This window comes from Arthrobacter sp. ZGTC131 (assembly GCF_002929275.1).
Lineage (GTDB): Bacteria > Actinomycetota > Actinomycetes > Actinomycetales > Micrococcaceae > Arthrobacter.
In genome coordinates, this window is the sequence record NZ_PJIK01000003.1 from 170,399 (window position 1) to 396,545 (window position 226,147).

At 66.3% G+C, this 226,147-nt stretch carries 211 protein-coding genes, 1 tRNA gene, 2 pseudogenes and 3 riboswitches (1 of these 217 only partly in view); of the genes and pseudogenes, 98 read left to right on the top strand and 116 right to left on the bottom strand.

What is annotated here, in order from left to right; all coding sequences use genetic code 11:
- A protein-coding gene (locus CXQ90_RS05845; protein WP_104137957.1) for an Ig-like domain-containing protein crosses the window boundary here: on the bottom strand, positions 1-526 show its beginning. Its footprint begins 1,760 nt before the window's first position; 526 of the gene's 2,286 nt are visible here — the first part of the coding sequence; the start codon lies at positions 524-526; its stop codon lies beyond the left edge, outside the window.
- A gap of 523 nt (positions 527-1,049) precedes the next feature.
- Complete coding sequence (locus CXQ90_RS05850; RefSeq protein ID WP_104137668.1) at positions 1,050-1,718, bottom strand: hypothetical protein; 669 nt, start codon at positions 1,716-1,718, stop codon at positions 1,050-1,052.
- 145 nt (positions 1,719-1,863) lie between these two features.
- A riboswitch (guanidine-III (ykkC-III) riboswitch) is annotated at positions 1,864-1,930 on the top strand.
- 9 nt (positions 1,931-1,939) lie between these two features.
- On the opposite strand from CXQ90_RS05850, the gene CXQ90_RS05855 reads away from it, so the two are divergent.
- The 4 genes from CXQ90_RS05855 (at position 1,940) to CXQ90_RS05870 (ending at position 4,607) form a co-directional block, all read left to right on the top strand.
- Positions 1,940-2,263: a multidrug efflux SMR transporter gene (locus CXQ90_RS05855; RefSeq protein WP_104137670.1), complete on the top strand. Its 324-nt coding sequence runs from the start codon at positions 1,940-1,942 to the stop codon at positions 2,261-2,263.
- On the top strand, positions 2,263-2,634 hold the full coding sequence (locus CXQ90_RS05860) for a multidrug efflux SMR transporter (RefSeq protein ID WP_104137671.1): 372 nt from the start codon (positions 2,263-2,265) through the stop codon (positions 2,632-2,634). The genes CXQ90_RS05855 and CXQ90_RS05860 overlap by 1 nt, the downstream gene beginning before the upstream one ends.
- Before the next feature lie 154 nt (positions 2,635-2,788).
- Positions 2,789-3,793, top strand: a complete 1,005-nt coding sequence (locus tag CXQ90_RS05865; protein ID WP_104137673.1) for an aldo/keto reductase — start codon at positions 2,789-2,791, stop codon at positions 3,791-3,793.
- A gap of 163 nt (positions 3,794-3,956) precedes the next feature.
- Positions 3,957-4,607, top strand: coding sequence for an MBL fold metallo-hydrolase (locus CXQ90_RS05870; RefSeq protein ID WP_104137674.1), 651 nt, complete (start codon positions 3,957-3,959; stop codon positions 4,605-4,607).
- A 121-nt stretch (positions 4,608-4,728) separates the two neighbouring features.
- On the opposite strand, the gene CXQ90_RS05875 is transcribed toward CXQ90_RS05870, so the two are convergent.
- A complete protein-coding gene (locus CXQ90_RS05875) occupies positions 4,729-6,621 on the bottom strand; it encodes a DEAD/DEAH box helicase (protein WP_104137676.1) in 1,893 nt (630 codons plus the stop codon).
- Positions 6,622-7,357: 736 nt separating this feature from the next.
- On the opposite strand from CXQ90_RS05875, the gene cycA reads away from it, so the two are divergent.
- The 7 genes from cycA (at position 7,358) to CXQ90_RS05910 (ending at position 14,289) form a co-directional block, all read left to right on the top strand.
- A complete protein-coding gene (cycA, locus tag CXQ90_RS05880) occupies positions 7,358-8,848 on the top strand; it encodes a D-serine/D-alanine/glycine transporter (RefSeq protein ID WP_104137677.1) in 1,491 nt (496 codons plus the stop codon).
- A 272-nt stretch (positions 8,849-9,120) separates the two neighbouring features.
- Positions 9,121-9,468: a molybdopterin oxidoreductase gene (locus CXQ90_RS05885; protein WP_104137959.1), complete on the top strand. Its 348-nt coding sequence runs from the start codon at positions 9,121-9,123 to the stop codon at positions 9,466-9,468.
- A complete protein-coding gene (nirB, locus tag CXQ90_RS05890) occupies positions 9,468-11,981 on the top strand; it encodes a nitrite reductase large subunit NirB (RefSeq protein WP_104137678.1) in 2,514 nt (837 codons plus the stop codon). The genes CXQ90_RS05885 and nirB overlap by 1 nt, the downstream gene beginning before the upstream one ends.
- Complete coding sequence (locus CXQ90_RS05895) at positions 11,978-12,328, top strand: Rieske 2Fe-2S domain-containing protein (RefSeq protein WP_104137680.1); 351 nt, start codon at positions 11,978-11,980, stop codon at positions 12,326-12,328. The genes nirB and CXQ90_RS05895 overlap by 4 nt, the downstream gene beginning before the upstream one ends.
- A gap of 119 nt (positions 12,329-12,447) precedes the next feature.
- Positions 12,448-12,843, top strand: a complete 396-nt coding sequence (locus tag CXQ90_RS05900; RefSeq protein WP_104137681.1) for a DUF1801 domain-containing protein — start codon at positions 12,448-12,450, stop codon at positions 12,841-12,843.
- Between the two features lie 128 nt (positions 12,844-12,971).
- Positions 12,972-13,652, top strand: coding sequence for a cyclopropane-fatty-acyl-phospholipid synthase family protein (locus CXQ90_RS05905; RefSeq protein WP_258064390.1), 681 nt, complete (start codon positions 12,972-12,974; stop codon positions 13,650-13,652).
- A gap of 40 nt (positions 13,653-13,692) precedes the next feature.
- On the top strand, positions 13,693-14,289 hold the full coding sequence (locus CXQ90_RS05910; protein WP_104137684.1) for a dihydrofolate reductase family protein: 597 nt from the start codon (positions 13,693-13,695) through the stop codon (positions 14,287-14,289).
- A 29-nt stretch (positions 14,290-14,318) separates the two neighbouring features.
- On the opposite strand, the gene CXQ90_RS05915 is transcribed toward CXQ90_RS05910, so the two are convergent.
- Together CXQ90_RS05915 and CXQ90_RS05920 are read right to left on the bottom strand one after the other, a co-directional pair.
- A complete protein-coding gene (locus CXQ90_RS05915) occupies positions 14,319-15,701 on the bottom strand; it encodes an MFS transporter (protein ID WP_104137960.1) in 1,383 nt (460 codons plus the stop codon).
- A 184-nt stretch (positions 15,702-15,885) separates the two neighbouring features.
- Positions 15,886-16,929 (bottom strand): Lrp/AsnC family transcriptional regulator, encoded by a 1,044-nt coding sequence (locus CXQ90_RS05920; protein WP_104137686.1) that lies wholly within the window; start codon positions 16,927-16,929, stop codon positions 15,886-15,888.
- Positions 16,930-17,054: 125 nt separating this feature from the next.
- On the opposite strand from CXQ90_RS05920, the gene CXQ90_RS05925 reads away from it, so the two are divergent.
- Together CXQ90_RS05925 and CXQ90_RS05930 are read left to right on the top strand one after the other, a co-directional pair.
- Positions 17,055-18,356 carry a M20 family metallopeptidase gene (locus CXQ90_RS05925; protein WP_104137687.1) on the top strand — a complete coding sequence of 434 codons (1,302 nt, stop codon included), beginning with the start codon at positions 17,055-17,057 and terminating at the stop codon, positions 18,354-18,356.
- Positions 18,357-18,381: 25 nt separating this feature from the next.
- Positions 18,382-19,671: an MFS transporter gene (locus CXQ90_RS05930; RefSeq protein ID WP_104137689.1), complete on the top strand. Its 1,290-nt coding sequence runs from the start codon at positions 18,382-18,384 to the stop codon at positions 19,669-19,671.
- A gap of 112 nt (positions 19,672-19,783) precedes the next feature.
- On the opposite strand, the gene CXQ90_RS05935 is transcribed toward CXQ90_RS05930, so the two are convergent.
- Positions 19,784-21,010: an MFS transporter gene (locus tag CXQ90_RS05935; RefSeq protein ID WP_104137962.1), complete on the bottom strand. Its 1,227-nt coding sequence runs from the start codon at positions 21,008-21,010 to the stop codon at positions 19,784-19,786.
- A gap of 139 nt (positions 21,011-21,149) precedes the next feature.
- The gene (locus CXQ90_RS05940; RefSeq protein WP_181038439.1) at positions 21,150-22,397 is read right to left on the bottom strand and encodes an NAD(P)/FAD-dependent oxidoreductase; all 1,248 of its coding nucleotides are present in this window, start codon (positions 22,395-22,397) and stop codon (positions 21,150-21,152) included.
- Positions 22,398-22,586: 189 nt separating this feature from the next.
- Here CXQ90_RS05940 and trmB point away from each other — a divergent pair, with 189 nt between their 5' ends.
- Both trmB and CXQ90_RS05950 read left to right on the top strand, forming a co-directional pair.
- Entirely contained in the window at positions 22,587-23,549 is a 963-nt protein-coding gene (gene trmB / locus CXQ90_RS05945; RefSeq protein ID WP_104137692.1) for a tRNA (guanosine(46)-N7)-methyltransferase TrmB, read from the top strand.
- 102 nt (positions 23,550-23,651) lie between these two features.
- Positions 23,652-24,500: a DUF1206 domain-containing protein gene (locus CXQ90_RS05950; protein ID WP_104137693.1), complete on the top strand. Its 849-nt coding sequence runs from the start codon at positions 23,652-23,654 to the stop codon at positions 24,498-24,500.
- A 54-nt stretch (positions 24,501-24,554) separates the two neighbouring features.
- Here the strand turns inward: CXQ90_RS05950 and CXQ90_RS05955 are convergent, their stop codons facing one another.
- Positions 24,555-25,241, bottom strand: coding sequence for a zf-HC2 domain-containing protein (locus CXQ90_RS05955; RefSeq protein ID WP_104137695.1), 687 nt, complete (start codon positions 25,239-25,241; stop codon positions 24,555-24,557).
- Positions 25,238-25,738, bottom strand: a complete 501-nt coding sequence (locus tag CXQ90_RS05960) for a sigma-70 family RNA polymerase sigma factor (RefSeq protein ID WP_104137696.1) — start codon at positions 25,736-25,738, stop codon at positions 25,238-25,240. The genes CXQ90_RS05955 and CXQ90_RS05960 overlap by 4 nt, the downstream gene beginning before the upstream one ends.
- Positions 25,739-25,928: 190 nt before the next feature.
- Here CXQ90_RS05960 and CXQ90_RS05965 point away from each other — a divergent pair, with 190 nt between their 5' ends.
- Together CXQ90_RS05965 and CXQ90_RS05970 are read left to right on the top strand one after the other, a co-directional pair.
- A complete protein-coding gene (locus CXQ90_RS05965) occupies positions 25,929-26,432 on the top strand; it encodes a hypothetical protein (RefSeq protein ID WP_104137698.1) in 504 nt (167 codons plus the stop codon).
- A gap of 58 nt (positions 26,433-26,490) precedes the next feature.
- The gene (locus CXQ90_RS05970; protein WP_258064378.1) at positions 26,491-27,084 is read left to right on the top strand and encodes a DUF5655 domain-containing protein; all 594 of its coding nucleotides are present in this window, start codon (positions 26,491-26,493) and stop codon (positions 27,082-27,084) included.
- A 102-nt stretch (positions 27,085-27,186) separates the two neighbouring features.
- Here CXQ90_RS05970 and CXQ90_RS05975 read toward each other — a convergent pair whose 3' ends face one another.
- The 7 genes from CXQ90_RS05975 to CXQ90_RS06005 all read right to left on the bottom strand — a co-directional run bounded on the left by CXQ90_RS05975 (position 27,187) and on the right by CXQ90_RS06005 (position 36,117).
- Positions 27,187-28,746: a glycoside hydrolase family 32 protein gene (locus tag CXQ90_RS05975; RefSeq protein ID WP_104137699.1), complete on the bottom strand. Its 1,560-nt coding sequence runs from the start codon at positions 28,744-28,746 to the stop codon at positions 27,187-27,189.
- A gap of 31 nt (positions 28,747-28,777) precedes the next feature.
- Positions 28,778-29,656 (bottom strand): carbohydrate ABC transporter permease, encoded by an 879-nt coding sequence (locus tag CXQ90_RS05980; RefSeq protein ID WP_104137701.1) that lies wholly within the window; start codon positions 29,654-29,656, stop codon positions 28,778-28,780.
- Between the two features lies 1 nt (position 29,657).
- Positions 29,658-30,623: a carbohydrate ABC transporter permease gene (locus CXQ90_RS05985; protein WP_104137702.1), complete on the bottom strand. Its 966-nt coding sequence runs from the start codon at positions 30,621-30,623 to the stop codon at positions 29,658-29,660.
- Between the two features lie 84 nt (positions 30,624-30,707).
- Positions 30,708-32,003: an extracellular solute-binding protein gene (locus tag CXQ90_RS05990; RefSeq protein WP_104137704.1), complete on the bottom strand. Its 1,296-nt coding sequence runs from the start codon at positions 32,001-32,003 to the stop codon at positions 30,708-30,710.
- Positions 32,004-32,150: 147 nt separating this feature from the next.
- On the bottom strand, positions 32,151-33,173 hold the full coding sequence (locus CXQ90_RS05995; RefSeq protein WP_258064379.1) for a LacI family DNA-binding transcriptional regulator: 1,023 nt from the start codon (positions 33,171-33,173) through the stop codon (positions 32,151-32,153).
- 181 nt (positions 33,174-33,354) lie between these two features.
- A complete protein-coding gene (locus tag CXQ90_RS06000) occupies positions 33,355-35,079 on the bottom strand; it encodes an Ig-like domain-containing protein (RefSeq protein WP_104137707.1) in 1,725 nt (574 codons plus the stop codon).
- 180 nt (positions 35,080-35,259) lie between these two features.
- Positions 35,260-36,117 (bottom strand): hypothetical protein, encoded by an 858-nt coding sequence (locus tag CXQ90_RS06005; RefSeq protein WP_104137708.1) that lies wholly within the window; start codon positions 36,115-36,117, stop codon positions 35,260-35,262.
- Positions 36,118-36,297: 180 nt separating this feature from the next.
- Between CXQ90_RS06005 and CXQ90_RS06010 the strand changes: the two genes are divergently transcribed.
- Positions 36,298-39,723, top strand: coding sequence for a DEAD/DEAH box helicase (locus tag CXQ90_RS06010; protein ID WP_104137710.1), 3,426 nt, complete (start codon positions 36,298-36,300; stop codon positions 39,721-39,723).
- 6 nt (positions 39,724-39,729) lie between these two features.
- Here CXQ90_RS06010 and CXQ90_RS06015 read toward each other — a convergent pair whose 3' ends face one another.
- From CXQ90_RS06015 to CXQ90_RS06030, 4 genes are all read right to left on the bottom strand, one after another.
- On the bottom strand, positions 39,730-40,128 hold the full coding sequence (locus CXQ90_RS06015; protein ID WP_104137711.1) for a hypothetical protein: 399 nt from the start codon (positions 40,126-40,128) through the stop codon (positions 39,730-39,732).
- 181 nt (positions 40,129-40,309) lie between these two features.
- Positions 40,310-41,905 carry a SulP family inorganic anion transporter gene (locus CXQ90_RS06020; RefSeq protein WP_258064380.1) on the bottom strand — a complete coding sequence of 532 codons (1,596 nt, stop codon included), beginning with the start codon at positions 41,903-41,905 and terminating at the stop codon, positions 40,310-40,312.
- Between the two features lie 460 nt (positions 41,906-42,365).
- Complete coding sequence (locus CXQ90_RS06025; RefSeq protein ID WP_104137713.1) at positions 42,366-43,277, bottom strand: NAD(P)-dependent oxidoreductase; 912 nt, start codon at positions 43,275-43,277, stop codon at positions 42,366-42,368.
- A 137-nt stretch (positions 43,278-43,414) separates the two neighbouring features.
- A complete protein-coding gene (locus CXQ90_RS06030) occupies positions 43,415-44,440 on the bottom strand; it encodes a LacI family DNA-binding transcriptional regulator (protein WP_104137714.1) in 1,026 nt (341 codons plus the stop codon).
- 273 nt (positions 44,441-44,713) lie between these two features.
- On the opposite strand from CXQ90_RS06030, the gene CXQ90_RS06035 reads away from it, so the two are divergent.
- From CXQ90_RS06035 to CXQ90_RS06065, 7 genes are all read left to right on the top strand, one after another.
- Positions 44,714-46,066, top strand: a complete 1,353-nt coding sequence (locus CXQ90_RS06035; protein WP_104137716.1) for an NAD(P)H-dependent oxidoreductase — start codon at positions 44,714-44,716, stop codon at positions 46,064-46,066.
- Positions 46,063-47,328: an ABC transporter substrate-binding protein gene (locus CXQ90_RS06040; RefSeq protein WP_104137717.1), complete on the top strand. Its 1,266-nt coding sequence runs from the start codon at positions 46,063-46,065 to the stop codon at positions 47,326-47,328. The genes CXQ90_RS06035 and CXQ90_RS06040 overlap by 4 nt, the downstream gene beginning before the upstream one ends.
- Positions 47,329-47,354: 26 nt before the next feature.
- On the top strand, positions 47,355-48,302 hold the full coding sequence (locus tag CXQ90_RS06045) for a carbohydrate ABC transporter permease (RefSeq protein ID WP_219816639.1): 948 nt from the start codon (positions 47,355-47,357) through the stop codon (positions 48,300-48,302).
- Positions 48,303-48,306: 4 nt separating this feature from the next.
- A complete protein-coding gene (locus CXQ90_RS06050) occupies positions 48,307-49,200 on the top strand; it encodes a carbohydrate ABC transporter permease (RefSeq protein WP_104137719.1) in 894 nt (297 codons plus the stop codon).
- Between the two features lie 2 nt (positions 49,201-49,202).
- Positions 49,203-50,399: an ABC transporter ATP-binding protein gene (locus CXQ90_RS06055; RefSeq protein ID WP_104137720.1), complete on the top strand. Its 1,197-nt coding sequence runs from the start codon at positions 49,203-49,205 to the stop codon at positions 50,397-50,399.
- Positions 50,400-50,522: 123 nt separating this feature from the next.
- On the top strand, positions 50,523-50,834 hold the full coding sequence (locus tag CXQ90_RS06060) for a putative quinol monooxygenase (protein ID WP_104137722.1): 312 nt from the start codon (positions 50,523-50,525) through the stop codon (positions 50,832-50,834).
- The gene (locus tag CXQ90_RS06065) at positions 50,834-51,346 is read left to right on the top strand and encodes a gluconokinase (protein WP_181038440.1); all 513 of its coding nucleotides are present in this window, start codon (positions 50,834-50,836) and stop codon (positions 51,344-51,346) included. Before CXQ90_RS06060 ends, CXQ90_RS06065 begins: the two co-directional genes overlap by 1 nt.
- A 27-nt stretch (positions 51,347-51,373) precedes the next feature.
- On the opposite strand, the gene CXQ90_RS22030 is transcribed toward CXQ90_RS06065, so the two are convergent.
- From CXQ90_RS22030 to CXQ90_RS06095, 8 genes are all read right to left on the bottom strand, one after another.
- Entirely contained in the window at positions 51,374-51,646 is a 273-nt protein-coding gene (locus CXQ90_RS22030) for an alpha/beta fold hydrolase (RefSeq protein WP_146068848.1), read from the bottom strand.
- 54 nt (positions 51,647-51,700) lie between these two features.
- Entirely contained in the window at positions 51,701-51,856 is a 156-nt protein-coding gene (locus CXQ90_RS22280; RefSeq protein ID WP_181038441.1) for a hypothetical protein, read from the bottom strand.
- Between the two features lie 175 nt (positions 51,857-52,031).
- Positions 52,032-52,892, bottom strand: a complete 861-nt coding sequence (locus tag CXQ90_RS06070) for a phosphogluconate dehydrogenase C-terminal domain-containing protein (RefSeq protein ID WP_104137725.1) — start codon at positions 52,890-52,892, stop codon at positions 52,032-52,034.
- A gap of 1 nt (position 52,893) precedes the next feature.
- The gene (locus CXQ90_RS06075) at positions 52,894-53,694 is read right to left on the bottom strand and encodes a sugar phosphate isomerase/epimerase (RefSeq protein ID WP_104137726.1); all 801 of its coding nucleotides are present in this window, start codon (positions 53,692-53,694) and stop codon (positions 52,894-52,896) included.
- Positions 53,691-54,557, bottom strand: coding sequence for a triose-phosphate isomerase family protein (locus CXQ90_RS06080; RefSeq protein WP_181038442.1), 867 nt, complete (start codon positions 54,555-54,557; stop codon positions 53,691-53,693). The genes CXQ90_RS06075 and CXQ90_RS06080 overlap by 4 nt, the downstream gene beginning before the upstream one ends.
- Positions 54,541-55,011, bottom strand: a complete 471-nt coding sequence (locus tag CXQ90_RS06085) for a ribose-5-phosphate isomerase (RefSeq protein ID WP_104137728.1) — start codon at positions 55,009-55,011, stop codon at positions 54,541-54,543. Before CXQ90_RS06085 ends, CXQ90_RS06080 begins: the two co-directional genes overlap by 17 nt.
- Positions 55,008-56,765 carry a dihydroxyacetone kinase family protein gene (locus CXQ90_RS06090; protein WP_104137729.1) on the bottom strand — a complete coding sequence of 586 codons (1,758 nt, stop codon included), beginning with the start codon at positions 56,763-56,765 and terminating at the stop codon, positions 55,008-55,010. Before CXQ90_RS06090 ends, CXQ90_RS06085 begins: the two co-directional genes overlap by 4 nt.
- A 94-nt stretch (positions 56,766-56,859) precedes the next feature.
- Positions 56,860-58,224 (bottom strand): MFS transporter, encoded by a 1,365-nt coding sequence (locus tag CXQ90_RS06095; protein ID WP_219816640.1) that lies wholly within the window; start codon positions 58,222-58,224, stop codon positions 56,860-56,862.
- Positions 58,225-58,435: 211 nt separating this feature from the next.
- On the opposite strand from CXQ90_RS06095, the gene CXQ90_RS06100 reads away from it, so the two are divergent.
- On the top strand, positions 58,436-59,179 hold the full coding sequence (locus tag CXQ90_RS06100) for a FadR/GntR family transcriptional regulator (protein ID WP_104137968.1): 744 nt from the start codon (positions 58,436-58,438) through the stop codon (positions 59,177-59,179).
- 5 nt (positions 59,180-59,184) lie between these two features.
- Positions 59,185-59,544: a hypothetical protein gene (locus CXQ90_RS06105; protein WP_104137732.1), complete on the top strand. Its 360-nt coding sequence runs from the start codon at positions 59,185-59,187 to the stop codon at positions 59,542-59,544.
- Here the strand turns inward: CXQ90_RS06105 and CXQ90_RS22285 are convergent.
- Positions 59,541-59,690 carry a hypothetical protein gene (locus tag CXQ90_RS22285; protein WP_181038443.1) on the bottom strand — a complete coding sequence of 50 codons (150 nt, stop codon included), beginning with the start codon at positions 59,688-59,690 and terminating at the stop codon, positions 59,541-59,543. The two genes, CXQ90_RS06105 and CXQ90_RS22285, sit on opposite strands and share 4 nt — an antisense overlap.
- Positions 59,691-59,920: 230 nt before the next feature.
- Between CXQ90_RS22285 and CXQ90_RS06110 the strand changes: the two genes are divergently transcribed.
- Positions 59,921-60,508 (top strand): adenylate kinase, encoded by a 588-nt coding sequence (locus tag CXQ90_RS06110; protein WP_104137733.1) that lies wholly within the window; start codon positions 59,921-59,923, stop codon positions 60,506-60,508.
- 22 nt (positions 60,509-60,530) lie between these two features.
- Here the strand turns inward: CXQ90_RS06110 and CXQ90_RS06115 are convergent, their stop codons facing one another.
- The 10 genes from CXQ90_RS06115 to CXQ90_RS06160 all read right to left on the bottom strand — a co-directional run bounded on the left by CXQ90_RS06115 (position 60,531) and on the right by CXQ90_RS06160 (position 70,238).
- Positions 60,531-61,199: a response regulator gene (locus CXQ90_RS06115; RefSeq protein WP_104137735.1), complete on the bottom strand. Its 669-nt coding sequence runs from the start codon at positions 61,197-61,199 to the stop codon at positions 60,531-60,533.
- Entirely contained in the window at positions 61,196-62,821 is a 1,626-nt protein-coding gene (locus CXQ90_RS06120) for a sensor histidine kinase (RefSeq protein WP_104137736.1), read from the bottom strand. Before CXQ90_RS06120 ends, CXQ90_RS06115 begins: the two co-directional genes overlap by 4 nt.
- 189 nt (positions 62,822-63,010) lie before the next feature.
- Complete coding sequence (locus CXQ90_RS06125; protein WP_104137738.1) at positions 63,011-64,000, bottom strand: cyclase family protein; 990 nt, start codon at positions 63,998-64,000, stop codon at positions 63,011-63,013.
- Positions 63,997-64,251, bottom strand: coding sequence for a hypothetical protein (locus CXQ90_RS06130; protein WP_104137739.1), 255 nt, complete (start codon positions 64,249-64,251; stop codon positions 63,997-63,999). The genes CXQ90_RS06125 and CXQ90_RS06130 overlap by 4 nt, the downstream gene beginning before the upstream one ends.
- Before the next feature lie 13 nt (positions 64,252-64,264).
- Positions 64,265-65,602: a TRAP transporter large permease subunit gene (locus CXQ90_RS06135; protein ID WP_104137740.1), complete on the bottom strand. Its 1,338-nt coding sequence runs from the start codon at positions 65,600-65,602 to the stop codon at positions 64,265-64,267.
- A gap of 77 nt (positions 65,603-65,679) precedes the next feature.
- On the bottom strand, positions 65,680-66,471 hold the full coding sequence (locus tag CXQ90_RS06140) for an NAD(P)-dependent oxidoreductase (protein WP_104137742.1): 792 nt from the start codon (positions 66,469-66,471) through the stop codon (positions 65,680-65,682).
- Between the two features lie 20 nt (positions 66,472-66,491).
- Positions 66,492-67,121: a methyltransferase gene (locus tag CXQ90_RS06145; protein WP_104137743.1), complete on the bottom strand. Its 630-nt coding sequence runs from the start codon at positions 67,119-67,121 to the stop codon at positions 66,492-66,494.
- Positions 67,122-67,158: 37 nt separating this feature from the next.
- The gene (locus tag CXQ90_RS06150; protein WP_104137745.1) at positions 67,159-68,175 is read right to left on the bottom strand and encodes a tripartite tricarboxylate transporter substrate binding protein; all 1,017 of its coding nucleotides are present in this window, start codon (positions 68,173-68,175) and stop codon (positions 67,159-67,161) included.
- 54 nt (positions 68,176-68,229) lie between these two features.
- A complete protein-coding gene (locus tag CXQ90_RS06155) occupies positions 68,230-69,732 on the bottom strand; it encodes a tripartite tricarboxylate transporter permease (RefSeq protein WP_104137746.1) in 1,503 nt (500 codons plus the stop codon).
- 2 nt (positions 69,733-69,734) lie between these two features.
- On the bottom strand, positions 69,735-70,238 hold the full coding sequence (locus CXQ90_RS06160) for a tripartite tricarboxylate transporter TctB family protein (protein ID WP_104137748.1): 504 nt from the start codon (positions 70,236-70,238) through the stop codon (positions 69,735-69,737).
- Positions 70,239-70,359: 121 nt separating this feature from the next.
- Here CXQ90_RS06160 and CXQ90_RS06165 point away from each other — a divergent pair, with 121 nt between their 5' ends.
- From CXQ90_RS06165 to CXQ90_RS06200, 8 genes are all read left to right on the top strand, one after another.
- The gene (locus tag CXQ90_RS06165; RefSeq protein ID WP_104137749.1) at positions 70,360-71,160 is read left to right on the top strand and encodes an IclR family transcriptional regulator; all 801 of its coding nucleotides are present in this window, start codon (positions 70,360-70,362) and stop codon (positions 71,158-71,160) included.
- 106 nt (positions 71,161-71,266) lie between these two features.
- Positions 71,267-72,631 carry a glutamine synthetase family protein gene (locus CXQ90_RS06170; protein ID WP_104137751.1) on the top strand — a complete coding sequence of 455 codons (1,365 nt, stop codon included), beginning with the start codon at positions 71,267-71,269 and terminating at the stop codon, positions 72,629-72,631.
- Complete coding sequence (locus tag CXQ90_RS06175; RefSeq protein WP_104137753.1) at positions 72,631-73,773, top strand: amidohydrolase family protein; 1,143 nt, start codon at positions 72,631-72,633, stop codon at positions 73,771-73,773. The genes CXQ90_RS06170 and CXQ90_RS06175 overlap by 1 nt, the downstream gene beginning before the upstream one ends.
- A gap of 193 nt (positions 73,774-73,966) precedes the next feature.
- Positions 73,967-74,977, top strand: coding sequence for a tripartite tricarboxylate transporter substrate binding protein (locus CXQ90_RS06180; RefSeq protein WP_104137754.1), 1,011 nt, complete (start codon positions 73,967-73,969; stop codon positions 74,975-74,977).
- Entirely contained in the window at positions 74,974-75,477 is a 504-nt protein-coding gene (locus CXQ90_RS06185) for a tripartite tricarboxylate transporter TctB family protein (RefSeq protein ID WP_104137756.1), read from the top strand. Before CXQ90_RS06180 ends, CXQ90_RS06185 begins: the two co-directional genes overlap by 4 nt.
- Positions 75,478-77,154 carry a tripartite tricarboxylate transporter permease gene (locus CXQ90_RS06190; RefSeq protein WP_258064381.1) on the top strand — a complete coding sequence of 559 codons (1,677 nt, stop codon included), beginning with the start codon at positions 75,478-75,480 and terminating at the stop codon, positions 77,152-77,154.
- A complete protein-coding gene (locus tag CXQ90_RS06195) occupies positions 77,151-77,546 on the top strand; it encodes a universal stress protein (protein ID WP_104137757.1) in 396 nt (131 codons plus the stop codon). Before CXQ90_RS06190 ends, CXQ90_RS06195 begins: the two co-directional genes overlap by 4 nt.
- A 222-nt stretch (positions 77,547-77,768) precedes the next feature.
- Positions 77,769-78,731 (top strand): D-2-hydroxyacid dehydrogenase family protein, encoded by a 963-nt coding sequence (locus CXQ90_RS06200; protein WP_104137759.1) that lies wholly within the window; start codon positions 77,769-77,771, stop codon positions 78,729-78,731.
- 75 nt (positions 78,732-78,806) lie between these two features.
- Here CXQ90_RS06200 and CXQ90_RS06205 read toward each other — a convergent pair whose 3' ends face one another.
- Positions 78,807-81,485, bottom strand: coding sequence for a PEP/pyruvate-binding domain-containing protein (locus tag CXQ90_RS06205; RefSeq protein WP_104137969.1), 2,679 nt, complete (start codon positions 81,483-81,485; stop codon positions 78,807-78,809).
- Between CXQ90_RS06205 and CXQ90_RS22830 the strand changes: the two genes are divergently transcribed.
- Positions 81,484-81,615: a hypothetical protein gene (locus CXQ90_RS22830; protein ID WP_258064382.1), complete on the top strand. Its 132-nt coding sequence runs from the start codon at positions 81,484-81,486 to the stop codon at positions 81,613-81,615. The two genes, CXQ90_RS06205 and CXQ90_RS22830, sit on opposite strands and share 2 nt — an antisense overlap.
- Positions 81,616-81,652: 37 nt before the next feature.
- Here the strand turns inward: CXQ90_RS22830 and CXQ90_RS06210 are convergent, their stop codons facing one another.
- The 9 genes from CXQ90_RS06210 to CXQ90_RS06250 form a co-directional block, all read right to left on the bottom strand.
- On the bottom strand, positions 81,653-82,075 hold the full coding sequence (locus CXQ90_RS06210; protein WP_104137760.1) for a heat shock protein transcriptional repressor HspR: 423 nt from the start codon (positions 82,073-82,075) through the stop codon (positions 81,653-81,655).
- A gap of 15 nt (positions 82,076-82,090) precedes the next feature.
- Positions 82,091-83,074, bottom strand: coding sequence for a DnaJ C-terminal domain-containing protein (locus tag CXQ90_RS06215; protein WP_181038444.1), 984 nt, complete (start codon positions 83,072-83,074; stop codon positions 82,091-82,093).
- A gap of 113 nt (positions 83,075-83,187) precedes the next feature.
- Complete coding sequence (locus tag CXQ90_RS06220) at positions 83,188-83,868, bottom strand: nucleotide exchange factor GrpE (RefSeq protein WP_104137762.1); 681 nt, start codon at positions 83,866-83,868, stop codon at positions 83,188-83,190.
- A gap of 2 nt (positions 83,869-83,870) precedes the next feature.
- Complete coding sequence (gene dnaK, locus CXQ90_RS06225; RefSeq protein ID WP_104137763.1) at positions 83,871-85,754, bottom strand: molecular chaperone DnaK; 1,884 nt, start codon at positions 85,752-85,754, stop codon at positions 83,871-83,873.
- Between the two features lie 340 nt (positions 85,755-86,094).
- Entirely contained in the window at positions 86,095-86,505 is a 411-nt protein-coding gene (locus CXQ90_RS06230; RefSeq protein ID WP_104137765.1) for a hypothetical protein, read from the bottom strand.
- Positions 86,506-86,622: 117 nt separating this feature from the next.
- A complete protein-coding gene (locus CXQ90_RS06235) occupies positions 86,623-87,522 on the bottom strand; it encodes a carbohydrate ABC transporter permease (protein WP_104137766.1) in 900 nt (299 codons plus the stop codon).
- A gap of 2 nt (positions 87,523-87,524) precedes the next feature.
- On the bottom strand, positions 87,525-88,478 hold the full coding sequence (locus CXQ90_RS06240; protein WP_104137768.1) for a carbohydrate ABC transporter permease: 954 nt from the start codon (positions 88,476-88,478) through the stop codon (positions 87,525-87,527).
- A 67-nt stretch (positions 88,479-88,545) separates the two neighbouring features.
- Entirely contained in the window at positions 88,546-89,877 is a 1,332-nt protein-coding gene (locus tag CXQ90_RS06245; protein WP_104137769.1) for an extracellular solute-binding protein, read from the bottom strand.
- Positions 89,878-90,054: 177 nt separating this feature from the next.
- Positions 90,055-90,762 carry a TetR/AcrR family transcriptional regulator gene (locus CXQ90_RS06250; RefSeq protein WP_104137771.1) on the bottom strand — a complete coding sequence of 236 codons (708 nt, stop codon included), beginning with the start codon at positions 90,760-90,762 and terminating at the stop codon, positions 90,055-90,057.
- Between the two features lie 133 nt (positions 90,763-90,895).
- On the opposite strand from CXQ90_RS06250, the gene CXQ90_RS06255 reads away from it, so the two are divergent.
- Entirely contained in the window at positions 90,896-91,867 is a 972-nt protein-coding gene (locus CXQ90_RS06255) for an NAD-dependent epimerase/dehydratase family protein (RefSeq protein ID WP_104137772.1), read from the top strand.
- A 12-nt stretch (positions 91,868-91,879) separates the two neighbouring features.
- Here CXQ90_RS06255 and CXQ90_RS06260 read toward each other — a convergent pair whose 3' ends face one another.
- Positions 91,880-94,084 (bottom strand): MMPL family transporter, encoded by a 2,205-nt coding sequence (locus tag CXQ90_RS06260; RefSeq protein ID WP_104137774.1) that lies wholly within the window; start codon positions 94,082-94,084, stop codon positions 91,880-91,882.
- 214 nt (positions 94,085-94,298) lie between these two features.
- On the opposite strand from CXQ90_RS06260, the gene CXQ90_RS06265 reads away from it, so the two are divergent.
- The 5 genes from CXQ90_RS06265 to CXQ90_RS06285 all read left to right on the top strand — a co-directional run bounded on the left by CXQ90_RS06265 (position 94,299) and on the right by CXQ90_RS06285 (position 99,387).
- On the top strand, positions 94,299-94,802 hold the full coding sequence (locus CXQ90_RS06265) for a MarR family winged helix-turn-helix transcriptional regulator (protein ID WP_104137775.1): 504 nt from the start codon (positions 94,299-94,301) through the stop codon (positions 94,800-94,802).
- 153 nt (positions 94,803-94,955) lie between these two features.
- Positions 94,956-95,771 (top strand): class I SAM-dependent methyltransferase, encoded by an 816-nt coding sequence (locus CXQ90_RS06270; RefSeq protein WP_104137777.1) that lies wholly within the window; start codon positions 94,956-94,958, stop codon positions 95,769-95,771.
- 69 nt (positions 95,772-95,840) lie between these two features.
- Complete coding sequence (locus CXQ90_RS06275) at positions 95,841-96,464, top strand: LysE family transporter (RefSeq protein WP_104137972.1); 624 nt, start codon at positions 95,841-95,843, stop codon at positions 96,462-96,464.
- A 140-nt stretch (positions 96,465-96,604) separates the two neighbouring features.
- Positions 96,605-97,225 carry a low molecular weight protein-tyrosine-phosphatase gene (locus CXQ90_RS06280; RefSeq protein ID WP_104137974.1) on the top strand — a complete coding sequence of 207 codons (621 nt, stop codon included), beginning with the start codon at positions 96,605-96,607 and terminating at the stop codon, positions 97,223-97,225.
- Positions 97,222-99,387, top strand: a complete 2,166-nt coding sequence (locus CXQ90_RS06285) for a chorismate-binding protein (protein WP_104137778.1) — start codon at positions 97,222-97,224, stop codon at positions 99,385-99,387. The genes CXQ90_RS06280 and CXQ90_RS06285 overlap by 4 nt, the downstream gene beginning before the upstream one ends.
- A 64-nt stretch (positions 99,388-99,451) precedes the next feature.
- On the opposite strand, the gene CXQ90_RS22835 is transcribed toward CXQ90_RS06285, so the two are convergent.
- Positions 99,452-99,577 carry a hypothetical protein gene (locus CXQ90_RS22835; RefSeq protein WP_258064383.1) on the bottom strand — a complete coding sequence of 42 codons (126 nt, stop codon included), beginning with the start codon at positions 99,575-99,577 and terminating at the stop codon, positions 99,452-99,454.
- Between the two features lie 513 nt (positions 99,578-100,090).
- Positions 100,091-101,101 (bottom strand): NAD(P)-dependent alcohol dehydrogenase, encoded by a 1,011-nt coding sequence (locus CXQ90_RS06290; protein WP_104137780.1) that lies wholly within the window; start codon positions 101,099-101,101, stop codon positions 100,091-100,093.
- A gap of 272 nt (positions 101,102-101,373) precedes the next feature.
- Between CXQ90_RS06290 and CXQ90_RS06295 the strand changes: the two genes are divergently transcribed.
- The 3 genes from CXQ90_RS06295 to CXQ90_RS06310 all read left to right on the top strand — a co-directional run bounded on the left by CXQ90_RS06295 (position 101,374) and on the right by CXQ90_RS06310 (position 105,383).
- On the top strand, positions 101,374-101,712 hold the full coding sequence (locus CXQ90_RS06295; protein WP_104137781.1) for a helix-turn-helix transcriptional regulator: 339 nt from the start codon (positions 101,374-101,376) through the stop codon (positions 101,710-101,712).
- 358 nt (positions 101,713-102,070) lie between these two features.
- Positions 102,071-102,649 (top strand): protoglobin domain-containing protein, encoded by a 579-nt coding sequence (locus CXQ90_RS06300; RefSeq protein WP_104137783.1) that lies wholly within the window; start codon positions 102,071-102,073, stop codon positions 102,647-102,649.
- 571 nt (positions 102,650-103,220) lie between these two features.
- Positions 103,221-105,383 (top strand): glycogen debranching N-terminal domain-containing protein, encoded by a 2,163-nt coding sequence (locus tag CXQ90_RS06310; RefSeq protein ID WP_104137784.1) that lies wholly within the window; start codon positions 103,221-103,223, stop codon positions 105,381-105,383.
- A gap of 91 nt (positions 105,384-105,474) precedes the next feature.
- Here the strand turns inward: CXQ90_RS06310 and dmpG are convergent, their stop codons facing one another.
- From dmpG to CXQ90_RS06345, 7 genes are all read right to left on the bottom strand, one after another.
- The gene (gene dmpG / locus CXQ90_RS06315; protein ID WP_104137785.1) at positions 105,475-106,506 is read right to left on the bottom strand and encodes a 4-hydroxy-2-oxovalerate aldolase; all 1,032 of its coding nucleotides are present in this window, start codon (positions 106,504-106,506) and stop codon (positions 105,475-105,477) included.
- A gap of 2 nt (positions 106,507-106,508) precedes the next feature.
- Entirely contained in the window at positions 106,509-107,447 is a 939-nt protein-coding gene (locus CXQ90_RS06320) for an acetaldehyde dehydrogenase (acetylating) (RefSeq protein WP_104137787.1), read from the bottom strand.
- A gap of 11 nt (positions 107,448-107,458) precedes the next feature.
- Positions 107,459-108,274 (bottom strand): 2-keto-4-pentenoate hydratase, encoded by an 816-nt coding sequence (locus CXQ90_RS06325; RefSeq protein WP_104137788.1) that lies wholly within the window; start codon positions 108,272-108,274, stop codon positions 107,459-107,461.
- On the bottom strand, positions 108,274-109,212 hold the full coding sequence (locus CXQ90_RS06330; protein ID WP_104137790.1) for a 3-carboxyethylcatechol 2,3-dioxygenase: 939 nt from the start codon (positions 109,210-109,212) through the stop codon (positions 108,274-108,276). Before CXQ90_RS06330 ends, CXQ90_RS06325 begins: the two co-directional genes overlap by 1 nt.
- Entirely contained in the window at positions 109,181-110,896 is a 1,716-nt protein-coding gene (locus CXQ90_RS06335; RefSeq protein WP_104137791.1) for a bifunctional 3-(3-hydroxy-phenyl)propionate/3-hydroxycinnamic acid hydroxylase, read from the bottom strand. Before CXQ90_RS06335 ends, CXQ90_RS06330 begins: the two co-directional genes overlap by 32 nt.
- Before the next feature lie 51 nt (positions 110,897-110,947).
- Positions 110,948-111,817 carry an alpha/beta fold hydrolase gene (locus CXQ90_RS06340; RefSeq protein WP_104137793.1) on the bottom strand — a complete coding sequence of 290 codons (870 nt, stop codon included), beginning with the start codon at positions 111,815-111,817 and terminating at the stop codon, positions 110,948-110,950.
- A gap of 163 nt (positions 111,818-111,980) precedes the next feature.
- Positions 111,981-112,679, bottom strand: coding sequence for an IclR family transcriptional regulator (locus CXQ90_RS06345; protein ID WP_104137795.1), 699 nt, complete (start codon positions 112,677-112,679; stop codon positions 111,981-111,983).
- Positions 112,680-112,821: 142 nt separating this feature from the next.
- On the opposite strand from CXQ90_RS06345, the gene CXQ90_RS06350 reads away from it, so the two are divergent.
- The 7 genes from CXQ90_RS06350 (at position 112,822) to CXQ90_RS06380 (ending at position 119,880) form a co-directional block, all read left to right on the top strand.
- Complete coding sequence (locus CXQ90_RS06350; RefSeq protein WP_104137796.1) at positions 112,822-114,156, top strand: MFS transporter; 1,335 nt, start codon at positions 112,822-112,824, stop codon at positions 114,154-114,156.
- A 256-nt stretch (positions 114,157-114,412) separates the two neighbouring features.
- Positions 114,413-114,835, top strand: coding sequence for a GH36 C-terminal domain-containing protein (locus CXQ90_RS06355; protein WP_258064391.1), 423 nt, complete (start codon positions 114,413-114,415; stop codon positions 114,833-114,835).
- A gap of 114 nt (positions 114,836-114,949) precedes the next feature.
- Positions 114,950-116,026 (top strand): alkene reductase, encoded by a 1,077-nt coding sequence (locus tag CXQ90_RS06360; RefSeq protein ID WP_104137799.1) that lies wholly within the window; start codon positions 114,950-114,952, stop codon positions 116,024-116,026.
- A gap of 128 nt (positions 116,027-116,154) precedes the next feature.
- Positions 116,155-116,868: an SDR family oxidoreductase gene (locus CXQ90_RS06365; RefSeq protein ID WP_104137975.1), complete on the top strand. Its 714-nt coding sequence runs from the start codon at positions 116,155-116,157 to the stop codon at positions 116,866-116,868.
- 216 nt (positions 116,869-117,084) lie between these two features.
- Complete coding sequence (locus CXQ90_RS06370; RefSeq protein ID WP_104137801.1) at positions 117,085-118,083, top strand: NADP-dependent oxidoreductase; 999 nt, start codon at positions 117,085-117,087, stop codon at positions 118,081-118,083.
- A 55-nt stretch (positions 118,084-118,138) separates the two neighbouring features.
- Positions 118,139-119,005: an alpha/beta fold hydrolase gene (locus CXQ90_RS06375; RefSeq protein WP_104137802.1), complete on the top strand. Its 867-nt coding sequence runs from the start codon at positions 118,139-118,141 to the stop codon at positions 119,003-119,005.
- Positions 119,006-119,277: 272 nt separating this feature from the next.
- Positions 119,278-119,880 carry a TetR/AcrR family transcriptional regulator gene (locus CXQ90_RS06380; protein WP_104137804.1) on the top strand — a complete coding sequence of 201 codons (603 nt, stop codon included), beginning with the start codon at positions 119,278-119,280 and terminating at the stop codon, positions 119,878-119,880.
- 354 nt (positions 119,881-120,234) lie between these two features.
- On the opposite strand, the gene CXQ90_RS06385 is transcribed toward CXQ90_RS06380, so the two are convergent.
- On the bottom strand, positions 120,235-120,438 hold the full coding sequence (locus CXQ90_RS06385; RefSeq protein ID WP_104046164.1) for a cold-shock protein: 204 nt from the start codon (positions 120,436-120,438) through the stop codon (positions 120,235-120,237).
- Between the two features lie 520 nt (positions 120,439-120,958).
- Here CXQ90_RS06385 and CXQ90_RS06390 point away from each other — a divergent pair.
- Together CXQ90_RS06390 and CXQ90_RS22035 are read left to right on the top strand one after the other, a co-directional pair.
- On the top strand, positions 120,959-121,276 hold the full coding sequence (locus CXQ90_RS06390) for a hypothetical protein (RefSeq protein ID WP_104137805.1): 318 nt from the start codon (positions 120,959-120,961) through the stop codon (positions 121,274-121,276).
- Between the two features lie 113 nt (positions 121,277-121,389).
- Positions 121,390-121,578, top strand: a complete 189-nt coding sequence (locus CXQ90_RS22035; RefSeq protein ID WP_146068849.1) for a hypothetical protein — start codon at positions 121,390-121,392, stop codon at positions 121,576-121,578.
- A 797-nt stretch (positions 121,579-122,375) separates the two neighbouring features.
- Here the strand turns inward: CXQ90_RS22035 and CXQ90_RS06400 are convergent.
- From CXQ90_RS06400 to CXQ90_RS06415, 4 genes are all read right to left on the bottom strand, one after another.
- Positions 122,376-123,077 (bottom strand): alpha/beta fold hydrolase, encoded by a 702-nt coding sequence (locus tag CXQ90_RS06400; protein ID WP_258064384.1) that lies wholly within the window; start codon positions 123,075-123,077, stop codon positions 122,376-122,378.
- A 253-nt stretch (positions 123,078-123,330) separates the two neighbouring features.
- Positions 123,331-124,230 carry a diacylglycerol kinase family protein gene (locus tag CXQ90_RS06405; RefSeq protein WP_104137810.1) on the bottom strand — a complete coding sequence of 300 codons (900 nt, stop codon included), beginning with the start codon at positions 124,228-124,230 and terminating at the stop codon, positions 123,331-123,333.
- A 376-nt stretch (positions 124,231-124,606) separates the two neighbouring features.
- Positions 124,607-124,768, bottom strand: coding sequence for a hypothetical protein (locus CXQ90_RS06410; RefSeq protein WP_258064385.1), 162 nt, complete (start codon positions 124,766-124,768; stop codon positions 124,607-124,609).
- A 217-nt stretch (positions 124,769-124,985) separates the two neighbouring features.
- On the bottom strand, positions 124,986-125,261 hold the full coding sequence (locus CXQ90_RS06415; protein ID WP_104137812.1) for a hypothetical protein: 276 nt from the start codon (positions 125,259-125,261) through the stop codon (positions 124,986-124,988).
- 213 nt (positions 125,262-125,474) lie between these two features.
- Between CXQ90_RS06415 and CXQ90_RS06420 the strand changes: the two genes are divergently transcribed.
- On the top strand, positions 125,475-126,161 hold the full coding sequence (locus CXQ90_RS06420; protein WP_104137977.1) for a TetR/AcrR family transcriptional regulator C-terminal domain-containing protein: 687 nt from the start codon (positions 125,475-125,477) through the stop codon (positions 126,159-126,161).
- A 116-nt stretch (positions 126,162-126,277) separates the two neighbouring features.
- Here the strand turns inward: CXQ90_RS06420 and CXQ90_RS06425 are convergent, their stop codons facing one another.
- Positions 126,278-126,463 carry a hypothetical protein gene (locus tag CXQ90_RS06425; RefSeq protein WP_104137813.1) on the bottom strand — a complete coding sequence of 62 codons (186 nt, stop codon included), beginning with the start codon at positions 126,461-126,463 and terminating at the stop codon, positions 126,278-126,280.
- 340 nt (positions 126,464-126,803) lie between these two features.
- Between CXQ90_RS06425 and CXQ90_RS06430 the strand changes: the two genes are divergently transcribed.
- The 5 genes and pseudogenes from CXQ90_RS06430 to CXQ90_RS06450 form a co-directional block, all read left to right on the top strand.
- On the top strand, positions 126,804-127,619 hold the full coding sequence (locus CXQ90_RS06430) for a hypothetical protein (RefSeq protein ID WP_104137978.1): 816 nt from the start codon (positions 126,804-126,806) through the stop codon (positions 127,617-127,619).
- Positions 127,616-128,047 (top strand): phage holin family protein, encoded by a 432-nt coding sequence (locus CXQ90_RS06435; RefSeq protein WP_104137814.1) that lies wholly within the window; start codon positions 127,616-127,618, stop codon positions 128,045-128,047. Before CXQ90_RS06430 ends, CXQ90_RS06435 begins: the two co-directional genes overlap by 4 nt.
- Positions 128,044-128,685, top strand: a complete 642-nt coding sequence (locus tag CXQ90_RS06440; RefSeq protein WP_104137816.1) for a DUF3618 domain-containing protein — start codon at positions 128,044-128,046, stop codon at positions 128,683-128,685. The genes CXQ90_RS06435 and CXQ90_RS06440 overlap by 4 nt, the downstream gene beginning before the upstream one ends.
- Positions 128,686-128,855: 170 nt before the next feature.
- Positions 128,856-129,200, top strand: a complete 345-nt coding sequence (locus tag CXQ90_RS22290; RefSeq protein ID WP_181038446.1) for a MarR family transcriptional regulator — start codon at positions 128,856-128,858, stop codon at positions 129,198-129,200.
- Positions 129,201-129,222: 22 nt separating this feature from the next.
- Positions 129,223-129,477, top strand: a pseudogene (locus CXQ90_RS06450) (DUF4383 domain-containing protein); the annotation flags it as partial.
- Positions 129,478-129,557: 80 nt separating this feature from the next.
- On the opposite strand, the gene CXQ90_RS06455 reads toward CXQ90_RS06450, so the two are convergent.
- The 3 genes from CXQ90_RS06455 to CXQ90_RS06465 form a co-directional block, all read right to left on the bottom strand.
- Complete coding sequence (locus CXQ90_RS06455) at positions 129,558-130,625, bottom strand: SDR family oxidoreductase (protein WP_104137821.1); 1,068 nt, start codon at positions 130,623-130,625, stop codon at positions 129,558-129,560.
- 72 nt (positions 130,626-130,697) lie between these two features.
- On the bottom strand, positions 130,698-131,336 hold the full coding sequence (locus tag CXQ90_RS06460) for a hypothetical protein (protein ID WP_181038447.1): 639 nt from the start codon (positions 131,334-131,336) through the stop codon (positions 130,698-130,700).
- Positions 131,337-131,703: 367 nt separating this feature from the next.
- Positions 131,704-132,384, bottom strand: a complete 681-nt coding sequence (locus CXQ90_RS06465) for a TetR/AcrR family transcriptional regulator (RefSeq protein WP_104137823.1) — start codon at positions 132,382-132,384, stop codon at positions 131,704-131,706.
- 89 nt (positions 132,385-132,473) lie between these two features.
- Here CXQ90_RS06465 and CXQ90_RS06470 point away from each other — a divergent pair, with 89 nt between their 5' ends.
- The 4 genes from CXQ90_RS06470 (at position 132,474) to CXQ90_RS22615 (ending at position 135,395) form a co-directional block, all read left to right on the top strand.
- The gene (locus tag CXQ90_RS06470; RefSeq protein WP_104137825.1) at positions 132,474-133,241 is read left to right on the top strand and encodes a DUF4386 domain-containing protein; all 768 of its coding nucleotides are present in this window, start codon (positions 132,474-132,476) and stop codon (positions 133,239-133,241) included.
- A gap of 12 nt (positions 133,242-133,253) precedes the next feature.
- Positions 133,254-133,853 carry a hypothetical protein gene (locus CXQ90_RS06475; protein ID WP_104137826.1) on the top strand — a complete coding sequence of 200 codons (600 nt, stop codon included), beginning with the start codon at positions 133,254-133,256 and terminating at the stop codon, positions 133,851-133,853.
- Positions 133,850-134,821: an NAD-dependent epimerase/dehydratase family protein gene (locus CXQ90_RS06480; RefSeq protein WP_104137828.1), complete on the top strand. Its 972-nt coding sequence runs from the start codon at positions 133,850-133,852 to the stop codon at positions 134,819-134,821. Before CXQ90_RS06475 ends, CXQ90_RS06480 begins: the two co-directional genes overlap by 4 nt.
- Before the next feature lie 115 nt (positions 134,822-134,936).
- Positions 134,937-135,395 (top strand): SDR family NAD(P)-dependent oxidoreductase, encoded by a 459-nt coding sequence (locus tag CXQ90_RS22615; RefSeq protein ID WP_258064392.1) that lies wholly within the window; start codon positions 134,937-134,939, stop codon positions 135,393-135,395.
- A gap of 403 nt (positions 135,396-135,798) precedes the next feature.
- Here CXQ90_RS22615 and CXQ90_RS06490 read toward each other — a convergent pair whose 3' ends face one another.
- From CXQ90_RS06490 to CXQ90_RS06525, 8 genes are all read right to left on the bottom strand, one after another.
- A complete protein-coding gene (locus CXQ90_RS06490; protein WP_104137829.1) occupies positions 135,799-136,398 on the bottom strand; it encodes a hypothetical protein in 600 nt (199 codons plus the stop codon).
- Between the two features lie 289 nt (positions 136,399-136,687).
- Positions 136,688-137,695: an NAD(P)-dependent alcohol dehydrogenase gene (locus tag CXQ90_RS06495; RefSeq protein ID WP_104137831.1), complete on the bottom strand. Its 1,008-nt coding sequence runs from the start codon at positions 137,693-137,695 to the stop codon at positions 136,688-136,690.
- A complete protein-coding gene (locus tag CXQ90_RS06500) occupies positions 137,692-138,432 on the bottom strand; it encodes a DUF4386 domain-containing protein (protein WP_104137832.1) in 741 nt (246 codons plus the stop codon). Before CXQ90_RS06500 ends, CXQ90_RS06495 begins: the two co-directional genes overlap by 4 nt.
- A 38-nt stretch (positions 138,433-138,470) precedes the next feature.
- Entirely contained in the window at positions 138,471-138,935 is a 465-nt protein-coding gene (locus tag CXQ90_RS06505; protein WP_104137833.1) for a hypothetical protein, read from the bottom strand.
- 112 nt (positions 138,936-139,047) lie between these two features.
- Positions 139,048-139,305, bottom strand: a complete 258-nt coding sequence (locus tag CXQ90_RS06510) for a hypothetical protein (protein WP_219816641.1) — start codon at positions 139,303-139,305, stop codon at positions 139,048-139,050.
- Positions 139,302-140,024: a DUF2306 domain-containing protein gene (locus CXQ90_RS06515; protein ID WP_104137835.1), complete on the bottom strand. Its 723-nt coding sequence runs from the start codon at positions 140,022-140,024 to the stop codon at positions 139,302-139,304. Before CXQ90_RS06515 ends, CXQ90_RS06510 begins: the two co-directional genes overlap by 4 nt.
- Before the next feature lie 21 nt (positions 140,025-140,045).
- Positions 140,046-140,732 carry a hypothetical protein gene (locus CXQ90_RS06520; protein WP_181038448.1) on the bottom strand — a complete coding sequence of 229 codons (687 nt, stop codon included), beginning with the start codon at positions 140,730-140,732 and terminating at the stop codon, positions 140,046-140,048.
- A 132-nt stretch (positions 140,733-140,864) separates the two neighbouring features.
- On the bottom strand, positions 140,865-143,045 hold the full coding sequence (locus CXQ90_RS06525; RefSeq protein WP_219816642.1) for a LuxR C-terminal-related transcriptional regulator: 2,181 nt from the start codon (positions 143,043-143,045) through the stop codon (positions 140,865-140,867).
- An 81-nt stretch (positions 143,046-143,126) separates the two neighbouring features.
- Between CXQ90_RS06525 and CXQ90_RS22620 the strand changes: the two genes are divergently transcribed.
- Positions 143,127-143,348: a hypothetical protein gene (locus tag CXQ90_RS22620; protein ID WP_219816643.1), complete on the top strand. Its 222-nt coding sequence runs from the start codon at positions 143,127-143,129 to the stop codon at positions 143,346-143,348.
- 313 nt (positions 143,349-143,661) lie between these two features.
- On the opposite strand, the gene CXQ90_RS06530 is transcribed toward CXQ90_RS22620, so the two are convergent.
- Positions 143,662-144,285: a TetR/AcrR family transcriptional regulator gene (locus tag CXQ90_RS06530; RefSeq protein WP_258064386.1), complete on the bottom strand. Its 624-nt coding sequence runs from the start codon at positions 144,283-144,285 to the stop codon at positions 143,662-143,664.
- A 149-nt stretch (positions 144,286-144,434) separates the two neighbouring features.
- Here CXQ90_RS06530 and CXQ90_RS06535 point away from each other — a divergent pair, with 149 nt between their 5' ends.
- Positions 144,435-145,142 carry a DUF4386 domain-containing protein gene (locus tag CXQ90_RS06535; RefSeq protein ID WP_104137839.1) on the top strand — a complete coding sequence of 236 codons (708 nt, stop codon included), beginning with the start codon at positions 144,435-144,437 and terminating at the stop codon, positions 145,140-145,142.
- Between the two features lie 39 nt (positions 145,143-145,181).
- Here CXQ90_RS06535 and CXQ90_RS06540 read toward each other — a convergent pair whose 3' ends face one another.
- Positions 145,182-145,778, bottom strand: a complete 597-nt coding sequence (locus CXQ90_RS06540; protein WP_308470544.1) for an XRE family transcriptional regulator — start codon at positions 145,776-145,778, stop codon at positions 145,182-145,184.
- Between the two features lie 95 nt (positions 145,779-145,873).
- Here CXQ90_RS06540 and CXQ90_RS06545 point away from each other — a divergent pair, with 95 nt between their 5' ends.
- Positions 145,874-146,803 carry an NAD(P)/FAD-dependent oxidoreductase gene (locus CXQ90_RS06545; protein ID WP_104137842.1) on the top strand — a complete coding sequence of 310 codons (930 nt, stop codon included), beginning with the start codon at positions 145,874-145,876 and terminating at the stop codon, positions 146,801-146,803.
- Positions 146,804-146,864: 61 nt separating this feature from the next.
- Positions 146,865-147,113, top strand: coding sequence for a hypothetical protein (locus CXQ90_RS06550; protein WP_219816644.1), 249 nt, complete (start codon positions 146,865-146,867; stop codon positions 147,111-147,113).
- 89 nt (positions 147,114-147,202) lie between these two features.
- On the opposite strand, the gene CXQ90_RS06555 is transcribed toward CXQ90_RS06550, so the two are convergent.
- Positions 147,203-147,592 carry a hypothetical protein gene (locus tag CXQ90_RS06555; RefSeq protein ID WP_104137844.1) on the bottom strand — a complete coding sequence of 130 codons (390 nt, stop codon included), beginning with the start codon at positions 147,590-147,592 and terminating at the stop codon, positions 147,203-147,205.
- Between CXQ90_RS06555 and CXQ90_RS06560 the strand changes: the two genes are divergently transcribed.
- Complete coding sequence (locus CXQ90_RS06560) at positions 147,570-147,893, top strand: hypothetical protein (protein ID WP_146068850.1); 324 nt, start codon at positions 147,570-147,572, stop codon at positions 147,891-147,893. The two genes, CXQ90_RS06555 and CXQ90_RS06560, sit on opposite strands and share 23 nt — an antisense overlap.
- 138 nt (positions 147,894-148,031) lie before the next feature.
- On the opposite strand, the gene CXQ90_RS06565 is transcribed toward CXQ90_RS06560, so the two are convergent.
- Genes CXQ90_RS06565 through CXQ90_RS06575 form a run of 3 tightly spaced genes read right to left on the bottom strand, consistent with a single transcriptional unit; the run spans position 148,032 to position 152,736 of the window.
- Positions 148,032-149,027, bottom strand: coding sequence for an NAD(P)-dependent oxidoreductase (locus CXQ90_RS06565; protein ID WP_104137847.1), 996 nt, complete (start codon positions 149,025-149,027; stop codon positions 148,032-148,034).
- On the bottom strand, positions 149,024-151,720 hold the full coding sequence (locus CXQ90_RS06570; RefSeq protein WP_104137849.1) for an alpha/beta fold hydrolase: 2,697 nt from the start codon (positions 151,718-151,720) through the stop codon (positions 149,024-149,026). The genes CXQ90_RS06565 and CXQ90_RS06570 overlap by 4 nt, the downstream gene beginning before the upstream one ends.
- Complete coding sequence (locus CXQ90_RS06575) at positions 151,714-152,736, bottom strand: 3-oxoacyl-ACP synthase III (RefSeq protein ID WP_181038449.1); 1,023 nt, start codon at positions 152,734-152,736, stop codon at positions 151,714-151,716. Before CXQ90_RS06575 ends, CXQ90_RS06570 begins: the two co-directional genes overlap by 7 nt.
- A 646-nt stretch (positions 152,737-153,382) precedes the next feature.
- Here CXQ90_RS06575 and CXQ90_RS06580 point away from each other — a divergent pair.
- Positions 153,383-153,562, top strand: a complete 180-nt coding sequence (locus CXQ90_RS06580) for a CsbD family protein (RefSeq protein WP_104137852.1) — start codon at positions 153,383-153,385, stop codon at positions 153,560-153,562.
- Positions 153,563-154,060: 498 nt separating this feature from the next.
- On the opposite strand, the pseudogene CXQ90_RS22840 reads toward CXQ90_RS06580, so the two are convergent.
- Positions 154,061-154,264, bottom strand: a pseudogene (locus CXQ90_RS22840) (DUF1016 N-terminal domain-containing protein); the annotation flags it as partial.
- Positions 154,265-154,719: 455 nt separating this feature from the next.
- Positions 154,720-156,207, bottom strand: a complete 1,488-nt coding sequence (gene cls / locus CXQ90_RS06590; protein ID WP_181038450.1) for a cardiolipin synthase — start codon at positions 156,205-156,207, stop codon at positions 154,720-154,722.
- A 93-nt stretch (positions 156,208-156,300) separates the two neighbouring features.
- Between cls and CXQ90_RS06595 the strand changes: the two genes are divergently transcribed.
- Positions 156,301-157,233 (top strand): aminodeoxychorismate lyase, encoded by a 933-nt coding sequence (locus tag CXQ90_RS06595; RefSeq protein ID WP_104137855.1) that lies wholly within the window; start codon positions 156,301-156,303, stop codon positions 157,231-157,233.
- Positions 157,234-157,283: 50 nt separating this feature from the next.
- The gene (locus CXQ90_RS06600; RefSeq protein ID WP_104137857.1) at positions 157,284-158,066 is read left to right on the top strand and encodes an alpha/beta fold hydrolase; all 783 of its coding nucleotides are present in this window, start codon (positions 157,284-157,286) and stop codon (positions 158,064-158,066) included.
- A gap of 7 nt (positions 158,067-158,073) precedes the next feature.
- On the opposite strand, the gene CXQ90_RS06605 is transcribed toward CXQ90_RS06600, so the two are convergent.
- A complete protein-coding gene (locus tag CXQ90_RS06605) occupies positions 158,074-159,981 on the bottom strand; it encodes a glycerophosphodiester phosphodiesterase family protein (protein WP_181038451.1) in 1,908 nt (635 codons plus the stop codon).
- Between the two features lie 138 nt (positions 159,982-160,119).
- On the opposite strand from CXQ90_RS06605, the gene CXQ90_RS22295 reads away from it, so the two are divergent.
- Positions 160,120-160,257 (top strand): hypothetical protein, encoded by a 138-nt coding sequence (locus CXQ90_RS22295; RefSeq protein WP_181038452.1) that lies wholly within the window; start codon positions 160,120-160,122, stop codon positions 160,255-160,257.
- Positions 160,258-160,402: 145 nt separating this feature from the next.
- Positions 160,403-161,494 carry an EAL domain-containing protein gene (locus CXQ90_RS06610; RefSeq protein WP_104137860.1) on the top strand — a complete coding sequence of 364 codons (1,092 nt, stop codon included), beginning with the start codon at positions 160,403-160,405 and terminating at the stop codon, positions 161,492-161,494.
- Positions 161,495-161,549: 55 nt separating this feature from the next.
- On the opposite strand, the gene CXQ90_RS06615 is transcribed toward CXQ90_RS06610, so the two are convergent.
- The 3 genes from CXQ90_RS06615 to CXQ90_RS06625 are packed head-to-tail and all read right to left on the bottom strand — an operon-like array spanning position 161,550 to position 165,551.
- Positions 161,550-162,599, bottom strand: a complete 1,050-nt coding sequence (locus CXQ90_RS06615) for a PLP-dependent cysteine synthase family protein (RefSeq protein ID WP_104137862.1) — start codon at positions 162,597-162,599, stop codon at positions 161,550-161,552.
- Positions 162,596-164,251, bottom strand: coding sequence for an aromatic amino acid ammonia-lyase (locus CXQ90_RS06620; RefSeq protein ID WP_104137864.1), 1,656 nt, complete (start codon positions 164,249-164,251; stop codon positions 162,596-162,598). The genes CXQ90_RS06615 and CXQ90_RS06620 overlap by 4 nt, the downstream gene beginning before the upstream one ends.
- A 4-nt stretch (positions 164,252-164,255) precedes the next feature.
- A complete protein-coding gene (locus CXQ90_RS06625; protein ID WP_104137983.1) occupies positions 164,256-165,551 on the bottom strand; it encodes an NtaA/DmoA family FMN-dependent monooxygenase in 1,296 nt (431 codons plus the stop codon).
- A 187-nt stretch (positions 165,552-165,738) separates the two neighbouring features.
- Positions 165,739-165,854: riboswitch (SAM riboswitch) on the top strand.
- Positions 165,855-165,867: 13 nt separating this feature from the next.
- Here CXQ90_RS06625 and CXQ90_RS06630 point away from each other — a divergent pair.
- From CXQ90_RS06630 to CXQ90_RS06640, 3 genes are read left to right on the top strand one after another with little or no spacing between them, the layout of a single operon-like run.
- Entirely contained in the window at positions 165,868-166,176 is a 309-nt protein-coding gene (locus CXQ90_RS06630) for a DUF1737 domain-containing protein (protein WP_104137865.1), read from the top strand.
- Positions 166,173-166,583, top strand: a complete 411-nt coding sequence (locus tag CXQ90_RS06635) for a rhodanese-like domain-containing protein (RefSeq protein WP_104137867.1) — start codon at positions 166,173-166,175, stop codon at positions 166,581-166,583. Before CXQ90_RS06630 ends, CXQ90_RS06635 begins: the two co-directional genes overlap by 4 nt.
- The gene (locus tag CXQ90_RS06640; RefSeq protein WP_104137868.1) at positions 166,584-167,792 is read left to right on the top strand and encodes an O-succinylhomoserine sulfhydrylase; all 1,209 of its coding nucleotides are present in this window, start codon (positions 166,584-166,586) and stop codon (positions 167,790-167,792) included.
- 50 nt (positions 167,793-167,842) lie between these two features.
- Here CXQ90_RS06640 and CXQ90_RS06645 read toward each other — a convergent pair whose 3' ends face one another.
- Positions 167,843-168,148, bottom strand: coding sequence for a DUF1905 domain-containing protein (locus CXQ90_RS06645; protein WP_104137870.1), 306 nt, complete (start codon positions 168,146-168,148; stop codon positions 167,843-167,845).
- 75 nt (positions 168,149-168,223) lie between these two features.
- Between CXQ90_RS06645 and CXQ90_RS06650 the strand changes: the two genes are divergently transcribed.
- Positions 168,224-170,824 (top strand): AMP-binding protein, encoded by a 2,601-nt coding sequence (locus tag CXQ90_RS06650; RefSeq protein WP_104137871.1) that lies wholly within the window; start codon positions 168,224-168,226, stop codon positions 170,822-170,824.
- Here CXQ90_RS06650 and CXQ90_RS06655 read toward each other — a convergent pair.
- The 3 genes from CXQ90_RS06655 to CXQ90_RS06670 all read right to left on the bottom strand — a co-directional run bounded on the left by CXQ90_RS06655 (position 170,812) and on the right by CXQ90_RS06670 (position 174,675).
- Positions 170,812-171,483 (bottom strand): aspartate/glutamate racemase family protein, encoded by a 672-nt coding sequence (locus CXQ90_RS06655; RefSeq protein WP_104137873.1) that lies wholly within the window; start codon positions 171,481-171,483, stop codon positions 170,812-170,814. The two genes, CXQ90_RS06650 and CXQ90_RS06655, sit on opposite strands and share 13 nt — an antisense overlap.
- 283 nt (positions 171,484-171,766) lie before the next feature.
- The gene (locus CXQ90_RS06665; RefSeq protein ID WP_104137876.1) at positions 171,767-173,002 is read right to left on the bottom strand and encodes a glutamate--cysteine ligase; all 1,236 of its coding nucleotides are present in this window, start codon (positions 173,000-173,002) and stop codon (positions 171,767-171,769) included.
- Positions 173,003-173,151: 149 nt separating this feature from the next.
- Positions 173,152-174,675 (bottom strand): UDP-N-acetylglucosamine 1-carboxyvinyltransferase, encoded by a 1,524-nt coding sequence (locus CXQ90_RS06670; RefSeq protein ID WP_104137877.1) that lies wholly within the window; start codon positions 174,673-174,675, stop codon positions 173,152-173,154.
- Between the two features lie 246 nt (positions 174,676-174,921).
- On the opposite strand from CXQ90_RS06670, the gene CXQ90_RS06675 reads away from it, so the two are divergent.
- On the top strand, positions 174,922-175,869 hold the full coding sequence (locus tag CXQ90_RS06675) for a hypothetical protein (protein WP_104137879.1): 948 nt from the start codon (positions 174,922-174,924) through the stop codon (positions 175,867-175,869).
- A 37-nt stretch (positions 175,870-175,906) separates the two neighbouring features.
- Here the strand turns inward: CXQ90_RS06675 and CXQ90_RS06680 are convergent, their stop codons facing one another.
- Genes CXQ90_RS06680 through CXQ90_RS06690 form a run of 3 tightly spaced genes read right to left on the bottom strand, consistent with a single transcriptional unit; the run spans position 175,907 to position 178,949 of the window.
- Positions 175,907-176,710: an energy-coupling factor transporter transmembrane protein EcfT gene (locus CXQ90_RS06680; protein ID WP_104137880.1), complete on the bottom strand. Its 804-nt coding sequence runs from the start codon at positions 176,708-176,710 to the stop codon at positions 175,907-175,909.
- Positions 176,707-178,329, bottom strand: coding sequence for an ABC transporter ATP-binding protein (locus tag CXQ90_RS06685; RefSeq protein WP_104137882.1), 1,623 nt, complete (start codon positions 178,327-178,329; stop codon positions 176,707-176,709). The genes CXQ90_RS06680 and CXQ90_RS06685 overlap by 4 nt, the downstream gene beginning before the upstream one ends.
- Positions 178,329-178,949, bottom strand: coding sequence for an ECF transporter S component (locus tag CXQ90_RS06690; protein ID WP_104137883.1), 621 nt, complete (start codon positions 178,947-178,949; stop codon positions 178,329-178,331). Before CXQ90_RS06690 ends, CXQ90_RS06685 begins: the two co-directional genes overlap by 1 nt.
- A 71-nt stretch (positions 178,950-179,020) precedes the next feature.
- Positions 179,021-179,163, bottom strand: a riboswitch (TPP riboswitch).
- A 118-nt stretch (positions 179,164-179,281) separates the two neighbouring features.
- Here CXQ90_RS06690 and CXQ90_RS06695 point away from each other — a divergent pair.
- Positions 179,282-179,833 carry a heme-degrading domain-containing protein gene (locus CXQ90_RS06695; protein ID WP_104137885.1) on the top strand — a complete coding sequence of 184 codons (552 nt, stop codon included), beginning with the start codon at positions 179,282-179,284 and terminating at the stop codon, positions 179,831-179,833.
- A 39-nt stretch (positions 179,834-179,872) separates the two neighbouring features.
- Positions 179,873-180,136: a DUF4235 domain-containing protein gene (locus tag CXQ90_RS06700; RefSeq protein ID WP_104137886.1), complete on the top strand. Its 264-nt coding sequence runs from the start codon at positions 179,873-179,875 to the stop codon at positions 180,134-180,136.
- 71 nt (positions 180,137-180,207) lie between these two features.
- On the opposite strand, the gene CXQ90_RS06705 is transcribed toward CXQ90_RS06700, so the two are convergent.
- Complete coding sequence (locus tag CXQ90_RS06705) at positions 180,208-180,414, bottom strand: helix-turn-helix transcriptional regulator (protein WP_104137888.1); 207 nt, start codon at positions 180,412-180,414, stop codon at positions 180,208-180,210.
- Positions 180,414-180,893 carry a DUF2975 domain-containing protein gene (locus tag CXQ90_RS06710; RefSeq protein ID WP_104137890.1) on the bottom strand — a complete coding sequence of 160 codons (480 nt, stop codon included), beginning with the start codon at positions 180,891-180,893 and terminating at the stop codon, positions 180,414-180,416. The genes CXQ90_RS06705 and CXQ90_RS06710 overlap by 1 nt, the downstream gene beginning before the upstream one ends.
- 455 nt (positions 180,894-181,348) lie before the next feature.
- On the opposite strand from CXQ90_RS06710, the gene CXQ90_RS06715 reads away from it, so the two are divergent.
- Positions 181,349-181,594: a hypothetical protein gene (locus CXQ90_RS06715; protein ID WP_104137891.1), complete on the top strand. Its 246-nt coding sequence runs from the start codon at positions 181,349-181,351 to the stop codon at positions 181,592-181,594.
- A 45-nt stretch (positions 181,595-181,639) separates the two neighbouring features.
- Here CXQ90_RS06715 and mnhG read toward each other — a convergent pair whose 3' ends face one another.
- From mnhG to CXQ90_RS06745, 6 genes are read right to left on the bottom strand one after another with little or no spacing between them, the layout of a single operon-like run.
- A complete protein-coding gene (gene mnhG, locus CXQ90_RS06720; protein WP_104137893.1) occupies positions 181,640-182,053 on the bottom strand; it encodes a monovalent cation/H(+) antiporter subunit G in 414 nt (137 codons plus the stop codon).
- The gene (locus CXQ90_RS06725; RefSeq protein WP_104137894.1) at positions 182,043-182,321 is read right to left on the bottom strand and encodes a monovalent cation/H+ antiporter complex subunit F; all 279 of its coding nucleotides are present in this window, start codon (positions 182,319-182,321) and stop codon (positions 182,043-182,045) included. The genes mnhG and CXQ90_RS06725 overlap by 11 nt, the downstream gene beginning before the upstream one ends.
- Positions 182,318-182,863 (bottom strand): Na+/H+ antiporter subunit E, encoded by a 546-nt coding sequence (locus CXQ90_RS06730; protein ID WP_104137896.1) that lies wholly within the window; start codon positions 182,861-182,863, stop codon positions 182,318-182,320. Before CXQ90_RS06730 ends, CXQ90_RS06725 begins: the two co-directional genes overlap by 4 nt.
- On the bottom strand, positions 182,860-184,464 hold the full coding sequence (locus CXQ90_RS06735; protein ID WP_104137897.1) for a Na+/H+ antiporter subunit D: 1,605 nt from the start codon (positions 184,462-184,464) through the stop codon (positions 182,860-182,862). Before CXQ90_RS06735 ends, CXQ90_RS06730 begins: the two co-directional genes overlap by 4 nt.
- Complete coding sequence (locus tag CXQ90_RS06740) at positions 184,461-185,024, bottom strand: Na(+)/H(+) antiporter subunit C (protein ID WP_104137899.1); 564 nt, start codon at positions 185,022-185,024, stop codon at positions 184,461-184,463. The genes CXQ90_RS06735 and CXQ90_RS06740 overlap by 4 nt, the downstream gene beginning before the upstream one ends.
- A complete protein-coding gene (locus CXQ90_RS06745; protein WP_104137901.1) occupies positions 185,021-188,101 on the bottom strand; it encodes a Na+/H+ antiporter subunit A in 3,081 nt (1,026 codons plus the stop codon). Before CXQ90_RS06745 ends, CXQ90_RS06740 begins: the two co-directional genes overlap by 4 nt.
- A gap of 191 nt (positions 188,102-188,292) precedes the next feature.
- Between CXQ90_RS06745 and CXQ90_RS06750 the strand changes: the two genes are divergently transcribed.
- The 3 genes from CXQ90_RS06750 to CXQ90_RS06760 all read left to right on the top strand — a co-directional run bounded on the left by CXQ90_RS06750 (position 188,293) and on the right by CXQ90_RS06760 (position 191,471).
- The gene (locus CXQ90_RS06750; RefSeq protein ID WP_104137902.1) at positions 188,293-189,696 is read left to right on the top strand and encodes an MFS transporter; all 1,404 of its coding nucleotides are present in this window, start codon (positions 188,293-188,295) and stop codon (positions 189,694-189,696) included.
- A 102-nt stretch (positions 189,697-189,798) separates the two neighbouring features.
- Positions 189,799-190,281: a cation:proton antiporter regulatory subunit gene (locus CXQ90_RS06755; protein ID WP_104137904.1), complete on the top strand. Its 483-nt coding sequence runs from the start codon at positions 189,799-189,801 to the stop codon at positions 190,279-190,281.
- A gap of 5 nt (positions 190,282-190,286) precedes the next feature.
- Positions 190,287-191,471, top strand: a complete 1,185-nt coding sequence (locus CXQ90_RS06760) for a cation:proton antiporter (RefSeq protein WP_104137905.1) — start codon at positions 190,287-190,289, stop codon at positions 191,469-191,471.
- Between the two features lie 76 nt (positions 191,472-191,547).
- Here the strand turns inward: CXQ90_RS06760 and dcd are convergent, their stop codons facing one another.
- A complete protein-coding gene (gene dcd, locus CXQ90_RS06765; protein ID WP_056625625.1) occupies positions 191,548-192,123 on the bottom strand; it encodes a dCTP deaminase in 576 nt (191 codons plus the stop codon).
- Positions 192,124-192,383: 260 nt separating this feature from the next.
- On the opposite strand from dcd, the gene CXQ90_RS06770 reads away from it, so the two are divergent.
- Entirely contained in the window at positions 192,384-194,051 is a 1,668-nt protein-coding gene (locus tag CXQ90_RS06770) for a CAP domain-containing protein (protein ID WP_104137907.1), read from the top strand.
- Positions 194,052-194,096: 45 nt separating this feature from the next.
- Here CXQ90_RS06770 and CXQ90_RS06775 read toward each other — a convergent pair whose 3' ends face one another.
- Positions 194,097-194,543, bottom strand: coding sequence for an SRPBCC family protein (locus tag CXQ90_RS06775; RefSeq protein WP_104137909.1), 447 nt, complete (start codon positions 194,541-194,543; stop codon positions 194,097-194,099).
- 243 nt (positions 194,544-194,786) lie between these two features.
- Between CXQ90_RS06775 and CXQ90_RS06780 the strand changes: the two genes are divergently transcribed.
- The 3 genes from CXQ90_RS06780 to CXQ90_RS06785 all read left to right on the top strand — a co-directional run bounded on the left by CXQ90_RS06780 (position 194,787) and on the right by CXQ90_RS06785 (position 196,256).
- A tRNA-Gly gene (locus CXQ90_RS06780) sits at positions 194,787-194,860 on the top strand.
- 89 nt (positions 194,861-194,949) lie between these two features.
- Positions 194,950-195,096, top strand: a complete 147-nt coding sequence (locus CXQ90_RS22300; protein ID WP_181038455.1) for a hypothetical protein — start codon at positions 194,950-194,952, stop codon at positions 195,094-195,096.
- Positions 195,093-196,256: a N(5)-(carboxyethyl)ornithine synthase gene (locus CXQ90_RS06785; protein ID WP_104137910.1), complete on the top strand. Its 1,164-nt coding sequence runs from the start codon at positions 195,093-195,095 to the stop codon at positions 196,254-196,256. Before CXQ90_RS22300 ends, CXQ90_RS06785 begins: the two co-directional genes overlap by 4 nt.
- 3 nt (positions 196,257-196,259) lie before the next feature.
- On the opposite strand, the gene CXQ90_RS06790 is transcribed toward CXQ90_RS06785, so the two are convergent.
- A complete protein-coding gene (locus CXQ90_RS06790) occupies positions 196,260-197,588 on the bottom strand; it encodes an MFS transporter (protein WP_104137912.1) in 1,329 nt (442 codons plus the stop codon).
- Between the two features lie 179 nt (positions 197,589-197,767).
- Here CXQ90_RS06790 and CXQ90_RS06795 point away from each other — a divergent pair, with 179 nt between their 5' ends.
- Complete coding sequence (locus tag CXQ90_RS06795) at positions 197,768-198,622, top strand: LysR substrate-binding domain-containing protein (protein ID WP_104137913.1); 855 nt, start codon at positions 197,768-197,770, stop codon at positions 198,620-198,622.
- A 161-nt stretch (positions 198,623-198,783) separates the two neighbouring features.
- The gene (locus CXQ90_RS06800; RefSeq protein WP_258064387.1) at positions 198,784-199,041 is read left to right on the top strand and encodes a hypothetical protein; all 258 of its coding nucleotides are present in this window, start codon (positions 198,784-198,786) and stop codon (positions 199,039-199,041) included.
- Positions 199,042-199,142: 101 nt separating this feature from the next.
- On the opposite strand, the gene CXQ90_RS06805 is transcribed toward CXQ90_RS06800, so the two are convergent.
- Positions 199,143-202,664 (bottom strand): bifunctional proline dehydrogenase/L-glutamate gamma-semialdehyde dehydrogenase, encoded by a 3,522-nt coding sequence (locus CXQ90_RS06805; protein WP_104137915.1) that lies wholly within the window; start codon positions 202,662-202,664, stop codon positions 199,143-199,145.
- A gap of 436 nt (positions 202,665-203,100) precedes the next feature.
- Complete coding sequence (locus CXQ90_RS06810) at positions 203,101-204,564, bottom strand: amino acid permease (protein ID WP_104137916.1); 1,464 nt, start codon at positions 204,562-204,564, stop codon at positions 203,101-203,103.
- Between the two features lie 156 nt (positions 204,565-204,720).
- Here CXQ90_RS06810 and CXQ90_RS06815 point away from each other — a divergent pair, with 156 nt between their 5' ends.
- From CXQ90_RS06815 to CXQ90_RS06830, 4 genes are all read left to right on the top strand, one after another.
- Positions 204,721-205,653 (top strand): LysR substrate-binding domain-containing protein, encoded by a 933-nt coding sequence (locus CXQ90_RS06815; RefSeq protein ID WP_104137917.1) that lies wholly within the window; start codon positions 204,721-204,723, stop codon positions 205,651-205,653.
- Between the two features lie 59 nt (positions 205,654-205,712).
- A complete protein-coding gene (gene panD / locus CXQ90_RS06820) occupies positions 205,713-206,141 on the top strand; it encodes an aspartate 1-decarboxylase (RefSeq protein WP_181038456.1) in 429 nt (142 codons plus the stop codon).
- Between the two features lie 142 nt (positions 206,142-206,283).
- Positions 206,284-207,210, top strand: a complete 927-nt coding sequence (locus CXQ90_RS06825; RefSeq protein ID WP_104137921.1) for an AEC family transporter — start codon at positions 206,284-206,286, stop codon at positions 207,208-207,210.
- A gap of 25 nt (positions 207,211-207,235) precedes the next feature.
- Positions 207,236-208,366 carry an FAD-dependent oxidoreductase gene (locus tag CXQ90_RS06830; RefSeq protein WP_104137922.1) on the top strand — a complete coding sequence of 377 codons (1,131 nt, stop codon included), beginning with the start codon at positions 207,236-207,238 and terminating at the stop codon, positions 208,364-208,366.
- Here the strand turns inward: CXQ90_RS06830 and CXQ90_RS06835 are convergent.
- The 4 genes from CXQ90_RS06835 to CXQ90_RS06850 all read right to left on the bottom strand — a co-directional run bounded on the left by CXQ90_RS06835 (position 208,363) and on the right by CXQ90_RS06850 (position 216,516).
- Positions 208,363-210,990 carry a trehalase-like domain-containing protein gene (locus CXQ90_RS06835; RefSeq protein WP_104137924.1) on the bottom strand — a complete coding sequence of 876 codons (2,628 nt, stop codon included), beginning with the start codon at positions 210,988-210,990 and terminating at the stop codon, positions 208,363-208,365. The genes CXQ90_RS06830 and CXQ90_RS06835 overlap by 4 nt on opposite strands.
- A gap of 282 nt (positions 210,991-211,272) precedes the next feature.
- A complete protein-coding gene (locus tag CXQ90_RS06840) occupies positions 211,273-212,595 on the bottom strand; it encodes a hypothetical protein (protein WP_104137926.1) in 1,323 nt (440 codons plus the stop codon).
- A 401-nt stretch (positions 212,596-212,996) separates the two neighbouring features.
- Positions 212,997-213,986 carry an LLM class flavin-dependent oxidoreductase gene (locus CXQ90_RS06845; RefSeq protein WP_104137927.1) on the bottom strand — a complete coding sequence of 330 codons (990 nt, stop codon included), beginning with the start codon at positions 213,984-213,986 and terminating at the stop codon, positions 212,997-212,999.
- A 205-nt stretch (positions 213,987-214,191) separates the two neighbouring features.
- Positions 214,192-216,516 carry a PxKF domain-containing protein gene (locus CXQ90_RS06850; protein WP_104137929.1) on the bottom strand — a complete coding sequence of 775 codons (2,325 nt, stop codon included), beginning with the start codon at positions 216,514-216,516 and terminating at the stop codon, positions 214,192-214,194.
- Between the two features lie 205 nt (positions 216,517-216,721).
- Here CXQ90_RS06850 and CXQ90_RS06855 point away from each other — a divergent pair, with 205 nt between their 5' ends.
- Positions 216,722-218,422, top strand: a complete 1,701-nt coding sequence (locus tag CXQ90_RS06855; protein WP_181038457.1) for a helicase HerA-like domain-containing protein — start codon at positions 216,722-216,724, stop codon at positions 218,420-218,422.
- 128 nt (positions 218,423-218,550) lie between these two features.
- Positions 218,551-219,543 (top strand): hypothetical protein, encoded by a 993-nt coding sequence (locus CXQ90_RS06860; protein ID WP_181038458.1) that lies wholly within the window; start codon positions 218,551-218,553, stop codon positions 219,541-219,543.
- A gap of 125 nt (positions 219,544-219,668) precedes the next feature.
- Here CXQ90_RS06860 and CXQ90_RS22845 read toward each other — a convergent pair whose 3' ends face one another.
- The 4 genes from CXQ90_RS22845 to CXQ90_RS06880 form a co-directional block, all read right to left on the bottom strand.
- On the bottom strand, positions 219,669-220,181 hold the full coding sequence (locus tag CXQ90_RS22845) for an endonuclease domain-containing protein (RefSeq protein ID WP_258064388.1): 513 nt from the start codon (positions 220,179-220,181) through the stop codon (positions 219,669-219,671).
- Between the two features lie 567 nt (positions 220,182-220,748).
- Positions 220,749-222,758, bottom strand: coding sequence for an NHL domain-containing thioredoxin family protein (locus CXQ90_RS06870; RefSeq protein ID WP_104137935.1), 2,010 nt, complete (start codon positions 222,756-222,758; stop codon positions 220,749-220,751).
- Complete coding sequence (locus CXQ90_RS06875) at positions 222,758-224,965, bottom strand: cytochrome c oxidase assembly protein (protein ID WP_104137936.1); 2,208 nt, start codon at positions 224,963-224,965, stop codon at positions 222,758-222,760. Before CXQ90_RS06875 ends, CXQ90_RS06870 begins: the two co-directional genes overlap by 1 nt.
- Before the next feature lie 150 nt (positions 224,966-225,115).
- Complete coding sequence (locus CXQ90_RS06880) at positions 225,116-225,403, bottom strand: HU family DNA-binding protein (RefSeq protein WP_056625601.1); 288 nt, start codon at positions 225,401-225,403, stop codon at positions 225,116-225,118.
- Between the last annotated feature and the right edge of the window lie 744 nt (positions 225,404-226,147).

Sequence of the window (226,147 nt, forward strand, 5' to 3'; positions counted from 1 at the left end):
CGAGCTGCCGGCTCCACATCACGCCGATCTTGTTGGACCCGAACGCGATCACAGCCGACGTGTCGTCCACAGACACGCTGCTCAACGACGCAGGGTGCTGGAACGGCGTCCCCCACGTCACGCCATTTGTGCCAGTGACGTTCAGATAGATCCGGTTCCCCTGCTGCCACGTGGCCCACAACCGGCCAGTCGAGTCCTTATCGATGGACAGGGCCTCAACGCGGTGGTTGTTGATGTTTGAGGAACCAAGCAGCGAGTACGTCTTCGCACTCGAGTTGTAGCTGTAACGCCGCATCGTCGTCGGGAAGTTCGGCTCAGCCGGCAGACCGTCGTTGACGAACCGATAGCTCGCAACATACAACGTCGTCCCGTCCCACAACACGTCATGATGAGTGTTCGACCGCGTGTCCGTCGCCACACCCGTATCGACCCACGCGCTCGTCGCGGCATTGAACCGGAAGATATGAAAATCCGAGCTGGAAGTGTCCCACAGGTTCCCCCACCAGACCCCGTCGTTGAACCACAACCCGCTCGTCGCCCGCTTCGAACCCGTCGGCGTCCCCGTCCCCGTATGCGAGGGACCCTCAACCCCAACATCACCCGGAGCAGCCGACGCCGCAACCGGCACCACCAGACCACTCAGCGCAAGCAGTAGGGCTGTCAGCAGGGCATGGAGCCCCAGATTCCGCAACCCGTGGAGACGAAGACCAGCCGAGCGACCACCCCGCCTTCCGCCAAGCCAGGAAGTCCTGCGGCCTGTACCACGCCCGCCCTTGTGGATAGATGTACGGTCGTGGAGCGTTGCTCTGCGGAGCTGAACGTCGTCCTGTGTAGGGTTGGTCACTAGCCTCACCACTCATTGAAGTTGTTTGCCTATGCCAGTCCCGAGCAACCTTCCCTGCTGGATACGAGAAATCGAGCCGCCTGCTGTTGCGGTCCTGGCAACTTGCTTAAACTCCCCCTCGGAACATGTTCGACCGAATAACTTGTAAAAAGCTTGGGATTGTTCGAACCGGGCCCAGTCTTAGGGGTCCAAGAATCCTTGAGCGCTACTTCACGGGGCGGGCTACCGTCTTCTCTTTGCTGACCACCGAGGCGATCGTCGCGGAGATCGACGAAGTATCCCGCGAAACGACCTTTTGAGCCCCAAGGGTTACCGTGCCGGTGGCAGAGGAGGCCCGGCTCTTGGCACCTTCCGACGATACAAAGCGGATGCCCCCGGAAAAGGATACGGACTTTGCAAAAGTTGTGGTCGCCCGAGCCGTAGCCCGGAAGGACACGTCGGCCGTCATCGGCGAGACTGCCGGGTTGACGGGGTCGGCATAGTCCGTGAATTCCAGGGACATCCTCAGACGCCCTCCAGCCAACCCGTTCGGAACAACCAGGTCCAGGGTACTCGCCTCGCCAAACCCGTTGATCAGTGTTGTGAGTGTGCATGTGTTGACCTGCGTGACGCTCACAAAGCCCAGCTTGTCGGGCGTAGTCGATCCGGGGACCGTGAAGACGCTGCCGAACACGCTGACGTTCGTCTGAATGCAGCCGTCCGTGTGGTCAAATTCCGCGGTCACTCCCTCGCCTCTCACGATGGTTTTCGTAATGACGGGCCGCTCCGCCTTCTTAATGAGCGGTCGCTCCGCTGCGGTGCTGGGTCCGGCGCCAGCGAGTTGAACGAAGAGTGTTCCGGCCAGTGCCAGTACTCCGAGTGCTGTCCTTTCCATGGCGCCTCTCTTTCGTTGGGCAGCGAGTTGTCAAGGTCATCGGACCGTATGGGCGCGAGGTTGGGAAAACAGTGGAACGGCGCCGCTCACGGTGAGGTTGGCCATCGGCGGTGGCCAGCCGCCGTCGGCCGTTGCTATGGTGAGAACAAGATCCCGATCAGCGGATCTCCGGACGACGGTTCAGTACCCGGCACGCGACAAGACTGGCCAAAGGATCTGTCATGTCGTGGTTAATCCTCATCCTCTCGGGCGCTCTCGAGGCCGTCTGGGCCGCAGCGCTTCACCGCGCGTCCCGGTCCTCGGGCCGGCGCCGCATCGCACCCCTGGCCCTTTTCCTCGCCTCGGTGGTGGCCAGCACCGCCGGCCTTGCCGTCGCGATGCAGTCCATACCCACCGGAACCGCGTACGCGGTGTGGGTCGGCGTGGGCGTGGTGCTGACGTCCGTCTACGCGATAGCCGCCAAGGTTGAACGGCCGACGGCGGCGCGCATCGCGCTGCTCGCCGGGATCGCCGCGTGCGTGGTTGGCCTCAAGGCGGTGGCGTGATGCTTGCGAAGCCTGCCACGGCCTGGGTGATCCTGCTCGCTTCGGCCGTCCTGGAAGCCGTCTGGGCCACCGCCCTGGGCCAGTCCGACGGCCTGACCCGGCCCCTGCCGACCATTATTTTCGCCGTGACCGCCGCGCTCAGCCTCCAGGGCCTGGGCATGGCGGTGAAGACCATCCCCCTCGGCACGGCCTACGCCGTCTGGGTGGGGATCGGCGCGGCCCTGACCGTCGGCTGGGCCATGGCCACCGGCGTCGAGCCTTTCAGCCTCCTTAAGGTGCTGTTCATCGCCGGGATTGTGGGATGCGCCGCGGGGCTCAAGATGCTGCCGCCGTCGCCCTCAAGCACCGGCGCTGATTCTCCCCACGTCTGAATGGCCCTGCCGGCGGGTCGTGCCGAAACGCCGGGGCGTCCGAGCAGTCAGAAGTGAAACCGGGGAGATTCGGCGGCCCTGAAGTTGCCGGAATACTTGCCCCACCGCCTTGGTTCTTGGCTGGGACGGTCCTTCCTGAAGACGGAGATTGAAAATGACGAACAACCCGGCAGCACCAGTTCATCTGGGTGACGGCCTCCGCGTAAGTCCGCTCGGGTTCGGCGGCATGGCGCTCACTCCCGTATACGGCGAGGTTGAGCCGGCGGACGCGCTCCGGACGCTGCGGCACGCGGTGGATGCGGGCATCACCTTCATTGATACGGCGGACATCTACGGCGGCGGCAGCAACGAGGAGCTGATCGCCAAGTTGCTCAAGGACCGCCGCGGCGACGTCCAGCTGGCCACGAAATTTTCCCTCGTGGGCACGCCGTCCACCGGCTACACCGACATCCGCGGGGACGCAGCGTACGTCAGGGAGGCAGCCGACCGCAGCCTCCTGCGACTCGGCACCGACGTGATCGACCTCTACTACATGCACCGCCGGGACGTCCGGGTCCCCATCGCGGAGACGGTCGGGGCCATGGCCGAGCTCGTGCAGGCTGGCAAGGTCCGGCACCTGGGCCTGTCCGAGGTGACGGCCACTGAACTGCGCGAGGCCGCTGCCATCCACCCCATTGCCGCAGTGCAAAGCGAATGGTCCATCTGGAGCCGTGACGTGGAACGGAACGTGGTTCCGGCTGCCGCGGAACTGGGCGTGGGCTTCGTGCCGTATGCGCCGCTCGGCCGGGGTTTCCTGACCGGAACGGTGGACGCGTTAAGGCTCGGCGACGGCGACTTCCGGCGCAACATTCCGCGCTTCGCCGAGGGAGCACTGGACGCCAACGCCGGAGTGGTGGACGCCGTGCGTTCCGTGGCGGCCGAGCTGGAAGCGACTCCGGCCCAGGTTGCCCTGGCTTGGCTGCTGGCCCACGGCAGGCGGCTCGGCCTGCCGGTGGTCCCGATTCCCGGCACCCGCAAGGCGCACCGCATCGACGAAAACCTGGGAGCTCTCGCACTCGAGTTGAGCGCCGCCCAACTGGACGTGCTCGACGGCGCCGCGGACGCCGTCGTCGGGTCCCGGTCCGCGGATCCGCGGTGGGTGTCGCAGGGACGCGAGTAGGCGCGTTCTCCGCCTCTGCCCGCCTCGGCCAGGCAGCTGAGCGCACAAAACCGCCGCGCCTCCGCATTCCGATACTGGAATCCGCGGTAGGCGTGGCGGCATTGTGCTCAGCCCTATTCTGGCTCGACGTGCTCCGTTGGCTCAGCTTCGTAGACTGAACCGCATGGACACGCTCATTCACTCACTCCGGGACATCACCATCCGCCGCATTTCAGTCAGCGAGATGGACAACAACGTGTATCTACTCACCGCCAAGGAATCCGGCGCGCAGCTGCTGATCGACGCCGCGGACGATCTCCCCGCGATTCAGTCGCTGCTCGCGGACGCCTCGGCGGACACCTCCGCGGCGCCGAAGCTGGCCCTGGTCGCCACCACGCATCAGCATTGGGACCACGTCAGGGCGCTCCCCGGCCTGGTGGAAGCCACGGGGGCCCGGACCGCCGCCGGAACTGATGACGCGCCGGAACTTCCGGTGCCCGTGGACGTGCTGCTGGACCACGGGGACGTCGGCAACTTCGCCGGCTTCGACGTGACGGCAGTGCATCTCCGCGGCCACACGCCCGGATCCATTGCGTTGGTGTACCAGGATCCGGAGGGCCCGGCCCACATCTTCTCCGGGGACTCGCTGTTCCCCGGCGGCGTAGGGAACACGCAGAAGGATCCCGCACGGTTCGCCCAGCTGATCAGCGACGTGACCGAGCGGCTGTTCGACGTCTATCCGGACGACACCGTGGTGCATCCGGGCCACGGCAAGCCCACCACCCTGGGTGCCGAGCGTCCGCACCTTGACGAGTGGCGGGCCCGCGGCTGGTGAGCCTACGGGTATCCGCTGCGCTTTTGGTTCACGCGCGCTTTTGGACCGGCGCGCGCTAAAAGACGGACGCTACGGGAATCCCCGTAGCGTCCGTCCTTTTGACTAGCGAAAAACCGTAACCCTAGCGGCCGCGGCGTTCGTTCGAAGCCGGAGCCGATGCGCGGCGGGGGCCGCTGCGTGCCGGACGACCTTCGCCGGAACGGCCGTTGCCGCCGCCGGCGTAGGAGCCGCCCGAGGTCCCCCCGGTGTTGGAGGACCAGACTGCCTTGTTGCCGCCGGTGGCGCTGCCGGCAGCGCGCTGGCCGCCGGTGTTGCCGCCGGTGCGGGCACCGGCGCCGGCAGCGGCTGCACGCTGGCCCGTTGCCGGACGTCCGCTGCGCTGGCCACCCGTCGTCGGGCGACCGGTGCCGCCGCGGGGAGCATCGCTACGGGTGATGCGGGATTCGGAACGTCCGTCCGAACCGCGGCCAGCCGATGTACGGCCACCGGCGGCCGGAACGTCGTTGCGGTGCGTGGACGCCGTGCCACGGCCGCGTGCGTTGCGGCGTGCAGCTGCGGCTGCCTGGGCCCGGTCTTCGTTTTGCTCGATGACGCGGTCTGCGGCGTTGCGGGCTGCGGCCTGGCCTTCATAGGCCACGGCGCGGCGCTCTGCACGGGGCAGGTCGGTGCGGGGGGCTTCAGTCGAAACCCGTCCGCGTCCGCCGCGTCCGCCCCGGCCACCCGCGGTGGGTGCAGCCTGGCGGCGTGCGCGCTTGCGCTCTGCGTTGGCACCGGTGGAGGTGCCGCCGCCGTGCTGTGCAGCCTTGGCGGCGAGCAGCGCGGCGCGGGTGCGCGGATCGATCTTGTCGGCCATTTCGCCCACGAGTTCAGCAACCAGCGGGGAGTTGGCGGTGACGCGCTCGAAGTTGACCTCGACGCCGGCAGCCTTCATCAGCTTCTTGACGTCTGTCTGCTGCTCGGGCAGGGTCAGCGTGACCACGGTTCCGTCCGAACCGGCACGTGCCGTACGGCCGGAGCGGTGCAGGTACGCCTTGTGCTCCGTGGGCGGGTCGACGTGGATGACGAGTTCGACGTCGTCCACGTGGACGCCGCGGGCGGCGACGTCGGTGGCCACCAGGACGCGGACCTCGCCGGAGGAGAACTCGGCCAGATTGCGGTCACGGGCGTTCTGCGACAGGTTGCCGTGCAGGTCGACGGCGGGAATTCCGGCGTCGGTGAGGGTCTTGGCCAGCTTGCGGGCGTGGTGCTTGGTGCGCATGAAGAGCACGCGGCGGCCGGCGCCCGAGGCGAGCTCGACGATCAGCTGCTTCTTGACGGTCTGGTCGTTGACCACGAGGACGTGGTGTTCCATCGTGGTGACGGCGGCCTGCGGATCGTCAACGGAGTGCGTCAGCGGGTTGGACAGGTAGCGCTGGACGATCTTGTCCACGCCATTGTCCAGCGTCGCGGAGAACAGCAGGCGCTGGCCCTGGCTCGGGGTCATGTCCATGAGCTTCTTGACCACCGGCAGGAAGCCGAGGTCGGCCATGTGGTCGGCCTCATCCAGCACGGTGACCTCAACGGCCTCGAGGGTCAGGATGCGCTGGCGGATGAGGTCCTCCAGGCGGCCCGGGCAGGCGATGACAATGTCGACGCCGGCGCGCAGGGCCTTCTCCTGGCGCGCCTGGGAGATGCCGCCGTAGATCACGGTGGTGTTCAGGCCCATGGCCTTGGCCATCGGTTCGATGGTGGCGTTGATCTGCGTGGCCAGCTCACGGGTGGGTGCAAGGACCAGGCCCATGGGACGGCCGGGCTTGCGGAAGTGCTTGGCTTCGCGTTCGGCGAGGCGGGCCACCAGCGGGATGGCAAAGGCGATGGTCTTGCCGGATCCGGTGCGGCCGCGGCCCAGGACGTCGCGTCCGGCCAGGGTGTCCGGGAGGGTCTTGACCTGGATGGGGAACGGCTCAACGATTCCCTGTGCGGTCAGCGTTTCGGCGAGTGCCTTGGGCGTGCCGAGGGCAGCGAAAGTAGTCATGTGTTTATCAGGGTCTTTCGGGCGGTATCCATGCGGATATCGGCCCCCGATGCCGGTTGGCTCAGGGGGTCGCCGAGGAAAAGTCAGGTGATCAACCGGCCGGCGTAATGCGGCTGGGACCAAATAGCGTTCATCGACGCAGGATGTGCCTCTCACATGAAAAAAGCCCACCCCCTGCAAGGACGGATCCGTTGCGGGGTTCCGGTTGATGGACCGGAACAAAGTGGGCATCACTGCACATCAAGTTCCACCAGTCTAGCATCAGCCAACCGCGCACCCGTCATCGGCCCTGTCACCGAGCCGGGCGCCGGGCACCCGGCTCACCGCCGGGACAACACCGGCGTCATCCTCCTATGGGCCGCGCGCGACGCTGTGACGAATATTACGTCGGACACCGGGCGACATTTGAGGCTGTCATGCTGAACAGATGTCGACTCTCTCTTCGTCGCTCCGCGGCCCGGCCGGCGGTGCCCGCCCCGCCTTGGCGCGAGGCCACAAATCCCCGCTACGCAGGGAAAACGCCCCTACCCGCCGGCAGGACCCCGCAAACTTCGCCGGCGTTCGGGCGGCCGGTGCCGCCAGCCGGCACGGTCGGGCGGCAGGCCTCAGGGTGGCCGCCTGCTCCTAGTCTTAACCCACCCCCAAATTGTTAGTTCCGTCACATCGTCGGCGGATCAATGCGGCCGGCTATGTACCTGGATGCATCGCCGGCACCTGTGACAAGGAAGAAGACTTGATGTCTGAACGCACCACCACCGTTCCCGTTCAACCACCCACAGCAACTGGCGCACCCGGACAGGGCAAGGACGAGCACCTCAGCCGGGCCCTGGGCAACCGCCACATCCAGCTCCTGGCCATCGGCGGCGCCATCGGCACCGGACTGTTCATGGGCTCGGGCAAGACCATCTCCCTCGCCGGGCCCTCGGTGATCTTCGTGTACATGATCATCGGCTTCATGCTGTTCTTCGTTATGCGCGCCATGGGCGAAATCCTGCTGTCCAACCTGAACTACAAGTCCTTCAGCGATTTCGCGGGCGACCTCCTCGGTCCCTGGGCAGGGTTCTTCACGGGCTGGTCCTACTGGTTCTTCTGGGTGGTGACGGGCGTGGCTGACATTGTGGCGATCGCCGGGTACGTCGACAAGCTCGCCCCCGGCACACCCCTGTGGATTCCCGCGCTGATCACGCCGGTGGTCCTGATCCTGCTGAACCTCCCTACCGTTAAGGCCTTCGGCGAAGCCGAGTTCTGGTTCGCGATCATCAAGGTTGTGGCGATTCTCGCCCTGATCGCCACCGGCGCGATCATGATCGCCACCCACTTCACCTCGCCCAGCGGCGCGGTGGCCAGCCTTGCCAACATCTGGAACGACGGCGGGATGTTCCCGCACGGCATGTTCGGCTTCATCCTTGGCTTCCAGATCGCCATCTTCGCCTTCGCCGGCATCGAGCTGGTCGGCACTGCCGCAGCGGAAACCAAGGACCCGGAAAAGAACCTCCCCCGGGCCATCAACTCCATCCCCATCCGCGTGCTGCTGTTCTATGTCGGCGCACTCGTGGTCATCATGGCCGTCAACCCGTGGCGCAGCATCGACCCCGCCAGCAGCCCGTTCATCGGCATGTTCACCCTGGCCGGCCTGGGGATCGCCGCCGTGGTCATCAACCTGGTGGTCCTGACGTCCGCCGCGTCCAGCGCCAACTCCGGTATCTACTCCACCTCGCGCATGGTCTACGGTCTGGCCCAGGACGGCAACGCCCCGAAATCCTTCGGCAAGCTGAGCGCCCGCAAGGTCCCGCAGAACGCCCTCCTGTTCTCCTGCATCTTCCTGCTGGCCGGACTGATCCTGCTGTATGCGGGCGACTCCGTGATCGGCGCGTTCACCGTGGTCACCTCGGTGGCGTCCGTCCTCACGATGTTCGTCTGGTCCATGATCCTCGTCAGCTACATCGTGTTCCGCCGCCGGCGCCCGGAGCTCCACGCGGCGTCCTCCTTCAAGATGCCCGGCGGAACCTTCATGCCGTACGTGGTCCTGGCGTTCTTCGTCTTCATGCTGGTGGCCCTGGCCCAGGCCGAGGACACCCGGCTCGCCCTGGTGGTTGCCCCGCTGTGGTTCCTGCTGCTGGGCGCCGCCTGGTACTTCAACCGCCAGACACCCCTCCAGCAGGCCAGGATCGCGGAATGGACGGCGGGCAACAACGCCACCGCCGCATCGCCTGCGGCCAAGGCCTAGCTCCCGAAACCCCTGCTAGAGAGCCACAAACCGCGCGGCGGAACACTTCGGTGTTCCGCCGCGCGGTTTCTTTGTGCCGGCAGCCACGTCCGCGGCCGCGTCCACCGGGCCGCCCACACGGTTTCCGCGCCCACGGTGTCCCGGTCCACGGTGAGGAAGGTGTTAAACGGAAATTACACGGCCAGCCGGGCGCTGTAACAAGCGCGGCGAAGGATGGACGTATGCCGGGCCGCCAACCTGGTGCAGCGTCCCTCCGCCGAAAGGATCTGACCGTGACCTTGAAGAACCTCTTCCTCCAGGGCGTCTTCCCGTTCGACGGAGCCGGCCTGGAAAAGCCGGTGCCCATCCACAGCCAGCTCTCGCACTACGTTCCCGACGGCGTGATCAACCAGACGCTGTATTTCCGGGGCGGCAACTCCTCCCCTGAGCTCATCACCGTGGTCCTGATGCGGGACGGCGTGCCCATGCGGTACTTCCCCATCGGGGCCAAGGGCAATGTCCACGTACCGCTCCGGGTGGTGGAGGACATCGACGGCGGTTCGCTGATCGAGCTCCAGCTGCTCGCGGACACGGGAGTCACCGGCGCCGTGGTGGTCGATCTGGGCATGGTGGAGCACTGATGACCACGCTGGCCAGCCGGGCCGCCCGGACCAGGACTGTTGATTCCCGCCGTCGGCTGGTGGTGATCGGCAACGGCATGGCCGGGGCGCGCGCCGTCGAGGAGATCCTGGCCCGCGGCGGGGCGGTGCAGTATCGGATCACCATGTTCGGTGACGAGCCGTACGGAAACTACAACCGGATCATGCTCAGCCACGTCCTCTCCGGCGAGGAGGACACCGGCAACATCTTCCTCAACTCACTGGCCTGGTACCGGGACAATGACATCACGCTGCACGCCGGAGTCCGGGTGGGCAGGATCGACCGCTTCGCCAAGCTGGTGTTTTCCGACGACGGCCGGGCCACTCCGTACGACGTCCTGGTCATCGCCACGGGCAGCCGCTCGCACCTGCCGCCGTTGGACGGCATGTACACGCCGGGCGGGCGCCTGCTGCCGGGGATTTTCGCCTTCCGCACCATCGACGACACCACCGGCATGGTCGCCTACGCCCAGCAGGACAACCATCACCGCGCCGTGGTGATCGGCGGCGGCCTGCTGGGGTTGGAAGCCGCGCGGGGACTGCAAAGCCACGGCATCGACGTCGAGGTGGTGCACTCCGGCAACCACCTCATGAACGCACAGATGGGGCCCGACGGCGGGGCGGTGCTGCGCCGCAGCGTGGAAGCCCTCGGCATCACCGTCCACACGGGCAGCCGGACCACGGCCGTCCTGGGCGTGGACAAGGTGCGGGGCGTCAGGCTGCGGGACAAGCCGGACATCGAGTGCGACATGGTGGTGGTGGCCGCCGGCATCCGCCCCAACGTGGACGTCGCGGTCACGGGCGGCCTGCCCGTGGAGCGCGCCATCGTGGTGGATGACCAGATGCGCGTGCCCGACGAGGACGCGATCTACGCAGTGGGAGAGTGCGTCCAGCACCGCGGCGAGGTGTACGGGCTGGTGGCGCCGCTGTGGGAGCAGGCTGCCGTGCTGGCCGACCACGTGACCGGCGCCAACCCGAAATCGGCCTACCTGGGCTCCCGGACCGCCACCAAACTGAAGGTGGCCGGCGTCGACGTCGCGTCCATGGGGCTGCAGGGCCCGGAACGGGACACCGATGAGCACGTGGTGTTTTCGGAGCCGAGCCGCGGGGTCTTCAAGTCCATCGTGATCCGGGACGGCAAGATCGTGGGCGCAACCCTGCTCGGTGATAGCCGCAAGGTGGCGTACCTGACGCAGGCGTTCGACCGCGGCCTGCCGCTTCCCGAAGAACGCGTCTCGCTGCTGTTCGACATCGGCGGGCCGGGTGAGGAAACGGGAGTGGCGGAACTGGCCGGCGACGCCCAGGTCTGCAACTGCAACGGCGTCAGCAAGCAGGCGCTGGTGGATACTGTGGCCGGCGGCTGCACCACGCTGGCCGGCGTCATGGATGCCACGCGGGCGGGCAAGGGCTGCGGCTCGTGCAAGCTGCTGGTCCGCCAGGTGGTGGAGTGGGCCGCCGACGGCGCCGTGGAGGAGGACCCCGCGGCGGCGTATTACGTTCCGGGCGTGCCGCTGGAAAAGGCCGCGCTGATGACGGCGATCCGCGAGCAGGGGCTGCGGTCCGTGTCCGCGGTGTTCGCTGCCCTGGCCCCTGGCGGCGCCGAGGACGCGAAGTCGAAGATGGGCCTGGCCTCGCTGCTGAAGATGATGTGGGCCGGCGAGTACATCGACGAGCGGGACGCGCGGTTCGTCAACGACCGCGTCCACGCCAACATCCAGCGCGACGGCACGTTCTCCGTGGTGCCGCAGATGAAGGGCGGCGTGACGTCACCGGAGCAGCTCCGCCGGATCGCCGACGTCGCGGACAAGTACAAGATCCCCATGGTGAAGCTCACCGGCGGGCAGCGGATCGACCTGCTGGGTGTTCCCAAGGAGGACTTGCCGAAGGTCTGGGCCGATCTCGGCATGCCGTCCGGCTACGCCTACGGCAAGAGCTTCCGCACGGTGAAGACGTGCGTGGGGCAGGAGTACTGCCGCTTCGGCACGGGCGACTCCACCCGGCTGGGCGTCGAGATCGAGTCCCGCTTCCAGGGCATCGAGTCGCCGGCGAAGCTGAAGCTTGCCGTGTCCGGCTGCCCGCGCAACTGCGCGGAATCGCTGGTCAAGGACGTTGGAGTGGTGGCGGTGGACGGCGGCCGCTGGGAGGTCTATGTGGGCGGGGCGGCCGGGGCCCACATCCGGAAGGGCGATCTGCTGGCAACGGTGGACAGCCCCGAGACCGTGAAGCTGCTGGCGGGCCGCTTCATGCAGTACTACCGCGAGCGCGCCAACTGGCTGGAACGGACGTACTCCTTCGTGCCGCGGATGGGGATCGAGCACCTCCGTGCCGTAATTGTCGACGACGCCGAAGGCCTGGGCGCGCAGCTCGACGCCGCCATGCAGGAGTCGGTGGACGCCTACGTTGACCCGTGGACCGAACGCGACGACCCCTTCACGCCCGGCCAGTTCCGCACCTCGCTCCCCCTTGAGGTCCTTCCCCAGGTGCCGGTCCGATGAGCCCCGAACTGAGCCCCGGTCAGGGCGCCGGTCAGGGCGCCGGCCTGCATGTCCTCGGCCCGCTGGACCAGGTTCCCGTGGGCGAGGGCCGGGCGTTTGGCGTGGCGGGCGAGCAGGTCGCGGTGTTCCGGCTGCGGGACGGTTCGCTCCGCGCCCTCTCGGCCGTCTGTCCGCACAAGGGCGGCCCGATCGCCGACGGCACCATCGACCAGGCCGTGGTGATGTGCCCGCTGCACCAGCACGCCTTTGCGCTGGACACCGGATGCTCCACCACCGGGGCCGGCCCGCTCCGCAGCTATCCGGTGTTCGCGGACGGGAACCGGAACATCGTCCTGCAGCTCCCCTGATCCCTTCCCCGACAAGGTCGCAGTTGTTGTCGTTATGGGGCTCAAAACGACAACAACTGCTACCTGGTTGGGCATGAGGAGACCTAGTTGGGCACGGGATTCTGTGGCAGGGTATCCCCATGGACTACACCGCAGATCCGCGCGTGGACGCCTACATCGATGCCCTGCCCGAGTGGCAGCAGGCGGTGTGCCGTCAGGTCCGCGAACTGGTCCACGCCGCCGATCCCGATGTGGTGGAAACCATCAAACGCACCCGCCAGCCCTACTTCGTCCTGGAGGGCAACGTCTGCGCGCTCCTCGCGGCCAAGGACCACGTGAACGTTTTCCTGTACGACGGCGGGCTGACGCCGGATCCGGAGCACCTCATCACCGGCGGGCAGGAGAACAAGACGGGCCGCACCGTGGCCTTCTACGAGGGCGAGTCGCTCAACGGCCCGGCCCTGACCGACATGTTCAGGTCCATCATCGCCAACAACCGCGCGGGCGGCTGGCGCAAAATCAAGAAGGACCAGTAGCCATGGCCGGCAACCAGCACTCCCCCGCCAGCAACAGCGAAACCAGCCCCTCCGAAGCAAAGCACGACGGCGCCGGTCACCATAGTGCGGGTAACGAGCCCGACAGCGCGGCGCAGCTTTGGGACGAAATGTACCGGAGCCGGCCCCGCGTGTGGAGCGGCAGGCCCAACCCGCAGCTCGTGGCGGAAGTTGCCGGCCTCGCACCCGGGACCGCACTGGACCTCGGCTGCGGTGAAGGCGCGGACGCCCTGTGGCTCGCAGAGCACGGCTGGACGGTGACCGCGGTGGATGTGTCCGCCGTCGCGCTTGAACGCGCAGCCGCCCACGCGGCGGAAGCCGGGTACGGACACCGCCTCACCTGGCTGCAGCGGGACCTGGAATCCTGGGCGCCCGAGGAGCGGTTCGACCTCGTCTCCGCGCAGTTTCTGCACTCCACGGAAATGCCGTGGCAGCGGTCGCACCGGATCGCGGCGGGCGCCGTCCGGCCGGGCGGAACGCTCCTGGTGGTGGGGCACCACCCGGACGGGCTGCCGCCGTGGTCCAGCCAGGCAGCCGCCAGCCACAGCCGCGCCGACCACGCCGACGGAGCCGACGGCGACGCATCGGACGGCCATGCGGCTGCCCATGCGGCGGGGCGGTTTTTCACCCCCGAGCAGCTCGTGGCCGAACTCGGCATCGCGCCACCGGAATGGAGCGTCCAGGTGGCTGAGAGCCGGGAAAGGGAGGCCACCGGCCCCGACGGGCAGATGGCCATTCTTGCCGACGCCGTCCTTCGCGCCACCCGGCTGAAGGCCGCGGACACCCCCTAACCGGACATCCCCTACCAGCCAACGCGAGGAGCGCGGACCCATGGCAAGACTTGTCGCTGAAATGACGATGTCCCTGGACGGCTTCATCGCCCTCCCGGACGACTCCGTGAACGGCCTCTTCGACTGGTACGGCAACGGGCCGGTGGAGGTCCCCACGGCCCGGCCGGACATGACCTGGCACGTCTCGGAACGGAGTGCCGAGCACCTGCGCCGCACCATGTCCACGGCGGGCGCCCTGCTGGTGGGCCGCAGGATCTTCGACATCACGCACGGTTGGGACGGGCGGCACCCCATCGACTGCCCCATCGTGGTGCTCAGCCATTCCGTTCCGGACGGCTGGCCCCGCGAGGGCGTCCCGTACACGTTCGTCACCACCGGCTTTGCGGACGCGGTCAAGGAGGCCACGGCACTGGCTGGCGGCAAGGATGTGGGATTGGCCGGACCCGATGTCATCCGGCAGGCCATTGACGCCGGGCTCGTGGAGGAGATCCGGGTCAACCTGGCACCCTGGCTGCTGGGCGAAGGGATCCGCTTCTTCGACAACCTCGCGGCGGCGCCGGTGAAGCTGGAGCAGACCCGGGTGATCCAGGGCGACGCCGTCACCCACCTGTACTACAAGGTCCTGCCGCGCGCCTGAACCGCCGGCGTCGGCCGGCTAGGCAGGCATCAGTCCGTAACCCGCGGCGCGATGGCGACCCCGGCCGCGGCGATCACCGCCGTCAGTGCGAAGACCCCGGCGAAGGAAGCCGCCGTCGTCGTCAGCGCGGTGAACACGATCCCGGTGGTGGCCAGCGCGAGGGCCCCGCCCAGGGAGTCGGAGATGGACATCGCCGAGCTGTTGAAGCCTTCGGTGTCCGGCGTGGACAGGGCGAGTGTCATGACGCTCAGCCGCGGGTACATCAGGCCCATGCCGCCGCCGGCGAGGATCCAGCCGAAAATCGCGACGGCGGCCGGCCAGCCAACCGCGGTGGTCACCAGGGCGAGGACGATTGCGGCCAGCACCAGCAGCGAGCCGGTCCGCACCGCGGCGGGGCTGCCCAGCCGCCCGCCGAGGCGCCCTTGGATCCCGGAGGCCGCCGCCCAGGCGAGCGCGCCGCCGGTCAGGGTGAGGCCGGCGAACGTGGGCGAGAAGGCGTAGCGCTCCACGAGCAGGTAGGGAAGGTAGACCTCGGCGCCGAAAAACGCCGCGGACACGAGCCCGCGGGTGAGGATCACGCTGGGCAGCCCGCGCCGGGCGGTCAGGGTCCCCCGCGGCACCAGCGGCCGGACGGCCAGCAGGGCAACCACGACGGCGGCCCCCGCCATGAGCGGACCGGCCACCGGCACCCCGGCGGACAGGTTCAGGCCCAGGACGGCCAGGGCGGCGAGCGCAGCCCAGGCCAGCCGCCCGAAGGCCCACGGGACCGGCTGGTCCTCCGGGCCGGACCGGACCCTCCGCAGCGCCGGCACCAGCATGGCCAGCGCCGGCACCACGAGCACCACCACGCCGAGGAACACCCAGTGCCAGCTGGCCAGCTGCGCCACGAGCCCGGCGGCGAACGGACCCACGAGGGACGGGATGACCCAGGCGGCGGAGAAGGCGGCGAAGATTTTGGCGTGCAGGACGGCCGGGTACGCACGGGCCACCACCACGTACAGGGCCACGGTCATGGCGCCGCCGCCCAGGCCCTGGATCAGGCGGCCCGCCACCAGGGCTGGCATGCTTTCGGCGGTGCCCGCGACCAGCAAGCCCAGCGCAAAGACCGCAACAGAGACATACAGCGGTGCCACGGGGCCGCGGCGGTCGGACCAGTTCCCGGCGCCCACCATGCCGATCACGCCCGTGGCCAGCGGCCCCGCGAAGGCGAGCGCATACAGGGCGGCGCCGTCGAGCTCGCGGCTCACCACCGGCATGATGGTGGTCACGGCGAGGGATTCAAAGGCCGCCAAAAACACCAGGGCGCACGCGCCAACGGTCACCAGGAGGTAGGGGCGTTGGAGGATCCCGGCGGCTGGCGGGGCGGGGAGCGGCGGGGCGGATTCGTGCACGGCGGCCTGATCGGTAGTCATGGGGCGGGCGGTCATTGGGCGGGCGGTCATTGGGCGGGCGGTCATTGGGCGGGCGGTCATTGGGCGGCGACGGTGCCCGGCACCGTCCCTGGAGCTAGGGGGCCTAGCATGCCACACGACACTGCCGGGACGCACCTCCCCGACCAGGTAGCAGCTGGCGCGGTTCCCAGCGTTGAGACGCGCGTCAGTTGCCACCCGGTTGGGCGGACCCGGCAGGAACGACGACGGCGCCGCTCGCCGTCGAGTCCGGGTTCAGCATCCAGCCCACCCGTTTGACGGTGGTCAGCATGACGACGCTTTCCACCAGTTCGATGCCCGGCACCTTCTGCTGCAGGGCGAGTTCGGCATCCATCACGTCAGCCAAGGACTGGAGCCACATGATGATCACGAAATTCGTGGGTCCCGTGGTTGAGGCGCTGAGCCGCACGTTCCGGATGGTCCGGAGGGAGGCCGCCGCGGCTTCGTGCTGGCCGGCCGGTACGTTGACGAACCACTGGCAGGTTACGGGAAAGGACGAGTATCTTTGCGCGATCTCGCACCGCAGGGACAGGATCCCGCTGGCCAGCACCCGGTTCAGCTGCCGTTGGACCGTGGCCGGGCTGCGGCCGAGCGCGCGTGCGATGTCTGCCGCCGTCGCGCGCCCGTCCTTGGCGAGGAAGGGCAGGAGGGCCAGGTGGCTCGCGGGCAGCGGCGCCTGAACGGCGTCGGAACGTTCGGGCTCCGCCGGCCCGGGCCGCGCCAGCGCCCTGACGGATGCCTGCTGCGCACGGCTCAGCACGTTCAGCCGCCAGGAATCACCGCCGGTGTGCAGCCGGGTGCACAGTGCGGCCTGGTACTTGAGGAGCCCGTCAATGTCCTTCAGCCGCGAGACCACGTTGGTGCTGAACTCCTCCAGCGATCCGGTGATGACCGTCAGCATGAGGTCCCGGTTGCTCGCAGCCTCTTCGACCGTGACGATCTCCGGCATCCCTGCGAGGCGGGCTGTGACGTCCTCCCTGCGGTTCATCTCGCAGTCCACGGCCACGAACGCGAGGCACATCTGTTTCGGGTCGCCGATCAGGTGCGCCGTGATCCAAGAGGCGCCGCCTGACCGCAACCGTTCCCACCGGGCCGCGAGGGTGGTGGCATGGACGCCCAGGACCTCGGCGGCGTCGGCCCAGCTCAGCCGCGGTGCGATCTGCAGGGCATGGATAAGCGCCAAGTCGTCCTCACTCAGTTCCACGATCATCCTCCGCTCTGCGTGAATCCTGCGTATTTGGCTTCCCGAGTGGATATTTCCAGCACTTCCACACAATGTGAAGTAGACCACTTCAGAATAGACCCACAGCGAGAAACCACAGACGAGGAGTACACGTGCCGATTGCCGCAGACGCCCGGGAGATGCAGGGAGATATCGCCCGGCTCCGTCACGACCTGCACCGGGAGCCGGAGATCGGCCTCCATCTGCCGCGAACCCAGGAAAAAGTGCTGAAGGCCCTGGACGGCCTGCCGTACGAGATCACGCTGGGCAAGGACACGACGTCGGTCACCGCAATCCTGCGCGGCGGCGCCAAGGACGGGACCGGCTCCGGGACCAACCCAGCCGCGGGCGGCGCCAACGGAGGGCCGCAGGACAGTCCCGGGAGCGCCCCGGCGGTGCTCCTCCGCGCCGACATGGACGGGCTGCCCGTCCAGGAAAAAACGGGTGTGGGCTACGCCTCCACGATCGACGGCGCCATGCACGCGTGCGGCCACGACCTCCACACCTCCATGCTCGCCGGCGCCGCCACGCTCCTTGCCGAACGCCGGCACCAGCTGGCCGGCGATGTGGTGCTGATGTTCCAGCCTGGCGAGGAGGGCTTTGACGGCGCCAGCTACATGATCCGCGAAGGCGTGCTGGATGCCCCCGGCCGCCGGGTGGACGCCGCCTACGGCATGCACGTGTTCTCCTCCCTCGAGCCGCACGGAACGTTCTGCACCAAGCCGGGGGTCATGCTCAGCGCCTCGGACGGCCTCGTTGTCACGGTGCTGGGTGCCGGCGGCCACGGCTCCACCCCGCACTCGGCCAAGGACCCGGTCACAGCGGCCGCCGAAATGGTGACCGCCCTGCAGGTGATGGTCACGCGCCAGTTCAACATGTTCGATCCCGTGGTCCTCTCCGTGGGCGTGGTCCACGCCGGCACCAAGCGCAACGTCATCCCGGAGACCGCCCGCATCGAGGCCACCATCCGCACCTTCTCCGACGAGTCCCGGCAGAAGATGATGGATGCCGTGCCGCGGCTGCTCAAGGGAATCGCGGCGGCGCACGGCCTGGACGTCGATGTGGACTACCAGCAGGAGTATCCGCTCACCATCACGGACGAGGACGAGACGCACACGGCGGAAAACGTCATCGCCGGGCTGTTCGGCGAATCGAGGCTGTCGCGGTGGGCCACCCCGCTCGGCGGCTCCGAGGATTTCTCCCGCGTCCTGGCCGAGGTGCCGGGCACCTTCATCGGGCTGAGCGCGGTGCCTCCGGGCGCGGATCACGCCACCTCGCCGTTCAACCACTCACCGTACGCAACGTTCGACGACGGCGTGCTGGCTGACGGAGCCGCGCTCTATGCGGAACTCGCCATCTCCCGCCTGGCGGCGCTGGCAGCACAGTCCCCTTCCCCCGCACCGGCCGCTTCCTAGCCCACCCCACCACAGGGAGAAATCCATGACCGCCATCATCAACCCGCAGCGCGCGGACCGGGCGTCCACCCGGAAGACCATCGTCGGCACCGGCATCGGCAACGCCGTCGAATGGTACGACTGGGCCATCTACGCGACCTTCACGCCGTTCATCGCCAGCCAGCTCTTCAGCAAGTCGGATCCGGCATCGGCGGTGCTGTCCACCCTGGCGATTTTCGCCGTCGGCTTCGTGGCCCGTCCGTTCGGCGGGTTCCTCTTCGGCTGGATCGGCGACAGGGTGGGCCGCAAGGCCTCCATGACGCTCGCCGTCGGGCTCGCCTCGCTGGGCAGCCTGATGATCGGCATCGCGCCGACGTTCGCCGCCGTCGGCGCCTGGGCCTCGCTGATGCTCCTGGTGGCCCGGCTGGTCCAGGGCCTGGCCCACGGCGGTGAGCTGCCGTCGTCGCAGACCTATCTTTCGGAGATGGCGCCCCGCGAGCACCGCGGATTCTGGGCCACCCTGATCTACACCTCCGGCACCGCAGGCATCCTGTTCGGAACGCTGCTGGGGGCCGTCCTGAACATGGCGCTGAGCACCGAGGTCATGAATGCATGGGGCTGGCGGATCCCGTTCCTGATCGGCGCCGCGATGGGCCTGTACGCGCTGATCATGCGGTCCCGGCTGCACGAGACGGACGCCTTCGAGGGCGAGTCCGCCACCGAGAAGCGCGCGCCCATCTGGCCCCAGATTGTCCGCTACCGCAAGCAGGCCCTGCAAGTGATCGGCTTGACCGTGGGCCTCACGGTGATCTACTACATCTGGGGTGTGGTGGCCCCCAGCTATGCCACCACCGCGCTGAAGATCGACCGCGGAGAGGCGCTGTGGGCCGGCGTCATCGGCAACATCGTGTTCATTGCCGCCCTGCCGTTCTGGGGCAAGCTGTCGGACCGGATCGGCCGCAAGAAGGTGCTGTGGGCCGGTGCCAGCGGCGCCGCCGTCATGCACTTCCCCATGACCTGGCTGCTGAAGGATTCCGCGTGGCAGCTGGCTGTGAGCATGTCCGTGATGCTGATCTTCATCGCCGCGAGCGCCGCCATTGTGCCCGCCGTCTACGCCGAACTGTTCCCCACGAGCATCCGGACCGTGGGCGTGGGCGTGCCGTATTCCATCTGCGTGGCGCTCTTCGGCGGGACCGCTCCGTACCTGCAGCAGTGGCTCGGCACGACGCTCCAGATGCCTAACCTGTTCAACGTGTACGCGGTGGTTCTGCTTGCAGTGAGTGCGGCGTTCGTCTTCACCATCCCCGAGACCAAGGGCAAGGACCTGACGCACTAGCCCTTCCCGTCCGCCCGGGTTGAGCTATCAGTTGCTGCTGTTCTGGAGGGCTCAGAACAGCAACGACTGATAGTTCAACGTGTTTGTGGAGGGGAGGGGGCAGCGACGGGGGTCAGCCGCCGACGTACCGGTTCCGCCCGGCCCGGTACCCGAACACCGCCGCGAGCGCGCCCACCGCGAGGAACAGCACCCCGGCGGCCGCGAACGATCCCGTTGCCTGGTGCAGCTGGCCCACCATGAGCGTTCCGGCGGACCCGAGTCCGTAGCCAACGCCCTGCATCATGCCGGAGAGGTGCGCAGCGGTGTGGCCGTCCCGGGTGCGGAGCATGATCATGGTCAGGGCCACGGCGGTGAGGCTGCCCTGCCCTAGGCCCAGCAGCCCGGTCCACAGCCAGATCAGCTCCAGCGGGCCGAAGATGCTCAGCGCAAAACCGCCGCCGGTCATGAGAGCCACCACCGTGTTGATCACCCGCTGGTCCCGGAACCTGGCGGCCAGCGCCGGGGCGAAGAGTGAGCCGAGCATCTGCAGCACGATCGACGCCGACACGATCAGCCCCGCCGTTCCGCCGTCCACGCCGCGCTCGCGCAGGATGGGCGCCAGCCAGGCAAAGACGCTGAAGGACATCATGGCCTGCAGCACCATGAAAATTGTGACCTGCCAGGCAACCGCCGAGCGCCATACGTTGACGCCGTCCCGCACGGCCTTGTGCTGCCCGTGCCGCTGCCGTACGGCAACCGGAAGGAAAAGCAACATCACGACGGCGGCCGGCACCGCCCAGAACCACAGCGCCGGAGCCCAGTGCCCGGTCGCGTTGAAGACCGGGTAGGTGAAGCCGGCGCCCAGGGCAGCGGATGCGCAGATCGCCGTCGTGTACAGGCCGCCCATCAGCCCGAGCCGGTGCGGAAAGTCGCGTTTCACCAGCCCGGGAAGCAGCACGTTGCAGAGCGCGATCGCCGCGCCGCAGGCTGCCGTTCCGGCGAGCAGCGCCGGCAGGTGTCCGGCTCCGGGGAGGTCAGCGGGGCGGAGGAGCAGGCCCGCAGTCAGTACCGCCATGGCGCCGAACAGCACGCGCTCGGCGCCTAACCGGCGCGCCAGGACCGGGGCCAGCGGCGCGAACACCCCCAGCAGCGTCACCGGCACGGTGGTGAGCACCACCACCGCCCAGCCCGGCAGGCCGGCGTCGGACGTCACCTCCGGAAGTACCGCCGAAAAGCTGGAGAACACCGTCCTCAGGTTCAGGCCGATCAGCACCAGGCACAGTCCCAGGTACACCAGCGCCCGCCGGCTGCCGACGCGCGTGGGCTCGGCGGCCGGAACGTCATCGATCTCGGCATCCACGAGCGTGGAGACGGACGGGGCGGCGGCGTCGGAGGTGCTGGTGGACCGCGGATTTTCAGTGTGCGTCACAGGGCCCATTCTGGCAGGACGCTGCGCCGCCCCCGGGCAGCCGGCCTTGGGTCCTCTCCTGCGCGACGCGTCAACGGGCCCAGAGCGGCCAGAGCCGCTCGGCCTTGCGCCTGACCTCCGAGTAGGGAATTTCCGCGCTCTTGGCTTGGGCGAAGATGCTCAGACCCACCACCGACGTCGCGAGGGCACGGACCGTGTGGAAACGGTTTTCAAACAGACTCCGCTCACTGATCCACGACACCGCATCCGCTTCGGGTTTCCACGCGGCGGTGTATCGTGCCGCCGCGACGGGCAGTTGGTCCGGCAGGTTCCCCTCGGCTTTGATGCACTGATCGAGTGCCATGGCCGACTCCATGGCGCCGTTGACTCCCTGCCCGATCGGCGGGTAGGGGGCCGCCGCGTCACCGATCAGCACGGCTTTGCCGCCGTGGAACTGTGAGCAGTTCAGGCTCCGTCCAATGTGATAGCACGTTCGCTTCGCGAAGGTTTCGACCTGTCCGTCGCCGGCGAATTCGAGAACGCGCGGGCAGCGTTCCTGCAGGAAGCGCCGGGCCTCTTCAGCGGAGGAGAATTCGATGTGTTTCTTCGTCCCTATCGCGCAGAACCACCTGGCGGACAAGGATCCCTCGTCGCCTTTGATGGCTCCGGCCACGCAGAAGGGGCGCGTCGACAGCCCGTGCAGGTAATTCTTGTCCAACCGGTTTCCGACCTTGTCGAGTTCGATCATGGTGCAGTAATTGGGGAAGGATTTGGCGGTGACGGTGAATCCGGGGATCTGATCCTGGAGGGCCGCGCGGGTCGTGGAGCCGGCCCCGTCCGCGCCGACGATGAGATCAAACGTTCTGGTCATCACGGTCCCGGTTTCAAGTGCGACCGTAAGGGACCCGGATACCGTGTCCGCGATTTCCACTCGGGTTTCGAACTCCGTGGTCACGAGGTCGCCGTACTTTTCGAGGACTGACATGAGGGCGCGAAGGATGTCGCCCCGCGATCCGGTCCATCCCGGGAGCGTCCATTCCTCGGTTCCCCTGCCGGGGATCTTGAGGCCCTTGAAGCTGATCATTCTGTCGTCGAACTCGGAGCAGGCATCAATGTGCCGAAGGGCCTTGAGCCCGTGCCCGGAGATGTCGATCGTGTAGGAACGGTCCGGGTTGAAGCGCGGGGCGGCGTCAGGGTGGACGTCACGTTCGAAAACTGTTGACCTGAGTCCGCGGCGGGCGAGCGCAATCGCGAGCACCAGCCCGGACGGACCAGCCCCCAGGATCGCGATGGTTCCGGCGTTGGTCTTTGTCCCTGGCTCGGGAGGCGATGATTCCATGGCATTTCCTGAAGGCCCGATGATATGGAATGGTCGGCTGCCGGGCGGGCCCGCTGGTCTCCGGACACGAACAGCCATAAGCGTGAGTCGGTGAGCGGCCGACCTCTGGGATAGCAACACTTTACGCCTGCCGGTTTAGGGAGTGAACCACCGGCATGCGCCTCCATGAACTCCACTATTCTGGAGGTGATGAGTGAAACACCAGAATCCCCCGAGTCGCCTGACGTCGAGCCGCCTGAAAACGAGTCTCCCGCAAACCCGAACCAGCCCCGGCCCGTCACACCCGGCAGCCAGGCCTCCTTCGGAACCTACGGCGGTCGGCCGGTCAGCTTTGTGCGTCGCGGAACCCGGCTGCAAGGGCGCCGCCAGGCGGCCTGGGAAACGCACTCGGACCGCTGGGCCGTGGACGTTCCGCGTCACGTTGCGAACACCTCCGTCCACCCGGACTACACGTTCGACGCCGAAGCCGAGTTCGGCCGCACGGGGCCGCTGATCGTCGAGGTCGGCTCGGGGCTGGGCGACGCCATCTGCCATGCCGCCGAGGAGAACCCGGAGACGGACTTCCTCGCCGTGGAGGTCTATACGCCCGGGCTGGCCAACACCATGATCAAGATCAACAGCCGCGGACTCACCAACGTCCGGGTCGTGGAGGCGAACGCCCCGGAGGTCCTGGCCACCATGCTGCCGCCGGGATCCGTCAGCGAACTGTGGATCTTCTTCCCCGACCCCTGGCACAAGTCCCGGCACCACAAGCGCCGGCTCATCCAACCCGAGTTCGCCGAACTCGCCGCCAGGGCGATAAAGCCGGGCGGCCTCTGGCGGATTGCCACGGACTGGTCCAACTACGCCGTGCACGTGCGCGACGTCCTCGCCGGTTCGGCGGCCTTTGAGAACCTGCACACCGGAGAACGCAGCGGTCCGGAGAGCCCCCTCACGCACGTCTGGCAGAGCGGGGTCGAGTCGCTCGTGGGCGGTGCGCCGGTGAAGGAAGGCCGCGCCCCGGTGAGCACGGAGCACACAGGGCCCAACGAAGGCATTGACGAAACCGGCGGCTGGGCGCCGCGGTTCGAGGGCCGCATCCGCACCAGCTTCGAGAACAAGGCGCACGAGGCCGGACGGTTGATCTTCGACCTCTGCTACCGCCGGCTGTAGCAGAGACGGGCCCGTCACCGGCGTGCCGCAGTACTGCCTACGGCGTCTGTTCCGGAGCCCTGACGCGTGGCACGATGATCGTGTGGCGGGTAGCCGCGGGAGATGCACCAGGGTGCGGGCGAAGGAACGATCATCAAAAGAGAACTGAGAAGCGCAGCGGGCAAGGCCGAAGACGCCACGAACTCGCGCGCGCTCGAGATGTTGGCCAGGGCGGGGTTTGCCGTGAGCGGCGTCCTCCATTTCCTGGTCGGGACCATCGCCATCGGGCTGGCCACCGGAAAGAGCGGCCGGGCGGACGTCAGCGGCGCCGTCGGGGAGCTGGCCAGCCAGCCCGCGGGTCCTGTGCTTCTGTGGGGCAGCTTCGCGGCGTGCGTTGCCCTGGCCCTGTGGCAGACCAGTGACGCCATCTTCGACTTCGAGCATCTGCCGCCGAAGGACAAGACGGCCAAGAAGGCCAAGGCCGCAGCGCAGGCCGTCGTCTATGCGGCACTCGCTGTTACGCTCGCAGCGTTCGCGCGCGGGACCGGCCAGGACAACAGGGAATCCACCAGCGACATGACCGTCAGCGTCCTGAAGGCACCGGGCGGCGTCCTGCTCCTGGTACTGATCGGAGCGGGCGTGGCCATCACCGGGATCTTCTACGCTGTGCGCGGTTTCAAGAAGTCCTTCGAAAAGCACATCAACATGCCGCCCTCACCCAACGCACGGAAGGCCGTGACCGGGCTGGGCATCGCCGGGTATGCGGCCAAGGGCGTTGCCCTCTTCGTGACGGGCCTGCTGGTTGTCATCGCCGCCGTCACGGCGCATCCGGAACAATCGACGGGACTCGACGGCGGCCTCAGGGCGCTGCGTGAACAGCCGTTCGGGATCTACGTTCTGGGCGCCGTGGGCGTGGGACTCATCTGCTACGGCGTCTACATGGTGGTGCGGGCCAAGCTCGCCCGGATGTAGCCCGGCCTCTCAGCTTCCACCCGCGCGCCCACGCCCGCCGACGGGCGCGCCTGCTCAACCGCCCGGCACTGCCACCACGGCTATGGTCTGCTGCCGGTCGTTCCGCAGCTCAACGCTGGCGATGCTCGTGTACTGAACCGGCGTGGCGCTGGTGACCGTGACCCGTCCGCTGGGAGTCGCCATCCAGGCGCAGGCGCGGTCCTCGGCCCCGGCGCGGTCCTTCACCCACAGCGACAGCTTTCCGTCCTGGGGCAGGCTCCGTCCGTCCACGGCAAGTTCAGTGCCCCACGTCTTTTTGACCATGCCCACGGTGACCTGGATGCCGGTGTCCGACTGCACGGAGTAGCTCGCATCAGGCTTCCTTGCCGGGTCCAGAAGCGGCGCCGCCGCGAAGCCGAGGGCAAGGCAGGCGGCCGCGATCACGCCGACCAAGGCGGCCAGCCGCCGTCGGGAATTCCGACGGCGGGCGGCCAGTTCGTCGAAGACAGTTTGCGGAACGCTGACCGCCGGCTCTCCTGCACCGCGGCCCGAACCGGGTGCCCGGTGCGCCGGGACGGCGAGCGCCACGGCGTCGGGCACCGGCACCGCCGTCAACAGGCCGGGAAGGCTTTTCAGGTCCTCTAGTTCGCTGCGGCACATGCCGCATTGCTGGAGATGGTCCTCGAAGCGCGTCTTGTCTGCGTCATCGAGTCCTCCCAGCAGGTATGCCCCCAACAGCTCGTGGAGTTCCTTGCCGTTCACCGTTCCACACCCATTTCATCAAGAATTGTCCGCAGGGCCTTCACCGCGTAGAAGGCCCTGGATTTGACTGTGCCGCTTGGAATGTTCAGCTGCACCGCGGCCTCGTTCACCGTGAAACGCCGGTAATGCAGCGCCACCAGCACATCGCGGTGTTCCGCGCTCAGCCGGAGCAGGGCCTCCTCCATCAGGACCCTGTTCAGCAGCTCGTCGACCCTGCCGGTAACCTCCGCCGGGTCCGCCAGCTCGCGGTCATCCGCCTCCTGCGGCCTTCGCTGGGATTTCCGGTAGTTGTCGATCATGACGTTCCGGGCCGTCCGGAACAGGTAGCTGCGCATGCTGCCCGTGATCTCGGGCGCCTGCTGCCAGACGCGCAGGACTGTTTCCTGCACAATGTCATCAGCCAGGTGCGGGTCACGGGAGGCGCTGAGCACGAACCGGCGCAGGGCCGTTCCGTGCTCACGGTAGATCGCGGCCACCACGTCCTCATCCAGTGGCATGTGCGACCTCCCTGCAGCGACACGATGAAGCCGGTCCGCGTGAACCGGCATTCCTGGCAAATACGACGTCGGCGGCCGCCGAAAAGTTCATTCCTGCGAGTCGCAGATTCTTTGAACCATTCTTCACCTTTGTGCGTCATTCCAAATAGCGCCGGTTCCCAGTCTGCCGGCCTGAGCCAAGGAGCAGCACATGAACAAGCAACTGAGCGTTGGCCTCGCAGTTCTGGCCCTAGCCGCCTCGCTGACTGCCTGTGGCGGCGGCACCGGCACAGCGCCCACCACGGCCGCCCCGGAGACCACCACCGCATCGCCGGCAACCACGGCCCCCGCCACCGAAGGCGCCACGGTGGACCTCAAGACGGCAGAGTCCAGCGCCGGCAACATTGTGGTTGACGGCAAGGGCATGAGTGTTTACTACTTCACCAAGGACGTCAAGGACTCCGGAAAGAGCAACTGCACCGGAGAGTGCCTCGTGGCCTGGCCGCCGGTGATCACCACCAGCGACACCCCGAAGGTTGAGGGCGTGACCGGGACCGTCGGTACCATCACCACCCCCGACGGCAAGAAGCAGGTGACCGTCAACGGCATGCCGGTCTACCTGTGGGAAAAGGACAAGGCCCCCGGTGACGTCACGGGTCAGGGCGTGGGCAACGTCTGGTACCTCGTGGCACCCGACGGAACGATGATCAAGTAGCAGGCAGCAATCCTGGCGGCCGGCGCCTGCCCGCAGGCGCCGGCACTACCATCGGAGCATGACAACTACACACGACCTGAAGTCCGCCGCAAAGACGTGGCAGACCATGGTGGATAGCAATCAGGCGCTGCTGCTGCGGAAGTCCGGGCATGATGTCACCTGGTGGGCAGCGAAGGGGCACGCCCAGGGGCTGAAAAACGATGCCGAGCTCCGCGCCTGGATGCGCGACGAGCACGGCATCACCGGGTACGCCCAGTACGCCGTGTCCTGGGAGATGTTCGGCTATCCGGAGTTCATGCTGCGCGACGCCGATGAACTCATCGATGGCCAGTACGAGGACCACCCGCACCTGCGGCCCATCGCCAATACCCTCCTGGCATGGGCCGCAGCCCACCAGGGCGTGGAAATCCAGATGCGCAAAGGCTACGTGTCCCTGCACAGCAGCAGGCGCAAGTTCGCCCAGGTGACCCGGGCGAACAAGACGGCGGTGGACGTGGCACTGAGGATCGAGGCGCCTAGTGGGGGACGTCTCGAGGAGGTCAAGGTCCGGGCCGGGGACTTCTTCGACCGCAAGGTGCGCCTCACGTCCGTGGAACAGGTGGACCAGGAACTCCTGGACCTCCTGGAGACGGCGCTGGAACAAAACAGCTAACCAGCGCCGCCACCGCCGATCGATCCAGGCCCCGCCGATCGACCGGACCTCGCGTCCGTTTCGACGGTTCCGTGCACACTCGACGACGCGAAACCGCTGACCTCAGCCGGTGACGCTGAGGCTCACCAGGGTGCCGCCGTCGCCCTCTGCCAGCAGGCCGACGGCGGTGCTTGAGCCCGCGGGGAAGACCTGGTCGGTGATGGTGGCCAGGCCGTCCTGGGCGAAGACCTCCACCGAACAGCGGTCCAGGAACACCCGGAGCCGAAGCCGGCCGTCAACGAGGGGAACTGCCACCCGCTCGACTGAGGGGAAGGCCTCGTGGAAGCCGACATTGCCTGACGCCGTCCGGTCGAGGCTGAGCTCCCCCGAGCCGGAATCATAGGCCAGCACGGTGCGCTCCGATCCGCCAGCAAGTCCGTCGGCAGACGCTTCGGCAGCCCCGCCGGCAGCTCCCCCGCCCGCACGGAGCACGAAGCCCACCTTGCCGGTAGAGCCGGGCCGGAATTCGGCATCGATCCGCAAAACGTCACCGGACGCCGCGGCCGGAAGCCAGGTGACGCCGTCGGCCAGTTCCTGTCCGCCCCGGGCGAGCAGCTCCGTTCCCGAAGCCGCCAGCGGATCCACGGCCTCCTGCACCAGCACCGGACGCCCGCCGCGGGTCTCCAGCCGAACCTCCCGGACCAAGGACATCGCACTTCGCCAGCCGTCGGACGGCGTGGCGGCGGCGTACTGCCAGTTGTTCATCCAGCCGATCATGAGTCGGCGGCCGCCGGGGACGTTGCTGAAGGACACGGCCGCGTAGTAGTCCCGGCCCCAGTCCAGCCAGCCGTAGTCGGCCATGCGGCTGTCGTCAGCCTGGCGGCCCTCGGTGACAGTGGTTTCGGAACGGAACGCGACGCCGTCGAACGTTCCGAGGAAGTACTGGCCGCCGGAGCCGCCGGCGATGCCGCCCGGGCTCAGGTTGACCACCAGCACCCACCGGGTGTTCCCGGCGTCGCCGTCCACGGGCAGTTCAAACAGGTCCGGGCATTCCCAGACGCCGTCGGTGGCGTTCGCTGGTCCGAAGGTGCTCAGGTACTCCCACGACTTCAGGTCCGGGGACTTGTACAGGACCACCTCATGCTTGAGTGCCTCGACGGCGACCATCACCCAGTACCGTCCGGCAGCGCCGTCGTACCAGAAGACCTTGGGGTCCCGGAAGTCCGAGGACTCCCGGTCCAGCACCGGGTTGCCGGCGTACTTGGTCCAGGTGGCGCCGTCGTCCGTGCTGTACGCCAGGGACTGCGCCTGCCGGCCGGCGAGTGGGGAGGCGGGCGAATAGGCGCTGGTGTAGATCGCCACGAGTGGCGGCACTCCCCCGGCACCAAACCCGCTGGTGTTGTGGACATCCAGCACGGCGGACCCGGAGAAGATGGCCTCCTGCTCGTCGCAGGAGATGGCAACGGGCTGCTCGTCCCAGTGCAGCAAGTCCGCCGAGGTGGCATGACCCCAGGACATGTTGCCCCAGACGTCGCCGTGCGGGTTGTGCTGATAGAAGAGGTGGTACACGCCGTTGGCGTACACGAGGCCGTTGGGGTCGTTCAGCCAGTTGCGTTCCGCGGCGTAGTGCCACTGGGGCCGGTACCGGCAGTCAAGCGCGGTGGTGGTATTCAGGGAAGTCATTGTCAGCTTTCGCACTAGGAGCAGGCCGGAATCAGCCTTTGACACCGCTGGAGGCGATGCTGTTGATGAAGGAGCGCTGGAACGCGATGAACAGGATGACCACGGGCACCGTGATCAGGGACGCGTAGGCCATCACCTCGCCCCAGGAGACGTTGAGCTGGAAGAAGTACTGGATGCCGATCATCACCGGGCGCAGTTCCTCGGACTGGACCACCATGAGCGGCCAGAGGTAGGAATTCCAGGCTGGCAGGAACGTCAGGATGGCCACGGTGGCGGTGGCGGGGCCGGCGAGCGGCATGACCACCTGGCGGTAGATCTTGAACCAGCCGGCGCCGTCGATCCTGGCGGCCTCGTCCAGTTCCTTCGGGATGGACTCGAAGTACTGGTGGTACAGGTAGATGGAGAACGCGTTGGCGATGAACGGGATGATCTGGACCTGGTACGTGTCCAGCCAGCCCTTCGAGATCTCCAGGCTGAACCCGTTGAGCTCGAAGTACGGCAGCTGGTTCACCCACCACACCAAGGGCAGGGCCAGCGTCTGGAACGGCACAATCAGCGTGGCGAGGATGGCCGTGAAGACCACGCGCTTGCCGCGCACCTCCATGCGGGACAGAGCGAAGGCGCACAGGCTGTTGATGAAGATGCCGAGCACCACGGTCACCGCGGAAACCCCGATGGAGTTGATCAGGAAGCGGGCTGCCGGGACACGGTCGAACACCGCGGTGTAGTTGTCCAGCGAGATGTTGCCGATCGGCAGGAACGCGGCGACGGAGGACATGTCACCGAAGATCTGCTGGTCCGGCTTGAGCGAGGACACCAGCATGAACACGATCGGGAAGGCGGCGACGGCGGCGAACACGATGCGCACGAGCATGGCGCCGAACGAGCTGAGGCGGAGTGCGTTTTTCACGTCAGTCCTTCTCTCGGGTCAGGTAGCGCTGCACCGCTGAGATGAGCAGCACGAGGACAAAGAAAACAAGCGATATGGCCGAGGCGTACGCAGTTTCCTGCTGCTTGAAGCCGGAGCGGACAGCCTCGTAGATGATGGTGGTGGTGGAGTCGAGCGGACCGCCCTGGGTCATCACGCTGACCTGGTCGAAGAGTCCCAGCGCCTGGATGGTGATGGTCACCAGCACCAGGCTCCGGGTGTGCTTGAGGCCCGGCCAGGTCACGTAGCGGAACTGGTGCCAGCGGCTGGCGCCGTCCAGCTGGGCGGCCTCGTACAGTTCACCGGAGATGCTCTGCAACCCGGCGAGCCAGATGATCATGTGGAAGCCGGCTGCCTGCCAGATGGACAGCGCGATGATGGCCGGCATGGCCGTGGCTGGGTCGTTGAGCCAATCGGCGCCCTGGATGAGACCGAAGCTGAAGGTGGACAGCAGCTCGTTGATCAGGCCGTCCTTGCGGTACATGAACAGCCACAGCAGGGAGACCACCACCATGGACGTGACCACGGGCAGGAAGTAGACGGTGCGGAAGAAATTCACGCCGCGGAACTTCTTGTTGATGAGCAGCGCCATTGCCAGTGCCAGGGCCGACTGGACCGGCACCACCACGACGGCGAAGTAGCTGACATTCAGGAGTGCCCGCCAGAACGTGGGATCGGCGAAGAGCCGGGCGAAGTTGTCCGTGCCGACGAACTCCACGGGCCGCGGCGAGATCAGCCGTGCATTGGTGAACGCCAGGCCGAAGCCGAGGATCGCGGGGAGGAACACGAAAGCGAGGAGCAGGACGGCGGCCGGCGCGATCATGCCCCAGCCGCTGAGCTGTTCGCGCAGGTAGCCGGCACGCCGGCGGCGCGGGGCGGCGGAGGGTGCCGGGGCGCCGGGTGGGGTGGCGCCGGGACGGGGCCGGGAGGGAAGCTGGGTGGTTGTCATGGGAGTCTCCGTTGACAGTCAGTGCCGGGGGTACGACGACGGCGGCAGTTGCCGGCCGCCGTCGTCGGACCGTTGGGCGGCTGGCTAGCTCTTGTAGCCGCCATTGGACTTGATGTTGGCGTCAATCGCCTTGACCGCCTTGTCCAGCACGGTCTTGGGGTCGGCACCGGCCAGGATGTCCTGGACCGCCTTGCCGTACTCGGTGGCGATGAACGGGTAGGCGGGCGTTTCCGGCCGCATGACCGCGTAGTTGCGCGAGAATTCCATGAAGACCCGGTTGGCGCCGTCCTCGGCGAAGGCCGGCAGCAGCGCCGCGGCCTCGTCGGTGGCGGGGATCGTTCCAGTGGCCTTCGCCACGGCGGCCAGGTTTTCCGGCTTCAGTGAGTAGGAGAGGTAGTCCATGGCGGCGTCGGAGTTCTTGCAGTCGCTGGTCACGCCCCACTGCCAGGAGGCGCCACCGATCTTGGGGCCGTTGCCGAGGTCCACCGTGGGCATGACCACGAGGTCCTTGCCGAGCGCTGCCCGGGCTTTGTCGGCCGCCCAAGAGCCGGTGTACAGGAGGCCGCTCTTGTTGTTCAGGAAGTCCTGGGTAGAGTCCTTGCCGCTCTTTTTGGCCATGAAGCCCTGGTCGGCCAGGCCGCGGAACCACTCGGCCCATGCAACGGCCTTGTCCCCGTTGAGGGTTCCGTCCGCCGACTGGAAGCCGTCGCGGTTGATCAGGTCGGCGCCGAAGGACTGCAGGAACGGCGAGTAGCCGTAGGGCAGCCACTCCCCCGAGCCGGCCGTGCCCATGTCCAGGGGGTACTGCCACTTGCCCAGTGCCTTGAGCTTGGTCAGCGCATCCTGGAACTCCTCCTTGGTCCACGGCTTCTCGATGGTGGCCACGCGCACGCCGGCCGCCTTGAGGTCCGAGGCCCTGGCGAGCATGGCGAGGGCAACGTCGTAGTGGCCCACTGCGTAGGTTTCACCCTCCCACTTGGCCACGGTGCTGGGCAGGTTCTTGGAAAGGTCGGCCGAGAGCTTCAGCGGGGTCAGGTACTTGGCCCACGCCCAGTTGGGCACGTTGGGGCCGTCGATGTCCACGATGCACGGCAGCTTTCCGGCCGCTGCGGCGGAGACCACGGAGTCGTTGTAGGAGTCCTGCGGGAACGCCTGCACCTTGATCTGGGCCTTGGCGGCGCCGCTCTTGTTGTAGGAATCCACAACAGATTTGATGGCCGCCAGTTCCTCCGGGTTGCCTGCGTTGTGGGTCCACATGGTGATTTCGTTGGTGGCGTCGGAGGTGGCGGATGCGCTGCCCTTGCCGCAGGCGCCGAGGCTGCCCACGAGTGCCGCCGCGGCTATGCTGGTGGCCAGGATCCGTGTGAATCGCTTGTTCATAATGGTCCAGTCTTTCTGCTGATTTTGCGCGTGGATGATTGGCCCGGGGTCCTAAGGGGCGCGGCCGGTGCAACGGCCGCGTCCCTTCTTATAGGGACACCGGGAGGTGTAACGGTGGTGGTTGATGCTGCTGCTACTGCTGCTCAGCTAGGCCGGAGGCGGCCCTACTGATCCCCGTTCGATGAGGGGGCAGGCGAGCTGTGCCTGCTCAGCCGGAGCGCCCGGATGGTCGATGTCATCGAGGATTCGGTTGACTGCCCAGCGGCCCATCTCGTAGTGCGGGAGGGCCACGGTGGTCAGCCCCGGCCACAGTGCGTCAGCGATGAGCTCGAGGTTGTCGATGCCCACGATGGAGACGTCCTCCGGGATGCGGAGCCCCAAAGCCGTTGCCGCCTGGTAGGCGCCCATGGCCACCCGGTCGCTGAAGCAGAACAGTGCGGTTGGCCGTCCCGGCTGGCTGAGGAGATTCAGCGCGGCCTCACGGCCGCCGGCGGTCTCGGGCACAACGATGACCAGGTGTCGCGGGTCATGCTCTATTCCGTGGCGCCGGAGCGCGTTGCGGAAGCCATCGAGGCGGCCGTGGGTCGCCGGGATGTCGTCCACGTTGTTGATCATGCCGATCCGCGTGTGACCGGCCCGGATGAGGGCCTCAACCGCGGTTTCAGCCGCGTTGACCTCGTCCGGGACGACGGACGAGACGGCAGAATCATCAGTGACGGCGTCCAGCAGCACCGTGAGCATGCCGGCCAGTTCCTGCGGGAGCTGTACGCCCTGGTGGTACAGCCTGGCGTACACCACGCCGTCCACCTGGTGCTGTTGAAGCATGCTGATTTCGCGGTGTTCGAGCTCGCTGTCCAGGCCGGAGTTGACCACCATCATCACGTAGCCGCGCTCATAGGCGGCGTCCTGTGCACCGCGGATCATTGCCCCTGCGAAAGGAGTTGTGGTGATCTCGTCACTGACCAGGCCGAGGATCTGGGAGCGCTGGTTGCGCAGTCCGCTGGCCAGCCGGTTCGGCGCGTAGCCAAGGTTCCTGGCGACAGCCCGTACGTGCTGCTGGGTTGCGGCTTTGACCCGGGAGCTGGTGGCGTCGTTAAGGGCGTGCGAAACAGTGGTCACTGAGACCCCGGCGGCTCTGGCCACCTCTCGTATCCCTACTCGCGTCGTCATCGACTTCCTTTGCAAAACGTTTTGGTTCTGACGTGAATTACGATACACAAAACGTTTTGCATGTGTCAAGCGTCACCCTGGATGTGCGGGTGTTCGGGGTTTCGACAGGCTCCACCAGCGGGACATGGGTCCGGCCCGGCGCTGCCCCTCTGGGCGGCGCCGGGCCGGAGTTCTCAATGTATTACCGTCCTGTGGTGAAGCTCCAGGACAGTCCGCTCAGCGGGTTCCCACCGGCATCCTTGATGCTCGTGGAAATCGTGGCCGTGTACCTCGTGTTGGCCGCCAACGTCACGTTCGGGTTCAGCGTCGCCACCCGGGTCGTGGCGTTGTAGCTGACGGCGTAGCTTACGAGCGCCCCCGTGGCGGCATTCCGGAGGGCAAAGGTTCCGTTGCCCACGCCCGTGACGCTTTCACTGATCGTCGCCGTGACATTGGCCGTGCGGCTGACCGCCGTCGCGTTCACTGCGGGCGACTTTGCGGTCACGATCGGGCGGGGGCCGGTCGTGAAGGCCCAGGAGTTCGCAGCGATCGGGTTGCCGGCGATGTCCCTGATGCCTGCAGTCAGGGTTGCAGTGTGCTTCCGGTCGGCGGCGAGCGTTGCGTTGGGGTTCAGCGTGGCCACCCGGGTGGTGGCGTTCCAGGTGACGGGAGCCGCGATCACTGCCCCTGCGGAGTTCTTCAGGGTGAAGGACGCTGTTCCCAGGCCGGCGATAGGCTCGCTGAAGGTTGCCGTGACGTTGGCCGTCTGGCCTACCATCAGCGAGTTCACGGCCGGAGCCTTGGCAGTGACCACCGGCGCAGTTGTGTCGACCGTGATCGAGAGTGAGCCTGTCCCCATGGTTTCGATACCAGCCGGGCCCACCTCGCCGGCCGTCACGGTGTGCCGGCCGTTGGCCAGGGCCCTGCTGGACGTGATCGAGTAGCTGCCGTTCGCGGCTACCGGTGCGCTTCCACTGGCGATGCCGTCAACGTAGAGGTTCACGGTGGTGGCGTCCGGCAGTGCGACGGCTCCGGTGAAGGTTGGAGCGGCGATGCGCGTGATGTTGTCCGTCGTGGAACTGCCCGTGTCAGCGGCGGCGGTCAGGTCCGGAACCGTCGGACCCTTGGCAAGCGGGGCGGTGCAGTCCGGCGCGGCCGGGCCGCCGGCGGCGCCGTACTCGAAAATCGTGACTTCGGTAAGGAGGTCCGGGTTGCGTCCCAGCCACATCCCCCGGCTCTCGGAGGTGGGCGATACAGCCCGGTCTGCATCGGACAGGCCGTCGGCGCCCGCGCCGGTAAGGCCGGTCCACGTCGCCGTCCACGTGGTGAGGCCGGGCCCGTCGTAGGTGATGACGCCGTCATCCCCCGCGCCGGGGGCGCTGGCACGAAGCGTGCGTCGCCCGTTGAGGGCGAACGCCTGGTTGGGGGCCACAACTCTCGCTTCCAACTGGTCCGCGGGAAGCTGCCCGCCACCGGATGCAACTGCCGTTCCCTTCATCACGACCGTTCCGGCGTTGACCTTCGTGGCGGGCTGCGTGACCGTGACGTTCCCTGTGAACGTCTGCTCGCCGACGTCGGGTGCCGTCAGTACGCGGATCACGTCGCCCGGGCGGATGTCCGGGGTGACGCCTTCCCAGCACCCGCCGCCGTCATGGTTGACTTCCACTATGCCCCCCACCGGAACCAGGTTGGAGGCGGTGCCGATCACTGCGCCGCCTCGAAGCACCTGAATGGTGGGGCGGTCGCCGTCTGCGTATCCTTCGGCGGAGACCATGTCCCGCTGGGGGAAAACAGTGACAACGTGTGGATCGGCCACCGGGTCATTGATGACGGCGAAGGCCGGAACAGCGGTGGGTATGGCCAGCGCGGCCAGCGCACCCGCCGTGATGACAACCGCCAGGCGCGGATGATTTCTTGCTGATTTCATGGAAAAGCTCCCCTCAAAGGCCCCAGACTTCACCCGAGCTGAGACCCAGCGAGGGTGATCCACACCGGCCTACGGGCTGGTGTGGATGCCAGTATCTGGATGCGACCTTAGGAAAACCTTCGACGCCGCCCGGCCGGACCCCGCATGCGGGGTCCCGCGCGGACGACGCCGGCATGGCAGCTATGCGTTGATCAGGTCCTCGTCCAGCTCCTCGAACTCCACGGCGGCCACGATTTCCTTGGTCTCGGGGTTCAGCATGAACGCCTCCTCGTCGTCCTCGATCATGACGAAGTCGCCGTGGTCGGTGCTGAAGTGCCAGGCCAGGACCGTCTCCCCGTTGTGCTCGTAATTGGGGTCGCCCATGGTGATCTTCTGCAGCGCATAGCCGGCGATGTCGCAGAGTTCGCGGATGATCACCTCGAATTCCGGGGCGTTTTCCAGGGCCTCTTCTTCGGCTTCGGCGCGCCGTTCTTCGAGGTCAGGGATCTGGGCGACGCGCTTGGCGATGTGGGCGGTGAGCTCGTCCTCGTTCAGGATCAGCAGGCCCTCCTGCGCCCGGAGCCAGGCCGCATTGAGGGCGATGAGGTCCTCGGTTTCGAGCAGCGCCTCGAATTCGGCGTCGAGGTCTTCCATGGCCTGCACTGCCTCGGGGAGCTCTTCGTCGGCGTCGCCGTCGGAGTCGCCGTCAAGGTAGATCTCCTCTTCCTCCTCGGAGAGGGCATCGAAGGCCTCCACAGTGCGATCGAAGAGCTCCAGGTGGGCGGCGGCGCCCATCCCTTCGAAGCCTTCGCGGATGTAGGTGTCCAGCTCCTCGCGCTCCGGTGCGGTGAAGACGTACTGCGCGAAGCCGCCGCCCAGCGACTGGGCGAGGTAGAAGTCGACGAAGTAGCTGCGCAGGGCGTTGGGGGCGATTTCCTCGGAGTTGAGCAGCTCCTGGTACATGGTGTTCACCACGGTCACGTTGGCGTCAACAACCTCCTCGTTGCCGGCGTTGGCGCCGTCGACGGTCAGGACGACTGGATACTCGCTGGAAGTCATGGGGAATTCCTAACTGCTGAAAAGCCGGTGGTGCTCAGGACCCTTTCAACGTACGCGCCGCCCCTCGCCAGCAGGTTGAGGGGCAGGTGAACGTCAGGCGAAGTTTCAGGGCCCCTGCCGGCTGACTAAGATGGATCAGATAACCTGCAGATTTTTGACCTGCTGAAAGTAGCGCGCACCATGCCATCCCAACCGGACGAGAGTGCGGCACTGGCAATCCAGACCCCCGCGATCAACGACCGCTCCCTCGCGGCCGGGCTGGCCTATGCCATGGGCAGCCGCGTCTCCGGGATTTCCTTCGATGCCGCCACGGGCCTGATGCTGGGCAAGGTGCGCGGCGGCTCCGATGCGCCGTATTCGACGACGGCCAAACTGGTCCGGAAAGCGGGCGGCTGGAGCTGCACCGTGGGCGTGTGCAGCTGCCCGGTCCGCAAGGACTGCAAGCACGTGGCAGCGCTGCTGTTCGCCGCCGAGGACAACCCTGCGATCCGGGTGAAGCTGCTGGCCCCGTCCGAGGTGTCCCGGCTGTCCCGCGAGCCCCTGCGGCCCGAACTCGCGGACTGGGAGCAGGCGCTGAGCCCGCTGATTTCGCAGCCCGGCATCACTCCGTCCACGGGCGGCATCCCGCTGGCGCTGCAGTTCGAAGTGGAAGAACCGGCCCCGCACTTTTCCTATACCGGCCGCAGGGACCCCCTCCGCAGTGTCCGCCAGCTCAAGGCCCGGCCCGTCATCATGGGCGCCAAGGGCAAGTGGATTCGCGGCGACGTCTCCTGGAACACGCTGAGCTACCTGAACTTCCGCCGCGAGTGCAACGAAGCCCATGTGGAGTGGATGCAGTCCTTCCTCGCCGCGCACACCGCCGCCGCAAACCGGGTGCATTCGTCCACAGCGCTGTGGCTGGGGATGAACACGTTCGCCGGCAAGAACCTGTGGAGCCTGCTGGACGAGGCCCGGAAAATCGGCGTCGCCTTGGTCCACAGCCGGGGGCAGGAGCCGGTCCGGGTCGCGGAGGATCCTGCCGCCGTCGGCCTTAGTTTGAGCCGCTTCGGCAGCACCACGCCCGACGGCGGTGGGCTTGAGCTCGCGCCCACCATCACCGTTGAAGGGGCTGAAGTGGATCCGGCGGCGGTGGGCACCATCGGACGCCCGGCGCACGGCATCTTCCTCACCTCCGGCGGGGATGCGCTGCCGGGTGTCGCAGCCGACACCGTGATCACTCTCGCGCCGCTGGAAAGCGGGCTTAGCGAGGAGCTCCTGACGTTCGTGACCGCGGGCAGCACTCTGCACATCCCGGCGCGGGACGAAAGCCGGTTCCTCACCGGCTTCTATCCCAAGCTCAAACAGTCGGCCCGCGTCACCGCGGCGGACGAATCGGTGGAGCTGCCTACCCTGGCCGTGCCCAAGCTGTCGCTGCTGGCCAACTATGGAGCGGACCACCGCGTCCGGCTGCACTGGGAATGGCACTACACGTCCGGGAACCTCGTCACCGCGCAGCCCCTCTGGCGCCACCCGGGCGATCACGGCTACCGCGACGATCCCGCCGAGGCCCGGATCCTGGAAGCGGTGGGCCAGCCGTGGGACGTGGTGCCGAAGCTCGGCGAATCGGCCACCGGCGGCTGGGGCACGCCGCGCCTCGCGGCCACGTCCGAACTCAGCGGCCTGGACACCCTTGCCTTCACGGAGGAGGTCCTCCCCCGCCTGCGGGACACCCCCGGCGTCGAGGTGGACACCTCCGGCGACATTGCGGACTACCGCGAGGCCGAAGAGGCTCCCGTCGTGGCGATTTCGACCAAGGCGACCGACCAGCGGGACTGGTTCGACCTCGGCATCGTAATCACCCTGGAAGGCCAGCCGGTGTCCTTCGCGGCGCTGTTCTCCGCCCTGGCTGCGGGCCAGACGCGCATGCTGCTGCCCAGCGGCGCATACTTCTCGCTCGACCTCCCTGAACTGCACCAGCTGAGGGCCCTGATCGACGAGGCGCGCGAACTGCAGGACAACAAGGACGCACCGCTGCAGATCAGCCGTTTTCAGGCGGGCTTGTGGGACGAGCTGGCGCAGCTCGGAATCGTGGATGAGCAGGCGGCCGCCTGGCGCGACGCCGTGGGCGGGCTGCTTGAGGGCGGCGTGAAGGGCCTGCCGCTGCCGGCCACCCTGAACGCGGAACTGCGGCCGTACCAGCTGGAGGGCTACAACTGGCTGAGCTTCCTGTACCGGCACGGGCTCGGCGGCGTGCTCGCGGACGACATGGGCCTGGGCAAGACCGTGCAGGCGCTGGCCCTGATGTGTGCCGCCAAGGAGCACTCCCCGGATGGCGCACCGTCTGTTGATGGGGCTTCGGCGGACGGCAAAACGGCTCCCGACGGCGGCGCTCCCTTCCTGGTGGTGGCCCCCACCAGCGTCGTGGGCAACTGGGAGGCGGAAGCCGCCCGCTTCGCCCCGGGCCTGACGGTCCGTGCCGTCGGCGAGACGTTTGCGAAGAGCGGATCCGACCCCGGCGCGGCGATGGCCGGCGCGGACATTGTCATTACGTCCTACGCGTTGTTCCGGATCGACTACGACGCCTATGCCACACAGCGCTGGGCCGGACTGGTCCTGGACGAGGCCCAGTTCGTGAAGAACCACCAGTCCAAGGCCTACCAGTGCGCCCGGAAGCTGCCGGCCGCCTTCAAGCTGGCCATCACGGGAACACCGCTGGAAAACAACCTCATGGAGTTCTGGGCGCTGACGTCGATCGTGGCGCCGGGACTGTTCGCGAGCCCCAAGCGGTTCGCCGAGTATTACCAAAGGCCCGTGGAAAAGAATGGCGACAAGGGGCAGCTGGACAAGCTCCGCCGTCGGGTCCGCCCGCTCATGATGCGCCGCACCAAAGAGCAGGTCATCCACGACCTGCCGCCCAAGCAGGAGCAGATCCTGGAAGTGGTCCTCAACCCGCGGCACCAGAAGGTCTACCAGACGCACCTGCAGCGCGAGCGCCAGAAGATCCTGGGCCTGATCGAGGATGTCAACAAGAACCGTTTCACCATCTTCCAGTCGCTGACGCTGCTTCGGCAGCTGAGCCTGGATACCTCGCTGGTGGACGCGTCCTTAAGCGGGGTCCGCTCCAGCAAGCTGGACGTTCTGTTCGAGCAGCTCGAGGACCTGGTGGCCGAGGGCCACCGTGCGCTGATCTTCAGCCAGTTCACCGGCTTCCTGGGCAAGGTCCGCGAGCGCCTCGTGGAGGAGAAGATCGAATTCTGCTACCTCGACGGCAGCACCCGGAACCGCACCGACGTGGTCAACGAGTTCAAGAACGGCGCGGCGCCGGTGTTCCTGATCAGCCTCAAGGCCGGCGGCTTCGGCCTGAACCTGACCGAGGCCGATTACGTGTTCCTGCTCGATCCGTGGTGGAACCCGGCGTCCGAGGCGCAGGCCGTGGACCGCACGCACAGGATCGGCCAGGCCCGGAACGTCATGGTCTACCGGCTGGTTGCCAAGGACACCATCGAAGAAAAGGTCATGGCCCTGAAGGCCAAGAAGTCCCAGCTCTTCGCGGACGTCATGGAGGGCGACGCGCTCTCCGGCAGCTCATTGACGGCGGAAGATTTGGCTGGGCTCTTCAACGACTGACGGACCCTACGCCGACGCGGGCGCTGTAAGCGACGGGAGCGAGGCCCTAGTGCGGATCCACCGGCCGAGGGCTTTGCCCTTGCCCTTCCACCAGCTGTCCTCGTCACTGTCCGTGCGCCACCGGTAGGTCACGACCACCAGCACGAACATGCCGGCGGTGACGTCCGGCCATGCCGCGCTCGCCGCGTCGATCAGCACGCTGAATGCCGTGAACAGAATGGCCGGCGGCGCGAGGGTCCGGAACACCGTGTTGGCCAGGTAACGGCGGTGCGAACGGGGAACAGAGAGCGCCCGGACCATGTCGAAGCAGGCGCAAACGACCACGAGCGCCTGCCCCAGCGTCAGCAGGATGGAACCCGGCAGCGATCCGGCGAACTGCACGGCCGAGGTGAGCCCCGGGCTCATGGCACGTTCCGTGACGCTCTAGGACCGGGCGCCATGAACCCCTGCCCGGGCACGGCCGGATTTTGTGTAAAGACCATGGTGTTGCCCCCCGCCGATTTGAATCGTTGCCCTGCCAGACCATTCAACGGCCCGCCGTGCGGTGAAGTCACGCGAGGCAGCTACCCGTCTTTCCGGGCCGGAACTACCCGGAACGTTCCGCACTACGCACCCGGCCATCGCGTTCAGCACTGGAATGACCGCGAACGGGTGGCCCTGCCTGCGCATCATGGAGCCTCGCGGTGCCGCTTTCCGCAATCTCCACGCTGCCGCCGTTGCCCACGTGCCGCAGGCGCCAGGCATCCAGGGTGTCGTGCACCGGGTGGTCAAGAAAGTCGACATCGAGTTCCACGGTCACCTGTGAGGCCGGCGGCACCGAGCCCAGCACCTTGCTGAGGCGCGGGAGCGAGAGGAAGCTGCAGGACCCGTCAATGACGACGCGCCAGCGCTGCCCGTCAGGTCCGCCCAGCGGCTCTGCATGGATCCGGGCGCGGACCACGCGCCACAGCACCAGGAACATGGCGAGGCCAAGACCGGTCAGCACCCCCGCCAGGAGGTTGACGAACACCACCGTGAAAAGAGTCAGGGCATACACCGTCATGTCCCCCGTCAGCCGGGCGGTTTGGAAGTCGGCCACCTTCACCAGCCGCGCGCCGATAATGATCAGCAGTCCCGCCAGCACGGCCTGCGGAATCAGCTGGATGAGCCCGGCCAGAAGAAGCGAAAACACCAGGACCCAAATTCCGTGGAGCACGGCGGACTTGCGGGTTCGCGCCCCGGCCTCGAGGTTGGTTGCGCTGCGCACGATCACCCCGGTGATGGGAAGGCCGCCCAGCATGCCGGACGTCACGTTGGCGGCCCCCTGGCCGAGGAGTTCACGGTTGAAGTCCGTTCGTTTGCCGTGATGCATCCTGTCCACGGCGACGGCAGAGAGCAGTGACTCGACGCTGGCCACCAGCGCGATGGTGATAACACCCACGACGACGGCGCCCCACTCCCCTTGCGGAACATGCGGGATGGACAACGCGTCCAGGAGGGAACCGTCGAAGGTGATCCGGTCGACGTCGGAATTGAACGGCAGCGAAAGCGCGGTGCCGGCGATCACTGCCACCAGCGGGCCGGGGACGCGGCGGACGGGCGCCGGCATGTGCTTCCACGCGAGCAGCAGCGCGATGACGACGGCGCCGAGAAACGCCGCCTGCGGGTCGAGGACGGCCACGCTTGCCGGAAGCGACGTGACGTTCTGCCATGCCGCCTCGCCCGCCTCGGCGCCGAGTATCACGTGCAACTGCTGCAGGACGATGATGATGCCGATTCCGGCCAGCATGGCATGGACGACGACGGGCGCGATGGCCAGCGCCACGCGTCCCACCCGGGCCAGGCCCAGGAGCGCCTGCAGGACGCCGGCGGCCACGGTGATGGCACAGGTGGCTGGCCAGCCGAACTGCTCGATCAGTCCGGCGACGATGACCGTCAGGCCCGCGGCGGGGCCGCTGACCTGCAGTGGCGAACCGCCGAGGCTGCCGGCCACGATCCCGCCGACCGCCGCTGCGATCAGGCCGGCCATCACCGGGGCGCCCGACGCCGCAGCGATGCCGAGAGACAGCGGAACGGCAACAAGGAAGACCACGAGGGATGCCGGAAGATCCCAGCGAAGTCCGGATTTCAGGAGTGTCAGGAGCGGGGGCCGGCTGTTCGTCGTGGGGAGGGTGTCGGGGTCCGTGGCGGCTGGGGCGGGCATATCAGTCCTTGGCTCGTTCGAAGGTTCCCGATCCACGCTATTGACGCGCCAAGGATGGCCGCAAGGGTGCCGGCGGTGAGAAGAAACACCGCCCGCAGCCGCAACAAAGCGCTTAACACAGCCAAAAATCCATTCGTTTGCATAAGCCCGCCGCCCTCCCGGACTGTTACGGCCGGGAGGGCGTGCAGCGCCACATCATGCTGACCGGACTGTGGTTCCGCGGGAAGCCCCGGGACAGGATGCGCTCGCGCCGGATGAGCGGAGCGCTGTGGCCGAAATCAGGGGCCGGTTCAAGTCACATGGGAACCGGCAACTGTGTACCCCGGGCCGTGCCGGATGATTCTTTTCGCCGGACGCCGCCTCGCGCTCGTGTTGAGCGGCCGCGGCACCACGTTGGAAGTGACGGCCGGCTACTTCGCGGCGATGGCAAGGAAACGGATGGGCAGGTCCGCCTGACTGGTCAGAGTGCGGCGGTGCGGGCGGAGCGGAGCGCGAGAGTGCGCTGGATTCCCGTGTGATCGAGGGCGCCGTCGCCGCGGTCCACCATCTCACCGAACAGTCGGGTCACGCTGCTGCTAAGTGGAAGCTCAAGACCTCCGGCGGAAGCGGCGTCCAAGATGAACCCGAGGTCTTTGAGCTGGTTCTTTGCGCTGCCGCCTCCGGAGAAGTCATCGCTCAGCCAGCGGTGGCCCTTCTGGCGAAGGACCTCGGAATCAGCAAGTCCGCCGCGTAGCAGCTCAAGCATCACCGACAGGTCCAGGCCCCCGCTGCGGGCCAGGAGCATCGCCTCGGAAACGGCCGTGACGGTGGCAGCCACGACAATCTGGTTGCAGGCCTTGGCCAGGGCGCCCGAGCCGCCGGGGCCCATGTACCGGATGGTACTACCCATGGCGGAAAGGACGGGGCTGATGGACCGCGCAGCCTCCTCGTCGCCTCCCACCATGATGCTGAGCGATCCGTTTTCAGCCCCTACGGTGCCTCCGCTGACGGGCGCGTCAAGGACCCGGACCCCGTGCTCATGGAGCATCTTCTCCCCGAAGGCCGCCACGGCGATCGGGGAAACCGTCCCGTGGACCACCAGGATCGGCTTGGCGGTGCCCTTGGCGGCCCACCCTGCCAGCAACCCGTCAGGACCCGGCAGCAGCGACTCGACCTGGCCGAGGTCCGGCAAGACCGTGAGAACAATGTCGGACGCGGCGTCGGCCGGCGAGGAAGCGGCGAGGGCACCCAGCGCGACCAAGGGCTGCGCCTTGGACGACGTCCGGTTCCAGACGACGAGGCCGTCATGGAACTCCAGCAGCCGGCGTGCCATGGGCTCACCCATGGGCCCCAGTCCCAGAAGCGCGAGCGAGGGTCGGGCGGTTTCCATCATGAAGGTCCTTTGCTTTTGGGGCGCTCCGGCCGCGAGTCGCTTCGCAACGCAGGCCCGGCCGGTGGTTCGCGTAAACAGGTCGTGGAACCGGTTTACTTTTGTACCATGCCGTCGGGTCGGCTGTAAACGAGCTGCGGCTATTTGGACCCAGGCCGCGCGACGCTGGACCGCTCAATGAGCTCGGCCTCAACCCGGATCGTCGTCGGCTTTCCCGATGTCTGTCCGCTCGCGTTGGAGAGGGCAAGCTGCACGGAGTGCCGGGCGAGCAGGTCGATGGGCTGCCGGACAATGGTCAGCGGCGGCGTCATGAGTTCAGTCCAGGGGGAATCCTCGAACACGATCACCGACAGTTCGTCCGGTATTGAAACTCCGGCGTGCGCCAGGCGGCGCAGCACCGTCGTCACCTGAGCGGTGTTAGCCACCACGAGGGCCGTGGGGGGATGCTCCAGGCTCAGCAACGCCGTGACTGCATCCCCGCCGGCCGCCCCGCGGAACGCCGCCGACCGGATGAGGAGGTCATCCTGGTCCAGGCCTGCCGCCTCAAGGGCTTGACGGTGGCCCGCAATCCGGTCGCGCCCGGTGGTGGACGAGGCCGGCCCCGAGATGATTCCGATGCGGCGGTGACCGTGCGCGGCCAACAGGGCGGTAGCGGCCCGTGCCGACTCCGTGTTGTTGATGCTTACGACGTCGACCTCCGGCAGCGAGGGGATCGAACGGTCCACGAAGACCACATCGGCGCCCATGTCCTGGAGCTTTTTCCAGATTTCCAGGTTGTTCCCGGTCGGAGTCGCGATGATCCCGCTGACCCGGCGCTCGATGAGCGTGGACAGGCGCTCCGACTCCAGCCGGTCATCCTCCTGCGTGGTCATGAGCAGCACCTGGATTCCACGGGCATGCGCTTCCTGCACCACATGGTCGGCCAGCCGGGCAAAAAACGGGTTGGAGACATCGGCGAGCAGGAGGCCTAGGGTGGTGGCGGGCCCGTGCTTCAGCTCCCGGGCGGCAGTCCGCGGGTGGTATCCGAGGGTCTGCATCACATCGTTCACCCGGCCGCGCGTCGCTGCCGCTACAGGGCCGGAGCCCGGATTGAGGACGCGGGAAACGACCGCGACGGACACCCCTGCCGCATGGGCAACGTCACGGATCGTCGGTTGCTTTTGCACGCTTACTCCTCGTTCTGCTTAGCGTCCCCGAGACATCTGGGAACTTTTTCAGCCTAGGGTATTGACCTCACCCCAAGCCCTATGACATAAAAGTGTAACCGGTTCCACTCTGTTTACCCAGACCCGATCCCCAGGCCGTCGCGGCACATTCTCGAAGGAGAGAGCGCCCAGGCCGGGTTCGGGAACGGTGGGCCCCCAAGCACACGGCTTGCAACGGCAACGCCGTCGGTTCGCATCCAATCCGGGACAGCGCCGTATCCACGAAAGGTAGCCATGAATCTGCACAAACTCCTGACCCAACGCGAGGCCGAAGGCAATCCCATCCGGGTGGGGCTCATCGGCGCCGGCCGGTTCGGCACCATGTACCTGGCGCAGGCCCGCAACATCCCCGGGATCCATGTCGTAGCTATTGCCGACATCAACGCAGAACGGGCCAAGGGCGCGCTCAAGCTTGTCGACTGGCCTGAGGAAGCCTTCGTTGAAGACATCGAGACGGCTATCTCCACGCGAGCCACCACCGTCGTGACCGACGCGTCCGTACTGTTCGACGCTGACCTTGACGTCATCGTCGAGGCCACCGGCAACCCCATCGTCGGGATCAACCACGCACTCCGCGCCATCGAGACCGGCAAACACATCATCATGGTGACCGTTGAGGCAGATGCCCTCGCCGGACCGGCGCTGGCCAAGCGCGCCCAGGAAGCCGGCCTTGTGTACTCACTGGCCTACGGTGACCAGCCGGCCCTGATCTGGGAGCTGGTGGACTGGGCACGGACCTCGGGCTTCGACGTCGTCTGTGCCGGCAAGGGCGCCAAGTACCTCTCGCACTACCACCAGATGAACCCGGACAACGTTTGGGAGAACTGGGAATTCTCGAAGGAACTGACGGACTCCGGCCAGCTCAACCCCTACATGCACACCTCCTTCCGTGACGGCACCAAAGCCGCCATCGAGATGGCGGCCGTTGCCAACGCTGCGGGCCTGCGCCCATCCGATGAAGGACTGACCTTCACCCCCGGCGACGTGGAAGAGATCGCCACGATCTGCCGTCCCGCCGCTGACGGCGGCGTGCTCGCCAACGCCGGAAGCGTCGACGTCATGTCCAGCGTGACGCGTGAGGGCGACTGGATCCCCCACAACACCCAGGAAGGCGTGTTCGTCGTCGTCAAGGCCACCAATGACTATGTTTCGGGCTGCTTCCAGGAATACCCCTGGCACCCGGACCCCACCGGCCAGTACGCGGCCCTGTACCGCCCCTACCACTACGTCGGGCTGGAGCTCAACGTCTCCATCGCCAACGCCGTACTTCGCGGTGTCGCCACCGGCGCGCCGGAAGGCTTCCACGCCGACGTCGTTGCCTGCGCCAAGAAGGACCTGCGCGCCGGGGAAATTCTCGACGGCGAGGGCGGCTTCACGGTCTGGGGCAAACTGATCTCCGCTGAAAAGTCGGTCCGCGACCGGGCTCTTCCCGTCGCCATGGCCCACCACGTCAAGCTCGTCAACGATGTACCCGAGGGCGGCATCGTCGGCTGGGACGACGTCGAAATCGATACCTCCCTGGAAGAAGCCCTGAAGCTGCGGCGTGAGACGGAGGCCCTCGCACTCGAAGTGGTGCCCGCGCCATGATCGACCGGCGTACATTCCTGGGAGCCGCCGCAGCGAGCATGCTGCTCGCCGGCTGCGGGGCCACCCCGGGCATCGACCCCAACCGGGCGGCGTCGGCCGGCGGCACACTGAAGTTCGGCAGCTGGCAGTGGCTCGAACCGGGCCGCGGCGAGGCCATGTGGCAGGCCATTCAGGCCTACAAGGCAGCGAATCCCTCCGCCAGCCTGGCCCAAAGCACCACACCGTTCCTTTCCTTCGCGGACAAGCTCAACACCGAGCTTGGCGGCAAGGGAGGCCCGGACGTCTTCGTCGTGCAGGACGTCAACTTCTACCCGCTGGCCGCGGCAGGCATCCTGGCCCCGCTCACCTCCGTCATCTCCTCCCACAAGGGCAGGCCGTTCAACCATACGAACAAGTCCGGGCTGGTCAACGGGGTGCAGTACGGGATCACGTGGGAGCGGCTGAACTGGAACTTCTTCTGGAACCGCAACATCCTGGAGAAGGCCAACGTCACCCCGCCCACCAACGTTCCGGAGCTCATCTCGGCTGCAACCCAGATCCGTTCCGCGACGGGCCTGGACGGGTTCGGCGTCCGCCATCAGATGACGGAATTCGATTCCTGGTTCATGGACTTCGATGTATGGACCTACGGGCACGGCGGATCCTGGTCGGACGGCACCCGGCCAACCATCGACTCGGCGGAGAACATTGCCGGCGTCGAGGCATTCGGGGAAATCTACCGCTCGGGCGCCATGCCCATCGGTGACGACGCATCAACGATGCGCACCAAGTTCCGCGAGGGACGGCTCGGCATGATGATCGACGTCTCCTCCACGGTGGCCGGTATCCTGCGGTCCTCCAAGACCCTGAAGTCGGCCGACATCGGTTTTGCCGACCGTATCCCGCTCCCCCAGCCGTCCGCGCACCAGGAGATCGTGCTGGCCGTCAACGGTTACGGCAAGAACAAGAACCTGGCCGTCGATTTTGTCGGCTGGGTGGGGTCGGACGCCGGGCAGGCAGCACTCCGAAAGGCCATGGGCCCGTCCACGCTGGCCACCGACGTCCCCCTGGCACCGGACTACGCCGCGGCCAACCCGTGGGCCAAGGCCTTCATCGACCTGGCTTCGGAGTCGCGCAGCCCCCTCATCAGGGGCTACGAAGCTCAGACCAAGGCCATCATGCGGGAAGTGATGACCCAGGTGGAACGCTACCTGGTGGACGGCGGTGACGCCGCTGCGGCACTCTCCACCGCACAGAAACAAGTAACTCAGCTGCTTGGCTGAGTGGACCAAAGCAAAGGATCCGGGCAATGTCGCTCCGAACTTCGATCTCCCCGCCCGCCGTGGCACAGAACCAGATACAGGATGCTCCCTCCAGGCACCACATGTGGCAGCGGATCTCCCCGTATATCTACATCGGCCCCGCGGTTATTTACCTGATCATCTTCATGATCATCCCGGTGGTGCAGGGCATTCAGCTCAGTTTCACCAAGACCCCGCTGGTACGGCCCGACGGCGGCACCGGCGTGGGGCTGGAGAACTACTCCCGCCTGCTCAGCAGCCCCCAGTTCTACAACTCGCTCGGGGCCACCATCCTGTACACGGCGGCGACCGTCATCTTCGCCGTTGCCATCGGCGCAGGATCAGCCCTGCTCCTCAACCAGGCCTTCAAGGGACGGACCATTGTCCGGGCCATCATCACGTTCCCGTGGGCCGTCCCCACGGTGGCGACCGCCCTGATCTTCAGCTGGATCTTCAACCGCTCCGACGGCGTCCTCAACGAAGTCGTCGGAGTGCTCGGAGTCGGCCAGCAGGGCTGGCTGGTTGATCCGAAATTCGGCATGGCCGCTGTGGTCCTGACCTCCGTCTGGAAGGTCATGCCCCTCGTCATGCTCGTGGTTCTTGCCTCACTGCAGTCGATCCCGAGCGAACTTTACGAGGCCACCCGCATGGACGGCGCCGGTGCACTGGAAACCTTCAAGGCCGTCACCTGGCCACATATCGCCCCGACAGTCCGGGTAGTCACCCTCCTCATGACGATCTGGTCCATCCGCCGTTTCGAGATCATCTATCTCCTGACCGGTGGCGGCCCCGTAGACACCACCAACACCCTCGTCGTCAACGTCTACCGGCAGGCCTTCAGCAACCAGGAACTGGGCCGCGCAGCAGCGATCGGCGCCCTCGGCCTGGTTCTGTCCCTGCTCGTCACGGTTGTCTACTTCATGATGGAACGGCGCAACGCCGCCAAGGAGGCCTAGAACAATGACCACGCAAGAAGCACCACCTATCGCCCGGACAGCCCCTCACAAGCGGCGTCTGAAGGCACCGGGCAACCGGAACTTCAGCAAGCCGGTCCGTTTCATCATGCTGGCCGCCCTGGTCCTGTTCTCCGGCTTCCCGCTCTACTGGATGCTGAACACGGCGCTGAGCCAGGACTCCGAACTGTACGGCCAGGCCCAGGGCTGGTGGCCGCACTGGGAGCGGCTTGCGGACTTCGGCGACGTCATCGGTAGCGTCCCGATCTTCAAATGGCTGACCAACTCCATGGTCATTGCCGGCGGAACCACCCTGCTGTCCCTCATCTTCGCGGTCTTGGCCGGCTACGCCCTGTCCCGATTCAAGTTCCACGGCAAAGGCGCTGCGGGGTTCCTGCTCTTCGCCACCCAGATGCTGCCCGAAGCACTGCTCGTGGTCCCCATCTACGCGCTTTTCGCCTCACTCGGCCTGCTCAACGGCATGGGCGGCCTGATCCTCGCCAACGTTGCGTTCACGATGCCCGTGAGCGTCTGGATCATCAAGGGAGCCATCGATGCGATTCCCTACGAAATCGAAGAGGCCGCCGCAGTGGACGGCTGCCCCCGCGTCACCATCCTGTCGCTGGTGCTCACCCCGCTGATCCTTCCCAGCATCGCGGCCGCCGCCGTCATCAACTTCTTCGACGGCTGGAACGAGTTCCTCCTGGCCAAGACGTTCATCGCCGAACGCGACCTGTGGCCGGCGTCGGTGGGACTGGCCTCGTTCGTCGGCCAGTACCTGACCTCACTGAACTCCGTCATGGCCGCAGCCCTGCTGTTCACCCTGCCGGCGTTGATCTTCTTCCTTCTTGTCCAGCGTCGCATCGTCTCGGGCCTCACGGCCGGCTCAGTCAAAGGTTGATCATGGCAAAGCTCTCACTACGCAACATCAGCAAGCGCTTCGGAGACACCCGGGTCATCCACGACTTCAGCGCCGACGTCGACAACGGCGAGTTCCTCGTCCTGCTCGGCGCGTCGGGGTCCGGAAAGTCGACCCTGCTGCGCATTATTGCCGGGCTCACGGATGCCAGCGCAGGCGACGTCATTTTCGACAACCTGCGCGTGAACCGTCAAAGCCCGCGCGAACGCGACGTCGCCTTCGTGTTCCAGTCCTACGCGCTCTATCCGCACCTGACGGTCCGCGAAAACATCGCGTTCCCGTTGGCTCTGGACAGGTTCAAGGCCTGGCACCACATCCCCGGCATCAGCACCTTTGCACGCCGGATCTTCGGGTCGTCCAAGGACGTCGTCAAGCAGGTCGCCGACGTCTCCTCAATGCTGGAATTGGACGAGTACGCGAACCGTAAGCCCGGAGGACTCTCCGGCGGCCAGCGCCAGCGTGTGGCCCTGGCACGCGCCCTGATCCGTAACCCTTCGATGTTCCTGCTGGACGAACCGCTGTCCAACCTCGATGCCAAGCTGCGCGCGGAACTCCGGGGCGAAATAGTCAGGCTCCACCGGCTGACCGGCAAGACGTTCATCTACGTCACCCATGACCAGGTCGAAGCGATGACCATGGCCACGCAAATCGTGATCCTCCACAACGGCATCGTGCAGCAGCACGCCACGCCCCAGGAGATCTACGAACGGCCGGCCAACACCTACGTGGCCCGCTTCATCGGCAGCCCGCCCATGAACCTCATGAACGCGACCGTCACCGAGGGGCTCCCCACGGTCGGCGGGCTGCGCCTCCCGGCGCCCGAAGGAGTCCGGATCGGGAATGGTGCGGTCACGCTGGGGCTGCGGCCCGAGCACCTTAGCCTCTCGGGCGACACCAGCGAGGACGGACTGCCGGCAACCGTGCGCAGAATCGAAGACCTCGGCGCGGACACCCTGATCGGCGTCCAGCCCGGCCAGGACCTCGGACTGAAACTCTGGGAACTCAACCAGGACGAACTGATCTGGATCCGCCAAGCGGGCCAGACCCGCCTGATGGTCGGGGATCCCTGCACGGTGAAACTCCAGGACAGGCTTGCAAGCTACTTCGACAGCGAGACCGGCCTGAACCTTGCTCCGGCCAAGGAAATCTCAGCGGCCGGCATGCTGTCCTCGCTCGGCTAGCCAACGCCCCCCCATCCGCCTGACTCCATCCCTGAGGACTGCCGCGGACCGACGGAGTTCGCTCCGCCGGTCCGCGCCCATTCCTCCTTCCGCTTGCCCTTCACAGACAAGGAAATGACACCAATGCCCATCATCGTCACGGCAGCGTTCACCCCCAAAGACGGCGCGTTCGACCAGGTCGTCGCCGCACTGTCCCCCGCCATCACCGAAGTACACCAGGAACCGGGATGCCTCCTGTACGCCATCCACGAAGCACCCACGGGCGAGATCTTCATGATCGAAAAATGGGAGACCGCGGAACTGCTGGACGCGCACGGCGAGGGAGATGCGGTCAAGCGCCTCAACGCCTCCCTCGACGGGTTGCTGAAAAAGCCGGTTGAAGTCATCCGGCTCGAACCCATCGCCGCGGGGACCCCGCACCAGGGAACGCTCTGATGCGAGGTCCGGTGGTGGTTATGGGCGTGTCCGGAGCCGGAAAATCGACTGTCGGCGAAGCGCTTGCCGCCCGCATCGGGGCGGTCTTCACGGACGCCGACTCCCTGCACCCTCCGGCGAACGTGGCGAAGATGGCGGCGGGCACCCCGTTGACCGACGAAGACCGGTGGCCGTGGCTCAAGCTCGTCGGCGCGGAGCTCTCCACCGGGCGGCCGGAGGGAACCGTCGTCGCCTGTTCGGCGCTCAAACGCGCCTACAGGGACGCTATCCGCGACATCGAACCGTCAACCACATTCGTCCTGCTGAGCGTCGACCCGTCCGTGCTGCATCATCGCCTGACCGCACGTCCGGGGCATTTCATGCCGGCTTCGCTCCTCACCTCACAACTCGAGACCCTCGAGCCGCTCGAAGCGGACGAAACCGGCGTGATGCTGACCTCAGAGGGAGGCGTTGAAGCCACCGCTGCCCGGATCGTTGAGCACTTGGCACGCAGGACCGACGCGACCGTGTAGGGGCCAGGTGTTGGGCTGGCTGTTCAATCAATCGGCACACGGCGCGCTTTGGCGGCGATGAACTGGCGGATCCATCCGATGGTCTCCGGATGATCGAGAGCGGTCGGCGCTGCCTTGGCCGCTGCCGCCGATCCCCCGCTGGTCATAGCGGATGACACGGAAATGATGTGCCAGGGCCTGGGCGGTAGGCCCCCACCCGGCCATGCCTGTTGCCTGGCCGGCGATCAGGAGCAAGGGCTCCCCCTCGCCGTCATCGACCCACACCAGCTCTGCGCCGTCAGGGGCCAGGGCAATCTTCACCTGCACACTGTACCCAGCAGGGTCCCCTCACCGCTGTGGCGCGGCGCACGCCGCCTACGTGGTTGTGTCGCCCAGGCGGGGTGTCTTCAGTGCGGAGGCCAGGGCGGCGATGCCGACGATCCCGAAGACCGTGTACACCGCGGGCTGTACGGGACCGAGGACGGCGACGCAGATTTGGGCGAAGCCCGTCCCGATGACGGCGCCGGCCACCGCCCGCCCCGCGAGGACGAGGGCGCCGCAGAGGCACCAGGGTGCGTCTCCCCTCGTCGTCCGGGCTGGGTGGGGCCCGGGCTGCGCCCGCTCACATCTGTGGCAGCGGGCGCAGGTCAGCTGGCGCAGCCCTCGGGGCTTCATCCGCGGCGCGGGCCGCCCCCCGGGACGCTGCTTAGTGCTTGACGGCGTCGAGCTTGAGCATCTTGGCGATGACGCCGTCCAGTTCGGAGTCGTCGAAGATCTTCTTCCAGTCGTCCTTGATGATGGTGTCCTTGCCGTACTGGATGGCGATTTCGCAGGCCTCGGAGAACGGGTTGGAACCGCGCAGGGCGTTGGTCAGGGCGATCTGCACGTGGCCGAACAGCATGGCCTTGGCGGCTTCCTCCGGAACGCCGCAGGTGTTGACCGTCTCGTGCAGGGCTTCGTTGAGCAGGGTGCCGATCATGCAGGCCACGGTCTCCACGAGGGTGGGCTCGAGGATGGCGAGCTGCTTGACGGTGACCCAGTGGACGTCGATCACGGGGGCGTAGATGGTGCGGATGACGGCCTCGGCCGAATCGCGGGTTGCTGCCTGGGTGTTCTCGTCGATCGCGGCGACCACGTTCTGCGGGGCGCCTTGGCCGCCGAAGGTGTCGGCCCATTCTTCCTTGGTGGTGCGTTCAAGGAACACGGACGGGTGGCAGGGGTGCGCCACGGCCTGGACCACGTCGTCACGCTTGGCCAGCAGGCCGGCGTAGGCGGCGGCCGGGTCCAGGGTGAGCAGGATGGCGCCGGACTTCATCTGCGGCACCACACCCTGGGAAACGACGCCCAGGACGGTGTCCGGGACGGCGAGGATCACGACGTCGGCGTCCTTGATGGCGTCCTCGGTGCTGCTGATCTCGCGTCCTTCGGCACGGACACGGTCCTGGCCGGCGGGTGAGTTCTCGCTGTAGAAAACGGTGTGCGCGCTCTTCTGGAGGTTGGCTGAAACACGCAGCCCCATTTTGCCTCCGGCTCCGATGACGGCGACGGTCAAGTTTACTGCTGACATTTCATTTGCTCCTTAGGAAATCGAGGCTCTGCTGGGTCCACTGGTTTTCGAGGCGGACGGTGTCCGCCTCGGAGTCCTGCCACGGCAGCCAGTGTTCGACGATCTGGTTGATGTTTCTTTCTTTGGGCTGAAACTTTCCGGCCATGTAGTCATAGTCGAGAAGGCCTTCGCCGAGCGGTGCGCCGGAGTATGTGAACCCGACCCACCCCTCCTTGCGGCTGAACGCAAAGTCTTTGATGTGCATGTTCAGGACATACGGCGCGACGGCGTCAATCACCTCGCGGGGCGGCTCCAGCGCCGCCACGGTGTTGGCGGGGTCGCTGCAGATCCCCAGGTAGGGACTGTCCACGCCGCGGATGACCTCCAGGATCCGGGACGTGGGGACCTGTTCATACGTTTCCACGGCGATCTTCACTCTGGCCGCCTCGAACTCCGGCAGCACTTCCTTGAAGATGGCCACGGCTTCCTCGGCAGTGGGCGTGTGCCCGGGAACGTTGAACATGGTCCGCAGCAGCGGCGCGCCCAGGATGCCTGCGATGTGCAGGAACTTCCGCAGGTGCTCCGGCCGGATGCCCTTGGTGCCCAGCTCGAGCGCGATGCCCAGGCGGTCCGCCGTGGCCCGCACGGATTCCAGTTCGGCGTCGGTCATGGCTTCCAGCGGCGCGTAGTCGCAGATCTGGAACAGCTCCACGCCCAGCGCCGCGGTCTTTTCCAGGGCCTGGTGGATGGAGAGCGGTTCGGTGACCTTGTCAGAGAGCTGCCAGAAGAACGCGTAGCTGCTGAGTCCGATAGTTGAACTCATGCCCTTCCTCCCACCGGGGAGAGCAGGCCCAGCCGTTCGGCCGTCTCGTCCAGGATGTCCCGCAGCGCCGCCGGGTTGTGCGCGAACCTGCCCAGGAACAGGCCGGCGACGGCGGAGTCCAGTTGGCTGATCAGGCCGGGGCCGGCGCTGCCGCCGTAGATGACCCGGCTGTCCGCCTGGCCCGGCAGGGCGCGCAGGTGCGCGTCCAGTCCGGCGATGACGGCGCTGATGTAATCCGGCGTGGCGGGTTCCGGGGCGCCGATGGCCCACTGCGGCTCGTAGGCCACGATGGTCCGGGCGGCGGGTCCCAGAGACTGTGCCCGGTTTAGCGCGGCATCGATCTCGGCGGTGCAGCGGGCGATGGCTTCTTCCACCGAGCCCTGCTGCAGCTCGCCGACGCACAGGACGGGGTTGAGGCCGTTGCGGTAGGCCGCGGCGGTCTTGAGACCGATGACCCTGTCGTCCTCGCCGAAGATCCGGCGGCGTTCGGCGTGGCCGATCTCCGCATACCTGCCGCCGAGTTCCGCCACGGTCTTGCCGCCAACCTCGCCGGTAAAGGCTCCTTCGTCCTCCCAGAAAATGTCCTGGGCGCCGGCCGCTGCCCCGGCAGCGCCGAGAATCCGCGACGCTTCGGGCAGGGCCGGAAGTATGGGCAGGACGAACAGTTCAATGTCGCCGCTCTGCACCGCAGGATGGGCCAGCGCGATGGTCGCCACCTCGCGGCAGTAGTCGAGGCTGCGTTCGTAGCCGAAGTACATCTTCAGGCTGACGCCGATGATGGCCTTCGCGCCGGTTGCGCCTGAGGCTGTGCCCGCGACTGTGCCAGCGGCGGTGCCGGTGGGGCGGTTAGCAGGAAGTGACACCTTCGTAGTCCTTAATCAGGGTGACTTTCTCGGCCGAGGCGGAGCTTTCGTCAAAGGTGTAGGTGAGCCATTCGCGGGCGAGCCGGCGGGCCAGTTCCAGGCCGACGACGCGCTGGCCGAAGGTGAGGACCTGGGCGTTGTTGCTCAGCACGGAGCGTTCCACGGAGAAGGAGTCGTGCGCGGTGACGGCGCGGACGCCGGGGACCTTGTTCGCGGCGATGGCGACGCCGAGCCCGGTGCCGCAGACCAGCAGTGCGCGGTCGGCCTTGCCGGCGGCGATCAGCTCGGCGGCGGCGATGGCCACGGACGGGTAGGGCGTGTGGCTGGTGGCGTCGACACCGACGTCGGTCACGGATTCGACCAGCTCGGAGGCCTCCAGGTCAGCCTTCAGGGCTTCCTTGTACTCGAAGCCGGCGTCGTCGGCTCCGATGACCAGGCGCAGTTTGGCGCTCATGCGTTCTCCTTGATGGTTGTTTCTGCAGCTTTCGCCTCGGCGAAGGTGTTATGGATTGCTCGGACGATCAGCGCCATGGACACCGCGCCGGCGTCGGGGGTGCCGAGGCTCTTCTCGGCGTGCGGCCGGGCGCGGCCCATGAGGGGCAGCAGCTGCGCAGTGTCCTCGGCGGCCTGCTGCGCCACGGTGGCGGCGGCGCCCCAGGCGTCGGTGAGGGACTGCCCGGCGTCCACGCCGGCGGCGAGGGCGTCGCGGAACGGGACCAGGACGTCCACCAGGGTCTTGTCCCCGGGCTTGGCCTTGCCGAAGTCCATGATCGCGGCCGCAGCGCCGGCCACTCCGGCGGCGACTGCGCCGCCGTCGGTCGCGTTGCTGTCCCCGACGGCGTCTCCGACGGCCCGCAGGGCCATGCCCCACAGCGCACCGGAGGTGCCGCCGGCCTTGTCGGCCCAGGCGTCCGCGGCGAAGTGCAGTGTGGTGCCGGCTCCGGCGCCGCGGGCCACAGCGTTGCGTGCGGCGTCGACGGCGGCGCGGACGCCGCGTTCCATGCCGATGCCGTGGTCACCGTCCCCGGCAACCGCATCGATCCGGCCCAGTTCGTCGGCGTTGGCGTCCACCACGTCCTTCGCGGCGCCGAGCGCGGCGAGGACCCGGACGGCGCCGGCGCGGGACTCCGCCGTGGCGTCGGGGATGGAAAGCTCGACGTCGGCCAGCTCACTGCCATCGCCGGCTTCCAGTGCCGCCGCGGTGACGGCGCCGCGGCGGAAGGCCGGGGCGTCAGCGGGAGCGTTCCAGAGGAACTCGAGTTCGTCGTCGAGCCAGAACAGGGTCAGGGAGGTGCCGGCCATGTCGAAGCTGGTCACGAGTTCACCCACCTGCGGGTCCACGGCTACCAGGCCGGCTTCGGCCAGGAGCTGGGCGACGCGGCGGTAGACGACGAAGAGCTCTTCGTACTTAACGCTGCCCAGGCCGTTCAGGATAGGCACCACGCGGGCGCCGTCCGCTTTCAGGCCCTCGGGGATTTCGGTGAGGAGCTTGGCGACCAGCAGCTCGGCGAGCTGATCCGCCGTCGGGATCTCTGTTTCGTCAATGCCCGGTTCACCGTGGATGCCCATTCCGACGGCCATCCGGCCCTCGGGGACGGAGAACAGCGGATGGACCGCGCCGGGAAGGGTGCAGCCGCTGAACGCCACGCCGAAGGAACGGGTGCGGTCGTTGGCACGCTCGGCGATTTCCACGGTCGCGTCCATCGAGTAGCCCGCTTCGGCGGCTGCGGCGGCCACCTTGAAGACGGTGAGGTCGCCGGCGATGCCGCGGCGTTTGGTGCGTTCGGCGAGCGGCGCGGAGGAGACGTCGTCGGTGACGGCGATGCTGCGGCAGTCGATGCCGTCCTTGCGGAGGCGGTCCTGGGCCTGGTTGAAGTGCAGGACGTCGCCGGCGTAGTTGCCGTAGCCGAGCAGCACGCCGCCGCCGTTGTTGGCGGCCTTCGCCACGTTGTAGATCTGCTGCGCCGAGGGGGAGGCGAAAAGGTTGCCCATCGCCGCGCCGTGCGCCAGGCCCTGGCCCACCAGGCCGGCGAACGCCGGGTAGTGGCCGGAGCCGCCGCCGATCACCAGCGCCACCGTATCCGGCGTGCTCTGCGTGTTGCGGACCACGCCGCCGGAAACGCGCTTCACCCAGCGGCCATGGGAGGCAACAAAGCCCTCGATCATCTCGTCAGCGAAGGCTGCTGGTTCATTGAACAGGCGGGTCATGGGAGCTCCTGGGCCTAACTAAGGGGAAGTCGGTTCGGGTGGGGTCTGGGTTGGAGCGGGGACGCCCTCGGGGGGAAGGGCGCCCCCGGGTCTGTTACGGCTCGGCGTGGTGCCCGGCCCCTGCGGGGTCCAGGGCCTCGGCCGGGATGCCTTCGCTGACCTTGCCGGAGCGGCTCAGCGTCACCATGAGGATGGCGGACAGGAGCATGAAGCCGCCGACGACGAACATCGGTACCGTGTAGCCGCCGGTGAGGTCCTTGAGCCAGCCGGTGACGTACCCGGCGCTGAAGCCGGCGAGGTTGCCGATGGTGTTGATCAGCGCGATGCCCGCTGCGGCGGCTGCACCCGTGAGGAACTGGGTGGGCACGGTCCAGAAGTTGGGCAGTGCGGCGAAGATCGACATGGCCGTGATGGTGATGACGGCGATGGTGGCGGCCGGCGAGCCGGCGAACAGCGCCAGGGGGATGCTCAGCCCGCCGATGAGGGCCGGGAGGGCGATGTGCCAGGTCTTGACGCCGCGTTTGGTGGCATCCTTCGACCAGAAGTACAGGGCGAATGCTGCAGGCAGGTACGGGATCGCGGTGATCAGGCCCTTCTGGAACACATCGAACTTGGTGCCGTAGATGCCTTCGAAGCCAGCGATGATGGTGGGCAGGAAGAAGCCGAGGGCGTAAAGGCCGTAGATGAAGCCGAAGTAGATGGCGGAGAGCATCCAGACGCGGCCGTTGCCGAAGACGGTGCGGACGCTGACGTGCTTGTTGCTGGCAGCGGTTTCCTTCTTTTCCGTCTCCAAAGCGCCGGTCAGCCAAGTCTTCTCTTCCTGCGTCAGCCACTTGGCCTTCGCGGGGGAATCAGCAAGGTAGAACCAGGCGATGATGCCGACGATGATGGCGGGGATGGCGACGCCAAAGAACATGACGCGCCAACCGGCGAGTCCGAAGAGTCCGTCCTGCTGGATCAGGAGGCCGGCCAGCGGGGCACCGATCACGGTGGTCAGCGGCTGGGCCAAGTAGAACAGGGCAAGGATCTTGCTGCGGTGCCGGGACGGAACCCAGAGGCTCAGGAACAGGATGGCGCCGGGGAAGAAGCCGGCCTCGGCCACGCCCAGGATGAAACGCAGGACGTAGAGCTGCTCCACATTGCCCACCCACGTGAACAGCAGGGAGACGATGCCCCAGCTGACCATGATGCGGGCCAGCCAGCGGCGGGCTCCAAACTTGTGCAACGCCAGGTTGCTGGGGACCTCGAGCAGAATGTAGCCGATGAAGAAGACGCCGGATGCGAAGCCGAACTGCGCTGCCGAAAGGGCAAGGTCGGTGTTCATGCCGTTGGGGCCTGCGAAGGAAATGGCCGTCCGGTCCAGGTAGTTGATGAAGAACATCAAAGCGACGAACGGCACCAGCCGGACCGCCACTTTCCTGATTGCGGATTTTTCGACCACCGATTGTGTGGTGTCCACATTGACTCCTAGATGTTGATGTCCCGGCCGCATCCTGCACTGGAGGCGCGGGGCTGGTCTCACTGCGTCCGCCGGCAGAGGACCGGCAGCGGCTAAAGCGTGTGATATCAACCATAGGGCGGGACAGGTAAATTGGTCAACCGGTTGACGTATTTTTTCTTTTCACGCCCTGCCAGCCGGAAAGTCGCCAGACGGTTGCTACGCTTTGGAGGTGTCCGAAAATTCCGCAGCCGCGACGGCTAAGATCAGTGCCGCCCTCGGTTCGATGGAGCAGGGGTCCGTTGTTTCCGAAGTGGCGGAGCGCCTACTGGCGTTCTTCACCAGCGGCGACATCCCTGTAGGGACCAGACTGCCGGCCGAACGCCAGCTCGCGGCCTCCCTGGGGGTCGGGCGGTCCGCGGTGCGCGAGGCCCTGGCTGCCCTGGAGATCCTGGGCATCGTCATTGTCCGCCCCGGCTCCGGAACCTATCTTCGGGACGGCATTTCCGAGCTGCTGCCCCGCACACTGAGCTGGGGCCTGATGCTGGGCGCACCCCGGACGCGCGAACTCGTGGAACTCAGGAGCGGCCTGGAAGTGCAGGCCGCCCAGCTGGCCGCGGAGCGCATTGGTGACGACGCCCTCGGCCGCATGCGGGCCAACCTCCAGACCATGGAGGACAACCTCGAGGACCTGGCTGCCTTCGTGGAGGCGGACGCCGCGTTCCACCGTGAAATTGCGGTCAGTTCGGGCAATCAGGTGCTCCGGGAATTGCTCCAAAGCATCCGCTCACTGCTGCGCATCTGGGTGGACCGCGCACTGACAGATGAAGGTCACGCCGCGGCAGCCCTGAAGGAACACCGCGAGATCTTCAAAGCCCTGGAAGCTCACGACCCCGCCGCCGTCACGGAAACGATGCGCTCGCACATGGCGACGGCGTCCCGGCGGCTCCTCGCAGGCTTCGACGCCGCACAATAGACGCCATGCGGGAACCCTACGTACATGAGGCCACCGTTGCGATGGGACCCGAGGGTGACGTGCAGGGTCCCGGGGCGGCGATCACGCTGGAACTGTGCGGCAGCTGGGAGCACCGGCCACCGTGCCCGCTGGCCGCCCACCACACCCAAGCCCTACGGGACGGCGAAACGGTCCTCCTCCGGGTGGTCTTCGCCACGGAGCCGGAGCACGAAAACGACGTGCGCCGGAGGATCGATCGGGCGCTCCGCACGGGTTCCGTCACCGGCCCGGACGGCATCACCACCCAATGGGAGTTCCGCGCCGGCAAGGCTGGCACACTCAGCCCGGCCGAGGCCGATCACGGCCGCCGCATCGCGGGCACTTAAGCGTGCTTGGCTTCGTCGTGCCACCAGCCTGCCCAGGCAGTCGAGGTCAGCTGGCCGCTGGGAAATGCGGAGCCGGCGCCACCAAATTCATGCCGGTCATTGCGGTGGGAGTCAAGAAAGAGGGTAAGGCTGTTCCAGATCATCATGGCTGTGTCCTTCCATTCGCCGTCCTGACGACGGGTTCCGAGTAGGCATCAGCGTAGCCAAGCAGTGTTTCGTGTGGTCGACGCCACGTTTCGGATTTGTATCTGGAATCTATCGTTGCTTCGCGGGGCCCTGGTTCTGTATCCATTGCAGAAGGAGCTGCCCGGCGGGAGAATGACCGTACCCGCCGCTCCCCCCACCGTCAGCACGGACAAGCAGAACGGATAGGCGCATGACGAGATTACTGATCATCGGCCCTCCGGGATCGGGCAAAGGCACCCAGGCCCACCGCATCAGCGAACAGCTGGGCATCGAGGAGATCTCCACCGGTGACATGTTCCGCACGCACCTGGCCAACCGCACGCCGCTGGGTGTCGAGGCCCAAAAATACCTGGACGCCGGTGACCTCGTGCCGGACCATCTCACCACGGCCATGGTCCGCGAACGGCTGCAGCAGCCGGACACAAAGAACGGCTTCCTCCTGGACGGTTACCCCCGGACGGTCAGCCAGATGGAGGACCTGGACGGCGTACTCCAGGAGACGGGCGACAGCCTGGACACTGTCCTGGAAATCACCGCGGACGACGACGAGATCGTCCGCCGGCTCCTGTTGCGGTCCCAGGCCGAAGGACGCAGCGATGACACCGAAAGCGTCATCCGGCACCGCCTGCAGCTCTACCGCACGGAAACCGAGCCCGTCATCTCCCGCTACGCCCAGCGCGGCCTCCTGGTCCGGGTGGACGGAACGGCCGACGTCGACCACGTCACCGCGGGCGCGCTGAAGGGCATCGAAACAGCCAGGGCGAACCGGGCAGGGTAGCCGCCGGGACTACGCCAGGGCCTTACGCCTGTTTCCAGGCGTACCGGCGTTCGGGGCGTCCGACGCCGTACTTAAGCGTCACGTCCACCATTCCTTCGTCATTGAGGTACTCAAGGTAACGCCGCGCGCTCACCCGCGACGTGCCGACGACGACGGCCAGTTCGGCGGCCGAAAGATCGCCCGTGGAGGCGAGCAGCGCCCGCTCGACGAGTTGCAGCGTCTCGGCGCTGCAGCCTTTGGGCAGCGGCCGGTCGCTGCGCTCCAGCCCGAAGACCCGGTTGACGTCAGCCTGTTCCGCCACGTCCTTGGAGGAAGCCAGGCTTTGATAGGTGGTCCGGTAATGCTCCAGGCGCTCCTGGAGGTCCGTTTGGGAAAACGGCTTGATCAGGTAGTGAACGATTCCGCCGCGGAGGGCCCGGCGCACCGTCTCCACCTCCCTGGCCGCGCTGATCACCAAAACGTCGAGCTCGGGCGCCACCTCCCGCAGCTGATGCATCAGGTCCAGCCCGTTGATATCGGGGAGATGGATGTCCAGCAGCACCAGGTCGGGCTGCAGCCGCTGCGTTTCCAGCACCGCCTGCGCGCCGGTATGGGCGACGCCGACGACCCCGAACCCCGGCGTGCGCTGGATGAACCCGGCGTGGACCTTGGCCACCATGAAATCATCATCAACGATCAGGACGCTGATCATGGCTGCTTCCCCTCATTGATCCGTTTGTCGCGTAATTTCTCGGCGTGCACCGGGCCCGCACCGGACAGTTCTGCGGTGAACACCGCGCCGCCGTCGTTGTGCACGGTCAGCCGGCCGCCGCGGCGCTGGCAGACCACCCGGGCGAGCGCCAGGCCGTAGCCGCGGCCGCCGTCGGGCGAATTCTTCGTGCTGAACCCCTGACGAAAGATGTCTTCCATGACCTCCGCCGGGACACCCGGTCCGGAGTCCCGCACCACAACCCGCACGCCGCCGTCGTCGTCCTCCTCGATGAGCACCTCCACCTCGGCGTCGTCAGCGGAGTTGGTGACGGCGTCGAGCGCATTGTCCACGAGGTTGCCCACCACGGTGGTCAAGTCCCGGGACAGCGCCTCATCAATCCGGCCCAGCCGGGACTCGCCGGCCAGCTGGAGTGACACACCCCGCTCCGTGGCAAGGCTCGATTTGGCGATGAGCAGGGCGGCCAGCGCCGGGTCCTGGATCCTGCTGGTGACTTCGTCATTGAGGCGGGTGCGGTTCGACGTGGTGCCGTTGACGAACTGCACGACGGCGTCATACTCGCCGATCTGGATCAGCCCGGAAATCGTGTGCAGCTGGTTGGCGAACTCGTGCGCCTGGGCGCGGAGGGTGTCCGTGGCTGTCCGGGTGGTGCCCAGTTCCCGCTCCAGGGAAGCCAGTTCCGTCCGGTCACGCAGAGTGGTCACGGACCCGATGACGCGGCCGTGCGAGCGCATGGGCATCCGGTTCAAGACCACCAGGCTCTCGCCCACCAGCACCAGCCTGTCCGGACCGGGCTGGTCCTGCGTGAGGACCTCCTTCAGCGCGGGCTGCACGGCGAGGCTGCGGAGGTCCTTCCCCACGCAGTCGTCGGGAAGGCCGAGGAGGCGCCGGGCGCTGTCGTTGACCACGGTGATCCGCTGCTGGGGATCCAACGCCACCACGCCCTCCTTGAGCCCGTGAAGCATCGCCTCCCGGTTTTCGACGAGCCCGGTGATCTCGTCCGGCTCCATGCCCAGCGTCTGGCGTTTGACCCGCCGGGCGAGCAGCAGTGAACCGGCCACCCCCAGGACACTCGCCACGCCCAGGTATGTCAGCAGGTTCGGCACGGCATCGCCCAGGCGCTCCAGTGCGGACGGGAAGTTCCGGCCGACGGCGGCGATGCCCACCATTTTGCCGCCGTCGTCCAGGACGGGAACGTGGGCGGAGAGCGCTTCGGCACCCCCGGTATCCACCAGGCCGGTCCAGGCCCGCCCGGTCATGACGACGCTGTCGCCGAGTTCCATCCCGCGGCCTTCCTGCGAAGGATCCGAGGACGTCACCACCGTCCGGTCGGCGCGGGCCAGGGCGACGTGCGAGGAGCCTGAGATTGTCCGCACGGATTCGGCGACGGCGGGCAGCGCGGACCCGCTTCCGGGCTCGGCATTTGCCAGCAGGCTGCGGACGGCCGGGTGTGCCGCGAGCGTTTCGGCTGCCGACAGCGCGCGGCGGCCTTCGATCCGTTCGAACGCGGCCGCGGACTGTGCCAGCGAGATCGCCACCACGGCCACCAGCACGGCCAGCACGATCAGCAGCTGCAGCCGGAGATACTGCCCCGCAAGGGACATCCCTCGCCGTCGAGTCATGTGCTGCAGTCTTCCTGTGTGTCAGTGGGCGCCGCGGCGCGAAAGGTGGCGTGCGGGTTTCGCGGCCCGCGATTCCGCGCCGTTTCCATGGCGGTGGGGTGAACTATACCGCACCTGTGCTGGCCGGTTTTCACGGGCTCCGGAGGGACCGGACTGCGCGCTGGTCCGGGTTCAGGTCAGCGCGGTGGCGTTCGCGGGCGACCCGGTTCCGCCGGTGATGTTCAGCGGTTTGATGTTGATGAAGGCATCCCAGTTGCCGGTGGTTTTCATGTGCCGGCTGAGGGGTCCGAGCCGCCACAGTTCGCCCAGTGGCATGCCGAGCTTGGCGAGGAGCTGCTGGTGCATCATGCCGTGGTCGTTGGGGGCGGAGCGATGGAAGGGGCTTGCCGGCACGGCGGGCAGGCATTCGAGGGCGAAGTTGTCGGCGGCGAGGAGTGCGAGGCGGTGGTCCCACGCCCAGGCGACAAACTCCTGTGACTGGGCGACGCCGCTGGCCCGCCGGCTGCTGCGGCCCCGTTGTTTTTCCTCCGGCGTGAGGGCGAGGAACCATTCGCACCAGCCCGTGTGGAGCATGAGGATGTCGCCCGGCCGGAGGCTGAGCGACCGGGCCTCGATTGCCGCCTGGATCAGGTTGAGGCCGAGCGGTTCACCGCCTGCATGGTCGATGGGAGCACCATGGCCGGCGCGGTATCCGTCGAGGTCCACAAGCACTCCCCTGCCGACGATGGGGTTCTCTGCCCATTGCTGGATGCCGAGGTCGGGCGTGCCTTCCCGGATTCGGTCATCCGGCGTGCCGTTGTAGAAGCCGATGTCGTCGGCCCTTCGGTGCCTGAGCCCGTCGATCTGCGTGGATCCCTGGAGGTAGTAGCCGTCCAGGTAGTCGTCGCGGTGGGCCGGGTGTGAGGAGTAGATGGTGTGCCTGGGCGCCCGGCGTTTGAGCGACATTCCGGGATCGAAGGCGTCGGCCGGATAGTCCAGGCCGAAAACCGCGCCGGTTCTGATGCACTTCGTCGCTTCCAGGACGGCGTCCGGGGTGATGAAGGTGGGGGTTCCGCGGTCCGGTTCGGGAAACAGGCTCCATGAGGTGCCTGCGAACTTGCCCTCCCTTTCGAGGAGCTGGGCGAATGTCGGGTAGGCCGCGTCCCCGGCCGGCGCCGTCATCGCGTCCTTGCTTTCTGCGGCTGCCCCTTGCTCTGGTGGTGCCTGTAGCTGAGGAGAAAGCCCGCGATCGCACAAAGGGAGGCCGCGGCGCACATTGGAGGCTTGACGGATTCGTCGAAGAATTCCAGCCAGCTGCTTTGGCCTGCGATCAGGGAGACGGCCTGGCCGGTCACGAACACCACTCCTCCCAGGAGGAGCGCTGCGAGTGTCAGGACGAAGAGGACTTCGATGGCCCGTCGGATCTGGTGCATGGTCTTGGTTCCTTTAGATCGGCAGGACGCCGACGGCGATCAGCACACCGATGGCCAGCAGCGGCAGAGCGTAGTGCGTGAGCAGGCGGGCGAAGGTCTTGACCGGATCGACGTCCGCAATGCCGCAGGCGACATACAGGGGCGCACCTCCGGGCGGGACCGCTGCTTCGCAGGAGGAAAAGACGAGCACGGCGACGGCGGCGGTGGTCGCAGGGACGCCCGCGGCAACGAGCGTGGCGACGCCGACGGTTCCGACGGCGGCCATTGTCGCCGTCGAAGACAACGGGGCGGCGACGGCGATGACGATCAGCCCGATCAGGATCGCGAGCAGCCACAACGGCAGGTTCATCTGGTTGAGCAGGGCGGTCATCTGCTGGGGCAGCCCGGTGGCGGCGAGGGCGTTGGCTCCGGCAAAGGCGAAGACCACTGTCACCCCGACGACGCCGAATCTTGGGGCGGAGTTCTGCAGCAGCGCCCACCAAGCGCGGCCGCTGCCCGGCAGCTGCTTCCGGCCCAGGAAGGCACCGGTGATGATCAGGACCACCGGGATCCAGACGATGACGCTGACGGACTTGGTGATGTCCCCGCCGCTCCAGTCCGAAAGTGCCGCGGCGACGGCACCGGAGGTGATGACGAGCGGGATGGCCACCACGACGAACAGCAGCATCGTCGCCCAGCCGCGGCCGAACGCTGCCCCCACCGGCAGCCGGTGGGCAGCGTCCAGGGGGGCCATCCCGCTCTTGTGTATCAGCAGCCACGTGACGATCAGCCGGTGCAGGAAGCACCACAGTCCGCCGATGAGCAACGGGAGGACGAGGTCGTTGACGTCCAGCAGCGGCCCCACCGTGGCGGACCCGACGAGGACGAACATTGACGCGCTGAACGGGAAGGTGATGCCCATACCCGCGTTCCCCGCGACCAGCGTCGCCGCCGACGGCTTGTCCAGCCTGGATTTCTCCATCCAGGGAATCGTCACGGAGCCGACGGTGGCGGCGATGGCTGCCTGGTTGTGGACCACCCCGCCGAGGCCCGCGGATGCCACGGTCGAGACCCAGGCGGGCCCGCCCTTGACGCCACCGATCAGGGAGTTCAGCAGGTCGATGAGCCGGTCTAGCACCCCGGTTTTGTCCAGCAGGTATCCCATGAAGACGAACGCCATGGTGGCATAGACGATTTCGTCCGTCACGGCCGTGGACAACGCCGTCCATCCCGTCTGCGCCGCGGCCGCCCCCGTGAAGGGAAGCACCACGAGGAATCCCAGGATCATGGCCTCCCCGACGCTGCGTTTGATCAGCGTCGTCCACAGCAGGATGACCGCAAGGTAGGCTCCGAGGGCCCAGATGCCGATCATGCTGCCGCTCCTGACGGGGGTGTCATTGCCGGTGGAAGGTCACCGTTTCCTGTTCCTGATTCTGCCCGATGCAGGAGTCAGCGCAAGGCCGGTGCCTTCTGCGTGGTTTCGGCGGCGATGCGCGTGAGCGCGGTGGCTGAAGCCGCGGTCATCTCGGCCGGGACTCCCAGATCCGCCGAGAGGTAGCTGGCGGTGTCCTGCATTTCCCTGGAGCGGCGCAGGGCGTGCTTGGAGGTTCCGGTCAGGAACCTGTCGATGACTGCCTGCCCGTCGCCGGCGAGCTGCCGGGCGATCTGGGCACGGATCCATTCCTCCAGGCCCGCGGCCCGTCCGGCGGTGACCGCTTCGACAACCACGGAGGCCAGGCCCTTCATCAGGACGCTGCGGAGCAGCTTGTGGGCCATGGCAGCCCCCGGTTCCCCGTCGGCGATTTCGACGTCGGCGCCCAGCGGCGACAGGAGATGGGCAACGGCCCGGGATCCGGGGCCGCTGACCATCAGCGGTGTCTTCACCCCCTCGGTGGGAACGGGTCCAAGGATGGCGACGTCGGCAAAGAGTGCTTCGCCTGGCAGCTGCCCCAGTTCCTGCATGACGTGGGGTGAAGAGGAGGTGAAGTCCGCATAGCAGCTGCCGGCCGGCAGGACCGGCAGGCATTCCTGGGCGACGCTGCGCGCGGCGGCCGCCCCGGTGAGGACCAGGACGATGTCCGCTCCGGCGCAGGCCTGCGCTGCGGTTGCGGCGCGGGTCACGCCGGCCGGAGCGGATGGTGCGACGGGATCGAATCCTGTCACGCTGTGGCCTGCTGCGACGAGGGCTGCCGCGTAGGTGGCTCCGGCCTCACCGAGGCCGATGACGGTGCACGCTGTCATTTGTCTTGTGTCTTTCTTGCTTAGCGGCGGTCGGCGACGATGGCCGCCCGGCGGTTGGTTTCGTCGGCGAAGACGGCTTCCGCGGCCTGTGCCACGCTGGCTGCCTGTTCCCGGGGGATGACGACGACGCCGTCGGAGTCGCCGATGATGACATCACCCGGGAGAACGGGCAACCCGCCGAACGAAATGGGGGTGCACAAGCGGGAGGGGCCGTTCTTGTACGGGCCGGCGGGAGTGATGGCGCGGGCAAAGACCGGCATGCCGATCTCGCCGAGGGCTTCGGCGTCACGGGCCGCGCCGTCCAGTGCGAAGCCGGCGAGGCCCAGGTTGATGGCCCGTTCGCCGATGAGTTCACCCAACAGGGCCCGGGACTCGTCCCCGCCGCCGCAGACGACGATCACGTCTCCGGGGCGGGCGAGCTGCAGCGCCCGGTGGATGCCCTGGTTGTCGCCGGGGCGGGTCCAGACGGTGAAGGCGGGTCCGGCGAGGCGGGCGCCGGACCAGATGGCCTGGATGGCCGAGTCCGCGACGCCGAGGCGGTCCATGGCGTCGCCGATGTTGGCGGCCGGCAGTTTGGCTAGGCGGTCGACCACGTCCCGGTCGGGGCGGGCGAAGTCTGCGTTGATGTCCTCAAGGACGGGAGTTGTCATGGTGGATTTCTTCCGTGGATGGTGTCTGGCGGGAGGGCTAGTCTTTTTTCATGACCATCGGGAGGACCTTCTTGAAGTCCTCTTCCTGTCCGGCCCAGAACGTCTCGTATTCCTTGCCGGAGAGGTAGCTGGTCTGCAGGCCGAGGTCCTTCATCTTCTGGGCGACGGCCGGATCCTCAATGGCCTTCTGGATAGCGGCTTCGAGCTTCTTGGCGACAGCGTCCGGCAGCCCTGCCGGAGCGGAGTAGCCGCGGGCGGTTCCTGCTTCCACTTCATAGCCGGATTCCTTGAAGGTGGGGACATCCGGCAGTGCGGGTGAGCGTTCGGCGGTCATTACGCCCAGGACGCGGGCCTTGCCCTGCTTGGTCAGGTCGTTCACGTCGCTGACATTGGCGACGAGGATGTCCACGTGCTTGCCCAGGAAGGCCGTGGTGGCCTGGGATGCGCCTTCGGAGAAGTGCACCGGTGCGAATTCCGCGCCGGTGGTTTCCTGGATCTGGGCCAAGGCAAAGTGTTCGCCGGTCTGCAGGCCGGTGGTGCTGGCGGTCATCGACTTCGGCTGGGCTTTGGCAGCGTCAAGGAGTTCCTTCAGCGTCTTGTACGGGCTGTCAGGCTGCACGGCGATCACGGCGGGGTCGATGACCTGCCGGCCGAGGGGCTGGAAGCTGGCGCGGGTGTACTTCGCGCCGCGTGCGGGGTCCAGCGGTGAGACGACGACGGACGGGGAACCGGTTGCGCCGATGGTGTAGCCATCGGGCTCAGCGCTGGTGAGTTGGGTGTAGCCGATCTGTCCGCCGGCGCCGGGCTTGTTGATGACCTCGACGTTGGTGCCGAGTTCTTTCTCGAGGATCGGCTGGACGAGCCGGGCCGCGGTGTCCACGGCTCCGCCGGATGAGAAGGCCACGATCAGGTCGATCGACTTGCCTTTCTTGGGGAAGTCATCCCCGGCGGCGGTGGTGGCGCCGGCGTTGGCGCCGCAGCCAGTGAGTGCGATGAGGGCTGCTGCGGCGAACGCGACGGTGATGCGGGTGCGGGTGCTACGGGTGCGGGTCAAGGTTCTTCTCCTTTGAAGGGGTGGATCAGGTAGGGGTTCGGGTGGGGGTGTGGTTTAGGTTTCGGGGTCTTCGTTGAGGGCTTTGGGCTTACGGAGCTTGAGCAGGGGGCTGAAAATGATCAGGACGCCGATGCCGATCAGCACCATGGAGATGGGGCGGTTCACGAAGATGCCGAAGTCGCCCTGGGAGATTTCGAGGGACTCCCGCAGGGACCGTTCCATGAGGGGACCGAGCACGAGGGTGAGGACCATCGGGGCGAGCGGGATGTCCAGGTGCCTCAGTGCGAGGCCGAGGAGTCCGAAGCCGATCATGACGAACACATCGAAGACGCTGAAGTTGATCGTGTAGGCGCCGATGACCATGAACAGCAGGATCAGGGCGGTCAGGATCGACGCTGGCACGCGCAGGATGGAGGTCCACAGGCCCACCAGCGGAACGTTCAGGAGCAGCAGGAGCAGGTTGCCGATGAAGAGGCTGGCGATGATCGCCCAGGCGATTTCCGAGTTCTCCGTGAACAGGGTGGGCCCGGGGGTGAGGCCCTGCTGGAGGAACGCTCCCATGAGCACGGCGATTGTCGGGGATGCCGGGATGCCGAGGGTGAACAGCGGGATCAGCGCGGCGTTGGCGTGGGCGTTGTTGGCCGTTTCCGGCCCGGCGACGCCTTCCACTGCACCTTTGCCGAGTTCGTTGCGGTGCCGGGAGAACTTCTTCTCGGCACCGTACGCGAGCAGGGATGACACGGAGCCGGTCATGCCCGGGATGAGGCCCAGGCCAAAGCCGATGCCGGTGCCGCGGGCCATCGCCGGGGCGCTGCGCTGCCATTCCGTCCGTGACGGGAGCAGGGACCGCAGGCCGGGGGCGTGCACTGTGGCGGCGTGCGGGTCCTTGCGGTAGGACAGGATTTCGGAAAGTCCGAAGACACCGACGATGACGGCCACGAAGCTGACACCGTCCAGGAGCCTGTCCATGCCGAAGGTGAAGCGGGGAGCGCCCGCCACAGGGTCGATCCCCACCATGGAAATGAGCAGGCCCAGGGCTCCGGAGATGAGGGCCTTCACCATCGACTTGCCGGCCAGGGCAACCAGGAGGGAGATGCCCACCACCATCAGGGCGAAGAACTCAGGCGGTCCGACCAGCAGGCCCAGCTCGCCCAGCGGTTTGGCGGCGGCCACCAGGCCGAGGGTGGCGATGGTTCCGCCGACGAAGGATCCGACGGCGGCGATGGTCAGGGCGGCTCCTGCCCGGCCGATCTTGGTCATGGCGTAGCCGTCGATGGTGGTGATCGCGGAGGCTGCTTCCCCGGGGGTGTTCAGCAGGACGCTGGTGATCGTTCCCCCGTAGGCGGTGCCGTAGAAGATGGCGCACAGCATGATGATCGCCCCGGTCGCGTCCAGGTTCATGGTGAGCGGGATGAGCAGGGCGACGCCGGCGACGGGCCCGATGCCGGGCAGCACGCCGATGACGGTGCCGAGCAGGCAGCCGACGAAAGCGAACAGCAGGTTCTGCCAGGTCATGGCGGCGGCGAAGCCGCCGAGCAGGTCGTTGAGTATGTCCATGTCTAGAGTCCGATCAGGTTCAGCGGAGAAAGTGCCGAAACGGGAAGGGCGACGTTCAGGCCGTAGTTGAAGGCGTAGAACGCTCCGACGCTGCCGGCCAGGGCGATGATCAGCGATGAGATCCAGGTCCTGCGCCCGCGAACCTTCAGGTGGTACATCAGGAAGAGGAACATGCTGAGCTGAAAACCGAGCAGGTCCATCACGGCTGCCACGATGGCCAGGCTGGCCACGACGGCGATTACGAGGCCGCGGTCCACACCGTCGGACGTTTCGCTGGGGCGCCGCAACTCCTGGACGAGCCAGATGACGGACATCGACACCAGCACCCCGCCCATGGCAAACGGGAACAGTCCGGGGCCGGGCCCCAGGGACGTCCACAGGCCGAGGCCCAACGAACTCACCAGCACATACACGCCGACTGCGACGAATGCACCGATGCCCACCAGCACGGAGGGGGCGACCCGGGCGGCGCGCCCGGGCTTGGTCATTACTGACTCCGTTGTCATCGTTTCCTTCTTACGTTCCGTGGTCCTTCATTTCATAGAATGAAAGAGTATTGCGTCTGAAGAAATAGTGACAGGAGACACAAAGCCTGTCAAGCGCAAGGAAGTTACATACAATGAAAGAATGACGGTGACTTCGACTCATTCAGCCAGCTCTCCCGAGGACGGCCCGAAGTCCGGAAACATGCGCTCCCTGTCCAGGGCGATGGAGGTCTACGCCGAACTGCAGCGCGCGGAGCGGCCGCAGCGGCTCAGTGATCTGGCCAGGGCCTGCGGCATGAGCCTGCCGACTACCCTGCGGATACTGCGCGTCCTTCAGGATTTCGGCATGGTCAGCCAGACCGACAAGTCGTACCGGATCGGGCCGGCGGTCCTGCCTGCCGCCCGAAGCTATCTGGAGAACGACCCCCTGGTCGTCGCCGCCCGGCCGATCCTTCAGCAGGTGGCCTCCCAGACGGGACTAACGGCATCCCTGTATACGAGGCTTGGCTTCGAAAGGATCCTCGTGGCACGCGTCGACGGCGACTCGCCCCTCCGCTACGACCTGCCGCTGGGCAAACGCCTCCCCCTCACCGTGGGGGCGGCCGGGAAAATCCTGCTGGCCTCCGCCTCCGAGGCCGAACTCCGGCAGGCGGTGGCTGCTGCCGTTGCGGCCGGCCACGAGGACGGCACCTTCACGATCGACGGACTTCGCTCACGCCTGCCGGAAGCCGGCGCCGACTACGCCTACTCCGCAGACGAGCGCGCCACCGGCGTCCTGTCGGTCGCCGTCGCGGTCCCCAACAGGGGCGGGCGCCCCAGCGAATCCATCGCCCTGACCAGCCCCGTCGAGACAGCCACCGAAGCCGGCCTCAAGGCCGGAGTCCCGGAACTCCGGCGCGCCGCCGGCCGCCTCTCAGAACTCCTGGAAGGGTCCGTCTACTAGTCCGGTGTCACTTCCGGCGCGCGTCGCGCCGGAGGCGGCGGCAGAAGCCAAAGCACGCTCGTTTGTGAACCTTTCCTTGGGCGGGTAGGCGCCGCATGATAGGCGCATGACTCACATCGCATCAGCCGACGAATCCGCCGTCGTAAGGGCGCAACGCGAACTCCAGGATGCCGGCGTCCGCACCGTGATCGGCACTGTGGTGAATGCTTCGGGCGTCACCCTGGCCAAGAGCGTTCCGCTAGCCCGGCTCGGAATTTTCCACCATTCCGGGATGGGTGCTGCCCCTGTCTGGCATGTCTTCGCCATCGACGGCGGGATTGCGTTCACGGACACCATCACGCCCGTTGGCGATATGCGCCTCAAGATCGATATCGCGGGACTCCGTGTACTGCCGGGGGGCCGGGCATGGGCGCCGGCCAACCTTTTCGAACAAGACGGAGCCGCGTCTCCGGCCTGTGCCCGCGGCATCCTGGCCGACGTCGAGGGCAGACTCGACGCGGCCGGATACCGGGCACTCGTGGGCCACGAACTTGAATTTTTCCTCGTCTCCCCGGATGGTTCAGCGCTGGAGAACACACCTTGGGTGCCGTACGGGGCAACCGGCCTTCTGGACCGCTCCGAGCTCCTCGAAGATCTGCTGTCAGCGATGAACCAGGCGGGTCTTCCCATCGAGCAGATCCACGCCGAATACGGCAGAAACCAGTTCGAGTTTTCCCTTCCCCCGGCCTCGCCCGTTCACGCCGCGGACACCGCGGTCTTCGCCAAGGTCATCGTTGGCATCGTGGCCAGAGCGCACGGCATGCAGGCCTCGTTCTCCCCCCTGCCCTTTGCCGGCGCCGTCGGAAACGGTGCCCACCAGCACCTGTCGCTCCAGACGAACGGCATGTCGCTGTTCTCCGGCGGCAGCGGTCCGCACGGCATCTCCCACGAGGGCGGCGCGGCCATCGGTGGAATCATCGAAGGACTCCCCGATATCCAAGGTTTCCTCACGGGATCAGTCTTGTCCGGAAGCCGGTTGGCACCCGGCACGTGGTCGGGAGCCTACTTGTGCTGGGGCCTGGAAAACCGGGAAGCCTCGGTGCGCTTTCTGAACGAGGGCGAGAGCAATCCGCACGGACCCAACGTCGAGGTGAAAATCATCGACCCGTCGGCAAACGTGTACCTGGCCTCCGCAGCCATCCTTGCTCTCGCCCTTGACGGCATCCGCAGCGGGCGAGAGCTCCCGGGAGAAATCCCCGGCGACCCGGCAAGGCTTTCCGAAGACGAACGGCACCGGGCCAATGTACGTCTGCTCTCCGACTCCCCCGCCGCCATCATCGACACGCTGGACAAGTCACGCCTCGCACGCGGGCTTCTCGGGGACGCCATCGTCGATGCCACCGTGGCCGTCCGGCGCTATGAACAGCGGACCTCCGCGGAACTCGCGCCGGACGCGCTTGCCGAACGGTTTCGACTTGCCTGGTCCATCTGATGGCTGGCAGTTCCTTCGCGGACTTCGTCGAACAGGTCAGTCTCGTTGACCACCACGTGCATGGCGCGTTTCAAGCCGACGGCGATGAGGCACGCTTTCAGAACTCACTCAACGAGGGGAACAACGAGCCCCTGACCCAGCCCGACGACACCTACAACACGCAAGTCGGGCTGGCCATCCGACGCTGGTGCAGCGGCATTCTTGATCTGCCCCGGCACGCCTCACCCGCGGAATACTGGAGCCGCCGCTCCGAGCTTGCGGAACTCGAGGTCAGCCGCCGCATGACCCGCGCTGCCGGGGTGAGCGACTGGCTGGTCGACACAGGATTAGACGCCGCCGACTACCTCGGGCCGGCCGGCATGGCCGACGTTTCCGGCGGGCGGACCCACGAGATCGTCCGGCTGGAGCTGGTGGCCGAGTCGCTGATCCAGCAGCTTGCCGACCCGGCAGATTACGTCGAAGAGTTCGGGCAGCGGCTTCAGACCCTCGCCCTCAGCGCTGTGGGCTTCAAAACAGTCCTCGCCTACCGTGCAGGATTCGACCGGGACCTCAGCCGACCGGCCCCGGCTGCTGTTGCTGAAGCCGCCCGCCGCTGGCAGGCGAACCTGGGCGACGGGACGACTCCGAAGCTAACGGACGTGACACTCATCGCCCACGGGATCCATACGGCGGTGTCGCTGAACCTTCCGTTGCAGTTCCACGTCGGATTCGGTGACCGCGACCTGGACCTCCACAAAACCAATCCCCTGTACCTCCTGGACCTTCTCCGATCCCCCGGGGTCCGAGACACACCGATCATGCTGCTCCACTGCTATCCGTTCGAGCGCGAGGCCGGCTACCTGGCCCACGCCTTTGAAAACGTCTACATTGACGTCGGCCTTGCGGTGAACTTCACCGGGTCACGGAGCCCGGACTTGGTGGCCCGCTCCTTCGAACTGGCTCCCTTCACAAAAGTCCTTTACTCCTCGGACGCCTTCGGCCCGGCCGAACTCCACTACCTCGGAGCGAGACTCTGGCGCAACGCCATCACCAAGGTAGTCGGCGGCTGGATCGACGACCACGACTGGTCAGAGGCGGACGCCCGCAGGATCGTGCAGCTCACCGCGCGCGACAACGCCCTCCGCGTATACGGGCTTCCCTGAGGCACCGATCTGCCCGTGCCACCAACCCGCCGCAGCAAGCAGGGCTGATAAGCCCCGACGGCCCGCCGTGCGCCCCCGGAAACGTGAACGCAATGAACTTAACGTTCTCTGGTTACACAAGAGTGAGCCGCATCACTTTCGGTCCTAGCATCAGAACACACCGATCAATCGGACCAACGAGAAGAGGAACAACATGCGCGGATTGAGCGCATTGCGCGTAGCTGCAGTCGCAGCAGGCATCGCCCTGATGGCTTCAGGCTGCGGAGCAACCAGCAAGCCTGCCGCCGGCCCCGCCACCACCGGCGCGGACGCCGCCCCCCTCGCCGGGCTGCGGATCATGGTGCCCAACACCCCCGGCGGCGGCTACGACACCACGGCCCGCGCCGCGGCGAAGGTTCTCGAAGACGAGAAACTCGCCACCAACCCCGAGGTCTTCAACCTCGCCGGCGCCGGCGGCACTGTGGGCCTGGCCCGCATCGTCAACGAAAAGGCCAACGGCGACCTGACCATGCTGATGGGGCTCGGCGTCGTCGGAGCCAGCTACACCAACAAGTCCGAGTCGAAGCTGACCGAGACCACCCCGCTGGCCAGGCTCATCGAAGAGCCCGGCGCCATCATGGTGTCCAAGGACTCCCCGTACAAGACCATCGACGACCTCGTCACCGCCTGGAAGAAGGACCCGTCCAAGATCAGCGTCGGCGGCGGCTCCTCAGCCGGCGGCCCGGACCACCTCCTGCCCATGCAGCTCGCAGGTGCTGTTGGCATCGACGCCAAGAAGGTCAACTTCGTTTCCTACGACGGCGGCGGCGACCTGCTCCCGGCTATCCTCGGAAACAAGCTGGGCTTCGCGGCTTCCGGTGCCGGGGAATACATCCAGCAGATCAAATCCGGAGACATCCGCGTGCTGGCAACCAGCGGCGAGAACCGGCTTGAAGGAGTGGATGCCCCCACGCTCAAGGAATCCAACATCGACCTGGTCTTCACCAACTGGCGCGGCATCGTAGCCCCTCCGGGCATCAGCGATGCCGACCGGGACGCGCTGATCGCCACCCTGCAGAAGATGCATGAGTCGGCGTCCTGGAAGGAAACCCTGAAAACGCGCGGCTGGACCGACGCCTTCATCACCGGCGACGAGTTCAAGTCCTTCCTCACGGACCAGGACAAGCGCGTTGCCGACGTCCTGACGAAGCTCGGCCTGGCGTGACCTCCTTGTCCACCCGTCTCAAAGGCCGCTCCGAGCTGGGCGTCGCAGCCCTGCTCGGGGCGGTCGGCGCCTTGGTCCTCTTCGACGCAGCGCGCCTGGTTGTGCCCTACTCCCAGTCAGACCCGGTGGGCCCCAAGGCCTTGCCGATCATCGTAGGATCGCTGCTGCTGGTTTGCGCCGTGATGCTGGCAGTAAACGTTTTGCGCGGCGGCCACGGCGAGGCCGAAGCCGGCGAAGACATCGACCTGAGCCATCCGGCCGACTGGAGGACCATCCTTCCGCTGGCTGGCGCCTTCATCGCCAACATCCTGCTGATCGACTGGGCCGGCTGGGTCATCTCCGGAACAGTGCTCTTTTGGGGCAGCGTCTGGGCTCTCGGAAGCCGCCACTATGTCCGTGACGGACTGATCGCGCTGGCCCTGGCGCTCCTGACCTTCTACGGCTTCTACCTCGGCCTGGGCATCGCCCTTCCCGCCGGGCTCCTTGAAGGGATTCTCTAGATGGACATCCTGTCCTCACTCATGGACGGGTTCGCGACGGCGCTGACCCCCATGAACCTCCTGTATGCCCTGATCGGCGTCCTCCTGGGCACCGCCGTCGGCGTCCTGCCCGGCATCGGTCCGGCCATGACCGTGGCGCTGCTGCTCCCGGTGGCCATGGTCCTCGAACCCACCAGTGCGTTCATCATGTTCGCCGGCATCTACTACGGCGGCATGTACGGCGGTTCCACCACGTCGATCCTGCTCAACACACCCGGCGAATCGTCTTCCGTAATCACCGCCATCGAGGGCAACAGGATGGCAAAGGCAGGCAAGGCCGCCCAGGCATTGGCGACGGCGGCCATCGGCTCGTTCGTGGCCGGCACCATCGGCACCGCCCTGCTCGTGGTCTTCACCCCCATCGTGGTTGAGTTCGCCGTCAGCCTCGGCTCCCCCAGCTACTTCGCGATCATGGTCCTTGCACTGCTGGCCGTCACCGCGGTCCTGGGTGCGTCCCGGCTCCGCGGCTTCGCTTCGTTGGGCCTCGGCCTGGCCATCGGCCTGGTTGGTATCGACTCCGTTTCCGGGCAGCGGCGCCTCACGTTCGGTCAGCCCCTGCTGGCCGATGGGCTCGACATCGTCGTCATTGCCGTCGCGATCTTCGCTGTGGGCGAGGCCCTGTGGGTCGCCGCCCACCTGCGCCGCACACCGCTGCAGATCATCCCGGTCGGACGGCCGTGGATGGGCAAGCAGGACTGGAAGCGCTCATGGAAGCCGTGGCTGCGCGGCACGGCATTCGGATTCCCCTTCGGCGCCCTGCCCGCAGGTGGAGCCGAAATTCCTACCTTCCTCTCCTACGTGACGGAGAAGCGGCTGTCCAAGCACCCCGAGGAGTTCGGCAAGGGTGCCATCGAAGGTGTCGCCGGTCCCGAGGCTGCCAACAACGCCGCCGCTGCGGGCACCCTGACCCCGATGCTGGCTCTGGGCCTCCCGACGAACGCCACCGCCGCCGTCATGCTGGCAGCGTTCACCCAGTTTGGCATCCAGCCGGGACCGCTTCTGTTCGAAAACGAGGGCCCCCTGGTATGGGCACTGATCGCCAGTCTCTTCATCGGCAACACACTGCTGCTGCTGGTGAACCTTCCCCTGGCACCGGTCTGGGCGAAGCTGCTCCGGCTGCCCCGGCCCTACCTGTACGCGGGCATCCTGTTCTTCGCCACGTTGGGTGCCTACTCAGTCAACCTGCAGGCGTTCGACCTGGTGATTTTGCTGGTCGTGGGCGCACTGGGCTTCATGATGAGGCGCTTCGGACTCCCGGTGCTCCCGCTCATCCTAGGCCTGATCCTGGGGCCACGCATTGAAAAGCAGCTCCGCCAGACCCTGCAGCTGAGCGCCGGTGACGTCTCCGGCCTTTGGAGCGAGCCGATCGCCGTCGTCGTCTACATCATCGTGGCCCTCGTCCTGGCCTGGCCCCTGCTGTTCAAGGCATGGCGCCGCATGCGGCCGCGCACCGCCGTGGCTGTTGGCGGCGGTACAGTTGCCGCCGGCCCCGCCGCAGGCGGTCCGACGGCGGAACGTCCGACGGCGGAACGTACGACGGCGGTTTCGCCCGGTCAGGCTGCTGCCGCCGACGGCAAAACTACGGATGCCAACACCGCAGACGCCACACCCGCCAACCACGGACAGGAGAAATCGTGAGCATCATCGTCGGCTACGTCCCCACGGCAGAGGGCACGGCAGCACTCGACCGCGCCATCAGCGAGGCCCACAAGAGCCAGAGCCGCCTGGTCATCATCAACTCCTCACGGGGCGACGCCATCGTGGACAAGCGGTACGCCCAGGCACAGGACATCAACGAGGTCACGGAACGGCTGGAAAAGGAAGGCATCGACCACCTGGTCCTTCAGCCGGTCCGCGGCAACGACGTGGCCAGCGAGGTCCTGGAGGCTGCGGACAAATACCGGGCGGAACTGATTGTCATCGGCCTCAGGAAGCGCACCCCCGTGGGGAAACTGATCATGGGCAGCACGGCGCAGCAGATCCTGCTCGAAGCGTCCTGCCCCGTGCTGGCGGTCAAAGCCGGCGCCTGACGCTGCCGGAACACCACCAGCCGCGTTTCACTCATCACACCCCGGGCCCGGGTCCGGATCAATCGGGATCCGGGCCCCGGCCCGCGGCACCTTAAAGGGTCCACCCTTGACGGCACGCGGATCGCCGGCGGGATTCCCGGCGGGGTTCCCGGCGGGGTTCCCGGCCAGGCGCGCCGGTCGTGACCGCAGGCCCTGACAGCCGCCGTCCGATACCGTAAACCCATGAACCAGTACCGGCTAGCCATCCTGGACGACTACCAAGGAGTCGCGGAGGACTACGCCCCGTGGAGCTCCCTGGGGCAGCGCGGCGTCGCCGTCGTGGTGTTCGGCGGGCATTTTGGCTCGGAAGCCGAAACCCTGGCGGCCCTCGCGGACTTTGACATCGTCATCGCAATGCGGGAGCGCACGCCGTTCCCCCGCAGCGTCATCGGGCAGCTGCCCCGGCTGAAGCTGCTCGTGACCACCGGCGCCGCCAACGCGGCCATCGATCTGCAGGCGGCGGCCGACCACGGCGTGGTGGTGTGTGGAACCGGCGGCTCACCCACCGCGGCGCCGGAACTGACGTGGGCGTTGCTGCTGGCTTTCGCCCGGAACCTGACCGCGGAAGAAGACTCCCTGCGGTCCGGCAACTGGCAGCAGGCCATCGGCTTCGAGCTGTCCGAAAAGACGCTGGGAATCGTCGGGCTGGGGAAGATCGGCACGCGGATCGCCGGCTACGGCCGCGCCTTCGGGATGGACGTGCTGGCATGGAGCCAGAACCTGACCGAGGATACCGCCGCGGCCGCCGGGGCCCGCAAGGTCAGCAAGGAAGAACTCTTCACGGAGTCCGACGTCGTGTCCCTGCACCTGCGGCTGTCGCCGCGGTCCGAGGGGACGGTCGGCGAACGCGAGCTGCAGCTCCTTGGGCCCGAAGGTGTCCTGGTGAACACCGCCCGCGGCCCGCTCGTGGATCAGCAGGCCCTCGTCACCGCCCTGCAGGAGGGGTGGATCCGCGGGGCAGCCATTGACGTGTTCGACGAGGAACCCCTTCCGGCAGGGCATCAGCTGCTGGCCGCTCCCCGTGCACTCCTGACGCCCCACCTTGGGTATGTCACGCAGGAGAGCTACCGGGCGTTCTTCGGCGGCGCGTTCGAGGACGTGACAGCCTGGCTGGACGGCGCCCCGGTCCGGACGCTGACCCCCTAGCCGGTACGGCGGTCCGCCGGCAGGCCGGCCGTATACCGTCGGGTGATTAACCCGCGGCGGGCCCCGGCGCCGCAGTCACGCCTCGGCGGGCTCGGGCTCGAGCGTGACCGTGCCGGCGTCGCCGTCGACCCTGACCTGCCGGCCGCTCGTCAGCCGCTGCGTGGCCACGCCCGTGCCGAGAACGGCGGGGATGCCGTATTCCCGGGCGACGATGGAGCTGTGGCTCAGCGGTCCGCCCACATCGGTGACCACTCCCGACGCCATGGCGAACAGCGGCGTCCACGCTGGCGTGGTCATGCGGGCCACCAGGACTTCCCCCGGCCGCATGGTGGCGAAGTCCTCGGGGCCGCCGAGGACGCGCGCCGGCGCGGTCACCTGCCCGGAACTGGCGCCGACTCCGGAGAAGGTGTCGCCGGGCTGGTCCTGGGAGCGGGCCGGCATCATGCTTCCGAACGCCCGCTCTACCCAGCGGCTCTCGGGCAGGAGCTGCGGCGCGGCGGCCTTCCGCTGGCCCCGCCACAGCATCTTGCGCTGCTCCACGGCCTCAGCCCGTACCGGCCGTTCGGTGCCGGTGATGGCGGCGCCCGGTGTGGCAAGGCCGAAGTCGATGGCATTGCGGAGCTCGCCGAGCCTCAGCCAGAAGATGTCGGCGGATTCGGCGATGATGCCCGAGCCCACCAGCCGCTGGCCTAGCTCCAGCAGCATCCGGCGCATCAGCGGCCATGCCAAACCGATGTCGGCCAGCGCATCCTCACGCACGGGTGCCGCCCTTTGTGCCCAGCGCAGCAGCCGGACAAACCCGGCCCGGCGGGCGGGCCCGAGCCTGTCGCGGATTGCCCGGCTCTGGTCCTCGCGGCGCTCTGCCGACCGCTGCTGGCGCCCATGCGGGTCGCTTCCCTCGCCGCGCACGAAGAATTTCAGGGTTTCCAGCAGGGCCGAAGGATCGTCGGCGGGCACCGGGTTGACGAAGTCAAGGTTGTACACGGCATGCCCGAACCGGTCCAGATGCCGCTGGAAGCGCGTGCGCCACTGCTCCCACTCCCCCGCGTCCACGCCGGCTGGCGTGTCGCCCGTCCGGACCGACTCGGCGATCGACTCGGCGGGTCCGGAGGTGAAGGCTGCGGCCAGCTCCGGATGACCGCGGGTCCATGCCGCAAGGTCGTACAGCGACTTCTCGGCGCGCATGGGCTCGCTGTCGAATCCGAGCAGGAACGTCTGCCCGGGCGGGTCGCCGGCACGGCGGACCAGCCGGTCGTAGAACGCCCGGAACGTGATCTCGCTTGTGGCCGCGATCGGGATGACGGACTGCACCGCCGTGTAATAGGCGGTTCCGGCGTCCAGCAGCTCGGAGACCCCGCCCAGCAGCTCGGTGGAAGGCAGGTCCTTCAGCGGCTTGGCGGACCAGCGACGCACCAGCCCGCGGTAGCGGGGGTGGGAATGGTCCCGCCAGCCCTTAATGCCCATGTGCGCCTTGCCGCGGGCGAGGGCACGCACCGCCGTCAGGGACTTGCCCATCACCCGCCACATGCCGCTGGAGCTGTAGTAGTAATAGGCGTAGCCGTTGATCGTGGGCAGGGAGACGTCGCCGTCCCGCACCACGTCACGGCCCACGGCCTCGGACAGCAGGGCCCTGATCGACCGCGTCACCGAGCCGTCGATGAGGTCGGCGAACAAGGGTGAGAGCGGATCGGGCAGCTGCTCCACGATGCTTGCCCGGAAGTACATGCCCTTCGGATAGGGCAGCGGCCAGTCTGCCGGGGTCTCGGCAGCGGGTTCCGGCAGCGCGGTGACCGGCCGGGACTGGACAATGAAGAACTCGCCGGCCGAACGCGCCCATTCGATGTCCTGCGGCGCGCCGAAATGCTCCGCGACGGCCACCCCCTGCCGTGCCAGCGCGGCCGCCGCCGCGTCGTCCAGGACCGGCCGGCGGCGCTGCTGTTCCGGGACCGGCCACTCCATGGTGCCCTTGTCCGCGTAGCCGGTCATGACCTCCTTGTCCGCCGTCCGCCGCGACTCCACGCGTCCCGCGCCGGAGTCCACCACGACGTCGTCGGTGGTGACGGCTCCGCTGACCACCGACTCACCCAGACCCCAGGCGGCACTGATCACCACTTGGTCGCGCCGGCCGTTGGAAGGGTTGGCGGTGAACATGACCCCGGCGGCCTCCGACTCGACCATCTGCTGGACCACTACTGCCAGGCGCACCGTGGCAGGATCGATCCCGGCACGGGCCCGGTAGGCCATGGCGCGCGCATTCCACAGGGACGCCCAGCAGTCAATGACCGCCGCCGCGACGTCGCCGGGGCCCCGGACATTCAAGTAGGTGTCCTGCTGGCCCGCGAAGCTGGCCGAGGCGAGGTCTTCGGCAGTGGCCGAGGACCTGACCGCAACCGGCGTATCCGTAACGCCGCCGTCACCCGGGGCTGCTGCCTGCCGGGAGAGCACGCTGTATGCCTCACTCAGCTCGCGGGCGATGTCCTCCGGCATCACGCCGGCGGCGAACAGCGCCCGGATGCTTTGCGCAGCGGCGTCGTAGTCGGTTCCCTCTGCACCGGGTGGAAACGTGGCAAGTTCGAGGATGCGCGGCACGAGGCCGTTGGCCTCGACGAAGTCCGCATAGGCTGCGGTGGTCAGCACGAAGCCGGGCGGAACGGGAAATCCAGCCCGGGCAAGCTCCCCGAGGTTGGCGCCCTTGCCGCCTGCCATGCCGACGTCGCCGCGCCCCACCTGGTCAAAGTCCTTGGTGTAGGTCATGACCATGCGTCCCTTCTGCCCGGGCCAGCTGACAGCGCCGACCAGCTGGCAGCACGCCCGGTCCGCAGCGCTGGGCCTGGCTGATCCCATTTTGGCACGGCGGATCCAGCCGTCCTATGGCCCGACGTGACGCATCAGAAGCGCCTGGCGGGCCTGTTGAGAGGCGCTTACTCCATGCCGTGCGGCCGCCACACCACCACGGCCTGGGACCTGGCCCGCGGCCGCTGTCCCCGGGCCAGGCTGACCACGTCTCCGGCCGTGCCGGCGGCGAAGATCCGGGAGTCCAGGGGCTGACGACGGCGGCCCAGTTCCTCGGTCAGTTCGCTCACCCGCCGCTGCAGTGCGGCCACCTGGTTCTCCAGTTCGAGGATGCGTTTGATCCCCTCGAGGGAGACGCCTTCGTGGGAGAGCCGCTGCACCTGACGCAGCATGGTCACGTCCCGCTGGGAGTACCGGCGGGACTTGCCCGGGGCGCGGCTGGGAGAAACGATGCCGAGCCGGTCGTACTGGCGGAGCGTCTGTGGGTGCATGTCAGCGAGCTCGGCTGCCACCGAGATGACGAAGATCGGCTGATCGAAGTTGATGTCCACGGCTGACGCCCGTCGCTAGAGCCGGGCCTTGGCTGCCAGGCCCTCGCGGACATCCGCGCCGGCGGTGGCGGCTGCGAATGCTTTCACGGCCTCCTCGGCTTCCTTGCTCAGATTCCGCGGAACGGCGACGTCGATGGTCACCAGCAGATCGCCGGCGCCCTTTGAGGTCTTCACACCGCGGCCCTTGACCCGGAGCGTCCGCCCGGACGGTGTGCCGGCCGGCACCCGGACCCGGACGTGTTCGCCGTCGATGGTGGGGACCTCGATGTCGGCACCCAGGGCGGCCTCAGGGAAGCTGACCGGCACATGGATGCGGAGGTTGTCGCCGTCGCGGGTGTAAAAGTCGTGGGGTTTGACGTTGACCGTCACCATCAGGTCGCCGTTGCCCGAGGGGCTGTACTGGCCCTTGCCGCGGACGCGCACCTTCTGGCCGTCCTTGATGCCGGCCGGTACCCGCACGTCGATGACCTCGCCGTCCGGCTCGCGCAGGCCGATCGTGGTGCCGCGGATGGACCCGGCGAAGGAGATGCTGGTGGTCGCCGTCCGGTCTGCACCCTTCTGGGGCGCGCGCTGGTAGCCCGCCGGGCCGCCGGCGCCGCCGAAGCCGCCGCCGAACAGGTCCGCGAACTCGGGCGGGATGCCGCCGGCGGTGCTGAACCCTCCGGAGTGCCGGCCACCGCCGCCGGTGAACAGGCCGCCGAAGAGGTCCTCGAAGCCGCCGTTCGCGCTGCTGCCCGCACCGTGCGGAGCGAAGCGGGCGCCGCCGCCCATGGCGCGGATGGCGTCGTACTGCTGGCGCTCATCGGGGTCGGACAGCACTGAATATGCCTCGGAGATGTCCTTGAACTTCTTCTCCGAGGCAACATCGCCGGAGTTGGTGTCCGGGTGGTGCAGGCGTGCGAGCTTCCGGTAAGCCTTCTTGATGTCAGCGTCGGAAGCGTCCTTGGCGATGCCAAGGATCGCGTAAAAGTCCTTGTCCACCCAGTCCTGGCTAGCCAATGGCGTTTCCTTTCAAAAGTTCAAAAGCGTTAAGGCGAGATTACCGCTGAACGCCGTAGCGGATGAGGGGCCCTGAGTGGCTGGTCCCCCTCATCCGCGAGGGCGTGGGTTAATTACGCCGGAACGGCCACAATCACTTGTGCCGCACGGAGGACGCGCTCGCCCGACTTGTAGCCGGAGCGGAGCACCTGGCTGACGGTGTCAACCTCGATGTCCTCGCCGGGCTGCTGGATGAGTGCCTCGTGGATGGTCGGATCGAACTCCACGCCGGTCTCATCGATCCGGGCCAGGCCGTACGTCTTCAGCGCGTTTTCCAGCTTGACTGCGATCGCGGCGAACGGGCCGTCCGCGAGGTCACCATGCTGGCGGGCGGCGTCGACGTCGTCCAGCACCGGGAGCAGCGAGTTCAGGACGCCGATGACGGCCATCTCCCCTGCCACGGCACGGTCGCGTTCAACGCGCTTGCGGTAGTTGACGTACTCGGCCTGCAGACGCAGCAGATCGTTCTTCAGCTCCGCGGCCGCGGCGGCTTCCGTTCCCTGGGCCACCGACTCTTCCGCCGGCACCTCCACCTGGTTGAGGATTTCCTCAGCCTGGGCGAGGGCGTCGCCGTCGGAATCGGCGGCAGTGTCAATGGGCTCGGCCACCGGTTCGTTGTGGTGCTCGCCCTTAGGGTGGCGTGCCTGCCCGGTCACCGGGTCCACCTTGCGGTGGTCTCGGATGACCGGCTCGTCACGCTTGCTGCCCTGGTCGCGGGAAGAATCGTGCTCTTCTTCGTTACCGTGATGCGGCATGGTTACTTCTTCTCGTCTGCGACGTCTTCGTCAACGATCTCAGCGTCGACGATGTCCTCGTCAGCCTTGCCGCCGGCTGTGGAACCGCCAGCGGCGCCTTCGGCACCTGCGGCGCCGGTTGCACCGTCCGGCGAGCCGGCCTGTGCGTAGATGGCTTCGCCGAGCTTCGACTGGGATGCCTGCAGCTTCTCAAACGCAGTCTTCACGGCTGCGTCATCGGTGCCCTCGAGCGCCTTCTTGAGGGCGTCGACGTCGGCCTTGACCTCGGTCTTGACCTCTTCGGGCAGCTTGTCGCTGTTGTCGGCGATCAGCTTGTCCACGGAGTAGGCGAGCTGCTCGGCCGTGTTGCGGGTGTCCGTTGCCTCGCGGCGGGCCTTGTCCTCGGCTGCGTGCTCCTCGGCGTCCTTGACCATGCGGTCGATGTCTTCCTTGGAGAGCGCGGTGCCGCCGGTGATGGTCATGGACTGTTCCTTGCCGGTGCCCTTGTCCTTCGCCGAGACGTGCACGATGCCGTTGGCGTCGATGTCGAACGTGACCTCGACCTGCGGGACGCCGCGGGGAGCCGGTGCGATGCCGGTCAGTTCGAACGTGCCCAGCGGCTTGTTGTCGCGGGTGAACTCACGCTCGCCTTGGAAGACCTGGATGGCCACGGACGGCTGGTTGTCATCAGCCGTGGTGAAAGTCTCGGACCGCTTGGTGGGGATGGCCGTGTTGCGCTCGATCAGGTGCGTCATGACACCGCCCTTGGTTTCGATGCCCAGGGACAGCGGGGTGACGTCGATGAGGAGAACGTCCTTGCGCTCACCCTTCAGCACGCCGGCCTGCAGGGCCGCGCCGACAGCGACGACCTCGTCCGGGTTGACGCCCTTGTTGGGCTCCTTGCCGCCGGCCAGTTCCTTGACCAGTTCGTAGACGGCGGGCATACGGGTGGAACCGCCCACGAGCACGATGTGGTCGATCTCGGAGAGCTTGATGCCGGCAGCCTTGATGACGTCCTGGAACGGCTTCTTGGTGCGCTCCAGCAGGTCCTTGGTGAGGTCCTGGAACTTGGCGCGGGTCAGCTGCTCGTCCAGGTGGACCGGGCCGTCGGGGGTGACGGACAGGTACTGGAGCGAGACGTTGGTGCTGGAGGAGGAGGAAAGTTCCTTCTTGGCCTGCTCGGCGGCCTCACGGAGGCGCTGCAGGGCGATCTTGTCCTTGGACAGGTCGATGCCCTTGACCTTGAGCTGGTTCAGCAGGAACTCCACGACACGCATGTCCCAGTCGTCGCCGCCGAGGTGGTTGTCACCGGCAGTGGCGCGGACCTGGATGGTCGAGAAGTTGTCTTCATCCTTGCCGACTTCCAGCAGGGAAACGTCGAACGTTCCGCCGCCGAGGTCGAAGACCAGGATGAGTTCGTCTTCCTTGCCCTTGTCCAGGCCGTACGCGAGCGCGGCGGCGGTGGGCTCGTTGACAATGCGGAGGACGTTGAGGCCTGCGATTTCGCCGGCTTCCTTGGTGGCCTGGCGCTGGGCGTCGTTGAAGTACGCCGGAACGGTGACCACAGCATCGGTGACCTTTTCACCGAGGTAGGACTCGGCGTCGTTCTTCAGCTTCATCAGGATACGCGCGGAGATTTCCTGCGCGGTGTACTTCTTGTCGTCGATCGCGACGCTCCAGTCGGTGCCCATGTGGCGCTTGACGGAGGCGATGGTGCGGTCGATGTTGTTGACGGCCTGGCGCTTGGCGATCTCGCCGACCAGGACCTCGCCGGACTTGGAGAACGCAACGACGGACGGCGTGGTGCGGCCGCCCTCGGCGTTGGCAATAACGGTGGGCTCGCCACCTTCGAGAACGGAGACGACGGAGTTGGTGGTTCCGAGGTCAATACCTACTGCACGTGACATGTGTTGCTTCCTTCTTTCCTTGGAAACTTTCTGCCCCCGATCCCGGGCGCTCCGGCCGGGCTTTCGCCCGCCGCGAGGACTGCAGGTCCGCTTGACGGGGCCTGTCGAGATCGAGGTTCGCTCACTCCTTGAGCGATCTGCACTCAACTTTACTCAGGACCGTATTTAAGTCAATCCAAAGTTGAGTCAACTACGCTCAACTCTTGCTCGTGAGGGAGTGCGCACCCAAGGAAAGACCCCCGGTGTTCCGCGGATATCCGCGGAACACCGGGGGTCGGGACGACGCCGCCAGTGCAATTTCGCTGAGCGTGAACCTATGGGGGCAGCGCCTTGGCGGGGGTCAGCTGCCGTCGTCGTCCTTCCGCGGTGCGTTGACCTGGCCGTCTGTCAGTTCATCCTTCAGGTCATCTGCCGTGCCGGGCTCGGGGGCCGTTCCCGTGGCGCCGTAGTCGCCCTCGGGGTACTCCCCCTCCTCGTCGCCGGGCAGTTCCTGGCCAACCGTTCCGGCCTTCCCGTAGTCGCCTTCCGGGTAGGCGCCTTCCTCGGCGTCGGCGGGGACTTCGACCGTTCCGGCGTCGCCGTAGTCGCCGGCGGGGTATTCGCCTTTCTCATCGGCGCGAGCATCATCGCCCGCCACGCCGGCGTCGCCGTAGTCGCCTTCCACATACTGGCCGCTGTCGCCTTCGAGCGCCGGATTCCTGGTGCTGTTGTGGGTCTTTCCTGCGGCTTCAAACTCGCTGTTCTCGGTCATCGCGTAATCACTCCTTCGGAGGACTGGGCGCGCCCAGCCGGGCGCAGTGGCAGTCTACTCAGCTGCGGCAGGCGGCAACAGGGCGCCCGGAGCGGGACCCCCTCAGCTCCCCGCGGCTCAGGTCCCGGCCAGGCCGGTAGTGGCCACACCCCTGATGATCTGCCGCTGGAAGAACAGGAACACCACGATCAGGGGCAGCGCGGCGAGCAGTGCCGAGGCCATGTTCTGGGCGTACTGGATGCCGTAGGCGCTCTTGATGGTCTGCAGGCCCACGGGAAGGGTGAGCAGCGAGCTCTCGTTGGTGGCAATGAACGGCCACAGGAAGTTGTTCCAGGCCCCGATGAACACGAAGATGGCCACGGCGGCGAGGATGGGCCGGGACAGCGGGAGCACAATCGTGGTGAAGATCCTCAGCCGGCCAGCCCCGTCCATCAGGGCCGCTTCCTCGAGTTCACGCGGAATCTGGTCGAAGAACTTCTTGAGCACGAACACCATCGGCGAGTGGATCACCTGCGGCAAGATCAGCGCCCAGTACGTGTCGATCAGGTCTAGCGACTGCATCTGCTGGAACAGCGGGATGATGAGGACCGGCGGCGGAATGATGATGGAGGCCACGATCACGCCCATCAGCATCCTCTTGCCGCGGAAATCGATCCGCGAAATGGCGTAGGCCACGGACGCGGAAATCACCAGCGTAATGGCGGTGATCGCCGCGGAAGTGAACAGCGAGTTGAGCGTCCAGGTGGGGATGTTTCCGCTCTGCAGCACTTTGGCGAAGGCCTCGAGCGTGAAGCCCGACGCCGGTATCCAGCTGATGGGGGTGGACGCGGCATCCGTTTCGGTCTTCAATGCGGTGACCGTGGCCCAGGCAAAGGGCACGAGCCACCCCACAGCCAGGACGGACACGACGACCGTGGCCAGGATGCGGGACAGCGGCATCTTCGCCGGCCGGTTTGGCGCAACTGCGGGGGAGCCCTTGGGCCGGAGTGCAGGCTTGGCAAGTGTGGTGGTGGCCATGGCTAGGCGCTCCTTTTCCGTGTGGTGAAGACCTGGGCCAGCGCGATGAGCAGGATCAGCCCGAAGAAGACATAGGAAATGGCTGCGGAATAGCCCAGCCGGTAGCCGGTGAAGCCGGCCTCGAAGATGTACTGCACAATCGAGCGGGTTGCGCCTCCCGGTCCGCCTTCGGTCATCTGGTAAATCTGGTCAAAGACCTTCAGGGAAGCCAGGATCTGCAGGATCACGATCATCACCGTGGTGGGGCCGAGCTGGGGAAGGCTGATGGAGAAGAACTGGCGCCAGCCGCCGGCGCCGTCGAGCGATGCTGCTTCATAGTGCTGCTGCGGGATGTTCTGCAGCGCGGCCAGGTACAGCAGGAAATTGAAGCCCACGGTCCACCAGACCGTTGCAATCACGACAGCCCACATCGCCACCGAGGGGTCGTTCAGCCACGCCACCGGCGGAATGCCCAACTTTGCGAGCAGGTCGTTGAACAGCCCAAGCTCCGGGTTGTACATCCAGGCAAAGAAGAGCGAGACCACGGTGGAGGCGAGCAGGTACGGGGAGAAGAAGGAAAGCCGCCACAGCCACTGTGCGGGCAGGCCCATGTTGACGAGTGCTGCCAGCGCCAAGGCGATCACCACCAGCGGCACGGTGCTGATCAGCGTGAAGTACAGCGTGTTCCCCAGCGACCGCCACATGTCCGAATCGGCAAACGCCTCGGTGTAGTTGGCCAGGCCGATGAAACCGCTGTTGGCGCCGGTGAGCGACTTTCCGGTGAGGCTCATGATGGCTCCGGAAATCATGGGCCAGACCAGGAACGCGAGGAAGAAGACCAGGAAAGGGGCGGAGAAGGCCCAGCCGTGGATGTCGTCCCGCCTGGAGCGGGACGATTTCGCAGCGGGCGCCGGAATGTCGTTGCGCCGGCTGCGGGACGATTTCCCGGCGGACGCTGGTGTGGTGGCGGTGCTCATGAGGACTCCTTTGTCACGAACGGGTCGGTGCTTAGTCGGGATTCGGCGGTCATGCAGGGTTCGGTGCTCACACCGGGTTTGGCATGGCGAGGACCGCGTTGATGCGCTTTATGAAGGCGTCCCAGCCCTCTGCGGCCTTGTCCCGTCCGAGGAAGACGTTCTGGACGTTCTCGGCGAAATAGCTCTGGAAGTCGGATCCGGAACCGGTGAACCAGGCCTCGGGGTCGTAGTTGATGATGTCTGCTGCGTGCGCATAGTCCGCCTGCGGATCCAGTGCCGCATACTCACTGGACTTCACCACCGGCTGGTAGGCCGGAATGTGGCCTGCCTCTGCCCAGCTCAGGGATCCCTTGAGCATCGACGCAACGAACTGGTACACGCCGCGGCGCTTGGATTCGTCGAGCCTGGCCTGGTGGGGCAGCACGAACGAGTGCGAGTCGGCGAAGGCCGCCGGCGTTCCGAACAGGGTGGGGATGGTGGTGGCCCCGAGCGGAACACCCGCCGTCTTCATGGTGGGCAGCTCCCAGACGCCGGTGAAAAGCAGCCCTGACCCCTGGCTGGCGAATTCGGCGATGGCCGTTCCGCCGTCGCCGCTTTTTGTGGAAATGGTGTTATCCAGGAGTGACGTGATGAACTCCAGGCAGTCGATGGCCACGTCCCGGTCCACCTGGGCGGGCTTGCCGGGGTCCAGGACGAAGTCCGCGCCGTGCTGGCGGTAGAGGGTGTAGAACAGCCGCCACATCTGCGCGCCGTCGCCCAGGTAGCCGTAGGAGAGCCCGTGCTTGCCGGTGACGCGCTGCAGTTCGCGGCTCACTTCAAGGAACTGCGAGGGCGACGAGATCTCGGCCAGCCGACCGTCGTTCCCCAGTACGCCGGCCTTGCCCGCCACGTCCGTGTTGTAAAGCATCACGAACGGGTGCGAGTCCAGCGCCAGCGAAAACACCTGGCCGTTGAACTGGCTCTTCTCCCAGATTCTCGGGCCGAAGTCCTCCGGCCGCACCCCGAACTCCGCCAGCAGATCCAGGTCCCAGGCATCCAGCAGCCCGCCGGGAGCATAGCCGGGCACCCTGGCCGCATGCATGACGGCCACCTCGGGCGGCCGCCCGCCCGCCGAGGCCATGGCTAGTTTCGTGTAGTACGGCGCACCCCAGGCGAGCACCGTGGGCTTGATCCTGAAATCAGTGTGGTCCGCGTTGGCTTTGTCGATCATGGACTGCATCTTGATGCCGTCTCCGCCGGAGAGCAGGTGCCAGAAGCGGATGTCATTGCCGGCGGCCTGCGCCGCCCCGCCGCAGCCCGTCAGGCTTGTCCCCAGGGAGAGGCTGCCAACCAGCGCCCCTCCTCCGAGCAGCAATTGCCTGCGGGAAAGATGCACAGGGCCGAAATCAACTTGCTTCACCGTCACTCCTTTGGACGTAGCCGCTGGCAAACAGGCGGCCCCGGCAACTGGCCGGCGCCACGCTCAACGACTGTGGGCTGAGACACACTTTACATCGTTGTAAATAGCCGCACAAGACATTTTTGTTAGCGTTCACAAAATTATAGCGGCCCCTCTTCTGGCCGGGCACTGCGGCACCTATTCGAGTCCGGCGACACCCGCCAGTATCCGCAGGTGGTGCTCGAACAGTTCATCCCTCGCGGAGAAGGTGTCCGCGCCGTACTGGCCGAAGACTTCGAAGCTGATGGCCCCGAAGACCGACGTCCAGGCCAGGGCACCGCGGGCCAGCAGTGCATCCGGGACAGCCAGGTCAAGCTCGGTGCGGATTGCTTCGAGGTCCGCAGCCAGCGCGGGAACCACGGCGGCGTCCGGAGGAGCCAGCTTGCCGGCCCGGTAGGCGGCGTCGAGGATTCTCATCAGGCTAATGACCACCCGGGTGCCGGGGCCGGTGGTCCGCTCCGCCGGCGCCTGATATCCGGGCACGGGGCTTCCGAACAGGAGGGCGTAGCGGGCAGGCTCGGCGAGCGCCCATTTCCTTACGGCGCGCGCCAGTGCGGCAAAACGGCCCCAGTGGTCGCCGGCCGGAAGGGACTCGACGGCGGCGTCCGCCGCATCGCCCAGCTCACCGTAGGCGTCGATGAGCAGAAGGGTCAGGAGCTCATCGCGGCTCTCCACGTAGCGGTAAACGGCGGAAGATACGACGCCGAGCTCACGGGCCACGGCACGGAGCGAGAGCGCGGCCGCTCCGTGCAGGGCAAGGTGCTCCCGGCCGAGCCTGATGATCTGCTCGACCGTGCGGATGCGGGCCTGCTCGCGGGGCGTCTGAATTTTTACCGGATCGGCCATCCTCCAAGGATGACATGGAATAGAGCAGTGGACACAATTGCGAGCACTGCTCTTGACACAGCTCGGCGCGCCGTCCATTCTGAATTCAGAGAGCAGTGCTCTCATAACACTCGGAATGAAAGCGGGTACACACATGCCAGAGAAACTATTTGTTGTCACAGGCGCCGGGCCGGTGGGCTGGACGGTCGCCGAACAGCTCGCCGGCCAGGGCCACCGCGTGCGCATCCTGACCCGGTCCGGCAGCGGCCCGGAACACCACCTGATTGAAAAGCGCGCAGTGGACGTTTCAGACCGGGCGCTGGTGGCGGAGTCGCTGGCCGGCGCCAGCGCCGTTTTCCACTGCATCCACGGCTCGGCCTACAGCGCCAAGGCGTGGGAGAGGGAACTTCCGCGGGCGGAAGCGGCCATCCTGGCGGCGGCAGGCGAAGCGGGCGCCGTCGTCGTCTTTCCCGAAAGCCTCTACTCCTACAGTGAGCCGGACCGGGTGATGATGGAGAAGGGCCCGCGCGGGGCGCGGGGCGGGAAGCGTGGTGTGCGGACGGCGCTGCTGCAGGAACGGGAGGCGAGCGCCACACATACCGTGAGCGTGGTTGCGGGGGACTTTTTCGGACCCCGCGTGCGGGCGGCGCACGCCGGCGAGCGGATGGTGCCGAGGATCCTGGCACGGCGGCCGCCGCAGGTGTTGGGCAGCGCGGACCAGCCGCATTCGTTCACGTTCGTGCCCGACCTGGCCGCGGCAATGATCAAGGCAGCACAGACGCCCGCGCTATGGAACCGCGTGCTGCACGCCCCCACAAATCAGGCTCTCACCCAGCGGCAACTCGCCGGCGCGCTGGGTGAAGCGGCCGGGGTGCCCCGGCCAAGGGTCGGCGTGCTGCCGGGCTGGCTGCTGCGCGCGGCGGGGGTGTTCTCGGCCGACATCCGCGAACTCGCAGAGATGCTCTACCAATTCGAGCGGCCGTTCGTGATGGACTCCGCAGCCAGCGAGGCAGCGCTGGACCTGCGCCCCACTCCCCTGGCCGCCGCGGCCCGGGCCACCGTGGAGTGGTGGAGGCAGGAAGCCCCCGCATCGGCGGCAGATCCTGTCCGCGTCACGGGGCGGTGAATTAACGAGCCGCTACCTGACGCCGGCCTGCTGGATCTCGGGTTTCCCGGCCCCATCCGCCGCGCCGGCCGGGACGGGCTGGTCCGCGCGCCCCAGCTTGCTGGGCCACCAGATGCGCCGGCCCAGGTCGTAGGCCATGGCCGGTACCAGCAGCGAGCGCACCAGCACGGTGTCCAGCAGCACCCCGAAGGCCACGATGAACGCGAGCTGCACCAGGAACATGATGGGGATGACCCCCAGCGCGGCAAAGGTCGCGGCAAGGACCACGCCTGCGGACGTGATCACCCCGCCGGTCACACCCAGACCCCGCAGGATGCCGGGCCTGGTGCCGTGTTTGAGCGATTCCTCGCGGACCCGGCTCATGAGGAAGATGTTGTAGTCCACGCCGAGGGCCACCAGGAACACGAAGCCGAACAGCGGCACTGTGGCATCGGCTCCCGGGAAGCCAAGGATGGTGTTGAACACCAGGGCGGAGACTCCCATGGCTGCAGCGTAGGAAAGGACCACGGACGCCACCAGCAGGACGGGTGCCAGGACGGATCGCAGCAACAGCATCAGAATGACCAGGATGACCCCGAGCACCACGGGGATGATGGTGAGCAGGTCGCGCTGGGCCGTGGTGTTGGTGTCCAGGGCCGTGGCTGTCACTCCGCCCACGAGCGCCGCCGGGTCCAGCCTCTTGACGTTCTCGCGCAGCGCAACCACGGCATTTTCGGCGTCGTTTGAGTCGGCCGCGAAGTCGAGGGTGGCGTTGATCAGCACCCTCCCGTCGCGGACGGCCGGGGCGGTGGCCGCGCCAGGCGCACCGGTAATCGGCACACTGCCCTCAGCCAGCAGGTAGGCGTCCCCCACGCCGTCGGCCGCCCTGACCTCTGCCAGTACCTCCCCGGCCCTGGCCTCCGAAACCACGATGACCGCTGGGCTTCCGCTTCCGGCGTCGAAATGGCGGCCCAGAGCGTCCTGGCCGTCCACGGCATTGGAGGCGTTCAGGATGACATCGGTCTGGGGAACGCCGTGGGCCTTGAGCTGCAGGACGCCTGCCGACGCGGCAAGCAGCAGGAGGACAGACGCCACCCACACGGCGCGCGGACGCCTGGACACCAGGGAACCTGCGGCACGCCACAGCCCCTTCTGGCCTTCCAGTCCGGTGGCCAGAATCGGTTCACGATCCCCTTCCGGCACCAGCCCGGGGCGGAACGGCCAGAAGGCACTGCGCCCCAGGAGCCCCATCAGCGCGGGAAGGAGCGTCAGCGCCGCGAACAGGGCACACAGGATGCCGGCGGCAGCGACGGGACCCAGGGCCTTGTTGGAATTAAGGTCGGAGAACAGCAGGCACAGCAGGGCGACGATCACCGTTGCTCCGGAGGCCAGGATCGGCTCGAAGGACGCCTTCCAGGCGGTGACGACGGCGGCTGTCCGGTCCGCGGTGTGCGTCAGCGCCTCGCGGAACCGTGCCACGTAGAGCAGGGCGTAGTCAGTGGCGGCGCCGATCACCAGGATCGACAGAATGCCCTGGCTCTGGCCGTTGAGCTGGATCCAGCCGAGCTTGGCCATACCGAACACCAGCAAGATTGCCGCGCACAGGGCGAACACCGAGGTCAGCAGGACGGCAAGGGGCAGCAGCAGGGACCGGTAGACCACCAGGAGAATGACGAACACTGCTCCGAGCGCCACGAGCAGCAGGAGGCCGTCGATGCCGGCGAAGGCTCCCGCGAGGTCCGCCGCCAGCCCGGCCGGGCCCGTGACAAAGGTCTGTGTGCCCTCCGGCGCTCCGTCCCGGACCGCCTCCCGGAGCTCGTGCACGGCGTCCTTGACCTCGCCCGACGACGGAATGGGCACGATGAACTGCACGGCCCGCTGGTCTTCGGCGGGGATGGGGCCGATCACCGTACTGCCCGCCCGCAGCGCCTCCAGCGCGCCCTTGAGCGCCGCCGCCTCCCCCAATTGGGATGGCGTGAAGGCGGCGCCGCTTTCAATCACGACGACGGCGGGAACCTCGCCCGAGTCCCTGAACTTTTCCTGCCAGTCGCGGGCCTCGGTGGCTTCCGCGCCGGCTGGCAGGAATGACGCCTGATCGTTGGACGAGACTTCGTCCAGCCTGCCGAAGGTGGGTCCGCCGACGCCGGCAATGGCAAGCCACGCGAGGACCAGGACGACGGGAGTCAGCCACCGCAGCCAGAAGGGGACGTGCGGGGGGTTGTGGGCTGTCTTCTTCATGACGACCTCCAGTGTGGACGTGCCTGGGCTCGTGCAGGCCGGATTAGAATGAGTCCACCATAGACTATCTCCACCATGGAAATAAACCCTGTGGACGTTATCTGGCAGGTTGGAGCAGGCGGATCGGGGCGCCCCCTGGAGTAAACTCCGGAGGGCGTCAAAGGGAAAGGAGGCCACCGTGTCCGAAGATCCGGCTGAGCGCTCGCACCCCCATATGCCGAATGCGGCCATGCCCGGCGGCCCGCCACAGCCCCTGGTGCGGCTGCTCCAGGAGTTCACGCTTGAGGCCAACCGGTACGTCGACTCCGCGGGCGGCCGGAACGACATGCACCGCACCGACCTCAACGCACTCGCCGTGATCATGCGGCACTCAGCCAAGGACGAGGTGATCACCCCCGGGACGCTGCGCAAAGAACTCAACCTCAGCTCCCCTGCCACCACGGCGCTGATCGACCGGCTCTGCAACTCCGGGCACGTCGTCCGCGAGCGCCAGGGCCAGGACCGCAGGCAGGTACAGCTCCGGATGACGGACAAGGCATACCGCGACGGCAGCGCCATGTTCCTTCCGCTCGCCCGGCACATGGGCGCGGCCATGACCGGGTTCACGCCGCAGGAACTGGAGACCGTGACCCGGTTCATGAACGCGATGATCGATGCCACCGTCCGCGCCGGCCTGGAAGCGGCCGGCAAGGCGCCCTCCAGCGACACGGAGAACTGACGGCGGCTTGAATTATCCGCCCCTCGGCCCACCAGGTCGGCTCGCACCGTTTTGACCCCCCACCCCCCAAAAAAACGCCCCCTGCTGCTACCTACTTGGGGAGAGCGGTGCGTATGCCGTTTCCATTTGGAGAAGGAGGAGTAGCGTTTCCCTATGAGTGCGCAGCAGCCAGACGATGTGTACACGCACGGCCACCACGAGTCGGTGGTCCGGGCCCATGCCTCCAGGACAGCGGAGAATTCCGCGGCGTTCGTGATCCCCCACCTCACCACCGGGGTCTCAGTGCTGGACGTCGGGTGCGGGCCGGGCAGCATCACGTGCGACTTCGCCGGGCTGGTGGCCCCCGGAAAGGTGACCGGTCTGGACCGCTCCCCGGACGTCATTGCCCACGCCCGGGAGCTGGCGGCCGATCGCGGCGTGGAGAACGTTGAGTTCGTGGCCGGCAACATCTACGACCTGGACTTCGAGGACGACACGTTCGACGTCGTGCACGCCCACCAGGTCCTGCAGCACCTGACCGATCCCGTGGAGGCGCTGCGCGAGATGCGGAGGGTGGCCAAGCCGGGCGGCATCGTGGCCGTCCGCGATGCCGATTTCCACGGCATGAGCTGGTACCCCGCCATCCCCGAACTCGATGAATGGATGAAACTGTACCAGCGGATCGCCCGGAGGAACGGGGCCGAGCCCGACGCCGGACGCCGCCTCGTTTCGTGGGCGCAGGCCGCCGGCTTCACGGACGTGGCGCCGACAAGCAGCAACTGGCTGTACGCCACCGGGCAGCAGCGGCGGTGGCAGGCCCGGGTGTGGGGCGAGCGCGTGCTGCACTCCGCCTTCGCCGACCAGGCCCTCGAGTACGGGTTCGCGCAGGAGGCGGACCTCACCCGCATCTCCGCGGGCTGGCACCGCTGGGGCTCCACCGACGACGGCTGGTTCCTCATCCCCAACGGCGAGGTCATCGCCCGGGCCTGAAAGCGGGCAGAAAGCGGCCTGAATGCGGGCGAGGACGCGGGCTCCGACGGACCACACTAAGCTTGTTTGGTGCAATTCTCCCTGTGGCTGGCCCTCGCGGGTGCCGGCGTCCTCATCAGTTTCACTCCCGGCGCGGGTGCCATCAACACCATGAGCAACTCGCTGACGTCCGGTTTCCGGCGCTCCATCTGGGGGATCCTCGGCCAGCAGGCGGCGCTGATCGTGCACGTTGTCATCGTTGCGCTGGGCGTCGGAGTCCTCGTTGCGGGATCCCCGGTGGCCTTCAACGTCATCCGTTACGCCGGGGCCGCCTACCTGGTGTACCTCGGGGTCAGGCAGTTCCTGCACAAGCCGGACCTGGACCAGGAGAAGGCCGCCGCGCTCAGGAACGAGCCCGCCTGGTCCATGTTCCGCCGCGGCCTCTGGGTGAACCTGCTCAATCCTAAGGCGATCGTGTTCTTCCTGGCCTTCATGCCGCAGTTCATCCGGCCCGAGCATCCGCTGCTGCCGCAGTACCTCGCCCTCACGGCAACAGTGGTCATCATCGACATCCTGGTCATGTGGTTCTTCTTCGCGGCGGCTGCGAAGTCGTTCCAGCGCTTCACCCACGATGTCCGGGGCCAGACCAGGCTCAACCGGATCTTTGGCGTTCTCTTCGTCGCCGTGGGCATCCTGCTGGCGTTCATCCACTAGGTCCGCGGCTGCGGTTCCACTAGCTCCGGCGGCTGCAATTTCGCAAATTATGACCCGGCCAGAAGGCAACTTTACAGATTGGCCGAATCATAAGGGCACTTACTAGCCAAGGAGGACCGCCATCCTCCATGCTTAGCACCATGTCCTCAATGACCAGCCCCTACCGGATCATCGCGGTCTGCACCGGCAACATCTGCCGCTCCCCCATGGCCGAAGTGATGCTCACCGATGCCTTCGCTGCAGCCGGACTGGCCGGGGACGTCGTCGTCGATTCCGCGGGCACCACGGCCTACGAGGCCGGGCGCCCCATCGACCCACGCGCGGCGCGGATACTGGCCGCCAACAACCTCACGTCGGACCGTCACACTGCCAGGGAATGGCGCGCCGGGTGGTTCACGGAACGCGACCTGATCCTAGCCCTGGACGTCGACCACTACGGCTGGCTCCGCGCGTCGGCGCCGGACGGAGAATCGCTCGCCAGGATCCGGATGCTGCGCAGCTTCGACCCCGCCCTCCAATCGAAGGATCCCCTGGAGCAAGGCATCGAGGATCCCTGGTACGGCGGGCATGCGGACTTTGCTGCCGTGTGGGATCAGGTCCAGGCGTCGGTGCCGGGAATCGTCGAGTACGTCCGCTCGGCCATCGCCGAGTCCATCAGTGAGTCGCTCGCTGAGAGCTTCGTTGGGACCATCGCTGCGGCACCAGGGGAAGACGCCCCGCTCCAGCTTCGGAACAGCGAGCAGGTACGCTCTATTTCATGACCCCCGCTCCTGTGATCATTGCCATTGACGGGCGGTCCGGCGCAGGCAAAACCACATTGGCCATCGAACTGGCGGCACGGCTGCGGAACCACCACAAGGTCTCCCTGTTTCATCTGGAGGACATCTACCCGGGCTGGAACGGGCTCGCCGCGGGCATTGAACGCTATGTCACCACGGTGCTGGCGCCACTGCGGCGCGGCGAACCGGCAACGTGGGTCAGCTGGGATTGGTCGCGGCATTACGACGGCGGCGCGCGCGTCACGCTGCCCGCCGAGATCGTGATCGTGGAAGGTGTGGGGGCAGCTGCCGCCGCGGCCAGGCCGCTGCTGGATGCTGTCATCTGGGCGGATTCTCCGGAGAATGAACGCCGCACCCGCGCCCTCGAGCGCGACGGCGACACCTATGAGCCCTACTGGGACCAGTGGGCCGCCCAGGAATCGGAGCTCCTGGCCACGGACAGCATCCGGGAGCACGCGGACATCCGGGTCCTGAACCGCGCCGACGACACCGCCCCCGCGGACGTGCTGCAGGCGCTGACGTACCTCCCGGCCCTCGCCAACGTGCTGGTTCCGGAACTCTCCGCGCGCCGCGGCCTCCGGCTCCTGGCCGAGCGCATCGGGGGCCGCCCGGACGCCGCCGCCCTCTTCGGATCGCTGTACGGCAAGTCAGCAAATGCCGTCTGGCTGGATTCGTCCCTCGTTCCGCCTGCCCCGGACAGGGAGGGCTGGCAGGGGACGCCCGCCGCGGAGCGCAGCCGCTTCAGCATCCTCGCGGACGACGGCGGCACGTTCGGCCAGTCGGTCCGGCACCGTTCGGGGACCAACCGGATTACGGCAGGGTCAGCCACGGCCGAGGTGTCCGGCGCGTTCTTCCGCTGGCTGGAGACCGTCTGGGGCCGGAAGGCGGTCCGCGGCCCGGAGGGCTATCCGTGTGACTTCACCCTGGGCTGGCTCGGGTACCTCGGCTATGAGCTCAAGCGTGAAACCGGCGGATCCGACGTCGCCGCGGACACCCCGGATTCGGCCCTGATCTTCGCGGGCCGGGCAGTGGTCCTGGACCATGCGGAAGGCGCCGCCTGGTTGCTTGCCCTTGACGCGCCGGATGCGGCCGAGTGGCTTGCCGAGGCGCGCGCCGCCGTGTCCACAGCCGTAACCGCTGCTGGCCGAACCGCCGCAGAGGCGGGCGCCGGCAACCCCGCGGGCGGCAGCAACGGCGTCGTGAGTCCGGCGGCGCCGGCCTTCACAAGCCGCGACACCGAGGCCGGGTACAGGCGCAAGATCGCCGAGGCCCAGCACCAGATCGCCGAGGGGAACTCCTACGAGGTCTGCCTCACCACCACGCTCACGGCCGTCGTGCCCGCCGGCGGGATCGATCCCTGGCCGACGTACCTGGCGCTGCGGAGGCGGAACCCCGCGCCGTTCGCGAGTTACCTGCGCTTCGGCGGGCTGACGGTGGCCAGCACGTCGCCGGAGCGTTTCCTGCGGATAGCGTCCGACGGCGGCATGCGCGCCGAGCCGATCAAGGGCACCCGGCGCCGGGCTGCCGACCCGGAGCTCGATGCGGCGCTGCGGCGCGACCTGGCGACCTCGCTGAAGGACCGGGCCGAGAACATCATGATCGTCGATCTGCTCCGGAACGACCTGAGCCACTTTGCCGAACCTGGCTCGGTCACTGTCAGCCGGCTGTGCGAAATCGAAAGCTACGCCACGGTGCACCAGCTCGTGAGCACCATCGACGCCAGGCTGCTGCCGGGGTCGCCGCGGGCCGAGGCGGTGGCGGCGTGCTTCCCGGCCGGCTCCATGACGGGTGCGCCGAAGATCAGCACCATGGCCATCCTTGACCGGCTGGAGGACGGCCCGCGCGGCATCTACTCCGGGGCGATCGGGTACTTTTCGCTCAACGGGGCCACGGACCTTGCGGTGGCCATCCGCACCCTGGTGATCGAGTCAGACGGCAGCGACGACGGCGGGGCGGCCGACGGCGGAAAAGCCGGCGGCAGCGACGGCGGGATCGTCACCGAAGGGGGACGGCCGGCCAGGGTCAGTCTCGGCGTCGGCGGCGCGATCACGGCGGATTCGGTGCCGCAGGAGGAATACGACGAAATCCGCACCAAGGCCTTCGGTGTGCTGTCCGCACTGGGTTCGGAATTCCCCGGCAGCTGAGCTTGCCTATATCGCCGGGTTGCACAACGCTCTGGCATCTTGACCGCCCACCACTGACGGCCGCTCACGGTTCCGTCGCTTCGAGCCGGTCGAACACGGTACGGAGCAGCGCCGGGGCGAGGCTGCAAGCCGCAATCCACAGTCCCGCGACCTGGATCCGGGTTGCCTTGCCACTGCCTAGTTCGCTCACCTGAAACCATCTGTTCCTTCGACTGGGGAGACCATCGTATGGGTGGTGTGCTGACACTTTGCGGAGCCGGAAAAGCCCCGGCGACTGCTGTACACAGCATGCCCACCGGCATCGCCGGACGGGATCAGTGACCTGTGGAGAAGTGCCTTCCTGTTATCTACCAGAATCGACGGCGCGGCTGAGCGCCTTGGGAGTGTCGGCCGGAGCCTTCCCGTGCTGCGGCCCGGCGACCGATGGAGCACGTCCAGTGCGCAGACACTGCGTGCACGGCGGAGTCAGGCATTCCCTACATAACAGTCGTTATCGGCGTCTGAAAATGGGTGGGGAGCGGCAGGCTACGGGTGCCTGACACCAAACCTTGCCGTTTTCGCCCACAACTTCCGGTGGTCAGAACTGGTCACCCTCGCATTATGCGCTTCCACCAGGTCTACCAACGGCTGTCACGGAACGTGACAGCCATTCGGCTTCTGCCAGCGGTGAAGGCACCGGGCTTAGGGATGCCTATTGCTCCTGTCAGGCGATGTTGATGACAATTTTCCCAAAGGCTCCCTTAGCCAGCTTCTCGTAGGCTCGGGGGGCGTCCTCAAAGGCAAAAGTGCTGTCCACGACCGGCTGGATGGTGTGTTCGTCGAGGAAGCGGACCAGTTCTCGGAACGAGCGCAGGTGGCCGACGGCGATCCCCTGGATGTGGGTCTGGTGCCAGATGACGTCCATGAGGTCGATGCTGGCTGTCTGTCCCTCGAGGAAGCCGATGACAGCCACCAGCCCGTTGCCCTTGGCGGCCCTTACTGAATCGCGCAGGGCCTCGCCTCCTACGACGTCGAGAACGACATCGACGCCCTGGCCCTCAGTCAGTTCCAGGACCGCTCCGGCCCAGTCCGGGGTGGTGCGGTAGTTGATGGTGTCCGTGGCGCCGAGTTCTTTGGCCTGCACAAGCTTTTCGTCACTGCTAGAGGTCACGATTACGCGTGCCCCGAGTGCTGAAGCAAGCTGGATAGCAAAAATAGAGACGCCTCCAGTGCCCTGGACCAGGACCGAGTCGCCGGCTTTCAGGTTCCGGTACTCGCGCAGGACGAACCAAGGTGTGAGTGCCGCGATCGGCAGGGTCGACGCTTCGGCGTCAGTCATGTTGGAGGGTGTGGGGACCACGTTGTCCTCGCCGAGGATCTGGTATTCGGCCAGGCCACCGTTCAGGGGTCCGCCCGTCTGGAAGTCGGCGTACTCGGGGAGCCAGGGCCCGTCGTGCCACGTGGAGTAGAAGTGTGACGTCACTCGATCACCCACGCGGTATTTGGTGACGCCCTCGCCGACGGCCGCGACAATTCCCGCCGAATCGGCCACAGGGATAAGCCCCTTGGGCATCTTCTCCGGGGCATAAATGCCGTCCACCAGTGCCTTGTCTCGGTAGTTCAGCGATACGGCAGAGACTTTCACCAGCAGCTCATGGGGCCCTGGTGTGGGCGTCGGCACCTCCCGAAGATTGAGGTTTTCCAGTCCGAACTCATCTAGTGTCCAGGCACGCATGGGTGACTCCTTAGTGTGGTGTTGGGGTGGGCGCGGAACCTGCGACAGGGTGTCGGCAGGACCGCCTTCGTGATACGACCCTACGGCAATATTTTGATCTACATCAAAATAGACTGTCATCAAACTAAATGATTGCAGAGGCAGCCCAGCGCGGCGGCTATCCTAAGGAAGCGGCAGCATCCCGCCGCGCATAAGATCGGCTTCAGGAACCCAGACTGCGCCGAAACCAACATGATCGCGCACAGCGCCAGATTGTGCATGAGAGGTAAGAGATGGCCCGAGGACGGGAAATAGCCGACGAACCCGAGGTGAAGGACTTCGATTTCCCACGGGTACTGAACGCCATTGCGGATCCAATCCGACTGGCCATCGTCACCCAGCTTGCCGCCGCACCCAATGACGTTAGCTGCGGCTCCTTCATCCTGCCCGTGCACCCGTCCACAGCCACGCACCACTTCACTGCACTCCGCCAGGCAGGCGTCATCCACCAGTACTACGCCGGAACCTCCCGCATGAACGTTCTGCGGCGCGACGACTTGAACGCAACCTTTCCCGGCTTTCTCGACGCCGTCCTCAGTGCCGCCGCGAAGACGCAAACCTCCGCCACATAAGAGCGGACGTGTAGTCGAGGGCAGGTCAGCCAATGGCCCTCGGGGCCCGACGGAGGATCCGCTCTGCTCGTACTGTGACCGGGCGGTCGATCATCTGCCCGGCTACTTGAAAGGCGCCGCCGCCTTCGGCATCGATGACCGACCGTGCCCACGAAATTTCCGCTTCGGTCGGGGCGAAGGCGGCGCTGACGGTACTGAGTTGTTGACGAAGTCGGCACCTGCACCGGTCAAAGCAGCGCGCCCGGAACTCTCTGGTGGTTGACGGCCGGTCCGCTGGCGTTCCACGATGGATCGCACCGGCCCGACAAGTCGTGTCCTAACTCGACACCCACCCATCACCCCCTGGAAGGACCTCTTCATGTCCCAGACGCCCGGATATGCCTATGGAGATCGAAATCTGGTTCAGAGTCCTGTGTCACTGGAGGACCTTGCCAAGCTCAAGGCCACCGTGCTGTGGAGTGACAAGGACCATGCACTGCTGAAGCGGGCAGGGGAAGTTCTCGTTCCGCGTACCGACCGCATCCTTGACGTCTGGTATGGCTTTGTTGGAAGTCTGGACCATCTCCTGGTGAGCTTCTCCGACCACCAGGGCAACCCCAATGCCGACTACCTTGCCGCAGTGCGGCAGCGGTTCGCCATATGGATTGCCGATTTGTGTACGCGCGAATACGACCAGGAATGGCTCGACTACCAGAACGAAATTGCCCTTCGGCACACCGCGGCTAGGAAAAACGAAACTGACGGAGTCGACTCAACCAGTGAGATCCATCTTCGCTACGTCGTGGCCTTTATCGTTCCGCTGACCATGACCATCCGTCCATTCCTCGCAGAAGAGATCAGCGACGAGGATGAATTGGATGCGGTGTACCACGCATGGTTGAAAGCCGTGACCCTGACGGCGACACTGTGGGCCCAGCCGTACAGCCCATCCTGGTAGTCGCGCCGAGCCGGCGAACTGGTCAAGCGTGCCGATACCGGTGTTCCCAAGCCGGTTCTTGCCCGCGATTAAGGGATCAGTCGGGAGACGGTGTATCAGTATCTGCGCCAAGCCTAGCTGGCGTGAAACCCTCGCGATTAGTTGACGAAATCACGGTTATCGGCGCTCGAAAAAATCAGTGAGAAGTGGCGGGAAAATACGGTCCGACCAGCGCTCGGCAGGGACATTTCCGCTGAGAACTCCGTTGACCCACTCCTTGTTTCCGTTTTGGCGTGGGCCTGCTGGCATGGATGAACTACGCACGGCGGAGATTTGGCCGAGAACCACTGGGTGAAGGCCTCTTTGCGGCCACTCCCTCGCCGATTTTCAAGAGCCGATAACGGATATACGTCAAGCTATGTCTTAGACGCAAACCCCTCAATGTAAGGCAGCTGGCTTTGCGGGGGTGGTAACACCTGGTGCACCAGCGTAGCGTCGGTTGGACGAATAAAGTAGCAGCCGACTGGTCGGTACTGGACGGGGCGGTGCAGCCTGCTGAAGCCGTCGAAGTAAATCCTATGAAGGAGCCGGGATGGCTGGATGGAATGCTGACACTGCCGCCGGGCCGCTTGGGCCCGGGACCGTCACGTTGGTGGAGGGCTCATCCTTTTGCATTTCCTCCGCGAACGGCGATATCCACCCTGAAAATCCGCACGGGGTTTTCTTCGAGGACACCCGCATCCTGTCCCGCTGGAATCTGACCGTCAATGGTGAGCCCTTGGAGCCGCTGGCCGCCAAGACGAAGGAGCCGTATCGTGCCCTCTTTGTCGGCCGCGTAGCCCGCTCGGACGGATACGCGGACAGCCCGCTGATCGTGGAACGCCTCCGCGAGGTAGGCGCCGGAATCCTGGAGCAGATCACCGTCCGGAACTACTCCCCGGCCCCTGCCGAGTGCATGGTTTCCCTTAAAGTCGAGGCGGACTTCGCTGACCTCTTCGAGGTGAAAGAGGCACGCATCCAGCGGCGCTGGGACGAGTCCCGCGAAGCGGATGGCGAATCCCTGACGATCCGGGCCGCCTGGGAGGATGTCCGGAAGGGTGTCGTCGTGTCGGCCAAAGGCGCCGACGTTGCGCCGGAGGCCCTGACGTACTGTGCCGTGGTCCCGCCACACGGAGAATGGAGCGCCACTGTGAGCGTGGTGCCTACCGTCGGTGGGACCCGTCCCGTTGCGCCAGTTTTTCGTAGGAATGAGGGCGAAATGTCTCCGCGCGACCTGCGCCGGCAGGAGTGGGTGTCCAGGATCCCGGTCCTGCGGATGGGTAACCGCTCCATTGAGCGGACCCTGCGGCGCAGTTATGACGATCTGGGGGCACTTCGCATCGAGGACCCTAATCACCCGAACCGAATAGTGGTAGCCGCCGGCGCACCGTGGTTCATGGCGCTGTTCGGACGGGACTCGCTGTGGGCGTCCATTATGGCAATCCCGGTGGATCCATCCCTGGCCCTTGGTACCATTCAGACGCTTGCCGACCGTCAGGGCAGCGCGGTGAATCCGATGAGCGAGGAGGAGCCGGGCAAGATCCTGCACGAGGTCAGACTCGATGTCTCCAGCGGGTTGGCGCTGGGCGGCAAGTCCGCCTACTACGGCAGCGTTGATGCCACCCCGTTGTTTGTCGCCCTACTGGGCGAAGTCAGCCGATGGGGATTTGCCCCGGAGACCATCACGGCCCTCCTGCCCCATGCTGACCGGGCGCTGGAGTGGATCCGGGATTACGGGGACAAGGACGGCGACGGGTTCGTCGAGTATGAACGTCTCAATGACCAAGGGTTGATCAACCAGGGCTGGAAGGACTCATGGGACGGCATCAACTTCGCTGACGGCAGGATGGCCGAGCCACCGATCGCGCTCTGCGAGGTCCAGGCCTATGTCTACAGCGCGTATCTGGCCCGCTCCTGGCTAGCCTTCGACGCCGGGGACATGGACTTGGCCACCGAGTATAGGGAGCGCGCTGCACGGCTGAAGAGGCAGTTCAACGAACAGTTCTGGCTGCCCGAGCACGGTTATTACGCCATCGCGCTGGACCGCGACAAGCGGCCGGTTGATGCGTGCGCGTCCAATATGGGCCATTGCCTGCTGTTCGGACTCATCGATAAGGACAAGGCCCCGCTGGTAGTTGAACGGCTGATGTCCCCGGAGATGTTCAGCGGCTGGGGCGTGCGGACCCTGGCCAGCAACATGGGCGCCTACAACCCCGCGAGCTACCACAACGGGTCCGTCTGGCCCCACGACAATGCCATTATCCAGGCCGGGCTCCTGCGCTACGGCTTCGTAGCGGAAGCGCAACGGATCTCCACAGCCCTGTTTGAGGCGGCCGAGTACTCAGACGGGCGGCTGCCCGAACTGTTCTGCGGCTTCAGCCGCGAGCACTACGACGAACCTGTGCCCTACCCCACGGCATGCTCGCCCCAGGCATGGGCCGCCACCACCCCAATCCAGCTGGTGAAGAGCCTGATGGGCTACTACGCCGACGTCGCCCTCGGCGGCTTGTGGATGGATCCCGTGCTCCCGGAATCCTACGGTGACCTGCACATCACCAACGCGCCCATGGCCGGCGGCCGGATCACCATCGATATCTCCGGTTCCACCGCATCCGTTCAGGGGCTGCCCGAGGGCATGGTGTTCCACCAGGGAACCCGGCCGTGGGCGGCTGACCTCGTGGAACAGGCCAGAAGACGCGGAAAGTTCCAAGCATGATCGGAAGCGCAGCGTCGGGTCTGCTTTGTCTCGTTTCGGGGCAGAGCAGACCCGACGCATTGTGCAGGGTTTTTTGTGCAGGGTTTTTGGGTTAGGCGACTCGTGCTCCGGAGGCGAGCTGGACGGCGACGTCGACGATCATGTCTTCCTGTCCGCCGACGTATCCGGCTTTGCCGATTTCTTCGAGGATCTGCCAGGCGGGGACGCCGTAGCGGTCGGCGGCGCGTTCGGCGTGGATGAGGAAGGAGGAGTAAACGCCGGCGTAGCCCTGCATGATGGAGGCGCGGTCCATGATGGGCATCCTGGTGATGATGGGTTTGACCACGTCTTCGGCCGCTGCCATCACCCCGTGGACGTCAACGCCGGTATGGATATTAAGCCGCTCGAACGCAGCTGCCAGCACCTCGGTCGGCGAGTTTCCTGCGCCGGCGCCGAGGGCGAGGAGTGTCCCGTCGATCTGTTTGGCGCCCGCGCGGGCGGCGTAGACGGAGTTCGCGACGCCGAAGCTGAGGTTTTGGTGGCCGTGGAATCCGACCTGGGCGTCGTTGCCGAGTTCGGTAACGAGGGCGGAGACGCGGTCCGAGACGTCTTCGAGGATGAGGGCTCCGGCTGAGTCCACGACGTAGACGCACTGGCAGCCGGCATCGGCCATGATCCGGGCCTGCTTGGCCAGGTTCTCCGGTGTGGTCCGGTGCGAGAGCATCAGGAACCCGACGGTTTCCATGCCGAGTTTGCGGGCGTGCTGGAAGTGCTGGATGGAGACGTCGGCCTCGGTGCAGTGCGTGGCGATGCGGGCCACGGACGCGCCGGCCTCGTGGGCCTGGTTCAGGTCGTGGATGGTGCCCAGGCCCGGGAGCATCAGCACAGCGATCTTGGCGTTCCTGGCTTCGTCCACGGCGGCTCGCACGAGGTCAAGCTCGGGCGTGAGGGAGAAGCCGTAGTTGAAGGAAGAGCCGCCGAGGCCGTCGCCGTGGGTGACTTCGATGACTTCGATTTTGGCGTAGTCGAGGGCGCGAACGATGGAGCGTACGTGGTCTTCGGTGAATTTGTGGCTCATGGCGTGGGAGCCGTCGCGCAGGGTGGTGTCGGTCAGCCGGACGCTGAGGTTCTGGGTCTCGGTCATGGTTATGCTCCTACGGGTGTTGAAGGAATGGTGGCGTCCATGCGTTCGGCCAGCAGGTCAGCTGTGCGGGTGGCGGCGGCGGTGATGATGTCCAGGTTGCCTGCGTATTCGGGCAGATAATCGGCTGCGCCCTTGACCTGGACCCAGATACCGACCCGGCCGTTTCCGTTCCAGTCTTCGCGGGCGGCGTCGAACTGGGGCTCCACGCGCAGGGAGTAGCCGGGGACGTAGTCCTGGATCCGGGCGACGGCCTCATCAATCGCGCCCCGGATTTTGTCCTGCAGCTCGCCGGGTTCGGCGGCTTCGGCGGGGATGGCCGCGTAGATGGTGTTGCGCATGATCATCGGCGGTTCGACGGGGTTGATGATGATGATGGCTTTGCCTCTTTTGGCCCCGCCGACCTCTTCCAGGGCCTTGGCGGTGGTTTCGGTGAACTCGTCGACGTTGGCGCGGGTTCCCGGTCCGGCGGACTTGGAGGCGATGGACGCGACGATCTCGGCGTAGTCCACGGGGACCACGGAGGAGACAGCGGCCACGATCGGGGTGGTGGCCTGGCCTGCGCAGGTGATCATGTTGACGTTCAGGACATCCTGCAGGGAGTCCAGGTTCACCACCGGGCACAGGTAGGGTCCGACGGCGGCCGGGGTCAGGTCGATCGCGTGGATCCCGGCCGCCTTGTACTTGGGCGCATTGGCTTCATGTGCCTTGGCCGAGGTGCATTCGAAGACGAAGTCCGGCAGGTCGTCCTGGGCCAGGAGCCAGTCCACCCCCTCAGCGGACGTCGTGACGCCGAGCCGGGCGGCCCGCGCCAGCCCGTCCGAGGCCGGGTCGACGCCGATCATGTACTTGACCTCAAGGTTCTTGCTGCGGCGCATCAGCTTGAACATCAGGTCGGTGCCGATGTTGCCTGAGCCGACGATGGCGGCGGTTTTCTTTGCCATGGTGGGTGTCCTTAGTCTGTGAAGTGAATGGTGAGTGAGCCCAGGGGGCCGAAGTCGGCCGTCGCCGTGCTGTCAGCGACGACTGGCATGGCTGCCGTGAAGGATCCGGGGAGAATCAGCTGACCGGCTTCGAGCGCCACGCCCTGTTCGCCGAGGACGTTGGCAAGCCAGGCCAACGGCGCAAGGGGGTGCCCCATCACATCGGCGCCGGTCCCGGAGCCGGTGACCTCACCGTCGATCACCAGGGAACACGTAACGTCCATCAGGGCCACCGGGTCTCCAAGGTCCAGGTCGAGAGGATGGGTCCCGACGGCGATGGCTCCGCAGGAGGCGTTGTCCGCAACGGTGTCCACGAGTCTGATGTCCCAGTTTGTGATGCGGGAATCGATGATCTCGATCGCCGGGTAAATGGCACCGATGGCGGCCGCGGCCTGTTCCAGGGTGACACCTGGTCCCTGCAGGGGCTCTTTCAAGACGAAGCCGAATTCCGGTTCCACCTTGGGCTGAATGAACTGGGACGCCGGGATCCGGGCGTCATCGTGGTGCACCATGTCCTCGAAGAAGAAGCCGAAGTCCGGAGAATCCACACCCAACTGCCGCTGCATCGCAAGCGAGGTCAGTCCGACCTTGCGGCCGGCAAGAACCCGTCCTGCTGCGACGTGATGTTCAAGCTGTGCGGTCTGAACGTAATAGGCGTCCGTAAGGTCCATGTGGTCGAGCCGGTCCCGCAGGGGTTTCACGGGGGTCAGGGAGGTGGTGGCGTCCAGCAGTTCGGCAGCGAACCGGTCCAGGGCGTCGGTGCAGGAGGGCTGTGTCCGGGCGGTCATTACTTCACCACCGCCGTCGTCACGCCGAAACCTGCGATGAACTCTGGGATCGGGCGGTAGTACTCCGAGGTAACGGTGTACTCTCCGGCCGCGCGCAGCGCGTTGTAGGCTGCTACCCAGTTGCGGACCTCATGGGCGGAGTTGCCGGCGGTCGCCGCCATCTCCGCTGCGGTCCAGGTGTCCAGTTTTTCCAGCTCGCCGGAGGCGATGATGGACAGGAACTCGCGGTCCCATTCGGGGTTCAGGTCCATGATGCTGGCCTCTCCCTTGGCGAAGGCTGCGGCGGTGTCGATGACGCGCTGTTGCCGGGCGTTGCGGGCTGCAGCGGTGGGGTGCCGGCCGTTGAGCAGCATCGCCTTCTGCTCGGGGGTAGCCGTGGCGATCTGGGGTACGGGCGGGTCGTGGGAGAGCCCGCCGGAGCCGATCAGGAGCACCTTTTTATCCAGGGTCTTCAGGTAATTGCCGACGGCGGTACCGAGCTGGCGCACGCGGCGCATGGACGCGAAGGGCGGCGCGACGGAGTTGACGAAGATCGGGATTACCGGTTTCGCCGCGATGGAACCGAAGAGCACTTCCAGCGGTTGCACAGCGCCGTGGTCGATTTCCATTTTGAGGGAGATCGCGGCGTCAAGGTCGGCGTCGATGACGGCTTGTGCCAGGTCCTTGGCGATGTCGGTGGGGACGTTCAGCGGGCCCTCCTCGCTGCCGTAGTCGCCGACGCCCACGGCTTCGTAGCCGATGCAGAATGGGGGCATGAGCTCATAGAAGAAGCCGTTGTAATGGTCCGGCGCGAAGGAGACCACGAGGTCGGGATTGAAGTCCTCCACGAACTTGCGGGCGACGGCGAAAGCGCCGTCGACGTCCTTCTGGATTTCCTCCGGGGGGTCGGTGACCTCCAGCAGGGGGCTATGCGACATGCAGACGAGTGCGAGCGTCATTGCTTACTCCTTCCTTGAACGACATGGCTGCCAGGATGGCGGCGAGGGTCTTGGGGGCGTCCTGGGTCAGGCAGGCTCCGGCGACGAAGCGGTCCGGGCGGACAAACACGACCGGTGTGGGGCGCTCATCGAACCATTTCTTGAGCCGGCCTGTGGTGTCGCCGGCAACGATGACCTCTGCCGGGTAGCGCTCCTCGCACCAGGTTCGCTGGCTTTCGGGAACGAGGCAGACCAGCTGGGCGCCGAGCTCCTCGAGCCTGGCCAGGTCGGTGGCGGAGAACACGTCCTCGGGGTTGTTCCCCCAGACCAGGACGGTCCACCATTTCCCGGTGACATCATCGAGCAGGACGTTGGACTGCGTCTTGGTGGCGACGCGTGGTTGCGGGAACTGGACGCCGACCGGTGAGACCTGGGTGTTGGCCGTGAGCGTGGGGATGAGTTTGCCGGTGAGTTTGGCGACGGCGGAGCCCGGCTTGTGGCTGGTGGGGTCGACCACGACGCCGCGGGTGTAGCGCGGCATGGGCTTGAATTTCATGTCGGAGAAGTAGGACTTGACCTGGGGGAACAGGTTCAGGCTGGCCGCGATGGCGTCCCTGGCGGCCACCATCGCGGGGTGGGTCACCTTGATGACGTTGCCCAGGGTGAGGGACAGGTCGATCATGGCTTTGGCGTGGTCCCGGCGTTCGACGTCGTAGGTGTCCAGCAGGTCATCGGTGGCCTGGCCGCGGAGGATGGTGGCGAGCTTCCAGGCCAGGTTCGTGGCGTCGCGGACTCCGGAGTTCCAGCCTTGGCCCATCCAGACGGGCATGAGGTGGGCGGCGTCGCCGGCGATCAGGACCTTGCCCCGGCGGAAGGAGCTGGCTATGCGTGCGTGGTGGGTGTAGACGCGGCGGCGGATGAAGTCCAGCCCGGCGGGATCCGGCACGTGGTCGGCGAGCAGGTCATTGACGAAGTCGGGGTCGGTCACCATGGCGTCGGTCTCGCCGTCGAACAGCATGAATTCCCAGCGGCGGATGGCGTGCGGCAGTCCGATGGAGACGTAGGGGCGTTTCGGGTCGGCTCCGAGGAAGACGTTGGGAGTGCCGAGCGGATCGTTGTTGACGTCCACGACCAGCCAGCGGGTGGAGGGGGATTTTCCGTCGAACAGCACGCCCATCCAGAGCCGCGTGGCGGAGCGGCCGCCTTCGCAGCCGACCACGTACTTGGCGTGGATCTGTTTCAGCTCGGTCTTGCCGTCGGCGTCTTTGACGTTGACCGTGGCCAGGACGCCGTTGTCGGTTTCCCGCAGCGAGAGAACTTCGTGGTTGAACCTGACATCTACGGTGGCGTGCCGGGACAGGCCATCGAGCATAGCCTGGTCTACCAGGGGCTGGATGAAGGCGTTTTTGCGGGGCCAGCCGAACTCGTCGGTGGTCGGGGCGTTGTGGGTGAGGATCCGGCCCTTGCCGTTGACCAGCCGCATGATGTGCTGGGGCGTGGTGTGCGGCAGGACGGTCTCGGTGAGTCCTGCGGCTTGGACCGAACGCAGCGATTCGTCGTCGATGCCGACACCGCGCGGGTAGTCGATGAGCTCGGGCAGCGCCTCGAGCAGGGTCACGTTCTGGCCGTAGGTGCCCAATAGGTTGGTGAGCATCAGGCCGACGGGGCCCGCGCCGATCACCAGTACGTCGGTGTCAAACTCCATGGTGGTTCTCTGTTCTGTGTAAGCGTGGAACTGGGAGGGAAGCGGTTGTGCTCAGCGGGCGAGCATGAAGTCCAGGAAGATGCGGTTGAAGGTTTCCGGGTCCTCGTACTGGGGCCAGTGGCCGCAGTTCTCCATCACGGCGAGTTCGCCGTTGGGGATGAGCCCGGCGATGCGGCGGCCCTCGTCCACCGGACCGGAGGGGTCCTTCGTGGTCCAGAGCACCAGGGCCGGTGCTTTTATCTGGCCCAGTGCGTCGTCCGTCAGCATGTTCCGTTTCCGGGTTTCCGGGTCCTGCAGGGCCATGTTGGCCTGGCAGGCTTTGAGCCAGTCCGGCTGCTGGAAGATCGCCTGGCGGGTGCGGATGAGGTCGTCGGTGACCATGGCGGGATCGGCCATGAGCCATTCGAGCCGGGTCTTGACCCGCTCCCAGGACGGATCCTTGGCGGCTTCCATGGACAGCGTGTAGAGACGCTCCATGACCACCGGATTAGCCATCGTTCCGCCCATGGTGTTCAGCAGGACCCGCTCAACTTTTTCCGGGTAGTCGATCGCGAACCGTGCCGTGACCCAGCCGCCCAGGGATTCCCCCGTCAGGTAGGACTTCTGGACCCCGATTGCGTCCATGAAGCCCAGCAGCTGGTCGATGTAGTGCCTGATTTCCAGCGGGTGGTCAGGCTTGTCACTGTAGCCGTGCCCGATGAAGTCGATGGCCCAGACGTCGAAATGCTCCGAGAGCGCCTTCAGGTTCCGCGCATAGGCCTCGGCGTGGCCGGTGATGCCGTGCATCGCGATCAGTGTCGGCTTGGACGAGTCCCCGGCGTGCAGGTACCGGGTCCGGTACGTCCCGGCCTGGATGAAGCCCTGGCTGAACTCAACCTGGGCAAGATCAGACCAGACGCTGGTGTAGGGGCGCTCTGTCATGGAAGACTCCTTTGGCAATGTCCGTTCGTGTATTTATCGCCCATCTTCAAGCGTTATTTGCACGATTAATGACAAACATCACACCACGGGGGCCCGCGGGGTGTCAAGGGTGACGAACCCTCGCCGGCTGCTTCAGCGTCGCCGGCTTGGTCAGATCGCGCCGTCAGGCCAGGCGGCCGGAGATGCGCTCCGCGGCGGCAATGATTGCCTTAACAGCGCCTTCCGCAACTTCCTTGCGGGTGGTGATGAGGTTTATGCACGCCGCGACGTCAGGCCCCGGGCCCTTGATGGGTGCGGCGAGGCCGTACATGTTGGGCTCCACCTCGCCGAAGGTGATGGCAAAGCCATTGGTCCTGGCGCTGCGGACGTCGTCGGACTCCCCCGGAGTGGGCGGCTGGCTTGCCTGGATGGCCAGTCCGGCGGCTCCGCGGTTGAGGGGGTGCCGGCTACCTTGGGCGAATGAGACGTGGTAGGAGGGTCCGCGGGGCTCCACCACCGCAAGCGCTACGGCCTCACCGCCCTCCCTGATAAGCAGGGAGACCGTGGATGACAGGTCGTTGGCCACGTCGTGCAGGACCGGAAGGGCCGCGGCGCGGATAGCGTCATGCGCGGCGGATGTGAGCTGGAGCAGTCCTGCCGCGCCCCGGTAGCGGTTGTCGTCGCTCCGGTGGATCAGTCCGGCGTCGCTGAGGGTGTTCAGAATGCGGTAGGCAATGGTGCGATGCACCCCCAAGAGTTCGGCGACGTCGTTGATTGCCAGTCCGTCGCGGGCGCCGGCGATCGCCTTCAGGGCCGTCAGGCCCCGGGCCAGGGTCTGCGAGCCAGCAGTTCGCGACGCGGGCGCCGCCTGTTCTGTAGTCACTACGCCATCCTAGTGAGCCGCCTCGGCGGGATTGACAACCATCGGTGACGTCCGTCACTCTTGCTACTAATAGTATTCACCAGAGTGCGATAAATACACACCCTTCCGAATCTTCCCTCCCTCACCAAACAACGGAGTTTTGATGTCACAGCTGACGCCCGCCGCATCGACCGAGGCCGCCCCTCCACGCACCGCCCAACAGCGAAGGGATAGCCGCCGGGCCCTAGTGTCCAGCTATCTCGGCTCCACCGTGGAGTTCTACGACTTCCTGCTCTACGGCACCGCCGCCGCACTTGTCTTCCCGCAACTGTTTTTCAGCGGCGTCCCCGAGGCAGCCGGCATCGTCCTGTCCTACATCACCCTCGCGGCCGGCTACGTGGCGCGTCCGCTGGGCGGCATCATCTTCGGTCACTTCGGCGACAAGCTCGGCCGCAAACAGATGCTGTTCATCACCATGATGATCATGGGCGGCGTCTCCGTGATCATGGGCCTGCTTCCCACCTCCGCGCAGATCGGTGTTGCCGCCCCGATCCTGCTGGTCTCCCTCCGCGTCCTGCAGGGCATCGCCGTCGGCGGCGAATGGGCCGGCGCCGCACTCATGGGCATGGAACACTCCAAACCGACAGGACGCGGCTTCGGAGCAAGCATCGCCGTCAGCGGCGGACCCTCCGGGGCAGTGCTGGCCACGGTCGTCCTTGGAGCATTCTCCACCATGCCCGAGGATGACTTCTTGGCCTGGGGATGGCGGATCCCCTTCCTCCTCTCGGCAATCCTCGTCGGCGTAGCCCTCTTCATCCGGTACCGGGTCACTGAATCGCCGGATTTCCTGGCCGCCAAAGCCGCCAACGCCACAGCAGACCAGTCTCATAAGGGGGCACCCATCATGCAGGTACTGCGCCGGTATCCGAAGGAACTCGGACTCTCGATCGTGGCCGGCTTCGCACCGCTTTTCCTCCAGTCCCTGCTGGCGACATTCGCCCTGACATACGCGGTGCAGACCGGCCACTCCCGGGCGGATGCCCTGCTGATGCTGACCATCGCCAACTTCCTGCACATCTTCACGATCCCGGCCGCCGCTGCACTCTCGGACAGGATCGGCCGACGCAAGGTCATGCTCGCCGGGGCCGCGGTCGGCGTCATCGGCATCTGGCCCATGTTCGCCCTGATCAGCGACGGCAACATCTGGCTCCTGCTCATCGGGTTCATCATCGGGAACCCGCTCATCCAGGCACTCATGTACGGCCCAATGGGCGCCTTCATCTCCGAAATGTTTGCCACCGAAGTCCGCTACACCGGAGTCTCCCTCGCCTACCAGGTATCAACCACCCTCGGCGCAGGGTTCGCGCCACTGATCGCCAGCGGCCTCCTCCTCGCCGCAGGCGGCACAACCACCGCCCTCGCCTGGTTCTTCTGCGGACTCTGCATCATCAGCGGCATCGCATTTTCCCTGGCACCCGACCGCCGATCGCAAGCATAAAAACTGCTGAGACCCAACGCTGATCCGGTCCGTAACCTTTCCCCACAAAAATTGAGGGCAATGAAGTTCACCAGATTCGATGACTGGCCAAAGATCCAAGGAGCCGAAGTCGAGATTTGGCAACGTGGAACGCCTGACCGACGCCTCTGCGGACGAAATAACGGGCCTTCGACAGTGGATCGCCTTCTATAAGCAGGAGCGGGACCTCCTGCTCAGCGGGGAGGTGGTCCGGATGGACGGCAACGATGCGAAGGTCATGGCGCACGGGGTCGTCAGCGCGGACCGTTCGCGGGCCATTTTCGCGGTCGCAGCACTGGACAGCCTGTACCCGGACCCCGCCGGGCGCCTGAAACTGCGCGGACTCGACCCGGACGCAACGTACAGGGTGGAATCCATCTTCCCGGGGCCACACCCTCGGGGCTATTGCCACCCCAATGGTGGGGCCAGCCAACAGCAGGCGGCCGCCCAATCGAACGAACATCCCTCCGTGGAACCACACAGGATGACGTCATCTTCCCCAGCTCCGACTTCCCTGCCAGCATCCTGGCACACGCCGGTCTCGCATCCCCCCGAATCCACCCGGACCAGGTGGTTCTGTACCGCATCACCAAGACCGGCTAGGCCACCGGCAAACATCTTCATTTGCTCGGGAATACTATCTGATTGCGCTCAGTTATGAGTGTAGTCACTACCGCTCGCGGTCAGTAAGTGGATCTACTGTTGGACGGCAGCCGAACATTGGCTTGGCGCGGTTGTGATGCTCTGACACTTCGAATGCAAAGGACGAACTCCCATGAGCCCTGCCTCTCTATGGCAACCCTTCACACTTGGCCGCTTGGACCTTCCCCACCGGCTTGCGCTGGCACCAATGACCCGAAGCCGTTCCAACCCGGATGGTACGCCGGGCGACCTGGCCGCGGAATACTACGGGCAGCGCGCGTCCCTGGGTTTGATCATTACCGAGGGCGCGCAGCCGTCGGCAGATGGACAGGGCTATATGAACACGCCGGGGATCTACACCCCCGAGCAGATCGAGGGCTGGCGGAAAATCACCGAAACCGTGCACGCCCGTGGTGGGGCGGTGTTCATCCAGTTGATGCATGTGGGCCGGATGTCTCACCCGGACAACACTCCCCACCACCGTCAGCCGCTGGCACCGTCGGCGATCTCCGCCGACCAGGACATATTCACGCCAACAGGGTTGCAGAAGACGCCGGCCCCGCGGGAGCTGACCCTGGAGGATATCCAGGCCACCGTGGCTGAGTTCCGTCACGCCGCAGCTTCTGCCATCGCGGCCGGCGCCGATGGAGTCGAAATCCACGGCGCAAACGGCTATCTTTTGCACCAGTTCCTCTCCCCCAACGCCAACCATCGCACCGACTCCTACGGCGGATCGGTGGAAAACCGGTCCCGGTTCGTGATCGAGCTCGCCCAGGCCCTGGCCGCGGAAATAGGAGCGGAACGGGTTGGCATCCGCCTCTCCCCCGCCATGCCCCTGGGTGGAATCAACGAGGGCGACACCGAGAGTGTGCACGCCCAGTACCGGCACCTGATCGGTGAGCTCGCCACCCTGAACCTGGCCTACCTGCACCTTCACCATGTGGGCGACGACGAACTCCTCCGCTCACTCAGGGATCTATGGCCGACGGCGGTGCTGGTGGTCCGCTACGGACGTAACCGCGAACAGATCGCGGGCGACATCGAGGCTGGCCTTGCTGACATTGCCCCGTTGGGCCGTTTCGCCCTGGCCAACCCCGACATCGTCGAGCGCCTGCGTTCCGAAGCCCCCCTGAATGAGGTGGACCCCACCACTCTCTACGGTGGCGGAGCGTCCGGGTACACCGACTACCCAGCCCTTGCCCACGCCTGATCCAGCGCCCTACGCTGCCCGCCCTTGCTGATCCCCTTGCAGCCAGGAACGGGCAGCCACCAAGACACGTCAGTACCATCCGCGCCGACCGATGCGGATGCAGTCCCGTCACAAGAAAGGCCATGAAAATGCCCTCACTCGATGGAGCAGTCGTCCTCGTCACCGGAGCAAACGGCGGCATCGGAACCCACTTCGTCCACGACGCCCTCGCCCGCGGCGCAAGCAAGGTGTACGCCACCGCCCGTACCCCCCGCACCTGGGAGGACGAACGCATCGTCCCGCTCACCCTCGACGTCACCGACCCCGCCTCGATTCACGCAGCAGTCGCAGCCGCGGGAGACGTCACGGTGTTGATCAATAACGCCGGAGCCTCAGTGGCAAGCCCGGGCATTCTTACCCACACAGATGCCGAGATCCGGACCAACGTCGAGACGAACTTCCTCGGCCCACTGTTCCTCGCCCGGGCCTTCGCGCCGATTCTGTCCGCGAAGGATGGCTCCGTGATTATCGACATCCACTCCGCAATGAGCTGGTACGCCGCCGGTGGCATTTACAGTGCCACCAAGGCCGCCCTCTGGTCGGCCACCAACTCGCTGCGGCTGGAACTCGCCCCCGACGGGGTGCACGTGGTGGGCGTCCACGTCGGGTACGTTGACACGGCGATGGCTGCGAACGCCACCGATCCCAAGATGGCCCCGGCTGATCTCGTCCGCACCGTGTTGGATGCTGTCGAAGCCGGTGCGTACGAGGTTCTAGGCGACGAGACGTCCGTGCAGCTCAAGGCCGGACTCGGCGCCCCCATCGAGGCTCTCTACCCACAACTTACCCACAACAAAGCCTAGGAAAAACGATAGTGCCGTGGGCATGACTCAAGTTCATGACCACGGCACTACCCAATGCCGGTTCATCGACCCCCATGGCCGACTCCGAGCCGGGAAGGACCGCCAGCACCCCGTACATAGGCAACTTGACCAAAAATCTGAGTACAGTCATAATTGAATGCAATCGGGATTCGGACTGTCCCGCCCACAGCCCAATTACAGAAGGAGCAACACGGCATGCGAGCGTTCGTCGTCACCAAGTACAAGGAGCCGCTGCGCGAAGCCGAGGTTGCTGAGCCGACCGTCGGCGAACGGGACGTGCTCGTGCAGGTTCAAGCAGCGGGCCTGAACCAGCTGGACGAGAAGATTCGGCTGGGTGAGTTCAAGCAGATCCTCCCCTACAAGCTCCAGCTGATCCTCGGCAACGACGTCGCCGGCACCGTCCTGCAGGTAGGGGAAAAGGTGCGCGGGTTCAAGCCCGGTGACGAGGTCTACGCCCGCCCCGACAAGGACCGCATCGGCACGTTTGCCGAGCGCATCGCTATCGCCGAGGAAGACCTTGCGCTGAAGCCCGCGTCGGCCAGCATGGAGGAGGCGGGCTCGCTGCCGCTGGTGGCACTTACCGCATGGCAGGCCCTCGTCGAGCAGGGCAACGTGTGCCCCGGGCAGAAGGTTCTCATTCACGCCGGCGCCGGTGGGGTCGGGTCGATCGCCATACAGCTCGCCAAGCACCTCGGCGCGACCGTTGCAACCACCGCTAGCGGTTCCAACGCCGACTTCGTGCGCAACCTCGGGGCGGACATCGTGATCGACTACCGCACCCAGGACTTTGAGCAGCTCCTGAGCGGATACGACCTGGTGCTGGACAGCCTCGGCGGGGAGAACCTCGAGAAGTCACTGCGCATCCTTAAGCCCGGTGGGAAGGCGATTGGGATCTCCGGCCCGCCCGATCCGGCGTTCGCGCGCAAAGCCAGCCTGAGTCCTGTGCTGCGTCTGGTGGTCACCGGTCTCAGCAGCAAGATTCGGCGGCAGGCGAGGAAGCTCGGCGTCAGCTATGAGTTCCTCTTCATGCGTGCTAGCGGCGACCAATTGAGCCAGATCAGCGCCCTCGTCGACGACGGCGTGCTGCGCCCAATCGTAGGGAAGGTCTTCACCTTCGACCAGGCCCCACAGGCGCTGCAGTCCCTGGCTGCGGGCGGATTCCGCGGCAAAGCAGTACTCACTCTCACCGACTGACCCGCCACCAACCATCAGCCATTCATCCCGCAGACCATCCAGGAGAACAACCGTCATGGACAACACCAACACCCCGAAGGAATTCGTCGTCACCTCGTACGCGAAAGCACCTGCCAGCGCCATCACCGCCGGAGGTGTCACCTACGCCTACCGTGAGCTGGGGCCCAAGGGCGGCATCCCCGTCGTGTTCTTCGTGCACCTCGCTGCCACAATGGATAACTGGGATCCCCGCATCATCGATCCCATCGCGAAGAACCGCCACGTCATCACCTTCGACCAGCCCGGTGTCGGTGCCTCCACCGGACAGGTTCCCGACAACATCGAGGCAATGGCCGACGACGCCCACACCTTCATCAAGGCCCTCGGGTTCGACAAGATCGATGTCTTCTCTTTCTCCCTCGGCGGCATGATCGCCCAGGACCTGGCCCTCAAGCATCCAAACCTTGTCCGCAAGCTCGTGCTCACCGGGACTGGCCCGCGGGGAGGCAAGGACATCGACAAGGTCGTCGGCACCACCTACTGGGACATCCTCCGCGCAACCCTGACAAGGTCCGACCCCAAGGAGTTCCTCTTCTTCAACCGCAACGCCACCGGCAAACCCGCAGCGAAAGCGTTCATCAAGCGCCTCCAGGAGCGCACCGTCAACCGTGACAAGCCGATCAGCACCCGTGCATTCCAAACGCAGCTGAAGGCAATCCAGGCGTTCGGCCGCTCCGCACCGTCGGACCTGTCCAGGCTCACGCACCCCACCCTCATCGCCAATGGCGACAACGACCGCATGGTGCCATCCGTCCTCTCAACGGACTTGCACCGGCGCATCAAGGGGTCCGAACTGATCATCTACCCCGACTCGGGCCACGGCGGCATCTTCCAGTACCACGCCAAGTTCGCCCCCGCCGCCGTCGAATTCCTCGCCAACTGACCCACGTTCAGAACTTCGACGTCTCATCATCGAGAGTTCGCCGAAACCGTGGCCGCGATGGCTTCTTCACCCGCAGCGCGGTCAAGCAGCTTTCCCGCGCCGATACCGCTGGCTTCGGCAAATCACGCTTATGACATAGACGCCGCGCTCACCTACGTGAAGCACGGCCGAGCCTTCCCACTGCTAGAAGTAGACAGGCCGGGTGCCATCAACTCTTCGCGGTCGTTATACTCATAACTGAGTCTAGTCAGTTACGTTCCGGAGGAACCTTCATGCCCGTCGCATCCCAGCCGCTTGGACGACGCGAGCGGAACAAGCAGCAGAAGCTGGACCGCATCACTGCCGCGGCTAGTGAGCTGTTCGCGGAACACGGGGTCGAGGATGTCACAACTCAGCAAATCGCCGATAAGGCCGACATCGGCACCGGAACCCTGTTCCTTTACGCAAAGACCAAGGGAGAACTCCTCCTGCTCGTGCAGAACGCGCACTACGCGGAAGCGCTGGAGCGGGGCCGGGCTAATGCTGAAGCCATCCCGGATGCACTGGATGCAGTGATGACCATCGTGCGGCCGATCGTGGAGTGCAACCGCGTTCAGGTCGACAATGGGCGCACCTATCTGCGCGAGATGGTCTTCGGGGACCCGACGGAGCCACAGCACAGTGAAGCCCTTTCCATCGTCGCGCAGACCGAGGAGGCCATCGCCGCCGTCCTGGGCCGGGATGAACTTGTCAGTGCCGATGATGCCGCAACATCCGCACGCATCGTCTCGGCCATCATGTTCCTCAGCATGGCAGTGAGTGCGAATCCCGCTCTTCGCATCGACGACGTCGTCCAAGACATCAGAACCCAGATCCGCCTGATCCTGCCCCGCTGACGCAAGAACTTTCACCTATCGCCGTCAGGCTTGCCGCATGTCAGCCCGGAACTACACCCCAACCTGACGACGATATGCCTTCCAGAACCAGGGTGGACAACGAGGCTGCCGCGGCCCACAACCGGGGACAATTCTCATAGGTTATCCACCGCTACTGCTGCTAGGGAGCTACTCCAACGGCTCCTGATTGCAGCCGTGGACCGCTCATGTCACCGTAGTGGGCAGGAAGCAAGGCTTGTCCAAGCGTCGGCAGGTTAGCGGAAGATCCACTATCAGTGAAGGTTGTCGGACGCCTGGGCATTGTGGGAACAAAAAAGCTGACCGGCTTGTGCCGGTCAGCTTTTTGACAACCGCTTAGAGCGGCTGGATGTTCTCCGCCTGCGGACCCTTAGGGCCCTGGGTGACGTCGAACTGAACCTTCTGGTTCTCGTCGAGGGAGCGGTAACCGCTGGATGCGATTGCCGAAAAGTGTGCGAACACGTCAGCGCTTCCGTCGTCGGGGGCGATGAAACCGAAGCCCTTTTCGGCGTTGAACCACTTGACTGTACCTGTTGCCATGCTTGTTTCCTTCACGGGTCGCGGGCCGGATCCGCTTTTCGGATTGCCGTCCCCGCCACTCACACCATGAGCCTATGTGGCAGCAGTGGGGGCGGGCAAGAGATTGGTCAAAGGCTGGACTCCCGGAGGACGGCAACATGAGGTTGCGGCAGCCTGCCTTCGACTACCTAGCAGGCGCGCAGTGCCCCCTCCGGGAGACGACACGACTGGCCTGTTGCCTCATTGAAAAACCTCCGGGAAGGCGTGCTCACGACCGCGCTTCTTGAGTGGTTGTTGTGACTGAGGTACCGGCTTTGTGTCGGGAGATGGTCTCGAGTTCTGCAGTGAGCGAGAATTTTGGCGCGTTAGCGCCATCACGCGGATCTTCTTGAACTTCCATTTTCACCAGCTACCCGCGGGCAGCCTGATCATGACATTCGGATTCCACGGCTCCCATCATGACGGGGCAGGGCGGCACCGGGCGCTGCCGGTGATGTGCGGCAACTGCGGCACAGATCGCCATGTCAGGATCAGATCCGTCATGGACGTGCCAGGCCAGCCGGCCGACGTCGTGCTGGTTTCCTACACATGCCACCGGTGCGGCACCTTTAGCGAACATCGCGCCCAGGTCGCCGACCTGTCGATGATCCTGGCACGTCCGGAGCAGGCAAGGGACGTGCTCATATTCGGCAGCCACTACATGCACTGCGGAGAGCCGATGGCAAAGGCCGGCTCAGAGCTGCGCAAGCTCTCCGTGCCACTGTCCACCGAAGGTGCAGCCAAGGACTCCCTGGGCGTCTACCTCTCCACCCGGGTTCTCAAGTGCGACTGCGGCTTCCAAATCGAACTGCCTGAATAACCAGCCCACTGCAACCGCTATGCGAGCCCGTACCCCAACACCAGCGAGCCGTGCAGAACGACCAGACGTTTCTGCACTGTGCTCTCACCGGGCCGGCAAAGGAGATCCCGCCATTGAGTGAAGACAACAGCCCCCGCACTGGAGAAGCCGCTGTACGGACCGGAGCCAATGACCACGCGTGGGAACGCGAGCACCGCCATCCCACGCCCACCCAGGCCCGCGGCATGCTCCAGCGACGAAGGGATGCCGAGGCAAAGCTGGAGCAGCATCAGCGGGAGGCCCGGCGCAGGGCCGCGGAATAACGAAAGCCCGCCCCTGAACGTCTCACTGTAGTGAGAGGGACGGGCCTAGGAAGGACCGCCCGGAAAGGCTGGGCGGAGACATCCGGAACGGCCAACTCCATTAGATCTTCTTCTCCTTAGGGGAGCCCCTTCCGCCCCCGCGGAACTGTCTGGCGTGTCGTCACGTCCGCCAGCCGCCATACCGCGTTGGACTGGCTACTGCGCGTGATGCCCAGCCTGTCGATTGGCTCTCCGCTCCCGGCGTCGTTCCCGCTTCTCGTCGCGATCCACACGAGACAGCAAAGTTCTTCATCCGGTTCTGAGCCATTTCCCTTACGTGGAAGCGATCCTGAGGGGTCGGAATAGAGGACGGACCCTCGTGATTGGCCGTCGTGGGAAATATAATCGGTCATTGAGGACGTGCGCTGTCGTGAGGATGTCTCTGACGAGGAACGTCCGGTTGATCGAACGCCTGGAGGCAGGGTCAGCCGATACCACCTCTGAGTATTCACCGGCCCAGGCCGAAGCCTGTTCGAGGGCTACGAGGATTGAGTCGCTCGACCCTGCGCGAGCCGCCGAACAGTGCGCGGGCTATAGCTCAGGAGCACTAAGGAGTCCCGCCTCAGCCGGTCCGCGTCTTTCCGACAAACAGAGCAGATGACGCTCCTGCTTGGGGAGATGCGGGAGTTCTTGTCCTGTGTCCCTTCTCTGTCCACTGCCAACGGAGCATCCTTGCGGGGCTTGGCAGCAGTCCGAACCCTTGGCGCATGGTCGGGAAACATAAGTCCGGGTTATCCAGGTCATACAATTTTGGGAACTCAGCTTCGGGCGTGGGTGAGGGCCAGGATGCCGGCGGCCATCCGTGTGGCTGCTCCGTGCTGGACGATGTGCGGCTTGCCGGGTATTTCAAGGAAGCGGCCGTTGGCAGCGATGGCAGTTAGTTTGTGGCACCAGGGCCCGGGGGCCACCGGATCACGGGACCCACGGGCTACTAGGACCGGCTGGGTGACTTTGCTTAAGCGGGCTTCCAGGTCATAGGTCATCATCACCGGCAGTTCGGTCAGGTACCAGCGCAGCCCCGAGCGCACGTAGTCGGTGAAGACGATGGCGTTGCCCGAGGGGCTTTCCATCAGGGAGTCCAGTCCAAGTGCGAGGGACTGGCGCAGGACGCTGCGGCGGGCCGAATCCACGACCGGGCCGATCAGCACCACGTGCGAGACCAGGTCCGGCCGCAGGACGGCGAGTTCGGTAGCGAACTGCGTACCCATGGAGTGTCCGACAGCGACAACAGGGCTTGCTCCCAGGGTGTCCAGCGTGTTGGCGATGACTGCAGCGTATTCGGCCACGGAGATCTGCCTGTCTGGCCTGGCAGTGGCGCCGAACCCCGGCAGGTCGATTGAGTGCGTGTCTCCGTGGGTGGAGAGCAGGGCCTGGAGTCTGCGGTAATACCGGTGGGACATACCGATACCGTGCAGCAGCACGAACACAGGACTCTCCGAGGCGGTCTGTGGACCCTTCATTGAGTAAACATGCGCGTCCAGGGACCCGGTGGAGACGATACGCGTCGGTGTCTTCGGGTGCCCACCTGTCGGCGGCCTGCCCTGCGTTCGGGGCCTTCCACGCGAGGCCTCTGTTCCATTGGTGTGGGGATCCATCAGCTCACCCTACGGCGACGGTACGCTGGCCAGCGGCCGAGGTGCTGACCCCTGCCTGCCGTGGCTGGCACTTCGGGGCCGGTATCGTGCACAGGGCCGATCCTGTATGCGGACATGGTTATCCGAGGGTGGGCAGGGCAGATGGGGCGCACTCGATCCTGACCGGTGTCTTGGCGTCCACGGATTTCACTTCGCCGTCGATCTGATACGGCAGCGGCTTGAGCGTGGTGAACTCGTACTTGCTGACGCTGGGCTGGTCGCCCAGGCCCCGGGTGGTCGCGCGCAGGGCGGTCAGCAGCACGCGCCACTTGGCCATGTGCGGGAAGATGATGACTTCGAATTTTCCGTCCGAGGCCTTGTCGTCGGCTTCGCTGAGTGTGGCGTACTTGGCCATTTCCGGGATGTTGGCGAAGACGAGGCTGTCGAACTTGCGGCGTTTTCCGTCGGTCTGGCGTATCGTGAAGGGCTTGTATTTTGAGAAGGTCCGCACCACGGAGAACATTTCCTTCAGCGCACCTTTGCTGCCTTTTTCAAGATCGATGGCCACCACCGGCGTGAGGCCGAATCCGATGTAGGAGTGGGCGTATTCCGGGGGCGTGCCGTTTCCCTGCCCGGTGTGAATGTGCAGCAGGTCGATATGGCGGACGTGGCCTTCGGCGATGGCTTGTTCCAGCGGCTTGGTGCCGGTGGTCCGGCGGTGGTCGTTGGCGTTGCCGGCTGCCATGACGGCACACACTGCCCGGGGGTTTCCGGCTTGCATCACCCCGTTGACGACCTCGTTATAGCCGCCGTCGCCGCTGACGGACACGATCAGCACGTCCCCTCCAGTGGCTGCGGCCTGGCGGGCGAGGTCCACGGCGTGCCCGGCGTGGCTGGTCGGCTGCAGGTTGATCTCCGGCGTGTAGCGGAGGAGTTCGCCGAGGCGGTCCTGCAGCTGCTCGGCCAGTTTGGGGGCGTCGCCGGTGCTGTTGGGATTGAAGATGATGACAATCGAATCGAACGTCCGTGCAGATTCCATGATGCGCTCCGGGTATTGAGTCGAAGTGCCCGCCAGGGGCACCGACGCGGGAAAATCCGTAGTAGGCCAAACTGCCGCTTCTGAACCGGGACGTCCAGAGGCGGTGCGGCTGTAAATCTGCCTGGTGGTGAGCTTCGCCGCTGCCCGTCTGAGGTCCCGTCCTGCGGTTGCTGGACCCCGCGGTCCAGGAGGGCTGCGATGCAGGACGAGCTTTGCCGGTTCAGGACGCCCCGGTGTCCACCAGGAGGTGGTTGTCGGTGTCGCAGGCCGGGCGCCCAGGGTGTTGTTCCCCGGGGCTGGTGTTTGTCCTGCGGCAGGTAGGCGGCGGCAGGGCCGGTCATGCGCAGTCCGTTTGGCCCGGTGCCGAGGCGGTTCTTCATCGCGGTCCAGAAGGAGCTCTCGGTCCGGGGCGGGTTCCGGGCACGTGGCACCAGCTGGTGTACAGCCCGTACAGCGGGGCAGCTGCGAGCGTGGAGCCGGCGTCGCGGCCACGGATGGTGGCTTCCTGGAGGAACAGGTTGAACTGGGAATGTGCCATGGTGGCTCTTTCCGTTGCGCTGCGCGAGGTGCCGCCGTTCGGCTACAGCAGCTAACGCCCCGGGGCCCGCGCTGGGGCTGCCGATGCGGATTGTCCGGTGACGCGTGGCAGCTCCGGACGGGACATGCAGTGAAAGAGACCTGGTGCAGCCCCCGCTTCGGAGGGGCCGCACCGGGATCGCTCATCGTCGGGGCTGCTTATGCCCGGACGGTGGAGCTTAAGCGTGCGTGTGGTTGCGGTTTCCTGCCTTGGCCAGGCCGCGTGCGACCATGAGCCCGACGGTCAGCCACGTGATGTACTGCATCGCGTCGCTGGCGTTGAAGACGTCGACGCCGTCTTCGCTGGCATTGTCCCCGACCACGGCCGCGGTGATAATCGTTGCCAGCACGGCTGCGACGTAGACGGCGAATTCCAGCGTCCTGGTCGAGGACTTCACGTCGTTCGCGGGCCTGGCGTTGTCGTTGTGGGTGGCCTGGGTGTTGTGTGCAGTCATGGTTTCTCCTGAAGGGGTGGTGTGAGGTGTGCCGGGGCGGCCGTGCAACCAGGGGTCCCGCTTCTGAAACCTGTGATAACAACTTCTCTACGCTGTAGACTTTACCTGTAGACCACCGGGATAGCAAGCAGGCTTACTTTTCTTCCTTGGGGTGTGACTCTCTCACTTTTTCTGCCGACAGGACGGAACCGATGCCCCCCCGACCAGAACCCCCTGAACTTCCCGCCCTCCGGGCGCAAGGCTCGGCTAACCAGGGAGCTTGTGCTGTCCGCCGCACTGAGGATTGTCGACACCGAGGGCCTCGATGCGCTTACGATGCGCCGGCTCGGACAGGAATTGGGCCGGGATCCGATGAGCCTGTACCGGTACGCGGCCAACCGTGCGGCGCTGCTGGACGGGGTCAACGAACTGGTCCTGAACGAACTGGCGATCTTTCCCGAGGACCGGGACTGGCAGGCGCAGCTTCGCCGCATCGCCCACGACCTACGCCTTCTGGCCCTGAGCCACCCCAACGTCGTCCCCCTGCTGGTCACGAGGCCGCTCTCCACGCCGCTGGGCCTCCGGCCGCTGGGCATCCTGCGGCCCCTCGAGCAGATCCTGTCCCTGCTCATCGACGCCGGGTTCCCTGCCGAGGATGCCCTGCACGTGTACAGGGCTTACTACGGGTTTCTGTACGGCCACATCCTCAACGAGCTTCAGGAGTTCATTGTGGACCCGGAAGAAAACGAAGCCCTGCTCCGTCTGGGCCTGCACCGGTTGCCGCCAAAAGAATTCCCGCGCCTCCGCGCACTGGCCCCCGTCCTCGCCGATTACGACGGCGCCGCCGAACTCGACCAAGGAATCAGCATCCTGCTCTCCGGCCTAGCAGCCCAGCTCTCCCCGCCCCCAGCCACGCCCTGACAGGCGCCCCCCGCCCCTGAAAGAACGGATTCCTGTTACCGCAGAAGCTGCGGAAGCCGCGCCCAAAGGGCGGGCGGCTCGGAGTCCGGGAACGGCGGGGTCAGGAAGCGCTCGAGTCAGGGGCCGCCATCGATGATCCAGCCTTCCTGGTACTCCGGATGATCCGCGTAGATGGCGGCGAGGCACATGAGGACATACCGGCTGGTCCCGCCGACCGCCGTCGCAAGATCGGTGACCAGCAGCAGGGCGTTGCCCAGACTTCCTCTTCGCCGTGCATTCCGCCAGGACGCGGGCGAGACCAAACCACCCGAAGGCCCGTCCCGGCCGCCCCGAGACCTTCAAGCCTTCCCGGACAGCGGCCCCATCTTCTGCGACCCGGGCTTCGAGGAATTCAAGGATGTCGGCCATGAGCCAGTCCTCGCACTACGGGCCTGCAGCGGTTGGAGGCGTAGGTCAGCCGGTGTCCCGTCACGCATGAGAGCCTTCCGGGAACCTCCGTTTCATTGCGGCGATTCGGCAGGAGGCGGAAATTCCGAAAGTAATTAGGAAGTGTACTTACTATTCAATAGTAATCATGCTTACTATTATCCAGCGTGCTGGTTCATCAACAGCAGCTACCCCTGAACAGGAAAGAGAGCAATGATGACCGAGAACCAATGGCCGCAGACATCTGACCCCTACGCGGCCGACCCGTACGGCACCCCAGGAACAGCGACCTCATCCACGACGCAGGGTGGGGCCACCACCAAGAAGGACTCGGTGAAGGAAGAAGCGTCGAACGTGGCCGGGCAGGCAGCAGGTGCAGCCCAGGGTGTGGCCGAGACTGCCAAGGCCGAAGTCGCGAACGTCGCGTCCGAGGCGAAGAGCAGCGCCAAGGATCTTCTGCATCAGGCGAAGACGGGCATGACGGACCAGGCAGGGGCCCAGCAGCAGAAGGCCGCCGAAGGGATCCGCACGGTCTCCTCGCAGCTGCGCACGATGGCCGACGCTCCTGAGCAGCAGGGTGTCGCGTCCGATCTGATCCGTCAGGCCGCGGACCGTTCCGAATCCGTCGCGTCGTGGCTGGAGAAGAGGGACCCGGAATCCCTGCTGGGAGAGGTTAAGTCCTTTGCCCGCCAGCGGCCAGGGGCGTTCCTGCTGATCGCGGCCGGTGCCGGTCTGCTCGCCGGACGGCTGGGCCGCAGTCTTCAGGCCGGCGCCCCGTCAGCCACGGCAACGGCAGGCGGCGCCGCTGCGCCGCAGGCGGCCCGGACCCTGGCTCCTGAGAGCACCATCGCCTCGGGGATGGGTGGGCCGTTCTACGAGGAAACCACCACCGGTGTGCCCGCCTACGGGGAACCCACCATCCAAGGCACGGGCGGGGCCCGGGCACAGACCCTTCCGGGAAGTTCCACCGCAGGGGTGCCGCTGCGCGACGTTGAGGACCCGTACGCAGAGGGTGAAGGGCGCCACCTGTGAGCAGCCAGATACCGGAGCCACCTCCCTCTGCCGCGCATGCCAAGGCAGACACCAATTCCCTTGGCGAGCTGCTGGGTGACGTCACCCGGGACCTGTCCACCCTGATGCGCCAGGAACTGGAACTGGCCAAGGCCGAAGCGAAGCAGTCCGCCACGAAGGCCGGCAAGGGCGGCGGCATGCTCGCCGGCGCCGGCGTCGCCGGGCACTTCGTGCTCCTGTTCCTCTCCATCGCCCTCTGGTACGCCCTGGGCGAGCTGATGGGCCTTGGCTGGTCCGCCGTCATCGTCGCGGTGATCTGGGGCATCATCGCCGCGGTCCTCGCCTCTGTCGGCCGCAAGGAACTCAAGAAGATCAAGGGCATGCCCCAGACCGCAGAAACACTCCAGGAAATCCCACCGACCCTCAAACCCAATGGAGAGATCCGATGAGCGAGAACCCGGACGCCATCCGCGCCGACATCGAAGAAACCCGCGCCCGCCTAGGCACGAACGTGGACGCCGTGGCCGACAAGGTCACACCCTCCAACATCGTCAACCGCCAGACCGAGAAGGCAAAGGACAAGGTAAAGGACGCCGTCTTCGGCGTGAAGGAGAAAGTCATGGGAGGCGCGGACACCGCCACGTCCAAGGTCTCCTCCGCCACCGGCAGCGCAGGCTCCACCGTGGGTGATGCCGGATCCACCATCGGCTCCACCCTCAGTGACGCAGGATGCGCGATCGCTGACGCACCGCATCAAGCGGCCGCCAAGGCCCAGGGCAACCCCCTGGCCGCGGGCGTGATCGCCTTCGGCGCAGGGCTGCTCGTGTCCTCCCTGATCCCGCCCAGCCAGAAGGAACGCGAAGCAGCCCAGGCGCTCAAGAGCGCGGCCGAACCCGTCACCACCCAGCTCACCGACGCGGCCAAGGACATGGCCCAGGGCATGAAGGAACCCGCCCAGGAAGGCATGGAAAACGTCAAGGCCGCCGCCACCGAAGCCGTCCAGAACGTCAAAGACGAAGGCCAAACCGCAGTATCGGAGGTCAAGTCCAGCGCCACGGACGCCAAGGACCACGTCCAGAACACGTGAACAGCCCGGACCAGGTCCCTGCGCCGCCTCGCGATCCGGCGGGGCGGCGCAGGGAACACCCAAGCCGAGGGCTTGTCCGTTCGGCGGGCCCGGATGACTGGCCGATACACCGGCTTCTGAGCATTGCCGCACGGCTGGACGAGCGGTGGATCAACCGACACCTCACACAAGTGGGGCTGACCAAGAGTTCCCTCGATGTGCTGGAGGCCGTCGCCGAGCTCCAACCGGCCAACGTCTCGGCCCTGGCATCGCTGCTCTGCATCAGCAAACAAAGCCTGGGCAGCACGGTGCGGCGCCTTCACGCTGCAGGCTTCCTCGCCAAGGAACGCGCCGATGACCGCCGGAACGCCGACATTCGGCTCACCGAGCGCGGCGAGTCGGCGCTGCAGGCCGCGGAAGATCTCCTGCACCAGCGCCCGCACACCGGTCCGGAAGCTGAGAACACGCTCCGCGGACAGCTGGTAGACCACATCCACGAGCTCAGGCAGTACGAAGCACACCACCTGTTCCCATAACCACCAAGGAGCCCACGATTAGATGACCACCAACCGCGCAACCGGACCCAAGTCCAGACTCCAGACAGCATCCCAGGCCGTCGGTGCAGTCTTCCTGCTCGTCGGCATCCTGGGATTCATCCCCGGCAACACGAGCAACTACGCCTTGGGATTCGCAGGACACGGATCCGGAGCCCTCCTGCGCGGCATCTTCCAGGTCTCCGTGCTGCACAACATCGTCCACCTGCTCTTCGGCGCCGCAGGTATCCTCATGTGGGCGGCGGAAGATGGCAGTTTCCCTGATTGCGCATTTGCTGATTCTGTTACTTTGCGGGGCCGGTTACTGGCAAAGAGTCAGGCTGCCGGTCCTTGGCCGTACTAGGACTTGTGTTCGATTTGGATAATGGCGGCTTTCCCAGCCTTGCTGGCGGCCAGATATTTGCTCCATCGTGTCAGCACGGTTTTGATGTCGGGCTGCAGGAGTCCGTGGTGTTCGGCCAGCCGGTTCGCGGGACCGGTCGGGTACCTCTGTGGTGAGAGAAAGCTTAACGTCTCAGGGTCTGCTTTGGTGATGGCGCGGGGCAGCCGCTTCACGATCCTTACCGGGACGCGGAGCCTTGGGGCGCTCACCCCGTGGTGCCGGGCGATCAGGTGCAGCAGTTCCGGCAGTGCCGGGGTGTTGTCGTCCAGGATCCAGTAGGACTCCCCACGAGTCTCGTCCCGCGCGGGAAGCAGCACCATGAACCGGGCGAGGTAGTCCACGGTAACAACCGGCACGAAAGTACGGGAATTGCCGGGGATGGCCGGCAGCTTGCCTGCAATGAGGTCGAGGACAGTCGTTGCAAGGCCTAGGTTCTGGTCGGACTCACCCGTGCGGGAGTGCCCGATAACGGAAGCCGGGTTGGCGATCGTCAGCGATACGCCAAGTTCCCCGGCTCTGGATTTCACTACCGCGTCGCTTTCAACTTTCGATGCCTCGTAGGCGCCCAAGCGCTTGTACTCTTGCTTGCGCTTCTGTTCCGACCAGGGGACGGACGTGGGGTCTTGTCCCCCGACTCGGTATCCGGACAGGTGGATCAGGCGTACGTCGGGAATGGTGGCGGCAAATTCAACGACGCGTCGTGATGTGTCAACGTTCGCGGCGCGGGCGATGTCCGGGCTCATCCCAAAGGCGTAGGCGCCGACGACGTTGTAAATTTCACTGACGTGGCTGAAGTTGAGGCCGGACAGCCCGATTTCCTCGGATGCCAGATCGGCGCGTTCAGCGTCCAGCAAGTCAACATTGGTGCCCCGGTCGGCCAGCCACTCGCGAAGTGCCGCGAGGCGGTGGTTGATGTTCCGGAGTGCGGCGGTCGTGGGAATGCCCTGGTCGAGCAACTCTTTGGTCAGCCATCTCCCGATGAAGCCGCTTGCACCGAAGACGAAAGCGTGGCGGTTGGTCTTCATATTTGGCTCCTCGTGGTGGTTGTGTCAGCGTAGTTGGCGCAGGCGGGCTGTAGGTTATCGTCCTTCTCTCGTTCAGCTCGCATTAGCGCCTGCCGCTGGATTTCGATCGGCAACTTCGAATGCAGTTTCGCTGGGGATGTTTCGAAGCATCCAGATGGTGAGCCACGAGATAGCTGCGGCCAGGCCGATCAGCCCGAGCTGGAGAACGGTTTCGGGGAACACCGTACGCAAGGCGATGGGGATGGTGCTGGCGGCGTAGAGGAGAACGGCGCCTCTCGGCGCGGTTGAGGTTCGCCATAGAGTGAGCATGAAAATCGCTGTGCCGGCCAGGAAGAGTATTGAGACTGCGGTTAGGGCTATTGCAAGCGGGCCCTGTCGCAGGTCTGCAGCGATGTCTCGGTCAAGGTAGGGAAAGACAAGGTTGAGGACAAACTCAACTCCGACGAGGCCTGCCAGGGCAGTAACGGACAGGGCAGCCCCGGAAATTCCCAGGACGCCGGCTTTCCGGGAAATCACGAGATAGATCCCGATTACCAGCCCAATGGCGGCAAGTTGAGCAACCGGTGCCGCCAGCTGGGTGACGGGTGTTGTGGGAATAATCCCGGAACGCTTGGCCGCGTTCAGCACAAGGATGGTCGCCGAGAGGAACCCGGCAACTGCAAAGACTTTGATAAGTGCAGCAGGTAGCAGCACCTGGATATTCGAGGACATCGGAGGCTCTTGTCTGTTGGGTAATCCACGAACAACGAGTCCCGGAAGAATCGTTGTGCCCCAAGGATGTCGGGACGCTTCGAAGCTACCGAGGGGCCTGGTGACGGGCCATCACCACATGTGATGACTCACGTGGTGAATCTGCCCGTAATGGCTGCCCTTCCAGATGCCCATCTGATTCAGAGAACACCGACTTTAACGGCGAGGGCAGTGCGTTCGCATCGACAAGCGAGCACACCCCGCACTTTCCTGCCTGGGCGCTGATGTCAGCCCTCCGAGGCCAGGCAGCGCGGGCGAGCGGGTGCTGTCCCTCCGGCCAACACACCCTGACATGATCTGCTGCACGTGGAGATAGCCAAATCTAGGCTCACTCTCCAGTAAGCCCGTCGAGCACTTTGTGAAGTCCCCAGGTGTACTGCCGGGTGGAGACGTAAGTGGCCATGATCGGTGCCGCTGCCGCGGAGAGGGGGTAGCTGGCGGCCGGTATTGCCGAGAATCCCTTAAGGCGGGAGGCAATTTTTTCGTCTTCCGAAGTTCCCCTGGTCTGGTCACCCTGCTCTGCCGTTTCAAGGGCTATCGAGCCGAAGACGTAGACGATCAGCAGGTAGGACGCCCTCGCGGCCTCAGCGGCGCCGAGCCCGGAGTCCCCAAGCGTTTCCATGAGGTGTTCGTTCAGGGCAAGAGCCCGCGGGCCGTCCATGGGTCCGCCGATCATCAGGTTCACCGCTCCCGGATGAGCAGTGAGCCGCTCCCGTAGTTCCAACGCCAGGGATTCAATGCGCTGGCGCCACGGAACGTTGCGGTCCGAGAACACCGCCAGGTCAACCTGACCGAGCAGGTGCTCAACAATGGCTTTAACGACTGCCGCCTTGTCGGGAAAGTACGTATAGACGGCGTTCGGGGCGACGCCGACCCGGGCGGCGATCCCGCGCACCGATGCCGCCTTCACACCGCCCTCATCGAGGAGGTCGAGGGCCGCATCCAGGATCGCGCCCTCGGTCAGGGTCCTGCGTGGCCCCGGTTTCGACCTGCGTGCCTGCGTCGTCATAAATTCCTCTCTTGACTTCCTTCTGTACAGCGTACACGATTTGTACAGCGTACATTTTGTACGGCGTACAGAAATAGGCGGGAAGACCCATGGATACCAGCCCAACCAAAAAACTTCGGATCGCCGCTGGCGGGCTTTTTGCCCTCAGTGCCTTGGCGTTCGCGGCAGCGGCCACGGCACTGTCGGTGATGTTTGACTGGCCGGACGTGCTCCGCGAGCCGGCCGAGGTGGTGCTGCCCGCCTTTACCGCCGGCGGCCCCGCCCTCGTGTGGGCCTGGTTCGCCGCGGCCTGGACCTACGGGCTTCTGGCCATCCCGATCCTGCTCCTGCCGGCGTCACTCGGCCTGCAAGGGAATCCTGCATTGAAGGTCGCCACCTATGCCGGAGCTGCCTCGGTGCTCCTGTCCCTCATCGGGTTCCTGCGCTGGGTGTTCGTTGTCCCGGCACTGGCCAGCACCTACGTGGCCGGCGATGAGCAGACTCAAGCCGGGGTAGCCGCGGCCTGGACAGCACAGCACCAGTTCGGCGGCGCGCTGCTGGGCGAGCATCTGGGCCAACTGCTGGTGATCGCCTGGTCCGTCGCCGTCAGCATCATGATACTGCGCAGCGGAATTCTTCCCCGATGGATAGGTGCCGCAGGCATCATCACCAGCGGCGTCTATCTGCTCAATCAGGGCGACATCCTCGCCACCGCGGTCCCCGGTTTCCCCGTCTGGGACCTCGCCGGCCTGATCGGCAGCACCGGCTGGGGCCTCTGGATAGCCGCCCTCGGCATCAGCATCCTGATCAAGCGATCAGCGGCGGCTAGCCCCGCTCCCACCGCCCAAATCCACCCGGCCCATCACGGCATTGCCTAAGGAACTGACACCATGACCCACACTGAGACTCCGCGGGCAACCACCATCCGGGCCTGGCTGCTATGGACCACCGGCTTCTTGGCGCTACCGGTGGGTGGATACGCCGGCACGATGATCAGCGGCCGCATCGATAACCCGCTCTCCGCGGTTATCGGCGGGGCCATCGCCGGTCTCATCATTGGCGCCGGGCAGGCACTGACCAGCAGCCACAGGGTCCGGCCAGTCACTTGGATCCCGGCAACCGTTGTGGGCATGGGCGCCGGGCTGGCCTTGGGTGCTGCAGTCGTCGGCTACCGCACCGGCCTTTCCGACCTTGCCCTGATGGGAGCGCTCAACGGGCTCGTTCTGGGTTTCACCCAGGCACTTGCCCTGCCCCGGCAGTTGGGCCGGCGCCGCTGGATCTGGGCAGCGGCAATGCCTGCACTGTGGAGCCTCGGCTGGACGGTCACCACCCTGGCCAAAATCAATGTCGATCAGCAGTTCATCGTGTTCGGCGCCAGCGGAGCCGTCCTCGTCACCGCCATCACGGGCCTCATCCTGAACCGGCTGCTGCCCGTCCCGGCGTCCAACCAGCCCAGCATCACCCCGACCACGTCGAAGGTTCACTCATGAATACCGACCTGCACATCATCTTCGGCACCGGCGCCATTGGACTGGCCACTTTGGATGCCCTCCGCCGCCGAGGCCGCACCGTGCGCCTGGTCAACCGCTCGGGCATAGCGCCGGTGCCCAAGGACGTCGAAGTTGTCGCCGGTGACGTCGCCGACCCGGTCTTCGCTGCCCGCGCAGCCGAGGGTGCCGCCGTCGTGTACCAGACGATGAACCCGCCCTACCACCAGTGGAGCGCACAATTCCCCGCACTGCAGACCGGAGTGCTGGCAGCGGCGGAAGCCACGGGCGCACGGCTGGTCAGCATGGAAAACGTCTACATGTACGGCCGCCCTGCAGGGCGGCCACTGACCGAGGACCGAACGAACAACGCGCACACGAAGAAGGGCCGACTCCGTGCCGGGATGGCCAACGAACTCCTGCGTGTCCACCGGGCAGGCCGCGTCGAGGTTGCCATCGGGCGCGCCTCCGATTACTTCGGCCCACGCGGCGGAGCACAATCAAACCTCGGCGACCGCGTCTTCCCCGCAGCCCTGGCCGGGAAAACCAGCACCGTACTGGGCGACAGGAACCAACCCCACACCTACACCTATATACCTGACATTGGTGAAGGGCTCGCCATCCTGGGCGAACACCCGGACGCGCCCGGGGAAATCTGGCACCTACCCAACGACCCGCAAACGCGCAGCACCCAAGAACTCGTTGACACCATTTACAGCCAGGCCGGACAGCACCGCACCAGGATCCGCACCGTCCCGCCATTTCTCCTGCGCGCCCTGGCCCTCACCAGCCCAGTGGTGCGGGAACTCCTCGAAATGCAGTACCAGTTCGAAGAACCCTTCATCGTTGACAGCAGCAAAATCACCACAAGGCTCGGCGTCACGGCCACTCCCCTGGATCAAGCCATCGCAGAAACTCTCAGCAGTTACACCACCACGAGTCAGCCCCAGGCGGAACGAGCACGATCATGAAACGCACAAACATCAGGCCCATGGAGGGCAGGACAGCGGTCGTCACCGGCGCAACCGGAGGCATCGGCAGGGCGACCGTCCAAGGCCTGGCCCTGCGGGGGCACAGCTGGCAATCATCGGCCGCGACCCCAAACGCACGGAAGAAACCGCCAGGGCGATCCGTTTGGCAGGCGGCGGAAAAGTGGACACCTTCGTCGCCGACCTGTCCTCCCAAGCCCAGGTACGGCGCCTCGCGGACGAGCTGCTCACCCTCCCCCGCATCGATGCCCTGATCAACAATGCCGGCGGATACTGGAACACCCGCCACACAACAGCAGACGGGATCGAGCACACCTTCGCCCTGAACCACCTTGCGCCGTTCCTGCTCACAAACCTGCTCCTGGAACGGCTGCAACTGGACGGTCCAGCACGGGTAATCACCGTATCCTCCAACGCACAAGCCAGGGGCGCATCAACTTTAAGGACCTTCAGGGCGAGCGCTCCTATTCCGGTGCCGCGGCCTACAACCAGTCCAAACTCGCGAACCTGCTGTTCACCTACGAACTGGCCAGAAGACTGGAAGGCACTTCAGTAACAGCCAACGCCCTGCATCCGGGATTGGTGAGCACAGGGTTCGGAGCGGAGGACCCGGGACGTGCACAGCGGCTGCTCGTCCCGCTACTCCGGCCATTCATGCTGACGACGGGCCAAGGCGCTAAAACCGCAATTCATCTGGCCTGCGCTCCGGCCCTCACCGACGTCAGCGGGCGCTTCTTCGCCCGACGCATGCCCCGCCGATCCTCCAACGCCAGCTATGACCAAGCTACGGCGGCCCAGCTATGGAAAATCAGCGCCGAAATGACGGGTCTGACTCCGACCAATTAGGCCGCGTAAGGCGGCAGCCTCCTGGCTTTAGTCGACCACGTCTCCTGATCTGTGAACCCTTCCGTCGCCATTGACGGTGGCGGGATGGCGTCTTCCTATCGCTTTGGCGGATCTTATCGGGACTGGAGAGCATCCAGTGCCACTGCCATCGCCGCCGCAACCCGGCCGTCGAGTCGGGCGCCTGGAAGGGTGATGAGGTATCGGTCGCGCAGGGACCGTCCCCGTTCTGATGTCATGAGCACTTCTCCGTTCGAGTCGACAAAGTCGAAGTGGAAGCGGAAGGGCGAAGGGATGGCGTCTCCCAGGGGTGTCGCCTCCCATACGCGCCGGCCGATAGCGACGCCGAGGCTGCGTTCACTTCCGGTGACTTTGAGCCCGGACGATTCGAGGTGCCAGGTCGATCGGAGCAGCGACTTGGCAAAGTCTTTTCGGAAGCTGCCGATCGGTTGTCCATTGGCGTCCAGCACGTCGTACGTCGCGCCGAGGTCAATGCGTTGCCGGGCCTTGAAGGAGAAAAGCGGCGTGGTCCTTGACTCGTCCTGGTAGAAGGTCACCTGCTCCTTGAAAGCGGCCCGCTTCTGCTGAGCGACGGCGACCAGGTGCCCAGGTTGCCCGTCTCCGGTCACGGAACGTATTTCGTACCGGTTCACCATCAGGGTGAGCTTCTGTGTCACGGTGAAACGATCTATGCCCTGTGCAAGTTCTGCGCTCATGTGCGTCCTCGTGGTTAAGGGGGTCCCGAACAGTGTGCGGTCCGCCTGTTGGTATGTTCTCTGCCTTGCTTGACTGGCTCCTGCTGAAAGGACTGATCCTTGTCGCCCGGCTGGTGGTTTCCAGCCTTGAGTGTCCTTCCAAACACGGTGCCGTTCCAGGTCCGTTTCCCGTGGGCAGAAGAGTGAAGCTCATCGCGCCTCCACCCAGCACCTGGGATCACCCTTATCGGTGGTCGTGAGAGCTAAGTATAGATTCACGGCACTCGAGGGCTGCCTAGATCGCGAGGCGTTACTTGGTGTCGACCGACGGCTGGCGCGCGGAGGGAACAGCGACCTGCACAACGGCGTTGCCTCTTTTCCGGCCTGCGCTGACGTGCCGGTGTGCCTCGGCGATGTCGGTGAGGTCGAAGGTGCAGTCGATGACGGGGCGGAGTTGGCCTGTCTCTGCCAGCCGTGCGATGTGGGCGAGATCGGCGGCGATGAACGGGACGTTGCCGGCGGTGATGTGCGTGCCGGTCCGGCGTGAGCGCAGACCTGCGGCCAGAACCCCGTTGAGGTCGGTAATGACCGACAGCAGCGCTCCCCCGGGCTTGATCAGTGGCTGCAATTGCCGGAACGGTACGTTGCCGACACAGTCCACGATGATGTCGTAGGCCGCCACTGCCTGGGTGAAGTCCTCCTTGGTGTAGTCGATTACCGTCTCGGCGCCGAGGGAACGGACCAGTTCAGCGTTGGCGCCGCTGCACACTGCCGTGACGTGGGCACGTGCGATGTTGGCGAGCTGCACGGCTGCGGTTCCGACGGCGCCGGAGGCCCCGTTGACAAGCACCGACATTCCCGGATCCATGCTGGTCCTGCCGAGGAACGCCTGGGCAGTGATCCCGCCGAAGACCAGCGCCGCGGCTTCCTCGAACGTCAGGTTCGCGGGCTTTTCGGTGATGGCCCCGTCCTGCGGGACAGTGACGTATTCGGCGTGGCCGCCGAACTTCCCGCCCAGCATGGCGATCACCTCGTCACCAGGCTTGAAGCGGGCGACGTCGGGACCGACTGATTCGATGACGCCGGCGATGTCCATGCCTAGAACGCGGATGCGCGGGGTGATGAACCCGAGGGTGACCGAGCTGCGAAGCTTCAGCCCTTTTGGAACGTGCTTGGTCCGGGCCCGGTAGTCAGCGGCGCTGACAGTGGTTGCCTGGACCTTGACCAGCAGCTCGCCGCGCTGCGGGGTGGGCTTGGTCTGCTCCTCGATCCGGACCACGTCCGGGCCGCCGAAGCGGTGGTATACGGCGGCTTTCATCGCCCGGTCCCGCCGCTCGTGCCGGTACCTGTCGCGGTGAGCTCGGCTACGGCGTCGGGGTTGAAGCCCTTGACGACCAGCCAGATGCCCAACCCGAATTCCCAGATGGCCAGGAGCAGTGCACCGAGTCCGGCCAGCGGCGACACCGGACCCCACAGGCCGAAGAGCATGCCGACTGCCCCGGCGATGAGCAGCGGCGCCCCAATGAATCCGGACACCGGCAACGCCCGGGGCAGCAGACGGGACTTGTACATCAGTGAGCCGAGCAGTAGTGCGTTGAACGCAGGAATCAGGCCTTGTCCGAGCAGCGTGGTCCAGACGTGCTGGGTCAGCAGCGCCTGGCCGGTGATAAGGGCATCGTCTCCGGCGCCGGCCTGCCGGAGGCTGACGATCGACATCATCGCCACGACCCCGGCGAAGATCGCCCCTGCTTCCAGGATCCGCGCCCCGACGAACCCGAGCGCGACTCCTTCGTTCTGTTGCTTCACCACCGGATACAGCGCGACGCCTGTTCCGATGCAGGCCAGGGCGACGATGACCTCCAACAGCCCGCCGACGATGACAAGGGTGTCGGGGCCGGGACCGGCGATGTACCCAGCGTCGGTCTTCACACGGTCATAGAGGAAGAGGGTAGGAATGGACACGAACGTGAGGAGGTAAAGCACTCCGGCGGTCAGCGAGGTCTTCCGGTGCGAAACCAGAGGCACCTTCGTGGTTCCGGGCTCAGCGGTAATCATGGTGATATTTCTCCTGATGAGAGGGGCGGGTGCAGGTGTCAGCGGGAGTCGGGCAGCCAGCGGTCGCCGCGTCTGGTCACGTACTGCCGGACCAGGTACGGCCAGGGAAGGATGAGGAGGACGATCACGACAAGTGAGCAGTTGATGGCGACACTGGCGGTGGCGTTGTTGAGTTCACCGGCAAGCCACAGCGGAAGCGCCACAGTGCTGAGCCAGATCACTTTCCATGTCATTTCGAACAGCAGGACCGGGATCAGCTTCACCGGGTAGCGGACACCGAGGAAGAACAGCAGGGACTGCGCGACGAGCATGCACACTACAACCCCGTCCATCAGCGCCCACGACGCATCGTGCCCGATCAGCAGGGGCCACCGCGTGACCGCCAGGCCGAGCGCCATAAACAGGTAGCCGGCACGCAACAGGTACAGACGCAGCAGGGACAGGTCCTCCGCGGCTCTCGACTCTGTCTTCGGGTTGGGCTTGGACGTTGCCGGTAATGACATTGCAGGCTCCTTGTTCACTTGCCCGGAAAACTGAGGGACGTTCATTCCTTGAGGGTGCGCCGCTCTGCGACGGCAGCAAAGTTTTGTTGCCAAAGCTGGTACACGGCGGTTTTTAGTGATCGCCGACCGAGCCGGCTGAAGGGCCGATCATGCGTACTGAGATGAGGACCATGCCCAGGTCGCGGACCTTGTTGAGGAGGCTGTGCAGTGCCGCCTGGTCCGCTACCGGGCCGCGGAGAGCTGTCGTACCGTCACTTGCGCGGGTGAGTTCGAGGTGCTCGAACCATTCCACCCAGTGATCATCGAGGTGCCCTTCCACCCGGAGCTCGTAGTGGCCGGGTTCGTGACCGTGGGGCATGTGGCCGGTCACGGTACCGGAACCTTGGTTGTGTCACGGCTGGCGTGGTTCCACGGCCTTTGTCGGCGGATTGCCCATTCGGCGGCGGCAAGATTAATAATCCAGCCGGCGCCGTTGAGAAGCGCAACGTTGAGTGCGGTTTTCCCAAAGATCGCCTCACCGAACCCCAGCGTGAATACCTGGGTGCCCGCGCCCAGCCCCAAGGCGTAGGCGCGGATCATCCACTGCCGGTGCCGAGGGATGTCCCGGCCGCGGACAGCGGCGAAGCCAACAGCGATGCATAGCGCCATTCCCACCCCGGCCAGCAAACGGAACACGAACAGCAGGTCCCCCGATCCGGCAGGGAAGGAAACAAACTGGTTCAGCCAAAGACCCGACAAGGCCACCAGCATCCCCACCACGACCAGAACCCGCCCGGCCCTCCGGTGCCAAGCCGGCTTGCGGCGCCGGAAGCTCGGCGAGAACTGGAAGGCACCGAGAACCACAAAGATGGTGGCGGTAATGATGTGGACGGCCACCGGGACAGGAAGAGGGAGGCTCCCGTTATCGGTGGACCCGTCCGCGGTGCCCAGGGAAAGCGCGATGCGCCTTAGAGTGTTCGCCAGTATGGGAACGAGACCCAGGGCGATCAGGCCGGTGATGAGAAGCCCGGCACGTGGTTTTGGACGCTGTCCTTCCCTGCGGCTGCGGGCAGGGGCTGGTACTGCCCCTGCACTGTCCTTGCCGTCCATCACCGATCCCGTTTCTGATCGTCACTTGGCTACGGCGCGGCCACGCCCCGGGACGGCGGTCCCGGCAGCCGGGGAAACCGTTTGGCGGGCCCTGACCCACAGCGAGTAACCCAGCCAAGCCACGGCGATACCTACGGGAAGGGCGGCGAAGCGTCCGACCGCGTGGGGAAACAGCGGAAGCAGGGCGGTAGACACTGATCCCACGGCAAGCAGGATGCCCGCCCAGCGGGCGAGGATCCGGGCGCGGAAGATGGCGATGCCGAAAGTCAGTCCGCCGAGGAAGTAGATCGCGAATGCGAACGTGCCGATCCCCTCCAGAGGGCCCAGGCTTCCGTCGGCTGCGGCGCCGCCGAAGATGCCCAGGATGTCCGTTGCAATGTGCGGAGCCTGCTCGGCCAGTGGCGGCAGCACGAAGGCTTCCACGAACGAGTTCGCTATGACGGTCAAGTAGAACAGTCCGAGCAGGAGAAACCCGGACAGCCCCAGCAGCCCCGTCTCCTTCACCTGCTTGAGGTACATCCCGGTGATCCCGGCAAGGCCGAGGACACCCATCGCCACGGTCAGGTAATGCACGATGGCCCAGGTGCTGCCGGCGACGTTCGCGACTTCCTCCGCCGGGTGGACGAACTGTATCGATGCGTACAGCAGTCCGGCGGCTATGGCGGCGACGCCGGCAGCTCCGCTGAGTTTGGACGGGGTGATAGTCATTTCCGCGCTCCCTTGTTTTGCTTTGCCCTGGGCATGGGTGCTGGGGGCGATTCCAAAGCTACGGATGCGTGTGGTGACACGGCATCACCACATGTGGTGACTGACGTGGTGATCCCGATGGACTTGTTCCGTTCAGAGGACCCCGTGCTCGCGTGCCCGGCGAACTGCCTCCGCCCGGCTGTTCACTTGGAGCTTTTCGAAGATGTGCCGGGTATGGGTCCTGAGTGTGTTGAGTGAGACAAACAACTGCCGGGCAACCTCCGGGCCGCTCAGGGAAGAGTCGAGCAGCCGGAGCACTTGGAGTTCCCGTTCGCTCAGCTGGACGGGCATGCCGTCCGTGCCGCGAGGCGTGGCAGGCACCGTTTCCCCGGTGTTGGCTGCGTGGAGCAGGTGGCTAACGAAGCTGGGACAGATTCGCTCGGCGGCGGCCTTGTGCAGCAAAGCGATCATGGGTGCGCCTTCATCGAGGAACAGCCGCACATGGCCTTCGGCTTCGGTGCGTATGAGTGCCTGTTCCAAGGCTTCGAGCGCCAAGCCCACACGGCCCTGTACCTGGTACGCCTTTGCCTTCAATACGAGGATCTCGTTGACACTGCCACCGCGCCCGGAGGCTTGGGCGGCCTGAAGCAACCGCTCGAGCAGATCGAAGGCGCCGCCGAGGGAGCCGTTAGGGTCTGCTTCCTGTTCAGCGATGAGCAGGCGGGCGAGGGTGAGGTGCTCGAATTCCCGCAGGTAGGTCAGCTCGTCACCGGCACTGAGCCTCCGCGCCCTGGCCCAGTCCGATGCTTCCCGCAGCGCCCCTTGCCCGATCCAGATCCGCGCCTTCATCGCCGGGATCGGCCGGACGTCGGGAAAGAACCCCCGCAGGTAGCGGCGCTCGGCCTCCTCCAGCAGCTCAAGGGCGCGGCCGGGGTCTCCGGACAGGTACTGGAGGCGTGCCATCACCACGAATCGGCGGTACAGGTTCTCCGGCAGGGACGCTGCCTCACCGAGCGTGATGCCCGATTCCAGGTGTGCTCTCGCGGCCGCGGGCGCGCCGGACTCACAGTACAGGGCGCTGATTCCCACATGGAGGTCCGCGGTTGGCGGACCAGACGCTATGCCCGCAGAATCCGCGGCGGTGAGGGCTTGTTCCAGAAGACGGCGGGCCTCGGTCAGGCTGCCCCTGGCCATCCACATGTCCGCCAGGACCATGGTGCTGGCGAGTTCGTCGGCGATATTTCCCGCACCATGCAGGTTCGGGGCCACTTCGGCGAAGGTGGGCACTGCCGTGTCGAGATCACCGCGGGCCCACGCGGCCAGCCCGAGGAACCCTGCTGCCGCGGCCCGGGACAGGTGATCGCCCGGACCGCATAACTCCAACGCGCGCCGGGCATGGGCGGCGGTCCCTGTCACATCCCCCGCTGCCTGAGCCAGCGCGGCCCGGTAGACGGCGATGGTCACCGGCAGGGCGCGGAACTCTTCGCTTTCGGCTTTCAGTCCTCCGGGGAGATTACGCGTTCGTTCCCCATCCCGGGAAGCCTCTGCGAGTCCCCGTTCAGCATCCTGGAGCCGTTCCTCGACTGCATCCAGGTCACCGGAGGTGAGCATCAGCCAGGCGTAGAACACGCTGAGCACCGGGTTCCCGCGCACGATGTGGTCGGGAAGGGCGCTCAACCAGCCGCGCAGGGTTGCATCATGCCGGCTTCGTCGGATGGCCGGCAGTACCGCCTCCAGCAGCGCCCCTGCACGTTCGACGTCCCGGGCCGCCAGTGCATGCTTCAGTGCGTCCTCCAGCAGATCATGGTGCTGGTACCACTCACTGGCGCGCCGGTGCAGCGGCTTTTGGAGCTCAGGTTCCTCGTGCGAAGCACGGGCCCGGAGTACTTCGGCAAAGAGGTGGTGGTAGCGATACCACTGTCTCCGGTCGTCCAGGGGGACAACAAACAGATTCGCCCTCTCCAGGTGGTTAAGCACAGCACTGCTGCCTCCCTGGGCCGTGACCGCGTCACACAGCGGACCCGAGAGGCGGTCGAGGATGGCGGTGCGCATCAGGAAGCTCCGCACGTGGTCGGGCTGGCGCTGCAGTACCTCCTCGACCAGGTAATCCAGGATGAAGCGGTTGCTGCCGGTGAAAGCGTCGATGAAGCCTGGCACGTCCGCGTGCCCGCGCAGGGACAGCGCGGCGAGCTGCAGGCCGGCCGCCCACCCTTCCGTCCGGGCTTCGAGGGCGGAAATGTGCTCGGCGGAAAGGCTCAGCCCCATGCACTCATTCAGGAAGGCCCCGGCCTCCTGGGCCGAAAAGCGAAGGTCGGCAGCCCGCAGTTCAGTCATCTGATCCCGCCCCCTTAAACGGGACAAAGGAAGCGGTGGGTCAGAGCGGCTTGCCATGGCCAGATGCAGTTGGGGCGGGGAATGGTCGAGCAGGAACGCTACCGCGTCATGAACAGGGCGCGCTTCGACCGCATGGTAGTCGTCGAGTACGACGATGAACGCAGCTCCAGCCTGGGCGACGTCGTTGATGAGTGCAACCAGAACCGGTTCCGCCGCGGCGGCCTGGGTAGCGTCGAGCAGCGCTTTGGCACCGGACCCGATGCCCGCGTCCACGCCATGCATCCCGGCAACAAGATGGTTTAGGAAACGGGCAGGGTCGTTGTCGCCCGCATCCAGGGACAACCAAGCGACCCGCACCCCGGGGTCCGCTACCCGGACGCGGCGTACCCACTGGCTCAACAAGGTGGTCTTGCCAAAACCGGCCGGGGCGCAAATCAGCGTGAGCTTCCGATCTTCACGTGAGTCGGAGAGCAGAGGATCGACAAGCCTGGGCCGGGCGAGGGCGTGGCGTCGCGGGGCCGGAACATGGAACTTCGTGGCAAGCATGCTCATCGCCATTGTGTGAACTATACGGCGGCAAGCAGATGCTGTGTAGGGCCAACACCCCTGTCCTTGCTTAGCCTGCACGCGCCAAGTCACGTGCCCGTTCCAGGGCGTCGAGCACCAGGTCCAGACCGAAGCTGAATTCGTCGGCGTAGTTGTACCCCGGCTGCAGTACATGTTTGGCCATCAGCTCATAAAGGTAGGGGTATTCGCTGGCGGGCAGTTGCGCGAGCATGACGCTCGCCATGGCGGCGGCCTGTTCCTCGGTGTCAAAGGGCAGGGCCTTTTCCTGTTTGGCGTAGCCGTAAACGTAACTGTCCAGCGCCGAGAAGGCGTGCGCCGTCATGGCCAGGGAGAAGCCCCCGTTCCTGAATGTCCCGAGCACCCTGTCGTGATGCCTCAAAGTCCCGGGACCGGGGCTGGTTCCGGAGTCCATCAGACCGTTGGCCCACGGATGGCGCAGCAGGACTTCGCGGACCGAGACGGACCTTTTGCGCAGGGCAGTCTTCCAGTCATCGTCATGGGACGGCAGCTCGACCTCGCCATACAGGGAATCGATCATCCCATTGAGCAGGTCCTCCTTGTTGGAGACATGGTTGTACAGCGACATCGCTTCCACCCCCAGCCCCTCCCCCAGCCGCCGCATGGAGAGCTTCTCAATGCCTTCCTCATCCGCAAGTCTGATCGCTGTCTGCAATACCCGCTCCCGGTTCAACCGGGCCCGGCCTTCAGTTCGCTGGACACTCTTCGCCGGCATCTTTCACCCTTCCACTGTGACTCCATTGACAAGCTTACACCGTAGGCGTAGCTTACTTACATCATAAGCTTACGGCGTAAGGAAGAACGATGAGCAACCTGGTCACAGCCTCCACCGCTGCACCTGCTTCGCACCCAAGGTCCCGCCTGGACTTCCGTACGTGGTCCCCCGCCACAGCCAGCCTCGTGTCCGGCCTCGGCCTGCTGGCCATGGTGGTCCTGATGACGGCCGGCTACTTCGGCGGCGTCGTACCGCTCATCACCCCTGGTGACGCAGCGAAGACAGCCGCGGACATCTCACAGTCAGGCATGGTGTACCTGGCCGGTGTTCTCGCCATCTTCCTGGTCACACTCATCGACGTCCTGGCTGCAGTTGCCTGGTTCGCGCTCTTCAAGAACGTGAACCGGAAACTGTCAGCCGTTGCCGCGTGGATGCGTGTCACCTTCGCAGGCTTGTTTGCAGTGGCTACCGGCCAGCTGGCCTACGCCTACACCGTTCTCGATCAACCCGAACTGGCTCTGCACGCCATCGAATCATTCCGAACGATCTGGCTCATCAGCCTCGGACTTTTCGGCCTGTACCTCATCCTGATCGGTTACCTGGAATTCCTCTCGGTCTTCGTACCCAAAGTCTTCGGTGTACTTCTCGTCATCTCCGGCACCGGATACATCATCGACGCCATCGGGGTCGCGTTCGTCGAAGGATTCACCCCGATGTACGGGCTGTTCGCCATCATCGGCGAAACGGCCGGGATCTTCTGGCTCCTGATCAAAGGCCGGAAGCTCACCATCCGCTGAACCCACAACACCGCGAAAAAAGCCTCACGGCCGGCCCTCTCAGACGGGCCGGCCGTGCTGGTCGTGGCGCTGCTTGTTCGCCTTCGCACGGACGTGCATCCTCTCGCCCTGACCGCCAAAGACACTGAGTACTTCTGCCTGCTGATCCCCCGTGCTCCCAAACCAATGGGGCACATGAGTATCAAACTCGGCCACCTCACCCGGCCCGAGGACCAGATCATGGTCACCAAGCACAAGGCGCATCCGCCCCGAAAGGACATAAAGCCACTCGTAGCCTTCGTGAGTCTTCAGGACAGGCTCAATCTTTGAGGTGGGGATGACGATCTTCCAGGCCTGCATGCCTCCAGGCTGGCGGGTCAGCGGAATGACCGTACGCCCGTTGGCGTTTCGGGGCTTAAGGCGGATACGGGGATCACCGACTTCAGGTGCGCCGACCAACTCATCCAAGGGCACGCGGTAAGCCTGGGCCAACGGCAGGAGCAGCTCCAGGCTCGGACGCCGCTGGCCGGACTCCAGCCGCGACAACGTGCTCTTCGAAATGCCAGTTGCAGCTGCGAGACTCGTCAACGTCACGCCGCGCTGCATGCGAAGACGTTTGAGCCGCACCCCCACCTGGTCAAGAGCGGCGGCAATCACTGCTGGCTGGTCATTCACACCGCTTATCAAACCCCCGTTTCCCGGAAACAGCAACGATTGTTGTCGAGACTGGAATTCCGGATGAACCTGAAGCCATGAACGAATACGACGTAGTAATAGTAGGCGGCGGAGCCGCAGGATTATCGGCAGCCCTGGTACTGACCAGAGCCCGCCGCAAAGTCCTTGTGATCGATTCCGGTACACCCCGAAACGCCCCGGCTAGGCACATGCACGGCTTCCTCTCCCGCGACGGCCTCCCACCGGCAGAACTCCTATCCCTGGGACGGGCCGAGGTGGAAAGCTACGCGGGCCAGATCCTTGGCGGTGTTGTCACTGAACTGGTGCAGTCCGGCAGCACGGGATTTTGGGTGCTGCTGTCAGGCGGCCGGCGCATTTCCACCCGGCGGCTCCTCGTCGCCACCGGGCTCCGCGATGAACTGCCAACTATCCCCGGCCTTGCCGAACGGTGGGCGCGGGATGTCCTCCATTGCCCCTACTGCCACGGCTATGAAGTCCGTGAACAGCAGCTGGGCGTACTGGGCGGCTCCCCGGAGACAGTCCTTTACGCACAGATAATCCGTCAATGGGCAAAGGACGTCGTGCTGTTCGTACCAGCCGGGTTCCTCACGCAACTTCAGCGCTCAGAGCTCGTCGCCCGTGCCATCGGAGTCGTCGAAGGCCACATCAACCGAATCCTGACTGACGATGACCACCTGCAAGGCGTCGAAATGGACGACGGCAGGACCATCCTGCGCGACGCGCTGTTCGTACCGCCGCGCTTCGTTCCCAACAATGACCTACTCGTCGGACTCGGCTGTGAAATAGACCAAACCGGATGGGCCGTCAAAGACGGCACGGGCCAGACCACCGTGCCGGGAGCATGGATAGCAGGCAATGTCGCGAATCCCCGGGCCCAAGTCATAACTGCGGCCGGCGAAGGATCCGCCGCCGCCATCGCCATCAACGCCCACCTGGTCGACCAGGACGTCAGGCTCGCCGTCAAGGCCTTCAACATGGGCTTCTGACCAAGTGTTTCCCGGCCTCAGCAACTCCCCAGCTCAAACAAAAAGCTACTAAGGAGCTCCCGTGCCCAGCACCTCGACAACCACCCACCCTGCACCGCCAACAAAACACCAGCTGGCACTGATGATCTGGCTCGCTGTCTTCCCCACTCTGACAGCCATCAACCTAGTCTTCGGAGACTGGCTCGCCACCCTGCACCCCGTCCTGCGCACCTTTGTCCTGGCTACCGTTGCTGTTCCCATCGTTATCTACGGCATCATGCCTCAACTTCACCGGCTGCGCACACGACTGGCGAACCGCACCGCCACCTAGCCCCGCCCAAGATGCCTATTAGGACCTTACGTAAGGCTGGTTATCGGCGTTCCAAAAGCACTGAGAATAGGGGCTCCCGGCTTCCGTGATCAGCGCACGAAGGCCGGAACGCAGGAGTCGTTGAAGGGCTCGAACCAGTCCTTGAGATCCATCGGGGCGAGGCCGAGCTGCATGTTCAGTTCGACGTCACCTTCGAATCCGTCCAGCGCGTTCTGGTAGAGCATCTCGCTGTCCGTGTATTCGAGCGTGCGTCCTTCAAGCCGGCCGCGCCAGCCGTCCGCAAGGTCGAGCCCGTACAGGTCCTGAATGACTTCCACCTGGTCCAACAGGCACCGGACCGCCAGCTCCTGGGCCACACAGGACGGATGGGTCCAACCGCGGACCAGCGCCGCCGACATGTCTGTGGCAATGACCAGAAGCTGCTGCGCAAACCGGACGTCGTACTTGCCGGCATGCTTGGGCGGCAGCCCGGACAGCACGAAGCTGCCGGCGACGTCCTGCCCGGCTGATTTGGGCGAGGCTCCGCAGCTCGGCGATGTCCTCGAAGAGCTGGTCGATCAGGACGGCCGACCCCTCCCAGAGGGCGCCGGCCAGGAGCTTTGCCTGGAGCTGGCTTTTATGCCGCTGCTCGGGCGTGACCGACTGCATCCATTCCAGGTCCGCGCTCTCCAGGTCGTTCCGTTCATCAGTGCCAAGATCCTCCAGACCCGGCTTGTACCCCAGCTGCTCCAGACTGATACCGGTCAGCTCCTCACCGACGTGGATCAGGTACTCGAATAGTTCTCGTGTTCTGGGGTCATGGGCCTGATGCTACAGGTACGCGCCGACGGCTCCTGCTGACGCAGCCCGGACGTAGCCGACGACGTGCGTGGCCCGTGCTGACGGTCGTGAGGGCAAAGGGCAACGTTCACTTGAGGCTCAGGCTCTATGAACTCGCGCCGCTGACCAGGAACTATAGTGCTCGGCCAGCCTCGCTAGTCCGTCATCAAGCGAGACAGCGGGCGTCCAGTTGAGCAGTTCACGGGTCTCGCGCTGGTCGAACCAGTGGGCGGTGGAGAGCTGCTCAGCAAGGAACCTGGTCATCGGCGGCTCCTCTTTCCGCCCTGCCCAGGTCCAGAGCTTTTCCGCCACCGCTCCCGCCGCCCGCGCCACCCTACCGGGCACAGTCCACGACGGCGCGGGGACGCCCCCTGCAGCGCATATGCCCGCCAGCAGCTCGCCGACCGGGCGGGGCTCGCCGTTGCTCACGACCAGGGCGCGGCCATGGACGTGTTCCATGCGGTGCAGCGCGGCGACGATGGCCGAGGCGGCGTTGTCCACGTAGGTGGTGTCGATCAGGGCCGCACCGGCGTCGAGCAGCGGCAGGCGGCTGCGGCTGGCGCGTGCCAGGACCCGTTCCACCAGTTGGGTGTCGCCGGGGCCCCAGACGATGTGGGGGCGCACCGCTGCGACCCGGAATTCCGGAGCGTCCGCTGCCAGCGCCAGCAACTCCGCCTCGGCCTTTGTGCGGGAGTAGTCGCCGTGCGCATGCTGCGGGTCAGCCGGCTCCGCGCCCAGCCCGACGATGGCGGCGCCGGAGTTGGCCACGGACGGGGAGGAGACGAACACCACGTCCCGTACCCCGGCCGCACGGGCGGAATGGAGCAGACGGCGTGTCCCTTCGACGTTCACCTCGTCGAACTCCACGGCACGGCCCGTAAAAGAAACTTTCGCGGCCAGGTGGATGATTCCTTCTGACCCGTCGACTGCTGCCCGGAGCGCTGCATCGTCCGTTACGGACCCGCAGAAGTCCGCCGCGCCGTCGACTCCTGAGGGACGGCGCTGGAACGTGGCCACGGCATGGCCCTGGCGGACCAGTAGCCGGGCCACTTCCCGACCGAGCAGCCCGCTTGCGCCGGTGACGAGGACCCTCATGGCTCTCCCGGGCGGCCGCCGGCCAGCACCCGTGAAGCCCAGCGAGACAGGCGGGTCCTGTCGATCTTGGCGTTGTGCCGGATGTCGGTGGGCTGTGCGGGGACTGCGAGCACAGCGGAGACATTGACGCCAGCCTCAAGGGCCGCCCCGCGGACACGCCCGGCGAGCTGCGGCGCCGCCGGGCCGGCTTTGCGGGCGGGAGGTACGGTCTCGACGACGGCGACGACGGCCTGCGTCCCTGCCGGTCCGACCCCGGCGATGGCGGCGAGCCGGACGCAGTCCAGGCGTTCGATGGCCTGTTCGGCGCCCACGGGCGTCACCGCAGCCCCCGGCGCCGTCACGACATGGGCGAGACGTCCCTCCACCCAGAGCCGGCCGGCGGCGTCGAAGTGCCCCACATCGCCGGTGCGGTGCCATCCGGGCAGACTGATGCTCTCCCGCTGGGTCAGCCAGAGCCTGTCGTAAGCTTCCTTGACGTGCGCGGCGCTGACCAGAATCTCGCCGGTCACGCCAGCCTCCGTCACGAGATGGGACCCGGGTGCGGTGCCATCCGTAGCCAGTGGGACGACGGCCACGCGGGCGCCATGCACGGGCCTCCCCACGCACACGCCATTGCCTGCTCCCGCCACGGTGCCGGCAGCAGTTTCGGCATAGGCGGCCTGGATTTGTTCGAGGCTGATGTCGGTGACCGGCAGTACCTCAGTCATCCCGTACGGGGTATGCAGCGAGGCCCGGGGCAGCAGCCGCTGCACCTCCGCCAGGAGCGGTTCCGGGACGGGCGCGCCGGCAGACAGAAGCAACTCGACACCTTCCAGGGCTTTATGCCCTGCCCCACTCACGGCAGCCCGGGTGGCAAGGACGTTGCGCAACGCCGCCGGCGAGGCGAAGACCACCGTAGCGTGTATGGCCGCGGCGGCGTCCGCCAGCGCGCGGGCCGTCAAGGTGCGGGGCGCAGTAACGTCCATGGCCGGCGTCACCGAAACCGCTCCGAGCGCCGGCCCCAGCAAGGCGAACGGGGCGAAGCCCGCCACAAGTCGGGCACCGGAACGGATCCCGAAAGTTTCGGCCACCGTATCCCGCATCGCGGCCAGCTGCCGGTGCGTATAGAGCACGCCTTTGGCAGGACCGGTGGAGCCGGACGTGAAGAGTATGGCGGCTGGGGCAGTTGGGTCCAAAGTGTGCGTTGGCCGCCCTGAACCGCGTCCGGCACCGCGCCGGGCCAGGGCGGTGAGGGACGTTTCGACGCCCAGGACTCGGCGGCGGGCGGCCGGGAGGTCCCGCACGCTGATCCGCCGTCCCGGCCAGCCGAGCACCGAGGCAGCCGCCAGCGCCTTGTCGATTCCGATGAGGAAATCGGCGGTGGCGCCCTTCACGGCGCGGCTCAGGCCTCTGGTTCCCAGCCCGGCGTCGGCCACGACCACCACCGCACCCAGCCGCACGCAGGCGTAGAGGGCTACGGTCAGGTCCACTCCGGGCGGAACCATCAGGCTCACCCGGCTGCCGCTCCTCACTCCGGCTTCCCGCAGCCCCGCGGCGAGGTCCAGGATGTTCCGGTCCAGCTGCTGCCAGCTGAGCGAGCGGCTGACTCTGCCCTCCGGCGCCATTTCCGCAACGGCGGTATCTCCTTTCGCCGGCCCTGCCGCCAGCTCGCCGAGCAGGTCCCAAAGGGGCCGGAATCCCGCGGGCTCCCGCTCGGCCGCATCCTTCAGCCCCGGACCACCGGTCGTTGTGGCTTCGGCTGTCGGGGAATCGCTTCCGCTGACACCGCCGTGCACGGCGAGCCACTGGAAGACAGGTGTGGCAATGTTTCGGTCTTCCGCCACGAGATGTCCGGCGCCTTCGAAGCGATGCACGTCCGCGTGCGGAAGCCGGCTGATGAGATCCTTGAGGTACCGGTCGGAAAAGATGGGATCCCGGGGACCCCAGAGCATCAGGGCCGGGACCTTCAGCCCACGCAACCCTTCCGCTACGCGGTTGAGCGCCGGGAAGCTGGGATGGGAAGCGTCTGCGGGAATATCCGCAACGAAGTTCCCCACCCCGGGCCGGCGGCGGGCTCCGCGGTAGGGGGCCATGTAGGCCTTTCGGATGTCGGCGGGCAGCGGCGGGTTTGCCAGCGAGTGTGTCACCCGCAGAAAGGCGTCCGACGTCGTCGTGCCCCACCGGTGCACGGCGGGGTGCAAGGCAAGCCGGAGGGCTGGCGGGATTGCCGAATCGGAGGGCTGGTGGACGGCTGTGTTAGTCAGCACCACCCCGGTGACGTGCTGCGGGTGCGCCAAGGCCCAGCCTAGGCTGATTACGCCACCCCAGTCGTGACCCACCGTAACGACCGGCCCGTCCAGGCCCAGTGCGTCGGTAAGGTCGCCCAAGTCGTTGATCCGGTCCGCCAGGCGCCGGAATGTGCCCGTGCGCTCCGAGTAGCCCATGTCCAGTTGGTCCACCGCCACAACGCGCCACGGATGTGCCGGGTCGGATCCGGCGGCCAGCAGCGTCCGCCACAGATATGACCAGGTTGGGTTGCCGTGCACGCACAGCAGGGTACCGGCGGGAGCCAGACCATGGCGGGAGAGCTGGGCGCCGTTGTCCAACAGGTGCCAGCGGCGCACTGTGCCTGGCGCATCGACGGCCGATGTGGACCTTACGCCGATTGTCCGGGACCATTCCGGGTCGAACCCGGGCCAGTTAGTGGCTACCAAACGATTTCCACCATGCCCGTGTTCAGCCCGGAACCAACACCCATGCACAAGACCCGGTCCCCGGATGTAAGTGACTGTGCCTCGGCTGCAAGTGTCATGGGGAGCGAGGCAGGACCCACGTTGCCCCAGTACGGGAACGTGATCGGAACCTTGTCCGGGTCCAGATCAATGGCATTAATGATCGCCTGAGTATAAGCATTGCTGACTTGATGCGTGACATAGCGGTCCATGGCGGCCCAGTCCCACTCTGGCTGGGCTTCGTGCCAGGCATCGACGACGAGCTGAAGTCCGCCGTCGAGCAGGCCCTTCGTGTTGGTGGCCATGCCGTCGATGCCTCCCACGCACAATTCGTGATGTTCGGTGCCGGCACGCATCACGCCGCCGACAAGCCGGTGCGCCCCGGGGTGCTCGTCCGCGGGGCCCAGGACGGCTGCGGCAGCCCCGGATCCAAGCGTGAGCGTGGCGAACTCCCGGCTGAAGTCTTCACGCGTGGTCTCGGGCCGCTGCAGTCGTGCCAGCGTGGCTTCCTGGGTAGCCTGGCAGTCCTCGCCGTTGACGATTACCGCGTACCTGATCTGCCCGGAGTCGATCATGTTGGCCGCCAGGATCAAGCCGTTCACGAATCCGAGGCAGGCGTTGGCCAGATCGAAGTTCATGGCCGACGACGGCAGGACGAGTCCGTGGTGGATCTTCACCGCCACGGACGGTTCGAGGTTGCGCCGGGTGACCGAGGTATTGATCAGCAGGCCGATTTCGGACGCTTCGACGCCGGCCTCGGCCAGGGCTTTGGCGCCCGCTTCGACCGCAGCATCATCGAACGATGTCCCGGCGGCCCACCAGCGGCGGTGCGTGATGCCGGCAACGCGCTCAAGCAGCCGCGGCGGGAACTTCAGCCGCTGCAGGGTCGAAGCCAACCTGCGGTCGAATTCCGTGGAACTCACGATCCTCGGAGCCTCGACACTGCTCACCGAAAGCAGCGCGGTGTTGCTGTGCCGGAAGGTTGAATTCCCTGCCAAGTCAAGCCCCTGTTCATTTCCGTACTGCATTCATGCGGTGACTGTACCCATAAGCGCAAGCCCAAGAGCTTAACTATGCCGGTGCGAGTCCGGATCCTGCATATTTCTCGCCCGTGGCACCGTGTTGAGTCCGCAACGCTTTTGCACGGAAATGGCGCTCGGCGCAGTAGACACGACCGGATCAGGGACAGGGCACCTGGCGGCAGGGACACCTGAAGAAAGAGCCAGGGCTTGGACAATCCGGAGAGGACCGCATGCAGGACGGCTCATCCTTGGTCTTCAGCCTGACCTACCTCGGCACCCTCACCATTGCGGGGCTGATGTTCCTGGGCCACTTCATCGCCTTCACGGCCCTGATGGCACTGGCCGCCTGTGGTCAGGTCCTGACCGCAGCCGCACGGGTGCTCCTGGGCCGGAAGGCGAATACTCCGCGGCACCTTGGCCGGCCACATAAGCGGTGGCCGGAAACGCCTGGGGTTCTGACTGTGGACGTTGCCTCCCGGTGGATACCCCTCCAGTTTTCCCCTGTTTGTCCTTTCTGCAGCAATTACCCCGCAGGCACTGGTCCGCTGAGGGTGGTGGATGGCTACGATGGAAGAGCCAGCCCCGCCGAGTCCGCGGGGTGCCAACCGAAGGGACAAACACCATGGGTTTGGGAGATAAGGCCCGCAATGCCGCTGAAAAGCTGGGCGGTAAGGGCAAGGAAGCTGCCGGTAAAGCCAGCGGGGATGACCGTCTGAAGGCCGAAGGCAAGGGTGATCAGGCGAAGTCGGATCTGAAGCAGGCCGGCGAAAAGATCAAGGACGTTTTCAAGAAAAAGGACTGAGGACGTCCTCAAGAAAAGGGACTAAAGACAAGGGCGCAGCTTCCGACAATTAGGAGACTGCGCCCTCCATCACCGGGCAGCATCACGCCAACCCCAGGCCGTCCGTTCGTTACACAACAGCGGGACCGGCCTCGACTTGCCCTCCCCCGAACTGCGGTGTCCGGCCGCCCGTGCTGCCCGGCACCGGCCCCGCCGCCACCACGTGCCCGGCCCGGACCCGGAAAGCGGGCAGGAAACACGATCGAAGAGAGAACCAGGTTCAGCAGGAAACACATCGACAGTCTTCTCAGCGCCGGCGGAAAACGTGCTGGCGGTCGACGGGGACAAGATCGGTTCCATCGGCCAGGTCGACGCCGATGACGACAGCGGCAACCGGCCTGGGTCACGGTGAAGACCGGGCTGTTCGGATCCTCCGAATCCTTCGCGCCCTGGAAGGGGCCCGCACCGAGGGCAACGACATCCTCGTCCCCCTACGAGGGCCAAGCGGTGTTGCGGCAAGCCGTACTCAACAGCGGCGGACGCGTAGCAGGCACGATCGCTTGGGTCTTCGAGCTTGTCCAGCAGCACCGTCATGTGACCCCACGGCAGTTGCCCAACAGGCTGTTGGACAATTGGATCCGGCCAAGCGGCAGCGAATCCGCGCATGTAAAACAGGTCGGACCGGGAGAGGCCCTTCATTTCCGGGAACTCCACACGTAGGTCTCGGACGAAGTCTTCGGGGACGAATTCCGGACGCGGGTCGGTGTCGACCGTTGCACCTGGCCTAGGAGTTACCCACCGGCTGACCTCCCGGTCGGTCAGGCAGGAGACCATCTGCCGGGCGGTTCCGTAGACGCCGGCCCGCTGCTTTTCAGGTTCCCTGATGTGGCCGATCACCATGTCTGCCAGCAGGTCATAGCCTGCGGTGCGCAGGATGTCGGCGGGAGCCTCGTCGTGCGGGCGGGTCAGCCAGGTGTAGACCGGAATGGCTGCCGTCTGCTGCGGCGTTTCGGAGCAGGGGAGGCCGCTGCAGATAACCATGCCGCAGCGTTCGACGAGGCCGCGGGTCTTCATCCGGTCCTCCTCCGCCGGAGCGCCAACAGGTCCGACATCGTGTGAAAGATCTTGACCTGCCCGACAGCAGGCGCCTACTGAGCAGGTACCTACTGAGCAGGTACCTACTGCACCGTGGCCGTGAGCCGGGCGACGTTGTCCACGTACCTCGCCGCGAGGGGCCGTCGCATCCAGTCCTCGAGCCGCAACTCATGGGAAATGTCGCGGTAGGTGTCCTCCACTGCCCGCATGCTGTTCACGATCTCGGCCCCCAGAAGCATCACCGAGACCTCCATGTTCAGCGAGAAGGAGCGCATGTCCATGTTGCTGGAGCCGAGGACGGCCACTTCGTCGTCAATGGTGAAGTGCTTGGCATGCAGCACGAACGGCGCCTTGTAAAGGTAGATCTTGACGCCCGCCTCGAGCAGCGCCCGGTAGTACGACTGCTGCGCGTGGTGGACCAGGAACTGGTCGCCCTTTTCGGAAACGAAAAGTTCGACGTCGACGCCCCGCTGTGCCGCGGTGGTGATCGCATAGAGCAGGGAGTCATCCGGGACGAAGTACGGGCTGCAGATGGAGATCCGGTGCTGGGCCGAGTAGATGAGCGTGTTGAACAGGCGAAGGTTGTTTTCGGTGCTGAACCCTGGCCCGCTGGGAACCACCTGAGCCGTGACATTGCCCGGAGCGGACTCGGCGGGAAGCTGCAGCTGGGCCTCGAGCTGCGCTTCCAACGACTCGTCGGTCTCGCTGAGCCAGTCGGTTGCGAAGACCACGTTGAGTGTCGGCACGATGGGGCCGCGCAGCCGGACCATCAGTTCCACCCACTCCCGCCCCACCTTGCGGTGCTTGGGGTTGTTGTAGGACGGCTCGATCAGGTTCTGCGATCCGGTGAACGCCACTTCGCCGTCAATCACCATGATCTTGCGGTGGTTCCGCAGGTCCGGCCGGCGCCACTGACCGTGGATGGGCAGCAGCGGAAGCATCCGCCGCCACTGGATCTTGCTGGCTTTGAGGCGCTTGAGGAGCTTGCGGTAGCCCTTGATCCGGAGGGTGCCGATGTGGTCAAACAGCACCCGCACTTCAACACCTCGGTCGGCGGCCTCTTCCAGCGCCGTGAACAGTTCATCGGTCACGTGATCCGTGCTCATGATGTAGAACTCGGCGTTGACGAACCGCTTGGCATCCCGAACGGCCCGGGTCATCGCTCCGATGGAGTCCGGGTACCCGGGGATCAGCTCCACGGAGTTGCCGTCCACCAGGGGAATGGACCCCAGCCGGCGGTTGAGTTCGGCGGCGGACTTCACCCATTCGGGCCCCGGGTAATCGCTTCCGACGTCGGACAGCACCGACGTGCGGGCCCGCACCCTTTCGCTGACCAGCTGCTGCTGCTCCACGCGGCGCCGGGAAAGCCGGAAGTTACCGAAGAGCAGGAACAGGATCAGGCCGACGGACGGCACGAAGAAGATGCCCAGCAGCCAGGCCATGGCTGTGGTGGGCCGACGGTTGCCGGGAATGATGCCCACCGCAAGGATCCGGATGATGAGGTCGGCTGCGCCCAGCAGCAGGATCAGCCAGGACGGCAAGGTTCCGGCGAGCGGAAATGGCCACAACACAGGCGAACCCCCCGATATTTCTTGCCCTCGGAGCCATTCCGTAAGGGCGAACCTGCCCAGCCTATCGGGCACGGCCCGCACTAAGCTGGAGGCATGACTTCTCCTGCCTCCGCCACCGTGCTGGTTTTCCTCGACCCGGACTACGAATTTGGCCGGATAGCCGACCCCGCGCAGCCGCAGCTGATGGCCACCGACCAAGGCGCCACGCGCGGCGACGGCGTTTTCGAGTCCATGCTCGCCGTGGCGGGCCGGACCCGGAAGGTCCAGGCGCACCTGGACCGCCTAGGCGGCTCCGCGCGGGCCCTGGATTTGGAAATCCCCGGGCAGGACGCGTGGATGCGGGCCATCGAAACGGGCGTTGCGGCGTTCCGTTCGGACAACCCGGCGTCCTCCCCCGATGAGGACGAAGCCGTGGTCAAGCTGTTGGTCACCCGCGGCGTGGAGGGCGCCTCCTCCCCCACCTGCTGGGTGCAGGTGTCCGCCGTCGGAGCGGCCGGCCGGCGGCAGCGCGAAGCGGGAGTCGACGTCATCCTCCTGGACCGTGGCTACGACAGGGATGTTGCCGAACGCGCCCCGTGGCTGCTGCTGGGCGCCAAGACGCTGTCCTACGCGGTGAACATGGCGGCCCTGCGCCACGCGCACAAGCAGGGCGCCGACGACGTCATCTTTACGTCGTCCGACGGCCGCGTCCTGGAGGGCCCGACGTCGACCGTTCTGCTGGCCCACGTCGAAAAGGGCGACGGCGGCGCGACGGTCAAGCGGCTCATCACGCCGCAGCTGGACAGCGGCATCCTTGCCGGCACCTCACAGGGCGCGCTGTTCGCCGCGGCCAAGGCGGCCGGCTGGGAGCTGGGCTACGGCCCGCTGGAGCCCCAGGACCTGTTCGACGCCGACGCCGTCTGGCTGATTTCCAGCATCCGGCTGCTGGCGCCGGTCAACCACATCGACGGCCGCGAAATCGGCACGCCGGCCCTCCGGAAGCAGCTGACCGCCGAGCTGAACGAGCTGTTTGCCGGGATCGAATAGCCCCCACCGGCCATTGTGGTGCTGGCTGGCCCGGAGGAAAATAGCGAACCATGGCCAGCACAGTGGAAATCGACGGGCACCCGACGTGGGTCGAAGACCGTGGCGGTTCGGGCCCGCCGCTCCTGTTGCTGCACGGCGGCCTCAGCAACAGTGACGAGCTGCTCAATAGCATCGGGAAGGGCCTCTCCGAAAGCTACCGGGTTGTCGCCTTCGACCGCCGCGGTCACGGCTATACGGCGGACACCGACGCCGACTTCCACTACGCCGGCATGGCGGCCGAGACCATCGGCGTGCTGGAAAAGGTGGTGGGCGGGCCGGCCCACCTGGTGGGCTGGAGCGACGGCGGGGTCATCGCCCTGCTCGTCGCCTTGCAGCGGCCAGACCTGGTTCGGAAGATGGTGGTCATCGGAGTGAACTTCCACTATGACGGCATGGTGCCCGTGGAGATGGATCCCGATTCCCCGATGGCGCTGGAACTGGGCAAGGCCTACATCGAACGCTCGCCTGACGGGGCGGAACATCTGGATGTGGTCTTTGCCAAGAGTCTCGCCATGTTCTCCGCGGAGCCGACGCTCACGGCCGCTGACGTCGCGCAGATCAGCAGTCCGGTGCTGGTGCTGACCGGCGACGACGACCTCGTCTCGCTTTCCCATACCGTCGCCCTCTACGAAGCGCTGCCCGAGGGCCAGCTGGCCGTCGTACCGGCGGCATCGCACGCCGTTCCACTCGAGCAGCCGGACGCAGTCAACGCCCTCATCCTCAAGTTCCTGGGTGCCGCCGGGCCGCCGCAGACCCTGTTTCCGATCCGCCGCGCGCGCCCGGCCATCGCATAAATTCGACCTACCCTGCGAGCGCCCTGGCGTCTACGGCGATCACCGCAGCAAGACCGGCCGGAAGTCCCTTGCCGGCTGCGGCCTCGGCCTCCGCGGCCGTTTCTTGCCATCTTTCGGCGTCGATGTACTTGAGCAGCTTGTCGCGGACCTTCGCGTCCACGCCGTCGGCCACCAGGAGAGCGTAGAGTCCGGCCTTGCTGGCGCGGACCGTGAACGTGATGCTGGCTGTCGCCTCGCCGCCCGGGCCCGAGGCCGTTGCTGAGAGGGTGTGCGGCCCGGCCGTCATGGCGTTGGCCTCCACGGCGTCGCCCTCGGCAAAGGGTTTGCCGTCCAGGGTGATGACGGTGGATTCCGCGTTGCCCGTGGAGAGGCCCGGAACCACCGCATCGCCGCGGCCCAGGGTGGCTCCTTCCAGCTTTCCGCGGAAGCTCACGGTCGGGGCCGGTGGTGCGGGAGCGGACGGGATCGCGCTCTGGAAGCCCACCAGGGCGCCGGCACGGTTGGTGATGATGCCGTCAACGCCGGCGTCGGTCATGGTTTTCCACTGCTGCGGGCTGTCCACTGTGTAAGGCATGACGGCGATGCCGGCGTCGTGGAGTTCCTTGATGGCCGCGGGGCGCGCCGCGAGGGCGGACCAGCTGGGGTTGTAGGTAACGGCACCGTTCTGCTTGGCGGCAGCCACAACGTCGGCGTCGAGCGCGCCGCGCAGCAGGCCGAGACGCAGCTCCGGCGCGTACTCACGGGCGTACCGGAGCACGTTGGTGTCGAAGCTCTGCAGGATGGTCTGGTTGAACATGCCCCGGTCGCGCAGCATATCGATGGTCCGCTCGACTTCCTCGCGGGTCTCGGGCCCCTTGACCTCCAGCAGCAGTCCGGACCCTTCGGTGTCCGTCTGATCCAGGAACTCTGCCAGCGTGGGCACCTTGGCCCCGGCGTAGGCAGGCGAGAACCAGGAACCCGCCTCCAAGCCGGCAATGTATTCGGAGGTCAGCATGGAGACGTCACCTGTGCCCCCGGTGACCCGGTCCACGGTGTTGTCGTGGATGACCACGGGCACGCCGTCCTTGGATGTGTTGACGTCCATCTCGATCCAGTCGGCCCCGCTGCGTCCGCCTGAGAGCAGCGCCTGCAGGGTATTTTCCGGAATCACCGAGGAGAGGCCACGGTGTGCGATGACCGCCGGCTGCTCCCCCGGGCGGACCAGCAGGGACTCCGTGTCCGGCAACTCGGTGACCTTGATGTCGTCGTAGGACACGGTGGAGCCGTTGGCCACGAGGCCCAGGATGCCTGTTTCGGTGCGGACCAGCCGGTTCGTTTCCATCATTTTCTGGCCGTTGAAGTACCAGGCCGCCTTCTTACCGTGCACTTCGACGGCGACGCGCACGTCGGTTCCCGTCCCTGCGTCCGATGGTGCCGACGCCGTGTCCGTCACATTCCAGCCGTTGGCGGCGGTTCGCTCTGCGAACTCCAAGCCGTTGGTGGCCTTGGTTCCGGACCGCATGGTGGCGATCCAGAAGGGCACGCCACCCTTGGGCTGGATGTCCAGGGCCATCGCGGACCAGCGTGCGGCATTCAGTACGTTCTCGAAGCGCACCGTGGCTTCGAAGCGGTAGCTGGTGAGATGCGGGCCGAACGTCACTCTGGAGAGCTGGCCGGTGGAGGTGCTGGTGCCATAGAGCCGGCCGTTTTCCACCTTCCAGTCACCCTCGACGGCGGTGAACCCTTCCGGGAGGCCGGCACCCGAGAAATCCTGGCTGTAGGCAAGGCGCGGCTCGGTCACTGACGGCACGGCCAGGCCCTCGGCCAGCGGGGCAGCTCCGGTCCGGGCATGGGCGGCGGTGATGGGGGCAATGGCGACGGCGGCCAGCAGCGATGCTGCCAGCGGCACGGACCAGCGGCGTTTGAGAGTAATCACGTGCCTGAGGCTAGGCGGGCTGCGTTCTGCCTCGGGATACTTGCTGTGAACTTGCGGTGAACCCCTGCTGAGCAATGCCCCTGAGAGAAACGGACCAGAGTCTGCCATCCATGGCGCGGCCCGCGACGAAGTACCGTCATGAGCAAAGCGGAGAAGCAGAACCTGCGGTACTGCGACTATTACTGCTTCATGTCCTTGGCGGATTTCATGGCGTGGGTGCAGGAGGACGGCGCCAGCGAACCGGATATGTCCTACGCGCGGGAACACGCCCGGTAGAAACCGCAGTCTACAAAGAGGAGACAGGGTGGTCTTGCACGTTGTACGCTTCTACCACGGCCATCCGTCCGTGCCTCGCGGCCAAGCGGCGGAGTGGTCCGGTTTCGGGCTCAGCCGGAATCGTGAACCTATAAAGGAATAGCCGATGTCTAGGGACGAAACCTCCCTTCCAGCATTGACAAACTCACTACCCACGGGTCTGGGGGCCAAGGCAGAGCTGCCGGGGGACGTGAGTGATACAGCTGTGCGCTGGCAGGCCCGAGGAATTATTGCCGAACTGCTGGCGGAATCCGATCCGGAGAGTCAATGGACCCGGGTCCGGTTGCGCGAGCTCGTGGCCGCACATCCGGACAGCCCCGAGCAGGCGTTGCTGGAGCACCTCACCGCCACCACGGCACTGACGAACGCCCCCGAGGAGCGCGCCCACATCAGCCGGGCCGATCAGCCCGCGGAGGCGCCCGTGCCGGTTCCCTTTACCAGGCGCAGCAGGAACCGTATTGAAGCGGTCCTCGGCGACAGGATGCTCATGACCGCCTTCCAGCCCGTCCGCCGGCTTCCGGCAGGGCAGGTGACGGGCGTCGAAGCCCTTACCCGGTTCGTCAGTGATGACGGCGCCAGCGCGGACCACTGGTTCAACGAGGCCCAGTCAGTCGGGCTCGGCACCGACCTCGAGATCGCTGCCCTCCACCGCGCCCTCACCGCGGCGCAGGCTGTCCCCGAGCACCTCTTCATCGCCCTGAACCTGACACCCGCCACGTGCATGGACCCCCGGATCCAGGGATTGCTCGAGCATTCCCAACTGGCAGTGGACAGGATCGTCGTCGAGCTGAACGGCCCGGTCCCCGCAGATCAGTACGCTTCACTCACGGCCGCCCTTGCACCGCTTCGCAGGCGGGGCATGAGGATCGCCGTGGACGGAGCCGGCGCCGGCTTTACCTCCATGGACCAGGTGCTGGAACTCCACCCGGACATCATCAAGCTGGGCCGCACGTTCATCGAAGGAATCGAAAACTCCGAGTGGCAGCGGCTGCGGGCCGCCGCCATGGTTGAGCTCGCCCGGCACGTCGGCGCTGTTCTCGCCGCACAAGGCGTCGAAACCGAGGAGGAACTGGCTGCAGTCACCGAACTCGGGATGGCTGCTGCACAGGGATATCTCCTTGGCCGCCCCTCCGTCCATCCGCTGGACTGGAACGCCTGGACACGGTCGGAAAGCGAAACGGCCCCGAGCGGTTCCTGACACCGGCAGGCAACGGATAGCCGGCAGCCAACCGACGTACAGAAGCCCGGAAGGATCAGTCCTCCGCGAAGTCCGCGGCGAGGCGGATGTGGTTGTCCGCCAGCCACTCCGGGTTGAAGGCCTTGCTGAGGTAGTTGCTGCCGGTATCGGGGGCTATCGCCACCACCACGGATCCGTGCGGCGCTGCCCGCGCCACCCGGAGGGCGGCAGCCACGGTCAGCCCGGAGGACGGCCCGAGGGACAGCCCTTCCTCATTGAGTAGCCGGTGCACGGTGGTGTACACCTCGTCATTGGGGATGCGCAGGAACCGGTCCAGCAGGCTGCGGTCAAAGACCTTCGGCCAGTCCGGCTTGGGCCAAGAATTGCCCACGCCGTCCACCAGGATCTGGCCGGGATGACCGCCGCTGTAGACCGAACCGTACGGGTCAGCGCCGATCACCTCCACATGCCCGGCCGATTTCTCCTTCAGGTACCGGCCGTTCCCGGTGATGGTGCCCCCGGTTCCCACTCCCGCCACGAAGTGCGTCACCCTCCCTGCCGTCTGCTCCCAGATCTCCGGCGCGGTCCCTTCGTAGTGCGCCTGCGGATTGGCGGGGTTGTCGAACTGCAGGGGCCGCCAAGCTCCCGGCGTTTCCGCCGTGATCCGCGCAGCCACAGCCCTCGCGTTGGCGGGCGAATCCGAGGGCGCGGTCCAGTCCGTGAACACCACGCGGGCACCGTAGCGGTGCAGCAGTTCCAGCTTTTCGGAGGAAATCGAGTCTCCGGTCACCACCACTACCGGGTGGCCGGTCAGCGCCCCGATCAGCGCCAGTCCGATCCCGGTGTTGCCGGACGTGCTCTCCACGATGGTTCCGCCCGGCTGCAGCTGTCCGCTGCGCTCGGCCGCACGGACCATGCTCAGCGCGGTCCGGTCCTTGATGGAGCCGCCCGGATTCTCCGATTCCAGCTTCACGAACACCGTGCTGCCGAGCCCCCTGCTGAGCACTTCCAGGGGCACCAGGGGCGTGTGGCCCACCTGCGCCAGGACAGCCCCGGCGTCGGCCGACAGGTCCACCGCTGGCGCCGCATGCCTGGCCGCCCGTTGCCTGCCCGTCACGGTGCTCATGCCTCTCCTTCCGCATCATCGTCGTCGGCCAAGGCTTGCGTCCGCAGCTCCGGCAGCCCGGCCAGCAGCTCCCGCAGCCCCGCCCGGGCCCGGTCAACCAGTACCGCCGCCGGCAGCTGGCCTGCCAGTAGCACGGATAGATGGTCGACGACGGCACCGGTCCCCTTGCCGAGCGGCCTCGCCCCGGCGGCGGACTCGCTTCCTCCGGCTTCCGCGCCCTGCGCCTCGGCCAGGAGGTAAGTGGCCGTCAGCGCCTCGATGGTGAGCAGCTTCCCAGCGGCTTCCACCGCGCGTTCCAGCTGCTGGAGGGCCAGCGGTGCCAGCGTGGAGTGGTCCTCCACGTCGGCGGAAAGTGTCGGGGCGCCGAGCGTGGCCGGGGCAGCGAGGAACTTCAGCTCGGCCAGCAGCCCCGCGGCCGAATACCAGAGCAGGCCCGGGAGGTCCTCGGACGCCAGCGGAGTCCCGCTCCGCGCGGCCTCCAGGTTGAGCTGCCGGATGAGCCGCTGCGGCGGATAGAGCTTGGCAATCCGCCGCTCGCTGCTGATTCCCACGTGTGCCAGTCCCAGCCGCAGCGCCTCGAAGGCAAGGGCGAGCTGCATCGGCTGGAAGTTCCCGCCCGAGATCATCCGGCCGGACACCAGGTCCGTCATCGGGTTGTCGCCGCGGCCGTTGAGCTCCACCTCCAGCGCCTCGGCCAGCGCGGTGACCTGGGCCCGGAAGGCGCCGTGTGTCTGCGGCGCGGCCCGGAAGGACAGGGCGTCCTGCACGGACACAGCGCGCCGGGGGTCCTCCAGCCAGCCGCCGCGCAGCAGGCGCCGGACCTTCGCGGCCGAGACCCTCTGGCCGTCCACGGCCTTGGCCGCCTGCACCGCCGGCGAAAACGGGCTGAGGTTCCCGCCGCCGTCGTACCTTGCCGTCGCCTCCAGGGATAACGCGAGCGCGGTGTCCGCGAGGTCCGCCAACTGCAGGAGCCGGCCCAATTCGAGCGCGCCCGCGCCGATCGAGTACGCGTTGGCGCTGACCAGGGCGAGGGCCTCTGCCGGCGCGAGGACCAGCGGCTCCAGCCCGGCCCGGGAGAGGGCCTCGGCGCCGGCCACGACGGTGCCATCGGCCGCGAGCGCCTGCCCTTCCCCGATGGCGACGGCGGCCACGGCGGCCAGCTGGGTCAGGTCCGAAGAGCCCACGGAGCCGTCGCGCGGAATGGCCGGAACCACTCCCCTGTTGAGCAGCCCGGCGTAGAACCTGGCCGTGTCCGGGCGCACTCCCGAGCCGCCGCGGGTGAAGCCGATGAGCCTGGCCAGGATCACGGCGCGCACCTCGTCGGGGGCCAGCAGCGCTCCCACGCCGCTGTGGTGGTACCGGATCACCTGGATCTGGTAATCAAGGATGGACTCCGCCTCGACGGCAGTGTCCCGGCCGGAGCCGAGCAGCGTGTTGAGTCCGTACACTCTGTGGCCGGAGTCGATGGCCGCCTGGACCACGTCGCGCGACATACCCATCAAGTCGAGGGCGTCTGCGCTCAGGACCACCTCAATCCCCGGATCTGCCGCGGCCCTCGCCACTTCCTCGGCCCGGATGTGCGCCGTGCCGATCAGGAAGGCTCCCCGCCGGGTTCCCGGCTGGAGGCCTTCGGCTGCCTTGGCCCCGTCCATGGCGCTAAAAGTCCAGCAGGTTCCGGCGGAACCCGCCGTCGCCGTAGCTTGTCCGCAGCAGCCCCCGGCGGCGCAGCACCGGCGCCAGCTTGTCCAGCACACCGTGCACGGTGGCGGGGTCCACGAATCCGGAGAACAGAAAGCCGTCCCCGCCCACCGCCGCCCCGGTCTCCTCCAGGTGGTCGGCGATGTCCTCGGCCGTGCCGATGATGCTGTCGCCGGCGCCGCCGCTCCTGGCATGCAGGAGCTGTCGCAGCGTGGAACCGGGCGGACCGGCCTTGGCGAAGTGGTCCAGCGTGCCCTGGTTGCTGTTGGTCCTGAGCTCCGGGAGGGGCTCGTCCAGATCGAACTGCTTGAAGTCGATCACGGAAAGATAGGAGATGGAGTTCAGCTGGCTGTCGATGTCCCGCTGCGTGAGTTCCCGCCGCGCGGCCCGGAGCTCGTCCGCCTCCGCCCGGGATCCCACCACGGTGGGCTTGAGGACAAAGAGGACCTTGACGTCGTCGGGGTTCCGGCCGGCGGCTGCCGCCTCTGAGCGGATCGAGTCACGGTAGGCCTTCATCCCGTCGGTGCCGCGGGCAAGGGCAATGGCAACGTCCGCGTTGCCCCCGGCGAACGCCTTGCCGCGCGGGGAGGCACCGGCCTGCACCAGCACGGGCTCCTCCGGCAGCGGTGCCGTGTTCAGCGGGCCGCGGACCTTGAAGAACTCGCCATTGTGGTGGATGGGCCTGACCTTGGTGTGGTCCGCGAAGATGCCGGCGCCGGTGTCCTCAATAATCGCGTCGGGTTCCCAGCTGCGCCAGAGGTTGCGCACAACGTTCACAAATTCCTCGGCCTTCTCATACCGGAGGTCGTGTTCGATCTGCTGGTCCAGGCCGTAGTTCTGCGCGGCGAGGTCGCTGCCCGAGGTCACCACGTTCCAGCCGAGCTGCCCGTTGGAGAAGTGCTGCAGCGTGGCCAGGAGCCGGGCCGCAGTAAAGGGCGGGTAGAAGGATGCGCTGACGGTGGGCACAATCCCGAGGTGTTCCGTGGCGGAGAGCAGGTACGGCACCAGCGCGAGCGGATCATGCTTCGGCGCGAAGGACGCCTGGGCCAGACTCACCTCGGCGCTGCCGCCGTATGTATCCGGGACGGTGAGCGAATCCTCGATGATGAACAGGTCCAGGCCCGCCCGCTCGAACTCGCGCACGGCATGCTGGTACAGCGCGGGTTTCTTCCAGTCGTACCCGACCCCGTAGCCCGGCGTCCCCCAGCCCTGGACTCCAAAGCCATGGCCCACAAACCATCCAAAGTGCAGCATGGGACTGACTGTATTGCCGCTCGACTCGTTCACGCTTGCCTGGTTTCATCCGGCGTTACGGTGGTTCATCTCCCGTCATTATCCCCCCGGCCCGCGGCTTTGCAACCGGACTTCCGGGGCCCCAGCGTTACGCAACATGACGGTGACGGCGGTGCGCGCCGCCGTCGTCGGTGTTACGTTTTTGGGGAGTAATGAGAACCGGCGCCAAGCCCTGACTGGCCGGTCGGCAACCCTCCCTTTCGCGGCGGGGTGCCTCAGGTGAATACTCGGCATATCGACCACTTCGAGCTGCAAGCGTGAGAGAAGGAGATCCGTCATGACGGACGCCCCCGCCGGCGTAACCCTGCCGGCCCAGCAGGACAAACCCGAGGAAAAACTGTCCTACCGGCTGATCACGGGCCCGGACGACCGCGCCTTCTGTGAGCGCATCTCCACCGCCCTGGCAGAGGGGTACGTGCTGCACGGCAGCCCCGCCGCCGCGTACAACGGCATCAACGTGATCGTGGCGCAGGCCCTTGTCCTGCCCGCGGCCATCGCCAGCGCCGACGCCGCCGTGGCCACCGCCGTTGACCGGCTCGATTCGGACGACGACCTCAACGCCGAAGCGTTCGAGGGGCACGCATGAGCTACGCCGGCGACCTCACCCCGCCGGACGCGTGGGCCAAGCTGGAGGAGGGCGCCATTTTGGTGGACGTCCGCACCGAGGGCGAGTGGGCGCACATCGGCATCCCGGACACCAAGGCCACCGAGAACGACCCGCTGTTCATCCAGTGGACTTTCCCCGGCGGCATCCCCAACCGCGACTTCATTGAGCAGCTGAAGCAGCAGGCTCCGGAGGACACCGCGGTGGAGCTCGTGTTCCTGTGCCGCTCGGGCCAGCGCTCCATCGCCGCCGCCATTGCCGCCACGCAGGCGGGCTTCACCGCCTACAACGTCCTGGAGGGCTTCGAGGGCGAGCCCGACCGCTACGGCGAGCGCACCGTCAACGGCTGGAAGAACCGCGGCCTGCCAACGAATCTGGGAAAGAACTAAGTGACCTTCAATCAAGACGCCGCAGGATGGAGCCCGGAGACCCAGGCCGTCCGCGGCGGGCTGGACCGCACCAACTTCCAGGAAACCACGGAGCCCGTGTTCCTGAACTCCGGATTCGTCTACGAATCCGCCGCCGCCGCTGAGCGTGCCTTCACCGGCGAGGACGAACGCTTCGTCTACTCCCGGTACGGCAACCCGTCCGTGGCCACCTTCCAGGAGCGGCTGCGCCTGCTGGAGGGCACTGAGGCATGCTTTGCGACGGCGTCCGGCATGTCCGCCGTGTTCACCGCGCTCGGTGCGCTGCTTGCCGCCGGGGACCGCGTGGTGGCGGCCCGTTCCCTGTTCGGCTCCTGCTTCGTGATCCTCAACGAGATCCTGCCGCGCTGGGGCGTGGAGACGGTGTTCGTCGACGGGCCGGACCTGGAGCAGTGGCGCGAGGCACTTTCGGTTCCAACCACCGCCGTGTTCTTCGAGTCGCCTTCCAACCCCATGCAGGAGATCGTGGACATCGCCGCGGTCAGTGAACTGGCGCATGCCGCCGGGGCCACCGTCGTCGTCGACAACGTCTTTGCCACACCGCTGCTGCAGCGCTGCGGCGAGCTCGGCGCGGACGTGATCGTCTACTCCGGCACCAAGCACATCGACGGCCAGGGCCGGGTGCTGGGCGGCGCCATCCTGGGCACCAAGGAATTCATCGACGGGCCCGTCAAGCAGCTCATGCGCCACACCGGGCCGGCGCTCTCCGCGTTCAACGCCTGGGTGCTCACCAAGGGCCTGGAAACCATGGCCCTGCGCGTGAACCACTCGTCGGCCACCGCCCTGCGCCTCGCCGAATGGCTTGAGGGCCAGCCCGCCGTCAGCTGGGTCAAGTACCCGCTGCTGAAATCCCACCCGCAGTACGACCTCGCCGCCAAGCAGATGAAGGCCGGCGGCACCGTGCTCACGCTGGAACTAGCGACGACGGCCGGCCAGTCGGGCAAGGACGCCGCCTTTGCGCTGCTGGACGCCCTGAAGATCATCGACATCTCCAACAACCTGGGGGATGCCAAGTCCCTCATCACCCACCCCGCCACCACGACGCACCGCGCCATGGGTCCCGAAGGCCGCTCGGCCATCGGCCTCAGCGACGGCGTGGTGCGCCTGTCCGTGGGGCTCGAGGACCCGGAGGACCTGATCCGGGACCTGGAGCAGGCGCTCAAGCAGATCTGAGTGACTGACTTCCGCGGGCTTTATCCCGCGGGCTGAATTCCGGATGGCCGTCAGTCGTCGCGCTGGACGGTGAACACGACATCCACTTCATCTCCGGCGCTGATGCCTGCCGCCGTCCTGACGGTCTTCTTGACCGGGAGCAGGTAAGACCCGCTCTTGCTGTCGGGGAACAGGGATGTCTCCCACCGGTGGCCGGCGATCGACGCCGCCACTTTCACGGAGCCGAAGCCCTTCCGGAAGGCGGCCGACTCCTCGCGGACCTCGTCGGCCAGGTCCTCCGGCAGCGTAAGGAAGTGCCAGCCGGAGTCCCCCGGGTAGAGCCACAATTCGGCCCGGAACGCATACGAGGTGGTCACGAGATGAGTATCGCACGGCGTCATCCCGGGAAATCAGTTTTACTTAGGTAAGCCTTAACTAATAACATCTTCCGGGTGACCACACAGCTTGATTTCGAGCGGGTGTCCTTTGCCTCGGATCTTGCGAGCCACGGGGACAGGCCCGCCATCCTTGCCGACGACTTCGCCCTGACCTACCGGGAACTCGCCGACCGCGTCGACGCCCTCGCGCTCCGGCTCGGCACCGTGCGGCGTCTGGTGGCGCTGACCGCCGCCAACGACGTCGATTCCCTGGTTGCCTACCTGGCGGCCCTGGTGTCCGGCCACCCGCTGATCCTCGTCCCGGAGGACAAGCCCGCCGCCCTGGACTCCGTCATCGCGGCCTACGACCCCGACGTCATTCTGCGCTCCGGGGACGGGGAGGCCGAGTTGGAGGAACGCCGCCCCGGCACCCGGCACGAGCTGCACCCGGACCTTGCGCTCATGCTCAGCACCTCCGGCTCCACGGGCTCCCCCAAGCTGGTGCGCCTGTCCCACGCCAACCTGCAGTCCAACGCCGAGTCCATTGCCGAGTATTTGAGTATTGGCCCGGATGACCGCGCGGCCACGACCCTGCCGATGTCCTACTGTTACGGGCTGTCCGTGATCAACAGCCACCTGCTCCGCGGGGCCGGCCTGGTGCTCACGGACCTGTCCGTCGTTGATCCGTGCTTCTGGGACTTGTTCCGCAGCCGCAGGGCAACGGCATTCGCGGCCGTTCCCTACACCTTCGAGCTGCTGGACCGGGTGGGATTCGCCGAGATGGAACTCCCGAGCCTGCGCTACGTGACCCAGGCCGGCGGCCGGCTCGCCCCGGAGATGGTGCAAAGCTACGCCGGGCTCGGACGCCGGCGCGGCTGGGAACTCTTTGTGATGTACGGCCAGACCGAGGCCACGGCCCGGATGGCGTACCTGCCGCCCGATCTGGCGGCCACCGTGCCCGGATCCATCGGCATTCCCGTGCCCGGCGGAGCGTTCCGCATCGACCCCGTACCCGGCCTGGACGACGGCGAGCTGGTGTACACGGGGCCCAACGTGATGCTGGGCTACGCCGAGCGCCCGGCGGATCTCGCCGCCGGCAGGACCATCAGCGAACTCCGCACCGGCGACCTCGCCCGGAAGCATCCCGCAGGCGTCTACGAGGTGGTGGGCCGGCGCAGCCGGTTCGTCAAGATCGTGGGACTGCGGGTGGACCTCGGGCAGGTGGAACGGATCCTGGCCGACCTCGGCGTGCACGCGGCGAGCGCCGGCACCGACCAGGGCCTCGTCGTCGCCGTCGAAGGCGACCACGACACGCAGCTGCTGGGCAAGGTCCTCGCGCAGGGAATCGGGCTGCCACGGGCGGCCCTTGAGCTGCACGCCGTCGAGCATCTCCCCCGCCTGGCCACCGGCAAGGTGGACTACCCGGCGGTTCTCGCTCTGTCCGGAAGCAACGTGGGCGGCAGCAGCGCGTCCCGCCCGGACCCGTCACGCCCCGTGCCGGCCGACGGCTCCGTGCCGGCGGACGGCTCGCACGTGTCCGCCGCCGGGCCTGACAACGTCCGCAGGATCTTCCAGGACACCCTGGAGGTCACGGACGTCGCGGACGGCGATACTTTCGTCTCGCTGGGCGGAGACTCACTGTCCTACGTGGCGGCGTCCGTCAGGCTCGAACAGGCCTTGGGGCACCTCCCGCAGGATTGGCACATCACACCCGTGCGGGACCTGGAACCGCGACGGCGGGACGTGCCGGCTCGCAGGATGCGGCGGTTCATCGCACCGCTCGAAACCAGCATCGTGCTGAGGGCCGTGGCGATCGTACTGATCGTCAGCACGCACGTCGGATTCTTCAGCTGGCAGGGCACGGCGCATGTGCTCATGGCCGTGGCCGGCTACAACTTCGCCCGATTCCAGCTCTCCGGGGAACGGCTTCCCCGGCTCCGGCGGCAGCTTGCGAGCCTCGCCAAGGTGGTGGTCCCCAGCATGGCGTTCATCGCGTTCGCCTACCTCGTGACGGACAGATACAGCCTCGCCAACATCGTGCTCCTCAACGCCGTCATCGGGCCGGAGGCGGTGACCACCCAGTGGCACTTCTGGTTCATTGAGGTGCTGGTCTACCTGCTCGCGGCCATGACCGCCCTGCTCGCGATTCCCTGGGTGCACCGCGCAGAGCGGCGCTTCCCGCTCCTGTTCCCGCTCGCCATCACCGGGGCAGGCCTGCTCACCCGGTACGACCTGGTTGATCCCGGCGTGCCGCACACCGCGCCCGCCCTGTGGCTGTTCGGGCTGGGGTGGGCGATCGCGCGGTGCCGGACCGTGGCCCAGCGCTGCGTCGTGTCTGTCCTCGCCGCCGTGACAGTTCCGGGGTTCTTCGAGAACACCACCCGGGAACTGACGGTGGTCGCCGGGATACTGCTGCTTATCTGGCTGCCGACGCTGCCGGTGCCAAGGGTCTTCCGCCGCCTGACCGTGCTGCTGGCCAGCGCCTCGCTCTACGCCTACCTGGTCCACTGGGTGGTCTACCCGCCGCTGGCCGGGATCAGCCCAGCGCTGGCCGTGGCGGCATCGCTTGCCGCCGGCGTGGCCTACTGGGCGGTGTGCATGCGGGTGATGACCGCAGTGAGCCGGTGGAAGATTAGCCGGCGCCGGGAACGTTCCGGCAGGGCTCAGACTGCCTGAAGCTCCCGGAACGCCGGCAGGCCACGCGATGCCACCGCCGAGACCAGCATGGAACCTGCAGCCATCACCGGGTCGATGACCGGAATCCCGAGCCTGCTCCGCAGGACGTCCGCCATGCCGATGCTCGTCAGCCCGGTGCTTGCCTCCACGATGACGTCCGCGCCGGCGTCCACCAGCATATGGGCGGCAGCGAGGGCGTCGAAGATTCCCGTCGGCAGCAGGAAACCCTCGGGGGTCTCCACGCTCTCCGGTCCGTCGATCAGCAGCATCCGCTCCCCGAGGGCATCCGCGATGGGTCCCGGCACCGAGTGTTTCAGGCCCAGCACGCCCACCCGGCCACCGAACGAGAGCGCCGCGGCAGCCGCAGCGGAACCGGCACCGATCACCGGAATCTTCACCAGGCCGCGCACCTCCGCCAGGCCGGGATCGGCGGCGCAGCTGACAATCAGGGCATCAACGCCGCCGGCCATGTCGAGCGCCAGTTCCACCACGTTCGGGACGGCGCGCTGCAGCGACTCCGCGTCATAGACTCCCGACGGCTGGTCCGGGATGCACCGCGAGGTCACGTCGAAGCCGAAGGTTTCCCGCAGCAGCTTTCCGTGGGAGTTGAGCAGACGCCGGTCCGACGTCGTCAAGACCCGGATGATTCCTACGCGCATGGTTCATGCCTTCCCCGAGCGGATCGTTTGGTTCCACCGTAGCCAGCCAATATTTCGGCAGGTTTACCGCCAAATGACCATCGGAAACATCCCCGTGCCTCAGCGCGAACGGACAGTTGAGGCCCCGCCTCCCCCACGCCTCCACCGCGCGAACTGGCAGGTAATGCCCGCTTTCCCGCGTTTTGAGGGCATTACCTGCCAGTTCGCGCTGCAGGAAGGGGCTGAAGTGTCCGTTCGCTGGTGGAAGGTGCTGAAGCGGCCGTTCGCGCCTGGGTGACGCCGATCAGGACTGGCGGACGCGCAGCAGCTCCGGTGCCGGAACAGCGTCAGGGTCGTCGGCGTCCGCCGTCCCGCGCAGCGTGGCCCGCACGGCATGCGCGACGACGGCCCCCAGCCCGCCGTCGTCGGGCGCCGCCTTTTCCATCACCGTTTCGCGGACGCTTCGCTGCTCCGCAGCGCCGGTACCGCGGGCGATGATCTCCTCGACGCCCTGCCTGGCGAGCTCGAGCTCACCGCTCTCGGCCAGGACCGGCTCGAGGAAGTCAACCAGCGAGCTCACTACGTCGGCGGCGGGCGCGGGCCTGAAGCTGCCGAAATCCAGCAGCTCCCCGCGCAGGCCGAAGTTGCTCGCCTGCCATGCGGCCATGCGCAGCAGCACCGTGGGGACGGGGGCGGGCTCCACACCGTCGCGCCATTCCCTGCCCGCGGACTCCACCAGCGCGCGCACCAGGACGGCGATCAGCGCGGCGTCCTCGGCCCGGAGGCACACGTCCGCCACGCGCACTTCCACCGTGGGATGGTTCCGGGAGAGTCGGGCGTCAAAGTAGATCATGCCTTCGTCCAGCACCACGCCGCTGTCCAGCAGCCGGGTCACCACGCGCCGGTAGGAGGACAGGCTGCCGTAGATGGCGGACGGGCCCGACGACGGCCAGCGGTTCCACGCTTGCGTCCGGTAGCTCTCGAACCCGGTTTCCACGCCGTTCCAGAAGGGGGAGTTGGCGCTGAGCGCGATCAGGACCGCCAGCTTGTCCCGGATCCGGTCCAGGACGGCAACCCCTTCGTCCGGGGATTCGATGTACGTGTGGACGTGGAAGCCGCAGGTCAGCTGTTCCTGGGCCGTCAGCCCAAACCGCTCCAGCATTTTGGCGTAGCGCGGGTCCGGCGTGGTGTGGCTGGAGAGCGCCAGCGGCGACGTGGCCAGAGCGGCCACGCGAGCGCCCTGCCGCCGGGCGGCTTCATCCGCCATGGCCCGGCCGGCGCGGATCTGGCGCAGCAGTTCCGCACGGTCCAGGCATGGGCGGGTTTGCGTCTCAATCTGCTCGAGCTTGAGTTCGGCGCTCAACCCCATCTCGTCGTCGCCGACTGTTACGCTGCCCTGCTTCTGCAGCAGGCGGGGCTTGTACGGGGCGTCGTCGGCGGCGAGCTTGCGGCCGGCCAGCAGCGCATCGGCGAGCGCAAGCGGCTCACCGGTGGCCGGGTCCACGATCAGCAGTTCTTCCTCGACCCCAAAAGTCCGCATGCCTACATTGTGCGCCAGGCCAGCCAAAACGTCCCGGACATGACGAAGCGCGAACCGGCAGATAACGGCCTCAAATCCGTTCGGAGGGGTCGTTATCTGCCGGTTCGCGCGTGGACGGCGGGGCTCAAGGATCCGTTCGCGCTTGGAGGTTAGTCCTGGAAGTACTCGATCTTGGCGCCGATGGTGTTGAGCCGCTCGGCCAGGTCCTCGTAGCCGCGCTCAATCACGTAGATGTTGCGCAGTTCGGACACTCCCCGCGCCGCGAGCATGGCCAGGAGCAGGCAGGCGGCCGGGCGGAGGGCGGGCGGGCAGCCCACTTCGGCGGCGCGCCACCGGGTGGGGCCGTTGACGTAGATGCGGTGCGGGTCCAGCAGCTGCACCCGGGCGCCCAGCTTGTTGAGCTCCGTGAGGTAGATGGCGCGGTTCTCGTAGACCCAGTCGTGGATCATGGTCTGGCCCTCCGCGTTGCCGGCAATGACGGCGAAAAACGGCAGGTTATCGATGTTCAGGCCCGGGAACGGCATGGGGTGGATCTTGTCCTCCGGCGCGCGCAGCTCGGAGGGCTTGGTGGTCACGTCCACCAGCCTGGTGCGGCCGTTGCGGGCCATGTACTCACCGGACACCTCCAGCTCCTGGCCCATCTGCCCCAGCGTGGCGAGCTCGATTTCCATGAACTCGATGGGGACCCGGCGGATGGTCACCTCGGAATTGGTCACGACGCCGGCGGTGATGAGGCTCATCGCCTCGATCGGGTCCTCGGACGGGAAGTATTCGATGTCGACGTTGATGGACGGCTTGCCGGTGATCTTCAGCGTTGTGGTGCCCACGCCGTCGATCTCCACACCCAGACTCTGCAGATAGAAGCAGAGGTCCTGCACCATGTAGTTGGGGCTGGCGTTGCGGATGATGGTGGTGCCGGAGCGCTGGGCCGCAGCCATGATGGCGTTTTCCGTCACCGTGTCCCCGCGCTCTGTCAGGACGAAGGACCGGTCCAGGGCGTCCGACGCCGGCGCCTGCACTGTGTAGAAGCCGGCCGTGGCCTCCACCGACAGTCCGAACTGGCGCAGCGCCTGCATGTGCGGCTCCACGGTGCGCGTTCCCAGGTCGCAGCCGCCGGCGTAAGGAAGACGGTATTCGGCGGTTTGGTCCAGCAGCGGCCCGAGGAGCATGATCACGCTGCGGGTCCGGCGCGCGGCCTCGACGTCCATGGACTCAAGGTCCAGGTCTGCGGGGCGGCGGAGCTGGAGATCGTTGTCGTTGAGCCAAGTGCACTCGACGCCGATGCTGGTCAGGACCTCGACGATCCGGTTGACCTCCTCGATCCTGGCCAGCCGGCGCAGCGTGGTGGTGCCGCGGTTGATGAGGCTGGCGCACAGCAACGCCACTCCGGCGTTCTTGCTCGTGTTGACATCAACGGAACCGGAGAGCGTCCGGCCCCCTTCCACACGGAGGTGGGTCATCTGGGACTTGCCCAGTTGGACGATGCTCCGGCCGAAGATCGCTTCGAGGCGCTGGATCATTTTCAGGCTCAGGTTTTGTTTGCCCTGCTCCATCCGGGCCACCGCGCTCTGGCTGGTCCCGAGCTCGGCGGCAAGCTGCCCCTGGGTCCAGCCTTTCTGCCCGCGGGCATCGCGGAGCATGAGGCCTACTTGTTCAGCAGTCTGTTGTGTCATGTCCAAAAAATATCACCAATGATGTTTTTTCGCATGAGAAACGCCGAAAGTGCCTGAAACGTCACATTCATACCCGTTCCATGCGATACCCGTGATCCTACCGTTACTTCGCCCCCGCAGGCGACAGCGCGGGTCCGCGGCATCCGCACGTTTCGGTTCGGCGGACCAGGAGGCCTTGACCGGGGAGCGTATCGGGAGCAAGCTAGCGCTACCGGCTGCGGCCGGTTGGAGGTACAGGAGGCCGTCTTGTCCATCTTCAGCTCCGCGGCGTTCAGCAAGAAGCGCCCTTCCCGGCAGCAGACATCCGTGATGCTGTCCGTCGTGATTACGACCGCCCTGGGCCTGGTGCCAGGGCCCCGCGTGGACGGTGCTCCGGCACCGGCGCCGAAGGCTTCCGCCTCCCAGCCGGCCACTGCCCGGCCGACCGCAGCACCGGCTCCCACACCCTCGCCCGGCGCCGAGCCGACCGGTGCCCAGCCGTCCAGAGGCGGCGGGGTCCTGTTGGGCAACGACGTCTCTTGGCCGCAGTGCAACAAATCCCTGCCCGAGGATCCGGCATTCGCAATAGTCGGCGTCAACAACGGGCGGGCCAACACCACCAACCCCTGCCTGCATCATCAGCTCGACTGGGCGGAGGATTCGCTGGGCGGAACCGGCCAGCCAACGGTGGCCCTGTACGTCAACACCGCGAACCCCGGCACTGCCGGAACCTGGTGGCCCACCAACAATGAGTATGGCGGCAAGACCGTGGCGAACCCATACGGCGAATGCAGGGAGGGTCAGACGGACGCACCGTGCTCCTACATGTACGGCTACGCCAAGGCCTTCGACGACGCCTACCTCCGCAGCATCACCGACCCCGAGGACTACCTGTGGTGGCTTGACGTCGAGACCGGAAACACGTGGTCCGGCGACAAGAACGCTAACCGGGCGGACCTCGAGGGCATGGCGGATTTCTTCCACAGCATCGGGGCAAGGGTGGGCATCTACTCCACGGGATCCCAGTGGGGGCAGATCGTGGGCCCGGTCACCGCGGACAGCAGCCTTTACGGCCTGCCGAGCTGGCTCGCCGGCGCCCGCACGGTCGCCGGGGCCAAGAACAACTGCGCAGCTGCGCCCCTCACCCCGGGCGGGAAAGTGGTCCTCACCCAGTTCGTTGCCAAGGGCTTCGACTACGACTACTCCTGCATCTAACAGAACACCGGCCGTTAGATTCAGGCAGAGTCGGGGCCTAGGAACCCTGGAGCCACACCATGTTCCAGGTGCCCGCCCACAGCGCGGCGGCCACGGCTCCCCCGGCGATCAGGACGCCGCCCAGCAGCACCCAGATGTCCAGCGCGCTGTACGTTGATTCGCGGGCCCAGGTCCTGCTCTCGCCGCCGAAGCCGCGGGCTTCCATGGTCACCGCCAGGCGGGTCGCACGGCGGATAGCCTGCACCAGCAGCCCGAAGCTCTGCCCCAGGGTGGCGCGGAACCGCTGCCACGGGTTGCCGCGCGACCCCACGCCCCGGGCACGCCGGGCCATGCCGATGGTCTGCCATTCCTCGGCCATCAGCCCCACCAGCCGCATCGCCGCGAGCGTGCCGAGCACGAAGCGGTGCGGCAGCCTCGCCTTCTGCGCCAGAGCATCGGCGAGGTCCGTGGGATCGGTGCAGCTCATCAGCAGCACCGCCGGCAGCGCGATGGCAAGGCCCCGCAGCAGGAAACCCAGCCCCAGCTCCAGGGAACCTTCGCTCATGGACCAGAGTCCGACGTCGAGCAGAACCTTGCCGCTGTCCGGCGCCAGGATGGAGGTGCTCCAGCCGCCCACGGCGGCCGCGAGGATCAGCGGCCAGCCGCGCTGCCAGAGCCGCGTGAACGTCAGCCCGGCGAGCGGGAACAGCAGCAGTTCGCACACCAGCGCCACGGACGCGGACATCCAGTCGATGGACAGCGCCAGGACCAGCGTGATGAGGAAGACCGCAGCGAATTTGGCCAGCGGGTTGGCCCGGGTCAGCACGGCCTGGTTGCCGGATAGTGTCAGCGCGTCCCTCATGGCGCGGCCTGTTCAGGGGCCCTGAGTTCCTGGCTGCCTAGCCGCAGCTCGGTGCCGCCCAGGACGTGGGTGAACTCCTCGTCGTGCGTCACGGACACCACAGCCGTGCCGGCGTCGAGCAGTTCGGACAGGAAAGAGGCGAGCTCGGCCCAGGTGTTGGCGTCCTGGCCGAACGTCGGCTCGTCGAGGACCAGGACCTGCGGGTGGGCCGCCAGGACGGTGGCCACCGAAAGCCGGCGCTTCTCGCCGCCGGAGAGGGTGTACGGGTTGGCGTCCACGAGGTCGGTCAGGCGGAGCCGCTCCAGCAGCTCGTCGACGCGCTCCTCGCCGTGGCCCAGGTGCTTCGGGCCGAACTGGAGCTCGTCCAGGACCCGCCCCGTGACGAACTGGTGCTCGGGCTCCTGGAACACCGTCCCGATCCTGGCAATCAGCTGCTCGGCCTTCCATTTGTAGGGGTCGATCCCGGCCCCGCGGCTCAGCTCCACCGCAGCGGACACCTTGCCGTCCACGGCCGGAAGGAGGCCGGCGAGGGTCAGCGCGAACGTGGATTTGCCTACCCCGTTTGGCCCGGTGATGGTCAGCGCCTCGCCTGCACGGACCTGCGCCGTGACGTCCCGCAGGACGGGCACGGGCGGGACGGACTTGAAGCCGCGGCGGCGCGGACGATTCCGGGAAACCGCGAGGCGTTCGGCGGCGAGCATCAGCTGGCCGGGGGCAAGGGCCGGCTCCCCGCCGGCGGCACGGTGCGCGTCAGCAGGCAGACCGCCAGGGATCCGCAGCCGCGTGGCCGGAACGTGGCCCGGCACCCAGACGCCGGCGGCGGCGAGCATCCCGCGTGCCTGCTCCAGGACCTGGTCCGGGGGGCCGTCGATCAGCACGGCCGGCTGGGTGGCGGAGCCCGGCTGGAGGACCACGATCCGATCCACGAGGTCCTTCCACACCGCGACCCGGTGCTCCACGACCACCAGCGTGGCGCCCGTCTTGTCGAGGCAGCGCCCCACGGCGTCGCGGACTTCGAGGACGCCGGCCGGGTCGAGGTTCGCTGTGGGCTCGTCCAGCAGGATCAGCCCGGGCCGCATCGCCAGGATGCCGGCCAGCGCAAGGCGCTGTTTTTGCCCGCCGGACAGCGCTGACGTCGGGTGGTCCAGCGGAAGGTGCGCCAGCCCGACGTCGTCCAGCCCCTCGTGCACCCGCGCCCAGATCTGCTCGCGGGGTACCGAGAGGTTCTCCGCGCCGAAAGCGACGTCGTCGCCGAGGCGGGAGAGCACCACCTGGGTTTCGGGGTCCTGCTGCATGAGGCCGGCCCGGCCGCGGCGGGCGCGCGGCGGTTCGCCGTCGATCAGGAGGCTGCCGGTTTCGTCGGCGTCGTCACTGTCGGGAGGGCTGGCGTCGCCCGCTGCGGCGCTACCGGAGGTGCTGTCGCCGAGCACGCCGGCAAGGGCGTGGAGCAGCGTGGATTTGCCGGCGCCGGAGGGCCCCAGGAGCAGGACGCGCTCCCCGGGGCGGATGTCCAGGTCCAGCCCGTTGACCGCGGGCTTCGTGCGGCCGGCGTGGCGCCAGCCCCAGCCGCGGGCGGTGACCGCGGCGGGGCGGACACCGCCGTCGTGAATGGCGGGCATCAGGAGAAGACGGGCTCCGTGGCTGCCTTGCGGGACGCGAACGAGCTCAGTACGCCGGTCTTGGCCAGGCCGCGGGTGGCGATCCAGGACAGGGCGCCGGCAATGATCGCACCGGAGATGGCCGTGAAAATGATGTAAGTGAGCTTGTCACCCGCCGCGTAGGCGATGTTCCAGCCCCACGGCAGGAACGAATCATTCAGGCCGCAGAACAGGCCGGCGCCGGCTCCGGCCAGCAGCGACGCGGGCAGGTTGAATTTCTTGTACATGAAGGCGGCAAACACCAGCTCGGCGCCGAGGCCCTGCAGGATGCCTGAGATGAGCACCGTGGTGCCGTACTGGGATCCCATGATCAGTTCACCGGTGGCGGCAACGGTTTCGCAGAACAGTGCCGCGCCCGGCTTGCGGATGATGAGCATGCCCAGGACCGCCGGGATCATCCAGCCGCCGGCGTAGAGCCCGGAAAGGGGCGGGTAAAACGCGTTGACTGGGGCGGAAATGAGATTGGCTCCCTGGGACCAGGCCCAGAAGATCACACCGCCGGCGACGGCGATCAGTGCCGCCACCACGATGTCCGCCACGCGCCAGTTGTAACCGGTCTTCTTGGTTGCTGCAGTTGTCATCATCGTCCTCCTGAGGAACAGGAGGGGAAAGCGCTCCCCGGCTGCTGGTGGTTGGACCGCCAACTGCCGGACACTTTGAGAACTCGACTCCCTTGCGCCGGTACTAGCCGGATCAGGTTCGAGGGTCTGCGGCTGTCCGCACTCTCAGCGCCCACCGCGGTTCGGCTGGCAGTTGCCAGTGATCCCCGACGGCGGCGCTCCCCTGTCGTAATAAATCTGCCCTTATGGGCTGATCCAGTTTACACCGGCACGGCGCCGGGAGACCGGGGGCCGGTGTCACAATCCGGGAGTTTACGGCGCCTGCCGGAGGAGGTCCGGAGTACATTGGGGCCATGACCCATCAGGATTCCGGCAGCGGCGCTGCGAGCGACTACGACCCCGACTCCCCCGACGAACAGCCCGCAGGTTCGCTGGCGGCACTGATCGCAGAGATCGAGGCGCAGATCGCCGCTCTGCAGTTTCCCGCCTTCAGCAAGGACGACGCCCTAAACCTGGGTCTCCTGCTGGTTGAACTCGGCAAGAAGGGCAACCTGCCCATCGCGATCGACATCACCAAGGGCGAACAGGTCCTGTTCCATGTGGCGCTGGAGGGCGCCACGCCGGACAACGAGGGCTGGGTCAAGGCCAAGCAGCGGACGGCCGCACGCTATGAAGAACCGTCGCTGCTGGTGGGCCTGCGCGGCAGGGTGGGCGGCGGGCGGATCGAGGACAACACCTGGTTCGACCAGTCCACCTACGCGGCCCACGGCGGCGCGTTCCCCGTCTATGTGCGCGGCGTGGGCGCGGTCGCCGTTGTCACTGTGTCCGGGCTGCCGCAGAAGGCCGACCACGACCTGGTGGTTCAGGCGCTGACGGAAATCCACCAGTCCATGCGGCTAGGCTAGAGGAAGTCCAGTATTCAAGACGCAAGGAGTCCCGGAAAAATGAGTTTCTTCATCAAGCTGGTTGGCACGGGCATCAGCCTGCTGGCAGGGTTCGCCGGTACCAAGGCCGTGGATACCATCTGGGAAAAGACCACCGGCCGGAAGCCGCCTAAGGGCGGGAAGGACGACGTCCCCACGACGCTGCGATCGGCCCTGACCTTCGCGCTCATTTCGGCCTCCGTAAGCGCCATCATCCAGGTGCTGGCCAACCGCGGCACGCAGCGGGCCATCACCCGCTTCGCTAAGAGCCAGGACATCGTCTAACCGGCCACGAGCGCGGGTTGAGCCTGTCCCGCCCGCTGGTTGAGCTTGTCGAAACCCGCTGGACCGGCTGTTCATTCTTCGACCCACTCGAGCAGGTCGCCCGGCTGGCATTGCAGTACCCGGCACATGGCTTCCAGGGTGCTGAAGCGAACTGCCTTGGCGCGGCCGTTCTTGAGCACGGCCACGTTTGCCGGCGTTAACCCGACCCGTTCGGCAAAGTCCCCGACGCTCATTTTGCGCTTGGCCAGCTCGACGTCGATCCGCACCACAATGGGCATCAGATGACCGCTTCCATATCGGTCCGGAGGCCGGTGGCCTGCAGCAGCAGCGCCCGCATCACCAGTATCAGGAGCCCGAGAACAGCCCCGCCCACCAGCATCAGCAGCAGCAACAGCGGCAATCCGGGATCACCCGAGTTGATAGCGAGGTAGAAAAAGAGGCCGAGCAGCAGCGCCCAGGCGGCCGCGATAGCCCACACGATCGCATCCACCCATGCCAGGGCCGCCTTACTGAAGATGCGGTCGTGCTTGACCATGGTGAGCAGTTTCCAGGTGCTCACGATCACCGTCTGGACGCACATCAGCTCCAGCACTGCCAGCGCGGTCAGCGGCCACCGCAAATACGCCAGCTCCGGATTCTCTTCGGCCATGTGCGCAAACTGCCCGGGGAAGGACAGGGTCTGAAAAACCATCAGGAGCGCGAACGCCAGCACAAGCAGGAGTCGGAGCGCGGTGACCGCCAAATGAGTCTTTTGCATACATCGAGTGTCAATTGCTTCCTATCGAATGTCAATATCTTTCGCTTGCCGTCATCCCCGCTCGGATGCTTCCCGGACCTTTCCAAGTGAGGCAACGTCTCCGCGCGCGGACACTTTCCATGAGTGACCGCGACCTGTTGCCTGCGGCATGTCCGACGCCTAGGCTTGGCATCTGGGGACCGCAGCGCAGCGGTGGTGGGATCGGAGAAAATATCGTGACAGCCAAAGTCAAACTTCGGGTCCGGGTGGACCTCGATGGTGCACACGTGCAGGTCTCGGCGTGCTGGCACACCACAGCGCTAGGTGCCCGGGCTTGTACGCCGTAATGCACCCTGAAGCCGCAACGAAAATTCCGTGCTACGCCTCGGCCGCTGCCTGACCACGGCCGCGCTAGGCGCAACCCCGGCAGACCCGGAAACCTACCGAGTTCAACTCACACCAGGAAGTTGATCAGAATGCACATTAAGGACCATTGGAACCGCATCGACCACACCACGCAGAAGTGGCTCATCGACAATCCGGGATGCCAGATCCTCCCCCGAACCATCACGGCCGTAATCAGCAAGGAGACCGGCGACGCCGACGAGGCAGACCAGCACGGCGAGGCAGTGCTTTCCCAGGAAGACCGCGACTTCATTCGCGCCAGGGCGAATGACCACCGGCCTCACGAGTACCGTTTCTTTGACTCAACCCAACCCTGAGTGCTCACCGCTGAGTTCCGTGCTCCACCGTGGGTTTGGGCAAGCTTAACCAGCGGCGCGGTTCCCGCCGTCGGGCTCCGCGTCCCTGGCCGCCTGGGCGGCCTTCAGCACTACGGCTTCCAGCTCATCGGAGCTGAGCAGCTCCTTGTGGAGGTGCTTGGTGCGGTAGCCCGCACGGCCCACCATGTGGGCGGAAACCGGCACCGTCAGCAGCTGGAAGATCCAGGCCACCAGCAGTACCGGCCACACCCACCAGGTGCGCAGCTGGAGCCCCACCGCGGCCAGCAGCAGGAACAGCCCAAGCACCTGCGGCTTGGTGGCCGAGTGCATGCGGCTCATGAGGTCGGGGAAGCGCAGCAGGCCGATGGCTGCGGCCAGCGACATCACCGCACCCACGATCATGAAGACGGCCGACACCGCGTCGATCACGGTGTCCACGGTGCTGGCATCAGGATTCATTGGTCTGCCCCCGCCGGTCCGCCACGAAGCGGGCCACAGTGACCGAGCCGATGAAGCCGATGATGGACACGGCAACGAGCAGCATCAGGTTGTTGAGGTGCCTGTTCACGGCCATGTCGATGCACAGCGCCGCTCCGAGAATGGCCAGCAGCACGTCCGCCGCCAGCACCCGGTCCAGCAGGGACGGGCCGCGGGCTATCCGCACGATCGCTCCTGCGGCGGCGAGGGACAGCACCACTGCCGTGACGGTCAGGACCAATTCCATCATGCGGCAACCTCCTGGTTCAGGGCGGCAAGCTCTTCCTTGGTTCCCATGACCCGGATGAGCCCTGCCTCGGTGTCCCGGACCTCCGTGCGGAGTTTCAGCACGTCGTCGGCGTTCCGGACGTTCAGCCCGTGGATGTACAGCGTGGAGGTGGACCTGTCCACCTCCACCACCAGTGATCCGGGGATGAGGGAGATGACGTGCCCTGTGGCCGTCACCATGAGGTCAGAATGGCTCCGCAACGGCACAGCGACGACGGCGTTGGTCACCTTGGGCCCCTGGGCCACGGCCAGGTAGAAGACCTGGAAACTGGCGGCCGCCACCCTGCCGATGAACATGACGGCGAACGGAACCGCCCGGAGGACATTGAACCGCCCGCTCAGCTCCACCGGCGGCAGGTAGAACAGACGCGCCACTGCGGCGGCCAGCAAGGCTCCGAACAGCAGGTTGCCCGGGCTGAAGTCCTGCCACAGGGCGCCCCAGACAATCACGAGCCAGACGAGCAGCGGCAATTCCTGCCGCAGGGAGATTCGCTGGCGGCTCATTTGCCGCCACCGCCCAAGGCCAGTCCCGGAACAGGCGCATTCTCGCCCAGCACCGACTCGATGTACGCGGACCTGTCCAGCATGGTCGCGGCGGACTGGTTCGCCACTTCAAACAGCGGGCCGGCAAAGACGGTCAATGCCACGCCAAGTACCACCAGCCCCAGTGTGGAGCCCACCATGGTCCGCGGCAGCAGTGTCACGTTGGTCCTGCCCGCGCGATGGCCGGTCGCTGAGTCCTTGGCCTCGGCGAGCAGCACGGGATCCGGGTGCTCGGCGTCCTCGGGCTTCCGCCAGAACGCACGGTTCCACACGCGGGCAACCGCCAGCAGCGTCAAAAGGCTGGTCACCGCCCCGCCAATGACCAGCGCGTAGGCCAGCGGCGTGCCCAGCCCGATGCCCGCCTGCATCAGGCCGAGTTTGCCCAGGAAACCTGAGAACGGCGGAATCCCGGCCAGGTTCATGGCGGGCACGAAGAACAGGAGGCCCAGGAGCGGGGACAGCTTGGCCAGCCCGGCCAGCCGGTCCACGGAGGAGCTTCCGCCGCGCCGTTCAATTAGGCCGGTGACCAGGAAGAGGCTGGTCTGGATGGTGATGTGGTGCGCCACGTAGAACACGGCCGCACCGAGCCCGGCCACCGAGGACAGCGCCAGTCCGAACACCATATAGCCGATGTGGCTGACCAGCGTGAACGAAAGCAAACGCTTGATGTCGCTCTGGGCGAGGGCGCCAAGGATTCCCACCACCATGGTGAGCAGCGCCGCCACCATGAGCGGCGAATTGAGGCTGTCTCCCGGGAAGAGGAGCGTTTCGGTGCGCACCATGGCGTAGACGCCCACCTTGGTCAGCAGGCCAGCGAACACGGCGGTGACGGGTGCCGGGGCCGTGGGGTAGGAGTCAGGCAGCCAGAAGGACAGCGGGAAGACGGCGGCCTTGATGCCGAAGGCGACGAGCAGCATGACGTGCAGGAGGGTCTTGGTGCCCTGGTCGAGCTCCGCGAGTTTGATGGCAAGGTCGGCCATGTTGATGGTTCCGGTGGCGCCGTAGATCATGGCGATGGCGATGAGGAACAGCACGGAGGACACCACGGAAACCACCACGTACGTGACCCCGGCGCGGATGCGCGGGCCGGTGCCGCCCAGCGTCATCAGCACGTAACTCGCCGTCAGCAGGATCTCGAAGCCGACGTAAAGGTTGAAAAGGTCGCCGGAGAGGAACGCGTTGGAGACGCCCGCCACGAGGATCAGGTACGTGGGGTGGAAGATCGAGACCGGGGCATCCTGGTCGCCGTCGGCCATGCCCTGGCCGGTGGCATACACCAGGACCGCCAGGCTCACCGCGGAGGAGACCACCAGCATCAGCGAGGAGAACTGGTCCACTACCAGGACGATTCCCCAGGGCGGCAGCCAGCCGCCGATGTTCACCGCCTCAGTCCCGCCGCCCCAGACGGACGCCAGCAGCCAGCACTCCAGCAGCAGCGTCAGGGACAAAAGGGCGATGCTCACGGCACGCTGCGCGTGGGAATGCCGGATCAGCAGGAACGTCAGCGCGGCGCCCAGGATGGGAAGTACGACGGCGAGCGGGGCAAGGCTTGCGATGTTCACTTCACGCCTCCTTCCGGGCCGGGGTGCACGTTGGCGGAGCCGGGTTTTTCCTCCAGGGCGGCGTCCTCGGCGAGGATCGTCTTGCCGCCTGCCCTGACGGTGGCCGGCGAATCCGTGACCCCGGATCCGTCGGAGCCGATCATGGTCAGCGGGAACTCCGAAGTTTCCACCGGGATGACGGCGTCGTCCTCCGCGTCGAAACTCGGCGTTTCCGCCACGCGGCGGTCTTCGACGTCGTCCGGGATCTCATCCTGGCGGGCCAGCACCCAGGTCCGGTAAATGATGCCGAGCATGAAGGCCGTGACGGCAAACGAAATCACAATGGACGTCAGGATCAGGGCCTGCGGCAGGGGGTCGTTGTAGGCGCCCGGGTCGGTGTCCTTGCTGAAGAACGGGGCCATGCCCGCGTACCCGCCGGTGGCCAGGATCAGCAGGTTGGTGGCATTGGCCAGGAGCATCAGGCCCAGGAGCACACGCGTGAGGCTGCGTTCCAGAATGAGGTAGATGCCGCACGCGTAGAGCGCACCCATGACGGTCAGCAGGGTGAGGTTGACGCTCATGCCTTGCCCCTTGCTGTAGTTTCGGCCGGTACGCCGCCGGGCATTAGGTCATCGGACGGCTCGGGTGCTGGTTCCCCGGCCTGGCCGGGCGGTTGTTCCTCAAAGTGCTCGTCGATCTCCGCGCCCAGGCTCCGGAGCACATCCAGCACCAGCCCGATCACCACGATGTAGACGCCGGTATCGAAGATGGTGGACGTGACGAACTTGATGTCGCCGAAGACCGGCAGCCAGAACTGGAGGATGGCGCTCTGGAAAACCTGGCCGCCCAGCATGACCGGTACCACGCCGGAGGCCGCCGCCGTGGCCAGACCGATCCCCAGCAGTGTTCCCGCGCTGATGGGCGTGGCCTCCCGCAGCTCGAAGCGGCCGCCCGCGAGGTAGCGCAGGGTCAGCGCAAGGCCCGCCATGAGTCCGCCGGCGAAGCCGCCGCCCGGGAGGTTGTGTCCCGCCAGCAGGAGGTACAGGGAAAAGATGATCATCGAGTGGAAGATCAGCCGGGTGACCACCTCGAAGATGATGGAGCGGCGCTCCGGTGCGAGCGTGCGGCCGGCAACCAGCCAGGCGTCGCGCGTGGACGCGGCGAATTTACGACTCAGGGCCAGGGCCGCGCCGTCCCGGGACGATTTGTCGACGCCGGTGCGGCGGCCGACGGTGCCCTCGGCAACCGTTGACGACGTGCGGATCCGGTCGCCGCGGCCCTTGACGAAGATGAGGCTGGCGACGCCGGTGGCGGCCAGCGCCAGCACGGAAATTTCGCCGAACGTGTCCCATACGCGGATGTCGACGAGCGTGACGTTGACGATGTTCAGCCCGCCGCCACCCTCATAGGCGAGTTTCGGGAACTCGAGGGACACCGGAGCGGCAATGCGGGAGCCCATGGCGTGGATGGCGACGAAGATCATGGTGACGCCGAAGGCCAGCCCGATGATCACGCGGACCACCCTGTACTTGCCGCCGGTGCGGTCCCGCAGCTCGGCCGGAAGGCTGCGCATGGCCAGCACGAAGGCCACGAGGATGATGGTTTCCACCAGCATCTGGGTCAGCGCGAGGTCCGGCGCGCCCTGCAGCGCAAACATCAGGGCGATGCCGTAGCCGGTCACCGAGACCATGAGCACCGCCAGGAACCGCTTGTTGGCCCGGACAGCTGCCAGTGCCCCGATCACGATCCCCGCTCCCGCCACGAGCTGCAGCGGAGAGTTCGGATCCACGAAGTACAGGCCCTCCGGCAGCGGCTTGTTCGCGGCGATCAGGGCGGCCAGCGGGAGCACGAAGGCGACGCTGAGGATCACGGCGAGGTAGAAGTACAGCGAACCGCGCTGCGTCCGTCCGGTGATCCAGACGGCGACGTCGTCCAGGGCGCCGATGGTCAGTTGGTAGCCGCGGTCGGCGTCGATCCATGCGGGGACGGCGCTCTGTGCCCGGTCCACCAGCCCCCGGCCGTAGAACATTGCCGCGCCGATCGCGAAGGTCACCGCCGTCAGCCCGAGCGCGGGAGTGAATCCGTGCCACAGCGCGAGGTGCCCCGCGGCGGCAGCAGCAGTGCCGCCGTCGGACGCTCCCTCAGCAAAAAGGGCCGCATACGGCTGGATCCAGCCGTCCACCGGGGCTGGCCAGAGGCCGTAGGCAATGGTGAGGGCGCTCAGGATGGCCGGCGCCGCCAGGAAGGACGGCTTGATGGCCTTGAACGGTGTGCGGTCCACCCCCGTCTTCACGGCAAAGGCACCCCACATGAACCGCGCGCTGTACGCGAACGTGAGCACAGAACCGGCCACCACGCCCGCGAGCACCACCGTGCCCCAGGGCCCGTATTCCGGCTCGCCGGCGAAGTGGACGAACGCCTCGAGCACCGATTCCTTGGCCACGAAGCCGCCCAGCAGCGGAACGCCGGCCATGGACGCGGCGCCGATCCCGGACACCACGGCGAGGGCCCGGGAGGACCGGAAAACGCCGGAGAGCTTGCGGATATCGCGCGTGCCAGCCTGGTGGTCGATGATTCCCACCACGAGGAACAGCGTGGCTTTGAAAAGTCCGTGGGCGAGCAGCATGGCGAGCCCTGCGAGCGCGGCATCGGGTTTTCCGAGCCCGACGACCATGGTGAGGAAGCCGAGCTGGCTCACAGTTCCATAGGCAAGGATCAGCTTGATGTCCGTCTGGCGCAGGGCCCGGTAGCCGCCCACCAGCATGGTGGCCAGCCCAAGACCCAAGACCATGGGCAGCCAGAACGCGGTGTCGGTGAACCCCGGGGCCAGGCGCGCCACGATGTAGACGCCGGCTTTCACCATCGCGGCGGCGTGCAGGTAGGCGCTCACGGGAGTGGGCGCCGCCATGGCCCCCGGCAGCCAGAAGTGGAAGGGAACCAGCGCGGATTTGGTTACCGCGCCGATCAGGATAAGGACCACGGCGGCGCCCGCGGCTCCCGCTGCCTCCCCGGCCACGAGCTCCGGCGCCCGTGCCAGGATGGCCGAGATCCGGTAGGTGCCCGCGCTGGTGCCGAGCATGATCAGCCCGACGAGCATCGCCAGCCCGCCGGCAGTGGTGACCATGAGCGCCTGCAGGGCGGAACGCCGGGCAGCCAACCGTGTGCGGGCGTACCCGATCAGGAGGTAGGACAGGACGGTGGTGAGTTCCCAGAAGATGAAGAGCATCAGCAGGTCATCCGCCGTGACCAGCCCGAACATGGCCCCGGCGAAGGCCAGGAGCTGCGCGCCGAACCCGCCCAGGTAGCTGTCCTTGTTCTTGAAATAGCGGGCGCAGTACACCAGCACCAGGGCACCGACGCCGAGCACCAGCAGGGACATGACCCAGGCGAGGGCGTCCATGCGGAACGCGAACTCGATGCCGAGGCCCGGGATCCAAGGGATGGTTTCCGTAAGTGACCCCGGGCCTGCTCCGGCGGACTCCGCCGCGGACCCGTGGCCGGCGCCGCCCTGGTAGATGGAACCGTGCTGAAAGAGCAGCCAGATGAACGATCCGGCGGGTACGGCAGCCAGCGCGTAGAACGAACTCCGGCGGAATTTCCGGAAGATGAAGGGCGCCACAGCGGCCACCGCAAAGTGCACGGCAAGGACTGTGATCACTGGTATCTCCGCAAAGTCAGAAATTCGATTGTCAAAAGTTGGAGCAGGCGGTCATTCGTTGGGTTCGGTCCGGACAGTTTATCAAGGGGGCGCTGACAGTTTTCCCGCCGGGGCGCGAAGCTAGCCCATGTTTCGCCAGTCCGCGGGAGAGTTTCCGTCCCGTGTTCGCCGCGGGCGGATAGCATCGCCGTATGAACTCCGCCGCCGCGCCCGAAGCCACGCAGCCGTCCTCGGAACTCGAAGCCGGGAACCAGGCGTCCAACAAGGGACGCATCCTTGCCTGGGCGGCGTGGGACTGGGGGTCCGCCGCGTTCAACGCGGTCATGACCACGTTCGTCTTCACCGTGTACCTGACCTCCAGGGCGTTCGGCGGCGAAGATCAGGCCTCGGCGGTGCTGGGCGGGGCTCTGGCCATCGCGGGGGCGGCCATCGCCGTGCTCGCACCTGTCACCGGCCAGCGCTCGGACACCGGCGGACGGCGCAAGCTGTGGCTGGGAGTCAACACGGCCGCCGTCGCCCTCCTGACCGCCCTATGCTTCTTCGTGTTTCCCCGCCCGGAGTTCCTCCTCCTGGGGGTTTCACTGATCGCCCTGGCCAACGTGTTCTTCGAATTCGCCGGCGTCAACTACAACGCCATGCTGGCGCAGATCTCGACGCCGCGGAACATCGGCAAGATCAGCGGCTTCGGCTGGGGCATGGGGTACTTGGGCGGCATCGTTGCCCTGCTGATTGTGCTCCAGCTCTTCGTCCAGCCCAGCTTTGAATGGTTTGGCGCCTCAACCCAGGACAGCCTCAACATCCGGCTCGTGGCAGTGTTCTCTGCCCTGTGGTTTTTCATCTTCGCCCTGCCCGTGCTGTTCGCGGTCCCGGAGCTGCCCAAGCCCCGGCGCAGCGCCCGCATCGGGTTCCTGGCGTCTTACGGGCTGCTGGTTCGCCGGATCAAGGCGATCTACCGGACCAGCCCGCACACCATCTTCTTCCTCCTGGCCAGCGCCATCTTCCGTGACGGTCTGGCTGCGGTGTTCACCTTCGGCGGGATCATAGCCGCCGGGACTTTCGGCTTCGAACTGTCGCAGGTCATCTTCTTCGCGATCTTCGGCAATGTGGTGGCGGCAGTGGGCGCCGTCATCGGCGGTTTCCTGGACGACAGGGTGGGCCCGAAAAGGGTGATACTTGGCTCGCTGGTGGGGCTGCTGGTCGCCGGCACCGTCATCCTGGTGCTGGGCAACGGCGATTACACGTTCTTCGGGATGAACTGGGCGGGCAGCACCACCTTCTGGGTGTTCGGGCTCTTCCTCTGCCTGTTCGTGGGCCCCGCCCAGGCATCCTCCCGCGCCTACCTGGCCCGGCTGGCTCCGCAGGGTGAATCCGGCGAGCTGTTTGGCCTGTACGCAACCACCGGCCGCGCCGTCAGCTTCCTGGCACCGACGCTGTTCACGGTCTGCATCGCCGTGGCCACTCCCCTGGTGGCCGAAGGGGAGGCCCAGCGCTGGGGCATCCTGGGCATCATGGTGGTGATCCTCGCCGGGTTCCTGGTCCTCCTCCCCGTAAAGCCGCCCAGCGAAACCGAAATCGCCGTCGTCCCCCAGGCCTAGCGCGAACGGACACTTGAGCCCCCCGCGCGAACGGACGCTTAAGCCCCCGTTTCCCGCGCGGATCAGGGCCGTAAATGTCCTTTCGCGGACTAGGCTGATGCTATGAACGTGGAAGAGACGGATCTCCCGGGCCTCGGCCGGCGCAAAGACTTCATGACGGCCTCCGGCCGGCGGATCGGTGTGGTGGAACTGCGCGAAGGCCAGACAGAACTGTTCGTCTCCGCCTGGGACGATCCCGACACCTGCCAGGCCTCGATTCCGCTGACCGGCGATGAAGCCGCCACGCTGGGCAACCTGCTGGGCGGCCAGCATCTGGCCATGAAGCTCACCGAAGCGCACCGCGAAGTCCCGGGCATCGTCACCCGGCAGTTCTCCATCACCGCGGGCTCACCGTTCCAAAACCAGCCCATGGGCAAGGCCTGCATCCGCACCCGGTGCGGCGTTTCGATTGTGGCGATCATGCGGGAGGGTGAGGTGGTCCCCTCGCCGGGGCCCGACGTCGTTCTTCACTCAGGCGATCTGCTCGTAGCCGTCGGTACGCAAGAAGGGCTTGATACAGCGGCCGATATCCTGCGCAACGGCTGACGCCGATGGACGAGCTGGCACTGACCCTCATTGAACTGGGGGCCGTCGTGTTCAGCCTGGGCCTGCTGGCCCGGCTCGCAGGGCGCATCGGCATGTCGCCCATCCCGTTGTACCTGGTGGGAGGCCTGTTCTTCGGCGCCGGCGGGCTGATGAAGCTTGAAGGCATCCAGAGTTTTGCGCATCTCTCCGGCGAGATCGGTGTGATCCTGCTGCTGTTAATGCTCGGGTTGGAATATTCGGCGTCGGAGCTGGTTACCGGGATGCATCGCTCCTGGAAGGGCGGTGTCCTGGACCTTGTCTTGAATTTTCTTCCCGGAGCCGCTCTTGCCGTGATGCTGGGATGGGGCCCGGTAGGCGCAATGGTGATGGGCGGGATCACCTATATTTCTTCCTCCGGCATTGCGGCCAAGGTCATCACGGACCTTGGCCGCATCGGTAACAGGGAAACGCCGGTGATTCTCTCAATCCTGGTCTTCGAGGACCTGGCGATGGCCATGTACCTACCGATTCTCACTGCAACGCTGGCAGGGATCAGCTTCCTCGAAGGCCTGCTGACTGTGGGCATTTCTCTGGCGGTGGTCACCGTGGTGCTGGCGGTGGCGCTCCGGCACGGCCATCGCGTCTCCCAGGCAGTGCACAGCGAAAATTCCGAGGTCTTCCTCCTCAACCTGTTGGGTGCAGCGCTCCTGGTTGCAGGTTTGGCGTCGGCGTTGCAGGTGTCGGCCGCGGTTGGTGCCTTCTTGCTCGGCATCGCCATTTCAGGTGCGACGGCCCATAGCGCGACGCGGATCCTTGAGCCGTTGCGCGATCTGTTCGCCGCCATCTTCTTCGTGGCCTTCGGACTCAACACGGATCCGGCATCCATCCCCCCGGTACTCGGCTGGGCGGTAGTCCTGGCCGTAGTCACCGCCGCCACGAAGATGGTTACAGGGGTGTGGGCGGCCAAGCGGGCAGGCATTGCGCGGCGCGGCCGGTTCCGCACAGGAGCTGCTCTCATTGCGCGCGGCGAGTTCTCGATCGTCATCGCCGGCTTGGCTGTGGCTTCCGGTGCCGCGTCTAGCGAACTTGCAGCCCTCGCAACGGCCTATGTCCTACTGATGGCGATCCTTGGCCCCCTCGCTGCCCGGTATGTGGAGCCCGTGCTGCAGAAATTCTCCCGGCCGGCAGCTCCCGACGCCGTCCCCGCCTGAACCCTGGCGCGGCGCGGCCCCAACGGCCCGGCCCTCGTCCCGCTCATCAACCGCAAAGGCCAGCCCGAAAGAGGACCTAGATGTCCGTGCGGTGGAAGTTCAGGTGGCTGCGGCTCGCGGTGGGTCCGCGCTGGCCCTGGTAGCGGTTGCCGTATTCGCCGGAGCCATAGGGGAATTCGGCGGCGGACGACAGGCGGAAGAAGCAGAGCTGGCCGATCTTCATACCGGGCCACAGCTTGATGGGCAGCGTGGCCATGTTGGACAGCTCCAGCGTGACGTGGCCGGAGAAGCCGGGGTCGATGAACCCGGCGGTGGAGTGCGTCAGCAGACCCAGCCGGCCCAGCGAGGACTTGCCCTCGAGGCGCGCGGCAATGTCGTCCGGAAGCGTGACGGTCTCATAGGTTGAGCCAAGCACGAACTCGCCGGGATGCAGGATGAAGGGTTCGCCCTCTTCCACTTCCACCAGGCGGGTCAGCTCGGGCTGCTCTTCCGCGGGGTCGATGTGCGCGTACTTGTGGTTGTCGAACAGCCGGAAAAAGCGGTCAATCCGGACGTCCACCGAGGACGGCTGAACCATCGCGGAGTCGTACGGATCGAGAACAATCCGTTCGGAATCAATTTCGGCACGAATGTCGCGGTCAGAGATCAGCACGCCTCCAAAATACCAGCATTGATGGCGCTGCCACGTGCCGCTAGTCTTGCGGGACAATCCGGCCGACGGTCTCACGTCACACGGCCCAAAATAGAGCTGGGGATGTTTTGAAGAAGATTGCGGCCCAGGCCGTCGTTGCGGTCCTTTGCGCCTTCGCGTTGGCCGCACCGGCGGCGGGCGGGTATCCGGCGCGGCCAGGCGGTCCGTCGCAGCCAAGGGGTCAGGCGGCTGCAACTGCCGCGGGACCGACCGCACCACTCATGCCCGGCGCGTCACAGGCCACGTCCGACGACGGCGGAGCGGCGCCCGCGGCTCACTCACCCGGGCAGCCGCTCGCCGATGCGGCTAACGCGGCGGCCGGCACCGAGGCGGCCCTCGCCGCCCCTGCCCCGTCCCCCGCCCCGTCCGGAACGGCCGCAGAACCCGTCACGGCAACGCAACGCGCCACGTCATCGCAAACAGCCACCTCTCCGGAAGCGGCAGGCACAGGGATGCCAGCCCGCGACGCATCAGGAGCAGCTGCGGCCGGTCCGCCGGAGCCGGCTTCCATCCCGCCGCTCTCGGCTCCGGACGACGCATTCGTCTCTCCGCGGGAGCCGGCCCAGACAGAAGGCGCCCAACCGGAACCGGGGTCTGCCCCGCGAGCGCTGACCCCCGAGGCACTGGTGCCGGACAGCAACGCTGCCCAGGTCGGCGCCGTCTTCAACGCGATCAACACCTACCGGGCATCCTTGGGCCTGCCCGCCGTGATGTACCACGCCGCCGTTGCGGGCATGGCGCAGGAGTGGTCCGACAGCATCGCCTCACGCGAGGTCATCGAGCACCGGGCCGGCTTCTGGACGGATGCCCGGGCGCTCAGTCCGGACAACGGCGCGGGCGAGGTCATCGCCGTCCGCTGGGACCGGGACGCCGCGCAGCTCGTCGAGTGGTGGAAGGGCTCCCCGGCCCATCACGCCATCCTCACTGATCCCCGGTTCAGCGTGGTGGGCATCGGCATCACCTTCACGGACGGCAACTGGCAAACCAACCCCGGCCGCTACACCATGTGGGGCGTGGTGAACTTCTTCGGTTACAGCGGCCTTCCGTCCGGGACCGCAACCAGCCCGGGCGGCAGCACCGCTGTCCCGGTCCAGCCAGCCGATGTGTGCGAACCCCTGGTGAAGCACATGCCGCCGACCCTGGGCCTGGCCACGGCGGCCATCAGGAGCGCCGGTGACCTGCTGTCCGTGGACGCGGCCGGCCAATTGATCAACCGCCCGTCGCTCGGGAACGGGTTGTTTGGTCCGGCTGAAGTTGCAGGGTCCGGATTTGCCGCCGCCCAGGCCGTTTTCGTCACGGACTGGGAGCGCGACGGCATCTTTGACGTGCTGGCGCAGTGGGCGGACGGCCGGCTGACGCTGCATTCCGGGGCGCTGGCGGGCGGATTCCTCGCACCCGTCACACTCGGCCAGTCCGGCTGGACGGGGCTGACGCTGACAGTCGGCGGATGGTGTTCGGCCAACCGGCTTCCCCAGCTCCTGGTCCTGGACTCCGGGGCGAATCTCTGGCTGTACCCCAACCGGGGCACCGGCGACCTGGTTGAGCGCACGCTGATCGCGTCCGGAGTCGCGGCGACGCGACTGGCCATGGTGGATTTCGACGGCGACGGTTTCCAGGATCTGCTGGCCCGCCAGGGCGACGGGAACGTTCTCCTGTACCGGGGATCCGGCACGCCGTGGCCCCGGGTCGAGGCCCGGGCAGCGGTGGCCAGCGGCTGGGGCGATGTCTCGGCGATCCGCTCCCTGAAGGACGTCACGGGCGCCTATTCCGCCGGGCTGGCGCTGCAGAGGCCGGGCAACTCGGTGCAGTACCTGGGCCTCAGCGGCGGGGCCTTGAGCGCTCCGTCAGCAGTTCCAGGAAGCTGGACCGGCCAGCGGCTCGCCCAGTAATACCGGAACCGCGCCGTAACGGAACCGCAGCCCGGGCGCGGAGTCCTAGTCCGCCGTCGGACTGTCCTCGAGCACGGCCCTGAGCCGCTCCAGCTGTGCGACCTGCGCTTTCAGCCTCCGCTGGACGGCCGGACGGGCGAGGCTCCGGAGTCCTTTGAGAGGGCATTCGAGGGCGAAGCGCACGCGCGTTCCGGCGCCTTCCGTGCTGAGGTAGAACCCGCCGCTCGGCAAAGAGGGCCCGGCCACCACCTGGAACCGGATTTCGGCACCCGGGCGTACGTGCGTGATCTCAAAGTCCCCCGCGACCGGACGGCCCCCCGGCCCTGTAAGGGTCACTTGATACCGGGCACCGGCGCTCCCGGCACTGCCCGAACTGAGGCTGATGCTGCGGATACCTTCCTGCCACGACGGGAGGTTCAGCCCTTCAAGCAGGAAGCCGTAAACCGTCATGGCACCGCGGTGCACGAGGACCTCGTGTTCTGCAGATGCCATCGGATCCTTTTCCAGCGTCGGGCGGTGTGCGTAGCCCGTTCCCCCGATCTGCAGCTAACTGGACTCAGGATAGCCAGCGGCGCGAACCCCCGGTGAAGCCTGACCGGGCCTTTACCGAAGAGTTACGGGAGTCACCGGCGGAGCCCTGCCGGAGGACGCGCGCAGGGCAGGGAGCGGCAGGTGACCCGGCTGGCGACGCAACTGCGCTAAGCTAGGTTTTGCGCCGGCGATATCCGGGGCGATGCGGCTGTAGCTCAATGGTAGAGCGCTAGCTTCCCAAGCTCGATACGCGGGTTCGATTCCCGTCAGCCGCTCCATTTGCCCAGCCGGTTCCCGGCGGCCCATTAGGCAGCTGCCTGTATGGTCAGAGGTCAGGAACCTCTTCGGTTCCGCTACAGGAGCAACCATGGCTGACAAGTCCCCCCGTCAAGCAGCATCCAAAAAATCCGGCAAATCCATCAAGGAAAAGCGCGCCGACAAGAGAGCCGCCGCAGCACCGGCCAGCTCACTGGACAAGACCAGCGCCAAGCCGGTGACGGCAAAGAAGAAGTGACCGGCTCACCGAACCATCTCACCCTCGGGGTTGTCTCGTCGTCACGCAAACCGGATGAACGCCGCCTCCCCCTGCATCCCCTCCATCTTGAGCGCATCGCCCCGGAGTTGCGCCAGCGGATGATCCTCGAGCACGGCTACGGCGAACGCTTCGGCTTTTCCGACGCCCAGCTCGCCCCGCTGGTGGGCAGCCTGGCCAGCCGCGAAGAGCTGCTGGCGAAAGCCGACGTCGTCCTGCTGCCCAAGCCGCAGCCGCAGGACCTCGCCGAATTGCGCGACGGCCAGGTCCTCTGGGGCTGGCCGCACTGTGTCCAGGACCGCGCCATCACTCAGCTGGCCATCGACAAGAAACTCACGCTGATCGCCTTCGAGGCCATGAACCACTGGGCCAGCGACGGTGGGTTCGGCCTGCACGTGTTCCACAAGAACAACGAACTCGCAGGCTACTGCTCGGTGATCCACGCCCTGGCCCTGACCGGGTCCACCGGCGACTACGGCCGGCGGCTCAGCGCCGTCGTCATCGGTTTCGGCGCCACCGCACGGGGGGCGGTCACTGCGCTGAACGCCCACGGCATCCATGACGTGCAGGTGCTGACCAACAGGGGTGTGGCCGCGGTGGGATCCCCCATCCATTCGGTGCGGATCGCGCAGTTCGACCACGCTGACAAGGCGCCGTTCCTCAGCCAGGTCATCACCGAGCGCGGCCGCGTCCCGCTGGCCCCGTTCCTGGCCGAGAGCGACATCGTGGTCAACTGCACGCTGCAGGACCCCAATAATCCGCTGACCTACCTGCGGACCGAGGACCTGGGCGCATTCCGGCCGGGAAGTTTGATTGTGGACGTCTCCTGCGACGAGGGCATGGGCTTCAGCTGGGCCAAGACCACCACGTTCACCGAACCAATGTTCACCGTGGGCGACCACATCGACTATTACGCGGTGGACCACAGCCCGTCCTACCTCTGGAACTCCTCGAGCTGGGAAATCAGCGAGGCACTCCTGCCCTTCCTGGAGACCGTCATGTCCGGCCCCGCCGCGTGGAAGGACAGCGACACCGTCGCCCGCGCCATCGAGATCCGCGACGGCGCGATCATCAACAAGGACGTGCTGGAGTTCCAGCGCCGGGAAGCTGATTACCCGCACAACGTGCTGCCGGGAAGCTGAGCCTCAGGCGGCCCGCTGCACCACACGCAGCAGGCGCCGGCGGTCGCGGAAGTCCACCTTGAGCTTCAGCTCACCCTTGCGGGCGAGTACGACGGCGACTGTCACCGCCGCGAGTGCCGGCACGCCGCCCGCCACCAGGAGGGCGGCGTGCGGATCCAGGTGCTCGGCGATGGACCCGATCATGGGGCCGCCGATCGCCTGGCCGCCGATCAGCACCATGATGTAGAGGCTCATCACCCGGCCGCGGATGCCCATGTTGGAGCTGATCTGGACCAGCTGGTTGGAGGCCGTGAGGAACATCAGGCACCAGAAACCTGACAGCACCATGGCGGCGCCGAACCAGGCGAGGGATGGTGCGAAGGCGGACACGCACAGCATGAGCCCGTACATCCCTGCGCCGAACACCACGGACCGCAGCCGCAACTGCCGGCGCCGGGTTGACGCCACCGCTCCGGCCAGCGCGCCCAGCGCCACGAGCGCGTTCAGCATCCCGTACCCGCCGGCGCCGATGCCGTAGACCCGGTCCGCAAACGCGGCGAGCAGCACCGGCAGGCTCATGGCGAACACCGCGATGAAGCCGGCCATCAGCCACGGCCAGTAGATGGTGGGCTTGCTGAGTGCATACCGCAGCCCTTCGCGCAGCATGCCCTTGCGCTTCGGCGCCGGCGTGCTGACAAACAGCTGGTCCTTGCGCAGAAGGAGCAGCATGGCCACCGTGGAACAGCAGGCCACCGCATTCGCGGCGAAGGCCCAGCCGGCCCCGACCGCCGTGAGCAGCACGCCGGCGATCGCCGGGCCGATGAGCCCGCCCAGCTGGAACGTCGTGGAGTTCACGCTGATGGCATTGCGCAGGTACCGCGGCCCCACGAGCTCATGGACGAACACCTGCCGCGCCGGCTGGTCCAGCACCGTGACCAGGCCCAGAACGAACGCGATGACATACACGTGCCAGACCTCGATTCCGCCACCCAGCGCGAGGACTGCGAGGGCGGCCGCCAGGGCAGCGGCGACAGACTGGCAGATGATCAGGATCCTGCGCTTCGCGAACCGGTCCGCCATCATCCCGCCCCAGGGGCCGAGCACCAGCGACGGCATGAACTGCAGCGCCACGGTAATGCCGACGGCAGTGACGGATCCGGAGAGCTGAAGCACCAGCCAGTCCTGTGCGATCCGCTGCATCCAGAGGGCGATGACGGCCACGAAATGGCCGATCGCAAAGATGCGGAAATTGGGGACTCGAAGGGAAATGAAGGTATGGCGCCAGGGAAGGCGTTCACTGACGACGGCGACGGGCTGGGTGACGGTGGCCGTTGGCGGCGGTGGGGGTGTCACAGGAGTTCCTCAGGAGAGCGGGCCGGCGGGGATGCCTCTAACGCTAGGGTGGAGGAGAAGGATTATGTAAGACTATTGGTCCTATAACTAGCATTGCGGATCGTAATGCTGGCTGTGCGGGCCGGTGTCAGCCCGCCGCTGCAGCCCGGCAGGACGGCGGACGCAACCCAGGAGAGCGCATGTTTGAACCGGCACAGCTTCGATCGTTCCTCGCCGTTGCCGAGACCTTGAGCTTCACCAAGGCCGCCGACCGCCTGGGCCTCGCCCAGCCGACCGTCAGCCAGCATGTGCGCAAACTGGAGACCGCGGCCAAGCGGATGCTGATCACCCGCGACACCAGGGACGTCCGGCTGACGGACAACGGCGATGCGATGGCCGGCTTCGCCCGGAACATCCTCGCGGCCCACGACGCCGCAGCGCGCTACTTCTCCGGTTCTGCCATGCGCGGCCGCCTGCGGTTCGGCACGGCGGACGACCTGGCCATCACGGGGCTTCCGCGCATCCTGCGGGAGTTCCGGCAGATCTATCCTCAAATCAACCTTGAGCTCACGGTCGGCCAGAGCGACCAGCTGTACAAGCGGCTCAACTCAGGGCAGCTGGACCTGGTCTTTGTGAAGTGGGTGGCCGGGGCAAAGGACGGCACCGTCGTCCAGCACGATTCCTTTTCCTGGGTTGGCCTCGAGCAGACCGCCCTGGAGCCCGGCGACCCGGTGCCGCTGATCGCCTACCCGTCGCCCAGCCTGAGCCGGAAACTCGCCATCGACGCCCTCGAATCCGTGGGCCGGACGTGGCGCATCACGTGCACCACCAAGCAGATCAGCGGCGTACTGGCGGCGGTCCGCGCCGGCATCGGCGTGGCAGTCATGCCGTCCTCGCTGGTGCCGGAGGACCTGAAGGTCATCACGCGCCGCTTCGAGCTGCCGCCGGTGGGCGACGTCGATTTCACCCTGATTCGGAACCCGCTGGCCAACGCCGAGGTCATCGATGCACTGACCCAGGCAATCCTGGGAAGGACACTCAAGAAGCCCGTTTGAGCCACGTCCGCCGGGGGTACGGGCGAAAAAATGATTGATAACCGTTCGCAGCGGGCCTATGCTGGCAATGTTGTCAGTCATGCAGCGGCTGATAACAAGAAGGTTTCGAAGACGAACGGGTGCCCGGCGACGATGCCCGCCCTGTTCGGGATAGGTATGCCGTGACCACAGCCGCCAACCACCGCCACTTCCCACACCACTCTCTGACAGTCGACACCGAATATGTTGGCAAGCCCAACTGCGAAAAGTGCGGAACCGACGAATTCATTTACCTCGAGTCCTTCATTCCGCCGAAGTACCGCCATGACGGCACCGTCAGGACGCTGGGCGAAGTCGCCTACACCTGCACCCGGTGCGAGGACTTTTCCGCCCACAGCGTCCCCTCATCCTGGGCTCCGCCCGGCTGGTACCTGGGCTAAGACCGCACCAGCAGCAATATGCCAAGACCGCACGGGTGAACGAACGGGCGGGCGCCGGATGGCGCCCGCCCGTTGTTGCCTTCCTAAGGCACGTGAGTCGGCTAGATCAGCGAATCGGACAGGTGGTTCGGCGTTCCGAAGCGGTGCGCCGTGATGCTGACGGCCTGCTCGTGCAGGTACGGAAGCATCTCGATGCGCCCGGCCTCCGTCACCTCGTGCGCGTAGATGGCCAGGTCCGGGCGGCCGCCCGTCGCCTCGGCCAGTGCCGCCGCGGAGCCCCCGATCAGGCGGATGCGGGCGCCGGACAGTTTGCCGGCGGCGGCGAGCCTGCCCGCGGAGGCCAGCCACGCGGCGTCGTCCTCCGCCGTGACGGCGATGTCCAGGCCGGTCAGTACGGCACGCAACTGCGCCGGAAGTTCGACGCCGGTGGAGACGGTCAGGCGCGAGCCGGCAAGTACGCCGGCGGCTACTGTCCGGACGAGCGCGGGGAGGGATCCGCCGTCGGACAGCCGGACGGTGACCGGCAGGGCACGGTAACGGAAGATGTTCCGCTCGGCACCGAGTCCGGACACGTCCTTGGCCGTACCGAATTCGTCAGCCCAGGCGAGGGCGTCGGAGCCCAGTGCCCGCTGCAGCTGGCCGAGCTCGGCGGCCGTGAATTCACTCTTCACGGAATCCACGAGACGCCGCACGCCCTGGCTGGAAATGCGGGCCGTTGAGCCCTGCGCGCTTTCCTTGCTGGTCCAGTCGCCGAGGCCGGCGAGGTAGTTGGGCCCGCCCGCCTTGGTTCCGGCGCCGACCGCTGACTTCTTCCAGCCGCCGAACGGCTGGCGCTGCACGATGGCCCCGGTGATGCCGCGGTTGACGTACAGGTTTCCGGCCTGGATGGTGTCCAGCCACAGTCCGAGTTCCTCGGTGTTGAGGGAGTGCAAGCCCGCGGTGAGGCCGTATTCGATCTGGTTCTGGAGGGCGATGGCTTCTTCGAGGGTCTCGGCGGTCATGACACCCAGGACCGGGCCGAAGAATTCGGTCAGGTGGAAGTAGGACCCGCGGCGCACGCCGTAGCGGACGCCCGGGCTCCACAGCCTGCCGGTGGTGTCCAGCTTCCGCGGCTCAACGGCCCAGTTCTCGCCTTCACCCAGCGTGGTGAGCGCGTTGAGCAGCTTGCCGCTGGCGGGCTCGATGATCGGGCCCATCTGGCTCGTGGGGTCTTCCGGGTAGCCCACCTTCAGGGAGGTCACGGCGTCGATCAGCTGGTTGTGGAACCGCTTGGACTTGGCCACAGAGCCCACCAGGATCACCAGCGACGCGGCCGAGCACTTCTGCCCGGCGTGCCCGAACGCGGAGTAGGCCACGTCCTTGGCGGCGAGGTCCAGGTCCGCGCTCGGGGTCACGATGATGGCGTTCTTGCCGCTGGTCTCGGCCAGGAGCGGCAGGTCCTTGCGGAAGGACCGGAACAGCTCAGCCGTCTCGTAGCCGCCGGTGAGGATCACGCGGTCCACGGACGGGTGCGAAATCAGCTGCTGGCCGAGCTCACGTTCGCCCAGCTGCACCATGGTCAGCACGTCGCGGGGCACGCCGGCCTCCCACAGGGCTTCGATCATGACGGCGCCGCTGCGGCGGGCCTGCTTGGCAGGTTTGATGACGACGGCGGAGCCGGCGGCGAGCGCCGCGAGGGTGGAACCGGCGGGGATGGCCACCGGGAAGTTCCACGGCGGGGTCACCACGGTGAGCTTCGCCGGAACGAAGGTGGCGCCGTCGACGTCGTCGAGCTTGCGTGCCGACTCGGCGTAGTAGTGGGCGAAGTCCACAGCCTCGCTGACCTCGGGGTCGCCCTGGTCGATGGTCTTGCCGGTCTCGCTGGCCATGACCTCGAGCAGGTCCGCACGGCGGGCCTCGAGGGTTTCGCCGGCCCGGTGCAGGATCTCGGCACGTTCGGCCCCGGACAGTGCGCCCCAGGCCTTGCCCTTTTCGACGGCGGTTTCGATCACCGTGTTGAGCGTTTCGGCGTCAGAGATGGTCGCGGCCGCCACGGAGGCGTTGCCCAGGGTCGACGCCGGAACGCGGTCCAGGATGGCGCGGCCCCAGTCACGGTTGGCGGGCAGGGACGGGTCAGTGTCCGGGGTGTTCCGGAAGCCGTCGTGGGGCATCGGCTCGGCCGGGAGGCTGCGGTTCTGCCGGCGGTTCGGCGCCGGAACGTCGTCGTCGAGTTCTGCAAGGGAGGACAGGAAGCGCTGCTTTTCGCGCTCGAACAGTGCCTCGTTCTCGCTGAGTTCAAAGACTGCGGACATGAAGTTGTCCTGGCTGGCGCCCTCTTCGAGGCGGCGGATCAGGTAGGCGATGGCGACGTCAAACTCCGCCGGGTGCACCACGGGGGTGTAGAGCAGCAGCGATCCGACATCCTTCTTCACGGCTTCAGCCTGGCCCTGCGCCATGCCGAGGAGCATCTCGAATTCGATGCCGGCTTCCACGCCGCGCTGCTTGGCCAGGAGCCAGGCGAAGGCGATGTCGAAGAGGTTGTGGCCGGCCACGCCGATCCGGATGTTCGTGATCCGGTCCGGGTGCAGCGAGTAGTTGATGACCCGCTTGTAGTTGGTGTCCGAATCCTGCTTGGTGCCCCATGTGGCCAGCGGCCAGTCGTGCAGCGAGGACTCCACCTGCTCCATGGGCAGGTTGGCGCCCTTGACCACGCGGACCTTGATGGCGGCGCCGCCGTCGGCACGGCGGGCAGCGGCCCAGTCCTGCAGGCGGATCATGGCGGACAGCGCGTCCGGAAGATAGGCCTGCAGCACGATGCCGGCCTCGAGGTTCTTGAACTCCGGCTTGTCGAGGATCCGGGTGAAGACCGCGATGGTCATGTCCAGGTCCTTGTATTCCTCCATGTCCAGGTTGATGAACTTGGCGTCGGGGAACGAGGCCGCGCGGGCGAACAGCGGGGTGAGCTTTTCGACGACGTGTTCCACGGCCTCATCGAAGGCCCAGGCGGAGTGCGGCGCCACCGTGGAGGACACCTTGATGGACACGTAGTCGACGTCGGGGCGGGCCAGCAGCGTGTGGGTGCCCTCGAGCCGGCGGGATGCCTCGTGCTCGCCCAGGACAGCCTCGCCGAGGAGGTTCACGTTGAGCTTGATGCCGTCCTTGCGGATCTTGGCGATGGCCGGGCCCAGCTTTGCCTCGGTGGCGTCGACGATGAGGTGACCCACCATTTCACGGAGGACGCGGCGGGCGATCGGAATGACCACCTGCGGCAGGACCGGGGCCATGGTGCCGCCGAGCCGCACGGCGCTGCGCATGTGCCACGGCAGGAAGGCCGGAACCTTCGGGGCGAGGGCGGCCAGGTTGCGGGCGGCCACGTGCAGGTCTTCCGGACGGACCACGCCGTCCACGAAGCCCACCGTGAACTCCAGGCCGTTCGGGTCCTTGAGGACGCCGGCGAGCTGTTCAGCGGAGGCGTCGACGGGGACCTTGGCGGCCTCCGTAAGCCAGCGGCGCACCAGTGCGGTGGCTTCGCTGGCCAGGGCTGTGGCCTCGGCGACGTCGGAGCCGGCCGGGCGGGTGGCGACGGCGCGGGTCTCAGCGGCGTCCTTGCCTGAAACACGGTGATCCGTTGCGGTGTGGGTCATGGCTTTTCTCGTTCTTTCCGTGGGTGGTGACCGTCTTACTCATCAGTATGAGCCTGCAATCACATAAGATAAAGCGATGTTTTCTGAGCAATACAGGTTAGTAAAACCAAATGCTCAAAATCCCGTCCGACCGTTCGGAAAACCGCGGAAAACCGAGCCTTTTCCACCGCCCAAACCACGCCCTCCCACTTTCCCGGCGGCTCCCCCAGACGCTCTCGCACTTCCCGGCGCCTCCCCCCCCAGACGCTCTCTCACTTCCCGGCGCCTCCCCCAGACGCGTTCCCACCTCCCGGCGGCTCCCCCGGACGCTCTCTCACTTCCTGCAGAGAAAGCACGAACCCCCTCTCACGGGGTGAGAGGGGGTTCGTCCATATCGCTCAACATGCGAGAGAGCGTCCTGTGATTTGCTGCAGGAGGTGAGAGAGCGTTCGGGTTGCTAGGTCACGGGGGTGTGCATCTCCACGGCCTCTTCATGCCGCGGGCTGTTCGGGTTCATCAGCGAGTGCCTGCGGCCGTAGCCGAAGTAGATGACCAGCCCGATGACAAGCCAAATGCCGAAGCGCATCCAGGTCTCCCAGTGCAGCTGGAACATCAGGAGCGCCGAAGCAAGGACACCGAAGGCGGGAACCACCGGCATGAGCGGCAGGCGGAACGTGCGCGGTGCGTCCGGCTTCTTGTAGCGGAAGATGATCACCGCCAAGCACACCACCACGAACGCGGCCAGGATGCCGATGTTGGTGAGGTCGGCCACGGCCTTGATGGGAAACACGCCGGCAAGCAGGGCGGAGGCGATGCCGCCGATCCACGTGACGCGCTGCGGGGTGCCGTGCCGGTCTGTCTTCGAGAACCAGCCCGGCAGGAGTCCGTCGCGGCTCATGGAGAACCACACGCGGGTGACACCCAGGAGGAAGGTGAGCATCACGGTAAGGATGGACAGCACAGCGAACACGGAGATGATGGTGGCGATGACAGGCAGGCCCACGCTGGTGAACGCGGACGCGAATCCGGCGGCCGGATCGATGTCCCTGTAGTTCTGCATACCCGTGAGCACCAGCGTTGCCGCCACGTAGAGCAGCATGGCGATGATGAGGGACAGGATGATGGCCTTGGGCATGTGCTTCTTGCCGTCGGTGGCTTCTTCAGCCGCGGTGCTCATGGCGTCATAACCGAACACAGCGAAGAACACTGTCGCGGATCCGGCCAGGACGGGGCCGAAGCCGCTGGGCATGAACGGATTGAAGTTTTCGGCGTTGATGTAGAAGACGCCCAGACCGATGATGAACAGGATCAGGACCACCTTGATGGCCACCGCGATCAGCTCAAAACGGCCGAAGGTCTTGGTGCCGCGGGAGAGGATCCAGGTGACGATCAGGCAGACGACAATTGCGGGGATGTTGACGATGCCGCCCGTGCCTTCATCCGGGGTGGACGTCATCCACACGGGCATGTGGACGCCGATGCCGGACAGGAATGCATCGAAGTAGCCGGAGATGCCGATGGCCACCACCGCCACGATGGCGATGTATTCGAGCAGGAGGTCCCAGCCGATGAACCAGCCGATGATTTCGCCCAGCGCCACGTAGCCGTACGTGTAGGCGGAGCCTGCCCGCGGGATCATGCCGGCGAACTCCGCATAGGAGAGCGCCGCGGCCGCCGAGGCCAGGCCCGCGATCAGGAAGGAAATCAGCACGGCCGGGCCTACACCCGGAGTGTCTTCGCTGCCGTGGGCAACCAGCCCGGCCAACGAGAAGATGCCGACGCCGATGATGCCGCCGACGCCGATGGCGGTGAGCTGCCACAGCCCGAGGGACTTGAACAGGCCGCTGTGCTTGTTCTCTATCTCGATGTCATCGATCGGCTTGCGCCGCAAAATGGACTGGGTGGGATCGTTTGTACTCATCAGGGACTCCTGCGTAGGTGCGGCCCCATCAATCAGCCCTGTGATGGGGGTAACTCAATCTGATCAGTATGCAAGTAACATTGCATTAGATAAAGTGGATACTTCTAACCATTATTCGTTAGTTTAACCATTCAATTCGATTCAAAGGAACAGCCCGTGCTCGATGTTCGACGGTTGAGGCTGCTCCGCGAGCTGAAGATCCGGGGCACCCTCGCCGAGGTGGCCGCAGCCCTGCAGTACAGTCCGTCCTCAGTTTCCCAGCAATTGGCCCTCCTTGAGAAGGAAGTGGGGGTGGAATTGCTCAGAAAAACCGGCCGCAGGGTTCAGCTGACGCCCCAGGCCGAAGTCCTTGTGGCCCATACCGCGCAGCTTCTTGAGACGCTGGAGCAGGCCGAGGCGGATCTGGCTGCGTCACTCACCACAGTCTCCGGAACGGTCCGGATCGCAGTTTTCCAGTCCGCGGCATTGGCCCTCATGCCGGACACCCTGACCCGGATGACGGGAAGCTACCCGGAGGTGCGGATCGAAATGATCCAGCGCGAACCTGAAACGGCCCTGCATGAGACGTGGGCCCGGGACTTCGACCTCGTGATAGCCGAGCAGTATCCGGGCCACGCAGCGCCCCGCTATCCGGAACTGGACCGCGTCCGCCTGACGGGTGACGCCATCAGGCTCGCGGTGCCGGCTGAGGCGGAGGGCAGGGCCAAGGTCACCTCCCTCGCCGACACGGCGGAAATGCCGTGGGTCATGGAGCCGCGCGGCGCCGCCTCCCGGCACTGGGCCGAACAGGCCTGCAGGAGCGCCGGGTTCGAACCCGACGTGCGCTTCGAAACGGCAGATCTTCAGGCCCAGATCCGCCTGATCGAGTCCGGGAATGCCGTTGCCCTGATGCCCGACCTCGTGTGGACCGGCCGCGGCACCACGGCCCAGCTGACTGAACTGCCGGGAAAGCCCCGCCGGACGGTCTTTACCTCCGTGCGCCGCTCCAGCGCCCAGCGGCCTGCCATCCTCGCCACACGCGAGATCCTGGCCGCGACCGCCGCCTCCATCGCGGCCGCCCAGGAAGAATCGGATGCACAACCGGGCTAGCGGACCAGGTGTTCCGCGTCACAGCACATCGTTGACCCCGGCGTTAGACTGTTCACGTTATGAATCGCACAATGTTTAAGTCCAAGATCCACCGCGCCACTGTCACGCACGCGGACCTGCACTACGTGGGTTCCGTCACCGTGGACCTGGACCTGCTGGATGCTGCCGACATCATGCCTGGCGAGCTCGTGGCCATTGTGGACGTCACCAACGGAGCCCGCCTGGAGACCTATACCATCGCTGGCGAGCGTGGTTCCGGCGTCATCGGGATCAACGGCGCGGCCGCGCACCTGATGCACGAAAACGACATCGTCATCCTGATCACCTACGCACAGATGACCACGGAAGAGGCCAAGGCCTACGATCCCAAGGTGGTCCATGTGGACAAGGACAACAGGATTGTCCAGATCGGCAACGATCCCGCAGAGGGCCACACCGCCGGCCTCATGCGCCCGCCGTTCGCGTTGAACAACGCCACGTGCAGCTGAAAGCGCGTCTCAACTGACCCAGGGCATCTGGCCGACCGAATAGCGAGATCCCGGCCACAAGGTGACCGCCGCTGAATAAATCTGATTAGGCTGGGATGGTGGACGCCACCGCCTGTAAACCCGAGCCTTCGGAGGCACCCGGATGCTAGGCGTCCTCGCGGGGTTTTTCGTCGTCTGGTGCATCATTCTGGTAGGCATGTTCGTCGGCAGGAGAGGCATCCTCGGCGACAACGCACGCCAGGTCCTCAGCGCGCTGACCTTCTTTGTGGCCAGCCCGGCCCTGCTGTTCGAGACGCTGAGCAAGGCCCGGCTCCATGACGTCTTCGCCGCTCCCCTGCTCGTTGCCGCGGTGGGCGCCGTTGCCACCGCCGCCTTGTTCTTCGTCATTGTCAGGTTCCTCCTCAAGCGCAGCGTGCCCGAATCGCTCATGTCGTCGATGAGCGCCTCCTTGGCGAACTCGGCCAACCTGGGCATTCCGATCGCCGTGTACGTCCTCGGGGACGCCAGCTATGTGGCTCCCCTGCTGATCTTCCAGCTGGCGTTCTTCACGCCGCTGTTGCTCATGGCCCTCGATTCGACCACAAGCTCGCACCGCACCACCCCGCTGCGTTTCGCCGCGATGATCCTCAAGAACCCGATGATCGTGGGCTCGGCGCTGGGCCTGGCGGTGGCCGGCACCGGCTGGCAGGTCCCCGAGTTGGTCCTGCAGCCCATCCACCTGATCGGTGGCGCCGCCATTCCGGCCATGCTGATGGCCTTCGGAATGAGCCTGAACGGCTCGAGGCCGCTCCAGGCATCTCAGGGACGCCGGGTTGACGCCCTGCTGGCGAGCGCCTTCAAGCTCATCGTCCACCCGGCGATCGCCTATGTATTTGCCCGCTTCGCCCTGGGCCTTGACGGCCACGCGCTGTTCGCCGCCGTGGTGACTTCCGCCCTGCCCACTGCCCAGAACGTCTTCGTGGCGGCCAGCCGGTACAAGACCGGCCTCACGGTCGCCAAGGACACCGTGCTCATTACCACCGTTGTAGCAGTACCCGCCATGATCGGCGTGGCTCTGCTGCTGACGTGATAACCCACCCGGATTCGGAGGAACCGTGAACCCAACCGTCGACACCGTTGTGATCGGAGGCGGCGCCATGGGCTCCGCCGCGGCGTGGGCGCTGGCCAGGCGTGGCCGTGACGTGACGCTGCTGGAGCAGTTCGGCCCGGGGCACCGCATCGGGGCCTCCCACGGGGCAACGCGGAACCTGAGCCTGGCTTACTCCGAACCAGACTACGTCGCCATGCTGGGCGAAGCTCTCGGGCTCTGGGGCGAGCTCGAAAACGAGAGCGGCGAGCAGCTGCTGGCGCGCACCGGCGTCGTCAACCACGGCCCGGATCCGCAGCTGCGCTCCATGCATGAGGCCCTGAACCATGCCGGCCTGCGGGCCGAATTCCTGCCGTTGGAGGAGGCCGGCGAGCGCTGGCGGGGCATCCGGTTTGATCAGCAGGTTCTGTACATGCCCGACGGCGGGCAGCTCAATCCCGAAGCGGCGCTGCCGGCACTCCAGCGGCTGGCCGCCGCGAACGGGGCCGCGATCCGGCATCACGTGAAGGTCCTGGAACTGAAGATCACCGACGACGGCGTCCGGCTCACCGTGGACGACGGCGGCCGCACCGAGGTGCTGACCGCGCGCCAGGCCGTGGCCACCGCCGGCGGCTGGACGTCCAAGCTGCTTGCGGACACGGTGGCCACACCGAGGCTGACGGTGACGCAGGAGCAGCCGGCGCACTTCGGCATCTCCGACGACGCCGCCGAATGGCCCGGATTCAACCACTTCCCGGGATCCTGGGAGCAGTACGCCGGCTGGTACTCGCCCGTGTACGGCATGCTGACCCCGGGCGAGGGCGTCAAGGCAGGCTGGCACGGGGTGGGACCGGTGGTGGATCCGGACCGGAGGTCCTTCCAGCCCGAGCCCCGGCAGCGGGCCGCTCTCCAGAGCTACGCCAGGCACTGGCTGCCCGGCGTCGATGCCGATTCCATGGCCGACATCAGCTGCACCTACACCACCGCCGCGGACCACAACTTTGTGCTGGACCGCATCGGCCCGGTGGTCATCGGCGCGGGCTTCGCCGGCCACGGTTTCAAGTTCACGCCGGTGGTGGGAAGGATCCTGGCCGACCTCGCCACCGGCGAAGGTCCGGCACCGGCAATGTTCTCAGCCGCCCGCGCGGGTCTCCGCTAGCTCCGCTGGTGCCGGTCCAGGAGCCGGGCGCAGCGGATGAAGCCGAGGTGTGAGTAGGCCTGCGGGTGGTTTCCCAGGTGGGTTTCGGTGCCGGGGTCGTACTCCTCCGGCAGCAGCCCCGTCGGTCCGAACAGGTTGACCAGCTGGTCGAACAGGTCCCAGGCCTCGGAAATGCGGCCCACCGCCACGTACGCCTCTATCAGCCACGTGGTGCAGATGTGGAAGCCGCCCTCCAAACCCGGAAGGCCGTCGTCGTACCTGTACCGGAAAACGGTGGGCCCCACGCGGAGCTCCCGTTCCACCGCCGTGACGGTATTTAGGAACCGCTGGTCGTTGACGTCGAGCAGGCCGGACAGCCCGATGTGCAGGACCGCCGCGTCCAGATCCGGGCTGCCGTAGGCCACGGTGTAGGAGGACGCGGTGTGGTCCCAGCCCTCGCGGAGCACCTCTTCCCGGATGGTGGCGGCCGTGGGAGCCCAGGACGGCTCGGGATGACGGCCGTGCCGGGCGGCGGTGCGGAGGGCCCTGTCCAGCGTGACCCAGCACATCACCTTGGTGTAGACGTGGTGCCGCGGTGCGCGGCGCGCCTCCCAGATGCCGTGGTCGGCCTCATGCCACCGAGCCAGCACGGCACTCGCCATCTGCACCATCAGGTCCCAGTGCGTGGCCGACAGGGATCCCTGCGACTCGCTCAGCGCGTGGATCAGCTCGGCGATGGGCCCGAACACGTCCAGCTGGACCTGGTGGTCCGCGGCGTTGCCGATCCGCACCGGCCGTGAGCCCGCGTACCCGGGCAGGCTTTCGATGATGGCTTCCGTGGAGAGCGGCGCGCCGGTGACCGAGTAGAGCGGGTGCAGCCATTCCGGTCCCGGTGCATTCGCGAGGATCCGGCTCAGCCAGGAAAGGAATCCCTCGGCCTCCGCCGTTGAGCCCAAGTCCACCAGCGCGTTGACGGTCATGGACCCGTCCCGCAGCCAGCAGTAGCGGTAGTCCCAGTTTCGGGTGCCGCCGATTCCCTCGGGCAGGGAGGTGGTGGGCGCCGCGAGCACGGCGCCGGTGGGCTCGTGCACCAGGGCGCGGAGCACCAGCGCCGAGCGCCGCACCAGCGAGGGCTTCACGGCCGGCAGTGTCAGGCCCTGCACCCAGCGGCGGGAATGATGTGCGACGGCGGAACGGCGGTCCGCCTCATCGGTTCCGTGTGTGTGCCGGGACTCCGTGTCCCCGCACCGGAGGTTGAGGACGACGGACCCGTGCTGGAGGTTGACGTCGGCCGTCGCCGTCGCGTGACGCCCGTCCGAGGTGATGGCGAAGCTGACGCCGGGGGCCAGCAGGACGATGGGATCGGAGGTGCCGACGACGTGCAGCTCACCGCCGCGGGCTTCCAGGCTGAAAGGTGCGTTGGCGTAGTCCGGCCGGGGCGCAAACACGATCCGCGCGGCGCCTGTTCCGGACAGCACCCGGACCAGGCTGGTGATCCCTTCGGGGGCAGGCTCGAGGTAGTCGGTCACGGTGAGGTCCGCCCACCGGGTCTCCACGATCATGGTGCTGTCCACATAGCGCTGGCCCAGCACCTGCGAGGCCTTGACCGGTTCCACGGAGAAGTGGCCCGCGGCATCCCCGCCCAGGATGTGCGCGAAAAGGGAGCCCGAGTCCGGCAGGGGATGGCTCATCCAGCAAATCTTGGCCTCGGGTGTGAGCAGCGCGGTGGAGGAGCCGTTGCCGATCATGGAGTGCCGCTCCAAGCCGACGGCATCCTCGCCGAACAGCCAGGCGCGGCGCAGCTCAAACAGGATAGCCAGCACGCGGGCAAACGACTCGGGGTCCTTCAGCCGGTGCTTCGCCGAGCTCGGCAGGCCGCCTACCCACAGCCCCATGTCCGGGCCCCGGAGGGTGGCGATGGCCAGGTCGTCGCTCACGGCGTCCCCCGCGTACAGCGCCGCGCTGACCCCGAGCCTTGACCGCAGCTGCTCAAGTGCGGCGGCCTTGGAGGGCTCCGCCACTGACAGGTCCAGCACCGATCCGTCCACGACGAAGAACAGCCCGAGGGCCCGGGCCACCTCCTCTGCCTTCTTCGCGGCCTTGGCCGCAACCGTGGGAGACGCCGGCCGGGTGTGGACGGAAACGGCCACGGGCTTCCGCTCGATGCTGATCCCCTTGTAGGCGCCCACCGATTCGAGCAGGGCCTGGTTGGCCTGCTGCAGCACGGACTCGGTGGCCAGGGACAGCCCGTGGGCGAACCCCATGTCGAACTCGGCGCCGTGGGAGCCCACCAGATGCACCTCGGCGGGGAGCCTGGACACCGCCGCCAGGTCGCGCAGCGACCGCCCCGAGATGACGGCGGCATGCGTGTTAGGCAGGGCGGCCAGCGCGCGGAGGGCGATCGCGGCACCGCCCAGGGGCAGCGTTTCGGTGGAAATTCCCTCCGCGGCACACAGGGTTCCGCCGTAGTTGCAGGCGACCAGCAGCCCGGGCGTGCGGGCCAGGATCTTCAGTTCGGCGAGCAGTTGGGGAGTGAGTCCGTCGTCGGCCGCTTCCGACTGGACGAAGGCCCTCAGCAGGCCCAGCGGCAGGGACTTTGTCAGTAGTGCGGAATCGGCCACCGTCTGGTTGAGCGGAGTTGGCATGCGCGGATCCTTCGGATCATCCCCAATCGGTTCTGGACCCCTTCAGTGTCAGCCGCAGCCGTTTCCCCTGAATATCCCGCTCGTTGCGGTCGTGTAACTTCGCCGGAGCTCCCCTCTAATTCCGCATGAACGGGGTAGCGGTAGCCACCAGCGCGGTGGCGGTGAAGCTTCCTCACCAGCGTGGTGGCGGCGGAGCCGCAGGCGGCGCAAAAAAGGTCCGCCCGGGCCACGGTGAACGCGACCCGGGCGGACCCGGAACTTCTTTGGTGCCAGTGCTTGGGGCTAGCAGGCCGTCGAATCGAACTCGTAGGCGCCCGAATCTGCGGCGGCGGTTCCGGCGCAGTCGCCGTTCTGGGCGGCCGGGGCACCGGCCAGGTCCAGGGTGTAGGCGCTGGTCCCGGCCCGGTCGATCGCCGGGCTGGTGCTGGTCAGGCGCAGATTGGTGGGAGCGCTGACAAAACCTGCAGGCGCCTTGCTGGTGGTGCTGTTCGGCGTGATGTTCGTCGGGCCGTTCAGGACATTCTGCTTCTCGGTCCAGCCCGAGCCGTTCATGTACAGGGAGTTCTTGACGCCCACCAGGATGTTGGCCCGGACCACCGTTGAGGACGGGCAGGTCGCGTGGCACACAACAGCCTGGGACACAGCACCGGTCAGGTAGACCGTGTTGAACTCAAAGACCGTGCCGTTGGTGGGTCCGTAGGAAGTGCCGGCTCCGCGGGCGATCAGCCCGGTCGCCTCGGAGCAGTTGGCCCCGCAGGTGGAGCGGATCAGGTTGTAGCGGTAGGTGTTGCCGTCCGCTGTGCCCGATGACTTCCCGAGTTCGGAGAAGCTGTTGTTGTCCACGGACACATTGTGGTGAATGCTGTTGCGGTTGCCATTGTAGATTTCAAAGGCGCCGCCGTCCTGGTTGTAATCGTAGGACTTGGCGGTGGAACCGCTGACGGTATTGCCGGAAAACTCATTGTCGTTGCCGTTGATCAGAACACCGAACGCACCGGAGTCATCGCCGCAGTTCAAGGCAGACGCCGTTCCGCAATTTGTGCCGGGGGTATTCACATTCATGACGTTGTTGTTTGTCAGGGAATTCCCCGTGTACTTACCGAAATCGGAACCGGAGCTGATCTTGAGGCCAACTGCGTTGTTGGAGGCGCTGGAGTTCCGAACAAGGTTGCGGTCGCCGGTGACGCTGATGCCCGCATAGCCGCACGAGACGGCGCGCAGTCCGTCTACCGTGGTGTAGCCGCCGTTGATCCTGATGCAGTTTCCCGACTTGCCGCCGGTCACCGTGGGCGCAGTGCCGGCGCCGTAGCTGTTGAACGTGATGGGGGCCGTGGACGTGCCGCTCTGGGCGCTCACGATGCCGCCGGTCCAGCTGTCGCCCTTGCGGAAACTGACGGTGTCTCCGGGCTTGAGGACAGTCTGGCTGACCTTAGTCAGGGACTTCCAGGGTGCCGCGGTTGACGTGCCCGCGTTGCTGTCGCTGCCGGCAGCGCTGACATAGTAGGTGGTGCCCGCGGCGGAAGCCGGGGCCGAGACGCCTGCAACCAGGCCGCTGACCATGAGGCAGCTCATGAGTACGGCTGCGGCAGTGGACTTGATCTTCATATTTTTACCTGGGTCTGATTGTGAACGGAGCTGATCGCATTCCATCCCGTGGATTTCTGAATCAGGCGCGCCGAAGAACCTCACCCGCGCGGGGTTGAGGTTGTCAGGTGTAGTGATTTTGAGACCGCTACATTGGACCAGCTAGCCACAGCATCTGCACTTGCGTGCGGAAACTTGTAAAGCACCCGGAATTAGGGCGGGTAAGCCCATTACGGAAGAAATTGAGACCTTGCGGAGTTAAAGCTAAGTTCTGCCCGCCGCAGAAGTCAAAAGATCTCGATTGAATAACGGCAATTTCAACCGTCATTTATCCAGGGCAAACTCCCTTCAGAGCACGCTGACCTGCAGGTTCAGGTCTCGGGCGCTGCTCGTGGAGGGCCTCAATATATTTTCCTAAGGGCCTAGACGCGGGCCAGCCCGGCGGCGTGGGCCAGCAGCTCCACCGACCGGAGCCGCGTCTCGGTCCCGGTGCTCTGGTGAGCAACGATGAGCTCGTCGGCATCGGCGTGCTTGGCGAAACCGTCCAGGTAGTCCGTCACGGCGTCCGGCGTACCGACCGCGGAATACTTCATCATCTGGGACACGTGCTGCCCCTGCGGGGAGTCGAGGATCATGTCCGCTTCGTCGTCCGTGAACTGCCGCCCGCCGCCGAAGAACAGCGATACGCGGGCTCGCAGGGTGTCGCGGAAGGTCTCCTGCGCTTCCGATGCTGAATCCGCGGCAATCACGTTGACGCCGGCGATGACGTGGGGCGAATCCTGCTGCTCGGAGGGTTTGAATTCCCGGCGGTAGATGGCCACGGCGTCCTGCAGCGCATTCGGTGCGAAGTGGGAGGCGAAAGCGAAAGGCAGGCCCAGCTGGGCTGCGAGCCGGGCTCCGAACAGGGAGGAACCCAGGATGTACAGGGGCACGTTGGTGCCCTTGCCCGGCGTTGCCTCGACACCTTGGATACGGGTGGGGCCGCTCAGGTAGCCCTGCAGTTCCAGGACGTCCTGCGGGAAGGTGTCCGCCGACTGGGGGTCGCGGCGGAGCGCACGCATGGTGTTCTGGTCGCTGCCCGGGGCGCGGCCAAGCCCAAGGTCGATGCGTCCAGGGTGCAGGGTCTCCAGCGTTCCGAACTGCTCGGCAATGGTGAGCGGCGAGTGGTTGGGGAGCATCACGCCGCCCGCGCCGAGACGGATGGTCTCCGTCTTCGCGGCAACGTGCGCAATCAGGACGCTCGTGGCCGAGGACGCAATCGAGGACATGTTGTGGTGTTCGGCGTACCAGACCCGCCGGTAGCCGAGTTTCTCGGCAAGCTGGGCCATGGCGACGCTGCCGGCAAAACTCTCCGCCGCCGTCTGGCCCTTGCCGATGGTCGCAAGGTCAAGAATGGAGAGCGGAACAGTCACGGAGGGCCGGCCTTTCGTAGCGGAGCGTGGTGGCGGCCAGTTCCGGTGGCGGAACAGGCACACTGGCGACAACGACGGCGGCACTCGGGATATTTCTGGATGTCGCCGTGGCGCCGGACACGGAGGAAGGGGCCGCCGTTTCCGGCTGCCCCTTCCCGCGTTCTAGCCCATCTGCTCTACTTGCTTGCCCCAGCCCGCAGCGAAGCTACTTCAGCTTGAAGTTGGCTTCGATGTGGGAACCGTCGGCTGACGTCATGCTGAGCTGGAGGCAGGCTCCCGGCATGTTCGGCGTCTGCCAGTTATAGATGTACTGGCCACCCGTCGAGTCGTACCTCAAGAAGGTATTTCCGGTCGCCGTGATCTCGATTCCGTCCTGGATTGCCAGCGGGCTGCACGCGATCTGCCGGACTCCCATCTTCACAATGCTGGTGTCCGTCAGTTCTGTGGTGCCGGCGAACACCTCGAATTTGGCAGGTACGGTGCTTCCCGCCTTCACTGTGTTGAGAACGCCGCCCATGTCGATGGGCTGGTAGAACCCCTTGGGCTCCCAGGCTTTCACCGTGTAGGTCTGTGTAGCGACGGACGTGCGCCCCGCATTGTCGGTGGCCGTGGCCGTCAACGTGTGGGTGCCCACTTCCGCTGAGTAGCCGGTCACGGCGCAGCTAGCCGGACCTGAAACTGCATCCGTGGCGGTGCATGTGGGCTGAGTGCCGAGGGACCTGAAGTACGCGTCCGCCAGAACTGAGTCGAAGCTGGCAGCAGGATCCGTGAGGTCCACCTTGAAGGCCGCGCTGGACACTGCGCCGGCGGAAGTCGCGTTGTCCGCGTCATCCGTGAACGCCGGACTGGCCAGGACCATGCCGGCGCCTTCCCCGCTGGACACCGTTGTCTTGACCGCCGATTCCGGCCCTGACAGTGCATCCGTTCCGGTAAACGTCGCCGTGACCGGGCCGGTGTACCAGCCGTTCGCGCCTTCCGTGCCGCTGAGGCTCGTGAACGAAACGGACGGCGCCGTGAGGTCGATCTTGTAGCTTGCGGACGGCGTGCCCGCCTCGGAGGCATTGCCTGCAAGGTCCGCGAAGACCGGGCTGCTAACGACGACGGAGGCTCCCTCTCCTGCGGATGTTGCGGTCTGGGTCGCTACAGCCGGCCCCGAAACCGCATCAGTTCCGGTGAACGTCGCCGTGACGGGTGCCTTGTACCAGCCCTTGGCATTCGGCTCCCTGTCAGCTTCCGAGTACGCCACCACCGGCGCCGTCCCGTCAACCTTGAAGCTTTGGATTACCGCGCCAAGGGCGGAGGCGTTGCCTGCGGTGTCACTAAACACCGGGCTCCTGACCTCGATGTCCGCTCCTTCGGCGCCTGCGGCTGTTGTTTCGCTCGCGGATTGGGTGGCGGGGCCGGATGTTGCGTCGACGCCCGTGAACGTAGCCGTCACGGGCCCCCTGAACCAGCCGTTGTTGCCGACGGGTCCTTCTGCCCCGGCGTAGCTTACTGCGGGAGCGGTGGCGTCAAGGCCCACGGGCACAGTGTTCTTGGAGGTGGAGCCGCCGGCGCTGGTCGCAGAGCAGGTGTACGCGATTTTCACCTGGTCCGCCGAAATGGACTGGTCCTCGCAGCCGTTGGTGATCAATGAGGATGGCGACTCGGGATCGGCCACCGTCCAGCTGAGGATCAGCGGCACGGTGAACCACTCACTGAGGCCGTTGGGTGTCCCCGGGTCCAGGGTGTAGCTGATCTGCGGACCGCTGGGGTCCACGATGCTGTAGGTGGCTGAGCCGCTGGCGGTGAGCCCGCCGCCGTCGATGTAGCTGCAGCTCGCTGTCTGCTGGCCGATGCCGTCCGCTGCGTCAGGACCTGTAATGCCGCTGAGTGCTGCAGCGACCGTTCTGTCCCCATCCTCGGCGTCGGCCACGTTGCAGGATGCTGCGGGGACGGCGCCCTTGGCATAGGACTCGCCGGTCATTACGCCCGCCACTGTGACCGAGGGGGCAGTGTTCGCCGGCGCGGGGGCCGCCACATCGACGGTGAACGTGGCCGGGGCAAGGTCAAAGGTTCCGCCGGTGTTGTTGAAGGTCTGGGTGGCGCTGATTGTAGCGGTGCCAGCTGCCACCGGGGTGACCGTCACCAGCTTCGTGTTACCACAGGCTGTGAATGTCACGGACGAGGGGCTGACGGTCGCTGCCGCCGGATTGCTCGATGCCAGGCTCAGGGTCAGGGTGGTGCTGCCGGTCAGGTTGCAGCCGTTCTTGCCCGGATCGTTCGTCGGGACGATCGCCAGTGTCGTCGTCTTTGCAGCACCGCCCACGTTCACCGACATGATCTCGGCGACCGCGTCAACGCTCGTATCAAGGCTGTTGAAGACATCGTCCGCCTTCGCCACACCCGCCGCGGACAGGAGCAGCCCGCCCGCCGTGACGGCAGCCAGGAAGGTCCTGCCGGCGCCTCCGGCGGACGTGGCGGACCAGCACCCCGTTCCGGGCCCGTCCTTCGTTCTCCGCCCGGAACTCCTTCGGTTCGAAAAATTCACTGCCGCGCCTCCTCGCAAGATGTGGCCACCATTGACCGCAGATGTAATTCCGAGGCTAGGGGTGCACGCGCAGAAGATCACGAGTGGATTCCACTCGAATTTCGGTATGTCCGTACCTGCTTCATGGGCGCAGTACTCGGTTTTCCGCTGCGGCTGGTTCCTGGCTTTTCCGCAAGTTCTGGGCGGCCGCGGCTAAGCTATCGGCATGGCCAACAAATCCACTGCTGATAAAGTCGCCACGATCCAGAAAGGCTACGTCCTGGAGGGCGCCACCATCGAGCTGGGAGCCGCCATCGTAGACGGCGAGCTCCACAAGGACGCTCCCGTGCGGCTGCCGCTGTCCATGATGAACAGGCACGGCCTCGTGGCAGGCGCGACCGGCACGGGCAAGACCGTCACCCTGCACATGATGGCCGAGCAGCTCTCCACCGCGGGTGTCCCCGTCTTCCTGGCCGACATCAAAGGCGACCTCTCAGGTCTCGCCACGGCCGCCACCGGAAGCGAGAAACTGAAGGCGCGGACCGAAGGCATCGGCCAGCAGTGGGCCGGCAAGACGTTTCCGGTGGAGTTCCTGGCCCTCGGCGGAGACGGCAACGGCATCCCGGTGCGGGCCACCATCACATCGTTCGGGCCCATCCTGCTCTCCCGCATCATGGAACTCAACGACACCCAGGAGTCCAGCCTCCAGCTGGTGTTCCACTTCGCTGACAAGAACAACCTCGAACTGATCGACCTGAAGGACCTCCGCTCCGTCATCCAGTTCCTCACGTCAGACGAAGGCAAGGAGTCGCTCAAGGAACTGGGCGGCTTGTCCAAGGCCACTGCCGGCGTCATCCTCCGTGAGCTGGTGACCCTCGAAGCGCAGGGCATGGAACGCTTCTTCGGCGAGCCCGAGTTCGACACCGCGGAGCTCCTCCGCACCGCCCCGGACGGGCGCGGCGTCATCAGCTGCCTTGAGCTGCCCACCCTGCAGACCAAGCCCATGGTCTTCTCCACCTTCCTGATGTGGCTGCTGGCGGATCTCTTCGAAGACCTGCCCGAGGCCGGCGACCTCGACAAGCCCAAGCTCGTGTTCTTCCTGGACGAGGCCCACCTGCTTTTCAATGACGCGTCCAAGGCGTTTCTCGAGGCCATCACCACCACGGTCCGGCTCATCCGTTCCAAGGGCGTGGGCATCTTCTTTGTCACGCAGACGCCGAAGGACGTTCCGGCCGACGTCCTGGGCCAGCTCGCCAACCGCGTCCAGCACGCGCTGAGGGCGTTCACGCCGGAGGACGCCAAGGCGCTCAAGGCCACCGTCTCCACGTTCCCGCTCAGCGACTACGACCTCGAGGAGACGCTTACGTCGGCCGGCATTGGCGAGGCGGTGGTCACCGTGATGAACGAGAGGGGTGCGCCCACGCCCGTGGCATTGACCCGCCTGCGCGCGCCGGAGTCCGTCATGGGACCCAGCGCCGATGAACTGATCAAGAGCACGGTGGCGGGATCGGCATTGCTCACCAAGTACGGCACCGCAGTGGACAACGTCTCAGCGTACGAGAAGCTCTCTGGCAAGGCCGCGGCCTCCACGGGCGCCGCAGCACCGGGTCAGCCGCCGGCTCCCTCCGCCGAGGTCTTCGTTCCCGGCAGCCTCGACACTCAGGGCGTCGACGCCGATGCCCGCCGCATCGAAGAGGAGATCCTGGGGCGGCCTAGCAGCAGGCCCGCGTCCGAGCGGCGCGAACCGTCACCGCCAGCACCGCGCTCCGCTCCCCCGGCCGGCGGCGGCATGACGGAAGACATCACCGGCGCCCTCGGCGGGGCCCTCGGCGGCGGGCTGAAAAGCATGGTCCGCTCCATGGGAACCCAGCTGGGCCGGGAACTCCTGCGGGGTGTTTTTGGCACGTCGTCCCGGCGCCGCCGTTAGCGCCGCGGCGTGCCCGCCCGGGCGGTGACGCCCCGCCGTCGGGCGCTTTTTCACGCTAGCCCGGCGTCACGGCGGCACCTGTTACTCCTGCGTTCGCGGCACTTGCAGGTAACGTAAGGTGCGTGCAGATGAGTCAAGCGTTGGTGAGGACAGCGGCCGGGTGGCTGCTGGGCCTGATGCTTGCCGTGGCCGGAGCCATCGTCTCGGTCAACCTTGTGAACAGCTCGGTGGCCAGTCCGCAGCAGCCAGTGCGCGAGTATCTGGAGGCACTGCAGAAGGGCGAGGGCGAGCGCGCTCTGGGCCTGCTCCGCGCTTCCGTGCCGGATGCCGACCCCGCGATGCTCGACGGCACAGCGCTGCAGACGTCGGCCTCACGCATCACGAACGTGAAGCTCGGCGGCGCCGAAGCACGTACCGGCAACCGGGTCATGGTGCCCATGGACTACACCATCGACGGCAGCCGGCTGCGCACCGAGTTCCTGCTGGAGAGCACCGGTACCGAATGGCTGTTCTTCCACAAATGGGCGTTCGTGCCTGCACCGCTGCCCACGGTAGACGTCACCGTGGTGAACTCCAACGAGGCCACAGTCAACGGCGTACCGGTGAACATGCCCGGCGGCCGCAACACATTCGCTGTGTTCTACCCCGGCGAATACGAGGCATCCCTGAACGGGCAGTTTTTCTCGGCGCCTCCGACCAGGGCCACCGTGTCCGGGCGGGACGCTCCCACGGCACCGCTGAACCTCCTGACCCAGGCAACGGATGAGCTGAACCAGGCAGTGGCCACCCGGGTCAAGGAATTCCTTGACAAGTGCGCCGCCGAGGCCGACAAGCAGCAAAGGCTTCAGCCGGACTGCCCGTTCTACCACGCCACCAACAACCGGGTGGTGGACGGGACCATCAAGTGGAGCATCACCGAGTACCCGAAGATCAGCATTGAACCGTTCGACGGCAAATGGGTGGTGGCCCCCCTTGACGGCAAGGCCAGGATCAACGCCGAACAGGTGGACCTCTTCACCGGGGGAGTTTCCGCGCTGAATGAGATCCACGACTTCAGCTTCACCACGCGCCTGGACATCGAGGGCGACACCATCAGGGTCACCCCGCTCCTGAGCTTCTAAGGCCGCCGGGCCGGCTCGGCTTGGTCGGACCGCTTTGGCCGGGCTGCCGCGTCACGCAATGAAGGTTTTTGGGCCCACGCCCGCGGCGAACCCCGTCATTTCGGGGAACATGCTCTTCAAACTAGTCAAAAAGCGGCTGGGCGTGGCGGCAGACCGCCGGACGGCCGTCCGGCCAGGACGGACAGGACCTCTGCCACCATTTCATCCGGCCGATGGATTACGTCCGCGTAGTAGTACCGGAGCACCGTGTAGCCCTGGACCACGGATCTATTGTTCCCGCGGTGGACCTTCTTCACCTGCGCCCAATCGCCGTGGTGTCGGCCATCCAGCTCCACCACCAACCAGCCGTCCAGCAGCAGGTCCACATAGCCGACCCCTTCGATGTACACCTGCGGCTCCACCAGAATCCCTGCCTGCCGGAACGCTGTTCTGGCTAAGGTCTCCAGCAGGGATTCAGCCCCGCGGTCAACCCACTGGAGAACGTCGCGGGCTATGCCGTTACGCTTACCGGGCAGCAGCTCCTGCAGGAATGCCACGGTCATGTCGCCCCGTCCCACCGCGCATTCGACCATCACGAGTGACTCCCGAGGCGGCAGGCACCGCAGCGCATGGATCAGCACGTCGCCAAGGGCAGCCACAGGCCGATACGCATGGGGCGGCAGATGGAGTTCGCGATGCGCCACCTGGTGTTCAACAGCTGTGCCGCGGCTGTGATGAACATGCAGCGGACCGGAAGCCCCCACAGTCCACAGCCGGTAGAACGGGGCGGCACTGACGCAGGTAAGCAGCTGGCGCCGAACTAGCAGCGTGACGTCACCGGGAAGCGCATCTGGAAGTGCATAAAGTCCACGAGCCGGCTGAAGAATTCCCGCGCGGACCGCCCTTCTTAAAGCGGCATCGCTGACCCCAAGTTTGGCTAACGCAGGCCGCCGCGCAGCGCCGCCGCAAATAGTTAGGGCTCTGACTACATCCATGACGACATGGTGCCCGCGGCCGCGCCCACAGCGGCACCAGTGAATTGCCCTATGTGGACGGGCGAGGCGTCACTCACTGCAGCCTTTAGGCGCTCGGGCGCCAGACTATCCGCTTATCGCCGGGCTCGGGCGACCTGTGGACGCACAAAAGGCTGCTGCCCGTGACACCCAGTTTCAGGCGGTCATAGGCAGCAGCCCTTTGCTAGCGGCGGGGGAATAAGCGGCGCGGCCTTAGTCCATGCCGCGGAGGTCCAGCACCAGCTCGGTGTCGCCGTCGGCCTGTAGCACCACCGGGATGCCCCAGTCCTGCTGGTACAGGTGGCACGCCGCGTGGTCCGGGATCTCCCCGTCCTCGGTCTCCGGGCCGTCACAAGCCGCGGCGCGCGCCGTAATGTGCAGCACGCCCTCGGGAACGTCAGAGGCCAGTTCCAGCGTGCGGAGCAGGCCCACGGAGGTCCCGCCGCCGGACACCAGCAACTCGTGAGGGGTGGAGGAGATCTTCAGCTGCGTGGGGTCACCCCAGCGGTCATCAAGCTTCTGGCCGGTGGGCGCCGTGAAGCGGACGGTCAGTTCCAGCGGTCCCGCGGCGACGGGGCTCTTGGGCCGGTGCGTCTGCACCGCACCCTCGTCCACCTGCTGCGCTTCCTTGGGGATGGGCACGTAGACCAGCTGGTGCTTGTTGGCCTCGACCACCACCAGCAGCGGCTCCTTACCTGCAACCTGCGTGTGGTCCACAATCACGTCGGACGGCTCGGACAGCCCGCGCGCGAGGGTGGACACGGTCTTTGTGGCGGGGTCGTATCGGCGCACCGCCCCGTTGTAGGTGTCGGCAACAGCCACGGAACCGTCCGGCAGCACGGTCACGCCGAGCGGGTGCTGGAGGCGCGCCTCGGAGGCCTCGCCGTCTCGGAAGCCGAAGTCGAAGAGGCCCTTGCCCACGGCGGATTCAACGGTGACCGTTCCGTCGTCGGCGATCACCAGCTTGCGGAGGGCTGATGTCTCGGAGTCGGCCACCCAGATGTTGCCGTCGGCGTCCTCGGCCAGGCCGGATGGCTGCGCGAACCATGCCTCGTGGGCGGGTCCGTCCAGCAGCCCTTCCAATCCGTTGCCGGCGATGATCGATACGGCTCCGGTCAGCGGATCGAAGCTGAAGATCTGGTGCACGCCGGCCATGGCGATCACCACGGCGTTGAGCTTGGCGGACCACACAACGTCCCAGGGCGAGCTGAGGGAAACCTCCAGCGGGTGCTCACTGAGGCGGCCGGTAAAGCCGGCGGCATCCTCGTCCACGCGGGCCGGTCCGGTCTCCAGCAGGCGCTGCACGCCGCTGCCAACGAGTGTGGTGACGGTTCCGTCCGCGAGGGACAGCCCGCGGAGGCGGTGGTTGACGGAGTCGGCAATTACGACGTCGTAGCCCGTCTTCGCTGCCACGTCCTCCGGCAGGAGGACCAGGCCCTGCGGTTCGTTGAACTCTGCGGTGGGCTTGACGGAATCGACGTCGGCGCTCGGGCCATCAGCGTGGCCCCTGGTCCCGGTGCCGAACGTGCCAAGCACCGTGTGGAAGCCGGTGTCGAGCTCCACGACACGGTGATGGCCCGTGTCCGTGACCAGCCAGGTGCCGGCATCTGAGCCGGCGGCAGCACCGCCGTCGGGCTTTCCGGCAGCAGAACCGCGGCCGGCCGGAAGATAGAGGGCCTTCCCCGGGAAGCGCAGCGTGCCCGACGTCGGTTCCGGCGCCACGTAGGGGCCGGAGCCACGGTGCAGGGTGCCCTTCGCGTCATGTTCGGCAATGAGTTCCGGAATGAGCACGGCGAGGCCGTCGGCGTGGCCTTCGCCGGAGAGGTGGGCCACAATGTAGCCCTCGGGGTCGATGACCACCAGGGTGGGCCAGGCGCGGGCGGTGTAAGCCTTCCAGGTTTCCAGCTCGGGATCGTCGAGGACCGGGTGGTGGATCTCGTAGCGCTCCACGGCAGCCGCAAGGGCCACGGGATCGGCCTCGTGCTCGAACTTCGGCGAATGCACGCCGACGGTAACCAGGACGTCGGAGTACTTTTCCTCCAGCGGCCGGAGCTCATCCAGCACGTGCAGGCAGTTGATGCAGCAGAAGGTCCAGAAGTCCAGGAGGACAATCTTGCCGCGCAGGGCGTGGAGGTCCAGGGACTTGCCGCCGGTGTTCAGCCAGTTCCGGCCCACCAGTTCGGAGGCGCGGACCCGGTGGTGGGTGCGTACGGTTTCGCTCATCAGCGTCCTTCCAGCTTCGAGTCGCGTTCAGCCAGCTTGGCGTCACGTTCAGCCAATTTGGCAAACATATCGTTGTAAGCGGTGAGATCGGCGTCGTTATTCCTGTCCGCGGCCCGGTCGGTGCGGCGGGTCTCGCGTTCATCCGACCTGGACCACATGATGGCGACGCCGATCGCCACCATCAGCGTCGGCACTTCGCCGATCCCCCAGGCCACGGCTCCGCCCATTTGCTGGTCCAGGAGCGCGGACGGGCCCCAGGTCCGGCCGAGGTTGCCGAAGTAGTCGGCGGCGAGCAGGTTGGTACCGCCCATGATGGCCACGCCGAAGAACGCGTGGAAGCCCATGGTGGCCAGCAGCAGCACGAGCCGCAGCGGGAACGGAGCCCGGCGCGGCAGCGGGTCGGTGCCAATCATGCTGAGCACGAAGATGTATCCGGTCAGCGCGAAGTGCAGGTTCATCAGCTCGTGGCCCACATGCTCGCGCATCGCGAAGCCGAAAGCATCGGAGTAGTAGAACAGCACGATCGAACCGGCGAAGTTGGCCGCGGCGAACAGCGGGTGCGTGACCAGCTGGGAGAACTTCGAATGCACAAAGAGCAGCAGCCACTCGCGGAGTCCGCGGGAGCCGTCGGTCCTGGCGGGGAGCGCGCGCAGGGCGAGCGTCACCGGTGCACCGAGAACCAGGAAGATCGGCGCCACCATGGTCAGTGCCATGTGGTCCACCATGTGCGCTGAAAACAACACGCGCCCATAGACCGACGGCGGTCCGGAAGTTATGTAGGTCAGCACCAGCAGTCCGATGACCCAGTTGATGGACCTGAACCACTGCCATTTGTCCCCGCGGGCACGGACCTTGGCCACGCCGAGCAGGTAGGACACTAGTCCAAAGAGGGCTGCGGTGATCCACAACCAGTCCAGGCGCCACTCGGAGAGCCAGCGTTCCGGGGTCAGCTCCGGGGGCAGCTCGTAGCCGGACAGGATGAAGGCCGGAGAGGCGTCCGGAGCGTACGAGGTGGGCTCGGGCGGCGCGGAGCGGCCGAGGGCCACCGCAATGCCGGAGGTTGCCCCCATGATGAGCAGCTCCATGAGAAGCAGCTGCCACAGCACCCGGCGCGAGGACATGGCCGCGCCCTTGCGTCCCAGCTGCGGAATGATCCACTGCCGGTGCATGAACCCGATGCCGCCGAGCACCAGCGTGGCCGCAGACTTCGCGAGGATCAGCTGGCCGTAGGGCGAACCGAAGAGATCGGCCCAGCTGGTCACGCGGACGCTGGCGTTGATCACGCCCGAGGCGAAGACCAGCACGAAAGCGAACCCGGCAAGTGAGGAGAAGCGCCGGAGCGTCGGTTCGGTGATGTCCGCGCGGCCGCCGGGCTGGAGGGCCCGGACGGGCTGTGGCGCCCGGCCGGCCTGGAGGGCGTTGGATGTGCCGGTCGGGTTCCGCGTGCCGGACAGCATGCCCGAGAGCAGCGCGAGCATGATGACGCCGCCAACCCAGGCGCTGACGCCTACTAGGTGCAGGCCGAGCGAGTTGATGGCGCCCTCATGGTCATCCGAGCTTGAGGAGTGGCCAATCAGCGCAGTCGGAACGAGGCCGATCAGCGCCAGCACCAAGGTGAGCGCCAGACCTGTCAGGGAACGCACACCGAACAGGGCAGTGGTCACCACCGCGGCGATGATGGTGACGGCAAGCCAGGCCCGGCCTGTCTCAATGTCCGTCATGAAGTAGACCAGGGCCCGGGTGAACTCGGCGTCCCCGGAAATGCCCTGCCCAGCCACGTCCGAGTAGGTCAACACGAGCACGGCGATTGCCGACAGCGTCCACGCCACACCGGCGGCCGCTGCTATGGCAAGGGCGCGGGTGAAGGCCGGGTGCTCGGGCGCGTCCTGGTCCTTGGAACGCGAGCCGCCAAGCTTCCACGGCAGGATGCCGGCAGCGAAGATGAGCCCGCCGATAACGGTGGCAAGCGAGATGTTGTGGATCGCCTTGCTGACGGGAAGGCCCCAGCGCACCAACGCTCCGGGGTCGGATACCTCGCGTGCCGCCGCGGCCCCGGAGAACAGCAGTGCGGCCGCCAACCCTACGAAGAGCGCAGCCAGTCCGGCCAACTGCCACGGCCGGGGAATACCGAAGGCCGCGTCAGCCTGGCTCTGCGTTCCCGGATCGGGCGCAGGCTGTGGAATACGGGATTTTGCTGCTGAGGGCACTTATCCATTGTCCGCTACCGCTGCCTGCGCCGCGAATCGGGGGTTGCGGCGGTTCAGGGTTGCGGCGAATCGGGGGTGCGGCGAATCAGGGTTAAAAGCAGGCGGAGCGGCAACCGTGTGGTTGCCGCTCCGCCTGAGCTGCCGAGAAGACTACTTCTTGTTGGAAACAGCAGCCTTCAGCTTGGAGCCAGCGGTCAGCTTGACGCTGTGGCCAGCTGCGATCTGGATGGTTTCGCCGGTCTGCGGGTTGCGGCCAGTGCGGGCGGCGCGGTCGGTGCGCTCAACTGCGAGCCAGCCCGGGATGGTGATCTTCTCGCCGGAGGCGACGGAAGATTCGAAAACCTCGAACAGTGCATCGAGCACGGAGTTGACGGCTGCCTGGCTGGTGCCGGCCTTGCCTGCTACCTCTGCAACAAGTTCACTACGGTTCTTAGCCATTTATGTCCTCCTGGACGCTTTGGATTTCTGGAGCCTGCACACGGCATGCGAACAAGCCACTGTTCGAAAACTTACCAGCTTGCACCCGTGAGGGGGACAAATTCCGCGTGTTTCCGCGACTTTTTGACCTAAATCACCGGAATTTCGGGGGTTTTCCGCCGAATTCCGCCCACAGCGGACGATGTTAAGGCCCCGCTGCGGGACCCTGGCCGTGGGAGGCACGACGGCGGCTTGCCGCGTTTGGGCGCACGATCCGGTTTTGGGCGTGCGGCACGAGACTGCGGTGGGTAGGGCGCTGGGTTGAGCGAGTCCGAACCCTCTGCCACCTCCCGGGCTTCCACTGCGACGCTCTGTCACTCCGTGCCGGATAGTCACGGACGCTCTATCAGTGGCCGGTGGCGACGGCGGTGTGCTTGCCCGGGTGCCGGCCGGCGCCGGGGGGGGTGGCGGGAGAGCGTCCCGTTCCGGGCGACAGGTAGTGAGAGTGCGTCCCGTTCCGGGCGACAGGTAGTGGGAGAGCGTCCCGTTCTACGCGACAGGTAGGGGGAGAGGGACACGCTAAGGGGTGCGGGAGGTGGGAGAGCGTTGTGGCGGGCCGGGCAGGTGGAAGGGGGTTAAATGCGGGAGAGCCCCAACCGTGTGTGGTTGGGGCTCTCGACCTAATGGTTGTCCGGCGGTGACCTACTCTCCCACACCCTCCCGGGTGCAGTACCATCGGCGCTGTGGGTCTTAGCTTCCGGGTTC

Coding starts and splice junctions, on each gene's coding strand:
- CXQ90_RS06050 (WP_104137719.1), top strand. CDS start 48,307: ATGACCACGCAAGAAGCACCACCTATCGCCCGGACAGCCCCTCACAAG.
- CXQ90_RS22295 (WP_181038452.1), top strand. CDS start 160,120: ATGAGCAAAGCGGAGAAGCAGAACCTGCGGTACTGCGACTATTACTGC.
- CXQ90_RS05860 (WP_104137671.1), top strand. CDS start 2,263: ATGCTTGCGAAGCCTGCCACGGCCTGGGTGATCCTGCTCGCTTCGGCC.
- CXQ90_RS05850 (WP_104137668.1), bottom strand. CDS start 1,718: ATGGAAAGGACAGCACTCGGAGTACTGGCACTGGCCGGAACACTCTTC.
- CXQ90_RS06520 (WP_181038448.1), bottom strand. CDS start 140,732: ATGACTATCACCCCGTCCAAACTCAGCGGAGCTGCCGGCGTCGCCGCC.
- CXQ90_RS05940 (WP_181038439.1), bottom strand. CDS start 22,397: ATGGAATCATCGCCTCCCGAGCCAGGGACAAAGACCAACGCCGGAACC.
- CXQ90_RS06635 (WP_104137867.1), top strand. CDS start 166,173: ATGAGCTACGCCGGCGACCTCACCCCGCCGGACGCGTGGGCCAAGCTG.
- CXQ90_RS06110 (WP_104137733.1), top strand. CDS start 59,921: ATGACGAGATTACTGATCATCGGCCCTCCGGGATCGGGCAAAGGCACC.
- CXQ90_RS06840 (WP_104137926.1), bottom strand. CDS start 212,595: ATGAAGATCAAGTCCACTGCCGCAGCCGTACTCATGAGCTGCCTCATG.
- CXQ90_RS06120 (WP_104137736.1), bottom strand. CDS start 62,821: ATGTCCCTTGCGGGGCAGTATCTCCGGCTGCAGCTGCTGATCGTGCTG.
- CXQ90_RS06385 (WP_104046164.1), bottom strand. CDS start 120,438: ATGGCAACAGGTACAGTCAAGTGGTTCAACGCCGAAAAGGGCTTCGGT.
- CXQ90_RS06615 (WP_104137862.1), bottom strand. CDS start 162,599: ATGAGCACCGTGACGGGCAGGCAACGGGCGGCCAGGCATGCGGCGCCA.
- CXQ90_RS06335 (WP_104137791.1), bottom strand. CDS start 110,896: ATGGAGTTTGACACCGACGTACTGGTGATCGGCGCGGGCCCCGTCGGC.
- CXQ90_RS06810 (WP_104137916.1), bottom strand. CDS start 204,564: ATGAGTACAAACGATCCCACCCAGTCCATTTTGCGGCGCAAGCCGATC.
- CXQ90_RS06170 (WP_104137751.1), top strand. CDS start 71,267: ATGACTCACATCGCATCAGCCGACGAATCCGCCGTCGTAAGGGCGCAA.
- CXQ90_RS06070 (WP_104137725.1), bottom strand. CDS start 52,892: ATGTCAGCAGTAAACTTGACCGTCGCCGTCATCGGAGCCGGAGGCAAA.
- CXQ90_RS06690 (WP_104137883.1), bottom strand. CDS start 178,949: ATGACAACTGCAGCAACCAAGAAGACCGGTTACAACTGGCGCGTGGCG.
- CXQ90_RS06715 (WP_104137891.1), top strand. CDS start 181,349: ATGCACATTAAGGACCATTGGAACCGCATCGACCACACCACGCAGAAG.
- CXQ90_RS06755 (WP_104137904.1), top strand. CDS start 189,799: ATGAACGTGGAAGAGACGGATCTCCCGGGCCTCGGCCGGCGCAAAGAC.
- CXQ90_RS06480 (WP_104137828.1), top strand. CDS start 133,850: ATGAATACCGACCTGCACATCATCTTCGGCACCGGCGCCATTGGACTG.
- CXQ90_RS06350 (WP_104137796.1), top strand. CDS start 112,822: ATGTCACAGCTGACGCCCGCCGCATCGACCGAGGCCGCCCCTCCACGC.
- CXQ90_RS06105 (WP_104137732.1), top strand. CDS start 59,185: ATGCGGGAACCCTACGTACATGAGGCCACCGTTGCGATGGGACCCGAG.
- CXQ90_RS06340 (WP_104137793.1), bottom strand. CDS start 111,817: ATGACAGAGCGCCCCTACACCAGCGTCTGGTCTGATCTTGCCCAGGTT.
- CXQ90_RS06140 (WP_104137742.1), bottom strand. CDS start 66,471: ATGACAGCGTGCACCGTCATCGGCCTCGGTGAGGCCGGAGCCACCTAC.
- CXQ90_RS05910 (WP_104137684.1), top strand. CDS start 13,693: ATGGCAAGACTTGTCGCTGAAATGACGATGTCCCTGGACGGCTTCATC.
- CXQ90_RS06280 (WP_104137974.1), top strand. CDS start 96,605: ATGTCCTCAATGACCAGCCCCTACCGGATCATCGCGGTCTGCACCGGC.
- CXQ90_RS06015 (WP_104137711.1), bottom strand. CDS start 40,128: ATGAGCCCGGGGCTCACCTCGGCCGTGCAGTTCGCCGGATCGCTGCCG.
- CXQ90_RS06180 (WP_104137754.1), top strand. CDS start 73,967: ATGCGCGGATTGAGCGCATTGCGCGTAGCTGCAGTCGCAGCAGGCATC.
- CXQ90_RS06750 (WP_104137902.1), top strand. CDS start 188,293: ATGAACTCCGCCGCCGCGCCCGAAGCCACGCAGCCGTCCTCGGAACTC.
- CXQ90_RS06075 (WP_104137726.1), bottom strand. CDS start 53,694: ATGAGTTCAACTATCGGACTCAGCAGCTACGCGTTCTTCTGGCAGCTC.
- CXQ90_RS06190 (WP_258064381.1), top strand. CDS start 75,478: ATGGACATCCTGTCCTCACTCATGGACGGGTTCGCGACGGCGCTGACC.
- CXQ90_RS06400 (WP_258064384.1), bottom strand. CDS start 123,077: ATGAAGGGTCCACAGACCGCCTCGGAGAGTCCTGTGTTCGTGCTGCTG.
- CXQ90_RS06565 (WP_104137847.1), bottom strand. CDS start 149,027: ATGAGGGTCCTCGTCACCGGCGCAAGCGGGCTGCTCGGTCGGGAAGTG.
- CXQ90_RS05985 (WP_104137702.1), bottom strand. CDS start 30,623: ATGACAACCACCCAGCTTCCCTCCCGGCCCCGTCCCGGCGCCACCCCA.
- CXQ90_RS06290 (WP_104137780.1), bottom strand. CDS start 101,101: ATGCGTGCCTGGACACTAGATGAGTTCGGACTGGAAAACCTCAATCTT.
- CXQ90_RS05965 (WP_104137698.1), top strand. CDS start 25,929: ATGAACAAGCAACTGAGCGTTGGCCTCGCAGTTCTGGCCCTAGCCGCC.
- CXQ90_RS05995 (WP_258064379.1), bottom strand. CDS start 33,173: ATGACGACGCGAGTAGGGATACGAGAGGTGGCCAGAGCCGCCGGGGTC.
- CXQ90_RS06360 (WP_104137799.1), top strand. CDS start 114,950: ATGAGCCCTGCCTCTCTATGGCAACCCTTCACACTTGGCCGCTTGGAC.
- CXQ90_RS06230 (WP_104137765.1), bottom strand. CDS start 86,505: ATGACCGAGAACAGCGAGTTTGAAGCCGCAGGAAAGACCCACAACAGC.
- CXQ90_RS06020 (WP_258064380.1), bottom strand. CDS start 41,905: ATGCCCGCCCCAGCCGCCACGGACCCCGACACCCTCCCCACGACGAAC.
- CXQ90_RS06710 (WP_104137890.1), bottom strand. CDS start 180,893: ATGCAAAAGACTCATTTGGCGGTCACCGCGCTCCGACTCCTGCTTGTG.
- CXQ90_RS06600 (WP_104137857.1), top strand. CDS start 157,284: ATGGCCAGCACAGTGGAAATCGACGGGCACCCGACGTGGGTCGAAGAC.
- CXQ90_RS05865 (WP_104137673.1), top strand. CDS start 2,789: ATGACGAACAACCCGGCAGCACCAGTTCATCTGGGTGACGGCCTCCGC.
- CXQ90_RS05855 (WP_104137670.1), top strand. CDS start 1,940: ATGTCGTGGTTAATCCTCATCCTCTCGGGCGCTCTCGAGGCCGTCTGG.
- CXQ90_RS06255 (WP_104137772.1), top strand. CDS start 90,896: ATGCCAGAGAAACTATTTGTTGTCACAGGCGCCGGGCCGGTGGGCTGG.
- CXQ90_RS06085 (WP_104137728.1), bottom strand. CDS start 55,011: ATGAGCGCCAAACTGCGCCTGGTCATCGGAGCCGACGACGCCGGCTTC.
- CXQ90_RS06365 (WP_104137975.1), top strand. CDS start 116,155: ATGCCCTCACTCGATGGAGCAGTCGTCCTCGTCACCGGAGCAAACGGC.
- CXQ90_RS06045 (WP_219816639.1), top strand. CDS start 47,355: ATGTCGCTCCGAACTTCGATCTCCCCGCCCGCCGTGGCACAGAACCAG.
- CXQ90_RS06535 (WP_104137839.1), top strand. CDS start 144,435: ATGAGCAACCTGGTCACAGCCTCCACCGCTGCACCTGCTTCGCACCCA.
- CXQ90_RS06235 (WP_104137766.1), bottom strand. CDS start 87,522: ATGGCCACCACCACACTTGCCAAGCCTGCACTCCGGCCCAAGGGCTCC.
- CXQ90_RS06630 (WP_104137865.1), top strand. CDS start 165,868: ATGACGGACGCCCCCGCCGGCGTAACCCTGCCGGCCCAGCAGGACAAA.
- CXQ90_RS06130 (WP_104137739.1), bottom strand. CDS start 64,251: ATGCACCAGATCCGACGGGCCATCGAAGTCCTCTTCGTCCTGACACTC.
- CXQ90_RS06430 (WP_104137978.1), top strand. CDS start 126,804: ATGACCGAGAACCAATGGCCGCAGACATCTGACCCCTACGCGGCCGAC.
- CXQ90_RS06580 (WP_104137852.1), top strand. CDS start 153,383: ATGGGTTTGGGAGATAAGGCCCGCAATGCCGCTGAAAAGCTGGGCGGT.
- mnhG (WP_104137893.1), bottom strand. CDS start 182,053: ATGAATCCTGATGCCAGCACCGTGGACACCGTGATCGACGCGGTGTCG.
- CXQ90_RS05950 (WP_104137693.1), top strand. CDS start 23,652: ATGCACCAGGGTGCGGGCGAAGGAACGATCATCAAAAGAGAACTGAGA.
- CXQ90_RS06545 (WP_104137842.1), top strand. CDS start 145,874: ATGAACGAATACGACGTAGTAATAGTAGGCGGCGGAGCCGCAGGATTA.
- CXQ90_RS22830 (WP_258064382.1), top strand. CDS start 81,484: ATGACCATGCGTCCCTTCTGCCCGGGCCAGCTGACAGCGCCGACCAGC.
- CXQ90_RS06730 (WP_104137896.1), bottom strand. CDS start 182,863: ATGAGCCGCCAGCGAATCTCCCTGCGGCAGGAATTGCCGCTGCTCGTC.
- nirB (WP_104137678.1), top strand. CDS start 9,468: ATGACCACGCTGGCCAGCCGGGCCGCCCGGACCAGGACTGTTGATTCC.
- CXQ90_RS06380 (WP_104137804.1), top strand. CDS start 119,278: ATGCCCGTCGCATCCCAGCCGCTTGGACGACGCGAGCGGAACAAGCAG.
- CXQ90_RS06835 (WP_104137924.1), bottom strand. CDS start 210,990: ATGCCAACTCCGCTCAACCAGACGGTGGCCGATTCCGCACTACTGACA.
- CXQ90_RS06770 (WP_104137907.1), top strand. CDS start 192,384: ATGCCCGGCGCGTCACAGGCCACGTCCGACGACGGCGGAGCGGCGCCC.
- CXQ90_RS06490 (WP_104137829.1), bottom strand. CDS start 136,398: ATGAGCGCAGAACTTGCACAGGGCATAGATCGTTTCACCGTGACACAG.
- CXQ90_RS06880 (WP_056625601.1), bottom strand. CDS start 225,403: ATGGCTAAGAACCGTAGTGAACTTGTTGCAGAGGTAGCAGGCAAGGCC.
- CXQ90_RS06440 (WP_104137816.1), top strand. CDS start 128,044: ATGAGCGAGAACCCGGACGCCATCCGCGCCGACATCGAAGAAACCCGC.
- CXQ90_RS05975 (WP_104137699.1), bottom strand. CDS start 28,746: ATGACTTCCCTGAATACCACCACCGCGCTTGACTGCCGGTACCGGCCC.
- dnaK (WP_104137763.1), bottom strand. CDS start 85,754: ATGTCACGTGCAGTAGGTATTGACCTCGGAACCACCAACTCCGTCGTC.
- CXQ90_RS06655 (WP_104137873.1), bottom strand. CDS start 171,483: ATGCGCGTAGGAATCATCCGGGTCTTGACGACGTCGGACCGGCGTCTG.
- CXQ90_RS06000 (WP_104137707.1), bottom strand. CDS start 35,079: ATGAAATCAGCAAGAAATCATCCGCGCCTGGCGGTTGTCATCACGGCG.
- CXQ90_RS05960 (WP_104137696.1), bottom strand. CDS start 25,738: ATGCCACTGGATGAGGACGTGGTGGCCGCGATCTACCGTGAGCACGGA.
- CXQ90_RS06725 (WP_104137894.1), bottom strand. CDS start 182,321: ATGATGGAATTGGTCCTGACCGTCACGGCAGTGGTGCTGTCCCTCGCC.
- CXQ90_RS05895 (WP_104137680.1), top strand. CDS start 11,978: ATGAGCCCCGAACTGAGCCCCGGTCAGGGCGCCGGTCAGGGCGCCGGC.
- CXQ90_RS06500 (WP_104137832.1), bottom strand. CDS start 138,432: ATGATTACCGCTGAGCCCGGAACCACGAAGGTGCCTCTGGTTTCGCAC.
- CXQ90_RS06035 (WP_104137716.1), top strand. CDS start 44,714: ATGAATCTGCACAAACTCCTGACCCAACGCGAGGCCGAAGGCAATCCC.
- CXQ90_RS06220 (WP_104137762.1), bottom strand. CDS start 83,868: ATGCCGCATCACGGTAACGAAGAAGAGCACGATTCTTCCCGCGACCAG.
- CXQ90_RS06285 (WP_104137778.1), top strand. CDS start 97,222: ATGACCCCCGCTCCTGTGATCATTGCCATTGACGGGCGGTCCGGCGCA.
- CXQ90_RS06270 (WP_104137777.1), top strand. CDS start 94,956: ATGAGTGCGCAGCAGCCAGACGATGTGTACACGCACGGCCACCACGAG.
- panD (WP_181038456.1), top strand. CDS start 205,713: ATGAATCGCACAATGTTTAAGTCCAAGATCCACCGCGCCACTGTCACG.
- CXQ90_RS06695 (WP_104137885.1), top strand. CDS start 179,282: ATGACCCATCAGGATTCCGGCAGCGGCGCTGCGAGCGACTACGACCCC.
- CXQ90_RS22620 (WP_219816643.1), top strand. CDS start 143,127: ATGGTCGAGCAGGAACGCTACCGCGTCATGAACAGGGCGCGCTTCGAC.
- CXQ90_RS06465 (WP_104137823.1), bottom strand. CDS start 132,384: ATGACGACGCAGGCACGCAGGTCGAAACCGGGGCCACGCAGGACCCTG.
- CXQ90_RS05900 (WP_104137681.1), top strand. CDS start 12,448: ATGGACTACACCGCAGATCCGCGCGTGGACGCCTACATCGATGCCCTG.
- CXQ90_RS06405 (WP_104137810.1), bottom strand. CDS start 124,230: ATGGAATCTGCACGGACGTTCGATTCGATTGTCATCATCTTCAATCCC.
- CXQ90_RS06595 (WP_104137855.1), top strand. CDS start 156,301: ATGACTTCTCCTGCCTCCGCCACCGTGCTGGTTTTCCTCGACCCGGAC.
- CXQ90_RS06665 (WP_104137876.1), bottom strand. CDS start 173,002: ATGCGGACTTTTGGGGTCGAGGAAGAACTGCTGATCGTGGACCCGGCC.
- CXQ90_RS06155 (WP_104137746.1), bottom strand. CDS start 69,732: ATGGACATACTCAACGACCTGCTCGGCGGCTTCGCCGCCGCCATGACC.
- CXQ90_RS06415 (WP_104137812.1), bottom strand. CDS start 125,261: ATGACTGCACACAACACCCAGGCCACCCACAACGACAACGCCAGGCCC.
- CXQ90_RS06860 (WP_181038458.1), top strand. CDS start 218,551: ATGAGTCAAGCGTTGGTGAGGACAGCGGCCGGGTGGCTGCTGGGCCTG.
- CXQ90_RS06205 (WP_104137969.1), bottom strand. CDS start 81,485: ATGACCTACACCAAGGACTTTGACCAGGTGGGGCGCGGCGACGTCGGC.
- CXQ90_RS06795 (WP_104137913.1), top strand. CDS start 197,768: ATGTTTGAACCGGCACAGCTTCGATCGTTCCTCGCCGTTGCCGAGACC.
- CXQ90_RS06145 (WP_104137743.1), bottom strand. CDS start 67,121: ATGACAACTCCCGTCCTTGAGGACATCAACGCAGACTTCGCCCGCCCC.
- CXQ90_RS06495 (WP_104137831.1), bottom strand. CDS start 137,695: ATGAAAGCCGCCGTATACCACCGCTTCGGCGGCCCGGACGTGGTCCGG.
- CXQ90_RS06705 (WP_104137888.1), bottom strand. CDS start 180,414: ATGCCCATTGTGGTGCGGATCGACGTCGAGCTGGCCAAGCGCAAAATG.
- CXQ90_RS06295 (WP_104137781.1), top strand. CDS start 101,374: ATGGCCCGAGGACGGGAAATAGCCGACGAACCCGAGGTGAAGGACTTC.
- CXQ90_RS06010 (WP_104137710.1), top strand. CDS start 36,298: ATGCCATCCCAACCGGACGAGAGTGCGGCACTGGCAATCCAGACCCCC.
- CXQ90_RS06805 (WP_104137915.1), bottom strand. CDS start 202,664: ATGACCCACACCGCAACGGATCACCGTGTTTCAGGCAAGGACGCCGCT.
- dmpG (WP_104137785.1), bottom strand. CDS start 106,506: ATGACCGAGACCCAGAACCTCAGCGTCCGGCTGACCGACACCACCCTG.
- CXQ90_RS06330 (WP_104137790.1), bottom strand. CDS start 109,212: ATGACGCTCGCACTCGTCTGCATGTCGCATAGCCCCCTGCTGGAGGTC.
- CXQ90_RS05990 (WP_104137704.1), bottom strand. CDS start 32,003: ATGAACAAGCGATTCACACGGATCCTGGCCACCAGCATAGCCGCGGCG.
- CXQ90_RS06460 (WP_181038447.1), bottom strand. CDS start 131,336: ATGTCCTCGAATATCCAGGTGCTGCTACCTGCTGCACTTATCAAAGTC.
- CXQ90_RS06355 (WP_258064391.1), top strand. CDS start 114,413: ATGGCGCACGGGGTCGTCAGCGCGGACCGTTCGCGGGCCATTTTCGCG.
- CXQ90_RS06525 (WP_219816642.1), bottom strand. CDS start 143,045: ATGACTGAACTGCGGGCTGCCGACCTTCGCTTTTCGGCCCAGGAGGCC.
- CXQ90_RS06455 (WP_104137821.1), bottom strand. CDS start 130,625: ATGAAGACCAACCGCCACGCTTTCGTCTTCGGTGCAAGCGGCTTCATC.
- CXQ90_RS06115 (WP_104137735.1), bottom strand. CDS start 61,199: ATGATCAGCGTCCTGATCGTTGATGATGATTTCATGGTGGCCAAGGTC.
- CXQ90_RS05905 (WP_258064390.1), top strand. CDS start 12,972: ATGTACCGGAGCCGGCCCCGCGTGTGGAGCGGCAGGCCCAACCCGCAG.
- CXQ90_RS06625 (WP_104137983.1), bottom strand. CDS start 165,551: ATGCTGCACTTTGGATGGTTTGTGGGCCATGGCTTTGGAGTCCAGGGC.
- CXQ90_RS06240 (WP_104137768.1), bottom strand. CDS start 88,478: ATGAGCACCGCCACCACACCAGCGTCCGCCGGGAAATCGTCCCGCAGC.
- cycA (WP_104137677.1), top strand. CDS start 7,358: ATGTCTGAACGCACCACCACCGTTCCCGTTCAACCACCCACAGCAACT.
- CXQ90_RS06375 (WP_104137802.1), top strand. CDS start 118,139: ATGGACAACACCAACACCCCGAAGGAATTCGTCGTCACCTCGTACGCG.
- CXQ90_RS06775 (WP_104137909.1), bottom strand. CDS start 194,543: ATGGCATCTGCAGAACACGAGGTCCTCGTGCACCGCGGTGCCATGACG.
- trmB (WP_104137692.1), top strand. CDS start 22,587: ATGAGTGAAACACCAGAATCCCCCGAGTCGCCTGACGTCGAGCCGCCT.
- CXQ90_RS06410 (WP_258064385.1), bottom strand. CDS start 124,768: ATGGCACATTCCCAGTTCAACCTGTTCCTCCAGGAAGCCACCATCCGT.
- CXQ90_RS06250 (WP_104137771.1), bottom strand. CDS start 90,762: ATGGCCGATCCGGTAAAAATTCAGACGCCCCGCGAGCAGGCCCGCATC.
- CXQ90_RS06740 (WP_104137899.1), bottom strand. CDS start 185,024: ATGAGCGTCAACCTCACCCTGCTGACCGTCATGGGTGCGCTCTACGCG.
- CXQ90_RS06320 (WP_104137787.1), bottom strand. CDS start 107,447: ATGGCAAAGAAAACCGCCGCCATCGTCGGCTCAGGCAACATCGGCACC.
- CXQ90_RS06370 (WP_104137801.1), top strand. CDS start 117,085: ATGCGAGCGTTCGTCGTCACCAAGTACAAGGAGCCGCTGCGCGAAGCC.
- CXQ90_RS05915 (WP_104137960.1), bottom strand. CDS start 15,701: ATGACTACCGATCAGGCCGCCGTGCACGAATCCGCCCCGCCGCTCCCC.
- CXQ90_RS06610 (WP_104137860.1), top strand. CDS start 160,403: ATGTCTAGGGACGAAACCTCCCTTCCAGCATTGACAAACTCACTACCC.
- CXQ90_RS06065 (WP_181038440.1), top strand. CDS start 50,834: ATGCGAGGTCCGGTGGTGGTTATGGGCGTGTCCGGAGCCGGAAAATCG.
- CXQ90_RS06005 (WP_104137708.1), bottom strand. CDS start 36,117: ATGACTTCCAGCGAGTATCCAGTCGTCCTGACCGTCGACGGCGCCAAC.
- CXQ90_RS06620 (WP_104137864.1), bottom strand. CDS start 164,251: ATGGACGGGGCCAAGGCAGCCGAAGGCCTCCAGCCGGGAACCCGGCGG.
- CXQ90_RS06670 (WP_104137877.1), bottom strand. CDS start 174,675: ATGACACAACAGACTGCTGAACAAGTAGGCCTCATGCTCCGCGATGCC.
- CXQ90_RS06060 (WP_104137722.1), top strand. CDS start 50,523: ATGCCCATCATCGTCACGGCAGCGTTCACCCCCAAAGACGGCGCGTTC.
- CXQ90_RS06870 (WP_104137935.1), bottom strand. CDS start 222,758: ATGAGCGAAACCGTACGCACCCACCACCGGGTCCGCGCCTCCGAACTG.
- CXQ90_RS06855 (WP_181038457.1), top strand. CDS start 216,722: ATGGCCAACAAATCCACTGCTGATAAAGTCGCCACGATCCAGAAAGGC.
- CXQ90_RS06040 (WP_104137717.1), top strand. CDS start 46,063: ATGATCGACCGGCGTACATTCCTGGGAGCCGCCGCAGCGAGCATGCTG.
- CXQ90_RS06200 (WP_104137759.1), top strand. CDS start 77,769: ATGAACCAGTACCGGCTAGCCATCCTGGACGACTACCAAGGAGTCGCG.
- CXQ90_RS05870 (WP_104137674.1), top strand. CDS start 3,957: ATGGACACGCTCATTCACTCACTCCGGGACATCACCATCCGCCGCATT.
- CXQ90_RS06760 (WP_104137905.1), top strand. CDS start 190,287: ATGGACGAGCTGGCACTGACCCTCATTGAACTGGGGGCCGTCGTGTTC.
- CXQ90_RS06165 (WP_104137749.1), top strand. CDS start 70,360: ATGACGGTGACTTCGACTCATTCAGCCAGCTCTCCCGAGGACGGCCCG.
- CXQ90_RS05970 (WP_258064378.1), top strand. CDS start 26,491: ATGACAACTACACACGACCTGAAGTCCGCCGCAAAGACGTGGCAGACC.
- CXQ90_RS06160 (WP_104137748.1), bottom strand. CDS start 70,238: ATGACAACGGAGTCAGTAATGACCAAGCCCGGGCGCGCCGCCCGGGTC.
- CXQ90_RS22285 (WP_181038443.1), bottom strand. CDS start 59,690: ATGATGATCTGGAACAGCCTTACCCTCTTTCTTGACTCCCACCGCAAT.
- CXQ90_RS06505 (WP_104137833.1), bottom strand. CDS start 138,935: ATGTCATTACCGGCAACGTCCAAGCCCAACCCGAAGACAGAGTCGAGA.
- CXQ90_RS06175 (WP_104137753.1), top strand. CDS start 72,631: ATGGCTGGCAGTTCCTTCGCGGACTTCGTCGAACAGGTCAGTCTCGTT.
- CXQ90_RS06470 (WP_104137825.1), top strand. CDS start 132,474: ATGGATACCAGCCCAACCAAAAAACTTCGGATCGCCGCTGGCGGGCTT.
- CXQ90_RS05875 (WP_104137676.1), bottom strand. CDS start 6,621: ATGACTACTTTCGCTGCCCTCGGCACGCCCAAGGCACTCGCCGAAACG.
- CXQ90_RS05920 (WP_104137686.1), bottom strand. CDS start 16,929: ATGATCGTGGAACTGAGTGAGGACGACTTGGCGCTTATCCATGCCCTG.
- CXQ90_RS06700 (WP_104137886.1), top strand. CDS start 179,873: ATGAGTTTCTTCATCAAGCTGGTTGGCACGGGCATCAGCCTGCTGGCA.
- CXQ90_RS06025 (WP_104137713.1), bottom strand. CDS start 43,277: ATGATGGAAACCGCCCGACCCTCGCTCGCGCTTCTGGGACTGGGGCCC.
- CXQ90_RS06265 (WP_104137775.1), top strand. CDS start 94,299: ATGCCGAATGCGGCCATGCCCGGCGGCCCGCCACAGCCCCTGGTGCGG.
- CXQ90_RS05930 (WP_104137689.1), top strand. CDS start 18,382: ATGACCGCCATCATCAACCCGCAGCGCGCGGACCGGGCGTCCACCCGG.
- CXQ90_RS06125 (WP_104137738.1), bottom strand. CDS start 64,000: ATGACGGCGCCGGCCGGGGACGCGGCCTACCCGACATTCGCCCAGCTC.
- CXQ90_RS22300 (WP_181038455.1), top strand. CDS start 194,950: ATGGCTGACAAGTCCCCCCGTCAAGCAGCATCCAAAAAATCCGGCAAA.
- CXQ90_RS06390 (WP_104137805.1), top strand. CDS start 120,959: ATGGACGTGCCAGGCCAGCCGGCCGACGTCGTGCTGGTTTCCTACACA.
- CXQ90_RS06325 (WP_104137788.1), bottom strand. CDS start 108,274: ATGACCGCCCGGACACAGCCCTCCTGCACCGACGCCCTGGACCGGTTC.
- CXQ90_RS06055 (WP_104137720.1), top strand. CDS start 49,203: ATGGCAAAGCTCTCACTACGCAACATCAGCAAGCGCTTCGGAGACACC.
- CXQ90_RS06135 (WP_104137740.1), bottom strand. CDS start 65,602: ATGATCGGCATCTGGGCCCTCGGAGCCTACCTTGCGGTCATCCTGCTG.
- CXQ90_RS06825 (WP_104137921.1), top strand. CDS start 206,284: ATGCTAGGCGTCCTCGCGGGGTTTTTCGTCGTCTGGTGCATCATTCTG.
- CXQ90_RS06515 (WP_104137835.1), bottom strand. CDS start 140,024: ATGGACGGCAAGGACAGTGCAGGGGCAGTACCAGCCCCTGCCCGCAGC.
- CXQ90_RS06310 (WP_104137784.1), top strand. CDS start 103,221: ATGGCTGGATGGAATGCTGACACTGCCGCCGGGCCGCTTGGGCCCGGG.
- CXQ90_RS06260 (WP_104137774.1), bottom strand. CDS start 94,084: ATGAAGAAGACAGCCCACAACCCCCCGCACGTCCCCTTCTGGCTGCGG.
- CXQ90_RS06090 (WP_104137729.1), bottom strand. CDS start 56,765: ATGACCCGCCTGTTCAATGAACCAGCAGCCTTCGCTGACGAGATGATC.
- CXQ90_RS06685 (WP_104137882.1), bottom strand. CDS start 178,329: ATGCCCGCCATTCACGACGGCGGTGTCCGCCCCGCCGCGGTCACCGCC.
- CXQ90_RS06475 (WP_104137826.1), top strand. CDS start 133,254: ATGACCCACACTGAGACTCCGCGGGCAACCACCATCCGGGCCTGGCTG.
- CXQ90_RS06300 (WP_104137783.1), top strand. CDS start 102,071: ATGTCCCAGACGCCCGGATATGCCTATGGAGATCGAAATCTGGTTCAG.
- CXQ90_RS06680 (WP_104137880.1), bottom strand. CDS start 176,710: ATGAGGGACGCGCTGACACTATCCGGCAACCAGGCCGTGCTGACCCGG.